Source organism: Eubacterium segne, assembly GCF_014287775.1.
Lineage (GTDB): Bacteria > Bacillota > Clostridia > Lachnospirales > Lachnospiraceae > Eubacterium_G > Eubacterium_G segne.
Genome location: NZ_JACOOZ010000001.1, coordinates 57,672 through 288,357, shown reverse-complemented (window position 1 = coordinate 288,357; position 230,686 = coordinate 57,672). Strand labels below are relative to the sequence as shown.

General features: G+C 36.9%; 206 protein-coding genes, 1 tRNA gene, 3 pseudogenes and 1 other annotated feature (2 of these 211 only partly in view). Of the genes and pseudogenes, 191 read left to right on the top strand and 19 right to left on the bottom strand.

Features of this window, described 5'->3' with window-relative positions:
* The 40 genes and pseudogenes from H8S00_RS01340 to H8S00_RS01145 form a co-directional block, all read left to right on the top strand.
* Positions 1 to 171: the 3' portion of a DUF6462 family protein gene (locus H8S00_RS01340; RefSeq protein WP_022377866.1), read on the top strand. Its footprint begins 129 nt before the window's first position; only the last 171 of its 300 coding nucleotides appear in the window; the start codon falls outside the window, past its left edge; the stop codon is at positions 169 to 171.
* 537 nt (positions 172 to 708) lie between these two features.
* Positions 709 to 855 (top strand): hypothetical protein, encoded by a 147-nt coding sequence (locus H8S00_RS01335; protein WP_227135588.1) that lies wholly within the window; start codon positions 709 to 711, stop codon positions 853 to 855.
* A complete protein-coding gene (locus tag H8S00_RS01330; protein WP_077326156.1) occupies positions 842 to 1,096 on the top strand; it encodes a hypothetical protein in 255 nt (84 codons plus the stop codon). Before H8S00_RS01335 ends, H8S00_RS01330 begins: the two co-directional genes overlap by 14 nt.
* A gap of 51 nt (positions 1,097 to 1,147) precedes the next feature.
* Positions 1,148 to 2,068 carry a ParM/StbA family protein gene (locus H8S00_RS01325; protein ID WP_117582551.1) on the top strand — a complete coding sequence of 307 codons (921 nt, stop codon included), beginning with the start codon at positions 1,148 to 1,150 and terminating at the stop codon, positions 2,066 to 2,068.
* 59 nt (positions 2,069 to 2,127) lie between these two features.
* On the top strand, positions 2,128 to 2,526 hold the full coding sequence (locus H8S00_RS01320) for an ATP-binding protein (RefSeq protein ID WP_243169525.1): 399 nt from the start codon (positions 2,128 to 2,130) through the stop codon (positions 2,524 to 2,526).
* A gap of 5 nt (positions 2,527 to 2,531) precedes the next feature.
* On the top strand, positions 2,532 to 2,705 hold the full coding sequence (locus H8S00_RS01315) for a hypothetical protein (RefSeq protein WP_015516967.1): 174 nt from the start codon (positions 2,532 to 2,534) through the stop codon (positions 2,703 to 2,705).
* A 235-nt stretch (positions 2,706 to 2,940) separates the two neighbouring features.
* Positions 2,941 to 3,729: an ICP22 family protein gene (locus H8S00_RS01310; protein ID WP_199412715.1), complete on the top strand. Its 789-nt coding sequence runs from the start codon at positions 2,941 to 2,943 to the stop codon at positions 3,727 to 3,729.
* A gap of 91 nt (positions 3,730 to 3,820) precedes the next feature.
* A complete protein-coding gene (locus H8S00_RS01305; protein ID WP_186839827.1) occupies positions 3,821 to 9,199 on the top strand; it encodes a SpaA isopeptide-forming pilin-related protein in 5,379 nt (1,792 codons plus the stop codon).
* Positions 9,200 to 9,268: 69 nt separating this feature from the next.
* Complete coding sequence (locus tag H8S00_RS01300) at positions 9,269 to 9,616, top strand: helix-turn-helix domain-containing protein (protein ID WP_055306798.1); 348 nt, start codon at positions 9,269 to 9,271, stop codon at positions 9,614 to 9,616.
* 14 nt (positions 9,617 to 9,630) lie between these two features.
* Positions 9,631 to 10,626, top strand: a complete 996-nt coding sequence (locus tag H8S00_RS01295) for a DUF5688 family protein (RefSeq protein WP_117813362.1) — start codon at positions 9,631 to 9,633, stop codon at positions 10,624 to 10,626.
* Between the two features lie 109 nt (positions 10,627 to 10,735).
* The gene (locus H8S00_RS01290) at positions 10,736 to 11,275 is read left to right on the top strand and encodes a JAB domain-containing protein (RefSeq protein ID WP_004611525.1); all 540 of its coding nucleotides are present in this window, start codon (positions 10,736 to 10,738) and stop codon (positions 11,273 to 11,275) included.
* Between the two features lie 4 nt (positions 11,276 to 11,279).
* A complete protein-coding gene (locus tag H8S00_RS01285) occupies positions 11,280 to 12,257 on the top strand; it encodes a DUF3991 and TOPRIM domain-containing protein (protein WP_077326150.1) in 978 nt (325 codons plus the stop codon).
* Between the two features lie 507 nt (positions 12,258 to 12,764).
* Positions 12,765 to 13,172 (top strand): multidrug transporter, encoded by a 408-nt coding sequence (locus H8S00_RS01280; RefSeq protein WP_242979828.1) that lies wholly within the window; start codon positions 12,765 to 12,767, stop codon positions 13,170 to 13,172.
* A gap of 4 nt (positions 13,173 to 13,176) precedes the next feature.
* Positions 13,177 to 13,509, top strand: coding sequence for a plasmid mobilization protein (locus H8S00_RS01275; protein WP_055262787.1), 333 nt, complete (start codon positions 13,177 to 13,179; stop codon positions 13,507 to 13,509).
* Positions 13,496 to 14,938 carry a relaxase/mobilization nuclease domain-containing protein gene (locus tag H8S00_RS01270; RefSeq protein ID WP_330394026.1) on the top strand — a complete coding sequence of 481 codons (1,443 nt, stop codon included), beginning with the start codon at positions 13,496 to 13,498 and terminating at the stop codon, positions 14,936 to 14,938. Before H8S00_RS01275 ends, H8S00_RS01270 begins: the two co-directional genes overlap by 14 nt.
* A 30-nt stretch (positions 14,939 to 14,968) precedes the next feature.
* Positions 14,969 to 16,153, top strand: coding sequence for a hypothetical protein (locus H8S00_RS01265; RefSeq protein WP_077326144.1), 1,185 nt, complete (start codon positions 14,969 to 14,971; stop codon positions 16,151 to 16,153).
* 9 nt (positions 16,154 to 16,162) lie between these two features.
* Positions 16,163 to 16,567 (top strand): hypothetical protein, encoded by a 405-nt coding sequence (locus H8S00_RS01260; protein ID WP_077326142.1) that lies wholly within the window; start codon positions 16,163 to 16,165, stop codon positions 16,565 to 16,567.
* Positions 16,567 to 17,685 carry a PcfB family protein gene (locus H8S00_RS01255; RefSeq protein WP_004611534.1) on the top strand — a complete coding sequence of 373 codons (1,119 nt, stop codon included), beginning with the start codon at positions 16,567 to 16,569 and terminating at the stop codon, positions 17,683 to 17,685. Before H8S00_RS01260 ends, H8S00_RS01255 begins: the two co-directional genes overlap by 1 nt.
* Positions 17,686 to 17,691: 6 nt before the next feature.
* Positions 17,692 to 19,887 carry a VirD4-like conjugal transfer protein, CD1115 family gene (locus tag H8S00_RS01250; protein WP_077326140.1) on the top strand — a complete coding sequence of 732 codons (2,196 nt, stop codon included), beginning with the start codon at positions 17,692 to 17,694 and terminating at the stop codon, positions 19,885 to 19,887.
* A 123-nt stretch (positions 19,888 to 20,010) separates the two neighbouring features.
* Complete coding sequence (locus tag H8S00_RS01245) at positions 20,011 to 20,550, top strand: helix-turn-helix domain-containing protein (RefSeq protein WP_227701393.1); 540 nt, start codon at positions 20,011 to 20,013, stop codon at positions 20,548 to 20,550.
* 266 nt (positions 20,551 to 20,816) lie between these two features.
* Positions 20,817 to 21,197 (top strand): hypothetical protein, encoded by a 381-nt coding sequence (locus tag H8S00_RS01240; RefSeq protein ID WP_040894197.1) that lies wholly within the window; start codon positions 20,817 to 20,819, stop codon positions 21,195 to 21,197.
* A 54-nt stretch (positions 21,198 to 21,251) separates the two neighbouring features.
* The gene (locus H8S00_RS01235; RefSeq protein ID WP_008120647.1) at positions 21,252 to 22,094 is read left to right on the top strand and encodes a VirB6/TrbL-like conjugal transfer protein, CD1112 family; all 843 of its coding nucleotides are present in this window, start codon (positions 21,252 to 21,254) and stop codon (positions 22,092 to 22,094) included.
* 12 nt (positions 22,095 to 22,106) lie between these two features.
* Positions 22,107 to 22,517, top strand: coding sequence for a DUF4313 domain-containing protein (locus tag H8S00_RS01230; RefSeq protein ID WP_186839826.1), 411 nt, complete (start codon positions 22,107 to 22,109; stop codon positions 22,515 to 22,517).
* A gap of 12 nt (positions 22,518 to 22,529) precedes the next feature.
* Positions 22,530 to 23,042: a PrgI family protein gene (locus H8S00_RS01225; RefSeq protein WP_106765267.1), complete on the top strand. Its 513-nt coding sequence runs from the start codon at positions 22,530 to 22,532 to the stop codon at positions 23,040 to 23,042.
* Positions 23,043 to 23,134: 92 nt separating this feature from the next.
* A complete protein-coding gene (locus tag H8S00_RS01220) occupies positions 23,135 to 25,516 on the top strand; it encodes a VirB4-like conjugal transfer ATPase, CD1110 family (protein ID WP_186839825.1) in 2,382 nt (793 codons plus the stop codon).
* Positions 25,517 to 25,600: 84 nt separating this feature from the next.
* Complete coding sequence (locus H8S00_RS01215) at positions 25,601 to 27,532, top strand: C40 family peptidase (protein ID WP_366459167.1); 1,932 nt, start codon at positions 25,601 to 25,603, stop codon at positions 27,530 to 27,532.
* Between the two features lie 50 nt (positions 27,533 to 27,582).
* The gene (locus H8S00_RS01210; protein WP_117568848.1) at positions 27,583 to 28,479 is read left to right on the top strand and encodes a hypothetical protein; all 897 of its coding nucleotides are present in this window, start codon (positions 27,583 to 27,585) and stop codon (positions 28,477 to 28,479) included.
* Between the two features lie 27 nt (positions 28,480 to 28,506).
* Positions 28,507 to 28,725, top strand: a complete 219-nt coding sequence (locus H8S00_RS01205; RefSeq protein WP_015567852.1) for a DpnD/PcfM family protein — start codon at positions 28,507 to 28,509, stop codon at positions 28,723 to 28,725.
* Positions 28,722 to 29,090, top strand: coding sequence for a hypothetical protein (locus H8S00_RS01200; protein ID WP_106492169.1), 369 nt, complete (start codon positions 28,722 to 28,724; stop codon positions 29,088 to 29,090). Before H8S00_RS01205 ends, H8S00_RS01200 begins: the two co-directional genes overlap by 4 nt.
* A 14-nt stretch (positions 29,091 to 29,104) precedes the next feature.
* Positions 29,105 to 36,757 carry a helicase-like domain-containing protein gene (locus tag H8S00_RS14020; protein WP_186839824.1) on the top strand — a complete coding sequence of 2,551 codons (7,653 nt, stop codon included), beginning with the start codon at positions 29,105 to 29,107 and terminating at the stop codon, positions 36,755 to 36,757.
* 13 nt (positions 36,758 to 36,770) lie between these two features.
* On the top strand, positions 36,771 to 37,388 hold the full coding sequence (locus tag H8S00_RS01190) for a class D sortase (protein WP_118590960.1): 618 nt from the start codon (positions 36,771 to 36,773) through the stop codon (positions 37,386 to 37,388).
* The gene (locus tag H8S00_RS01185) at positions 37,381 to 37,779 is read left to right on the top strand and encodes a hypothetical protein (RefSeq protein WP_186839823.1); all 399 of its coding nucleotides are present in this window, start codon (positions 37,381 to 37,383) and stop codon (positions 37,777 to 37,779) included. The genes H8S00_RS01190 and H8S00_RS01185 overlap by 8 nt, the downstream gene beginning before the upstream one ends.
* Before the next feature lie 3 nt (positions 37,780 to 37,782).
* On the top strand, positions 37,783 to 38,472 hold the full coding sequence (locus tag H8S00_RS01180; RefSeq protein WP_117477954.1) for a SpoVG family protein: 690 nt from the start codon (positions 37,783 to 37,785) through the stop codon (positions 38,470 to 38,472).
* A gap of 60 nt (positions 38,473 to 38,532) precedes the next feature.
* A complete protein-coding gene (locus H8S00_RS01175; protein WP_330418086.1) occupies positions 38,533 to 38,844 on the top strand; it encodes a DUF6674 family protein in 312 nt (103 codons plus the stop codon).
* A gap of 228 nt (positions 38,845 to 39,072) precedes the next feature.
* Positions 39,073 to 40,992, top strand: coding sequence for a tetracycline resistance ribosomal protection protein Tet(O) (gene tet(O), locus H8S00_RS01170; protein WP_117686175.1), 1,920 nt, complete (start codon positions 39,073 to 39,075; stop codon positions 40,990 to 40,992).
* A gap of 51 nt (positions 40,993 to 41,043) precedes the next feature.
* A pseudogene (locus H8S00_RS01165) lies at positions 41,044 to 41,242 on the top strand (cysteine-rich KTR domain-containing protein).
* A 39-nt stretch (positions 41,243 to 41,281) separates the two neighbouring features.
* Positions 41,282 to 41,734 carry a MarR family winged helix-turn-helix transcriptional regulator gene (locus H8S00_RS01160; protein WP_117528999.1) on the top strand — a complete coding sequence of 151 codons (453 nt, stop codon included), beginning with the start codon at positions 41,282 to 41,284 and terminating at the stop codon, positions 41,732 to 41,734.
* 47 nt (positions 41,735 to 41,781) lie between these two features.
* Entirely contained in the window at positions 41,782 to 43,527 is a 1,746-nt protein-coding gene (locus tag H8S00_RS01155; RefSeq protein WP_117761255.1) for an ABC transporter ATP-binding protein, read from the top strand.
* Positions 43,528 to 43,545: 18 nt separating this feature from the next.
* On the top strand, positions 43,546 to 45,432 hold the full coding sequence (locus H8S00_RS01150) for an ABC transporter ATP-binding protein (RefSeq protein WP_117761253.1): 1,887 nt from the start codon (positions 43,546 to 43,548) through the stop codon (positions 45,430 to 45,432).
* A 54-nt stretch (positions 45,433 to 45,486) separates the two neighbouring features.
* Positions 45,487 to 46,767 carry an amidohydrolase family protein gene (locus H8S00_RS01145; protein WP_117529001.1) on the top strand — a complete coding sequence of 427 codons (1,281 nt, stop codon included), beginning with the start codon at positions 45,487 to 45,489 and terminating at the stop codon, positions 46,765 to 46,767.
* Here the strand turns inward: H8S00_RS01145 and H8S00_RS01140 are convergent.
* The 3 genes from H8S00_RS01140 to H8S00_RS01130 all read right to left on the bottom strand — a co-directional run bounded on the left by H8S00_RS01140 (position 46,721) and on the right by H8S00_RS01130 (position 48,664).
* Positions 46,721 to 47,494 carry a MerR family transcriptional regulator gene (locus H8S00_RS01140; RefSeq protein ID WP_242991902.1) on the bottom strand — a complete coding sequence of 258 codons (774 nt, stop codon included), beginning with the start codon at positions 47,492 to 47,494 and terminating at the stop codon, positions 46,721 to 46,723. The genes H8S00_RS01145 and H8S00_RS01140 overlap by 47 nt on opposite strands.
* A 150-nt stretch (positions 47,495 to 47,644) precedes the next feature.
* Positions 47,645 to 47,845 (bottom strand): helix-turn-helix transcriptional regulator, encoded by a 201-nt coding sequence (locus tag H8S00_RS01135; protein ID WP_004611564.1) that lies wholly within the window; start codon positions 47,843 to 47,845, stop codon positions 47,645 to 47,647.
* An 84-nt stretch (positions 47,846 to 47,929) separates the two neighbouring features.
* On the bottom strand, positions 47,930 to 48,664 hold the full coding sequence (locus tag H8S00_RS01130) for a helix-turn-helix domain-containing protein (protein WP_117482444.1): 735 nt from the start codon (positions 48,662 to 48,664) through the stop codon (positions 47,930 to 47,932).
* A gap of 238 nt (positions 48,665 to 48,902) precedes the next feature.
* Here H8S00_RS01130 and dinB point away from each other — a divergent pair, with 238 nt between their 5' ends.
* The 19 genes and pseudogenes from dinB (at position 48,903) to H8S00_RS01035 (ending at position 58,379) form a co-directional block, all read left to right on the top strand.
* Positions 48,903 to 50,150 carry a DNA polymerase IV gene (gene dinB, locus H8S00_RS01125; RefSeq protein ID WP_117529002.1) on the top strand — a complete coding sequence of 416 codons (1,248 nt, stop codon included), beginning with the start codon at positions 48,903 to 48,905 and terminating at the stop codon, positions 50,148 to 50,150.
* A 15-nt stretch (positions 50,151 to 50,165) separates the two neighbouring features.
* Positions 50,166 to 50,408, top strand: a complete 243-nt coding sequence (locus H8S00_RS01120) for a LexA family protein (protein ID WP_004611567.1) — start codon at positions 50,166 to 50,168, stop codon at positions 50,406 to 50,408.
* A 5-nt stretch (positions 50,409 to 50,413) separates the two neighbouring features.
* Positions 50,414 to 50,668, top strand: coding sequence for a hypothetical protein (locus tag H8S00_RS01115; RefSeq protein WP_186839822.1), 255 nt, complete (start codon positions 50,414 to 50,416; stop codon positions 50,666 to 50,668).
* Between the two features lie 176 nt (positions 50,669 to 50,844).
* Complete coding sequence (locus tag H8S00_RS01110; protein WP_243010316.1) at positions 50,845 to 51,048, top strand: hypothetical protein; 204 nt, start codon at positions 50,845 to 50,847, stop codon at positions 51,046 to 51,048.
* 168 nt (positions 51,049 to 51,216) lie between these two features.
* Positions 51,217 to 51,564: a helix-turn-helix domain-containing protein gene (locus H8S00_RS01105; RefSeq protein ID WP_117627420.1), complete on the top strand. Its 348-nt coding sequence runs from the start codon at positions 51,217 to 51,219 to the stop codon at positions 51,562 to 51,564.
* Between the two features lie 150 nt (positions 51,565 to 51,714).
* The gene (locus tag H8S00_RS01100) at positions 51,715 to 52,122 is read left to right on the top strand and encodes a recombinase family protein (protein WP_117613586.1); all 408 of its coding nucleotides are present in this window, start codon (positions 51,715 to 51,717) and stop codon (positions 52,120 to 52,122) included.
* Positions 52,123 to 52,184: 62 nt separating this feature from the next.
* A complete protein-coding gene (locus H8S00_RS01095) occupies positions 52,185 to 52,337 on the top strand; it encodes a hypothetical protein (RefSeq protein WP_243129821.1) in 153 nt (50 codons plus the stop codon).
* Positions 52,312 to 52,656 carry a helix-turn-helix domain-containing protein gene (locus tag H8S00_RS01090; RefSeq protein WP_117613588.1) on the top strand — a complete coding sequence of 115 codons (345 nt, stop codon included), beginning with the start codon at positions 52,312 to 52,314 and terminating at the stop codon, positions 52,654 to 52,656. The genes H8S00_RS01095 and H8S00_RS01090 overlap by 26 nt, the downstream gene beginning before the upstream one ends.
* Positions 52,657 to 52,667: 11 nt before the next feature.
* Complete coding sequence (locus H8S00_RS01085) at positions 52,668 to 53,036, top strand: recombinase family protein (protein WP_117477962.1); 369 nt, start codon at positions 52,668 to 52,670, stop codon at positions 53,034 to 53,036.
* 3 nt (positions 53,037 to 53,039) lie between these two features.
* Positions 53,040 to 53,471 carry a type II toxin-antitoxin system PemK/MazF family toxin gene (locus H8S00_RS01080; RefSeq protein ID WP_117477963.1) on the top strand — a complete coding sequence of 144 codons (432 nt, stop codon included), beginning with the start codon at positions 53,040 to 53,042 and terminating at the stop codon, positions 53,469 to 53,471.
* Positions 53,464 to 53,676 (top strand): DUF6462 family protein, encoded by a 213-nt coding sequence (locus H8S00_RS01075; protein WP_117477964.1) that lies wholly within the window; start codon positions 53,464 to 53,466, stop codon positions 53,674 to 53,676. The genes H8S00_RS01080 and H8S00_RS01075 overlap by 8 nt, the downstream gene beginning before the upstream one ends.
* 96 nt (positions 53,677 to 53,772) lie before the next feature.
* Complete coding sequence (locus tag H8S00_RS01070) at positions 53,773 to 53,937, top strand: DUF6290 family protein (protein ID WP_227081569.1); 165 nt, start codon at positions 53,773 to 53,775, stop codon at positions 53,935 to 53,937.
* Positions 53,938 to 53,971: 34 nt separating this feature from the next.
* A complete protein-coding gene (locus tag H8S00_RS01065) occupies positions 53,972 to 55,207 on the top strand; it encodes a site-specific integrase (RefSeq protein WP_117613589.1) in 1,236 nt (411 codons plus the stop codon).
* Between the two features lie 205 nt (positions 55,208 to 55,412).
* Positions 55,413 to 55,871: a methionine--tRNA ligase gene (locus tag H8S00_RS01060; protein WP_118589289.1), complete on the top strand. Its 459-nt coding sequence runs from the start codon at positions 55,413 to 55,415 to the stop codon at positions 55,869 to 55,871.
* Between the two features lie 420 nt (positions 55,872 to 56,291).
* Positions 56,292 to 56,816 carry a flavodoxin family protein gene (locus tag H8S00_RS01055; protein WP_055176454.1) on the top strand — a complete coding sequence of 175 codons (525 nt, stop codon included), beginning with the start codon at positions 56,292 to 56,294 and terminating at the stop codon, positions 56,814 to 56,816.
* A gap of 262 nt (positions 56,817 to 57,078) precedes the next feature.
* Positions 57,079 to 57,375 (top strand): ArsR/SmtB family transcription factor, encoded by a 297-nt coding sequence (locus H8S00_RS01050; RefSeq protein WP_117541312.1) that lies wholly within the window; start codon positions 57,079 to 57,081, stop codon positions 57,373 to 57,375.
* Positions 57,375 to 57,659: pseudogene (locus H8S00_RS01045) on the top strand (permease); the annotation flags it as partial. The gene H8S00_RS01050 and the pseudogene H8S00_RS01045, both read left to right, overlap by 1 nt.
* Positions 57,613 to 57,987 carry a thioredoxin family protein gene (locus H8S00_RS01040; RefSeq protein WP_118589290.1) on the top strand — a complete coding sequence of 125 codons (375 nt, stop codon included), beginning with the start codon at positions 57,613 to 57,615 and terminating at the stop codon, positions 57,985 to 57,987. The pseudogene H8S00_RS01045 and the gene H8S00_RS01040, both read left to right, overlap by 47 nt.
* A gap of 2 nt (positions 57,988 to 57,989) precedes the next feature.
* Positions 57,990 to 58,379, top strand: coding sequence for an arsenate reductase ArsC (locus tag H8S00_RS01035; protein WP_202030722.1), 390 nt, complete (start codon positions 57,990 to 57,992; stop codon positions 58,377 to 58,379).
* Between the two features lie 283 nt (positions 58,380 to 58,662).
* On the opposite strand, the gene H8S00_RS01030 is transcribed toward H8S00_RS01035, so the two are convergent.
* Positions 58,663 to 59,304, bottom strand: coding sequence for a sugar O-acetyltransferase (locus tag H8S00_RS01030; protein ID WP_118589291.1), 642 nt, complete (start codon positions 59,302 to 59,304; stop codon positions 58,663 to 58,665).
* A 320-nt stretch (positions 59,305 to 59,624) separates the two neighbouring features.
* Here H8S00_RS01030 and H8S00_RS01025 point away from each other — a divergent pair.
* From H8S00_RS01025 to H8S00_RS00995, 7 genes and pseudogenes are all read left to right on the top strand, one after another.
* A pseudogene (locus H8S00_RS01025) lies at positions 59,625 to 59,888 on the top strand (citrate/2-methylcitrate synthase); the annotation flags it as partial.
* Positions 59,889 to 59,976: 88 nt separating this feature from the next.
* Positions 59,977 to 60,315 carry a MarR family winged helix-turn-helix transcriptional regulator gene (locus H8S00_RS01020; protein ID WP_243053056.1) on the top strand — a complete coding sequence of 113 codons (339 nt, stop codon included), beginning with the start codon at positions 59,977 to 59,979 and terminating at the stop codon, positions 60,313 to 60,315.
* A gap of 175 nt (positions 60,316 to 60,490) precedes the next feature.
* Positions 60,491 to 61,924 carry a phospholipase D family protein gene (locus H8S00_RS01015; protein ID WP_186839821.1) on the top strand — a complete coding sequence of 478 codons (1,434 nt, stop codon included), beginning with the start codon at positions 60,491 to 60,493 and terminating at the stop codon, positions 61,922 to 61,924.
* The gene (locus H8S00_RS01010; RefSeq protein ID WP_186839820.1) at positions 61,903 to 62,613 is read left to right on the top strand and encodes a response regulator transcription factor; all 711 of its coding nucleotides are present in this window, start codon (positions 61,903 to 61,905) and stop codon (positions 62,611 to 62,613) included. The genes H8S00_RS01015 and H8S00_RS01010 overlap by 22 nt, the downstream gene beginning before the upstream one ends.
* Positions 62,613 to 63,656 (top strand): sensor histidine kinase, encoded by a 1,044-nt coding sequence (locus tag H8S00_RS01005; protein ID WP_186839819.1) that lies wholly within the window; start codon positions 62,613 to 62,615, stop codon positions 63,654 to 63,656. The genes H8S00_RS01010 and H8S00_RS01005 overlap by 1 nt, the downstream gene beginning before the upstream one ends.
* A gap of 33 nt (positions 63,657 to 63,689) precedes the next feature.
* Entirely contained in the window at positions 63,690 to 64,754 is a 1,065-nt protein-coding gene (locus H8S00_RS01000; protein ID WP_186839818.1) for an FUSC family protein, read from the top strand.
* Positions 64,744 to 65,316 (top strand): CDP-alcohol phosphatidyltransferase family protein, encoded by a 573-nt coding sequence (locus tag H8S00_RS00995; protein WP_186839817.1) that lies wholly within the window; start codon positions 64,744 to 64,746, stop codon positions 65,314 to 65,316. The genes H8S00_RS01000 and H8S00_RS00995 overlap by 11 nt, the downstream gene beginning before the upstream one ends.
* A 207-nt stretch (positions 65,317 to 65,523) precedes the next feature.
* Here H8S00_RS00995 and H8S00_RS00990 read toward each other — a convergent pair whose 3' ends face one another.
* From H8S00_RS00990 to H8S00_RS00980, 3 genes are all read right to left on the bottom strand, one after another.
* On the bottom strand, positions 65,524 to 65,862 hold the full coding sequence (locus H8S00_RS00990; protein WP_186839816.1) for a hypothetical protein: 339 nt from the start codon (positions 65,860 to 65,862) through the stop codon (positions 65,524 to 65,526).
* 334 nt (positions 65,863 to 66,196) lie between these two features.
* On the bottom strand, positions 66,197 to 67,090 hold the full coding sequence (locus tag H8S00_RS00985) for an IS3 family transposase (protein ID WP_186839932.1): 894 nt from the start codon (positions 67,088 to 67,090) through the stop codon (positions 66,197 to 66,199).
* Between the two features lie 8 nt (positions 67,091 to 67,098).
* Complete coding sequence (locus H8S00_RS00980) at positions 67,099 to 67,392, bottom strand: transposase (RefSeq protein WP_186839815.1); 294 nt, start codon at positions 67,390 to 67,392, stop codon at positions 67,099 to 67,101.
* 266 nt (positions 67,393 to 67,658) lie between these two features.
* On the opposite strand from H8S00_RS00980, the gene H8S00_RS00975 reads away from it, so the two are divergent.
* The 36 genes from H8S00_RS00975 (at position 67,659) to H8S00_RS00805 (ending at position 100,440) form a co-directional block, all read left to right on the top strand.
* The gene (locus H8S00_RS00975; protein WP_186839814.1) at positions 67,659 to 68,162 is read left to right on the top strand and encodes a hypothetical protein; all 504 of its coding nucleotides are present in this window, start codon (positions 67,659 to 67,661) and stop codon (positions 68,160 to 68,162) included.
* Between the two features lie 12 nt (positions 68,163 to 68,174).
* Entirely contained in the window at positions 68,175 to 69,377 is a 1,203-nt protein-coding gene (locus tag H8S00_RS00970) for a DUF6361 family protein (RefSeq protein WP_186839813.1), read from the top strand.
* Entirely contained in the window at positions 69,370 to 71,217 is a 1,848-nt protein-coding gene (locus H8S00_RS00965) for a phospholipase D family protein (RefSeq protein ID WP_186839812.1), read from the top strand. Before H8S00_RS00970 ends, H8S00_RS00965 begins: the two co-directional genes overlap by 8 nt.
* A gap of 12 nt (positions 71,218 to 71,229) precedes the next feature.
* Entirely contained in the window at positions 71,230 to 74,490 is a 3,261-nt protein-coding gene (locus H8S00_RS00960) for a DEAD/DEAH box helicase (RefSeq protein WP_186839811.1), read from the top strand.
* A gap of 1 nt (position 74,491) precedes the next feature.
* Positions 74,492 to 75,133, top strand: coding sequence for a hypothetical protein (locus H8S00_RS00955; RefSeq protein ID WP_186839810.1), 642 nt, complete (start codon positions 74,492 to 74,494; stop codon positions 75,131 to 75,133).
* A gap of 12 nt (positions 75,134 to 75,145) precedes the next feature.
* The gene (locus tag H8S00_RS00950) at positions 75,146 to 75,877 is read left to right on the top strand and encodes an AlkZ-related protein (protein WP_186839809.1); all 732 of its coding nucleotides are present in this window, start codon (positions 75,146 to 75,148) and stop codon (positions 75,875 to 75,877) included.
* Positions 75,878 to 75,904: 27 nt separating this feature from the next.
* A complete protein-coding gene (locus H8S00_RS00945) occupies positions 75,905 to 76,969 on the top strand; it encodes a macro domain-containing protein (RefSeq protein ID WP_186839808.1) in 1,065 nt (354 codons plus the stop codon).
* Positions 76,970 to 76,982: 13 nt separating this feature from the next.
* Entirely contained in the window at positions 76,983 to 77,270 is a 288-nt protein-coding gene (locus tag H8S00_RS00940) for a hypothetical protein (protein WP_243169524.1), read from the top strand.
* 158 nt (positions 77,271 to 77,428) lie between these two features.
* The gene (locus H8S00_RS00935; RefSeq protein WP_186839806.1) at positions 77,429 to 78,757 is read left to right on the top strand and encodes an ADP-ribosylglycohydrolase family protein; all 1,329 of its coding nucleotides are present in this window, start codon (positions 77,429 to 77,431) and stop codon (positions 78,755 to 78,757) included.
* Positions 78,744 to 79,409 (top strand): SIMPL domain-containing protein, encoded by a 666-nt coding sequence (locus H8S00_RS00930; protein WP_243169523.1) that lies wholly within the window; start codon positions 78,744 to 78,746, stop codon positions 79,407 to 79,409. Before H8S00_RS00935 ends, H8S00_RS00930 begins: the two co-directional genes overlap by 14 nt.
* A gap of 177 nt (positions 79,410 to 79,586) precedes the next feature.
* Complete coding sequence (locus H8S00_RS00925; protein ID WP_186839804.1) at positions 79,587 to 79,727, top strand: hypothetical protein; 141 nt, start codon at positions 79,587 to 79,589, stop codon at positions 79,725 to 79,727.
* A gap of 71 nt (positions 79,728 to 79,798) precedes the next feature.
* The gene (locus tag H8S00_RS00920) at positions 79,799 to 79,999 is read left to right on the top strand and encodes a hypothetical protein (RefSeq protein ID WP_186839803.1); all 201 of its coding nucleotides are present in this window, start codon (positions 79,799 to 79,801) and stop codon (positions 79,997 to 79,999) included.
* Between the two features lie 19 nt (positions 80,000 to 80,018).
* Positions 80,019 to 80,411 carry a pyridoxamine 5'-phosphate oxidase family protein gene (locus H8S00_RS00915; RefSeq protein ID WP_186839802.1) on the top strand — a complete coding sequence of 131 codons (393 nt, stop codon included), beginning with the start codon at positions 80,019 to 80,021 and terminating at the stop codon, positions 80,409 to 80,411.
* Positions 80,412 to 80,497: 86 nt separating this feature from the next.
* The gene (locus tag H8S00_RS00910; protein ID WP_186839801.1) at positions 80,498 to 80,857 is read left to right on the top strand and encodes a YccF domain-containing protein; all 360 of its coding nucleotides are present in this window, start codon (positions 80,498 to 80,500) and stop codon (positions 80,855 to 80,857) included.
* Positions 80,858 to 80,877: 20 nt separating this feature from the next.
* Positions 80,878 to 81,405, top strand: a complete 528-nt coding sequence (locus tag H8S00_RS00905; protein ID WP_186839800.1) for an O-acetyl-ADP-ribose deacetylase — start codon at positions 80,878 to 80,880, stop codon at positions 81,403 to 81,405.
* A gap of 43 nt (positions 81,406 to 81,448) precedes the next feature.
* On the top strand, positions 81,449 to 82,459 hold the full coding sequence (locus H8S00_RS00900) for a PDDEXK nuclease domain-containing protein (RefSeq protein WP_186839799.1): 1,011 nt from the start codon (positions 81,449 to 81,451) through the stop codon (positions 82,457 to 82,459).
* Between the two features lie 37 nt (positions 82,460 to 82,496).
* Positions 82,497 to 83,666, top strand: coding sequence for a hypothetical protein (locus tag H8S00_RS00895; RefSeq protein ID WP_186839798.1), 1,170 nt, complete (start codon positions 82,497 to 82,499; stop codon positions 83,664 to 83,666).
* A 64-nt stretch (positions 83,667 to 83,730) separates the two neighbouring features.
* Positions 83,731 to 84,057 carry a hypothetical protein gene (locus tag H8S00_RS00890; RefSeq protein WP_366459144.1) on the top strand — a complete coding sequence of 109 codons (327 nt, stop codon included), beginning with the start codon at positions 83,731 to 83,733 and terminating at the stop codon, positions 84,055 to 84,057.
* 450 nt (positions 84,058 to 84,507) lie between these two features.
* The gene (locus H8S00_RS00885) at positions 84,508 to 85,803 is read left to right on the top strand and encodes an ABC transporter substrate-binding protein (RefSeq protein ID WP_186839797.1); all 1,296 of its coding nucleotides are present in this window, start codon (positions 84,508 to 84,510) and stop codon (positions 85,801 to 85,803) included.
* 134 nt (positions 85,804 to 85,937) lie between these two features.
* Positions 85,938 to 86,864, top strand: coding sequence for a carbohydrate ABC transporter permease (locus H8S00_RS00880; RefSeq protein WP_118589299.1), 927 nt, complete (start codon positions 85,938 to 85,940; stop codon positions 86,862 to 86,864).
* A complete protein-coding gene (locus H8S00_RS00875) occupies positions 86,864 to 87,790 on the top strand; it encodes a carbohydrate ABC transporter permease (RefSeq protein WP_347497897.1) in 927 nt (308 codons plus the stop codon). Before H8S00_RS00880 ends, H8S00_RS00875 begins: the two co-directional genes overlap by 1 nt.
* 24 nt (positions 87,791 to 87,814) lie before the next feature.
* Complete coding sequence (gene malQ, locus H8S00_RS00870) at positions 87,815 to 89,305, top strand: 4-alpha-glucanotransferase (protein WP_186839796.1); 1,491 nt, start codon at positions 87,815 to 87,817, stop codon at positions 89,303 to 89,305.
* Between the two features lie 122 nt (positions 89,306 to 89,427).
* Positions 89,428 to 90,456, top strand: coding sequence for a LacI family DNA-binding transcriptional regulator (locus H8S00_RS00865; protein WP_186839795.1), 1,029 nt, complete (start codon positions 89,428 to 89,430; stop codon positions 90,454 to 90,456).
* 14 nt (positions 90,457 to 90,470) lie between these two features.
* Entirely contained in the window at positions 90,471 to 91,085 is a 615-nt protein-coding gene (locus tag H8S00_RS00860) for a YesL family protein (RefSeq protein ID WP_158576828.1), read from the top strand.
* Between the two features lie 118 nt (positions 91,086 to 91,203).
* On the top strand, positions 91,204 to 91,380 hold the full coding sequence (locus H8S00_RS00855) for a hypothetical protein (protein ID WP_186839794.1): 177 nt from the start codon (positions 91,204 to 91,206) through the stop codon (positions 91,378 to 91,380).
* Between the two features lie 137 nt (positions 91,381 to 91,517).
* Entirely contained in the window at positions 91,518 to 91,646 is a 129-nt protein-coding gene (locus H8S00_RS13910) for a hypothetical protein (RefSeq protein WP_279220111.1), read from the top strand.
* A gap of 129 nt (positions 91,647 to 91,775) precedes the next feature.
* Positions 91,776 to 92,030: a helix-turn-helix domain-containing protein gene (locus H8S00_RS00850; RefSeq protein WP_021951985.1), complete on the top strand. Its 255-nt coding sequence runs from the start codon at positions 91,776 to 91,778 to the stop codon at positions 92,028 to 92,030.
* A gap of 43 nt (positions 92,031 to 92,073) precedes the next feature.
* Positions 92,074 to 92,157, top strand: a tRNA-Tyr gene (locus tag H8S00_RS00845).
* Positions 92,158 to 92,507: 350 nt separating this feature from the next.
* Positions 92,508 to 92,648, top strand: a complete 141-nt coding sequence (locus tag H8S00_RS00840; RefSeq protein ID WP_186839793.1) for a hypothetical protein — start codon at positions 92,508 to 92,510, stop codon at positions 92,646 to 92,648.
* Positions 92,649 to 92,653: 5 nt separating this feature from the next.
* The gene (locus tag H8S00_RS00835; RefSeq protein ID WP_021951983.1) at positions 92,654 to 94,147 is read left to right on the top strand and encodes a DUF1846 domain-containing protein; all 1,494 of its coding nucleotides are present in this window, start codon (positions 92,654 to 92,656) and stop codon (positions 94,145 to 94,147) included.
* A gap of 249 nt (positions 94,148 to 94,396) precedes the next feature.
* Positions 94,397 to 95,920, top strand: coding sequence for a Y-family DNA polymerase (locus H8S00_RS00830; protein WP_118589187.1), 1,524 nt, complete (start codon positions 94,397 to 94,399; stop codon positions 95,918 to 95,920).
* The gene (locus H8S00_RS00825) at positions 95,917 to 96,360 is read left to right on the top strand and encodes a YolD-like family protein (RefSeq protein WP_021951981.1); all 444 of its coding nucleotides are present in this window, start codon (positions 95,917 to 95,919) and stop codon (positions 96,358 to 96,360) included. The genes H8S00_RS00830 and H8S00_RS00825 overlap by 4 nt, the downstream gene beginning before the upstream one ends.
* A gap of 130 nt (positions 96,361 to 96,490) precedes the next feature.
* A complete protein-coding gene (locus H8S00_RS00820) occupies positions 96,491 to 97,882 on the top strand; it encodes an alanine/glycine:cation symporter family protein (RefSeq protein ID WP_118589201.1) in 1,392 nt (463 codons plus the stop codon).
* 202 nt (positions 97,883 to 98,084) lie between these two features.
* Positions 98,085 to 98,432: a helix-turn-helix domain-containing protein gene (locus H8S00_RS00815; RefSeq protein WP_021951979.1), complete on the top strand. Its 348-nt coding sequence runs from the start codon at positions 98,085 to 98,087 to the stop codon at positions 98,430 to 98,432.
* A 23-nt stretch (positions 98,433 to 98,455) separates the two neighbouring features.
* On the top strand, positions 98,456 to 99,196 hold the full coding sequence (locus H8S00_RS00810) for a LytR/AlgR family response regulator transcription factor (RefSeq protein ID WP_158576800.1): 741 nt from the start codon (positions 98,456 to 98,458) through the stop codon (positions 99,194 to 99,196).
* Positions 99,184 to 100,440 (top strand): sensor histidine kinase, encoded by a 1,257-nt coding sequence (locus H8S00_RS00805; RefSeq protein WP_118589186.1) that lies wholly within the window; start codon positions 99,184 to 99,186, stop codon positions 100,438 to 100,440. The genes H8S00_RS00810 and H8S00_RS00805 overlap by 13 nt, the downstream gene beginning before the upstream one ends.
* 57 nt (positions 100,441 to 100,497) lie before the next feature.
* On the opposite strand, the gene H8S00_RS00800 is transcribed toward H8S00_RS00805, so the two are convergent.
* The gene (locus H8S00_RS00800; RefSeq protein ID WP_158576801.1) at positions 100,498 to 100,641 is read right to left on the bottom strand and encodes a hypothetical protein; all 144 of its coding nucleotides are present in this window, start codon (positions 100,639 to 100,641) and stop codon (positions 100,498 to 100,500) included.
* Positions 100,642 to 100,647: 6 nt separating this feature from the next.
* The gene (locus tag H8S00_RS14015; RefSeq protein ID WP_118589185.1) at positions 100,648 to 101,334 is read right to left on the bottom strand and encodes an accessory gene regulator B family protein; all 687 of its coding nucleotides are present in this window, start codon (positions 101,332 to 101,334) and stop codon (positions 100,648 to 100,650) included.
* A 229-nt stretch (positions 101,335 to 101,563) separates the two neighbouring features.
* On the opposite strand from H8S00_RS14015, the gene H8S00_RS00790 reads away from it, so the two are divergent.
* The 10 genes from H8S00_RS00790 to H8S00_RS00745 all read left to right on the top strand — a co-directional run bounded on the left by H8S00_RS00790 (position 101,564) and on the right by H8S00_RS00745 (position 121,841).
* Positions 101,564 to 102,505: an RpnC/YadD family protein gene (locus tag H8S00_RS00790; protein ID WP_021951974.1), complete on the top strand. Its 942-nt coding sequence runs from the start codon at positions 101,564 to 101,566 to the stop codon at positions 102,503 to 102,505.
* Between the two features lie 91 nt (positions 102,506 to 102,596).
* Entirely contained in the window at positions 102,597 to 102,782 is a 186-nt protein-coding gene (locus tag H8S00_RS00785; protein WP_118589184.1) for a hypothetical protein, read from the top strand.
* Between the two features lie 196 nt (positions 102,783 to 102,978).
* Complete coding sequence (locus tag H8S00_RS00780; protein WP_118589183.1) at positions 102,979 to 103,374, top strand: MerR family transcriptional regulator; 396 nt, start codon at positions 102,979 to 102,981, stop codon at positions 103,372 to 103,374.
* Between the two features lie 46 nt (positions 103,375 to 103,420).
* On the top strand, positions 103,421 to 105,229 hold the full coding sequence (locus H8S00_RS00775; RefSeq protein WP_118589182.1) for a 1-deoxy-D-xylulose-5-phosphate synthase: 1,809 nt from the start codon (positions 103,421 to 103,423) through the stop codon (positions 105,227 to 105,229).
* 77 nt (positions 105,230 to 105,306) lie between these two features.
* Positions 105,307 to 105,565, top strand: a binding site (T-box leader).
* A gap of 98 nt (positions 105,566 to 105,663) precedes the next feature.
* Complete coding sequence (locus H8S00_RS00770) at positions 105,664 to 107,355, top strand: carbon starvation CstA family protein (RefSeq protein WP_118589200.1); 1,692 nt, start codon at positions 105,664 to 105,666, stop codon at positions 107,353 to 107,355.
* Between the two features lie 229 nt (positions 107,356 to 107,584).
* The gene (locus H8S00_RS00765) at positions 107,585 to 108,880 is read left to right on the top strand and encodes a chloride channel protein (RefSeq protein ID WP_243053044.1); all 1,296 of its coding nucleotides are present in this window, start codon (positions 107,585 to 107,587) and stop codon (positions 108,878 to 108,880) included.
* A 252-nt stretch (positions 108,881 to 109,132) separates the two neighbouring features.
* Positions 109,133 to 116,473 (top strand): discoidin domain-containing protein, encoded by a 7,341-nt coding sequence (locus H8S00_RS00760; RefSeq protein WP_118589181.1) that lies wholly within the window; start codon positions 109,133 to 109,135, stop codon positions 116,471 to 116,473.
* 20 nt (positions 116,474 to 116,493) lie between these two features.
* Complete coding sequence (locus H8S00_RS00755; RefSeq protein ID WP_021953638.1) at positions 116,494 to 116,682, top strand: hypothetical protein; 189 nt, start codon at positions 116,494 to 116,496, stop codon at positions 116,680 to 116,682.
* Between the two features lie 36 nt (positions 116,683 to 116,718).
* Entirely contained in the window at positions 116,719 to 119,493 is a 2,775-nt protein-coding gene (locus H8S00_RS00750; protein WP_021953639.1) for a cellulase family glycosylhydrolase, read from the top strand.
* A gap of 23 nt (positions 119,494 to 119,516) precedes the next feature.
* Positions 119,517 to 121,841: a cellulase family glycosylhydrolase gene (locus H8S00_RS00745; RefSeq protein WP_118589180.1), complete on the top strand. Its 2,325-nt coding sequence runs from the start codon at positions 119,517 to 119,519 to the stop codon at positions 121,839 to 121,841.
* 136 nt (positions 121,842 to 121,977) lie between these two features.
* Here the strand turns inward: H8S00_RS00745 and H8S00_RS00740 are convergent, their stop codons facing one another.
* Both H8S00_RS00740 and H8S00_RS00735 read right to left on the bottom strand, forming a co-directional pair.
* Complete coding sequence (locus H8S00_RS00740; RefSeq protein ID WP_021953641.1) at positions 121,978 to 122,607, bottom strand: HAD family hydrolase; 630 nt, start codon at positions 122,605 to 122,607, stop codon at positions 121,978 to 121,980.
* A gap of 13 nt (positions 122,608 to 122,620) precedes the next feature.
* The gene (locus tag H8S00_RS00735) at positions 122,621 to 123,676 is read right to left on the bottom strand and encodes an iron-containing alcohol dehydrogenase family protein (RefSeq protein WP_021953642.1); all 1,056 of its coding nucleotides are present in this window, start codon (positions 123,674 to 123,676) and stop codon (positions 122,621 to 122,623) included.
* 192 nt (positions 123,677 to 123,868) lie between these two features.
* Here H8S00_RS00735 and H8S00_RS00730 point away from each other — a divergent pair, with 192 nt between their 5' ends.
* Together H8S00_RS00730 and H8S00_RS00725 are read left to right on the top strand one after the other, a co-directional pair.
* Positions 123,869 to 124,426, top strand: a complete 558-nt coding sequence (locus H8S00_RS00730; protein WP_021953643.1) for a hypothetical protein — start codon at positions 123,869 to 123,871, stop codon at positions 124,424 to 124,426.
* Positions 124,427 to 124,439: 13 nt separating this feature from the next.
* The gene (locus H8S00_RS00725; protein ID WP_118589179.1) at positions 124,440 to 125,024 is read left to right on the top strand and encodes a GNAT family N-acetyltransferase; all 585 of its coding nucleotides are present in this window, start codon (positions 124,440 to 124,442) and stop codon (positions 125,022 to 125,024) included.
* On the opposite strand, the gene H8S00_RS00720 is transcribed toward H8S00_RS00725, so the two are convergent.
* Positions 125,025 to 125,504, bottom strand: coding sequence for a DUF1653 domain-containing protein (locus tag H8S00_RS00720; RefSeq protein WP_118589178.1), 480 nt, complete (start codon positions 125,502 to 125,504; stop codon positions 125,025 to 125,027). It lies immediately after the preceding gene.
* Between the two features lie 182 nt (positions 125,505 to 125,686).
* On the opposite strand from H8S00_RS00720, the gene H8S00_RS00715 reads away from it, so the two are divergent.
* Complete coding sequence (locus H8S00_RS00715; protein WP_118589177.1) at positions 125,687 to 126,493, top strand: DUF4866 domain-containing protein; 807 nt, start codon at positions 125,687 to 125,689, stop codon at positions 126,491 to 126,493.
* Positions 126,494 to 126,502: 9 nt separating this feature from the next.
* Complete coding sequence (locus H8S00_RS00710) at positions 126,503 to 127,168, top strand: YoaK family protein (protein WP_021953647.1); 666 nt, start codon at positions 126,503 to 126,505, stop codon at positions 127,166 to 127,168.
* A gap of 8 nt (positions 127,169 to 127,176) precedes the next feature.
* On the opposite strand, the gene H8S00_RS00705 is transcribed toward H8S00_RS00710, so the two are convergent.
* Positions 127,177 to 128,505 carry a threonine/serine exporter family protein gene (locus H8S00_RS00705; protein WP_118589176.1) on the bottom strand — a complete coding sequence of 443 codons (1,329 nt, stop codon included), beginning with the start codon at positions 128,503 to 128,505 and terminating at the stop codon, positions 127,177 to 127,179.
* Between the two features lie 220 nt (positions 128,506 to 128,725).
* On the opposite strand from H8S00_RS00705, the gene H8S00_RS00700 reads away from it, so the two are divergent.
* Both H8S00_RS00700 and H8S00_RS00695 read left to right on the top strand, forming a co-directional pair.
* On the top strand, positions 128,726 to 130,024 hold the full coding sequence (locus H8S00_RS00700; RefSeq protein WP_118589175.1) for a hypothetical protein: 1,299 nt from the start codon (positions 128,726 to 128,728) through the stop codon (positions 130,022 to 130,024).
* Complete coding sequence (locus H8S00_RS00695) at positions 129,990 to 130,934, top strand: glycosyltransferase family 2 protein (protein WP_118589174.1); 945 nt, start codon at positions 129,990 to 129,992, stop codon at positions 130,932 to 130,934. Before H8S00_RS00700 ends, H8S00_RS00695 begins: the two co-directional genes overlap by 35 nt.
* 27 nt (positions 130,935 to 130,961) lie before the next feature.
* Here H8S00_RS00695 and H8S00_RS00690 read toward each other — a convergent pair whose 3' ends face one another.
* Together H8S00_RS00690 and H8S00_RS00685 are read right to left on the bottom strand one after the other, a co-directional pair.
* A complete protein-coding gene (locus H8S00_RS00690; RefSeq protein WP_186839791.1) occupies positions 130,962 to 131,999 on the bottom strand; it encodes a sensor histidine kinase in 1,038 nt (345 codons plus the stop codon).
* A gap of 290 nt (positions 132,000 to 132,289) precedes the next feature.
* Positions 132,290 to 133,012, bottom strand: coding sequence for a LytR/AlgR family response regulator transcription factor (locus H8S00_RS00685; protein ID WP_021953651.1), 723 nt, complete (start codon positions 133,010 to 133,012; stop codon positions 132,290 to 132,292).
* 238 nt (positions 133,013 to 133,250) lie between these two features.
* Between H8S00_RS00685 and H8S00_RS00680 the strand changes: the two genes are divergently transcribed.
* Positions 133,251 to 138,383, top strand: coding sequence for an Ig-like domain-containing protein (locus tag H8S00_RS00680; RefSeq protein ID WP_118589171.1), 5,133 nt, complete (start codon positions 133,251 to 133,253; stop codon positions 138,381 to 138,383).
* Between the two features lie 156 nt (positions 138,384 to 138,539).
* Positions 138,540 to 139,946: an amidophosphoribosyltransferase gene (locus H8S00_RS00675; RefSeq protein ID WP_118589170.1), complete on the top strand. Its 1,407-nt coding sequence runs from the start codon at positions 138,540 to 138,542 to the stop codon at positions 139,944 to 139,946.
* Between the two features lie 170 nt (positions 139,947 to 140,116).
* Here the strand turns inward: H8S00_RS00675 and H8S00_RS00670 are convergent, their stop codons facing one another.
* Complete coding sequence (locus tag H8S00_RS00670) at positions 140,117 to 140,266, bottom strand: hypothetical protein (RefSeq protein ID WP_186839936.1); 150 nt, start codon at positions 140,264 to 140,266, stop codon at positions 140,117 to 140,119.
* 148 nt (positions 140,267 to 140,414) lie between these two features.
* Between H8S00_RS00670 and H8S00_RS00665 the strand changes: the two genes are divergently transcribed.
* The 4 genes from H8S00_RS00665 (at position 140,415) to H8S00_RS00650 (ending at position 150,445) form a co-directional block, all read left to right on the top strand.
* Entirely contained in the window at positions 140,415 to 145,571 is a 5,157-nt protein-coding gene (locus tag H8S00_RS00665) for a GH92 family glycosyl hydrolase (protein WP_158576805.1), read from the top strand.
* A gap of 168 nt (positions 145,572 to 145,739) precedes the next feature.
* Positions 145,740 to 148,367: a glycoside hydrolase family 16 protein gene (locus H8S00_RS00660; protein ID WP_118589168.1), complete on the top strand. Its 2,628-nt coding sequence runs from the start codon at positions 145,740 to 145,742 to the stop codon at positions 148,365 to 148,367.
* 206 nt (positions 148,368 to 148,573) lie between these two features.
* Positions 148,574 to 148,762 (top strand): hypothetical protein, encoded by a 189-nt coding sequence (locus H8S00_RS00655; protein WP_118589167.1) that lies wholly within the window; start codon positions 148,574 to 148,576, stop codon positions 148,760 to 148,762.
* 51 nt (positions 148,763 to 148,813) lie between these two features.
* The gene (locus H8S00_RS00650) at positions 148,814 to 150,445 is read left to right on the top strand and encodes a Na+/H+ antiporter NhaC family protein (protein ID WP_366459132.1); all 1,632 of its coding nucleotides are present in this window, start codon (positions 148,814 to 148,816) and stop codon (positions 150,443 to 150,445) included.
* A 48-nt stretch (positions 150,446 to 150,493) separates the two neighbouring features.
* Here the strand turns inward: H8S00_RS00650 and H8S00_RS00645 are convergent, their stop codons facing one another.
* From H8S00_RS00645 to iorA, 3 genes are read right to left on the bottom strand one after another with little or no spacing between them, the layout of a single operon-like run.
* Positions 150,494 to 151,738, bottom strand: a complete 1,245-nt coding sequence (locus H8S00_RS00645) for a phenylacetate--CoA ligase family protein (RefSeq protein WP_021953658.1) — start codon at positions 151,736 to 151,738, stop codon at positions 150,494 to 150,496.
* Positions 151,725 to 152,321: an indolepyruvate oxidoreductase subunit beta gene (locus H8S00_RS00640; RefSeq protein ID WP_021953659.1), complete on the bottom strand. Its 597-nt coding sequence runs from the start codon at positions 152,319 to 152,321 to the stop codon at positions 151,725 to 151,727. The genes H8S00_RS00645 and H8S00_RS00640 overlap by 14 nt, the downstream gene beginning before the upstream one ends.
* The gene (gene iorA / locus H8S00_RS00635; protein WP_186839790.1) at positions 152,314 to 154,110 is read right to left on the bottom strand and encodes an indolepyruvate ferredoxin oxidoreductase subunit alpha; all 1,797 of its coding nucleotides are present in this window, start codon (positions 154,108 to 154,110) and stop codon (positions 152,314 to 152,316) included. The genes H8S00_RS00640 and iorA overlap by 8 nt, the downstream gene beginning before the upstream one ends.
* Positions 154,111 to 154,370: 260 nt before the next feature.
* On the opposite strand from iorA, the gene H8S00_RS00630 reads away from it, so the two are divergent.
* The 67 genes from H8S00_RS00630 to H8S00_RS00300 all read left to right on the top strand — a co-directional run.
* The gene (locus H8S00_RS00630) at positions 154,371 to 155,168 is read left to right on the top strand and encodes a glycosyltransferase family 2 protein (protein WP_243169522.1); all 798 of its coding nucleotides are present in this window, start codon (positions 154,371 to 154,373) and stop codon (positions 155,166 to 155,168) included.
* Between the two features lie 21 nt (positions 155,169 to 155,189).
* Complete coding sequence (locus H8S00_RS00625) at positions 155,190 to 156,332, top strand: glycosyltransferase family 2 protein (RefSeq protein WP_021953662.1); 1,143 nt, start codon at positions 155,190 to 155,192, stop codon at positions 156,330 to 156,332.
* Between the two features lies 1 nt (position 156,333).
* A complete protein-coding gene (locus H8S00_RS00620) occupies positions 156,334 to 157,332 on the top strand; it encodes a glycosyltransferase family 2 protein (RefSeq protein WP_186839789.1) in 999 nt (332 codons plus the stop codon).
* A 57-nt stretch (positions 157,333 to 157,389) separates the two neighbouring features.
* Complete coding sequence (locus tag H8S00_RS00615; protein ID WP_186839788.1) at positions 157,390 to 159,252, top strand: hypothetical protein; 1,863 nt, start codon at positions 157,390 to 157,392, stop codon at positions 159,250 to 159,252.
* 11 nt (positions 159,253 to 159,263) lie between these two features.
* Entirely contained in the window at positions 159,264 to 161,981 is a 2,718-nt protein-coding gene (locus tag H8S00_RS00610) for a polysaccharide pyruvyl transferase family protein (RefSeq protein WP_186839787.1), read from the top strand.
* 39 nt (positions 161,982 to 162,020) lie between these two features.
* On the top strand, positions 162,021 to 163,187 hold the full coding sequence (locus H8S00_RS00605; RefSeq protein WP_021953666.1) for a polysaccharide pyruvyl transferase family protein: 1,167 nt from the start codon (positions 162,021 to 162,023) through the stop codon (positions 163,185 to 163,187).
* Positions 163,165 to 165,042: a hypothetical protein gene (locus H8S00_RS00600; protein ID WP_186839786.1), complete on the top strand. Its 1,878-nt coding sequence runs from the start codon at positions 163,165 to 163,167 to the stop codon at positions 165,040 to 165,042. The genes H8S00_RS00605 and H8S00_RS00600 overlap by 23 nt, the downstream gene beginning before the upstream one ends.
* A gap of 11 nt (positions 165,043 to 165,053) precedes the next feature.
* Entirely contained in the window at positions 165,054 to 166,037 is a 984-nt protein-coding gene (locus tag H8S00_RS00595; RefSeq protein WP_021953668.1) for a LacI family DNA-binding transcriptional regulator, read from the top strand.
* Positions 166,038 to 166,404: 367 nt separating this feature from the next.
* The gene (locus H8S00_RS00590; protein ID WP_021953669.1) at positions 166,405 to 167,706 is read left to right on the top strand and encodes an ABC transporter substrate-binding protein; all 1,302 of its coding nucleotides are present in this window, start codon (positions 166,405 to 166,407) and stop codon (positions 167,704 to 167,706) included.
* Positions 167,707 to 167,805: 99 nt separating this feature from the next.
* The gene (locus H8S00_RS00585; protein ID WP_021953670.1) at positions 167,806 to 168,684 is read left to right on the top strand and encodes a carbohydrate ABC transporter permease; all 879 of its coding nucleotides are present in this window, start codon (positions 167,806 to 167,808) and stop codon (positions 168,682 to 168,684) included.
* Between the two features lie 4 nt (positions 168,685 to 168,688).
* Entirely contained in the window at positions 168,689 to 169,516 is an 828-nt protein-coding gene (locus H8S00_RS00580; RefSeq protein ID WP_021953671.1) for a carbohydrate ABC transporter permease, read from the top strand.
* Between the two features lie 15 nt (positions 169,517 to 169,531).
* Complete coding sequence (locus H8S00_RS00575) at positions 169,532 to 170,878, top strand: glycoside hydrolase family 172 protein (RefSeq protein ID WP_118589159.1); 1,347 nt, start codon at positions 169,532 to 169,534, stop codon at positions 170,876 to 170,878.
* Positions 170,879 to 170,989: 111 nt separating this feature from the next.
* Positions 170,990 to 172,474, top strand: coding sequence for a glycoside hydrolase family 32 protein (locus tag H8S00_RS00570; RefSeq protein WP_021953673.1), 1,485 nt, complete (start codon positions 170,990 to 170,992; stop codon positions 172,472 to 172,474).
* A 27-nt stretch (positions 172,475 to 172,501) separates the two neighbouring features.
* The gene (locus tag H8S00_RS00565) at positions 172,502 to 173,464 is read left to right on the top strand and encodes a PfkB family carbohydrate kinase (protein ID WP_021953674.1); all 963 of its coding nucleotides are present in this window, start codon (positions 172,502 to 172,504) and stop codon (positions 173,462 to 173,464) included.
* Between the two features lie 99 nt (positions 173,465 to 173,563).
* A complete protein-coding gene (locus tag H8S00_RS00560) occupies positions 173,564 to 174,556 on the top strand; it encodes a helix-turn-helix transcriptional regulator (protein WP_021953675.1) in 993 nt (330 codons plus the stop codon).
* Positions 174,557 to 174,833: 277 nt separating this feature from the next.
* A complete protein-coding gene (locus H8S00_RS00555) occupies positions 174,834 to 175,649 on the top strand; it encodes a hypothetical protein (protein WP_186839785.1) in 816 nt (271 codons plus the stop codon).
* A gap of 168 nt (positions 175,650 to 175,817) precedes the next feature.
* Positions 175,818 to 176,387, top strand: coding sequence for an amidase domain-containing protein (locus tag H8S00_RS00550; protein WP_186839784.1), 570 nt, complete (start codon positions 175,818 to 175,820; stop codon positions 176,385 to 176,387).
* 24 nt (positions 176,388 to 176,411) lie between these two features.
* The gene (locus H8S00_RS00545) at positions 176,412 to 176,930 is read left to right on the top strand and encodes a hypothetical protein (RefSeq protein ID WP_021953678.1); all 519 of its coding nucleotides are present in this window, start codon (positions 176,412 to 176,414) and stop codon (positions 176,928 to 176,930) included.
* Positions 176,931 to 177,281: 351 nt separating this feature from the next.
* Positions 177,282 to 178,283, top strand: coding sequence for a 3-oxoacyl-ACP synthase III family protein (locus H8S00_RS00540; RefSeq protein WP_186839783.1), 1,002 nt, complete (start codon positions 177,282 to 177,284; stop codon positions 178,281 to 178,283).
* A gap of 58 nt (positions 178,284 to 178,341) precedes the next feature.
* Positions 178,342 to 178,566 (top strand): acyl carrier protein, encoded by a 225-nt coding sequence (acpP, locus tag H8S00_RS00535; protein ID WP_021953680.1) that lies wholly within the window; start codon positions 178,342 to 178,344, stop codon positions 178,564 to 178,566.
* Positions 178,567 to 178,579: 13 nt separating this feature from the next.
* Positions 178,580 to 179,521 (top strand): enoyl-[acyl-carrier-protein] reductase FabK, encoded by a 942-nt coding sequence (gene fabK, locus H8S00_RS00530; protein WP_243053042.1) that lies wholly within the window; start codon positions 178,580 to 178,582, stop codon positions 179,519 to 179,521.
* Positions 179,514 to 180,428, top strand: a complete 915-nt coding sequence (gene fabD, locus H8S00_RS00525) for an ACP S-malonyltransferase (protein WP_118589150.1) — start codon at positions 179,514 to 179,516, stop codon at positions 180,426 to 180,428. Before fabK ends, fabD begins: the two co-directional genes overlap by 8 nt.
* Before the next feature lie 23 nt (positions 180,429 to 180,451).
* Complete coding sequence (fabG, locus tag H8S00_RS00520; protein WP_118589149.1) at positions 180,452 to 181,189, top strand: 3-oxoacyl-[acyl-carrier-protein] reductase; 738 nt, start codon at positions 180,452 to 180,454, stop codon at positions 181,187 to 181,189.
* 14 nt (positions 181,190 to 181,203) lie between these two features.
* Positions 181,204 to 182,442 carry a beta-ketoacyl-ACP synthase II gene (gene fabF, locus H8S00_RS00515; RefSeq protein WP_021953684.1) on the top strand — a complete coding sequence of 413 codons (1,239 nt, stop codon included), beginning with the start codon at positions 181,204 to 181,206 and terminating at the stop codon, positions 182,440 to 182,442.
* Positions 182,443 to 182,445: 3 nt separating this feature from the next.
* Positions 182,446 to 182,889: an acetyl-CoA carboxylase biotin carboxyl carrier protein gene (gene accB, locus H8S00_RS00510; RefSeq protein WP_021953685.1), complete on the top strand. Its 444-nt coding sequence runs from the start codon at positions 182,446 to 182,448 to the stop codon at positions 182,887 to 182,889.
* A gap of 4 nt (positions 182,890 to 182,893) precedes the next feature.
* Entirely contained in the window at positions 182,894 to 183,316 is a 423-nt protein-coding gene (gene fabZ, locus H8S00_RS00505; protein ID WP_021953686.1) for a 3-hydroxyacyl-ACP dehydratase FabZ, read from the top strand.
* A 19-nt stretch (positions 183,317 to 183,335) separates the two neighbouring features.
* On the top strand, positions 183,336 to 184,685 hold the full coding sequence (locus tag H8S00_RS00500) for an acetyl-CoA carboxylase biotin carboxylase subunit (RefSeq protein WP_118589146.1): 1,350 nt from the start codon (positions 183,336 to 183,338) through the stop codon (positions 184,683 to 184,685).
* A gap of 56 nt (positions 184,686 to 184,741) precedes the next feature.
* Entirely contained in the window at positions 184,742 to 186,415 is a 1,674-nt protein-coding gene (locus tag H8S00_RS00495) for an acetyl-CoA carboxylase carboxyltransferase subunit alpha (protein WP_186839782.1), read from the top strand.
* A gap of 8 nt (positions 186,416 to 186,423) precedes the next feature.
* Entirely contained in the window at positions 186,424 to 187,482 is a 1,059-nt protein-coding gene (locus tag H8S00_RS00490) for an NAD(P)H-dependent flavin oxidoreductase (protein WP_186839781.1), read from the top strand.
* Positions 187,483 to 187,543: 61 nt separating this feature from the next.
* The gene (locus tag H8S00_RS00485; RefSeq protein WP_021953690.1) at positions 187,544 to 188,107 is read left to right on the top strand and encodes a TetR/AcrR family transcriptional regulator; all 564 of its coding nucleotides are present in this window, start codon (positions 187,544 to 187,546) and stop codon (positions 188,105 to 188,107) included.
* A 229-nt stretch (positions 188,108 to 188,336) separates the two neighbouring features.
* Positions 188,337 to 190,799, top strand: coding sequence for a glycoside hydrolase family 64 protein (locus H8S00_RS00480; RefSeq protein WP_186839780.1), 2,463 nt, complete (start codon positions 188,337 to 188,339; stop codon positions 190,797 to 190,799).
* 424 nt (positions 190,800 to 191,223) lie between these two features.
* A complete protein-coding gene (locus tag H8S00_RS00475; protein ID WP_021953692.1) occupies positions 191,224 to 191,979 on the top strand; it encodes a tRNA threonylcarbamoyladenosine dehydratase in 756 nt (251 codons plus the stop codon).
* A gap of 156 nt (positions 191,980 to 192,135) precedes the next feature.
* Entirely contained in the window at positions 192,136 to 192,582 is a 447-nt protein-coding gene (locus H8S00_RS00470; protein ID WP_021953693.1) for an Rrf2 family transcriptional regulator, read from the top strand.
* 402 nt (positions 192,583 to 192,984) lie between these two features.
* Positions 192,985 to 193,818 (top strand): MetQ/NlpA family ABC transporter substrate-binding protein, encoded by an 834-nt coding sequence (locus H8S00_RS00465; RefSeq protein WP_186839779.1) that lies wholly within the window; start codon positions 192,985 to 192,987, stop codon positions 193,816 to 193,818.
* A 62-nt stretch (positions 193,819 to 193,880) separates the two neighbouring features.
* Positions 193,881 to 194,669: a methionine ABC transporter ATP-binding protein gene (locus H8S00_RS00460; RefSeq protein ID WP_118589139.1), complete on the top strand. Its 789-nt coding sequence runs from the start codon at positions 193,881 to 193,883 to the stop codon at positions 194,667 to 194,669.
* Positions 194,659 to 195,321: a methionine ABC transporter permease gene (locus H8S00_RS00455; RefSeq protein WP_021953696.1), complete on the top strand. Its 663-nt coding sequence runs from the start codon at positions 194,659 to 194,661 to the stop codon at positions 195,319 to 195,321. Before H8S00_RS00460 ends, H8S00_RS00455 begins: the two co-directional genes overlap by 11 nt.
* 784 nt (positions 195,322 to 196,105) lie before the next feature.
* Complete coding sequence (locus tag H8S00_RS00450; RefSeq protein ID WP_021953697.1) at positions 196,106 to 196,624, top strand: RNA polymerase sigma factor; 519 nt, start codon at positions 196,106 to 196,108, stop codon at positions 196,622 to 196,624.
* 2 nt (positions 196,625 to 196,626) lie between these two features.
* Positions 196,627 to 197,349 (top strand): hypothetical protein, encoded by a 723-nt coding sequence (locus H8S00_RS00445; protein ID WP_021953698.1) that lies wholly within the window; start codon positions 196,627 to 196,629, stop codon positions 197,347 to 197,349.
* Positions 197,350 to 198,189: a hypothetical protein gene (locus H8S00_RS00440; protein WP_118589137.1), complete on the top strand. Its 840-nt coding sequence runs from the start codon at positions 197,350 to 197,352 to the stop codon at positions 198,187 to 198,189.
* A gap of 216 nt (positions 198,190 to 198,405) precedes the next feature.
* Positions 198,406 to 198,846, top strand: a complete 441-nt coding sequence (locus tag H8S00_RS00435) for a hypothetical protein (protein ID WP_021953701.1) — start codon at positions 198,406 to 198,408, stop codon at positions 198,844 to 198,846.
* Positions 198,846 to 199,805, top strand: coding sequence for a hypothetical protein (locus tag H8S00_RS00430; RefSeq protein ID WP_021953702.1), 960 nt, complete (start codon positions 198,846 to 198,848; stop codon positions 199,803 to 199,805). Before H8S00_RS00435 ends, H8S00_RS00430 begins: the two co-directional genes overlap by 1 nt.
* 39 nt (positions 199,806 to 199,844) lie before the next feature.
* Entirely contained in the window at positions 199,845 to 200,729 is an 885-nt protein-coding gene (gene cdaA, locus H8S00_RS00425; protein WP_021953703.1) for a diadenylate cyclase CdaA, read from the top strand.
* A complete protein-coding gene (locus H8S00_RS00420; RefSeq protein WP_186839778.1) occupies positions 200,716 to 201,960 on the top strand; it encodes a CdaR family protein in 1,245 nt (414 codons plus the stop codon). Before cdaA ends, H8S00_RS00420 begins: the two co-directional genes overlap by 14 nt.
* A 37-nt stretch (positions 201,961 to 201,997) precedes the next feature.
* Positions 201,998 to 203,014, top strand: a complete 1,017-nt coding sequence (galE, locus tag H8S00_RS00415) for a UDP-glucose 4-epimerase GalE (protein ID WP_186839777.1) — start codon at positions 201,998 to 202,000, stop codon at positions 203,012 to 203,014.
* Between the two features lie 23 nt (positions 203,015 to 203,037).
* Entirely contained in the window at positions 203,038 to 204,360 is a 1,323-nt protein-coding gene (locus H8S00_RS00410; RefSeq protein WP_158576808.1) for an LCP family protein, read from the top strand.
* 148 nt (positions 204,361 to 204,508) lie between these two features.
* Entirely contained in the window at positions 204,509 to 206,101 is a 1,593-nt protein-coding gene (locus tag H8S00_RS00405) for a S1C family serine protease (RefSeq protein WP_118589133.1), read from the top strand.
* A gap of 155 nt (positions 206,102 to 206,256) precedes the next feature.
* Entirely contained in the window at positions 206,257 to 207,693 is a 1,437-nt protein-coding gene (gene clpX / locus H8S00_RS00400; protein ID WP_118589132.1) for an ATP-dependent Clp protease ATP-binding subunit ClpX, read from the top strand.
* 358 nt (positions 207,694 to 208,051) lie between these two features.
* On the top strand, positions 208,052 to 209,743 hold the full coding sequence (locus H8S00_RS00395; RefSeq protein WP_118589131.1) for a S8 family peptidase: 1,692 nt from the start codon (positions 208,052 to 208,054) through the stop codon (positions 209,741 to 209,743).
* A gap of 175 nt (positions 209,744 to 209,918) precedes the next feature.
* Positions 209,919 to 210,737 (top strand): fibronectin type III domain-containing protein, encoded by an 819-nt coding sequence (locus H8S00_RS00390; protein WP_158576809.1) that lies wholly within the window; start codon positions 209,919 to 209,921, stop codon positions 210,735 to 210,737.
* Positions 210,738 to 210,857: 120 nt separating this feature from the next.
* The gene (locus H8S00_RS00385; RefSeq protein ID WP_118589129.1) at positions 210,858 to 212,591 is read left to right on the top strand and encodes a proline--tRNA ligase; all 1,734 of its coding nucleotides are present in this window, start codon (positions 210,858 to 210,860) and stop codon (positions 212,589 to 212,591) included.
* Positions 212,592 to 213,070: 479 nt separating this feature from the next.
* Entirely contained in the window at positions 213,071 to 213,886 is an 816-nt protein-coding gene (locus H8S00_RS00380) for a Cof-type HAD-IIB family hydrolase (protein WP_118589128.1), read from the top strand.
* Positions 213,887 to 213,967: 81 nt separating this feature from the next.
* Positions 213,968 to 214,366: a Fur family transcriptional regulator gene (locus tag H8S00_RS00375; RefSeq protein ID WP_021953714.1), complete on the top strand. Its 399-nt coding sequence runs from the start codon at positions 213,968 to 213,970 to the stop codon at positions 214,364 to 214,366.
* Between the two features lie 11 nt (positions 214,367 to 214,377).
* On the top strand, positions 214,378 to 215,385 hold the full coding sequence (locus H8S00_RS00370; RefSeq protein WP_158576810.1) for a metal ABC transporter solute-binding protein, Zn/Mn family: 1,008 nt from the start codon (positions 214,378 to 214,380) through the stop codon (positions 215,383 to 215,385).
* A gap of 16 nt (positions 215,386 to 215,401) precedes the next feature.
* The gene (locus H8S00_RS00365; protein WP_186839776.1) at positions 215,402 to 216,106 is read left to right on the top strand and encodes a metal ABC transporter ATP-binding protein; all 705 of its coding nucleotides are present in this window, start codon (positions 215,402 to 215,404) and stop codon (positions 216,104 to 216,106) included.
* Positions 216,099 to 216,911 carry a metal ABC transporter permease gene (locus H8S00_RS00360; RefSeq protein WP_021953717.1) on the top strand — a complete coding sequence of 271 codons (813 nt, stop codon included), beginning with the start codon at positions 216,099 to 216,101 and terminating at the stop codon, positions 216,909 to 216,911. The genes H8S00_RS00365 and H8S00_RS00360 overlap by 8 nt, the downstream gene beginning before the upstream one ends.
* A gap of 28 nt (positions 216,912 to 216,939) precedes the next feature.
* Positions 216,940 to 219,315, top strand: a complete 2,376-nt coding sequence (locus tag H8S00_RS00355; protein WP_186839775.1) for a DUF4125 family protein — start codon at positions 216,940 to 216,942, stop codon at positions 219,313 to 219,315.
* Between the two features lie 188 nt (positions 219,316 to 219,503).
* Positions 219,504 to 221,339, top strand: a complete 1,836-nt coding sequence (locus H8S00_RS00350) for a YgiQ family radical SAM protein (protein ID WP_021953719.1) — start codon at positions 219,504 to 219,506, stop codon at positions 221,337 to 221,339.
* Between the two features lie 97 nt (positions 221,340 to 221,436).
* Positions 221,437 to 221,874 carry a GatB/YqeY domain-containing protein gene (locus H8S00_RS00345; RefSeq protein WP_118589122.1) on the top strand — a complete coding sequence of 146 codons (438 nt, stop codon included), beginning with the start codon at positions 221,437 to 221,439 and terminating at the stop codon, positions 221,872 to 221,874.
* A 27-nt stretch (positions 221,875 to 221,901) separates the two neighbouring features.
* A complete protein-coding gene (locus H8S00_RS00340) occupies positions 221,902 to 223,638 on the top strand; it encodes a metallophosphoesterase (protein ID WP_021953721.1) in 1,737 nt (578 codons plus the stop codon).
* Between the two features lie 157 nt (positions 223,639 to 223,795).
* Positions 223,796 to 224,836 (top strand): leucine-rich repeat domain-containing protein, encoded by a 1,041-nt coding sequence (locus H8S00_RS14010; protein WP_186839774.1) that lies wholly within the window; start codon positions 223,796 to 223,798, stop codon positions 224,834 to 224,836.
* Positions 224,837 to 225,034: 198 nt separating this feature from the next.
* On the top strand, positions 225,035 to 225,928 hold the full coding sequence (locus tag H8S00_RS00330) for a substrate-binding domain-containing protein (RefSeq protein ID WP_186839773.1): 894 nt from the start codon (positions 225,035 to 225,037) through the stop codon (positions 225,926 to 225,928).
* A gap of 101 nt (positions 225,929 to 226,029) precedes the next feature.
* Positions 226,030 to 226,857, top strand: a complete 828-nt coding sequence (gene pstC / locus H8S00_RS00325; protein ID WP_021953724.1) for a phosphate ABC transporter permease subunit PstC — start codon at positions 226,030 to 226,032, stop codon at positions 226,855 to 226,857.
* 11 nt (positions 226,858 to 226,868) lie between these two features.
* Positions 226,869 to 227,708, top strand: coding sequence for a phosphate ABC transporter permease PstA (gene pstA / locus H8S00_RS00320; protein ID WP_021953725.1), 840 nt, complete (start codon positions 226,869 to 226,871; stop codon positions 227,706 to 227,708).
* 3 nt (positions 227,709 to 227,711) lie between these two features.
* The gene (pstB, locus tag H8S00_RS00315) at positions 227,712 to 228,461 is read left to right on the top strand and encodes a phosphate ABC transporter ATP-binding protein PstB (protein WP_021953726.1); all 750 of its coding nucleotides are present in this window, start codon (positions 227,712 to 227,714) and stop codon (positions 228,459 to 228,461) included.
* A 2-nt stretch (positions 228,462 to 228,463) separates the two neighbouring features.
* Positions 228,464 to 229,114, top strand: a complete 651-nt coding sequence (phoU, locus tag H8S00_RS00310) for a phosphate signaling complex protein PhoU (protein WP_021953727.1) — start codon at positions 228,464 to 228,466, stop codon at positions 229,112 to 229,114.
* An 87-nt stretch (positions 229,115 to 229,201) separates the two neighbouring features.
* A complete protein-coding gene (locus tag H8S00_RS00305; RefSeq protein WP_186839772.1) occupies positions 229,202 to 229,873 on the top strand; it encodes a response regulator transcription factor in 672 nt (223 codons plus the stop codon).
* A gap of 11 nt (positions 229,874 to 229,884) precedes the next feature.
* Positions 229,885 to 230,686, top strand: the 5' portion of a protein-coding gene (locus H8S00_RS00300; protein WP_021953729.1) for a sensor histidine kinase. Its footprint extends 551 nt past the window's final position; the window shows 802 of its 1,353 coding nt (coding positions 1-802); its start codon is at positions 229,885 to 229,887; its stop codon lies beyond the right edge, outside the window.

Genomic DNA, 230,686 nt, shown 5'->3' with positions numbered 1-230,686 from the left:
GCAGTATATAAGGTTGGAAATTCAGCATTGATTAATACAGATATTTTTGAAATGTATTTGGAGAAATTTAAGGAACCAACAAGACCATTGCCCAAACATATTTGGAATAAATTGTCAAGCGAAGATAAAAAAGACCACAATAGTACCTGTTTTGATAAAAAAGACCCGTGATTGTCACTTTCGGCATTATAGAAACTAATGTAATATATGGACATTCCAAGAAAAACTTGGGATGAACAATTTAATAATCAGTTACAGATTTGCAAAGTAGTTTGCACTGCAGAGTATCTGTAGGTAGTAAATTTACGGGGCATGTACCTGGAAGATGAAAGTCACAGCTATCATATTAGTAGCCTGATGGATCGAAAGATGAAGGGTGAGAAGTTGGATGGAAATCTGGAAAAAGGATTCGACATGTTGCGTAAGGATAATCAACCACAGAGGTCGAGAAGTTCGTCCTTATCCTCAAAAGGCTAAAAGAGGAGATAGTGCTTCTAATAATTCAGAAGGGCGTCGTGAAACACATTTTGTGGCTCGTCTGTAACTCCCGGAGGTGAGAACACCTCTTTGTACACGGGGCGATATAGGAGTCTAGAAGACTGGCGTGTACCTACATGCTTAGCGTTAAGCATAGCCATGTAGACTATATCACTTCCAAATTCAAATTCTGTCTATATGGCAACTAATTTGAAGGAGGATAAAGTGGTGATGGGATTTAGCATAGCATTAATAATTATTGTTCTTATCGTATTGTATTCGTTAGCTAGGACGGCAGGAGAGTCGGACAGGACAATGGAACAGATAAGAGAGCAATCACTCCTTGGAAGGGAGGAGAGCTCTGGTGGGAACAGTTGAAAAAAGAGATAAGCATAAGAAACGCAGGTTTGTATCTCCAGAAGAAAAGCTTGAAAGAGAATTAAAAGATTGTATGCATTGTAGATTCTTCTGGGGACATAACAACAGATGTGCCAATGGAACATGTTGTAAACCATCTAAGAAAAAGGAACAGAAACTTCCGACGGAATGTGTCGGATGTCCATATTATCGAGGGAATGGTTATTGTTTTCCTTGTATGCGAAAGCTGATAGGAAAGTAGGTGGTTAAGATGTTCAAGTGGCTGTTTAAGAAGAAAGGATGTGCAAAACACATGAATAACAAGTTAGAAGTAATCGGCATTGATCATGGATGGTCAATGATGAAAACAATCTCTCAGGTATTTGTCACAGGTGTTAAGGAGATTACAACAACTCCAGCACTTTTCGGTGATGTACTCGAGTATGAAGGAAAGTTCTATAAGGTTGGAACTGTGAGACAGGAGGTAAAGGACACGAAGGTCGAAGATGGCAGCTTTTATCTTCTCACACTTGCGGCAGTAGCTAAGGAACTTAAAAGAAGAGGTCTTGCAGAGGCAAAGGTATTCCTTGCCGTAGGACTACCACTTACAAGGTTTGGAGCAGAGAAGAATGATTTTATCAAGTACCTGACAAAGAATAAGCGTGTAAGCTTCAAATATGAGAATGAGCCGTATTATATTGAAATTGATGATGTGGCAGTATTCCCTCAGTGTTATGCAGCAGTAGTGGACAAGATTCCTACAATGGCAAAGAAAACGCTGATAGTAGATATCGGTAGCTGGACAATCGACATTATGCCGGTAATCAACAAGTCACCGGATGAATCAGAGTGTGTGACGATACCAAAAGGTCTTATTACCTGTATGCGTTCTATCAATGAGCAGTGTGTAAGACAACTTAACGGAGAGGTAGACGAGTCAGAGATACAGAACATCATGCGATATGGCAGGTCAGATATTGATGATGAATACTTTGCCATTATCAAGGCAGAGATAGAGGATTTTGTTGATAAGGTATATAACTCAATCCGTGAGTTTGGGTATAACTTAAAGACTACACCGATTGTATTTGTCGGTGGCGGGGCAGTTGTGATGAAGAATTTTGGTAGTCATGATGCTAAGAACATTTCCTATAACCTTGATGTAAAGGCAAATGCAAGAGGATATGAGCAGCTTGCCACAATGGGACTTAAAAGCACTAAGCGATTATCATAAGGAGGCAGATGATGGGAAGAAGACTTGAATATGAAGTAAAAACTTCTGTCCGCCTCAACATGAGCAATCCTCAGCATGTGAAAATCAATGATGTGATTCAGAACCTTGATCCGAAGATTTTCAAATCTAAGAACCAGTTCATTATAGATGCGATTCAGTTCTACATTGATAATTATGGAAAAGAAACTTTTGTTATCAAGAAGAAGGAAAAAGAGAGGGCTGAATATATCCGGTCAGAAGATATTGATGACATTAAGGAAGAAGTCATTGAAGCAGCAACCAATGAGGCTAGGAAAGAGGTCATAAGGCTGTTAGGCGGAGTGATATCCGGAATGAATGTTGGTCAGCCGGTAATAATGCAGGTAGCCAATAGTGAAGCACAAGAACCTACAGAAGATGTTATGGACGATGCAGATGTTGCAGGACTTGCAATGGGATGGATGTCGAAAGGAGACTGATTATTATGAGAAGAGTTATGGGAGCCGTAGGAACAGTAATTTTAGAGATACTCAAGTGGATATTAAGGATAATTCTTGGAGCGTTGAAGCTGGTCTTAGGACTTGCCAGAATAATTCTTCTTCTATTCGCTATGGTGGCAAGGATATTTCTTTCATTCGTAAGAATGGGCACATTCTGAGAGGAGGTGAGCGTATGCAGGTAAAGGGTTTATTCTTAAATTATAAGAAAAACAGAAGACTTATGCAGTATTTCTTTAAAATAAGAGAGCTGGTATAATGAAAGGAGTTTAAGATGCACAGAATACGGGACAGTCCTATGTGTCCCGTGCATTACAGATAAATAGTTCACCGCAAGGGTGGATGGCACGGAACACAAAGCCCGTCCCTCTTGCGGAGAAGGGATGGGTGATTACTATGAAGAAGATAAGGATTATCTTATTATCCGCAGTACTGGTCTTTTCAATGGCTGCCTGTAATGGTGGTAAGGAAAAGGCTGATAATAAGACAGAGAAACAGACGGAAAGTGTAAAGCCAACTGAAGAAGCAGAAATGGCAACGGAAGCTGTCACAGAGGTCGCAACCGAAGTTGAAATTGAAGAGACAGAGAAAGATATTGCCGAGGCTAAAGATTCAGAAGAGAAGACTGATAAGGAAGATAACCGGTCAGCTGATAATGAAACTGCTTCAAAGCAGGAAGAAAAGCCGGAGCAGAATGACGAGCCGGAACAGAAAGCTCCTGCAAGTGGTAATAAGGAAGCTGGAGGAAATCAGAGTAATGCAGGTAATGGTGGTCAGACTACAGACAGACCGAAAGACAATGTGAGCAATCCACAGCCTGCATCCGTGGCATACAGTCCACAGAATGTTGTGTCACTTGCAACAGCAAAGTGTCAGGCAGGAGGGATGATTACCACACAGCAGAATTTACAGAATCATTTGAATGACGGTAGTATCACGCAGGAAGAGTACAATGAGTATTATCCTTACGATGGTATGGAAGGCTCTTATTATAGTGTGTTTGTAGAGACAGACCTCAACAAAGCAAGTACCATTGATGGACAGCGGTTATCATCTGAGGATGCAATTGCAGAATATATTGCAAGTATGTTACTTTTGGAAACAGATCCGGTATTCTACATCAGTTATGATGGAGTTTACACGACAGGCGGCACAGACTATTACGAGTTTCGATGTCACAGATAAATAAAAACGAATAGAAGCAGAAGGAAGAAAGATGTAAGCCATAAACTTATGTCTTTCTTTTTTTATGCGTAAATTAAGGAGGAAAGAGCATATGAAACAGAAACTAAAGCGTTTTATGGCAGGATTTATGGCTATGCTCACACTGGTTGGAACACTCTTTACGAATGGAACAACAGCATTTGCAGCCAGTCCGCAGGCAAATATTGCGTTCTGGAATGCGTCAGTCAAAAATTCCGGAGAAGTAAGTGAGCTGAAGCCCGGATATAATCATGGCAAGATTCTGTATTCAATTCTTGACGGAAATTCTGCATATTGTATGAATTTCGGATTAAGAGCAGATGGCGGTCAGCTTATGAACAGCTACGATGATGCGAGCACATCAATGTCAGCACAGCAGAGAAAACTTTTAAGTTACTGCCTTTATTATGGGTTTAACAGTACACAAAAGGCGGCACCAAGCAACAGTCAGTGCGATGAGTATATCGCAACTCAGGCAATGGTATGGGTTATTGTAGCAGATATCTTTGGAACCGGAAGTGGTGATTCGGCAGCAAGAAAGCTCTGTAACACAGCACCAAGTCCTGATTCTTCATACAGCTATTATGAGAGACTCAGGGACAATATCAGCAGCTCCTACAATGCAACACTTCCAAGTTTTGCATCACGCAGAATTAGTGAGGCACCAACTTATGAATTAAAGTGGAATGAGGGAAGTCAGAGATTTGAAACAACACTATCTGACAGCAATGGTGTTTTATCGGATTTTGATTTTGGCATCAGCGGATATTCTGTTGATAAGAATGGCAACAGTATTACAATCTCTTCAACGAGCGTGAATACTACAGCTACAACAGGAACATTCACATCCAATGCTGGCAAGGTTGAGACAACATCAAGCTGTGTATTCTGGCTTACAGGAAAGAGCGGATATCAGGAGTTTATTTCTGAAAGACCGACAGCAGATCCTATCAAAGCCTATATCAAGGTCAAGACAGAGAACATCGGATATGGTGAGCTTACAAAGACAGACGAGTCAAGCGGAGTGAAGCTTTCCGGTGCAGTCTATGGAATCTATTCTGACAGCGGATGCACAAACAGAGTACAGACCATGACAACAGATGGAAACGGATATGCAAAGTCAGCTGCACTTGTTGCAGGCACTTATTATGTAAAAGAGATTACCGCACCAAAGGGATATGTCCTTTCCGGTAAAGTTCATACACTTACTGTAAAAGCAGGACAGACAACGGGAATCTCTGCAACAGATAAAGAGCAGCTTGGAGCAATCACAATCTATAAAGAGGGTGAGGTGCTTAGCTCATGGAATGGAAGCAATTTCACTTATGAGAAAAAGAAGCTTTCTGGAGCAACTTTTAAGGTAACTGCTGGAGCAGATATCTATAAGGCAGATGGTACAAAGGTGTATAGTGCTGGCGATGTTGTGGCAGAAAGCCTTACAACAGGAACTGACGGACAGGTGGTATTATCTGACCTTCATCTTGGAACTTATGTGGTAACTGAGATTAAGAGCATTGACGGGTATACAATCAATACCACACCTCAGACAGTAGCAGTTGAGTATAAGGATCAGACTGTGACAGTACAGTATGAATCAACTACGATTGAGAATACAAGACAGAAAGCGGATGTATCTGTCGTAAAGAAGGACTCTGACACAGAGAATCCTCTTGATGGTGGCAAGTACACACTTTATGCCGGAAATGACATCAAAAACTATGCCGGACAGGTTATTGTGACAAAGGGTACAGCTCTTGAGACAGTATCTACAGGTGAGGACGGAAAGGCAAGCTATAGCGTGGATCTGCCAATCTCTAACGGATATTATGTCTCAGAGACACAGGCACCATATGCGTATATCAGAAACAGTAAAGATGTTTACAGCTTCAATTTCAATGTATTACCTGAAACACAGGCAAAGGCATCATTCAGTCACACATTTGTAAATGACAGAACCACAGCAAAGATTCATATCTACAAGGTAGACAAGGAATCAGGCAAGGCAGCAGCCCAGGGAGATGCAAGCCTTGAAGGTGCAGTTTATGGTCTTTATGCGAGAAACGATATCGTGCATCCGGACGGAGCAACAGGAGTCGTATTCAAAGCAGGAGACCTTGTAGCAACACTTACAACAGATAAGAATGGCGAAGCAGAGGTCAATAACCTTTACCTTGGAAACTATTATGTGAAAGAAATCACTCCATCAGAGGGGTATCTCTTAGACGAAGAGGAGCACGATGTAGTATGCGACTATGAGGGAGACCTTGTAGCAGAGGTATCAAGAAGCACAACCTCAGCAGAGCAGGTCATCAAGCAGCCATTCCAGCTTATCAAGGTATCTGACAATGGCGATGATACTGAAGCAGGCTTATTGGCAGGTGCAGAGTTCACAGCTTATTTGAAATCATCTTTACCTGTAAAGGCAGATGGAAGTTATGACTTTGACAAGGCAGCTCCGGTAGTAATCGGGGAAAACGGAGCAACAACAATCACATCCGATGACAAGGGACATGCAGTTTCTATTGCAATTCCTTATGGAACCTATGTGGTAGTTGAGTCAAAGACTCCGCATAATATGAAAACAATCAAGCCATTTGAGGTAAAGATAAAGGAGAATCATCCAACAGAGCCTCAGACATGGAGAGTTTTCTTGGACAGAGAGTTTACAGCAAAGCTTCGTGTAATCAAGAAGGATTCTGATACAAAGCAGACAGTACTTGTACCAAATGCAGAGTTTAAGATTTTCAACCTTGATAAGAACGAATATGTAAAGCAGTACACAACTTATCCGTCAAAGGTAGAGCATACTTCATTCTTTACTGATGAGGACGGAGATTTAATCTTACCGGAGGCACTGAAAATCGGTAACTACCGCATTGAGGAAGTGTCTGCACCATTTGGATATGTTGTAAATGATAAGTATGTCAACATCTCTGTTGATACTGACACAGCATTTGAGACAGATGGTGATACAAATGATGCAATCATTACTGTGGAATATTCCGATGCCCCTGCAGTCGGAGAGCTGACTGTAGAAAAGAAGGGAGAGGTACTTGACGGATTTAAGGGTGGACTCCTGGCAAGCTCATATGAGAAAGAGTTTGTTTATAAGGAAGGCTCACTTGCCGGAGCAAAATTCAAAGTTTATGCTGCCGAGGATATTTACACAGCAGACAACCAGAAGGATGCAGACGGAAACCGCATTAAGTATTACAGCAAGGGAGACCTTGTGACAACTCTTACAACTGGCAAGGATGGAAAGGCAACAGCTAAGAATCTTCCTCTTGGACAGTACAGGGTTGTGGAAGTGGAAGCTCCATACGGATATGTATTAAATCCGAATGAGCAGAAAGTGACATTCACATATGTGGATGATAAGACACCTGTTATCAAGGAAAGCCTTACTTTCTCAGATGACAGACAGAAGCTTGATATGTCAGTGACTAAGCTTGATTCAGAAGATAATACACCGATTGTAGGTGCAGTATTTGGTCTTTATGCAGACGAGGATATCAAGAATGTAGATGGCAAGGTAATTATCGAGAAAGGCACACTTCTTGAGAAGACAACATCTGATGAGAATGGAAAGATTGCTTTTGTTAAGGATTATCCATTTGCAAAATATGTTGCAAGAGAGCTTGTAAAGCCTGCCGGATATGTGACAAATGAGGAAGCAGTAAACTTTGATACAAAATATCAGGGACAGGATGTTAAGACTGCTGTATATAACAGCGAGTATAAAAACACACCTACAACCTTTGAGTTTACAAAGACAGATATCACAAGCGGTGCAGAGCTTACAGGTGCAACACTTACTGTACTTGATAAGGATGGAAATGTGGTAGACACATGGACATCTGATGCTAAGGAAGCACATGTGATCAAGAGACTTGTCGTAGGCGAGACTTATACACTTCGTGAGGAATTTGCTCCTTACGGATATCTTAAAGCAACAGATATTAAGTTTACAGTAGAGGACACTGGCAAAGTGCAGCATGTAGAGATGAAGGATGAAGTTCCTACAGGTTCCATCGTTATCAATAAGGACGGCGAATTTGTAACAGACACTACTCTTATGAAGGGTTACTGGTATGATTTTATCTTCAATTTCTTCAAGGACAGCCTTGCAGGAGTAACTTTTGATGTATATGCAAAAGAGGATATCGTAAGTGCTGACGGACTTGACACTGTATATCACAGGGCAGGAGACAAGGTGGCAACCATCGTGACAAATGATAAGGGTATCGCAAGAATTGATGACCTTCCACTTGGCAAGTATTATCTTGTTGAGACAAAAACCATTGATGGATTTGTATTAGATGATACACCGATTGAGGCAGACCTTTCCTATATCGACCAGAATACAAAGGTTGTATTTGCAGGAATGGATGTGACAAATGAGCGTCAGAAAGTGCAGATTACTGTAACCAAGACGGATTTAGAGACTAAGGAAGCACTTGAAGGAGCAGTATTCGGTTTATTTGCGAAAGAAGATATCGTGAACAAAGATGGCAAGGTAATCGTAAAAGCTGATACACAGATTGAGAGAACAGTAACAGGCAAGGATGGAAAGGCTGCATTTACCTCTGACCTTCCGCTTGGACAGTATTATGTCAAAGAGATTGAGGCCCCAAAGGGCTATGTGAAGTCTGATAAGATTTTTGATGTGGATGCTTCATATCAGGGAGATAAGGTAAAGGTTATCGAGTTTGAGGCAGCATTTGAAAATGCACCTATTAAGGTAGAAATTTCAAAGACTGATATCACAGGAGAGAAAGAGTTGCCTGGAGCAAAGCTTTCAGTAATTGATGCTGATGGAAAGCTTGTAGAAAGCTGGACATCTGAGGCTGGAAAGACTTATATGATCGAAAGACTTCCTGTTGGAAAGTACACACTTCGTGAAGAATCAGCTCCTTATGGATACAAGGTGGCGAAGGATGTGACCTTTGAGGTAAAGGAGACTGCCGAGATTCAGAAGGTATCCATGAAGGATGAGCAGGCAGTAGGTAAGATTGTCATTGAGAAAACTGACAAAGTAACCGGAAAGCCGATTGAGGGTGTTGTATTTGAAGTAAGGGATAAGGACGGAAAGGTGCTTGATACACTCACTACTGACAAGAATGGTCATGCAGAGAGCAAGGAGCTTCCTATCTGTACTTACAACGAGGATGGATCATTCAAAGAAGATATCCATTATACAGTTGTTGAGACTAAAGCAGCTGACGGATATATCCTTGATGAAACAGCTCATGATGTAACTCTTCGATATGATGACAATGCACCGGATGTTGTTGTAACAACTCTTAAGCTTGTCAATGTACCGACAGAGCCTAAGCTTCCACAGACAGGCGACAATGCAAATCCGCTTCTTTATCTTGGAATTGGTGCACTTGCACTTATTACAGGTGTTGGAGTCGGACTTCGTGGAAGAAAGAAAAAGAATAAACAGTAACAATTAACCTTGCGGGGAATGTAAGCCAGTGACTTATGTTCTCCGCTTTTTTGATTTGGAGGACAAACAGTGGTAGGAGAAAGAATCAGATATTACAGAAAACGACAAAAAATGACACTCAGGGAACTGGGCGAGAAAAGTGGTTTTGAAAATAGAGGTGATGTAAGAATTGCCCAATACGAAAATGGTTCAAGAGTTCCAAGGACGGGAACGTTGAACAGGATTGCAAAGGCACTTGGCATTCCGCCGGAAGAATTATTCTGTGAGGACTGTAGAAAGTGCATGTTTCTCAAGAATTATTACAGAAAGAAAAGAAAATCTCATACCACTTTTGATATGGGAATCGAAGAAGACAACAGTTACAGAGAACACAAAAATCCCGAGGATGAAGGGATTTTGTATGACAATTTAGATTAAGGAGGAACCGTAATATGATGAATTATGAGATTTTTAAGGAAGTAGTAAAAGAAAAGTTTATGGATTATATGCCTGAGAAGTTCAAAGGAATGGAGCTTGTGGCAGAGCCAGTGGAAAAGGTGAATGTGACTCTTGATGGCATCATCTTAAGAGAAGAAGGCAGGAACATTTCGCCTACGATTTATATCAATGACATGTATAAGAAGTATCAGGACTGTGGTGATCTTGAGGAAACACTTATGGCTGCATGTGACTTTATGGAAAGGGCATATGAGCAGGCTCCGGTTGTTGATGTGGACAGCATTATGAGAGATGCTAACGAGAAGATTGTATTCCAGCTCATCAATACAGAGCAGAATAAGACCTTTTTGGAACAGGTACCTCACAGGGAGTTCCAGGATCTTTCTATTGTGTACAAGGTAATTATCAGTGCCGATAAGGATGCGGTGCAGAGTTCAAAAATTACAAATGAATTTGCAAAAAGACTTGGGATGAGCGAGGAACAGCTCTTTAAGTGTGCTGCTGAAAACACAAGAAGGCTCTTTCCACCTGTAGTACGAAGCATGAATGACATTATGAAAGAAATGTTCGCAAGGGATGGGATGCCACAGGAGATTGCAGATATGATGATAGCCGAGATTCCACCGGAACAGACAATGTGGGTGATTTCCAATGAAAAGGGTATCAATGGCGCAGCATCCATGCTTTATGAGAATGAGCTTCATGAGCTGGCAGAGAGTTTAGAGAGTGACCTTTATATTCTCCCTTCGAGCGTGCATGAGGTTATTGCAGTATCTTCAGATATGGGAAGCCCTGAGATGCTTGCACAGATGGTAGTCGAGGTAAATATGCAGGAGGTGTCTTTGGACGAGAGACTTTCCAATCAGGTATATCACTATGATAAGGATTTAAGAAAACTCACACTTGCAACTGATACACCTAACAAGAGACTTGATGGTATCGTTGCAGAACCTCCCCTTGTATATGATGCGAAGGAAAAGTCCAGATAGGAGGCAGTTATGGAGCAGGAACTTACAATGGAAGAACTCATTGCTCTCATAAACAGCCAGAAAGGTGACTTTGTTATCCGTGTCGAGTTTGGAGAGGAGGCGGTGTCTGATGCCAAAGAAGAATGACTTCAAGCTTGATGTGGTTTCGGTAAGACTTGTAAAGGATGCTCCGATTTATTCGGAGCACACCTTTAACAATCCGGCGGATATAGCTGCTGTCATGGGAGACTGTATGTGCCAGTTTGACAGGGAAGTAGTGTGTGTGGTCAATCTAAGGTCAGATTTAAAACCTATCAATGTGCATTTTGCAAGTGTTGGTTCTTTAAATGAGGCAATGGCACATCCGAGAGAGCTGTTTAAATCAAGTATCTTAAGCAATGCTGCAAGCATGATGTTAATCCATTGTCATCCATCCGGAAATGTATTCCCAAGCAAGGCAGACACGATGATGACAGACCGCATGAACAAGCTGTGTGAACTGATGGGAATACCGCTCATTGACCATATCATAGTCGGTGGAGACAATCGTGAATTTTTCAGTTTCAGGGAAAAAGGCATGATTGATAATCCTAAGATTACCCTGAGCACAGATTACCGGACACTTGATATCAAGTCACCGCTTGTAGCAGAGCAGGGAAAGGCAAGGTGAAAGCATGGATGGAAGATTTACGGATGAAGAGCTTGCCATAGCAAAGAGTGTTGACCTGTGTGCAGTTGCAGAAAGCCTTGGGTATACGGTAAAGAGGATTGGCAAATACCACACTTTAAAGGAGATGGATTCCATCCGTATCTATAACAGAAGCCATTGGTACAGATGGTCAAGGCAGTTTGACAAAGGCAACAATGGCGGCTCACAGATAGATTTCTTACGGGTATTTTGTAGAATGAGTGTAAAAGAGGCTGTGTTCTGGCTTCTGGACTTTGCAGGATACAGAAGAATCGAGAATCCTGTAAAGCAGCCACTTGTTCATCAGGTATCGCAGAAGCAGGCAGAGGAGAGAAAGCCGTTTGTCCTACCGGAACCGGCAGGAGATAATTCCTATCTTATTTCATATCTGAATCAGGAGAGAGGAATCAGCAGAGCAGTCATAGATCTGTTTTTAAAAGATGGATTGATTTATGAGAGCAGGCATTACCACAATGTTGTTTTCAAGGGAAATGATAAAAATGGAGTGACAAGATTTGCAAGTATGAGAGGCGTGTTTGATAAGCAGGGCAAGCCATTCAAGTGTGATGTCACAGGCAATGATAAAAACTATGGATTTAATGTAGTAAATGTTAACAGTACAGAGCTTGTAGTATTTGAGGCTGCAATCGACCTTATGAGTTATGTGGATATCTTCACGGATTATGAATCAAATAAGCTGGCACTTGGGATGCTTGCAGATGCACCACTTGAGACTTTTCTTCGGGAACATCCGCAGATTACTTCCATCCGGTTCTGCCTTGATAGAGATGAGCCGGGGAGAAAAGCAGCAGCTGAACTTATGAGAAAGTATTATGAGCTTGGATATGAGGTAGAAGACTGTCCGCCTCCAGCCGGATATAAGGATTACAACGAGTGGCTTGTGGCGGCAAAGCTTAATCTGAACAGGATGAATAAGCGAGCAGATGAACCAGTCAGGGCATGAGAAACCGGATTTTGATGTGTGGGGGCAGAAAGCGCCCCCAAAACAGCAAAGTGGGGGCAGAAAGTGCCCCCAAAATGTCAAAGTGGGGGCAAAAAGCGCCCCCGCAATTCGGACACGATAAAAACCGGATTGAATTCAGTATAAAAGTGGGGGCAGAAAGCGCCCCCAAAATAACAAAGTGGGGGCAGAAAGCGCCCCCAAAGTAGCAAAGTGGGGGCAAAAAGCGCCCCCACTTCCATAAACAGAGGGTTTTAGGGAGATTTTCTCCCTAACTAGATGGCATTAGGACAGAGATGTCTCTAATGCGTATCTAGCCGTAAACCTAAGAGATTCAGACAGGCGTGTGGGTGGAAGAGATATACAAAACACGGATAAGGGAGGTGCAGGAAAGCAATGGATAAAGAACTTACAATAATCGCAGAACCAGAGGAACTTATTGCTTGGGCAGACACATTTGATATCTTACTAAACCCTTCGATAGAAGATGCTGCAATTCTGCTTAACTATATGGAAGGACATGATTATGCCATTGGCATAGATTCAGATGGGAAGATGTACAGGCAGGATATTGCTGAAGAGAATGGCGAGATAGAACCATATTTGATTGATGATGTTATAGATATTGTCTGTGAATGGAACTATGAACTGATACTTGATGCGGAAGCACACAGGAGTGATCCAAAGGATTTTAACGACTATAACGAGTATCAGAGCAAGTATGAAAGTCTGAAAGCAGATGAAAAGAGACTGGACAGATTGTTTGATAAAACCAGTTATGGTAAGGAACTTATAGAAGTTGCTACAGAGCTTGCAGACAGGGTTATTGCCCAGCTGGGTAATAAAGAACTGGAAAAAGCTGCTGTAACAGTAGCAGAAGGAGTAAGAGAATACAGTACGGGTAAGAGAGGAAGGTGATTCTATGGCTGATAAAGTTCATTGTATAAGGAAAACACTAAGACTTATGCCACAGGAAGCGAAGGTACTTTCTGATAAGGCAAAGGCAAATGGAATGAATGAAGCCGAATATATCAGGCTTCTAATCAGTCAGAAACCAAATGACTATCCGGAAGTAAGGAAACTTCTTAAAGAGCTTATCAATGAGATAAACCGAATCGGCATTAACATCAATCAGATTGTATTTAACAGCAATGCACAGCTGTATTCCAAGAAAGATAAGGAACAGCTTGTGGCATATATGAAAAAGCTGAATCAGTCTGTCAGCGAGGCGGTGGTAAAGATTGGCAATCAGTAAGATACTTCATATGAAGGACAGCGGGAATTCTTTTCATGCAAGGCATTTGAAACGGGCACTGGATTATGTGATGAATCCTGAGAAAACGCAGGGAGGAAGACTTGTGGGAGCTATAAACTGCCAGGCAGATATGGCTTTTGAACAGATGATGGATACAAAGAAGCAGTTTGGAAAAACAGACAAGCGACAGGGGTATCACATCATTCTTTCTTTCAAAGAGGATGAGGTGGAACCGGATAGGGCTTTTGAGATAACACAGAAGTTTGTAGCAGAATATCTTGGTGATGCCTATGAAGCGGTATTTGTGGTTCATGATAATACAGACCATGTTCATTCACACATTGTATTTAACAGTGTAAGCTTTGTGGATGGGAAAAAGTATCGCTACGAGAAAGGTGACTGGGCAAAGTATATCCAGCCAATTACCAATAAGCTGTGTCAGGAGTATGGTCTTTCCATTATAGATGTGGAGGATGGCAGCAAAGAGAAACAGCACGAGAATTATAAGGATTGGAGCGAATATCGTGAAGGCAGCTTTGTGTGGGCAGATATGATAAAAAGAGATTTTGATGCCTGCATTTTACAGGCAAATGATTTTAGTGGATTTCTGGAGCTGCTGTCGGAAAAAGGATATGAGGTCAAGCAGGGAAAGTATCTGGCAGTCAGACCACAGGGGATGACAAGATTCAGAAGATGTAAGACTCTTGGCGAGAATTATTCACAGGAAGCTATTGTGGAGCGTATTGCGAAGGAAGATTTATCCTTTTACCAGTCACAGAATGAGGAAAGGCAGGCAGCGATAGTAAAGTGCTATGTCAAAAGATACCGCAGGGCGAAGATGTCAGGCTTGCAGAAAAGATATTATGCAAAGCTTTACCGGATTGGAAAGCTGAAAAAGAAGCCATATAGTCAGGTATGGAAGTATAAGGATGATATCCGAAAGATGCATAAGCTGCAGGAGCAGTATCTATTTCTGGTAAGGCATAAGATTGAGAGTGCGGAAGAACTTGTATCGGTACTTGATAATCTGACGGATAAGAAAAAAGAAGCATCAAAGGAAAAGAGTAAGACCTATAAGGCTAAGGAGAGATTCAAAGATATTTTTGACAAGGCTGAACAGATCCGGGGGCTTGATGATGCGGAATCGTGTTATCAGAGTGGGGATACCTTTTTTGAAGATGAGCACAATGCATGGGAAAGGCTTAACACTGAGCTTCTGGCACAGGGATACAGTGTGGAAGAGGTCGAGAGTCTTAGAAAAAAATATGAGAGCAAGTATGCACAGGACTGTAAGGCAGAACGGGCGGTATCAAAGGAACTTAATCTTGGAAGATCAATATGGAAGGAACTTACGGTATCAGCTTCGGCAGAAGAGAAGCAGTATGACAAAGAAACAATAAGAGACAGAAAAGAACAGCCGGTACGTTAGGCTGTTTTTTTTAGTGGTTAGGAGGCATATATGGAAGAAAAAAGAGAGCCATTAAGTGAAATGGCGATTGAGAGAAAGATACAGATTCTTCGTAATAAGCATATGGACAGTGAGGTTATTGCTCTTGTCAAAAGCGATTATGAATATGGACTGACTGATGATGAAATCGGTCTGTATCTTAACAAAAGTTATGACATTGAGCAGATGAAGGTGTTATCAAAATGTCTGCATAAGGGTGTATCAGAAGAGTTGTTAACGCTGCTGAAAGATAGCAGGATGGCAGCACCTAAGATGCAGACAGCATTGGATTACTATGAAAAAGGTGTGCCGATTGATGCAATCAGAGAGGTAGTCCAAAAAGATGATACAGCAGTAAACATGCGCAGGATGTTTGATGTGGTATTAGAAAAGCTTAATAAAGCCAAAGAGCAGATGCCACAGGATTTAGAGTATGTGAAAAGTCTTGTAGCTCAGATGGATGAAGTGGTTGCAAAGATCAATCATCAGAATGAAAGGTATGATGCCCTGAATAAGAAGCTTTCTGAAATAGAAACTTCCAAAGATGACGAGGAAGTCAGGGAGCGTCTGGTCAAGGAGAACCAGGATAAGGACGCTCTTATCAACAGTCAGCAGAATGAACTGAATAAGGCAAGCAGTACAATTGCAAGACTTAGGGATGATATTGAGAAAAAGGATAAGGAGATGAAGCGTATGGGAGACAGAATAGAGTCATTGGAAGATAAGATCATAAGTGTTGCCACAGAGAATAAGAAAGAGGCAGAAAGTAAGGCAGAGCCGCAGGAAAGCCAGTCCGTATCACAGGCAGATAAAAAGATGGTTGATACAGTTGCAGTTCCTCAGAATATGCAGGCTGTGGCAAATGGAATTCCGGTCTATTATCAGATTCCGGTAGTTGATGGTACTGGAAATGTGGTGCAGAGACTTCCGATTGAGCGAAGTGTGAGAAAGAGCAGCAACAGCGGAGTGGCAAGTCTTTTTGCAAGACTGTCATTTAAGAAAAAGTCAAGAGCAGACATTGTAAAGCTGGTTGCATCGGGAGACCTTGTTCCGGCGCAGCTTGTGCAGATTAAGAGTGCAATAGAAAAGGGACTTACTGAGTCACAGCTTGTAGAGCTTATAAACAACAACATTTCAGCGGAAAAGATGAAGGAGATCATTGAGATTGCTGTGCTTGAAAACAGCATGGCAGATTAGGAGGAACTTATGAATTTAGCAGTAGTAAATGAAGCAGTAACAGAGATGAATGGTGTGGAGCATCAATTTACAGAGGAAGAGAAAAACTTTGTTGTCCAGTTCGCATTCAGAAGCGGCAGCAAGGAAGACACGATTTCTCTTATTGAAGCTTTGGCACATTCAGCGGATAAGGCTGAGTCGGACGAGATTATGGTCACATACAGGTCTAAATATGATATGAAGCCTGCATGGGTGGAACAGGTGGAAAACCTGCTTGTGGCACTTGAAATGTATCGTATCGAGGAGGAGAAAGCAATCAATCATCTGGCAGATATTTTGACTACTTATGGTATTGATGTATCAGCCGAGGAAATCCGTACTACAGAGACAGAAACGCTTAAAACAACAGTTAGAGAGAAAGTGGAGGTGCGATAATGGCAGAAGAGATTCAGGAAGCGGTGCAGATCATCCGTGTAGCTTATGATGGCATTGAGATTGCCATGAAGGTAGGAAGCGGCGGCATTGCTGCCATGCAGAAGGCAATAGATTTCTTAAAAGGGATGCTTGATTATGAAAAGTCACTTGGCAAGACATCCATGAGAAAGCTGATCTTAAAAGGTGGCGATTTACAGGTGTTACAGTTTAATACCGAAGATATGAAAAAGGTTGAAAAGATGGCAAAGAAGTATGGAATCCTGTATTCGGTACTTCCAGACTGTAACAGGAAAGATGGACTGAGTGAGGTAATCTTTCATACAGAGGCAGTTCCCCGTGTGAATATGATGATACAGAAGCTCAAGTTTGGTAAGATTGCCACATTTGACGATTATCTGAAGAATGGAGATGAAAAATCCCTTGGCAAGCTGATGGATTTTTTGAAGAAACAGCAGGGAAACGAGAAAAGCCACACGATAGAAGGGGATAGGGTTAATACCGCTATTGACGGACTGATCGAAAAGGTCGGAATGTTTGCAATGGAAAAGAAAGCTATCAGTGTGGATCAGGTCAAGGAGAATTTCAGTATCAATGGTGAGCAGGCTGAAAGTGTTATCAAACAGCTAGAGACAATCGGTGTGCTTGGAAAGAAAAATGAGGATGGCACCCATACAGTCATGATGGACAAGGATGCATTTATCAATCGTGTTAGAGGCTATCAGGACCTTGCTGAGAGAATGAGGGCAGTTGCAGCATCAAAGAATGCGAACTTATCAGATGTGACTATCAGCAAGAAGCTGATTATCGAAGAGAATGACCATGCTGTTAAGACCAGAGTTCCCGGCACATGGGGAGAAGAGGCAAGATATGTATGGCTCCGTAAGGAAAACATCATGGAGATTCATGGTGGAAAGACAATGCTTACTTTCCTTGATTCCACCAAGGATTATAAGCTTTACGATGAGCAGAATCGTGTGGTGACAACCCAGAAAGGAACCGAGCTTTATACTCACTACGACAAGGTGGAGTCATCTGTCAGGGAGCGTTACGAGAAAGTACAGAAGCAGCAGAAAAAGACCACACAGAAGAAAACTGTTACCACGAAGAAAGCGAGGTAGCAGCCTATGCAGACAACAAAGAAAAAGCCGTCACTGATATTCATCCTTGTGGGTGCAGTGTTAGCCGGGTATCTTGGTTATCTGATAAATGGTGCGTGGGCAGAAGGGATTGCCTTTAATGAATTTATGGACAGATTCAATGAAGTATGTGCTGTTCCCTTTGCCAACTATTACAATTCCAATACAGTAAAAGCAGTAGCCATTGCATTAGGTATCTATGCGATGGCTATTGTCATGTATTACACCAGTCAGAGAAACTATATGCCCGGTAAGGAATTTGGTACGGCAAGATTTGAAAATCCGAAGCAGGTCAACAAGATACTTGCAGATAAGGATGAGAATTTCAACCGGATACTCAGCCAAAATGTGAAGATGTCGCTGGATTTTAGGAGACTCAAGCTCAATGGAAATATACTTATCTGTGGTGGTTCCGGAGCAGGAAAAACATTTTATGAAGTAAAGCCGAATCTGATGCAGATGCCACATAACTGTTCTTTTATCTGTACTGATCCAAAAGGTGAGATTCTTAGAAGTTGCGGGCAGATGTTAAAGAATAACGGATACAATGTGAAGGTCATCAATCTGCTTGAGATGGATAAGTCGGACTGCTATAATCCGTTTTCCTATATCAGAGAGGAAACAGATGTTGTAAAGCTGATTACCAATCTTATCAGTAATACCACACCAAAGGGTTCCACTCCAAGTGATCCATTCTGGGAGAAAGCAGAAGGATTATTTTTACAGTCAATCTTTTATTATGTGTGGCTTGAAGTACAGCCGGCAAAGAGAAACTTTGAGACAGTACTGAAGCTTCTTGGAGAAGCAGAAGTGACAGAGCAGGGAAAGGCGTCGAAACTGGATGTGCGAATGAAGTTCTTAGAGGAGAGTTCCCCACTCGGAGCTAATCATCCGGCAGTAAAGCAGTACAACAAATGTATGCGAGGTGCAGGAGATACCGTCCGTTCCATTATCATCAGTGCCAACTCAAGACTTGCATTTCTTGAAAATAAGCAGGTTTTACGATTACTCTCCAAAGATGAGCTTAATCTGTCCGATATCGGTATTGGTGTAAACGGAGATGGGGAGACAAAGACAGCACTCTTTTGTGTAATCCCGGATAGTGACAAATCCTATAACTTTATTATCGGTATGTTATACACGCAGATATTTCAGGAATTGTACTATCAGGCAGACTTTAATTGTGGTGGAAGGCTGCCAATCCATGTGACATTTATGTTAGATGAATTTGCGAATGTCGCATTGCCAGATGACTTCTGTTCACTGTTATCGACAATGCGAAGCCGTGAGATTTCAAGTATTATCATTATTCAGAACTTTGCCCAGTTAAAAGCACTTTTTAAAGATACCTGGGAGACAATTCCCGGCAACTGCGATACGTTCATCTATCTCGGTGGAAACGAGCAGAGTACGCATAAGTATGTGTCAGAGCTGCTTGGAAAAGGTACGATTGATAAGAAGTCAAGTGGAGAAACAAAGGGCAGACAGGGAAGCTCTTCAAGAAACTATGATGTATTAGGCAGAGAATTGTTTACACCCGATGAAGTCAGAAAGCTGGATAATAAGAAATGTATTATCTTTATCCGTGGTTTTGATCCTATCATGGACAATAAGTTCATACCGTTCAATCATTCGATGTTTAACCAGACAGCAGATGGCAAGGGAGAGCCTTATGTTCATCAGATAAGAGGAGCAGATAATCTTATCGGTCCGCCATTTGAGATTCTTTCAGACAAGGCAGTTAAGTATTATGAAAAGCTGAGGGATAAGGGCGAGAATGTGTATATAGATTCTCTTACCTATGAGCAGTTTATGATGCTTGGTGATGCGGAGTTAAGCAGAAGATTCTCCATGCAGGATGAGGCAGAGCAGAAAGCAAAGATTGACAGGGAGCAGGCAAATGAGCTTGAGTATGTCGATGAGTCACAGAAGTCTGATACTACAGAATGTGCTAACTCTTCTAATGGAAGTGCTGGTACTAAGCCTGTAAGGAATCCTGAGAGGGAAAAGCCTAAGTGGGAGGATACAATCACAAACCGAATGCTGCACTGGTCATATACACCGGAGCAGAAAGAGGAAGTGAAGAAGGCACTTGCGGCAGGAGTTCCGAAGGCAACGATTCTTACTTACTTTTATCCGGAGGTTACTGTGGAGAAGATGAGTTCATATCGAAAGAAGCAGTAATGTTTTTAGATATATTACAGAGTATATGATATAATTTGCTCACATAGTATGCTTCAGCTTATTGGACTACTAACATGTGAGCAGTTACAAAAGACAGAAATTATTTTATATTGGAGGTACAGGATGAATACGGAAAAGACTTTTGCAGATAGATTAAAAGAGTTGCGTAATATACGAAACTATACACAGGAAGAGCTGGGTAAGATAACAAATATATCTGTTCAGAGTATACGACGTTATGAACAAGGTAGACTCAATGAAGAGCCAAGTGCGTATAATCTTTTACAACTAGCAAAGGCACTAGATGTAACACCTGAATACTTATTGATAGGAGATAATAATATGACAAGTTACACGGAGGCAATTAAGAGAGAATTGAAGCAACTTAATGACTATGGACAAATATCTGAAATTAAAGAAACCGAGTTGAATTCCACGATTTTATCACATCTTGAGATGAGTAATGATTTAGTAGATGCTGTAAAGACGGATTGGAATGCAAAAGGCATATTTAAGAGGATAGAGAAAGAGGAAGATAAACAGATTGTGGTAGACAGTTATTGTACAAGACCTTATGTACAGGATGTCATATTACGATATTGCCAGAATAGATCTATATTTAAGACAAAGTTTGCAATAATTGATGGAATGCTTTTAGAATAAAGCAAATTTGAGAGTAAATTAGCACTTTAGCCATATGGTTAAGGTGCTTTTTTTCATACCTTGAAAGGAGATGGTCACAGCAAAAACGCATCGGGGAAAGCCCGATTAACCAGTACAACAGGCATTGCCTGATTATCATAGAGTAACTATCAACAGGACAGAAAGGAATGCATATATTCCGTTCGGAAAGCTAGCCGGATTGGAATATGTGTATTCCTTTCTGGCTTTTTCCGCTTCTGTCACTTCAAAAAAGGAGATTAAACAACATGAGAAAAGAACAGGTTATTTCAACAACAAACAACAATCAGATGGAGGAGAAAGGCATGAAGAGTAGATTCATTCACTTAAAAAAGAGATTCGTTCCGGCATTATCCGGAGCACTTATGGGAGTGATGCTTATGAGCACTACCTGTTTTGCAGCAGGTACAGGTACTTCCGCAGTAACACAGCCGCTTGAGAATTTAAAGACACTTATCATTGCAGTCATTGGTGCGGTTGGTGTCATCATTCTTGCAAAGAATGTTATGGAGTTCGCACAAGCCTACCAGCAGCAGGATTCATCTACCATGAACTCTGCACTGAAAGGAATTGTAGCAGGTGTCATGATGGCTGGTATTTCAACAGTACTGACATTCTTAGGCTTCTAAGATTGGGGAAATGCATTTCCCCTTTTAGTAAAAGGAAAGAGGTGAATAACAAGTATGGATATTTTTAAGCTTGGAGACAAGATCCTTGCACTTCTTGAGGCAGTGTTTGGGTTTTGGAACAATCAGATATCCCTGGTCTTTGCAATGCTTGGACAGTCACCGGTCAGTTTCAAGGGCGGAGGTCCCTGGGCAGTCATTGAGGGGATAGAGCCGGTCTTTGTAGCGGTCGGCTCTTCCCTCGTTGTGCTGTTCTTTGTTATCGGTTTCTGCTCGGAAAGCATAGATGTAAAAGATGAGATGAGGTTTGAATCAATCCTGCGTATGCTTATCCGACTGGGACTTGCAGAATGGTTTGTTGCAAATAATGTCACGATTATGAAAGCATTTTTTACTTCCATAGGAAATCTGGTAGGACTTATATCTGCCGGGACAACGACGCAGCTTGCCATTGACAGTACACAGGCAGATATCATTAAAGGACTCGGATTTGGTGAAAGTCTGGTAATGCTGATACTTACAGCTTTGCTTGCAATCATCATTATTATCTGTGGATTCTTTATCATCTACACAGTGTATTTCAGGTTCTTAAAGATACTGATTATTGTGCCGCTTGGTGCGATTGCATGCTCCACAATGGCAGGAAACAGAATGGTCAGTCATACAATGGCTACCTACTGCAAATATTTTCTTTCGTGTGTATTCGAGGCAGTAACGATGGCACTTGCAATTGTGGTATGTAATGCATTTATCAATGCAGGACTTCCAGCATTTACAGGAAGTTACGCTGACTGGGCACAGACGCTTATTTATTTGTGTGAAATGACATTTACGATAGCAATGACTGTTGGAAGTGTGAAGGGTGCACAGACACTTACAAGCAAGGCATTTGGATTATAGAAGGAGGCAGAAATGGATAATGAAAAGAAACAGGTTACTTATAATTCAAGCATAACCGGAGAAACGCAGGTGACATTTGATATCCAGCAGTATATGAATAACAGGGCAATGTTTATCGGTCTTATGTGTAATGAAGATGGATATGAGGAGCCTTTTGGGGATGTGACTGTGAATTTGCTGGTTGCAGCACCAAATTACTGCGGATATCTGAATGTGAATGACATGCCGGATATTGAAAAGTTTATTACAGATAACGACCTTGGAGAGTTTACAGGATTCACGCAAAGGAGTGGTTTCTGCGAATATCCGCTTTATCTGTTCAATGTAGATAAGCTTAGAGAACTGTGTCCGGATGGAATGGATAAGTATGAGGCGAATATTGGAATGACAAGAAAGCCGGAGACAAAGGATTTATCAAGATAGGAGGCAGGGACAATGGTAATCGAAGTAAACAAGGATATTGACCGCTATCAGGAATCGGTTGCGATGGGACTTACTGCAAGGCAGCTTATATTTTCTATTGCAAGCGTAGTAGTCGGTGGCGGTATCGTCCTTCTTCTTTACAAGTATATCGGTCTTACGGGTTCTGCTTATGTGGCAATTCCCTGTGTGGCACCGATTGCACTTGGCGGATTCTATTCCTTTAACGGGATGAATTTCTACGAGTATATGGGAAAGAAACTGCATTTTATGTTTGGAAACAAGGCACTTACCTATGTATCAACAGAAGGAGAGCCTGCAATAAAGCAGTTAGAAGTAGAGCAGAATGAACAGGTAAAGAAGAAAGGCAGAAAGGCTGAACCGGAGACTGTAACAGCTGATTCGGCTGTAAAGAAGCAGGAGGAGTTTGAAGCAATGAAGAAAAAGACGAGAAACATGCTGTTTGGACTTGTTGCAGTCATTGTGGCGGCAGTAGCAGGCATTGCAGCATATAAGGCAATGCATTAGAAACGAATAGTATCTGACCGAAAGGTCGGGAACACAGCCCGCAGGGTGAAGTTCCCGGCGGGCTTTCATTATAAGAAAGCGAGGTTAGAGACATGGGTTTATTTACAGACGGATTTAAGTTATTAAAGAAGGCGAGTGAGCCTTTGTATAAGACACCTAAATCCATTCAGGAAACCATAGAGATTATGGCGGTGGCTGAAAACGGCATTTTTGAAGTAAGCAAAAATAAGTATTCCAAATGCTACCGCTTTCAGGACATCAATTACACGACAGCAACCGAGGATGAGCAGATCGGTATTTTCGAGAGATACTGCAAGTTCTTAAATTCGCTGGACTGTAATTATAAGATTACGATCAACAATAAGAACAAAAACATGGATGAACTCCGTGACAAGGTTCTGATTGCTGAGAAAAATGATGGTTTCAATAATTACAGAAGAATTTACAATGACATCATTGAAGAGAAGATTATTGAGGGCAGACAGGGGATTGAGCAGGAGAGATACCTGACAATCACGATTGAGAGAAAGAACTTTGAGGAGGCGAAGGCACAGTTTGCAACCCTTGAGGCAACGATACACAAGGCTTTCATTGAGCTTGGTGCGGAGATTGTGCCTCTTAATGGAAATGAGAGGCTGAAAGTGCTTTATGACTATTATCATCTTGGAGATGAGGGCAGCTTTGATTTTGATATCAAAAAGGCAAAGAAGGTCGGGGCAGATTTTAGAAATGACCTGTGCAATGGGATGGTGAAATATTTCCCGGACCATTTTGAGGATGAGAGTAAATTCTGCAAGGCACTTTTTATCAAAAAGTATCCGAGCAGTTTGTCAGACAGATTCATCAATGAGATTACTTCCCTTCCGGTTCATTCTATCACGAGTATTGATGTGGTGCCTGTTCCAAAGGATCTGACAACAAAGGTGCTTCAGAAAAAATACCTTGGTATTGAGTCGGATATTATCAAACAGCAGAGAGTTCGTAATAAGAATAACGATTTTTCTACGGAAATTTCATACGCCAAGAGAACGGAGAAAAAAGAAATTGAGGAAATCATGGATGACGTCCGTGAGAATGACCAGTGCCTTTTCTTCGTGGGAGTAACCATTATTCTTATAGCAGAAAGCAAGAAGGAGCTTGAGAGTGTATGTGAGACTGTGGAGACCATCGGAAAGCGTAACAGCTGCACGATTGATATACACTACTTAAAGCAGAGGGAAGCTCTCAACACAGCACTTCCGATTGGTGTAAGACAGGTGGAGACAATGCGTACCCTTCTTACTCAGTCACTTGCGGTACTTATGCCATTCAATGTGCAGGAGCTTAATGACAGCACAGGCAACTATTATGGTATCAACCAGATCAGCAAGAATGTGAATATCGGTAACAGAAAGAAGCTTATCAACGGAAATGGCTTTGTATTTGGTGTGCCGGGTTCCGGTAAATCCTTCTTCTGCAAGATGGAGATGGGCAGCGTATTCTTGTCGGGAGATGATGAGATAATCGTCATAGATCCAATGAACGAGTACTTTGATATAGCTGATACTTATGGTGGAACAGTGGTAAATATGTCTACCTACACGGATAACTATGTGAATCCGCTGGAGATGGATGTATGGAGCCTTGATCCGAATGATTCCAAGGGAATGGTTAGAGAGAAGGGCGAGTTTATGCTTGGACTTTGTGAGCAGTGTATCGGGGATAGTTTAAATTCAAGACAGAAGTCAATCATCGACCGCTGTGTGAGAAAACTGTATATCGACATTGCAAGGAGCAAAGAGAAGTATATCCCTGTAATGAGTGACTTTTACGATATCCTTATGGCACAGCCGGAGGACGAGGCAAAGGACATTGCATTGTCACTAGAGCTTTTCGTAAATGGTTCACTTAACATCTTCAATCACCAGACAAATGTGGATGTGGATAACAGATTCACAGTATATGGCATCAGGGACTTAGGTACAGAGCTTAGTCCTATCACAATGCTTGTCATGATGGAGTCTATTCAGAACAGGATTGTTGAGAATGGCAAGAGAGGCAAGGCAACATGGCTCTATATTGATGAGTTCCACGTCTTACTTAATTCTGAGTATTCTGCAAAATATCTGCAGCAGCTCTGGAAGAAAGTAAGAAAGCAGGGAGGTCTTTGTACAGGTATCACGCAGAATGTCGTCGATCTGTTGCAGAATTACACAGCAACCACAATGCTTGCAAACTCTGAGTTTGTGGCACTTTTGAAGCAGGCAAATACGGACAGTTCCAAGATGGCGGAAGTTATCGGGGTATCAGAGGCACAGCTAAGATTCGTAACCAATACTGCATCGGGAATGGGACTTATCAAGTGTGGTTCTGTGGTGATTCCATTTGATAATCAGATTAGTAAGGATACAGATTTGTACAGGCTGTATAATACCAACATTCATGAGAAGATTGCGGAACAGAAGAAACGTGAAATGCAGAAAAATGTCGAATAATGTTGATAGAGGTCGCAATTTGCGACCTCAAAGCATAGCCATCCGGGAAGCTGGGTGGCTGTTTTGCATTTTGAGTGAAAGAAGGTGAGAACATTGAAGATAAAAAAGGTGGATGACAAGCCGATGATCATTCACACAAAGGAGAAAGCTAAGATTCATGCCCACGAGCCAAAGGGTGCCAAGATTAAAGGCAGCAACATCTATACAGTAGAGAGAGGTCCTAAGACTATCGGTGCAAAGGTATCTGATGATAAAAAGAAGTCCTATCGCAAGAGTACCATTCATCAGTCAGAGCCGAAGAATAGGGGACTATCAAGATTTAAGCGAAACTATAGAGAATCAAACACTTCCATCAAGACCAAGAACACCAATCTTCACATAGCAGGAAGAACAGGTGCACTTGCAGCCGGGGCAGTAACGGAGCAGGTGGAAGGCGGGCAGGAGGTATCGCAGGCAGCATATCTTGCATATGAAGCGAGCCGACCTGTTACCGGAACTGCTTCTAAGGGTGCAGCACTTTTCAGGAAAAAGGCGGCAGCCGAGGCAAGGAAGCGTATCAAGAAGGTAGATGCAGGAAAGAAGCTGGCAAAAAAGACAGCAAAGAAAGCTGCCAAAGATACTGCAAAGACTGTAGCTAAAGAGACAGCAAAAGAAACAGCCAAGACTACTGCCAAGGTTGCAACAAAAACTGCTACAAAGGCAGCTGCTACAGCGGCAGGAACAGCAGTTGCACCGGGAGTAGGCACGGCAATCGGCATGGCAGCCGGATATGCTGCAGGTGTGTCCATAGAGGTCAAGGATGAAAAGATGACCAACCGGAGCAGGAAGATAAAATTCTTTCTGGATAAGATGAAAGCACAGGAGAATCAGACAGATAGCGTGGCAAAGCTGGTAAAGGATCTGATTGTGCGAAAAGTGATTACCTGGGTAAAGGCAGCTGCACCGATTATTGGATTGGTGCTGTTGTTACTTGTACTTGTAGTTGCCATGATTGCGGTTCCGGTTATAGCGGTGATAGCAATCCTTTACAATTCTCCATTTGCTTTATTTCTGCCACCACTTGAATCAGGAGATACCGTGCAGACAGTAACGAGTGCTTATGTGCAGGAATTTAACCGGGATGTGAATACGAAAGTGAATGAGCATACCGGATATGACCTTGGAGAGCTTGTATATGTGGACTATGAAGGTATGGAAGAAAACCCAAGCAATTACTATGACATCATGGCTGTCTATATGGTCAAGCATGGTGTCGGAGATACTGCAACAGTCATGAATGATACTTCAAAAGGCTGGCTGCAGGCAGTTGTAAATGATATGTGTTCATACACCACAAGCACAGGAACAAAAGATGTGGAAGAAACAGATGCAGACGGTAATGTAACTACTGTCACGAAGTCGGTTCTGTATGTGAATGTCACACTAAAATCGTACAGGGATATGATTTCGGTCTATGGATTTAATTCTGATCAGGTGGAAATGCTTGAGCAGATCATGAGTCCTGAGTTTATGGGACAGCTTGGATATGCCGGAAGCGGAAGTGGAGGTGGAGGCGGCAGTCCGGGAGTAAGCTCCATGACTGAGGATGAAATCAATGCCATCCTAAACGAAATTACAGACAGCAGGCAGAAAACAGTCTGCTCCTATGCACTACACAGAGTTGGTTTTCCTTATAGTCAGGATTTAAGAGACAGCGGTAACTATTATGACTGCAGTTCCTTAGCCTATTATTCATGGAAAGATGCAGGCGTGGATATTAGTTATGGCGGTGCAACCACAGCGGCAGCGGAGGCACAGGGACTTGATGAAGCCGGAAAGACTGTCTCCTTTGATGAGTTACAGCCGGGAGACCTTATCTTTTACAGTTTTACAAGCAATGGAAGATATAAGAACATCAGCCATGTGGCAGTATATGTCGGAAATGGCAAGGTGGTAGAGGCACTTAATGAAAGTCTTGGTGTGGTCTACAGGGATGTGGCAAGCACAGGAAAGATTGTTGTGATAGGAAGACCATAACAGGAAATTTGCAGAGAGGGCATAGTCCCTCTCTGAGACTGGAGGTAAGAATGGATTTAAAAGATATGATACTGGTAACAGAAAACGACAGGGGAACAGAGACAAATATGCTGATGACTCTGGATGATTATAAGAGTTTTATAGCAATTGATGATATGTCAGAGCTTGCAGAAAATTTGTTGCAGCTTGGAAGGACACTTGGTGAAGCAGATAACTTCACAGAGTATTACAGGGCAGCAAATGTAACTGTATCTGCGAGATTCTGTCTGGATGATATTCAGCTCGGACATTTTCTTCAGGGATTTTATAACGATTCCAAAGAATTCCGGTTTGATAAAGAAGCCAGTTCTTCTGAATGTGTTGCAAAGCTTAAGGAGATTGGAATGACCGATAAGGGCTGGGTGGATGATTTTAACCTGCATTATGAAATGGAGAACCGCTCATTTGAAAGGGGACAGACATTTCATAACTTCAATGACCATGATTACATGGTGCTTGAAGCATTATCACCAAGGAATCTTGTGGTGATGGATATGAAGTCAGGTTCCCTTACAATCGCCCTTGGTGCGACAGAGTATAAGCGTTATCCGAAGGATGAGAAGCCTACAAAGGACAATACCACAATCGGGGTATCGTGGGAGCATGGCATTTATCTAGGTTCCACACTTTCAACTACAAATTTCAAGGCATACAAGAGGGAGTATGGCACACCGGAAAAGATAGAGGATATCTATGATTACAGGGCAAAGCTAAAGCAGAAGTTCTATTTTTATCAGGATATGTCAAAGGATGATGATGTACCAAAGAAGCTGCAGAATGACTTCCTTCACCAGATGTATGAGGATTTTGGAACGATTGAAGAGGACTGTTTTTACGACAGGCTGGAAGATGGAAAGTACGATGAAGGCTTTAAGGAAAGACAGGTAAAGGAAGAAAAGAGCCGGTGATGAGATTTTTACAGGAGGCGATATCATATGGAACAGGAATTTGATGTTGAGATAAAAGAAGTGCTTTCACGAGTACAGAAAGTAAAGGCAGAGTCGCTTGACGATGCCATCAATAAGGCAATGGATATGTATTATGCAGAGCAGATAGTCCTTGGAGCAGAGGACATGAAGGGAGTTGATTTTGCACCTATCAGCGAAAGTCAGCTCCCTTCTTCATTAAAAGAAAACGGAGGAAGAGCAAGATGAAAAGTGATTCAACAACAGTAATTAAGAACATGGAGTTTTTAGTAAAGGAACTTCATAAGGAGTGGGACAGATCGGGTGCTTCTAAGGCATCCGTTATTATTTCCCTTGAGGAAGTAGATGGTATCAATGATAAGTTAAAAGAGATTATCTATCAGACACAGAAGTCAGTCGATGAGGATGAGCTGACCTTTAAACAGAGCATTGCAAAGTCCAAGGAGTGCTATGTGCTTCTTCGTGTGGTGCGTAAGATTGCAAAGGAAAAGGATAAATGCGAAAAACAGGCAATCGACAATGAATTTGCAATCGAGCTGGATAAGGATGAGTTAAAGCTCTTTAAGGGATTGTTTGCAGAGATGTTTAAGTAGAGGAGGACAAAGGTATGGGCGTTGATATGAAGGTCAAAGCGATATACGATTCTGAAATTGGTAACATCACCAGAACAGATAAGAACTGGAAAGATGTTTTAAAGGTTGCAGGTCAGTTGTACCGCTATGAATTTGACAATATCGTTATGGTAACAGCTCAGAGATCTCCGGAGAGAAGCACACTTATGGCAGATTATGATACCTGGAAAAAGGTGGGAAGATATGTAAAGCGTGGTGCGAAAGGCTGTGCCATTTTCCCGTCAAGGGCACTGAATCCCCGTATGAGATATATCTTTGATATCAGTGATACCGGAGGGAAGAATGTTAAGCTGACATGGGACCTTGAGGGAGAAAATCTTAAGGATTATGTGGATTTTCTTGTGTCAGAAGGTCAGATTGAGCAGTACGATAACAGCGACAGGGAGTCTCTAAAAAATATATTAAAACAGTTTACAGGAACAGATGTTTGGCTTATAATAAAAGAAGAGTTCGGAGACCGAATGACCGAACTTATGCAGCTATCAGGTAGTGTGATAAAGGAAGAAAGTAAGAAACGCAATGGCTTACAGCAGGAAATGGACATGGAGCAGCTTGTATATGCAAGTGTCATGTATGCTGTAGGGACGAGATGCGGATTTGACTTATCTGTGCAAGAACAGGATTTTAGTCAGATCGTAAATATCAAAGACGAAGAGATCATTTACCGTCTTGGTTCCATTGTATGCGATGTCTCCTGTAGTGTTCTTAGAGAATTTAGTCGTAACTTAAAGGCAATCGAGAGCGAAAGGAGAATTGGATATGTTAGAAGAAATGACTTACAAGGAAGTGGACGGACTGCTTTATCCGCAGATAGAGATGCCGGACGAGACGGAGGATCTCACGAAGCTGGGCAAATACGGAAGGATGGCGATGAACTATCTAAAGGAGAACGAGCCGGCAAGATACAAGACGCTGATGAGATTCGGGAAGATGTACGAGAAGATGTCAGCGGTAGAGGAGGAAGCGAACCAGCTGTACGACCAGCTGGAGATGCAGTATCTGGCGAAGCACAAGCCACAGAATCCGTCATCGACAATGGAGATGTGGAAGATAAGAGAGCAGGCGAAGATGCAGGCAGAGGAAGTGGTACTGAATCAGATAGTGATGCGATTCCACTAGAATCAGATGATACAGAACTGAATAGGGAACTTGATGAAATCAATTCATTGGGTGTTAGTAAGGAAGCCGAATATACACAGGCTTCCTTTTTTTTCGACCAGAATGGGCAGGCAAGCATTGGCACTATTCATACTGAGGACGAAAACAATAATCAGTTTATGCGTCAGTTCGAGCAGGACAGAAAAGCTGCATTAGCAGGTAAATACAATTACCTGAATCCCAAAAAGTCTGCAACAGTACCAAGTGAGTATATCAAACAGGTGCTTATGAGAGGTACAGGTTTTATCGGTGGCAAGGGCAGGGTATGCAAGATTTTTGAAACTGAGATTGATGCAGGAACCAGGGCAAAGCGTATCAAAGCAGAATATGGTCAGGGAGGTGCAGGCTGGCCGGTTGACGGACTGGGACTGCACGGATATGACACATTTCATGGGAATGGACTGCGTTTTCAGTGGCGAGATGAGGATGGAGAGGTTGAAGGATATGTTTCGTGGAAAGATGTCGAAAAAGAGCTTGGTGTCCTTATTCTTACAGGGGAATACCAGCCTGAGACACCTCGTATTGATGAGCTTGCGATGGACGGACTCCGTGAGGATGATGAGGTCATTGATGCCGAATACCGGGAAGTGGAACCGGAGGAGGCAGAATCAGAGATTGATGATTATGCAATACCGGATGAGCCGGAGAGCTATGCTTCTAACAGAGATTATGTAAGTGCAAAAGGCATGACACCACAGGAAACTGCCGATGAAGACCGCATGGTAACACAGGCAGAATATGGTGCAGAGATAGAAGCTGAAACAACTGAAAAAGATCCATCAGAGCTTCAGTATATTACACCGATTGATTATGCCAAGCGTATTGCAGAGCTTGATGAAGACCTGCGTGATGCGGCGGAGATTCTTGTAACAGATTGCAGCTGCTACACTCCGTTTAGGGCATTCCTTATGGATGTGGTGCAGTCTGATTTTGCATTTATGCCCAATAAACTTGACCTTATCAGGGATATTGCATTAGGGACAGATAATGCAGAAAGAAAGGCATATTCCAACAATAAGTATGGTCTTGTGGAGTACTCAATCAGAAGTGGATATGTGAAGATCAGCTATAAGAACAGGAATGGTGTGCGTAAGGAAGGTGCTCTCGACTGGCGTGAGTTATATGAGATTTTATCCTATATGGTAAAACAGCCATTTTACTGCGGAGAAGACCAGAAAAAGTATTATCAAGAGATAAAGCAGAAGGCTGACAGGGATAAGATGAATCCGGTCTATAAGAGATTCTTTGACATCGAGGATAGTGTAAAAGCTAATCGTCTTGAAACCAGGGAAAGAGCAATAGCGAATGGATGGGAAACCAAGATTGATGAGAATGGACATGTAGTTTCAGATGATGTGGTATCAGTATCTGTGGATGATATTCAGGCTGATACAGAATCACAGGAAACTGTAGATTTTACACCAAAGCAGGAACCAGTACAGCAAGTAGAAAGTCTTGAAAATGAGAAGAATGTTGCCGGGCAGACGAAGCACAACTTCCATTACAATCTCTGGGAAATGGAAAAAGGCGGTGCCAAGACCAGATATCAGTGGAATATGGATGCAATTCGTACTTTAAAGCAGATTGAATCAGAAAACAGGCTTGCAACACCGGAGGAACAGAAAACCTTGTCGAAGTTTGTCGGATGGGGCGGACTGTCACAGGCATTTGACGAGGAAAACGCAGGCTGGAGCAAAGAGTACAAAGAACTCAAAGAGATGTTATCGGATGAAGAGTATGCTGCAGCTAGGGCAACAGTAAACAATGCCTTTTATACTTCACCGGAGATTGCCATGTGCATGAACTCGGCACTTGTCCAGTTTGGTTTCAGAGGCGGCAATGTATTAGAACCATCTATGGGTATCGGTAACTTCTTTGGGAGTATGCCGGCACCTATGCAGAGAAGTAAGCTGTATGGGGTGGAGCTTGACAGCATTTCGGGAAGAATTGCAAAGCAGCTTTATCAGAATGCCAATATCAGTATCACAGGATTTGAGAATACCACATATCCGGATAACTTCTTTGATGTAGTTGTCGGAAATGTGCCATTTGGTGATTATAAGGTTTTTGATCCGAAGTACAACAAGTATAACTTCCGTATCCACGATTATTTTCTGGCAAAAGCACTTGATCAGGTAAGACCGGGAGGCATGGTTGCGGTGATTACCACAAAGGGAACACTTGATAAGGCAAATCCTACTATCCGAAAGTATCTGGCTGAAAGAGCAGAGCTTGTGGGAGCGATAAGACTTCCGAATACTGCATTTAAAGATAATGCAGGAACCGAAGTGACAGCAGATATCCTGTTTTTGCAGAAAAGGGAGAGAAAGATTGATATTGAGCCGGACTGGGTACACCTTGGTGTAACTGAGAATGGCATTGCAGTCAACTCTTATTTTGCAGAGCATCCGGAAATGATGCTTGGATCTATGGAATATGACACAAGGATTTACGGACAGGACAGCAGATACACAGTCTGCGTGAATGATGATGAGAACTTCAATATTTATGAAGCATTAAACAAAGCTATCGGTAATATCAAAGCCCAGATGACAGATTTTGAGAGAGTGGCAGATGAGGCGGAGCAGACGGAGGAAGTTATCCCGGCTGATCCGGATGTGAGAAACTACACTTACACATTTTTTGAAGGAAAACTCTATTACAGGGAAAATTCCGAGATGGTAAGAAAAGAAGTATCACAGACTGCCGAGGAGCGAATCAGAAGCCTTGACGAAATCAGACAGATAACAAGAGAGCTGATTGATATCCAAATGGATGGCTGCAGCGAGGAGGAACTTTCCGATAAGCAGAGACTTCTTAATGTGAAATACGATGCCTTTATAAAGCAGTATGGAGCAATTACCTCAAAAGCAAACAGAATAGCTTTCAGGGATGACAGCGATTATCCGCTTCTGTGCAGCCTTGAGGAAGTAAACGAAGACGGGGAGGTGAAAAAAGCGGATATGTTTTATAAGCAGACGATTAAGGCAAAGACTGTCATAGACAGGGTAGAGACCGCTGTGGAAGCATTAAATGTATCCGTCAATGAATTTGGATATGTAAATCTTGCCTATATGCTTTCTATCTATGAGCCGGATATTACAAATGCAAAGAAAGAGCTTGCAGAAAAGTCCGGGCAGACAGCTGATGAGATAACATTTAGTGATGATGCTTTGGCAGAGCTTAGAAGGGCAGTTCTTGTGGAAGAGCTGGACGGACTGGTTTTCCTTAATCCCGACCGCTACAACGAGAACAATCCTGATATCGGCTGGGAGACAGCAGACGAGTATCTCTCCGGCAATGTCAGAGACAAACTTCGTGTAGCAAAGGCTATGGCAGCTGATACAGACAATCCGCAGGCAGAAAGATTTGCAGGAAATGTGGCAGCACTTGAAAAGGTGCAGCCGGAATGGATTGAAGCCTCGGATATTGATGTAAAGATTGGTACGACATGGATTGAGTCGCTTGATTATGAGCAGTTTATCTATGAGCTTCTCAATACACCAAGAAGGGCAAGGGCAGTCAGAAGCCAGTTTTACAATACAGGCATTCAGGTACACTTAAATAAGATGAGCATGGAATGGTTCATCGAGAATAAGAGCATGGATAAGCATTCAGTGGCAGCCACTAAGACCTATGGTACAAGCCGCATGGATGCTTATTCTATTTTTGAGGATACGCTGAATCTAAAGACAGTAACAGTCAGGGACAGGATTGATGACGGTGATGGCAGGTATCATTACGAAGTCAATAAGAATGAGACAATGCTTGCAAGGGAAAAGCAGAACATGATCAAGGAGAAGTTCAAGGAGTGGCTGTTTGCAGAGCCGGAGCGTAGACAGAAGTATGTGGAGTATTACAACGAGACATTCAATAACATCCGTCTGCGTGAGTATGACGGAAGCCACTTACAGTTTCCGGGAATGAATCCGGCGATTGAGCTAAAGCCTCATCAGAAGAATGCGGTGGCAAGAATCCTTCTCGGAGGAAATACACTACTTGCACACTGTGTCGGTGCCGGAAAGTCCTTTGAGATGATGGCTGCCTGCATGGAGCAGAAGAGACTCGGACTTGCCAATAAGACGATCATGGTTGTTCCAAAGCCACTTATCGGTCAGACGGCATCAGAGTTTTTAAGGCTTTATCCGTCAGCAAATATCCTGGTTGCCACAGAGCGTGATTTTGAAAAAAGCCGCAGAAAGCAGTTCGTATCAAGGATTGCAACAGGTGACTATGACTGCATTATCATGTCCCACTCGCAGTTTGAGAAAATCCCAATCTCCGCAGAGAGAAAGGAAAGAATGCTTAACGAGCAGATTGATGAAATCAGCTATGCAATTGATGAGATGAAGGAGCGTAATGGAGAGCGATGGACTGTAAAGCAGATGGAAAGCCAGAAGAAAAAATTGGAGGAACAGCTGAAATCCTTATCAGATGAGAGCAGGAAGGATGACCTTATTACCTTTGAGGAACTGGGTGTAGATTCTATTATGGTAGACGAAGCACATAATTTTAAGAACCTTGCGATTTTTTCCAAGATGAATAATGTGTCAGGTATCAGCAGCAGTGGAGCAAAGAAGTCAACAGATATGCAGCTTAAATGCCAGTATTTGTCTGAGATAAATGATGGCAGAGGCATTGTGTTTGCGACAGGTACGCCAATATCCAATACCATGTGTGAGATGTATGTCATGCAGCTTTACTTACAGAAAGCGGCACTTGAAGAGATGGGGATTTATCACTTTGATTCATGGGCAGCGAACTTTGGTGAAGTGACAACAGCACTGGAGCTTACTGTAGAGGGAAGCGGTTTCCGTTTTAAGAGCAGATTCAATAAGTTTACGAATCTGCCGGAGCTTATGAATATCTTCCGTGAGGTAGCAGATGTGCAGACCGCAGACATGCTTGACCTTGATGTGCCGGCACTTCGTGGTGGGAAGCCTATCATAGTGGAGTCAGAGCCTGACTGGTATGTAAAGCAGGTTATGGAAGACTTTGTTGTGAGGGCAGAGCGTATCAGAGGCGGTGGAGTTGATCCAAGTGTGGACAACTTCCTAAAGATTACTCATGAGGCAAGATTACTCGGAACAGATGCAAGGCTGATTGATAAGGACGCACCAAGTAATCCTGACGGAAAGCTCAATAAGGTAGCAGAAAATGTGTGGAAAGAATATGAGAAAGGAAATGCTGATGGTCATATAGGCTGCCAGCTTATTTTTTCGGACATCGGCACACCGGGACCGGATAAGGACTTCACCATCTATGATTATCTGAAAGAAACTCTTATCCAATATGGTATTCCGGCAGAGGAGATAGCTTTTATCCATGATGCTAAGACTGACGCACAGAGGGATGCACTTTTTAAGGAGATGAGGACAGGTAAGAAGAAGGTTCTTATCGGTTCAACGGACAAGTGTGGAACAGGTGTAAATGTGCAGACACACCTTGTTGCAATGCATCATGTGGACTGTCCTTGGAAGCCAAGCTCCATTGAACAGAGGGAAGGACGAGGCATCAGGCAGGGCAATGAAAATGAAGAGGTTGCAATCTACAGATATGTCACCAAAGGAACCTTTGATGCATACAACTGGTCGCTTGTGGAAAATAAGCAGCGTTTTATCAGTCAGGTAATGACAAGCAAGGCGGTAAGCCGAAGCTGTGAGGATATCGACGAGGCAACACTTTCCTATGCAGAGATTAAGGCAGTCGCCACAGGCAATCCTCTTATTCGTGAGAAGATGGAGATTGACAATGATGTCCAGAGATTAAAGCTTTTGAAGGCTTCCTATGACAACCAGAGATATGGCTTGCAGGATAACTTTATGATTAAGTACCCAAAGCTGATTAAGACAGCAACTGAAAAGCTTGCCAATGTCCGTGAGGATGTAAAGGCAAGGGATAAAGAGCTGATTGATAATCCGGAATTTGCCATCACCATAGGTAAAGCAACTTACACAGAGCGAGTGGATGGCGGAACGATGATGCTTGAAGCAATCAGCAAATGTAAGACCGGAGAGACAACTGCAATCGGTAAATTCCATGGATTGGAGCTGTTTGTGGAAAAGAACTTCCTTGGTATCAATTATATGGTGCTTCGTGGAAAGACTGAGTACAAGGCAGAACTTTCCACAAGTCCGGTCGGCAGCATGGTAAAGCTGGAAAACCTGTTCAATGGACTCCATGAGAACATTGATTTCTTAGAAAAGAAGATTGAGCAGTACCAGAATGACCTTGAAGCATCAAAGGCAGAGTATGACAAGCCATTTGCATACAGCAAGGAACTGGAAGAAAAGCTGTCAAGGCAGTGTGAACTGAATGCCCAGCTTGACCTTGAGAACGCAAAGGCTGTGGATGCAGACCTGAGCGGACCGGAGGAAGAAAGAGAAGCAGATGACAGGATGGAATCTGCAGCAATTGTAGCAGAGGATAAAGGTGCTTATCCAGCCGACAGAGAGGGCAGAACACGATAGGAGAGTGAATAATATGAGCATAAGAAAAGTGGTCGCAGGACTACTGATTACAGCAGGGATTGCCATTATGGCAGTCCCTTTTTTCTGGCGGGCAACAGGAGAAAAACAGACAGAACAGCTCATAAGTGAATTTGAGCAGACATTGGAGGATGATTACGATGAAGAAACAGATGTGGAGGAAGAGCAAACCTCCATTAGTGAAGAGGATGAAGCCATTTTTAAAGAAGGCGGTGTTATCGGTATCATTGAGATACCGGGCATAGATATCCGGTATCCGGTAATGGAAGGAACCACAAGTAAAGTGCTTAATGCCGGGATCGGTCATATAGAAGAAACAGCAGGGATTGGGGAGAGTGGCAACTGTGTATTGTGCGGTCACAATGGCAGCAGATATGGCACATTTTTTACACCACTAAGTCAGATATCCATAGGTGATGAAGTAATGATAACCGACAAAAATGGGCTGAAGCATATCTATGAGGTAACAGAGACAGAGGTAGTAAATCCGTATGATAACAGCATCAAGACACAGGGCGATGAAAAAGAACTAACTCTTTTTACCTGTTCCCAGAAAGGAACCATGCGTTTTGTAGTCAGGTGCATTTATAAGGAGGCGGTGATGGATGAATAAGAGATACCGGTTAGGTGAGATAGAAGAGGCAGTATCGGAAATGGAAGAGCTAATTGACATCGAGGATGATATTGCAGAGATTGATGATGAATTTCAGATAGTCGTAAGCGGCTGGTCTGTATATGTCGAAAGCATGAATCTGACACTCAGACAGGGAATAGCCTGCGTATGGGATGCGGAGGAAGGATTATTTATGCCTGATTTTGATGTGACTATCGTGTATGAGGGAAACATCGAAACACAGGAGTGGCTCTATTATGAGCAGGACGGAATGGTCGTTACACTTGGCAACTGGTTAAATAACAGATTGTCTTGTGAACAGATAGAACAGCTTTGGTGTGAGCTTATCATACCGGAGCAAAATAAAGAACAAAAAGAAAGCGAGGAATAGCATATGAAGTATTCAATTAAAGTAAACGAAGTAAGGGCAAAAGAGGGCAGCAACATCAAAGGATTTGCAACAGTAGTATTTGGTGATTCATTTAAGATTACCAATATAGCAATCCTTGAGAATAAGGATAAGGGAGAGCTTTTTGTATCAATGCCAAGATACCGCTCCAATGAGCGTGATGAAAGCAACGGTGTGATCTATAAGGATGTGTGCAATCCTATCACAGCAGAGTTTCGAGAGGAACTCTATACCAATATCCTTGATGCCTATGCAAGAATTAAGGAACCGGAGAAAGAGGAGACACAGAAGCAGGAGCGTACACAGGAAATGCCGGAGTTTTCCGTAACTGTAACACCTTATGAGAGGGAAGGTAGTAACATCAAGGGACTTGCACGCATTTATTTTGAAAACAGTTTCATCGTAAATAACATCAATATCGTGCAGGGCAAAGAGAAAATCTTTGTATCAATGCCTTCTTATAAGACAAAGCAGGTGGACGAGCAGGGCAAGCCAATCTACCAGGATGTCTGCTATCCGGTCACAAAGGATTTCAGGGAAAAACTCTATAATGAGATTATCTCTGAATATGAGAAAGCAAAGGATAAGAGCAACGAAAATGCAAGAGAGAGTGCAGAGAAACATCATGGCAATCCCGATAAAGAGAAGGACAAAGAGGCGACGCCCTTTCGATAATCAGTAATCAGAGTACAGGGGCGGCCAAGGCTGCCCCATTTACAGAATGGAGGAAACAGAATGGATATGGAAGCAGGAAAAACACTTACCAATGAGGAGGTCATAAGAGAACTTCTCGACTTATTAAAGAAAAATGCCATGAAAGAGCAGGCAAACGATGTATTTGAGATATGCAGCTATGTGGATGGACTGGAGAAAAAGATTGATTCCATGACGGAAGAACTCACCAATATGCAGAACCAGATCAAAGAAATGCAGGAAGATACTCTTGTCAATAATGCTAAAAAGGGCTTGACAAATAAAGGGTTAAGGAATATAATTAGATTCAGTATTATACAAGGAGTTAATAAATATGCGGCAAGGTATTCTTAAATAAACTGTCAATTTGATAGTGGGAACAAAAAGTAGCAGTCCCGTTTCACTTTTAATATGGGGCTTAGTTTTTTGTACCCAGTTTAAGAATACTTTTATCATGTAATTTTATATGCCCGAAAACATATAAGTGTTTTGGGGCTATTGGAGTTATTTACCCAGTGATAGGAGTATTTATCACTGGGTATTTTTATGCCCTTTTTTGGGTGTTGATAGGAGGAAAATCACATGAAAATAATTAACTTAGGCATTCTGGCTCACGTTGACGCAGGAAAGACAACATTAACGGAAAGTTTATTGTATACCAGTGGTGCAATTGCAGAACTAGGGAGCGTAGATGAAGGCACAACAAGGACAGATACAATGAATTTGGAGCGTCAAAGGGGAATCACTATCCAGACAGCAGTGACATCTTTTCAGTGGGAGGATGTAAAAGTCAACATTATAGATACGCCAGGCCATATGGATTTTTTGGCGGAAGTATACCGTTCTTTATCCGTATTAGACGGAGCAGTATTATTAGTTTCTGCAAAGGATGGCATACAGGCACAGACCCGTATACTGTTTCATGCACTACAGATAATGAAGATTCCGACAATTTTTTTCATCAATAAAATTGACCAAGAGGGGATTGATTTGCCAATGGTATATCGGGAAATGAAAGCAAAGCTTTCTTCGGAAATTATAGTGAAGCAAAAGGTTGGGCAGCATCCCCATATAAATGTAACGGACAATGACGATATGGAACAGTGGGATGCGGTAATTATGGGAAACGATGAACTATTAGAGAAATATATGTCAGGGAAACCGTTTAAAATGTCAGAACTGGAACAGGAAGAAAACAGGAGATTCCAAAACGGAACGTTATTTCCCGTTTATCACGGAAGCGCTAAAAACAATCTGGGGATTCGGCAGCTTATAGAAGTGATTGCCAGTAAATTTTATTCATCAACGCCTGAAGGTCAATCTGAATTATGCGGGCAGGTTTTTAAGATTGAATATTCAGAGAAAAGGCGGCGTTTTGTTTATGTGCGTATATATAGCGGAACATTGCATTTGAGGGATGTTATTAGAATATCTGAAAAAGAGAAAATAAAAATCACAGAGATGTGTGTTCCGACAAACGGTGAATTATATCCATCCGATACAGCCTGCTCTGGTGATATTGTAATTTTACCAAATGATGTTTTGCAGCTAAACAGTATTTTGGGGAACGAAATGCTGTTGCCGCAGAGAAAATTTATTGAAAATCCTCTCCCTATGCTCCAAACAACGATTGCAGTAAAGAAACCTGAACAGCGGGAAATATTGCTTGGGGCACTTACAGAAATTTCAGATGGCGACCCTCTTTTAAAATATTATGTGGATACTACAACGCATGAGATTATACTTTCTTTTTTGGGGAATGTGCAGATGGAAGTCATTTGTGCCATCCTTGAGGAAAAATATCATGTGGAGGCAGAAATAAAAGAGCCTACTGTTATATATATGGAAAGACCGCTTAGAAAAGCAGAATATACCATCCACATAGAAGTCCCGCCAAATCCTTTCTGGGCTTCTGTCGGGTTGTCCATAGAGCCGCTCCCTATTGGAAGCGGAGTGCAGTATGAAAGCAGAGTTTCACTTGGATATTTAAATCAATCGTTCCAAAATGCGGTTATGGAGGGGGTTCTTTATGGCTGCGAGCAGGGGCTGTATGGATGGAAAGTGACAGACTGTAAAATCTGTTTTGAATATGGATTGTATTATAGTCCTGTAAGTACCCCCGCAGACTTTCGGCTGCTTTCCCCTATCGTATTGGAGCAGGCTTTAAAAAAAGCAGGGACAGAACTATTAGAGCCATATCTCCACTTTGAAATTTATGCACCGCAGGAATATCTCTCACGGGCGTATCATGATGCTCCAAGGTATTGTGCAGATATTGTAAGTACTCAGATAAAGAATGACGAGGTCATTCTGAAAGGAGAAATCCCTGCTAGATGTATTCAAGAATACAGGAACGATTTAACTTATTTCACAAATGGGCAGGGAGTCTGCTTGACAGAGTTAAAAGGATACCAGCCAGCTATTGGTAAATTTATTTGCCAACCCCGCCGCCCGAATAGCCGTATAGATAAGGTTCGGCATATGTTCCACAAGTTAGCTTAACAGCTTGCAAAAGTCATATAAAATGAGATTTGAAAGGATTAGAGACTAATTATGATGAAATGCGAATGGATATTGTGTCCTGTTTGTGGGAGCAAAACCCGTAATAAAATTAGGAAGGACACTGTTTTGGAGAATTATCCCCTTTATTGTCCAAAATGCAGACAAGAAAGATTGATTAAAGTTGACAACTTGAAGATAACTGTCATCAAAGAGCCAGACGCTTAAGACGCAGAGCCGATTATTTTTGTAATATATTAGAGCATCTAGAAGAAACTATTTATCAAATTTTATGAAAAGGAATGAGCATATGTTTGGAGAAACATTGCATTGCGGTGAACTTATAAAGAGACTTAACGATGCACTTGGAAGAAAGGCTAATAATACGTTGATGTGCAATGATGTCACCCTTTCGCAGATTAAGGTCCTCGCAACTATCAGCGAGGCAGCCGATGAGACGATAACGCTAAAAGAACTTGAAAAGCATTTTGAAGTTAAACAGGCAACGATGGCAGGAATTGCTGCACGTCTGGAAAAAAATGGGATGATAGAGGGGTTTTATGATTCAAATGATAAAAGAATCAAACATGTAAAGCTCACGGCAAAAGGTGAGGAGATATGCAAGACGGCAAGAGCTTCAATGGATGAAAATGAGAGGGAACTTTTAAAGGCACTTAATGATGATGAAAAAGGACAGCTTAGAAATCTTTTGCAGAAAGTATATGACAGTATCAAGTCATGCTGACTGTAGACTTATAAGGTGAATTTAATCGAAGGGAGAATGATAAAAATATGATAAAAACATTAGCAAAATGTATGGGCAAATATAAAAAAGAATCAATTATAACGCCAATATTTACTGCAGTTGAAGTTTTTTTGGAAATTCTTATTCCATTTATAACAGCCTCAATAATTGATAAAGGAATACAGGCCGGAGATATGAGAAAGGTTGGTATTTATGGTGGAATAATGCTTATTATAGCATTTTTGAGCCTTTTTTGTGGTATACAGGCAGGAAAGTATGGGGCGGCAGCATCAACAGGATTTGCGTGTAATCTGAGAGAGAAAATGTATGAAAATATACAGACATTTTCATTTTCTAATATTGATAAATTCAGTACAGCAGGTCTTGTAACACGTATGACAACTGATGTAACTAATGTACAGAATGCTTATCAGATGATAATAAGGAGTGTTGTGAGAGCACCTCTCATGATGATTTGCAGTATTACAATGTGTGTAATAATAAGTCCGAGATTAAGTATTATATTTCTTGTTGCACTTATATTTTTAGGATTTGTACTTTTCTTTATTATATATAAAGTAACACCGGTTTTTACATCAGGTTTTGAAAAATATGATGAACTCAATGCGAGCGTTCAGGAGAATATTTCAGGAATCCGTGTTGTTAAGGCATTTGTACGTGAGGAGCATGAAAATAAAAAGTTTAATAAAGCGGCAGATAATCTTTATAAAACATTTGTTAAAGCCGAGTCATTTCTTGCATTTAACAATCCGACTATGATGCTTGTTGTATATGGATGTATTGTTGCATTGTCATGGTTTGCTTCACATTTTATTGTGTCGGGTTCAATTACAACTGGTAATCTTACATCAATGTTCAGTTACGTAATGAACATGCTTATGGCACTTATGATACTTTCAATGATATTTGTAATGGTTTCAATGAGTGCGGCAAGTGCAAGGCGTATTTCAGAAGTTCTTAATGAAAAAGCGGACCTTGCCAATCCGGAAAAACCTTATGAAGAAGTGGAAGACGGAAGAATCGATTTTAATCATGTTAATTTTTCATACAGAAAAAACAGTACAGAGGATACTTTACATGATATTGATATTCATATTAATGCAGGTGAGACAATTGGTATTATTGGTGGTACAGGATGCGGAAAATCAAGTTTTGTGAGCCTTATAAGCCGTCTTTATGATGTTACTGAAGGTTCTGTATGTGTTGGCGGAAAAGATGTAAGAACTTATGATATGGATGCACTCCGTAATCAGGTGGCTGTAGTATTACAGAAAAATGTCCTGTTTTCAGGAACAATACTTGACAATCTCAGATGGGGTGATGACAATGCTTCATATGAAGATTGTGTTGAGGCATGTAAACAGGCATGTGCTGATGAATTTATCGAGAGAATGCCTAAGAAGTATGATACATGGATAGAACAGGGCGGTACTAATGTTTCAGGTGGTCAGAGACAGAGACTCTGTATTGCGAGAGCATTGCTTAAAAAACCAAAGGTTCTTATTCTTGATGATTCGACAAGTGCTGTAGATACTGCAACAGACGCAAAAATCAAACAGGCATTTGCCCAGAAAATTCCGGGAACAACAAAGCTTATAGTTTCGCAGAGAATTTCAAGTATTCAGGATGCCGACAGAATTATTGTTCTTGAAGATGGAAAAGTCAGTGGCTTTGATACACATGAGAATCTTATGGAAAATAACAAAGTTTACCGCGAAATCTGTGAAGTTCAGATGCAGGGCGGCGGCGATTTCGACGAATCGGCAGAATAGTGAGAATAGGAGGAAGACATGAAAAATAAAAATGAGAACAAAGAGAAGAATCCGCTTTTATTATTAAAAAGACTTCTTTCTTATATAGTAAAAAATTATAAATTGGCATGTTTCATGGTGGTCGTTTGCATATTGGTTTCGGCACTTACGACATTATGTGGAACTTTATTTATACAGAAACTTATTGATAATTACATTGTGCCTCTTACCCAGATGGCAGTTCCTGATTATTCACCGCTTGCACAGGCTCTTTTAAAACTTGTAGCAATATTTGCAGTGGGTGTTTTATGTTCCTACGGATATAACAGAATTATGGTAAATGTTGGTCAGGGTACTATGAAAAAGCTCCGTACAGAGATGTTTACTAACATGGAATCACTTCCAATCAGATATTTTGATACACATGCACATGGAGATATAATGTCGGTATATACAAATGATATTGATACATTAAGACAGCTTATAAGCCAGAGTATTCCACAGGTTCTTAATTCACTTATAACACTTGTATCAACATTTGTAAGTATGATAGTTCTTGATATACCACTTACAATTGTATCTGTTATTATGGTTGCAATTATGCTTTTTGTGACATCAAAGCTTTCCGCTGCATCTGGCAGATATTTCATTGAACAGCAGAAAGATATCGGTAAAGTAAATGCTTATATTGAGGAAATGATGGAAGGGCAGAAGGTTGTTAAGGTATTCTGTCATGAGCAGGAAAGTCTTGAACAGTTTAAGCAGATTAATAACAAGTTAAGAGAAAGTGCCAACAATGCTAATAAAATTGCAAATATTACAATGCCTATCAATGAAAATATAGGAAATATAAGTTATGTTTTGTGTGCACTTGTAGGTGGTGTGCTTGCATTAAGCGGCTTTTCAGGACTTACAATTGGTACACTTGTAGCATTTCTTTCATTAAACAAGAGTTTCACACAGCCTGTAACAGAGATAAGCCAGCAGGTAAGCAGTATTGTAATGGCTATGGCAGGTGCCGGCAGGGTATTTGACCTTTGTGATGAAGTACCAGAGACAGATGAAGGTGATGTTGAACTTGTAAATATATGTTATGATTCAAATGGTGAAATCCATGAAACTGAAGAACTGACAGAGATGTGGGCATGGAAAAAACCAAATGCTGCAAACAAAGATGAAATGTATACAAGACTTCAGGGTGATGTTACATTTGATGGAGTTGATTTTGGATATAATCCTGACAAAATCGTGCTTCACGATATAAAAATGTTCGCAAAACCTGGTCAGAAGCTTGCGTTTGTAGGTTCTACCGGTGCCGGAAAGACAACAATTACCAACCTTATTAACAGGTTTTATGATATACAGGATGGTAAAATCCGTTATGATGGAATTAATATTAATCATATTAAAAAAGACGATTTACGCCGAAGCCTGGGCATTGTTTTACAGGATACCAACCTTTTTACAGGCACGATTATGGACAATATCAGATATGGAAGACTCAATGCAGCTGATGAAGAATGTATAGCTGCCGCAAAGCTTGCTAATGCTGATGGATTTATAAAAAGACTTCCTGATGGTTATAACACAGTGCTTACCGGCGGTGGTGCGAACCTTAGTCAGGGACAGCGTCAGCTTCTTGCAATAGCGAGGGCGGCAGTTGCAGATCCTCCTGTTCTTATTCTTGATGAGGCGACTTCTTCTATTGATACACGTACAGAAAAACTTGTACAGCGTGGTATGGATGCACTTATGACAGGAAGAACTTCATTTGTTATCGCTCATCGTCTTTCTACGGTACGGAATGCAGACTGTATTATGGTTATGGAACAGGGAAGAATTATTGAGCGTGGTACACATGACCAGCTTATGGAAGAAAAAGGCAGATACTATCAGCTTTACACAGGAAAGTCAATCAGTGCGTAAGATTTTGATTAATTGGTATTAAATAAACATTTCAAAAACACGGGGTATAAAAATATGAAATATGCTTATATTAACGGAAAAATACTTGACGGAACCAAAGATATGCAGGTAAAAGAGGGCTTCGTCATACTTACGGACAATGATAAAATTGAGGATATTGTCAAGGCAGGCACGGATTTGAATGGATATGAAAAAGTTGATTTAAAACGCAGATATATTATGCCCGGTCTTATAAATATGCATGTTCACCTTGCAGGTAATGGCAAGCCGCAGAAAAAACAGCGTGATAATGAGAAACTTGTAAAAATACTTATGGGAAATGCACTTATGCGTTCAATTGCATACGGTATGGTTGCCGGATTTGCAAAAACAGAGCTTATGAGCGGTGTGACAACAATAAGAACGGTTGGCGGACTTGGAAGTTTTGATACAAAATTAAGAGATGAGATTAATGCAGGAACAAAGATGGGACCTAGAATACTTGCCGCTAATGAAGGGATTTCCGTGCCTGGCGGACATATGGCTGGCTCTGTTGCTGTTGCGGCGGACAGTATAGATACAGCCTTAAAACATCTGGAGCAATCGGAAAAAGAAAAGGTTGATTTGATAAAGCTTATGATTACTGGCGGCGTAATGGACGCAAAAGAAAAAGGTGTTCCGGGTGAACTGAAAATGTCTCCGGAAATGGTAAAGGTAGTCTGTGACAAGGCACATGAAAATGGCTATTTAGTTGCTGCACATGTCGAATCTCCGCAGGGGGTGCGTGTTGCTCTTGAAAATGGTGTTGACTCAATTGAACACGGTGCAAAAATTGATGATGATACAATTAAGTTATTCAAGGAAAGAAAAGCATTTCTTTGCACAACAATTTCGCCTGCACTTCCGTATGCATTGTTTGATCGTTCGATTACCAACGCAACTGAAGTTGAACAGTTTAACGGAAATGTTGTGTTTGAGGGAATAATTGCATGTGCGAAAGCGGCACTTGAAAATGATATACCTGTCGTTCTTGGCAATGATGTCGGATGTCCGTGGATTACACAGTATGATTTCTGGAGAGAATTGTATTATTTCCACAAATATACGGGCGTTTCCAATGCGTTTGCACTGTATACGGCAACCGCAAGAGCTGCCGAAATGGCGGGAATCGGTGATATTACCGGTACGCTCGAAAAAGATAAATGTGCAGATATGATTGTAACCGAGGAAAACCCACTCGATGACCTCAGAGCATTACGACATGTAAAAATGGTTGTCGCAAGAGGAACGATTATGGAAAATCCTAAAGTTAAAATAAATAAGCGTGTCGAGACTGAACTTGATAAATTCCTATAAAAAAACCCCGCTGCGGCGGGGCTTTTTTATTCATAAAACACATATAATTTGTCAAATACTCTGTTATAATTTCTCCATAATAATTGTTCATCTGCAATTTCGCATAGATAAAAGGTTTTAATAAATAACGGATTATGATACATATAACAGGACAAATAAAAATCCAGTTTTTATTAACTAGGGATGTTGCCACTCCTTTACTCCATTGTACTGGAATTTCTGTCGGCAACTTAGAATAAGACAAAGCCCCAATAATCAAGCATAGTGCGGTAATCATAGTCCAGGTAAGCATACTTCCCCATATATACAAAAAGCTGACTGAATCCAGTTTGAAAACAGTTCGATTATCTTTCCAATAGTCATGAAAATCTGTTACATACTGTTCTACCTGTAATTTTTCATAACTAATACTTCCTTCATCCAGCATTTTTTCGCACATGAGTTTCGCCTTATTCAAATCAGTAATCTGATTTTTTAATACTTCCTTTTGCTTCTCAAGCATTTCCTGCAATGTTACTTTTTCGGATATAATATTTCGTATATCTTCAATAGAAATTCCCAATGTACGTAGATATGCAATCTTCTTTATATTTTCCACATCATTTTTAGAATAATCTCTATAACCATTACTTTCATTTCTCGAAGGCTCAATAAGTTTTTCCTTTTCATAAAAACGGATATTAGAACGGGATAAACCTGTTCGCTCTTCTACGTCTTTTATAGTCATATTATGCCCTCCTTTCGAGCAACTCTATTTTACTTAATAATAAGCTATAAACAAGGTTTACAGTCAAGCATTTATCAAAAAAACTATAGTTGTTGATAAGGACATGAAAAGCTGTCCAAAATAGAAGGTGAACCGGATTGCTGCTCCGACTCAATCTTCCACATGGAATACATCTTCCACCAGCATATTAAAGTACTTTGATATCCGCAGCATAAATTCGGCAGATGGGGTGCTGTCCCCACGCTCTATCCTGCCGACAGTTTTGGTGCTGTATCCAATAGCAGCGGCAAGGTCATCCTGGTAAATGCCTCGCTGTTCACGTATTTCTCTTATATTATTGGTAACCGCCATAAAAATCCCTTCTTTCAGTTCTATAGATATTTTCTTATTGTCAATTATGCAAAATAATGTGTCCGATAAAAATGACTTGCAATTTTATCGGCAATGTCCTGTAATAGCACAAGCATCAGATTTTCCAAGAACTTTTCCAAATATGTCTAAGCGGTCATTTTCACTAACCTTGATAGGTGCATACTTTTCATTGAGTGAGATAAGGAAAATTCCTTCTTTATCGTTTTGTAATTTCTTAATATAGGCTTCTCCGTTTAGAGCGAAGATGCCGATTTCTCCATTAGCAACAGATTCCTGCTGTAATATCCATGCAATCTGACCATCGTGGAATTCTGGTTCCATACTGTCACCACTAATACGGACACCGAAAGTAGTATCTTCTGGCAGGATAGATTCATCTATGCGTACAGTCTCTTTCGGTCCATCTACAAGGAAGTTACCGGTTCCGGCTGATACAGCATTTTCAAAAATATCAATGCTACGGAATGGAATTATCTTAGCAGTCTGCTTTTCATACATTCCGGATGCGTGGAGCAGATTGATATAATCCATAGCTTTTTCCCTGCCTTCATCAGTTAGTGATGAGAAAGGATCGGCAGGATTTACTCCAAAATATGCCTCATACATGTTAGTAATACCAAGGATTCTACACACTTTGTAAAATATGGTAACGCTTGGTTCAGCAAGATTTCTCTCCCAGTTGGATATGGCTTTATAGGAAATGGTAATGCCTTCCTTTGCCAGTTCATCAGCGAGATCCTGTTGGAGCAAGCCTTTCTTTTTTCTATATGTTGAAATGATTTCTCCGATTGAGTACATACATACGCCTCTTTTCTTTCATTTTGTTGATTTCAAATGTCTCTTTTCACTCCATAGTATATAGCAATAGTGCCAATTATTCAAGTTAAAAATCCAATATAATGAGAAAAAGGACACATGTGTCCGTTGACAGTCGATTATTCTTGGGGTTATACTATGCCCTGTAAGGAACATTACTCATATACTTGGACTAAAGGTTATGGTAGTGACAGATTAAATGCAGCAGGAGGTTATGCAGATGGGAGACAGGGTAATACTTCATTCAGATATCAACTGTTGCTATGCTTCGATTGAGCATCTGCATCATCCGGAGCTTGCAGGAAAGCCACTGGCAGTAGGCGGTGACCCGGAGGCAAGACATGGGATTGTCTTAACAGCCGACTATATTGCCAAGAAGTACGGTGTGAAAACAGGAATGGCACTCTGGCAGGCAAAGCAGGTCTGTCCTGACATAACGTTTGTTTCACCAAGAATGGACTTATATCTTCGATTCTCAAGAATGGCACATGAGATATATGCAGAATATACGGACAGGCAGGAGCCATATGGAATTGATGAGTGCTGGCTTGATGTGACAGGGAGCAGCTCCCTTAAAGGGGATGGATTGCTCATTGCACAGGAAATCAGCAGGAGAATGAAGTCAGAGCTTGGCATCACAGTAAGTGTTGGTGTTTCTTTCAATAAGATATTTGCAAAGCTTGGTTCAGACTATAAGAAACCTGATGCAATCACAACTATGTATAAGAGTGAGTTTAAGCAGAAGGCATGGTCACTTCCGGTGGCAGATCTTCTATACGTTGGCAAAAGTACGAACAGAAAGCTTGCATTATTTGGTATTAAAACCATAGGTGATCTTGCAAGAGCAGATGAAGATGTGCTTAACAGTCACCTTGGAAAGATGGGCAGTATCTTATGGTCATTTGCGAATGGCTATGATGATTCACCTGTCAAGCTAGAGAATACCCACGCTCCAATCAAATCGGTGGGAAACAGCACAACGACTCCAAAGGATTTAGTATGTGATGAGGATGTAAAGATTGTTCTTTATATTCTGGCTGAGAGTGTTGCAGCAAGACTTCGTGAGAATGGATTCCGGTGCAGAGTGGTTGAGATAAGTGTCAGGGATAATGAGTTATTCTCTTTTATTCGTCAGAAAAAGATTGACCATGCAACGAATATCACCGGAGAGATAGCTGCATATGCTTATCAGATATTTAAGGAAAACTATAACTGGAGCAAGCCGATCCGCAGTGTTGGTGTCCGAGGTGCAGACTTAGTAACAGATAATTATTGGGAACAGATTGATTTGTTCTCAAGTGTGGAGAAGCGTGAAAAGCAGATGAAGATGGATTCAGCGGTGGATGAGATACGCAGAAGATTTGGATTTTACAGTATCCAGAGGGGACTCATGTACCGGGACAGGATTCTGTCGGCAGTCAATGCAAAAGAAGAACACACAGTACATCCACATGGGTATTTTGGATAAAGAGGGAGGCGGAACATGAGCGAAGCAGCAAGAATTGATCTGGTAGACAGAGCACCATTGACGGAGAAGCAGCAGAATGTGTATGAAAGCATTATGCAATATCAGCGTGTGAATGGCTATGCTCCTACTATCAGGGAGATATGCAAGATGGTAGGGGTGGCATCGACTTCAAGTGTTTATGCACATCTGAAAATATTAGAAGAAAAAGGCTATATAGCAAGGAAGATGGATGCTTCTAGAGCAATAGCAATCTTGTAAGGAAGGTGATTACATTGCGCAATAAGGTATATGTTGATGTACTTGCAGAGTTTTCAAAGGACGGACTGCTCATTCCCAAAGAGATAACATGGGAAGATGGCAGAAAGTATGAGATTACACGAGTAAAAGACAAGCGCAGAGCTGCCAGTACAAGGGCTGGTGGCGTTGGAGAGCGTTATACCTGCGTGGTAGATGGAAAGGAAATATTCCTTTTCTATGAAGATAACAATATGTGGTTTATGGAAAGAGCCGGAGCCTGATGTGATTGTGTGCTTACAGCACAATTCATATCAGTTGGCTTTAGATCAGCAAAGCCGGGGAATGTGCAGACATTCATCGGAACTCTCGGCAAAAGGCTTGCAAAGGTGATTTCCCTTTCCTTTACGAGTACAGAATTGTAGATTGATGATTTTGTATGAATAAGGAGCGAACTGAATTGAACAAAGAAAATGTTATAGAAATTAGATGTAAAAAATGCAACAAGTTAATGATGGAATATTTTGTATGCGGTGATGATTCCACTGTGGCACTTCAGAATATTGGAATTAAGTGTGACAGATGCAAGCGAGTGATGATACTCAAGAAGTATTCCGAGGGAATGATGAAGGAACATTCTGAGAATGGAACTTTCAGAATATAACGATTGAAAATTAAATTATAGCCCACCTGATAAGGGCACATCAAAAGATGGAAGCACCAGAGACGCAGGGGAAACGAACAGTATTTATGATACTGGTTTCCTCGTGCGTCTTTTTGTGCTGTAAAGGTAATCCGACTTGTTCGTTTCCAAGGGCGGCAAGGAGGATTTATGAGCAGTAAAGCACAGGCAAGAGAAAAGGATTATGAGAGAGGATTACGAATTGCTGATAGAAGAAAGGCGATTGGATTGTCACAGGATGAGTTAGCTCATAGAGCTGGCATAGGCAGACAGGCATTGTCGGCTATTGAAAATGGTGGAGATTTTAAGACAAAGACATTAGATAGTCTGGCAATCGTACTAGGTGTATCTGTTGATTTCATTATGTATGGGGAGAATGAAGAAAAATCAGAACTGTTATCTGAGGCAATGGATGTTCTTTCAGATATGGATGAATTGCAGATAAGACAGTGCCTTGCAATGATGAAAGCGATGAAAAGAGTGTCAGTTGAAAAGTGATTGTCGTGTTTACACGACATAATTGTCGCCTGTACACGGTCGGCAATTAAGGTGTGGCAGATTACAATATACTTGTGCTTGAGATACAGCACACCACGAGAGTGGAGGCGCCAAAACTCTCCAATACGAAATCGTAAAGGAGATAACAAAATGAAAAAAAGAGATTTTAACTTAGTAGGAAACGAAGGTACAGATAATCAGGAGCTTGCAAAGGGTATTGCATTTGTAAAGTCACGCAGAGCGGAACTCAATGTAGTCCAGATGGTTGAAAGTATGCGTGATCAGGCAATACCTAATGGAGTAATAATAAATGATGCGTATTGTGATCGCTCAATGACAAGGGACTATGACAGAGAAGCACTGAATGCTTTCTTTGCAACACTTAAAGAGGGATATTTTGAGGTTGTAGTAGTCAGAAGCCTGAATGAGATCACCGATGACATTTATGATCTGGAGGAATTTGTGAAGACCATCACAGATATGGGCATATGGCTCTATTCTCTTGAAGTCGGTCCGGTGCCAATTACTGTATCTCATGCAGAGGACTTTGGATGCTAATGGAGTCCTTTGGTAGATCGACAACAGAAAATCATTCCGGTCGGGACAAACAAGTCCCGGCTGTGAAGGATTGCAGATTTACGCAGACTGCATTCGGAACAGTAGTACATGATTCGAGAGGGAAGTGGCTTGGTCAGTATGAAACAGAAGATGCAGCTGTAGAGATGTTAAGAGAAATGGCAAAGGACGATGGAGGATATAGCGATGAAATATGATGGTTATCAAGTTGGAATCGTGATTAAGTCGTTACGAATCCAAAGAAATCTTACAAAAGAAGCCCTTGCTGCTGAGCTTGGTATTAGTGAGTCAACTATCAAAAAGTATGAGAATGGAGAACGTGCATTAAGTATCACAAATCTATTTAAGATAATTGATTATTTCAAAGTAGATGCCAATACAATCCTGAATGTGGCAGAGGGTAAGAAAGAAAATTCAATAGACTCTAGGTTGGAATTAATGGATTATAGCAGGAAGGCATATTTTCAAAAGATATTTAACGAGATGCTTGATAATGCAGAGATGCTTGTTTCATAGGAGGTTTGGCTATGAGAAGAAAGAAAAAGACGATTGAATGTATAGAGTATCTGTCAGTAAGTGCACCATTGGATAAAGTGGATCGCTTAGAGGACAAGCAGAGTAAATATATTCATGAGTATGTAAAAAATAAAGAATACATGATTGTTGGCACTGAACGCCGACATGGATTTTCACAGAATGATGTGGACAGACAGTGGCATCAGATTGTGGATAAGATTAGAAAAAAGCAGGTAGATGGTGTAATAGTCGCAAACATGAGTGTTATTACAGACAACCTTATTGATGCATTTATAAAAATAGCACAGGTTCAGGATGCAGGAGGAATTATTGTTACAGTAGATGATGGCAGACTGGCTATGCAGTTAAGGGGGTTTTAGGTTATGAATAAGAATAAAAAACGATATGACAAATATAAAAAATTTGACGTTGTATATGCAGACTTTGGTCGTAACCCACATGGAGTACAGGGCGGAATCAGACCTGGAATTGTGGTATCGTGTGATGCAAGTAATCATGGTGGTGCACCTCAGATTTCAGTTGTTCCATTATCATCAAAATTGAAAGATAATCCTGTGCATGTGATAGTTGAGCCTTCAGAAATAAGAGGGTATGCATTGAGCAATAGATCTGATTTTATGCCGGAGGATATTCAGACCTTGAATAAGGGCTGTGTTCGTTTTAAGTCGGGATATATTCCGGGAGAATCAGAGATTAGGGAAGCAATGGATAGAGCAATGATTATGCAGTTTAATCTGTTACCAGTAGCACGTAAGATGGTATTAGAGGAATTGGAGATGAAACAAAATGGATAGCAGAACAAGGAAAACAAATAATAAGAGATTTGTCAGATATCCAGAGGGTGCAGAGATGTACTCAATGAGTTTATCAAAGTTCCAGCAGTTAGCTAAGGATGCGAAAGCATGTTATAAGATGAATAGACTGGTGCTTGTGAACCTTGATATTCTTGATGAATATCTGGAGACATTTCATATAGAAGACGAGGAATTCTACAAATAAATTGAAAAGAATATGAAAGAGTATGCATTAATATACTTGACTTTATGTCCGACATAAAGTATACTATGTTCAGATGGAGGTGATATATTGGCAAAGATGGGACGACCAAAGGCTGAAAATCCTGCTGATAAGAGGATTACAATCAGACTGAATGGTGAAGAACATGAATTGCTGCTTGAATACACCAAAAATCATAACATGACTATGACGCAAGTAGTTAAAATGGCAGTGTTAGAGAAACTAATGGCTGACCAGAAGTAATGCAGGCTCTTTTCTTTTTGAGAAAGGAGAAAAGATGGCTTGTAGAAAAGATGGTAAAGGAAGAGTATTACGAAAAGGAGAGCATTATCGTAAAACTGATGGTAGGTATTCATATATTTATACTGATCCATTGGGAAAACAAAGGACGATATATGCGAAATCTCTTGTAACACTTAGGCAGAAAGAAGACGAACTTGTTCGTGACCAGATGGACGGGTTAAATGTATATGTTGCTGGAAGTGCAGATGTAAATTTTTTGTTTGATAGATATATTTCTACCAAGACGGAGTTGCGAAGCACTACAAAAGCAAATTACTTATATACATGGGAACATTTTATCAGGGATACTTTTGGAAAGAAAAAGATTAAGGATGTAAAGTATTCTGATGTCTTATTTTTCTATACGGATTTGATTACGAACAAAGGATTGCAGGTAAATACTTTGGAGAGTATCAATACTGTATTGCGACCTACATTTGAGCTGGCAGTACGAGATGATATAATAAGAAGAAATCCTGTAGATGGAGCTTATGCCGAGGTGAAAAAAAGAAATGGTGGTGCTAGAAAGAGTCGAAGAGCACTGACAGTAGAGCAGCAGAGAGAATTTATTGATTATGTTGCGAAGAATCCGTTTTTCTTCCATTGGTATCCGTTTTTTGTATTTCTGCTTGGAACTGGATGCAGAATCGGTGAGGCAATAGGCATCAGATGGGACGATGTTGATATGAAGAAACGAACAATCAATATTAACCATAGTCTTACTTATTACACAAGATCTGACAATTCATTCAAGTGTGAGTTTAGGGTTTCAGAACCTAAAACAGAAGCAGGAATAAGGACAATTCCAATGATGGGACCGGTGTATGAAGTGCTCAAGTCTGAATACCAGCGTCAGCAGGAAGAAGGTTTTTGTGTTGCAGAGGTTGATGGAATGACAAACTTTATATTTACTAATCGGTTTGGAAATCCACATAATCCGCAGGCAGTAAATCGTGCAATCAAGAGAATCGTTGATGCTCATAATGCCGAAGAAGAGGTAGAGGCAAAGAAAAAGAAGAGAGAACCTATAATGTTGCCCAGGTTTTCATGTCACATTTTTAGACACACATTTGCTTCAAGGTTTTGTGAGAACGAAACCAATGTAAAAGTTATTCAAGAAGTAATGGGACATGCTGATGTCAGCACAACCATGAACATTTATGCGGAGGCAAATCCAGAGGTTACTAGAGAGGCTTTGGAGAAACTTGCCAAGAACATGGATGTATTTTAGAAACAACGATATAATATAGAAAAGAGTCCTCTGATTTGAGGACTAGGCAATTGACCAAAAAAATTTAATATGACTAATATATGACCAAAAAAGACTGCAAATTTGGTTATTTTAGTACAGCTTGCTAAAGAAAATATTGTAATGATTTAAAGAAATGTAAATCATCTTACAGCTCTTTACAGCAGGAGCGAAAAAGCTTCCGACAATGAAGAAGTTGGATGATGTAAATAAGAAAAATGATGTAAAACCTAAGGCTGATGTGGAAGTGAAGGCAGAGCCTGAAAAGATTGATTTTTCTAAGGTAAAGGTAGAGCCTTTATTTGAGGAATTTGTTGATTTTGATACATTCAGCAAGTCAGATTTCCGTGCAGTAAAGGTTAAAGAGTGTGTTGCAGTACCGAAGTCAAAGAAACTGTTACAGTTTACTCTTGATGACGGAACAGGCACAGACAGAACCATTTTAAGCGGTATTCATAGCTTTTATGAGCCGGAAGAACTGGTTGGAAAGACTCTTATTGCTATCACAAATCTTCCACCGAGAGCTATGATGGGCATTGACTCTTGTGGTATGCTTCTCAGTGCTATCCACGAAGAAGAAGGCGAAGAAAAGCTTCATCTTCTGATGGTAGATGACCACATTCCGGCAGGTGCAAAGCTCTATTAAGATGAGAAAACTGAGCCTTGCGGCGGTGTGCGCTTGCGAACACCGACATAAGGCGAAAAACACACGGAGACGTTAGTCGACGTGATGTAAAGATGTACCGTTTTACCGAATAGACGGGACGTACTTCATTTGATAAAAAACTAAAAAAATAGCGATTTACATCAAACTTACATCAATTGATGCAGAAATCGGTGCAAGCAAGAAAAAATCGCATAATTTGGAACATCAGCAGGAAAACAAGCACGAGCAAAGCGAGTATTTGTTTTCACCTGATGTGACAACGACAAAATCAAGGAGTGCTAAGCACGGCAACGGCAAAGCCGTTGGATTTTGGAGTGATAAATGAGTGGGCAATTCCAATCGGAGTTGCCCATTTTTAAAACAAACAGAAATACAAATCGGAAGTTGGAGGATACACGCATGAAAATTGTAATCATTAATGGAAGTGCCAGAAAAGGAAATACGCTGGCAGCAATCAATGCATTTATAAAAGGAGCGTCAGAAAAGAATAAAATTGAAATCATTGAACCCGACAAACTCAACATTGCACCATGCAAGGGATGTGGTGTCTGTCAATGCTCTAAGGGATGCGTCGATAAGGATGATACAAATTCTACAATTGATAAAATTGCTGCCGCAGATATGATTCTTTTTGCTACACCAGTTTATTGGTGGGGAATGTCAGCACAATTGAAACTTATCATTGATAAGTGCTACTGCCGTGGATTGCAGTTAAAAAACAAAAAAGTTGGCACAATTGTTGTAGGTGGTTCTCCCGTAGGCAGTATCCAGTATGAGCTTATTGATAAGCAGTTTGACTGTATGGCAAAATATCTTTCATGGGATATGCTTTTCAAAAAATCATATTACGCAACAGCCAGAGATGAACTTGAAAAAAATAAGGATTCCATGAACGAACTTGAGTGGATCGGAAAAAATTTATAAAGCACACACCAAATTCCAGTTTGGAGAATTAGAATTGAGAAACTCGGTGTTTGTCTTGATGAAAAATAGATAGTTTATAGTGGAACATCTGTCAGAAGCGGCAGGTGTTTTCTTTTGGCTCTTGTTGTTCCTGAAATCATGAGCATACACTTCTAATAAAGGGTGATGGGAATTTTGTAAACCATAAAAATAAACATTGACAATCATCTATGCATAATGCATAATAGAAACATAGACAATTATCTATGTAAAGGAGGACAACATGAATACAATAGATGTAGCACTTATTTGTAAAGCATTGGGAGATAGTAATAGATTGCAGATTATCCAAATGCTCTCCGACGGAGAAAAATGTGGTTGTAAACTATTGGAGGCTTTTGAGATTACGCAGCCTACACTTTCTCATCATATGAAAATCTTAAATGAATGTGGGCTGGTGAATGATTGGAAAGAAGGTAGATGGCATCATTATTCATTGAATTGTGAGACCTTGAATGCCTTTAAAACTTTTATTGAAGGATTATCCTGCTGTAAAGAGGAAAGTGGGTGCTGTCAATAATGATTTGGGAGTTTATTCAAAATCAGATTTTGGGAATGAAATGGATGAGTACATTAATTGGAAATCTTCTTGAGAAAATTGGCTTGGATACTTCAAGTAGAATGGGTGGAAGTGTACAGTTTTTCCTATATGATGTTTTGAAGATAACGATATTGCTTTGTATCCTGATTTTTATGATTTCCTATATTCAAAGCTACTTTCCACCAGAACGAAGTAAGAAGATTATGGGGCGTTTTCATGGAATCTGGGCAAACTGTATTGCAGCATTACTTGCAAAAGGGACACAGCTTGGAACAATCAGGTTGTTGCTGTGGTGGAAATTGCAATGAAGAAAGCGTTGAGGCAGCAAAGGAAACTCTTTCATCAGGAGCAAATGTGAAAGTTCTTGGTGGCGGTTGTGATAAATGCAATGCATTGGAGAAGAATGTGAAGGAAGCGCTTAGTGAGCTTGGCATGACGGATGAGATTGACCATGTTACAGATTTTGGTCAGATTGCGGCAATGGGAGTTATGAGTACACCTGCTCTGGTTATTGATAATAAAGTAGTCTCAATGTGGAAAGTATTAAGTAAGGATGATGTGATAAAAGCATTAAAGAAAGTTAGGGGATAGGTATGAAGAAAGTAGCGTTCATTTGTGTCCATAATTCATGCAGAAGTCAGGTTGCAGAAGCATTGGGAAAGCATTTTGCATCCGACGTATTTGAAAGTTATTCTGCTGGAACGGAAACGAAGCCACAAATAAATCAGGATGCAGTTCGTATTATGAAAGAAATGTATGGCATTGATATGGAGAAAGAACAGTATTCAAAGCTGATTTCGGATATACCAGAGCCAGATATTGCTATTTCTATGGGATGTAATGTTGGATGCCCGTTCATTGGAAGACCATTTGATGATAACTGGGGATTGGATGATCCGACAGGAAAATCAGACGAAGATTTCATCAAAGTAATTAATCAGATAGAACTGAAAATAAAGAATATGATAGATAGGATGAAATAGACAGATTACAGTTCTGCAAACTGGAAGTTATCAGTCTGTTTCATCTTTTTTATAACTTTTATTGGCTCTTCATTAGGATGTGTGGTATAGAAAATCGGCTCAAAGCCGCATAAAACTTGAAAAAGCATATAGGCTCTATACGGCCTTCAACCGTGTCTGCACTTTTCTTGCTCTCCCAGCCGTGATAGCGTGTGCCATCGTAGCTGAAAGTAAATCTGTAATTTGTCAAATGTATATCCTTCAAAAACGCTTTGGAATCTCAACTCACAGCAGCAATGTTGAATCAGTCCTGCTCCAGCTTTACCTGCTCACCTGTGTCTGCCTCAAAATCCTCTAGCTGCTTAAGCCAATATTCCTTATCTTTATTTGTTATCAGTCTTATGACTTTACATGGATTTCCTGCCGCTATCACATTATCCGGAATATCCTTTGTGACAACCGACCCTGAGCCTATGACAACATTTGAACCTATGGTCACACCCGGATTGATGACCGTATTGCCACCGATCCATACATTATCGCCTATTGTAACCGGCTTGCCAAGCTCCACACCGGTATTTCTGATCATCGCATCTATCGGATGACATGCACAGTATATATTGACCCTTGGTCCCAGAAATGCATGATTTCCAATGATGACATCACACTGATCCAGAACTATCAGCCCTGTATTTGCATAGAAATAATCTCCCACGTGTATATTGGTTCCATAGTCACAATAAAAAGGTGGCTCTATATAACACTCCTTTCCCATGTGTGCAAATAATTGTCCAAGATATTCTCCGGTTCTTGTCATAGTCTCAGACCTCGAAGCACTGTTGAACTTATCTACCAGATCCTTCGCCTTACCCTCCGGATCCCAATCCACACATCTGTATAATTTACTTGCTTTCATTCTTCCAAGCATTTTCTCTACTCTATCCATAGCATTTTCTCCTCGCATTTATAATATTTACTCATCATGTTTATAACTGACTAAAGGATACCATTGTTTATGTCTATAATCAACTACTAGCAACAGAAAAATGGACTGTGAAAATAGGCACATTTTTATCTATCCTTTATTAATACACATAAAGGTACATTCCAAACCAATGCAGCGCAGCCCCCAGCATCACAAAGATATGCCAGATAAAGTGCATCCCCTTGGTGTCCTTCACAAATGGAATCATGCTGAGCGTATAGACAATACCACCGCCCACGATCCATCCCAAAAGCGGCTTGTCATTTCTGAACCGGCCTGGAATTGAGAAGATTGCACCTAAGTTGATTGCAAAGCAGCGTCAGATATTCAAAGGAGTAAGTCCTAATATAGATTTCTATAGTGGTTTTGTGTATGATATGTTGAATATTCTAAGAGAATTGTACACGCCATTATTTGCGATAGCAAGAATTGCTGGTTGGAGTGCACATCGCCTGGAAGAATTGATAACTACAGATAAGATCATTCGCCCGGCATATAAGAGTCTAGTCAGCAAAAAAGAATATATAGAAAGAGAGGAACGATAATATGATAGCAGGAACCAGTGCAGAGGAGTTTTTTTAAAAGAGCATCAATGTTGAAAGCATATTTGAATTTGTTGAAAGAACAGATTATTTGTTACTTTATAGCATAAAGGAATGTGTTGAAAAATCAGACTGTCATGAAGGAGTATATCTTTCAGAAGTGGCAGAATACATGAAATTATCGATTCCAGAAACATCTAAGATGGTAAAAAGTCTTGAAAATAAAGGATATATTATCTGGAAATTAGATGAAAAAAAAGAAAGAACATACCTTGTTTTGACGAACAAGGCAATTGAATTAAGTAATTGTCAGAAAGAAAAAATGATAGAAGCTTATGAAAAAATCATATCGAATATACAAGAAGATGACCTGGCAGTTACACGGTGTACATTGAAAAAAATCCGACAGCTTATGGAAGAAATAAAATAGTGATTAATACAACGGAGTAAGAAAAGCTCCTTCATATATTAGAATAAAAATATGACTGTTTCTTTAAAAAGAAGCCTGTCATATTTTTTTATGAAAAACAAACCTTGTTGAGGTTAAATTGAGATTGACTTTGTATTGTATAAGTATGAAATAAAAAGGAATTAGGTGATGTACAATGAAAAAGTATAAAATATGTAAAATCCTTCTTGTTATACTGGCAATTTTTTTATGTGTGGCTTTTTATGAATTGCTCGGAATCTGCGTTGCATATAAAAAGCAGCCGGAGGTGTCCAATACAACCAAAAAAGAAACAAAAAATGGGTTATGGAACGAATGCAGTGAAAATACAGAACGGGCAGTAATCATAGAAAAGAATCCAGAAGCGCTTTTACAAAGAGTGCGTTTGATTAAGAATGCAAAAAAGGAAATTATTCTTTCTACTTTTGCATTTCAATCCGATGAAAGTGGAAAATTGATTTTAGGAGCACTGCATGATGCGGCAGACAGGGGTGTACATATTCGTCTGTTAGTAGATGGAATGGAGAGCTGGATTGATATGGAAGGAAATCCGTATTTCTATGGATTATCTTCCCATGAGAATGTTGAAATTAAACTATATAATAAGGCCAATCCGTTGAAACCGTGGAAAATGATGGGCAGAATGCATGATAAATATTTGATTGCAGATGGAAAGAGATATATTCTTGGAGGAAGAAATACATACAATTATTTCCTGGGTGATTTTCCGGGACATAAGAACTATGACAGAGACGTGTTAGTGGTTTGCGATGAACCTGAGAAAGAAAATTCAGTTAACCAGTTGTTAGAGTATTTTGAAACGATATGGGAACAAGAAGACAGTGGTTATTTTCATGACAATAAAAAACTGGCAAATAGAAAATCTGTAAAGAACGCAGTTTTAGAGCTGCAGAACGGCTATCAGAAATATTTTGAAGAGAATAAGGAAAGAATCTGCGATACCGATTACACGGACGAAACTTTTGAGACAGAAAAGATTGCATTAGTGTCAAATCCTATACACATAGGTCCCAAGGAACCAGTAGTCTGGTATCAACTGGGAGAACTAATGAAAAATGCAAAAGAGCGCGTGAAAATTCATACACCATATATTATCTGCAATGATATGATGTATAATACATGGAAAGAGATTGCGGAGAGAGTTCCGGATTTTTCTATCATGACAAATTCAGTTGCGAATAATGGGAATCCATTTGGGGCTGCCGATTATGCGAAAAACAGAAATAGAATCTTAAGTACAGGAATTAATATCTGGGAGTATGAAGGCGGCTATTCGTACCACGGAAAAAGCATCCTGATTGATGATGATCTATCCGTAATCGGTTCCTTTAACATGGATATGAGAAGCACGTATCTGGATACGGAACTGATGCTTGTAATACGTAGCAAAGAGATTAATAAACAGTTGGAAGAGGGCATGATGGAATATGAAAAAGTGTCCCGCCAGATATTAGAAGGCGGAACTTATAATGATCCATATCATGTAGAGCCAATCGAATTAACAAAGAAACGTCAGAGAAAAATATTTTTGATACAGCATCTGCTTGGATGGGCAAGGTATCTGTTTTAATAAGGAGGAAGGAAAAAGTGTTTCAAATATTGATTGTAGAAGATGATAAAGAATTAAGCCAGTTATTCCAAAAAGTGCTTGAGAAGAATGGATATCAAGTCAAAAGTGCATCGGATGGAGCACAGGCATTAGAAGTATTGGATAAAGAATATATTGATCTGATCATTTCTGATATTATGATGCCGGTTATGGATGGTTATGAACTGGTGTCGGAACTCCGTTCAGCAGGATATCAGATACCGGTACTTATGATCACTGCGAAAGGTTCCTTTGATGATATGCGCCAGGGATTTCTTTCGGGAAGTGACGATTATATGGTAAAACCGGTAAATGTGAATGAAATGGTTTTAAGAGTCGGAGCACTGCTTCGCCGTGCACAGATACTGAATGAACACAAAATTGTGATCGGTTCAACAGAGTTTGATTATGATGCAATGACGGTTACAACTGATAAGGAAAGTCTTGTTTTGCCTAAAAAAGAATTCCTGCTTTTATATAAGCTTGCAGCTTCGCCAGGCAGAACATTTACAAAACAACAGTTGATGGATGAAGTATGGGGATACGAGACGGAGGCAGACCCACATACGATAGAGGTACATATAGGAAGAATCAGAGAGCGTTTTAAAGATAACCCTGATTTTGAAATCGTAACAATGCGTGGAATTGGATACAAGGTGGTGAAAAAATAATGGAACAAAAGAAAGAAAAAGGATTGAGGATCCGAGCCTGTCTGACTGGTGCAATTTGGCTGGCACTTGTATTTTCAACAGTCATATCTGCTTTATTATTTGCTTTTTTGAATCATTTTTTAAATCTGCCGGGCAGCATACCTGTGCTTGGCTGGCTTTTGATTTTCAATACATTGATTGCAGGGCTGATCACTTCCTTTATTAATGCAAAGTTACTGGAACCAATTACCAGACTTAGTAAAGCAATGAAGGAAGTTTCTCAGGGAGATTTTGAACAGCATTTGGAAACGAACAGCCGTATAGCAGAAGTTGGAGAATCTTATCAAAGTTTTAACGTTATGACAAAAGAACTTCGTGCAACGGAGGTGCTGCAGATGGATTTTGTATCTGATGTTTCTCATGAGTTTAAGACCCCGATTAATGCCATTGAAGGATATACAATGCTGCTTCAGGGAGAAGAACTGTCTCCGGATCAAGAGGAATATGTAGAAAAAATCTTATTTAACACCCAAAGACTTTCCGGATTGGTTGGTAATATTTTGCTGTTATCCAAGTTAGAGAATCAGAATATACCAATGAAAAAAACAGAATATCGTCTGGATGAACAGATCCGCCAGGCATTTCTTTCATTGGAAACAAAATGGACAGAAAAAGAAATTGGTTTTCAGGTAGAATTGGAGGAAGTTAAATATACTGGGAATGAAGGACTTTTTATGCATATCTGGATAAATCTTTTGGATAATGCGATTAAGTTCAGCCCTTCAAAGGGGACAATTACGATGTTTCTGAAACAAGAACAGGATTCTGTTAAGTTCATTCTGGAAGATGAAGGACCAGGAATAGAGGATGATGTAAAATCCAGAATATTTGACAAGTTCTATCAGGTAGATGGATCTCATAAAGCAGAAGGAAATGGTTTAGGTCTTGCACTTGTAAAACGGATTGTAGATAGTGCCGGAGGAACAATCAAAGCAGAAAACCGTGAATATGGTGGATGCAGATTTGTTATAGAGCTGCCAAAGCAGAAAGATGAGATTATATAGTTTTAAGATAAATTAGAAGATGGGAGGATTTATATGACATTTTATCAGGAGTTGCAGTTAAATCAGGCAGGTTCTAAAAACCTGTTGAAAAAGAGTGAAACATTAAAAGAAAAATTATATCATATGTGGGTATATCTGGTGAAGATAGCTGCTACAATGGCATTTTGTTTTTTCTTTGTTAGTATTTTCAGTATCCTATTTGGAAATGAGAACAGCATTGTAGGTGTAGTAGTCTTATTATGTCTCATGGTGTTTAGAAATGCGGATCTGGGGATCCACACCGGACAATCTACGATGCTTTTGGCTTTGTTCTTTGTAATTATGACTGTATGTCCGCATTTAGCAAATCAGTTTTCACCGGTATTGGGAATGCTGTTGAATATTGTGGCACTGGCTGTGTTGATTCTGTTCGGATGCCATAATCCATTCATGTTTAATCAATCTACATTGGTTCTTGGGTATCTACTGCTATATGGTTATGATGTTACGGGAAAAAGCTATCAGATGCGATTAGTCGGAATGGCTTTAGGTGCAGCACTTACCTGCTTCGTATTTTATCGAAATCATAAAAACAGAACCTATAAAAGAAATCTGAAAGATCTGATACAAGAATTTGATATCACTTCTTCCAGAACAAAATGGCAGATATGTCAGATTTTATGCGTACCGATTGTCCTTTGCATTGCAGAACTTTGTAATATGCCACGTGCAATGTGGGCTGGTATTGCGGCCATGTCCGCGATTTTGCCGTTTATGGAAGATATGCACTACAGAGTCCGTAAAAGGATTGTCGGAAATATTGCAGGTGTTATATGTTTTACAGTATTATATTTTCTGCTTCCTTCGTCAATCTATGCATATATAGGAATTCTTGGTGGAATCGGTGTAGGATTTTCAGCACAATATGGCTGGCAGGCAGTATTTAACACATTTGGTGCTTTAGCCATTGCTGCAGAGACTTATGGACTAAAAGGAGCGGTTAGTCTTAGAGTGATTCAAAATGTTTTTGGTGTTGTGTTTGCTTTAGCATTTTGTGTTATATTTTATTGGTTTATGTCTAAAAAAAAGGAAAGTGAGGTGACCGTACATGCAGAGTGAAGTGAATCAGGAAGAAAATTTGAATAGAATTATTACGGTTCCTAATCTTCTTTCTTTTTTTCGGCTTTGTCTGATTCCGGTAATTATATGGAGTTATTGTGTAAAGAAAAATCCTCTGTTAGCTGGTGAAATCTTATTGCTGTCTGGTCTTACGGATCTTGCTGATGGATATATCGCAAGAAGATTCCATAGGATTAGTAATTTAGGAAAAATACTTGATCCGGTGGCTGATAAGCTGACACAGGCAGCGATGTTAATCTGTCTGTTTACTCGTTTTCCGCATGTGCTTCTTTTAATCGTAATAATGGCAGGTAAGGAGCTGTATATGGTAGTCAGTGGATGTCTTGTGATACAAAAGACAGGAAAAGTACATGGTGCAGATTGGCATGGAAAGATAGTAACCTTTTTATTATATGGAACTGCAGCGGTGCATATTATATGGTTCCACATTACACCGATGGTATCAGATCTGTTGATTGGTTTGTGCGCTATAATGATGGTCATATCGGTCGCTCTGTATATTATACAGAATACAAGGACTCTTAAAGGAGAGATTGTATAAGCAATTTTATATTGCAATGACTAGAAAAATATTTAGGAGAAGATAGATATAAACAGTAAGTCAAACACACAAACTATGGAGTCTTTAGTCGGTTTAATAAAATTTTAGATAGAAAATAAATCATTCAATGTCATTTAGATAAGGTTTTTTATGGCAAAAAGACAGATTACATATCTGCCTCATAATGCAGTATAATGGTAACGAGATTTATGCAACCCGATACATGAAATCCCTATTTCTCTTTGGACTGAGGTGGATAGGATATTTTTGATTGTACCTGACAGGTGTCAGATACTTTTGTATGAGAAGCATGGACTCTGTTTCGTTACCATCGTGTTTGAGATATGCCCTGCATATGTTTACTGCATTTGAAACGGATTTACTCTGCATCTGGAGCATAAACTGAATATACTCGCGGAAAGAAAGTTTGCGGTTCCTGGTAAAATCACTTTCCGGATTACGGCAGAACATGGAGTGAATTTCATCGAGTTCTGTGATGCAGTTGTCGAGTGTGGATTTTAAATTAGATAAGAAAAAATCAGCCATAATGAGCCTCCTTGAAATATGTTTATAATCAAGGCTTGCGCAACATATATTGGCTTACTTGTAAACTGTTTTTTGTAATATTTTAAAGTTTTTAGGCATAAAAACAGTGGCTCTCTATGACAGAAAACCACTAAAATGATGCTTAACTGAATGGCATTGCTTTATCACCACTTTGAAAATGGTTGTTTTATGGCGGATAGTCAGACAGTTTTGGATATAAGAGATGGTGCTAAATCTTGACATAGCACCAAGATAAGAAGTATGATATTTGGTATATGTATGATGTGGTGCTATGTCAAGATTTAGCACAAAATAAAATGAGAAGTTCTGTCAGCTAAGCAGCCGGCAGAGATTTAACCCTCTCGTACAATTTTTCAAATTCGTCAGGAGACATATAATCACAATGACTATGAATTCTGACAGTGTTATAAAAGGTTTCGATGTATTCAAAAATCAGGTTGTATGCGTGTCTGTAATTCTTAATGTTAAAACGGTTAAGCCATTCCCTTTTTATGAGTGAATGGAAGGATTCAATGCAGGCATTGTCATAAGGATAACCTTTATGTGAATAACTGCGTTGCATGTTTTTGGTGGCTTCACGCCATGCCTGAGACACATACTGGCTTCCACGGTCGGTATGTATTATTAATGGTAAATCAGTGTTACGCATTGCCTTGGCTTTTTCAATTGTTTTTATTACAGTGGAAACTTCCATTGTGTCGGAAAGAGTCCATGCAATTATCTTTCTGGCAAACAGATCCATTACACAGTTAAGGTATACAAAGCCGTCATTGGTCCAGATGTATGTAATGTCAGTACACCAGACAGCGTTTGGACGCTCAGGATTAAACTGTTCATTAAGAATGTTATGAAGTTCACTGCTAAAGTCAGAGTCTTTTGTTGTGGCAATCCATGGTTTTGACCATTGAGCCCTGATGCCCATTTCACGCATGTATTTACCGACGGTACGTTGTGAAATGGTTTCGACGGATTTTTGCAAAATTTTAGTAATTTTTGGAGCACCGTAATTCTGCTTTGAATCATTATAGATTTTGAGAATCTCTTTCTTAATGGAATTCTTGCGTTTGGCAGTGGCTGACAGTTTGCGTTTTAAAAAGGCTCTATATCCTGAACGTGAAACATCTAAAACCTTAAGCATTCCGGAGACAGACACACGGTGTTTAGTAACTTTTGATGCCTCTACCTTTGCAGCAACCTCTGTATAGATGGCTTCGGTTAGTCTTTTCCCAGAATGCCTATGGCTTTTTTTAACACATCGAGTGCGTCCTGAGTGTCACGTAGTTCACGTTTAAGACGTGCGTTTTCCCTTTGTACTTCAGATTCGTAATTGCTTGAACCGATCACGGGAATGTCGCCGTCATTGTTACGGTACTGTGACTCCCATCTGGCAAGGGTGCTAATGCCGATGCCCAGGTTCTTGGCACATTGAAGTTGTGTGAGATCAGGATGCTCCTTGCGATAGTTAATGGCATCCAGTTTAAATTGCTTGGTATGTTGTTTCCTTGGCATAATAAGTACCTCCTTTTGGTATTATTAATATTTTCAGGGGAATATCTCATTTTGTTTTGTACTATTTATATGCTAGCACTAAGTTAATGAAAAACGTAAACTATATTGAATAATCTTTTTGACGGATAATAGCGAATTATATTACTGATAAGGTAAATCATATTGAGGTTGAGATTGATAAAAGAAATAAACTTGTTGAAAAATATCAGGAATATAAAAAATCCCTCATCTACGAGGTTGTCACAGGAAAAAAGGAGGTGTAGCTCATGTCTGATTTTGATGTAAAAGAGAAACGATTTGAAGAAGACATCGAAGACTATCTGATTCATCATGGCGGATATACACCTATCTCCGGTGATTCCGGTCATAGAGAGCCTAAGAAAGCTCCGCTGACAGTAATTATTGATAAGATAAATGAAAAGTATGGAACACATTTTACAGAAATGGATAAAGTACTTGTTCAGATGGAAAATGATTATGCCAATCAGGAGAAGTGGCAGAGCTACGCAAAGAACAATGACAGGGCAACCTTTATGTTGTTGTTTGAAAAGGATTTTCCGAATATGGCAGCAGACAGATATGAGCAGAATGACCAGTTTTTCAGAAAACTATTTGATGATCCGGATATGATGAAACAGGTAATGGAAACTGTAGGTTCTGTACTGTATGAGAGATTGAAGAAGAAATATATCTTTGATCCAAAGTCTGGCGTAATTGAAGAGGCGACACCGGAGACTTACGTAGAAGATACATATTTGACGAAGAAATAAGGAAGTGAAAACATGCAGTTAGGATGGATAGATTTTTCAAAAGAAGACCGGCAGAAGGCATTAGATGTGATCAACCTTCTGAGTGAACAGGGAGCAGTCGATGAACTTGGAATCGGCATTATTCGTGATGCTTTTGCCAACTATTTCTTTCCTGGAACATCTACCATCCAGACCAGAGCAAAGTACTTCCTTATTGTTCCATATGTGTTAAGAGAAGCTGTTGATGGCAGGTATGGAAAGGATGCAAATAGAGTTTTAAGGGCTATAGACTCTGCTGAAAAAGGTTGTGGCATCAGATTGTTAGAAGCAGATCCCAAGGCAGAAGGTGTTATTGGAACCCGTGTATTACCAAAGGGATGGGTAGCAAGAAAACCATCAGATATCTACTGGAACGGAATTCGTACCTTTGGAATATTTTGTGATTATGGTCTGTCTATACCGGAGTATGTTTCATTGGCGGTAAAGCTAAAAGAACAGAAGTCTGTCAGCCGGTTGGGAAACAGAAATGATGATGCAGAGGAAAATGAGAAGGATGATTCTGATGCAGGAGATATCGGCAATATTAGATTCTGGAATCTTCCGATTTATCATGATGGTTGGAGAGACAATCTTACAATAGAGCTGACGCAGGAGGAAGCATTCTATCTGGATAAGCAGATTCAGAAGTCAACGAAAGGGTCTCTTTTGGAATATGTATTGAAAAATCATATTGATTTGAATGAATATGATGATTTTGCTTCTTTAACGGCTGAACTATCGGAAAAAGTAGGTGAAAAGCTGGCATATATGATGAAGCTTGCCTGCGATTTTAATAATCTGGTGTATATGGCAAGAGTAAGATACAATGTCATGCTTTCAGAAGGCGAGAATATATACGCAAATGATGAATGGAGCAGATTGCTTCCGGATATAAGGCATAATGCGACAGTCAATCTGGATGCTGTGTTTGAAGAATTGCAGTTGATCAATCCAAGAGCAAAGAGTTTTTTATGTGGGATACAGGCTGCATTTATGGCATCTGATATTGATATGGCGGATGAACTGATTCGTAAGAGGGAACGGAGCCTGAAAGGAGCAGCCAGAGCGAAGTTAAGCAGAACAAAGGAATTTGATCATTCAAAATGGGTAGGTGGTGGAATGCTCGATTACAGATTCTCAAATGCCAGAAGAATTGTGAATGACATCTATGCCGGGGAGGTGAGTGCTGATGTTTAGACCAGATTCAAACCGAGATAGAACGGATTACAGCGGTATTTTGATGCCTCCGGACGGATATAGATTGGACAGAGCAGTAGGCACTACATATTCACTTGACCTGGAAGCACTCACAGCTGTAGCGATATGCCTTGGCTTATCGGAAGAAACAGATAGTAAGCTTATGCAAAATCCAATTGGTATGCTGAATGCATTGCAGAAGGTGTCAGATAAAATCGTGCTGTTTTGTGAAGCAGGACAGATTAAAGTACCAACAAAAACGACTGCACTGTCTATTTTATTAGAGAAAATGGTAGTAGAGGTCGCACTGCCAAAAGATAGACAGCTTGGTCGATATCCGTCATTTCATCCGAAAACATGGATGTTAGCATATGTAAACGCTGATGGAGATAAAAAATATCGTTTTGTGGTAATGAGCAGGAATCTGACTTTTGACAGGAACTGGGATATCAGCTTCGCAATGGATAGCAGTAAAAATGTCAGACAGAAGAAAAAGACTCAACCTATCTGTGATTTTCTGGATTATCTTGTAACGAATGTGCATAATACCAGCAATAATGCCGGAAAGAAAAGAAATCTGATTCGTGGATTATGTTCAGACATTAAGGATGTATCCTTTTCACTTGATAGTAAAATATTTGGAGAGAATTTTGCAGTTCTTCCACTTGGTATTGGAAAAAATGCTTACCGGATGCAGGAGGATATTCTATTCTGCAAGGAAAGAGGAAATGCCAATTCGACATTTAATGAGCTTGTAGTGATGTCTCCGTTTTTATCAGAAAGTGTGATTGCCGATTTTAACCTTACAGACAGGGCATTGTCGGACTGTAAGAGAACACTTGTTACCAGACGTTCTGAGCTTGGAAAACTCAAAGCATCAAATGTAGATAATTTTACCATCTATGCATTAAAGGATGAGATTATAGATGGTGAGAACGAGATCTCAGATGAGCTTGCAGATAAAAAGAAACAGGATATTCATGCAAAAATCTATCTGAGAAGGAAATATTCAGATGTTGACCTGTATCTTGGGTCCATGAATGCTTCCTATTCTGCAATTAATAAAAATGTTGAAATGATGTTGTGGCTTGGTACAAAGAATATGTATCTGAATGGGGATAAATTCTTAGAAGATATCTTCTGTGGACCAGCAGGAGATGTAAAGAATCCATTTGAGCAGGTTACAGTAGCGGATGCAGTTTTGGAAACAGAAAGTGATAATAGAAATCTGCTGGAGCAGAAAATCAAGGAATTGTGCCGTGTGAAAAGGCAGGCTGTAATTTCAGAAGATAATGAGAATGCCGGAAAGTACAAGATAGAGGTTGAGTTCAGTGGTATTGAATCTGATAGTGAGGTTACAGTATCACCATTTAATTCAAAGCAGGAGCAGACATTGTCAGAACATATAGAGTTTTCAGAGCTTGAGATCTTGCAGTTATCTGAGTTCTATGAGATTACTGCAAGATCAGGTGATGATACAATCCGCAGAATTATTATGATTCCTACAAGTGGTTTCCCGGATGACAGAGAAAGTGCTGCAGTAAACAGTGTGGTAAAAGATAGGGCATCATTTGTTGAGTACATAGCGTTTGTACTTGGCGATGATTATGTAGCATCTATGCTTGAAGGAAAGCAGATGGGGGAATCCGGCTTTTTTGCCAATTCGAGTGATGCAATGCCGGCACTCTATGAAAAGATGTTAAAAATATCTGTAGAAGAACCGGAAAGAATAAAAGACATTGGATATGTGCTTAAGATGGTTACAGATAAGGATATTATACCGGATGAATTCCGTGAACTGTATGAGACTTTTTGCAATACTTTGAAAATCAGAAGATAACGAGGTGATGTTATGTCACAATTTAATATAGATGAAATTGAAAAGCGTACCCTCTCCGGTCTGAAGGATTTTCAAAGAGCGACTGTTGAGAGAGTGGATTATCTGTTTCGGCATAATCAGAATCGTGTGCTTGTAGCAGATGAAGTGGGTATGGGAAAAACTCTTATTGCCAGAGGAACAATTGTAAAGACAGCAAGGCTTAGAATCGAAGAGAAAGATGATCTGTTTAAGGTAATCTATATCTGCTCTAATCAGAACATAGCAAATCAGAATATCAGAAAGCTTGACGTAACAGGAAAGAATACCATCGGTTCAGTATCAGATACCAGATTGTCTATGCAGCATTTAAAGATTACCGAGCAGGAGAATGATCCGCAGATAAAGGAAGGCTATATACAGCTTATCCCTCTTACACCGGAAACATCTTTCCGTATGACCTCCGGAGGCGGAAGTGTGCAGGAAAGAGCACTTATGTATGCCATTTTAAGGAGAATGCCGGACTTTAAAGGTCATGCAGCTTCTCTTGAAAAATTTATGATAATGGATGCTGTAAAAGCATGGGATGGATGGGCAAAATGGAGTTTTGAAAATCGTGTGGCAGAATGCGAAAAGATGACGAAGGGTGTCTATCCAAAAAATGTGATAGATAAAATTCTTAATTATCAGGAATATAAAAGTATAAGGGACTTGCTGCTTAATCATTTGCATGAAAGAAGATACAATAAACAGCTTACATATTCCAATTACTATGTGATGAATAAGCTTCGTGTGATGTTTGCGAGAATCAGTGTATCTATGCTTGAGCCGGATTTGGTAATCATGGATGAATTTCAGAGATTTAAGTTCCTTCTGTCATCCGATGACAGTGAGCTTGGTATCCTTGCACACAGTTTCCTTAGTGGACATGATACAAGGGTACTTCTGTTGTCGGCTACACCATATAAATTGTATTCTACCCTTGAAGAGATAGATGAAAATCAGCTTGATGAGCATTATGCAGAGTTTTTTCAGGTTATGAACTTTCTTTTTGATGATGAAGTCAAAGATATTAAATTCAAGGAAGTGTGGAAGAATTATTCCCATGCTCTAAGTGAGTTGAAAGCAGGAGACAGTGCAATTATCCGTATGAAGGAATTAGCAGAAAATGCGATGTATCAGGGAGTCAGCAGGACAGAGCGTATATCTGTCATGGATTCCGGTGATTATACGGACGACAGCAGCGTGAAGCATCATTTGCAGATAGATGAAAATGACATAAACTCATATATACAGATGTCAAGATTGCTGTCAAAAACGGATTCCAATCATTCTTTACCGGTAGATTATGCAAAGAGCTGTCCGTATCTTATGTCCTTTATGAAGAAATATAAGATTAAGGAGCAGATTGAAAAATATTATACAAAACATCCGGATGAATTTGGAAATGAAAGAGAACAAAATCTTTTGTGGCTGAATCGCAATAAAATCAATAAATATGATGAATTGCCGAAAACCAATGCAAGGCTTGAGGCGCTGAAAGAAAAAGCATTTACAGGCGGTGCGGAAAAATATCTGTGGATTCCTCCGTCGCTGCCATATTATGAGATGCAGGGAGTATATAAAAACAGCAAAGGATTTTCAAAAATACTTGTATTTTCTGCATGGGAGATGGTTCCACGAATGATAGGTGCGCTTGTTTCCTACGAAGCGGAAAGACTTACAGTTGGAAAACTGGTACATCAGATAAAAAATCAGGATAAGAAGAATACAGGTTATTTTGCGGAAGGTTCAAGAAGATACCCGGTGGCAAGACTGAGATTTAATGTCTCAAATGGAGAAGTAAGAGGCATGAGCCTGTTTGCATTGCTTTATCCATCAAAGACACTTTCTGATATGTATTCACCGATAGAATCCTTGAATAAACATGAATCATTAGAAGTAATAGAAAAATCTGTACGGCTGAAACTGAAAGAGAAGCTTGCGACAATCGAAGAAAAGTATGGTGTTTCGGATAACAATAAGGAGGATGCCAGATGGTATTATCTTGCACCGATGCTTATGGATGGAGTCATCTATGCAAAGCATTGGATAGAGGATATTGTGTGGGAAATGAATACAGATGAAGAGGATACAACATCTGAAGTAAAAAGCAGTTCAAAGGATAAGAGAAATAAGGGCTTTATTGCTCATATTGATAAGCTAAGAAGTTATTTGGATGCACCGGAGGAGATTCATCTTGGAAGAAAGCCGGATGATCTTCTGGAAACATTGGTAAATATGGTACTGGGTTCGCCGGCAATATGCATTTATCGTTCTAATGGAAGAAGCACAGCAAGAGCAACATCACTTGCAAAGGTATTCGTCAATAATTTCAATTTGCCGGAGTCAACAGCTATCATTGACCTTGCTTATGGAAGATGCAGGGATGATAACTCCCATTGGCAGAACGTGCTTAAATACTGTAAGGATGGCTGTTTTCAGGCAATGATTGATGAGTATATCCATATGCTGAAAGAAACAGCAGGTTTCCAGTCGGATGGAAATCAGTATCAGATTGTGCATGACATGATGATGGATTCGTTGAAAATACATACAGCCACCTATATCGCTGATACTTATCCTGATTTTAAAAAGCGTATGAACGGAGCTGACAGGAAGAATGATGGGTGTCGAATCAGGTCGAGCTATGCAGTTGGATTTACAAAGGATGCAGGTGATAATTCCAAGGTAGTCATGCGTAAAGAAAATATCAGAAATGCCTTTAACTCACCAATGCGTCCATTTGTGCTTGCCACAACATCAATCGGACAGGAAGGACTGGATTTTCATAATTATTGTCGTGTGATTATGCACTGGAATCTTCCAAGTAATCCCATCGATCTGGAACAAAGGGAAGGCAGGATTAATAGATTTAAGTGTCTGGCAATCAGACAGAATGTTGCTGATAAATATGGCAAGGCAGATGGGATGGAATTTAAGCATGACATTTGGAAAGAAATGTTTGAAGCAGCAAAGGCGGAAAAGCAGAATGACCAGTCAGAGCTTGTACCATTCTGGTGTTTCGGAAAAAATCAGAGTGTAAAAATAGAAAGGCTTGTGCCAATGTATCCTATGAGTAAGGATGAGGTGAATTATGAAAGGCTGATAAAGATTCTGTCTCTTTACCGGCTTACATTAGGGCAAGCAAGGCAGGAAGAACTTCTGGAGTATTTATTCAAGGAGTTCAAGGACACAAGCGGATTGAAGAAACTGTTTATCGACTTGAGTCCATTTTCAAAGGGAAAAGGAGGTTGATATGATGAGAGTACTTTTTTGTAACATAGCGTGGATGAAGGAGTATCGAGGGAATGAAGATGGAAAGGATACTCCGTTAAATGGTGGAAGCTATGTTGATGAGACAGGAGATGCACATGAAAAATATAATTTTACACCGGTGAATATGGAGGGCAGGGAAGGTTTATATTGTCTGGGATTTTTCGAGACAAAATCACATAATGGTAAAGATGTTAATCAAATGCGAATTGAGAATATTGCAGGATGTGAACTATTAAAAAAAGAAGAATCCGTAGATGATGTGCTTGTTGTGTACTGTGCAAAGCATCCGGCGCATAAGTTTACGACGGTTGTGGGATGGTATAAACATGCTACAGTTTTCAGACATTATCAAGAGGCAGTGTTTGCTCCGGAAGATGTACAATATTACAATGCAATTGCAAACTCATCTGATTGTGTTTTACTTCCAGCAGGGAACAGATCAAGAAAGGTGCAATGGGAGGTCCCAAGAAAATCAAATGGTTGGGCTTATGGATTTGGAAGGGCAAATGTGTGGTATGCAAGTGAAAAAGATAGCAGGTTACAAGATTATCTTACGAGATTAGTAAAACAGATTGATGAATATGATGGCGAAAATTGGATTGACAAGTACGCTGAGTCATGAGGTACATATATTATGGAAAACGAATCAGGTGAATGGATTATGCATGGCATGAAGTGGGACAACCCGGATTGCATCCATTCTGTAGATGAAGCAATCAAGTATATAAATGAATTTGGCTTTTTACCATTATTTAAGAATGATATAGATGGGTTTTCACTTGAAGAAAGAACTGTTCCAGAGTATTGGTGGAGTGATGATCCAGAGATTGATCCATGGATGTGGCGGGCTATTATAGCAAGGCGGCATGATATCGTCTATGGAAAGTTCTTTGATAAGAAGGCAGGATTTATATCAAAAAAGTGGCTTCCTGTATTTGCTAATTACCGCCGGGATGGATATGATTTTGATGCATTATATGATGATGGTAAAGCACCTAATAAGCATAAAAAGATAATGGTCAATTTTATGGAAAATAATGCTGATTCAGAGATTTATTCCAATGAATTGAAAAAACAAGCTGGATTTGGTAAGGATGGAGAAAAGGGATTTGATGGTGCAATAACGAATCTTATGATGCAGACCTATCTGTGCAACTGTGATTTTAAGAAGCGAGTGAATAAGAGTGGTATTGAATATGGATGGGATGTTGCAGTGTATTCATCTATTGAGCATATCTATGGATACGATTATGTAACTTCCGGCTATAAGGATAATCCACAGGATTCATGGAAACAGCTTGTAGACTATATGCGTAAGATGTATCCGGAGGCAACGGATAAGCAGATAAGGAAGATATTAAAGTAATACAGGCATGGATAAGGAGGTGTCACAATGCCATTTAAGATTGTCCGCAACGATATAACAAAGGTAAAAGCAGATGTAATCGTAAATACTGCTAATCCAAATCCGATATGTGCAAGTGGCACGGACTTGGCAATATATGAGGCAGCAGGAAAAGAAAAGCTTCTCGCAGAAAGAGCGAACATCGGCAAAATTGCAAGAGGTGGTATTGCTGTCACTGGTGCATTTAGCCTAAATGCAAAATATATCATTCATACAGTAGGTCCGGTATGGACGGATGGATTGCATCATGAATTTGAAATTCTGGAGGACTGCTATCGTAAATCATTGCAAAAAGCATTAGAACTTAAGTGCGAGAGCATTGCATTTCCATTAATTTCGACAGGAGTGTATGGATTCCCGAAGGATAAGGCATTACAGATTGCTGTGTCAGTATTCAGCCAGTTTCTTACCGAAAATGAAATTGAAATTATATTGGTAGTGTTTGATAAAAGGTCTTTTCAGCTTTCCAGTCAGATTGTAGGTGATATTGATTCTTACATAGATGCTAATTATGTCAGGGAAAGTCATAGAAAAGAATATCCGGTGCGAAGCAGAAGTGGTGCTCGCAGGAGAGAATTGTCAGAGGAAGCGTTCTATGAGGAGATGCTTCAAAGAGAGGCAGAAGATAACTATCCACTGGAGGAAGACACATGGTTAGCAGAGTCTTGTATGCTGTCAGCAGACATTTCTTTGGAAGATCAGCTTGCAAATATCGGAGTTTCATTTCATGATAAATTATTTGAGTTGATCGATGAAGCACATATTGATAATAAGGATGTGTGGAAACGGGCAAACCTTGATAGAAAGCATTTTTCAAAGATTCAATGTGACCAGAATTATCATCCAAAGAAGAAGACGGTAATGGCACTCTGCATTGCACTGCATCTTGATCTGGAACAGTCAAGAGACTTACTGGCGAGAGCAGACTGGGCATTTAGCCCAAGTAGTAAGGTGGATCTGATTGTACAGAAGGCTATAATAGATAAGCAGTATGATATTATGCAGCTGAATGTGACATTATTTAAGTATACGAATGAAATTCTTGGAGTATAGGAGCAAGATTGATATGTGGGATGACATATATAAATCGAATTCTATTGGCAGTGAGGGTGGCACGATTATTGCAGATGAGGAATATAAAGAATCGTGTAGGATAACCTTGGAAAGATGTGAAAGATATGATGCAATTACATGTGGAGTATATGGATGTATGATGCATACAGCTTTTTGTAATAAAAGTCATAGTCAGGAAGTATTTGATAATATGAAAAAAGACTTGCAGGAATTCATAGATAAGGATACAACAGCGGATGAAGAAAGTATTTTCTATGAAGAGTTTACAAGTAAATATTGATTAGTAAATGTTACGTCGGTACTCACATAGTATCGGCGTTTGTTTTTTATCTTAAAAGTGTCGCCCGAACAGCGACCATATAAAGATGCCATTCAATTATACTTATATTGTAACAAAGAAAGAGAGGTGCCGGAGTAATCCGGGGATTGGAGGCATATATGTACGGAGCGATTTTAGGAGATATTATTGGGAGCACGTTTGAGTTTGACAGAGGTGATAAAACAAAGAACTTTGATTTGTTTAGTGAAGGCTGTGGCTTTACAGATGATTCTGTTATGACAATAGCAGTTGGAGAGGCTCTTCTTGCAGTCGGACCAAAAGCTGCAGTAAAGGAAATTGAAGATGCAGTAGCATCCAATATGCAGGATTGGGGAAAAAGATATCCACATGCAGGTTATGGTGGAAGCTTCAGACATTGGCTTAAAGAAAAAAATCCAAAACCATACGGAAGCTATGGAAATGGTTCTGCCATGAGAGTGTCAGCGGCAGGCTGGCTTTATGATTCAATTGAAAGAACAAGAGAGGTAGCAAGAGCGACAGCAAATGTGACACATAATCATCTGGAAGGTATAAAGGGTGCAGAAGCAACAGCAAGTGCAATATACATGGCAAGGAATGGCTCTTCAAAAGAAGAAATCAAAGAGTATATAGAGAGGGAGTTTCATTATGATCTGAGTAGAACATTGGATAATATCCGACCTTACTACCATCATGTTGAAAGCTGTCAGGAAACGGTGCCAGAAGCAATTATCGCATTTCTGGAATCCAAAGATTTTGAGGACGCAGTGCGTAATGCAGTATCACTTGGTGGAGATACGGATACACTTGGAGCCATTACAGGAAGTATTGCAGAAGCATTTTACGGAATCCCTGCTGTGCTGATTGCAGAGTGTAAAAGTCGGATTGATAAGGGACTGATGACGGATGTTCTTGATGAATTTGATCATGCTCTTGGCAGGAGCATGGATACTTATTCGGATGAAATGGATGAGATACAGGCAAATCAGATGATTGAGGCAGCAATCGATCAGTATTATATTCAGCAGGATAAAAATGGAATGTTGTTATTTATGGAAGTTATGGTAACAAGAATGCAGCAGGCAGGAGAAGTTGTTGTTCCATATATTACGGAAAATCCTTTTATGTCGGAAGAACAGATAAGTAAAGTAAAGGCTGGTGACACGAGTTCACTTGACCATGATGTAAGACTTAAAATAGAAACTGTAAAAGATGCTGATGAAAAAGAATGGATTGGAGTATTTACATCTTCTGATGAAATGCATAAGGGTTCTGCTGGAAATGTGCAGATGAATCAGTCTATTGAATCAATACTTCGTCTGGCTCTTAATTGGGAACAGGTAAATGGAATTGTAATTAATCCGTTTGGTAAGTATATTCAGATGCCAAAGAAGATGATAGAGCTTTTAATCAATGGATATGAACATTATGAGAATGAAAGGAAGATAAAAGTTGATGAGAACAATTAAAGTTACGGGAAAAGGAAAATTAGCGGTAAAGCCGGATATGATCCGATTATATGTAAACAAGGAAGAACTTTGCCATGAATATGAAGATACTCTTCGCAGATCAACAGAAGATACAGAGCTGCTCAAGGATTTATTTGAAAAACTTGGATTTCAGAGAAAAGACCTTAAAACAGTATATTTTAATGTTGATACAGAATATGAAAGCTATCAGGACAGGGATAAGAGTTGGAAGCGAAGATTTGAGGGATATAAGTATATTCATCATATGAAAATAGAGTTTGCTTCTGATAACAAAAAGCTGGGACAGGTGCTATATGCTTTGGCACATAGTTCATTAAAACCGGAGTTTTCTATTGAATATACTGTAGCTGATGTAGAAAAATGTAAAAATGAGCTGTTACATAAAGCGATTGAGGATTCCATTCAAAAGGCACAGGTACTTACAACAGCAGCGAATGTGAAACTGGGTGAAATACAGGCGATTGATTATTCCTGGGGAAAGATAGATTTTGTAACAAAGCCAATGAATGAAATGAGATTAATGGAGTGTACGGAATGTGAAATGAGTGCACTGGCAGCATATGACATAGATATTGAAGCAGACGATATAGATGTTACTGATACAGTAACTGTAGTCTGGCAAATCGCTTAGGAGGTTGATTGCATGTTGTCATCTATTTATTATGGAGAAATACAAAGTGACAAGTTGGTATCATGGAACGAGAATAAAGATCCATACAATATATTGGTTGAGAACAATCGAGTATATAAACTTGGAGGATGAGAATTTCTTGATATAGCCAATAAGCTTTTTGACAATGAAAAGCAAGTGGACTGGGGAAGCTATGCATATCAGTGCACAAAGGAGCAACTAGAAAGACTGATGGAACAGACTGGATGTGAAATAGATAAGATTAATGAACTGGCATCTGAGAAAATCTATGGCATTGTGTTTGTTGAAGAGGGGTAAATGGTGGTATAATTCTATTGTTGATAGATAGTAATAACAGGTGATTTTTTGAAACAACGGAGGCGATTAAGATGAAGTTTGGAATGAGAACACCGAGTATAAAGAAATCAATAAAGGCAAGAACAACAGGAAAAGCCAAGCGAGCTGTTAAGAAAGCTTTAATTCCAGGGTACGGAAAAAAAGGTGCAGGATGGATTAAGAATCCAAAGAAAGCAGCTTACAATAAGGTTTATAAGAAGACGAACTTTGGCATTATGGATTTATTTAAGTAACTATCAGGAGGATTACATCATGGAACGAGTAGTAAAATTTTTAAAAGAAGCAGAGACATATTATTTGGCAACAGTAGAAGGTGACCAGCCAAGGGTAAGACCTTTTGGAACAGCACACATTTTTGAAGGAAAGTTGTATATTCAGACTGGCAAGGTAAAGGATGTTTCAAAGCAGATTCACGCAAACCCGAAGGTAGAAATCTGTGCATTTAAAAATGGCGAGTGGCTTCGTGTAGCCGGAGAACTTATAGAAGATGACAGAAGAGAAGCAAGACAGTCTATGCTCGATGATTATCCATCTTTACAGAATATGTACTCAGCAGATGATGGAAATACCGAGGTATTCTATTTTAAAAATGCGACAGCTACATTTTCATCATTTACACATGAGCCGGAAGTAGTGAAGTTTTAGTGACTAAGGATGAATGGTACAGGCAGCCCTTGATGCATTCAAGAAAATGTATGGAATAGATGGAGAGATAGAGAAGGAATATTGATATGAGCATATTAGGAAATATATTTTGGTTTATATGTGGTGGATTGATGAGTGGACTGTCGTGGGTTTTGGCAGGTTGCCTGTGGTGCATTTCCATAATAGGAATACCGATAGGCTTACAGTGCTTTAAGTTTGCAGGTTTGGCATTTTTTCCGTTTGGAAAAGAAGTGGTATATGGCGGCGGTGCAGTTAGCTTAATTGCAAATATTATCTGGCTGATTGTATCAGGAATCCCTATGGCAGTTGGAAATGCTGTGGCAGGTATGATATGTTGTATAACAATTATAGGAATTCCTTTCGGAAAACAGTTTTTTAAAATTGCAAAATTGTCTCTAATGCCATTTGGGGCAGAGGTAATATAATAAACAGGCAGGTAAGAAAGGTGTATTTGATTAAAACGATAAAAGGTGACATAACAAAAGTAACAGATGTGCAGGCAATCGTAAATGCGGCTAACAATTCACTTCTTGGTGGAGGTGGTGTGGATGGTGCAATTCATAGAGCAGCAGGACCGGAGCTTCTGGCAGAGTGTATGACACTTCATGGATGTGAGACTGGAGAAGCAAAGATAACAAAAGGCTATAATCTGCCATGTGATTATGTGATACATACTGTAGGACCGATATGGAATGGTGGCAGAAATAAAGAAGAGGAACTTCTTGCTAACTGCTATTTTAATTCCATGAAGCTGGCAATGGATAATGGAATCAGGTCTATTGCATTTCCTTCTATATCAACGGGAGTATATAGTTTTCCGGTTGAGTTAGCAGCAAAGATTGCAGTACATACAGTAAATAGGTTCTTGCAGGATAATCCGGATTGTTTTGATCTGGTGGAGTGGGTGCTATTTGATACTCATACTGAATCAGTATACGAAGCAGAAGTTGATCAACTGTATAAAATGATATAATAAAAGAGTAAATGTATGGCAGGTGAAGTAAGGAGGATAAGGTATGAGCGAGATTGAAATTACGGGAGTATTTGAGAACGTACTTGGAATGATTTATTCGGCAAAACAGAAAGCTGAGTATCAGGTTAATTCTACAATTATTGATTTATATTGGTCTATTGGTAAGTATGTTTCAAAACAAATTGATGTAAATGGTTGGGGCAAGTCTACTGTGAAGGCTTTGTCTGAATATATATTGAGTAAAGAACCCGGAATCAGAGGATATTCATCACAAAATATTTGGAGAATGAAACAGTTTTATGAAACTTACAAGGATAAACCAGAACTCTCAAAGCTGTTGAGAGAAAATACATGGTCTAATAATCTGCATATTATCTCTAAAACAAAAAGCTATGAAGAAAAAGAATTTTATCTAAAACTTGCGTCAAAGGAAAAATATAAGGCAAAAGAATTGGCGAGACAGATTGATAGTGGATATTATGAGAGGTTGCTTTTATCTAATGGAAAAGCCCCATCTGCAATCGAAAGTAAAGATATGACAGGTGTTCTTAGGGATATGTATATGTTAGAGTTTCTTGATTTGCCAGAACCATATAAAGAATATGACTTAAAGAAAGCAATTTTGAAAAATATGAAAAAATTTCTTCTTGAATTTGGAAGAGATTTTATTTTCATTGATGAAGAATATCATGTCCAAGTGGGAAATAATGATTACTATGTAGATCTTCTTTTTTATCACAGAGAGTTACAGTGTTTAGTTGCAATTGATTTAAAAATTGATGATTTCAAACCTGAATATATGGGAAAAATGGACTTTTATTTAGAGGTATTGGATAGAGATATTAAGAAGCCTCATGAAAATCCGAGTGTAGGAATGATTCTTTGTAAAAATGCTGATACGGATGTCGTTGAATATTCTTTGAGTAGAAGTTTATCGCAGACAATGATTGCTGAATATAAAACTAAGTTGATTGATAAGAGTATTCTGCAGAGAAAACTAGCTGAGTTATATGATATTGCAGAGGAAGAGGTGAAAAACTCTCAACAGGATTGAGAGTTTTGAAAATGTGAGAAATAGGAGTGTGATGTGATTGGAGAGATTGTTCAATCATCAAACAATAGATGAATTTTTATTAGATATTACAGAAACTGCTGAATATAAAAGCATTAAATATCTTATTTTTTCAATACGGATGAATTATTTACATTATATGGCAATTTCTCGCATTGTAAAATTTGAGATTCCTAAGTATTTAGAAAATTTAATAGGTATAGTTATTGATAAATTTAATGAATCAGGGATTAGCACAGTCGATATGCTTCAATACATGCTGGATAATGACATTAATAATTGGATACATTATTATGCTTATACATTCATAATACCAGTAGCAAAAGGAGAAGAAAATGAAGCCGTAAATGATTTAAGTGAATTATATGCTTTTGTTTTGACGGGTTACATTTTAGACACATTCCTTGAGAAGAGAATAGATATAAAGAATCTTATTGAAGGGCAAGTTTTATCACACAAAACAAACCAGTATGATTTGACGGTGGTTGATGGGGTTGAATTTAAGCGAGATTATTTTGTGTTTGAAGGGATAGCCTATCTGTACAGTATATTAACCAATACAAATACAATGCAGTTTGGGGATACAATGCCAGCGTTTGCAAGAATAATCACTGAGCAGGTAAAAGATGGGAATATTTTATTAAGGCTAGATGAACGATTGGCTTTGCCCATAAATCAGGCAATATCATATTCAACTTTGAATTTTGAAAAGTATAGGGGACCACAGTTCCATTTTAAAGATTCTATTTTAAAAAATCCAAAAACTATAACAATTCATATAGATGAAAACACAGCAGATAAACTTTTATTAGTGATAAAGAAGAAAGTCGATAATAACAGTAAAAAGGACTTTTGGCATATTGAATTGGAGACACTTCCATACAGAGATACAGCGTCAAAGGGAAAGTATTGTATAACTACTTTTTTACACGGTATGTATTATCCAGAGGATGATTGTTTTACACATATTGACTGTACAAAAAATCAATATGAAATGTCGGAATATATAAAGAAATATTCAGAATGTGAACCAGATATACCTGTCGATTTACATACTAAGAGTAACGAACTTCATTATAAGATATGGTGTATAGAAAATGGAAGATACACAAGAGAAGTATGGTATAATTTAATGACAGCATCTTTGAATGAAAAATATAGAACTTTGCTGGATGAGATACTGGTATGAAGTATGAAAATAGTTGTGAACGGATGTGTAAGACATAAATGAAGATGTGTGAGGAGAATCGATTATGTCAGAAAAACGTATAGTATATAAAGTTCCTTCGGAGGTAAAAAATTGTGAGGCGGTACCTAAGAGTAAGAAACTTCTTAGATTTACACTTGATGATGGTACAGAGAATGAAAGGACTATTCTTTCAGGAGTACATGCATTTTACGAGCCGGAGGAACTTGCAGGTAAAACTTTACTTGCAATCGTAAATCTTCCACCACGTTCTATGATGGGAATAGATTCATGTGGTATGCTTCTTTCTGCAATTCACAATGTAAATGGAGAAGAAAAACTGAATCTGGTAATGTTAGATGATGCAATCCCAGCAGGTGCAAAATTGTATTAAGAGTATAAATGTCACATGGTTGTAAATTAGACTTTTTTAGCTATTTTCAGTTATCAAAGTACGGGTTTAGTTTTTTAATCTAAGATAAAAAAATCAAAGTAAAATCACATCTAAAAATATTAAAAATCATTCTTGAAATTCTAACAATCAAATAGAAAAAAGTCTTGTATAATAGTATATTTACTAGAAGGAAAAGCGATAAATATATTCTAACTGCATAAAAAAAACATAAAAACAGTCTCACGATTGTGCAATATGCATAAAAAAAAGACGAAAAATTAGCTAAAAGGCTGAATTGTGAAGAAATGGTGAAAATAGTATTGTAAACGTTTCCGAAAAGTGCTACCATCAGTACATAGGAAACGTTTCCAAACAGATTGTAAGTACAAACAATTATTTGGAAATGACGGAGAACCTAAATAGAAACTTTTAAGAAAAGGAGAAATGAATATGCGTAAGAAATTATTAGGTGTAGCATTGTGTGCAACAATGGTAGCAGGATTATTAGCAGGTTGTGGTAGCAGTTCAAAGAGCGAAAAAACAGGCTCAGATTCAAAGGGTTCAGTTTACTGGTTAAACTTTAAACCTGAAGCAGATGAAGCTTTACAGGGAATTGCAAAGACATATGAGAAAGAAAAAGGAGTAAAGGTAAAAGTAGTTACAGCAGCTTCAGGAAACTACAATTCAACATTGACATCTGAGATGGGTAAGTCAGCAGCTCCAACATTATTTGTTGTTGGTAACCAGGCAGCAGTTAAGACTTGGAATGATTATTGCATCGATCTTAAAGGTACAGATGTTTACAATGAATTAAATACAGATGCATTTAACTTAACAGATGAAAACGGTAAGGTTGCATCAATTGGTTATTGTTATGAAAGTTACGGAATTATTGTAAATAAGAAATTACTTAAGAAAGCAGGACATGAAATTACAGACATTAAGGATTTCGCTTCATTAAAGTCAGTTGCAGAAGATATCCACAAGAGAGCAGACAAGCTTGGATTTGATGCATTTACATCATCAGGCCTTGATGATGCTTCAGCTTGGAGATTTACAGGTCACTTAGCTAACATGCCTTTATTCTATGAAGGAAGAGATGACGGATGGAAGGAAGCCCCTGCAGAAATTAAGGGAACATATTTAGAGAACTTTAAGAATGTTTGGGATTTATACATCAACAACAGCAAATATAAAAAGAATACTTTAGCAACAGGTGGTTACGATGCTGAAGCCGAATTCAAGAAGGGCGAAGCAGTATTCTACCAGAATGGTACATGGGAATATGATGCTTTGAAAAAGTCAATTTCAGATGATGATATGCAGATGATTCCAATTTACTGTGGAGTTGAAGGTGAAGAAAAAGCAGGTCTTTGTTCAGGAACAGAAAACTGTTGGGCAGTTAATGCTAAGGCTTCAGAAGCAGATCAGAAAGCAACACTTGACTTTATGAAATGGTTAGTAACATCAAAAGAAGGAACAAAAGTTATGGCAGAACAGTTTGGTGCAATCCCTTATAAGAATGCAGCAGACAGTGGTAACGTATTCTTAAAGAATGCTAACGATTTACTTGAAGCAGGAAACTACAATGTAGACTGGACATTCAACTACACACCTAACGTAGATGAATGGAGAGCAAGTCTTGTGGCAGCAATGAATAAATATGACGCAGGCGGATCATGGGATGATGTTAAGACAGCATTCGTTCAGGGCTGGGCTGCTCAGTACAAAGCTGCTAACAAATAATAAGATTTTAAATAAGAATAAAATTCATAATTAAACTATTAACACATTGTGGGGCAGGCAGTGCCTGCCCCTTTATTAAAAAATAGAAAATTTTTAGAGTTTCTATTTTGAATAATGATTAGGAGGAGATTGAAGTGAAAGAAAAAAAGAAAAAACATAATGGTGGAACATCTGTTAATTCTAAACTTCTTCGTAAACCTATTCAAAGATGCTTTCTTTTATTTTTGGCACCTACATTTTTAGCATTTTGCATTGGATTTATATATCCTTTCTTGAGAGGTATTTATTTATCATTTTGCAAATTTGTTACAATAGGTGATGCTTCTTTTGTAGGTTTTAGAAATTATATGGACGCATTTCAGGATGCATCGTTTGTACATGCATTTTGGTATACAGCTTTGTATGCAATAGTATCCCTATTTATAATAAATGTGTTAGCTTTCTTAATAGCATATTTATTAACATTGGGGATTAAGGGAGCAAACTTATTCAGAACAGCATTTTTTATGCCTAACCTTATAGGTGGTATTGTTCTTGGTTATATTTGGAGTATGATTTTCAATGGCGTTTTAGGAAAAATTAATACTTCAATTCTTATGGAAACAAGATATGGCTTCTGGGGATTAATTATTCTGATGTGCTGGCAACAGGTAGGATATATGATGATTATCTATATTGCAGGTTTGCAGGCAGTTCCGGGAGAACTAATTGAAGCAGCAAAAATTGATGGTGCAACAAAATGGCAGACATTGACAAGAGTTACAATTCCAAATATTATGCCATCAATTACAATTTGTTTATTCTTAACAATAACAAATGGATTTAAACTTTTTGATCAGAACTTAGCTTTAACAAACGGACAGCCGTTTGAACAGTTAAAGGATGGTTCAGTTATAAAGACAACAGAAATGTTGGCACTTAACATTTACAACACATTTTACGGACAGTCTCTTACAGGTAAGGGAGTTGCCCAGGCGAAAGCCGTTATATTCTTTATCTTAGTTGCAGGTATATCAATTATCCAGCTTAAGGCAACAAGATCTAAGGAGGTGCAGCAGTAATGAACAATGAGAAAACAGTGAATTCAACAATTAAAGATTCTACAGTGAAAGCTACACCGAAAAAGAAAAAAATGAAAGAGACAAGTGAAATTCCATCAAAGCATGGAAAACTGTTGACTACAATAATGACAATTGTAACTTTAGTTTATGTTAGTCCTATATTTATTGTGTTAATGAACTCTTTCAAAGCTAACACCTTTGTAAAAACAGACACATTTGCATGGCCTACTGGTGAGGCGTTAGTAGGTTGGGCAAACTATATCAAAGGTTTTACATTTGGAAATTATCCGTTTTTTAAATCGGTATTATATAGTTTTGTAATTACAGTTTTATCAACAGCGTTAATTCTACTTTGTACATCAATGGCAGCATGGTACATAGCAAGAGTTGACAGCATAGTTTGTAAGATAGTATATTACTTATTTGTATTTTCAATGGTAGTACCATTCCAGATGGTAATGTTCACATTGTCAAATACAGCAGATTCATTGGGACTTAATACACCTTGGACTATTCCGGTTATATATTTAGGATTTGGTGCAGGTATGGCAGTATTTATGTTCACAGGATTTATTAAAGGTTTACCACTTGAGATTGAAGAAGCAGCAGCAATTGATGGATGTGGACCAATCAGAACATTCTTTATTGTTATTGTTCCAATGTTAAAACCAACATTAATATCTGTAGGTATTCTTGAAATTATGTGGATATGGAACGATTACTTACTTCCATATTTGGTTCTTGATCTTGATCAGTACAGAACTATTCCAATTCATATTCAGTACTTACAGGGAAGCTACGGCTCAGTAGATTTAGGTGCAATAATGGCACTTATCATTTTAAGTATTATACCTGTAATATTCTTCTACTTAACATGTCAGAAGCATATTATTAAGGGTGTAGCTGCAGGAGCAGTAAAAGGTTAATAAGATATAATATTAGGAGGGACTATGAGGGCTAGTGGAATTTTATTACCTGTTTCCAGTTTGCCGGGAAAATATGGCATAGGAAGTTTTTCTGAAGAAGCATATAAATTTGTAGATTTTTTGAAAGATTCCAAACAGCAATACTGGCAAATTCTACCTATAGGACCAACAAGTTACGGAGATTCTCCTTATCAGTCATTTTCAACTTATGCAGGGAATCCATACTTTATAAGTTTAGAAGAGCTGATTGAGCAGGGACTGTTAACAGAAAAAGAATGTGACAAGGTGGATTTTGGTGACAAAATTGACAAAGTAGATTATGAAAAGTTGTATAATGGCAGATTTAAACTTTTGAAAAAAGCGTACAAAAGAAGTAATATCCGTGAAAGGGAAGAATTTAAAAAGTTTAAAGATGAAAACCAATATTGGTTAAATGATTATGCAATGTTTATGGCTATAAAGGAAAGATTTAAAGGCCAAAGCTTTGACAACTGGGCAGAAGACATAAAACTCAGATGGGGATACTCAATGGAGTATTATCAGAATGAGCTAAAGGAAGAAATAGAATTTTATGAATTTGTTCAGTATGAATTCTATAGGCAATGGTACAAATTAAAAAAATATGCCAATGATAATGGTGTGAAAATTATTGGAGATATTCCAATATATGTAGCTTATGATAGTGCAGATGTGTGGTCACACCCTGAGTTATTCCAAATAGATGACAAAGGAAAAACTATAGCAGTTGCAGGATGTCCTCCTGATGGCTTTTCAGCAACAGGCCAGTTGTGGGGAAATCCATTATACAAATGGGATTATCATAAACAGACCAACTATGATTGGTGGATAAAAAGAATAGAGCGAAGTGTTCAGCTATATGATGTTGTAAGAATTGATCATTTTAGAGGTTTTGATGAATATTATTCAATACCTGCTAGGGATGAGGATGCAACTAATGGACACTGGGAAAAAGGACCGGGAATAGATTTATTTAATGCTATAAAATATTGTTTAGGTAATGTTAACATTATAGCTGAAGACTTAGGTTATATAACTGATTCAGTAAGACAGCTAGTTAATGATTCAGGATTCCCTAATATGAAAGTTCTTGAGTTTGCATTTGATAGCAGAGATTCTTCAGGTCCAAGAGAGTATTTACCATATAATTATAATAAGAATTGTGTAGTATATACAGGAACTCATGACAATGAAACACTAAAGGGATGGTTAGGTAGCATTGGACCGGAAGAGGTTGAGATGGTCCAAAAATATATTGGCAGAAAAACTGATGATAAAGATGAGCTGGTTGACGAAGTTATTCGTATGGCTCAGGCATCAACAGCCAATACATGTATTATTCCGTTACAGGATTATCTTCATTTGGACAATAAAGCTAGAATGAATCATCCTTCAACTTTAGGCGGAAATTGGTGTTGGAGAGTAAAATCCAGACAGATGACTAAAAAATTATCAGCTACTATTAAAGAACTAACAGTTCTTTATGGCAGAGGATAGAAATAAAATGATAAAAAGCTGCGAAAAAATTTCGCAGTTTTTTACATAATGATATATATATGATAAAATACCAAATTGTGGAATTAAAAAATTTTAGTACATTTAGATGAAAGGGGGAAGACATGGCAGATTTAACAATAAAAGACATAGCGAAAATATGTGGTGTTGGAATTAGCACTGTCTCTCGAGCAATTAATGATGATCCGGGTATTAATCAGAATACCAGAAAAAGAATTTTAAAAGTTATAAAAGAATATAATTACGTGCCTAATAATAGTGCAAGAAATTTAAAAATGACAGAATCTAATACGATAGCACTTTTAATTAAAGGTATAGATAATCAATTCTTTCAGGGGATGTTGAAAAGTTTTGAAGAAGAATTAAAAAAATTAGAGTACACGTTTTTACTTCAAACTGTAGGGGAAGATCAGGATGAGGTAAGTGTAGCAGTACAGCTTGCCAAAGAAAAAAGACTTAAAGGTTTAATTTTCCTTGGAGGTCAGATGGACTATCTTGATACAAGATTAGAAGAAATAGGTGTGCCATATGTGTTATGTACTGTTGCGGTTAATATGATGGCTCCTAAAAGAAACTGTTCTTCAGTCTCTATTGATGACGAAAAAGAAAGTTACAAGGCAGTAGATTATCTTTGCAAGAAAGGTCACAAGAAGATTGCTATAATTTCAGGCAAAAGGGGTGATCAGGCAGTTGGTGGTCTTCGATTGAAAGGTTACAGAGAAGCTTTAGCAGATAATGGAATTGAAGTTAACAAAAATCTTATAAGATATATGAAAGATGACATTCCTGAATACTCAGTAGCTAATGGTTATCAGGTTACAAAGGAATTGTTACAGTCTAAAGAGGAATTTTCTGCACTTTATGCTATTTCTGACTTAACAGCATTTGGTGCGTACAAAGCTATTTCAGAAGCAGGGTGGAAAATACCTGATGACTATTCTGTTTTAGGGTTCGATGGGATTGAAATGTCAAAATATTTTCATCCATCACTTTCCACAATGAAGCAGCCATGTGAACAGATGGTAAAATCATCAATAGAACTGTTAATGAATCTTATAAATGGAAAAGATGAAAAGAAACAGTTGATTTTCCAAGCTGAACTTTTAGAAAGAGATTCCGTAAAAGAAGTATAGAGAGGAAGAAAAAAGTGTTTGGAATAGATAGTAAATTTTATGAAGTGGTATCAAAAATAGCAGATTTGGTAATTTTAAATTTGATATTTGTTTTGTGCTCGTTGCCTATAATTACTATAGGTGCTTCAACAACGGCACTTTACGGAGTGACTAAAAAGATGGCAGGGAACAGAGAAGGTTATATTTTAAAAAATTTTTTTCAATTGTTCAAGGAGAATTTTAGACAGTCAACGGTTATGTGGATTATATTATTAGTAGCAGCAGTGATTCCTACGATAGATTTATATATAATAAATAGTCTTAAAAAAACAGTAATGACAACAGCACTTAAAGGATTAATGCTTGCAGCAGCACTTACCGTTCTGTTCATTTTTTTATACGCCATGGCACTTCAAAGTACATTTGAAAATACTGTAAAGAACACACTTAAAAATGCATTACTTATGGGAATAGGTCATTTTCCATGGACTTTGATAATATTGCTTATAACGTTATTGCCAATTATATTGATTGTTCTGCTGGGAAAGACAGCGGGAAGTGTCGTATATGTAATGTTGTTTATTGGATTTGCCGTATTAGCATATTTAAATTCCTATATATTCAATCATATCTTTAAGAAGTATATGTGACAGATAATCATTGGGAGTGCTGCCAAGGCACTCCTTAAAGTTTTTATCATAATCTAGCCCATCCTTATGTATATGTATTTGCGAGCCTGTAACATGGGTAATATGCTTTCTGTTTATAGTGGCAGTCTGCATAGTATACAAAGGAGATTTCAGACAGGAGCAAACTGCAATAGCAGAATATATGGATAAATCTGTCAGCTTTTATAATTCAGAACTAAAAGAAGAAGGAATTTATAATATTCTGAAAATGGGAATAGCATTTTCAGGTAAAAAAGTAAGCATTAAGGCTAAATAAATATTAATTAAATTCTATTAATGAAATTTATACTTTCTACTACCGGAAGAATGACAAATTAAACAATATATGTTAAAGTATGAACTACAGAGAATGTTAAATGCGGTGGATAATCCATCGGGAAAGGAAAAGAGATCATGTTTGAGTTAAAATTTGCTAACAGCTATAACTATTATTATGAAGATTACAAGCTCGTTCAGGTATACGGACAGAGTCTTATTAATGTGCTCTCGAAAATGGTAAGCAAAAAGCAAAAATCAACATGATAATTATAGATGTCATTAAGACAAAATCATAATTAGAATTTAATTCACCGCTTATCTTTTTGAGAAGATAGGCGGTTTTTTTATTACTACTGGCAAATGAATCAATAAGTATAAGTGGAGGAAAAAAAGATGTGTATATTACCTATTATAGATACAGTGGGAACAGGAATAAGAATTATGAATTTACGAAAACAGTCAGGATTATCTGTTAAGGAGTTACAGAATATATTGGGATTTGCAACTCCTAATGCAATATACAAATGGCAAAATGGTGCGGCAATGCCAACATTGGATAATTTAATTGTATTAGCAGCAGTTTTTAACGTTCCCATTGATGACATTATTGTCACAGATAATAAATTAAATATATCAATAGGTGCATGAAATATTATGTACTAAAAAGAGTGAGTCCTAAGGGACTTATTATGGGCAGGTAAGTCTAGCGGCGAAGACGGCGGACTGTAAATCCGTTACATTAGAAACATCGTTGGTTCGAGTCCAACCCTGCCCACTAGGAAAAAAACAATCAGGTCAGGCAAATGATTGACAAACATATTTAATATATGTACAATTATTCATACCAAAAGGATAGGAAATAAAAGGATGACGAGTTGCTGTATGTGAATGTTGGACTCTCAGGCATTTTTGATTCCTAAAGGTACAATGTGTTTTTTTGTGGGAGTAATATCAGCATGCCAGGAAAAAAAATGTGCCGGGAAAAGACAGTAAGCAGATTGCACAAAGAGAAAGGATTCACAGAAATCCAAACAGTATCAGATTGTAGAAGGGGATGTTAAGGGGACGAAAAGGTGTAAATTGCTGTAGGGACAATAAACAGAATAAGCAAAAATTGGTGAAGAGGTGTTAGCAGAGGGCAACATCTCTTTTTTTTGGGGTGAAGGAAAAAAGTCTGCAATAAAAGAAAATATATTATGGTTCAAAAAGCCATCTAAATATGATAAAATTACGGGTGGATTTAATTTGCAAAACAAAAGAGGTTAAGTAAAATGTTTAAAAAAGGTTTTGATAATGAGAAATATCTGACAATGCAGTCAGAACATATTAAGGAAAGAATTGCCCAGTTTGGAAACAAGCTATATTTGGAGTTTGGTGGAAAGTTATTTGATGATTTCCATGCTTCAAGAGTTTTGCCGGGATTTGAGCCGGACTCAAAGCTTCAGATGCTTTTACAGCTTAAGGATCAGGCAGAAATCGTTATAGCAATTAGTGCGGAAGACATTGAAAACAATAAGGTACGTGGAGATTACGGAATTACTTATGATATGGATGTTTTAAGACTTATTGATGAATTTCAGTCAGTGGGATTGTTTGTAGGAAGTGTGTGCCTTACAAAATTTGCAGAGCAGCCGTCAGCCAACCTGTTTATTAAAAGGCTTGATTCCATGAACATTAAGTCATATAAACACTACAAAATTCCAGGATATCCAAGTGATGTAGAGTTTATTGTCAGTGATGAAGGTTACGGAAAGAATGAATATATCGAAACAGAAAGACCACTGGTTGTAGTTACTGCACCGGGGCCGGGAAGCGGAAAGATGGCAGTTTGCCTTTCACAGTTGTATCATGAACATAAAAGAGGTGTAGATGCAGGGTATGCCAAATATGAGACATTTCCTATTTGGAATATTCCTCTTAAACATCCGGTTAATCTGGCATATGAGGCTGCAACAGCAGATTTAAATGATGTAAATATGATTGACCCATTCCACTTAGAAGCCCGTGGCGAAGCGGTTGTAAATTACAATAGAGACTGCGAAATTTTCCCTGTTGTAAATGCAATGTTTGAACTTATTTTTGGGAAAAGTCCTTACAAGTCACCAACAGAAATGGGTGTAAATATGGCAGGAAACTGCATTATAGATGATGAGGCATGTCGTGAAGCTTCAAAACAGGAGATTATCAGAAGATACTACAAGTGCCTTTGCGAAAAGAGACGTAACGGCACAACAAAAGATGACATATGTAAGTTAGAACTTTTAATGAAGCAGGCAGAAATAACTGTGGAAGACAGAAAAGTTACAATTGTTGCTCTTGAAAGGGAGAAGAATGAAAATGGAAATCCGGCAATGGCTATTGAGTTAAGAGACGGAACTATTGTTTCAGGAGGTACAAGTGAGCTTCTTGGTGCGGCTTCTTCAGCTTTGATAAATGCTTTAAAAGTTTTGGCAGGTATAGATAAAGAAGTAAAACTTATTGACCCTAAGGCAATTGACCCGATACAGGATTTGAAGATAAATTACCTTGGAAGCAAAAACCCAAGACTTCATACTGATGAGGTGCTTACGGCATTATCAGCTACAGCGGCAAATAATGAAATTGCCATGAAAGCAATGAAGAAACTTCCATTATTAAAGGGATGCGATGCACATTCAACAGTTTTACTTTCATCAGTTGATGAGCAGATTTTTAAAAAGTTGGGAATCCAGCTTACCTGCGAACCGAAATATGAAGAAGATGAAAGAATGTATCATAAGAATTAATGTTTGAAATGGGAAGAACCCTTCGCACTGTGGTGTGGAGGGCTCTTTTGACGTTAATTAAATAATACAGTATAAATATACATTAAAAAAATAGTAACATTTACATTTATGACCATAAATAAATATATTAAATCAAGAAAATAACTTTTAACAATATATTCCAAGTTGACTTTTATAAAAAATATGCTATCATAGCATTAGAACAAATGTTCGAGATATGAGGCGCAATTTAAATTAAGGAGAGGGAAAATGTCACAGAATAGAACATATATAGCCATAGATTTAAAATCATTCTATGCATCTGTGGAATGCAATGAGAGAAATTTAGACCCATTGACTACTAATCTTGTAGTGGCAGATATTAGTAGAACAGAGAAAACTATTTGCCTTGCAGTTTCACCTTCTCTTAAGGCATATGGTATTCCCGGCAGAGCACGACTTTTTGAAGTGGTACAGAAGGTAAGACAGGTTAATCAGGTGCGTAAAAGAAAGGCTCCGGGTGGAGAATTTCAGGGAGAATCTTATGATGATTTGGAACTTAGGAGGAATCCTGCCCTTAAGTTAGATTATGTAGTGGCAACTCCCAGAATGTCGCTTTACATGGAATACAGTACACGTATATATGATATATATTTGAAGTATGTTGCACCGGAAGATATGCATGTATATTCTGTGGATGAGGTGTTTATGGATGTTACATCATACCTTAACACTTATAAGATGACTGCTAAGGAATTTGCAAGCATGGTAGTTCGTGATGTGTTAAATACAACAGGAATTACGGCGACGGCAGGCATAGGCACTAATATGTATTTGTGTAAGATTGCCATGGATATAGTTGCAAAACACACAGAGCCCAATCAGGATGGTGTCCGTATAGCTGAGCTTGATGAAATGGCGTACCGCAGGTTGTTGTGGAATCACAAACCATTGACGGATTTTTGGAGAGTTGGGAGAGGATATGCCAAAAAGTTAGAAGAAAATGGTTTGTTTACTATGGGGGATATAGCCAGATGTTCTCTGGGAGAACAGAATGAATATCATAATGAAGATTTACTTTATAAACTTTTAGGAATAAATGCTGAATTGCTCATAGATCACGCATGGGGGTACGAACCCTGTACCATAGCTGATATTAAAGCATACAGACCGGAAACCAATAGCTTGGGTTCAGGTCAGGTATTGCAATGCCCTTATGATTTTTATAAGGCAAGGTTGGTTGTAAAAGAAATGACAGATGCGTTGGTACTGGATTTGGTGGATAAAAAACTTGTCACCAATCAGCTGGTTTTAACTGTAGGATATGATATTGAGAATCTTAATTCAAAAAAACGTGGGAAATATCAGGGAGAAATAACTATAGACCGTTATGGAAGAAGAATACCTAAACATGCTCACGTAACCATTAATCTTGATTATCAGACCTCATCCACCAGAATTATTATGGAAGCTGTAACGAAAGCATATGATGAAACCGTTGATAAAAGCCTACTTATAAGAAGAATAAATATAACGGCAAATAAGGTTGTATGGGAGGATTCAATAAAGGAAAACAATCAGTTTAAGCAACTGGATTTCTTTACGGATTACAATGAATTAGGTAAGGAAAATGCTAAGGAAAAGGAGAGTTTACAGAGAGAAAAGAATATGCAAAAAGCCATGATTGACATAAAAAAACGATTTGGCAAAAATGCGGTACTTAAAGGTATGAATTTAGAAAAAGGAGCTACAGCAAAGGATAGGAATGCTCAGATTGGAGGTCATAAGGCATGATTAACGATTCTAAGGATGACAATTACAATGATATTATTAATTTACCTCACCATGTGTCTAAGACACATCCCAGGATGTCTTTACATGACAGGGCTGCCCAGTTCTCGCCTTTTGCAGCTCTTACAGGTCACGAAGAGGAAATTAATGAGTCGGCACGTCTCACAGAGAAAAAACTGGAATTAGATGAAGATGAAAAAATAAGAATAAATGAGAAATTACAATTTATAAAAAATAATATAGACAAAGATATAACTGTGACTTTTACATATTTTGTGCCTGATGTGAAAAAAGCAGGTGGAGAATATAGGAAAATCACAGGAAAAGTAAAGAAAATTAATATATATGAGCATAAGATAATTATGAGTGAGGGGATGATTATTAATATTGAGGATATAATTGATGTGGATATTATGAAAAAGTTTATAAAATTGGAAATTTAATATATTTATGAGATATTTAAAATAGTTAGCTGCATTGGAGTTTTTACTTTTTTATGGTATAATCAAGCAGTTATGCGTGCTTTTTTTAAATAATATCGTGGGTGATACAAAGGCGAAAGGATTAAGTGAAATGACATCAGTTATTGAAAGTATAAACTCAGCAGTTAATGATTTTATATGGGGTGTCCCGGCAATGATATGTATTATTGGAGTGGGACTGGTTTTGAGTTTTAGAACAAAATTTATACAAATCAGAAAATTCCCTTATGCAATGAAAGTTACCATCGGTAGGATGTTCAAAAAGAAAGAGGCGGCAGATGGTGCAATGACACCGTTTCAGGCTGTGTGTACGGCATTGGCAGCTACAGTGGGAACGGGGAATATTGCAGGAGTGGCAGGAGCCATTGCAATAGGTGGACCGGGAGCAGTTTTCTGGATGTGGATTTCTGCAATACTTGGAATGTGTACCAAATTTTCTGAAGTAACCCTTGCAGTACATTTTAGAGAAAAAAATGAAAAGGGTGAATTAGTTGGTGGCCCAATGTATTATATAAAAAACGGATTAAAGAAGCATTGGCACTGGTTGGCGTATCTGTTTTCAATATTTGGTGTTCTGACAGTATTTGGTACCGGAAATGCAACTCAGGTAAATACAATTACAACTGCCATAGATTCAGCTCTTGAAAATTATGGAATAATGTCAGGAGATAGTGCAAAAACAGTAAATCTTATAATTGGAATAATTTTAGCTGTTTTATTGGCAATGATTCTTTTAGGAGGAATTAAGAGAATAGGTCAGGTAACTGAAAAATTGGTCCCTTTTATGGCACTTTTATATATTGTATTTGCAATAGGTGTAATTGCATTAAACATACAAAATATTCCTTCAGTTTTTTCATTAATAATAGAGGGAGCCTTTAATCCGGCATCTGTAACAGGTGGTGCAGTTGGAAGCTTTTTTATGAGCATGAAAAAAGGTGTTTCAAGAGGAATTTTTTCCAACGAGGCAGGATTGGGAACAGGTTCTATTGCCCATGCATGTGCTGATACAAGAAAGCCGGTAAAGCAGGGATTCTTTGGAATATTTGAGGTGTTTGTGGATACTATTGTTATATGTACCCTGACAGCGCTGGTTATTTTATGTAGTGAAGTGCCTATTAACTTTGGAAGCACAGCAGGAGCAGAGCTTACAATCTCAGGATTTACCTCAACATACGGTAGCTGGGTTTCAATTTTTACTGCGGTGGCAATGTGTTGTTTCGCATTTTCGACCATTGTAGGCTGGGGACTGTATGGCGCAAGATGTATCGAATTCTTGTTTGGCTCAAAGGTAAACAAGCCTTTTATGCTGGTATACTCTTTAGTTGCCATTGTGGGAGCTACAATGGATTTGGGACTTCTTTGGAGCATAGCCGAAACCTTTAATGGATTGATGGCAATACCAAACCTTATTGCGGTTTTCCTATTATCAGGAGTTGTGGTAAAACTTGTAAAAGAATACTTTGCAAAAGAAGGAAAGTAAAGTACATATTATGTTTGACAATAAAATATCATAAGTGTAATGAAAAAATATAAAGGTAACAAAAGGCCTTTATATTTTTTTTTGAAAAAACACACTGTAATACAGTGTTAATAACACTCATATAAATGTGGAATGACGATAGTAAAAATATTAAAATTGACAAAGTAGGTATTGGGATATTAATATAAACTAAGGTGCAGAAATGAATACAGATAGAGAAATCGGACAGCGCATTCGCGCGGTAAGAAAAGAGAACCAATTGTCCCAGGAGAAGATGGCGGAAATACTGGGAATACATTCCACAACGCATTATCAAAATATTGAATACGGTAAGAGCAAGGTTACTACAAATCAATTGCAGATACTTTACGATAAATTCAATGCATCACCAAATTATATTCTCTTGGGAAAGGTAGAAGGCAAGCAGGAATATGTATATGATTTTGTCAGACTACCGGCAGATGAAAAGATAAAAATATATTTGGAAATAACCAAAAGTGCATTTAAGGTTCAACAGGAATATGATATAAATGTAAGAAAAAAGAAATAAATTAACACAGGGGATAAATGTTTATGCAATCAACAGACAAACAAATATTGATAGTAGAAGATAATATGCACAGTATGGATAAAGCCTGTGCACTGATTAATAGAATCGATGGGGTATTTATTCATAAAGCTGAAAATAGCGAACAGGCATATCGCTATGCTTTAGAATATCACATCGATTTGTTCATTGTAGATATCATATTAAACACAAATATACCGGGAGATATTGCCGGAACTAAATTCGTTGAGAGTATAAGAAAAATAGACAGGTATAAATTTACTCCGATTATTTTTACAACGGCATTAGAAGACGCCAATTTGTATGCATATGCACAGCTACATTGTTACAGGTATTTTGAAAAGCCATATGATAATGATGAATTTTTGGAAACAGTAAAGGAAACATTGAAGTTTCAGACTGAAAAGAAGGAAAACCGCTACTACAAATACAAGAAGGACTTTGTACATTACATAATAAAGGTTGAAGATATCGTATATTTTGAAATTGACCATAATACTTCACATATCCATTGTAAAGATGAGGTAGTGGATGCCCCATATAAATCTACAAAAAATACCTTGTTGGAATTAAATTCTGAAAGATTTCTCAAATGTAATAAAAATACAATAGTAAACGCAGATTATGTGGAAAGTGTGGATATAGTAAACAGGTATGCATATCTGAGAGACGGATACGGAAAACTGGAAATAGGAATCAGGCTTAAGCAAAGCTTTCTGGAGGGACTTCAGAGATGCTCGAAATAACATATCGTCTATTTGAAATGCTCGCTCTTGTAGTATGTCTGCACAGCCTAAATGGAGAAAAACTAAAAATAGACGTTTATAATGTGGGATTTGTTGGGATTGAAATGGCATTCATGCAAATGATACAGGAAGGCATAGTTTCTAAGGGTATGTATTTTGTGATTTATTTAATTTACTTTATATATGCTTATTTAAAATTTGGAGACAGTGTAAAAAGAACAGTTCTAAAATGCTTACTGGTAACATTAATAATAGGGGCTTTACAAATATTAGTTTATATTCCATTTAGCTTTTTTTATTACATAACTCCAAACGAAAGTCTCATAATAATGTTTATTAATGGAGCGATATTATTGATATTATTTTTTACAAGAAATAATAAAATATTTATGTCAGTAGTTGAAATATTTGCAAAAAGAGATTGGATATTGAAAACTTCTTTGACATTATGCGTTATCGTGTTAGTTTACTTTATGTATTCATTGAAAAAGAGTGAAGTAATTGAAATAGATATATTTGTTTTGATTAGCATATTCATGACGATGTTTTTGATTTTTATATATCGTTGGCAAAAATCAACATATGAACTAAATAGACGAGAGCAGGAACTTCAGATTACTAATTTATATAATGGTGTGTTTGAGGAAATGATTAAAACAATGAGAAACAAACAGCACGATTTTAAAAATCAAATTGATGCTATTTATAGCTCTCATTTAAAAGCAGAATCAATGGAAGAATTAATTGAAATACAAAAGAAATATTGTGATAATGTTTTATATCAAAATAGATTTTCAAAAGTTCTGAGTTGCACAAAAAATTCTATATTGGCAGGTTTTATATATACTAAATTTGTTGAAGCCGAAAACAATGGAATTGAGATTCAGTATGAGATTTCATATAGAGATAGCAATGAAATAGTAATATATGATTTAGTTGATATTGTCGGGATTCTTTTAGATAATGCAATTGAAGCAGTTACCAGTACGGAAGTATCAAAGAAAATAGTGTTTGAGTTAAGCGATGCTGAGGGTATTAATTTATTGGTTAAAAATCCCGTTGTAAATATTTTAAATAGCGAAATACAAAAATTCTTTGAAAGGGGATATTCTACAAAGGAAGGGGAAAGAGGAATAGGGTTAAATAAACTTATGGAATTACAACAAAAGTACAAATACGATGTGTATACGCATATTGAAAATGATAATAGCATGGAATGGATAGTGTTTAACATTATAAAATAGATAAGGTGGTTCATCTTACAAAGAGTAGTAATTAGGGTGAGCCACCTTTTGCAGATTTTATATTTGCGTGTAGTTATCTTTTGAAGGGTATTTAGGTTCTCCAAAGAAGAAAAAGCTTACTCCATGGAAATGTGAAAGCACTCCAAGTGCTAAGAACATACTACAAAGCTTGTTAATTCTTGAATAAGCAAATTTTTTCATGATTTTTTAGTCTCCTTTCCGAAGTATTTTAGCTATAATCAATTGTAATGTATGTAATGTAATAGTCCAAAAGCCAACAACAAGATAAGGTTTAATCCCATTGTTAGAATTGAAAATGCTAACAATTATAATGAAAGTTAGAATTACGAGAAAACATTTGATGTTACAGCGCTTAATTAGTAACATATCAGGATTGGGCCTAAAGGGTGATGGAACAGGCCCAATGCAATAGGTAACAAGTAAACATACAATTAAAACGCATATCATTATGGAATAATTAGGGAGAGATATTAACGGTAAAACAATTATAGCCAAAACAGATATTAAAGTTGTAAGCATCAAGCATGTAATATAATGCTTGCAATGATATCCCCCACCATTAATTCGCAGAAAAATCAGCAGTGCTAAAAATGCTACAAATAAATCAAATTTTCCAATAAACAAATAAAAAATACTTAAAATGACGATTTTGCTGATTTCAGAAAGCATTGCAGTAACAGAATATTTTATAAGTGCCATTTCATAGTCGCTGTATCCGTACATTTTCTGAATTTTTGCTGAAAGTGAATCCACCTTTGTTACCTCGAAAATCCTTAATGAGCTAATTTTAGAACAGCAATTACAATGATAAGATATATTGAGATAAATGCTTGTAAAAACGAAAGTAAGTATGAAGAAATGGGGAAAACACATATATTCAATACAAAAAGAAAAAATAAAATAACATTATTTATGATTAGGAAAATAATAATCAGCAATTAAAGAGTAGCTATTCTTGTTTAATGCTGAAAATTCATCTGAAAATAAAACATCACATAAAATAATTATAGTAACAAAATAATTATGTTGCAATAAAACCTGCAATTATGTTACACTGTGTATATAAAACAAAACATACTAAATTAAAAACAAAGGAGGACTTATGGCAGGAGTTAATAGGCAGCATAAAGACAGGGTATTCAGAATGCTTTTCGGATATGAAAAATATAAGGGGAATTTACTGGAATTATTTAATGCATTAAACGGTACTAACTATACTAACCCTGATGATTTACAAATTTACACATTAGACGATGTGTTTTATATGAATATGAAAAATGATGTGTCCTGCATAATTGACAACAGAATGGCACTAATGGAGCATCAAAGTACATGGAATCCTAATATGCCCTTTCGTGGATTCAGATATGCAGGGGAATTATATAATAAGTATGTAGTTGAAAATGACCTTGACCTTAACAGAAGGAAGCTCATAATGATTCCCACACCCCAGTATTATGTGTTTTATAATGGAAATGAGAAACGCCCCGAAAGGGAGATACTTAAGTTATCAGACGCCTTTAAGGTGCCGGTTGGTGAAGGATGTTTTGAATGGACTGCAACAGTTCTAAATATCAATTACGGATGTAACAAAGAATTAATGGAAAAGTGTTCAATTCTTGAAGGCTATGCTATAATGGTGGCAAAGATAAAAGAGTTTCGGCAGGAAACGGAAGACCAGAGAGAAGCAATTCTACAGGCAATAGATTATTGTATAGAAAATGGTGTCTTAATAGATTTCCTGCAGGAACACAGGTCGGAGGTGCTTGATATGTTTATGATGGAATATGATGAGGAAAAAACAAGAGAACACTTAAAAGAGGACTATTATGAAGAGGGACTGGCAGAAGGGGAAAATATAGGACAAAACAGAAAGCTTATTACACAAGTATGCAAGAAACTAACAAAGAAAAAGCCACTATCCCAGATAGCTGATGAACTGGAAGAAGACATTGTACTGATAGAAAAAATATGTAATTTAATTGGTGATAATCCGGATAAATGTGATATTGATAAAGTATTAAAAGAAATGGAAAATATTTAAAGTGAAATGTATATTTTTTATTAATACTGAGGTGACGGAAGGTAATAATGTTATTACAACAATATTCATAAAAAACAAATGGGAGTATTAAATGGAAAGGAAGGTTTTAGCCATACTTTTATTCGTTATAATGATGTTTACGGCATTGAGGACAGACGGCATTATAGTAACGAATGTTAAGGCGGCAACAGGTGGGGATGAAGAAGTTATAGTAGGAACTTTTTATGGTTATGGTTCACGAACGGTTGAGAACAATACAAATTGGGGGGAGAGTTAAAGTTTAATTGGGATAATTCATTAGCAAAATAAAATTATGTAAATCAATATAACGAAAACTAACCGGTAAAGTTATGCTTTATAAAAAGTATAATTTTACCGGTTTTTTGCGGAAATACCGTGATTAATATAAAAATCCTTGACTTAGAGTATACTCTAAGTTTTATAATTCCTTTATCAGAAAGGAGTGATTTTTTGTGACCATAAAAGAAGTAAGCGAAAAATACAATATTTCATCGGACACTCTTCGATATTATGAGAGAATAGGTATGATTCCCGAAGTTACACGTACTGCAGGTGGCATACGTGATTATCAGGAAAGTGATTTAAGCTGGGTGGAACTGGTAATTTGTATGCGAAAAGCCGGAGTATCAGTGGAATCTCTAATTGAATATGTGAAAATGTGTATGCAGGGAGATACAACATTTTCTGCAAGACTTCATCTGTTGCAGGAGGAAAAAGAAAAATTAGAGGAGCAGAGAAGTCAGTTAGAAACTGCAATGAAACGTCTTGATTATAAAATATCAAGATATCAAAAGGCAGTAGATACCGGAGAATTGAACTGGGATAAGGACACATGTAACAATGACTAGAAAATAAAAATAGTCAAATAATATTATGTAAATATGGAGGATTACAATGTATATAGAAAATATAAATGAACCAAAAGATGTAAAAGAACTATCAATGCCACAGCTTGAGGTGTTGGCGGATGAAATGAGACAGGCACTACTTAAAAGAGCAAGTAAGCATGGCGGACACTTCGGACCAAACTTTGGTATGGTGGAGGCTACAATAGCACTTCACTACGTTTTTGATTCACCTAAAGATAAGATAGTATATGATGTTTCCCATCAAAGCTATCCCCATAAAATGCTTACAGGAAGAAAAGATGCATATTTGTACGAGGAACATTACGATGATGTGTCAGGATTTACCAATCCAAAGGAAAGTGAACATGATTTCTTTACGATAGGTCATACATCCACATCTGTAAGTCTTGCCTGTGGTTTGGCAAAGGCAAGGGATTTAAATGGTGAGGACGGCAACGTAATAGCCGTAATTGGTGATGGCTCATTAAGTGGTGGTGAAGCATTAGAGGGCTTGGATGTTGCCGGTGAAATGAACAGTAATTTTATTGTTGTGGTAAATGATAATGATATGTCCATTGCCGAAAACCATGGAGGCATATACAAAAATCTGAAGCTTCTTAGGAAGACAGACGGACAGGCTCAGTGTAATTTATTTAAGGCAATGAATTTTGATTATATTTATGTGGACAAAGGAAATGATGTTACTTCCCTTATTGAGGCTTTTAAACAGGTTAAAGACAGTAAAAAGCCTGTAGTTGTCCATATTAAAACCCTAAAGGGAAAAGGTTATGAAATAGCAGAGCATAACAAGGAAAAATGGCATTTTTGTGCTCCATTTGATATTGAAACAGGTAAGCCGTTATATACTTTTGACGGAGAGGATTATTCATCCGTAACTAATGTCTACCTTTTGGATAAAATGAAGAAGGATTCAAAAGTTGTGGCAATTACAGCAGGAACTCCTACTATAATGGGATTTACAGAGGATAAAAGAAAAGAGGCAGGAAGTCAGTTTGTAGATGTGGGAATTGCAGAGGAAACGGCAGTTGCCATGGCTTCCGGTATTGCAAAAAACGGAGGAAAGCCTGTATTTGGTGTTTACAGCACATTTATTCAGCGTGCTTTCGATCAGATTTCACAGGATTTGTGTATTGATAAAAATCCTGCAACTATTGTTACTTTCGCAGGCTCCGTATATGGCATGAATGATGTTACCCACATTGGTTTACAGGATATTCCAATGATGTCAAATATTCCAAATCTTGTTTATTTAGCACCAACAACTAAAGAGGAATATTTGGCAATGCTTGATTGGAGCATTGAGCAGAAGGATTATCCGGTGGCAATTAAAGTTCCGGGTGGTCAGGTTGTTTCTGATGGCAAAATAGTTTCAAAGGATTTTAGCAGACTTAATACTTATGAAATAACTGAAAGGGGCAGTGATGTTGCCATAATAGGACTTGGTGCTTTTTATCACTTAGGAAGAGAAGTCGCCACACTCTTAAAAGAAACTACAGGAATTGCCGCAACAGTTATTAATCCTTATTATATAACGGGATTAGATGAAAAAACTCTTAACGACTTAAAGAAAAATCATTTTGCTGTCATTACGTTAGAAGACGGCTTTTTAGATGGTGGCTTTGGTCAGAAAATTTCAGGATTCTATGGAAATACAGACATGAAAGTTTTAAATTATGGAATCAAAACAGAATTTCTTGACCGCTACAACCTGGAGAAAGTGTTAAGGGACAATCATTTGACACCAAAGCAGATAGTAGAAGACATAAAAGAAAATTTGTTGAAAAAATTAAAAAAATATACAAAAAGCAACCAGACACTTAAAAAAATAAAGTAGAATTAAAACAAACAAAGTTTTTTAAAAGCAGCATTGACAAGTTTTTCACACAGTGCTATCGTGGGTGTCAACAAAGAGAAAATGCGAAGAGCAGAATAAGGTCATTGGAAAGTAAGTACTAAAGAGAGCTGGCGGTTGGTGTGAGCCGGTGTATGTTTTTGATGATTATCCTCTGTGAGCAGTGCACTGAAGTTCTTTTGGAATAGTAGGTGTCACCGGTTTTCTACCGTTAAAAAGAAGCTTATTTCTATAGCGTAGGCTTGTGAGATGAGACTGAGTGGTCATGGAAATGACAAGTAGAGTGGTAACGCGGAAGTTTTAACCTTCGTCTTTATGTAGAATAAGGACGGAGGTTTTTTTACTTAATAGAAATCCCTTCGATATAGACTCTTTGCAAATATAAGAAAGGAGTCGCATTTTTGCGAAAGAAAGAAATGAATGGTTTAGTTATTGTTTTAATCGGAATTGTAGTTTTAGGTGCCGGCTATCTATTTTACGGACGTTGGTTGGCAAATAAATGGGGAATCGATGCTAAGGCAAAAACACCGGCATACACTCATGAAGACGGACAGGATTATGTGCCATCATCTAAATTTACGGTATTTGCACATCAGTTTTCATCAATTGCAGGAGCAGGACCTGTAACAGGGCCTATACTTGCATCAGTATTCGGATGGGTTCCAGTTTTGTTATGGTTAGTAATTGGTGGATTATTCTTTGGAGCTGTTCAGGATTTCGGTTCATTATATGCATCAGTTAAAAACGAAGGAAAATCCATGGGAATGATTATTGAAAAATATATCGGAAGAAGCGGACGAAAATTATTTATGCTGTTTTGCTGGTTGTTTACATTACTGGTAATTGCAGCATTTACAGATATGGTTGCAGGAACCTTCGTAGGTAAAGGAGTTGCAGGAATGAAAGAAAGCGTAAGCTACGCAAATTCAGCAGCAGCTTCCATATCAATGTTATTTATTGTTGTAGCAGTTGTTTTTGGAGTAATTCAAAAACGTGTAGGAAAAATGAATGAAATAGTACGTGCTGTAATTGCCATTGCACTTTTGGTAGCTATGTTTGCAATAGGTATGAAACTTCCTATTTATGCAACAAAAACAGCTTGGATATACATTGTTATGGCTTATTTATTCCTGGCATCAGTTATGCCAATGTGGCTTTTAATGCAGCCTAGAGACTACATGACAACCTTTATGTTATTAGGCATGATTGCAGGAGCAGTAATTGGTGTAGTAGTTGCACATCCTACAATGCAGTTAAATGCCTACAACGGATTTAACGTAGGAGGAAATTATTTGTTTCCTACATTATTTGTAACAATTGCATGTGGTGCAGTTTCAGGTTTCCATAGCCTTGTATCATCAGGAACATCATCAAAAACAATTAGCAATGAGAAAGATATGCCGATGGTTGGATATGGAGCCATGGTAGTTGAATCATTGCTGGGAATAATATCTCTTGTAGTTGTAGGCGCAGTTGCAGTAAATGGAACAAAGCCTGATGGAACACCTTTTGCAATCTTTTCAAATGGTGTTGCAGGATTTTTGGAAAAATTAGGATTACCTGTACAGGTTGCAACAGTTTTCATGACAATGTGTGTATCAGCATTAGCCCTTACATCATTAGATTCAGTTGCCAGAATCGGAAGAATGTCATTCCAGGAATTATTCTATGGCGACACAACAGACACATCCAAAATGCCTGTATGGCAGAAGGTTTTAACTAATAAATATTTTGCAACAGTTATAACATTATTCTTTGGATATTTACTTACTCTTGGTGGATACAACAATGTATGGCCTTTATTTGGCTCTGCAAACCAGCTTCTTGCAGCATTAGTTTTAATTGCATTAGCAGTATTCCTTAAAACAACAGGAAGAACAGGCTGGACATTGTACATACCAATGTTTGTAATGTTAGCAGTAACCTTTACGGCATTAGTTCAGAAGACAATTGCATTAGTTGCTAATATGGTAAATGGCAATGCTACATTCCTTGTAGACGGACTTCAGTTTATAGTTGCGGTACTTCTTATGGTTCTTGGAGTGTTGGTTGCATTCAGTTGTTTAAAGAAATTATTCAGTGCTAAAAAGGAAAGTACAGAAGCATAGATTAATGTCTGATGCACAAAACAAAAGATTATATATAATAAGGAAGAGATACTGTTAATTGACACTCTGAAAATACAGTGTATAATTAAAATAAATATATTTTAGAGGGTAATTAACAGCGGAGTTTGTAGGAAAATACAAGAGTTTTCCATGTAAGGTCCGACGTTACAGAATGCCGGTTATGTTCTGTGATGTCGGACTTTTTATCTCCGTGCAGGGAGAAAATACAATGCATATAGATAGCAAAAATATGACAAGGGAAGAACGAAATAAGGCAGTAGTTCATTATTATGAAGGCAGGATGAAAAAGGATATTACTACTTTTTTCAAATGGATAATTCTTGCCATACTTACAGGAGTTATAGTAGGTGGAGCAAGTAGCGTGTTTGCAGGTTGCATAAAAGGAGCAATAAAGTTTAGAACCGGCAGCCCATGGGTATTTCTGTTTCTTCCCATTGCCGGACTGATTATTGTTTTTATGTATCAGATGTTAGACAAGGATGATAGGGGAACAAATCAGGTCTTATCCACCATCAGGTCTAAAGATGATGTCCCCATTAAATCAGCTCCCTTGATTTTTGTGGCAACCCTGCTAACCCACTTAACAGGAGGTTCGGCAGGTAGAGAGGGTGCGGCAATACAGTTTGGTGGAAGCATAGGCAATCAGCTTGGGAGAATAGTGAAGCTAGATGAATTTGACCAGCATGTTATGGTAATGTGTGGAATGAGTGCCGCGTTTTCAGCGGTGTTTGGAACTCCCATGGCAGCGGCAGTTTTTGCCATGGAAGTAGTAAGTGTTGGAGTTATGTATTATGCCGCATTGCTGCCCTGTGTTATAGCATCAATAATAGCAGCAGAGTTTGCAGCAGGATTAGGAATTCATCCGGAAGTTTTTAATGTTACCAATATTCCTGAAATCACCATTGAAAACGGATTAAAAATGGGCGTTATTGCTGCAGGGTGCGGAGCAGTAAGCATACTGTTTTGTATTGCACTAAAAATAGCCTCCAAAATTTATACAAAATGCCTTAAGAATCCATATATTCGTGTTTTTGTGGCAGGATGTGTTGTAATTGTGATAACGCTCTTCCTAAATACGAGTGATTACATGGGAGCAGGAAGTGAGTTAATTGCCCGTGCTATAAACGGTAGGGCACGACCTCTTGATTTTGTGTGGAAAATGGTTTTGACTGCAATAACCATGAGGGCAGGATTCCGTGGAGGCGAAATAGTTCCGGGATTTTGTATAGGTGCAACCTTTGGATGTGTATGTGGACAAATCATAGGATTTCCACCGGAATTAGCTGCAGCGGCAGGAATGGTGGCGGTGTTTTGTGGAATTACCAACTGTCCTGTTACATCAATGCTCATTTCCTTTGAATTATTTGGATTTGAGGGGGTATCATATTATTTAATTGCCATATCAATAAGCTATGCCCTGTCAGGATACTATGGTTTATATAAAGATCAGACAATAGTTTATTCTAAATACAAGGCAAAGTATGTAAATAAAAGAATAAGATAGTAAAGATAAAAGGACAGTATTTCCCCAAAATAGGAAGGCTGTCCTTTTATAGTGTATCTTTCAACACACAGATAAAAATACAGATATCGTTGCGTTATTATGCACAATTATAAAAAAAGGACACTGATAATGAAAAATTGATACTGATAATGAAAAATTGATACTTTCATCAAAGTGATTTTGGAAAATAAATGCAGTATAATATATTATGTGCAAAAGGGATTTTTATTAAATATTTTGGAGGAGAAAAAAGTGAAGAAGTTACTAAGAAAAGTGCTTGCGACGGTTCTTGCCGTAAGTATGACGATGACAAGTATTTCAGTGACGAATATCAATGTTAAAGCCGCGGCATCTGCTACGGCAACCAATGCAGATGTCACCATGGAGGATAATACTAAGAAGGCATTTGGCGGCAAAGACGGAGACTTATATAATTATATTAAATATGGCGTCAATACAAGTTCTGATGATGGTGTTGAGGATGGAAGGGATGCATCTAAAGCTGTTGATGGAAGCACAGATACAAGATGGGCTAACTCGAACCATACAAACGGACACTGGATTCAAATCGACTTAAAGCAAAGTTATTCCGTGTCTAAAATTGGGATTAGCTGGGAAGTAGCAAGTTCCATTGACTACAAAATAGAAATTTCAAATGATGGAAGAAGTTACAAGGAAGTTTCAAGGGTTAAAATAAGTGATTATACAGACCCTAAAAACAGGGTGGATACTGTAGCATTAAGTAATGCAGTGTCTGCAAGATACGTAAAAATAACAGATGTTGGTGATTCTTATTTGGCAGATTCAGGCAACAACAGACGTTATGGTGTATCTATATGGGAAATAGGCATATTTGGAAGTGAGGCTAAAGCATCGGTAGAAAGTACCATTAGTGACACCGGAGTCTTTACAAAAAAGACAAATAATACAGGAGAGGCTTTTTCAGACATTTTAAATGACCAGTATTATAACTATGTGAGAAATAACGGAGTATCTGCCACAGCCAGTGGAGAGGAGAATAGCAGTACTCCTATAAGTGGGGCTATTGATAATGATGCAAATACAAGATGGTATAATCCAAGTGGTGATGACACATACTATACTGTGGACTTAGGGGCAACATACAGTGTGGAGAAGGTATATTTAAGCTGGGAGCAGGCCAATGCCACTGTATATAATATTTATAAATCAGAAAATGGAACAGATTACAGCCTTATTACCACAGTTTACAACAGTGAAGCCTATGATTCGGATTCATATGCAAGGGTGGATAAAATAGAATTTAGTGCAGTTAATGCAAGATATATAAAAATACAAGCTGTACAGCGTACCTACAAAAAAAGTGGTTACAACGGAGGACAGTATAACGGAATTTCCCTTTATGAGGTAGGTATTTACGGAAATGAGCAGGAAAAATCTTATAGTAAGAAAGCTTTTGAAGAATTTTCTGTTGGAAATAAAGAAACTGTTGGTAATAAAATAGAGGCAGAGAATACAGACAGTAGAGCTGATGGAGTAAAAGATGATGATAATTCCTCAGCCAGTGGAAGCAAAAATATAGGAGGACTGTCAGACGGAAAATGGGTTCAGTATAACATTAATTTTGACAGAATGACATCCAGAATATATTTAAGATATAGTGGTAATGAAAATTCAGCAGGAAAAATAGATGTTTATGTTGACAACAGCACAATGTCAGGAACACCTGTTGCAACTATAAATGTAAGTTCCACAGGAAGTTGGAGCACATATACTGATATATCCGGTGAGGTTAGTATACCTGCGGGAAATCACAAAATATATTTGAAATTCACTACAGACACAGGAAAGAATTATGTATGTAATCTTGATTATTTCCAGTTTGAATATAAGCCGGAAAATGCAAATATAAAGCATGAGGCAGAAAAGGCTCATGCATATGTAAGAGGCACTGCCGGAAATAAGGTATCTAAAGAGTTAAGCGATAAATACTCAAATGGTGCGGCAATAGGAAAAATGAATACATATATGGAACATGACCGTTCATATTTAACTACCTATGTTAAAGCTGCAAATGCAGGATACTATAATATGAAAATAAAGTATTCCGGAACTATGACCACATCACTTCAATACAGAATAAATAATGGCAGTTGGAACACCTGTGACATAACAGATGTAGGTTCCTCATGGGATGAGGTAAAATCTGTAGATGTAAATGCTGAATTAAAACAGGGAATTAATAAAATTGATATTTCAGGAGCAGTATGGGTTTGGAAAGGCGGAGAACATGGTCGTGAGGATAACAACAATGTCTGGGACGAATGGTTAAACATAGACTGTTTTACATTGGAATATAGTGAAGATGTTAAATTGGCATTTTCAGGCGTTTTAGATACAACATTAAAAGGAAATAAAATACAGGCAGAGGCTTTTTCTAAAAGTTCAGGGGATATAACAGTAGAAGGTGAAAATGACAGTTATGTAGATGGAACAAATCTTGGAGGACTTAGAAATGGAAAATGGGCAGAATACAATGTTTTCTTTGATAGGAAGGTATCAAAGATATATTTAAGAAACAGCGTAAAAAATGATAATGGTGGAAAAGTTGAAATATATGTTGATGACAGCTCAATGTCAGGAACGCCTGTTGCTACAGTGCAAACAACGGGAACAGGTTCTGACTGGAAAAATTATGTTGATACGTCAGAAAACATTAGTATTCCATCAGGAAATCATGAAATATATTTAAAATTTGTTGCAGATGGCTCAAAGGGAGCATGTAATCTTGATTATTTCCAGTTTGAGTACGAACCGGAAACGGTTTCAGACAGTAATGATAAGCACGAAGCAGAAAATGCCCATGCTTACATTCAGGGAGATGCAGATAGCGAACATAATATACAGGAAGATAATGCGTTTTCTAATGGAAAAGCAGTAGGTGGAATGAACGCATGGCCGGATAATGGCAGGGCGTACCTTACTTCTTATGTTGACGTAAAACATGCAGGAAAGTATAAACTCACTGTTGCGTATGCATCAGGAAGTTCAAAAGATACAAACATTGATTGCAGAATTAACAGTACAGGTAATTCCAGTTGGACAAGTATTTCAGCACCTGTTACAGGTGGATGGACAACAGTTAAAACAATATCTACTGAAGTTACCTTAAATAAGGGAGTAAATGTAATTGATATTACAGGTGCTTCTAATATTCCTTATTCTGAAAGCAATTCATGGCAGCAGGCAAATGTAGACTATTTCAAGTTGGAAAGAGTTACTGATAAGGATAACCTTGCCTTTGGAAAACCGGTGGAGGCATCCGGTTCACAGCCTAATTTTGGCGCAGAAAATGCCGTAGATGAAGATGAAGACACAAGATGGGGAAGTGGTGAAATTGGTGATAAAGGATATTTCATAATTGACCTTGAAAAATTATATGAAATTGAAAAAGTCAGCATTATGTTTGAAAAAGCGTATCCTGATGATTTTCAGATTCTTGTTTCAAGAGATAAGGTGAATTGGACTGTTGCAAGAACAGTCAGAGGTTTTAAAACAACAGATACAGACAAACTTAAATATGAGTCGGATGGCGTATGTTTAGGAAAGGCAAGATATGTAAAAGTACGTTGTATAAAAATGGCATATCATGATAAAATGTCCATAAGAGATATCAGAGTTTATGGTACAGCAGTTAAGGGAGAGCTGTCAGACCTTTCAGTAGGAAAGGATGTAAAGGTAAGCAGTTCTGACAATGGAGCAACTACTTCTAATCCTAAAAATGCAGTAGACGGAAAGGATGACACAAGATGGGCAGCACCGAAGAAAGACGCTAATCCATGGTATCAGATTGATTTAGGAAAGCAGTGTGCAATAGATTCGGTAGATTTGAAATTTGAGCGTGCTTATGCAAAAAGTTTTAAAATTCAGATTTCAGATGACGGAAAAACATGGACTGATTATCGGACTGTTACAAACTGGACAGAGCCGGGAGATGCTGATGAAATTCAAAAAGATGCCTATTATGCAAACCTTGAATTAGGAAACAGCATTCATATGGATAATGTAAAAACAAGATACGTTAGATTATATACAGATGAAAAAGTAAGAGGTGGAAGCTGGGGATTATCCCTTTATGAATTTGAAGTGTGGGGAAAAGAAACAGATAAGACAGATTATTGGACTAATCAGTCTAAGAAAAATTATGGAATTTATCCCATATCAGCACTACAGGATACGGAAAAAGCCGGAATGATTGACAGCAGTCTTGTACAGGATGATGTAATAGGTACAGGGGATACATATGACGTTGTATATGAAGCAAATAAGGATTTATATTTTTATGTAAACCCGAGAGAATTGTATTATGAAGCATCAAAGCATACAATTTACTGGTCATCAGGAAATTCAGGTGATGAATTAAGAGGTGCTGAAAGTCATGATGAGGGAATAGTTTCCTATAAGGGGCAACAGCAGGCAACTGTTCAGTATAAGCTACCGGCAAACCTTGATTTTGGAGACAAAGATTATGTTGAGACACAAATAGGATGTCAGATTTTTGAAAAAGCTGATTCAGGCAAGGAAAGTCTAAAGTTTAGTTTGGTTTATAAAGTAAGAGTTTGGAAGTCGGCAATTATTATAGAAGATAAATTAAGCGAAAATGGTAGTCTTTGTGTTAAGAATCCTGAAAGTGGCTGTACATATGAGTGGCAAAAGAGTAGTGACGGAGAAACATGGACTGATGTGGCAAAGAAGAGATATGATCTTGAGATATTGGGAAACATTAAGGATGGAATAACAAATGACATTGTTCACGTTGCAGAAGATTTAGGCGGTGGTAAATACTACAGAGTAAGAAAAAGTGGCACTACACAGTGGTCACATTCTTACAAAGTACAATATTATAACAATATACAAAATGGAGATTTTGAGTATCCGGCAATGTTTTCAACAGATGAAGATGGAAAAATCTTCCCATTTAACTCAAATGGTGATGAACAGCAGTATCCTAACGGATATGAAGGTTTAATGTGGAAAACAACAGCACCGGGATGGACTAACGGGCCAAATAGTAACCGTGTAGGACATGATATTGAAATTGTAAATGGAAGAAAGTTAAAAACCTCAGGAGAAAACGAACAGGTATCCCAGTTCTCCGTAACACAGGATGAAATGTACAAAAACAATGCTCATGGAGACCAGTTTGCAGAGCTTAACTGTGAAAATGTAGGTGCATTATATCAGGATATTTTAACAACACCTAATTCACAGTGTTATTGGGATTTGGATTATGCAGGACGCTGGTGTCAGAACAGTATGTATGTTGTGGCAATGTCAGCTAAAGATGCAAAAAATTATACGACAGCTGAGCAGATTAAGGCATTAATAAGCAAAGATGACGTTAAGGCTATAGAAACCAATAAGGAGGGAACAACAGGTACAACTCTTACATTATCTGACGGAGTTACTGCAACTATGTGGAAGGTAACAAGTAAGAAAAATGCAGGAGAGTGGAACGACCATAATGGTATATACAATGCTCCATCAGGAGATAAAAACTACATTACACGTTTCTTCTTTGTCTCAGCAGGAGGTGCAAAGAGAAATGAAAGTGATACAGCAAATGAAACTGTAGGAAGTTTATTGGATAATGTAACATTTGAGCAGAGACAGTCATACACCATTGAGTATTATGTTGATGGACAAAAACAGGATAATTTAACAGTAAATGGTACTGTTAATCCTTATGACAGAGTGGCTGTACCTAGTCCGTCAGAAGTTAGTGAACTTACATTATATCAGGCAAAAATAAGTGGTGAAAATGATGCTGATTCTAAAGATTTCTATGTAGATGAAAACGACAGAAACATGACGGTGGCATATAACCACAATGTATTAAAGCTTTATTACAAAAGTGGAATTGTAGTTGCAACAGTTAAGGTAGAAGGTTTAGATACAATACCTGATGGCTACACCATAGTTGCAAAACTGAAAGATAAATCAGGTAATATTTTACAAAGTAAAACTATTAATCAAAGTGATTTTGTCAAGATAGAAAAGGCTCAGGGAGGAGAGGCAAGCGGATATTTTAAGACCGTTACTTTCGATGGAGCAAAATTAACAAATCAAAATCAATATACAGTAGAAGAGGTGATTGTAAGCAACAATTATCTTCCTTATTACTTAGAAAAAGTTAATAAAAACGGAACAGAGGAAGAGGTTGGTATAAGCCATATTAATGGGACAAATCTTGCATATACTGCTGAATTTACATATTCATCAGCTAAGGGTAATTCTGTTGAGTTTATAAATATTTATAATCCTATTAGAAAAGTTACCATAAAGAAAAATGTATCAGGGAATATGGCTGAGAAGGATAAAAACTTTAACTTTACAATAGCCATTGAAAAGGATGGAAAAGCAATAGATGCCGCAAAGCTTCCTAATACAGGACTTACAGAAACTGAAACAGGAAAGTACAGGTTTAGCTTAAAGCACTCTGAAGAAATAGAGTTATACGTATATAACAATTGTAAGGTTACAGTAACAGAGGACGATTATAGTAAAAAAGATGTTGATACTAACATATGGAGTGATGAGTATTACAAAACCTCCTGGGTTATAAATCAGGGAGACAGCACAGACGGAAGGGAAGTTACGGTAAATAAAGTAACCGGAGATACAGTTCTTTCATGCACCAATACTTATAATGATTTAGGTGATGTGGAAGTACAGGGCTTCCAAATGAATGGAAATAAAGATAAAGGAGGAGTATCTGAATATAGTCCGTCTTTCAGGGTAGTATGCAGAGTAAGCAAAAATACTATTAAAGGAAAGAAAGTTAAAAAGTTTGGTGTTGTATATGCCATTAAAGGAGAAACAGTTGGAAAGGATAGGGAACAGCTGGAAAAATTAATGACAAAAGAAGGGGCATCAGGCAATAGTAACGTAAAAGTACATGAGGAAACACCAAATGGTGTGTATGCAGATTGGAGTACAAAGGACGGTTCAGAGTTCTCTACAAAATATTGGAGTTACTATGGTTTAACTTTTAAGTGTTTAAGCTACATGTTTGACACATTAGAGGAAAAAGTTACTGTAAGGGCATATGCTGAAATGGCAGACGGAAAAATAGAATATGGAAATAATATTTATACTGTTGATATGTACGAGATAGCTAAGCATCTTTACAGCAATCAGAAAATGAGTACATTAAAGGGACACAGGTTCTTATATGATAATGTATTAAATCTGGTTGATATGCAGCATAACAGAGTCGGAATTGCTAAGGCAATGATGAAAACTCTTAATGTTACAAGTACCAGTAGCAAGTATTATAACCTGTTAAATACAGTATATAGAGACATGAATGACTTTATTTACTGTCAGAATAGTTATAAGGGTGAATACTCACAAAGAGAGGAATTTTATTCAAAAAATCTGACGGAAGAACAAAATAAGGAACTGTTAGATGCATTAAACAATGCACGAGGTACAACTTATACGGACTTAAACCAATGGATTTATAATGAAGTTGAAAAGATAGGAAATTATAAAGGATATTATAGAAAAGTCCAGTATGAGTGGAATGGTGGAATCTATATAAGAAAGTAGCGTTGAAAAGGAGAAAGCAAATGATTAAACGAAAATTATATACAACACCGGAAGTAATAGTTACAAAATTTGAAGTTAATAAAAATATGATGGTGAGCCTTACACCGGAGACAACTGCGTCTCCGGATGGCCCTGGGGACACTGAAACAAGAGATTGGTTTTCACCACCGGAAGTTACAGGAGGAAACATAGGAGACCTTTTTGACTAAAGTAACAGTGGATTTTGTATCTATAGGAGAACAGTTATGAATATATTGAAAAAGATAAGCAGTTTATTATTAAGTATTGCATTAATAATTACAGGTATTAATGTGAATACCATGACGTTAAATACGGTAAAAGCTGCTTCAACACAAAAGGAAGTTTATCCTAATTTTTTGAAAACAGAAGGAAAAGAAATTAAAAATACCAATGGTAACACAGTATATTTAAGAGGTGTTAATGCCGGAGGGTATATGCTACAGGAAATATGGCTATGTGCCACAAAAGGAGCAACAAGTGACGACACCAGTGGAAATATAAGGTGTCAACAGGACATAATCAATCAACTTACAGACCGTTTGGGAAGTGAAAGAGCAGCAGAGCTGATTAATACATATGAGGAAAATTATTGGACATCAAAGGATTTTGAAAACTGTGCAAGACTGGGAGTTAATTGTATAAGACTTCCAATATGGTATAGAAATTTAGTGGACGAAAATGGAAACTGGTACAGTAATGCTTTTGACCGTTTAGACTGGTTTATTGAAACGGCAGGACGTTATGGAATATATGTAATTATAGATATGCATGGTGCCTATGGTTCACAAAACGGAAGTCATAACTCAGGAATATATGGTGGAAGTACCAATCAGCAGAAAAGGGATAATTCAAAATTATTTTTTGGAACAGATGCAGCTACTAATCAGGCAAAATTCTATGAGATGTGGTACAAAATAGCAGACCATTATAAAAACAACCCTGTTGTTGCCGGTTATGATTTGTTAAATGAACCTATGGCAGATTATATGAGTGATTCAGGTTTAAATGAAACTAAGCAGGAAAGATTGTCGATTTTGTGGAATGTTTACGACAAGGCATATAAAAGAATAAGAACAGTTGATACAAATCATATAATAATGATGGAAGCAGTGTGGGATCCTGATACACTTCCAAACCCTACAGAAAAGGGTTGGGAAAATGTAGTTTATGAATATCATCAGTATATGTATGATGACTATGACAATGCATCAGGAACACAAATAAGTTCTATGCAAAGCAAAATCGACAGCATTAACAGTGCAGCACACAATGTGCCAAGCTATATTGGTGAGTTTAATTACATGAGCAACAACGATACATGGAATACAGGAGTTAAGCTGCTTAATGACAACAATCTGAATTGGACAATATGGAATTATAAGTGTACAAAGCAATATGGAAACTGGGGATTATACAATACTCCGGGAAACGGCTCAGATTCAGATACTAATAACTATTGGGCGGATGTTGAAAATGATTCTTATGATACTATATTAAGCAAGTGGTCAAAAGTAGGAGAAAGCACTGAAAATACAGGATTGACATCAAAAATTAAAGATTATTTTCCGGGAGTAGTAGAAAATATTGCTACATCAAAGGTAAAATCAGTTTCAGGTGTAAATGCTCAGGGAATGCTTAATTCCATTAACGTAACATGGTATCCTAAGGCTGATATGGATAGTAACCCAAAGTATAATATATACGTTGACGGTTCTACAACTCCTGCAATGACAGTTAATCAATCAGTTGTTAAAGTATCAAAGGTGACTAAGGAGGCTACGGATTATTCAAACCAATATGGAATAGTAAATGATAAAAAAGATGGTGTTAACTATAATATAGGAGGAACCCATAACGGTGCCTGGACTAAATATGACGATATTTCCTTAAGTTCACCGGCAACATCACTTTCAATAAATTATTCCTGTGCTAAAGGAAACAGCGGAATGATTTATTTATATGAGGATTCCATGGACGGAGAAATAATTGGTTCATTAAAGGTGACACCGCCGAAAACTGAAGCATCATGGTCAGACTATGTTACAGCTACAATAGATTTGTATAAGCCATTAAGTGCAGGAAAGCATACGGTATATATGAAATTTGTGAATAATACCAGTGGAAATATTGCAAATGTAAAGGATTTTACTTTTATATGTCCATCAGCAACAGCTACAATAGCTAATGTGGAAGCCGGAAAACATAGTGTGAGTATTCAGGCGTCTGTTGATGAGGCAGTTTCTAGTGAAGATATATCTAACGAAGTTGAAGTAGTAACAGAATCTTCTATTATAAAGACTGATAAAATCAGCATTAAAGGTTTCCAGATAAAAACAAATGGAAACAGATATTATAATGCAAGTGGAGAAGTTGTATTTGATGAGGAAGGTGCGGAAAAAGTAGCATTTAGAACAATATGCAGGGCACCGGCAGTAGGAGAAACAATTACCGTATCAGACAAGTCTTATAAGGTTAAAAATGTTGGAATTATATATACAATTGATCCTAACGCTACAGGCGATGAAACAAAAGATGTATTTGACAGCTCCTATTCAGTGTTGAATACAAGTCAGATATCAGGAGCAGCTCATACATATATTGGAGCTCAAGAGTACAATGGTAATAATTACACATTAGGATATCTTGCTACGGATGATGGTATTTTAAGTAATAAAGACGGATATATGGAATATGTAAGAACCGTGAGAAATAATTCATATTATGGAAGTGATAACTCACTTAATGTGATTACTAACTCTTTCCATGCAAGAGCTTTTGTAGTGGCAGAAGATGGAACCATTATATATGGAAATAATGTTGAGTCAATGTCTATACCGGAGGTAGCTTATTATTTCTATAAAAATGCAATGTCATCAAACTATAATGGACATGCATACCTGTATGATACGATTTTAAGCAGAATAAGCGGTAATAAATACTATTTATCAACAAAAGTGGATTACGGATGGAATGACAACCTTTATGATCCTGGTAAGTAGTGGACAAAGTAAGGAGGCAGATTTTGAAAAGATTAATTAAGAAAATCACTGTGTATATGCTTATAGCAGCAATGTCAATTACCGGTATTACGGTATATAAAACAAGTGATGTAAGTGCTACAACTACAAACAAAATTAAATATAAGGATTTCTTAAAAGCAAACGGTAAGGTTCTTAAGAATAATTATGGACAGGGGGATACCGTATATCTTAGGGGAACAAATGCAGGGGGATATATGTTACAGGAGTTTTGGCTTACGCCTACGGATTATACTGCTAATGTAACAGACCAGACAGATTTGATTAATACATTAACTAACAGATTTGGCAGTGATGCCGCAAAAACTCTTATTAACACATATGAAAGTAATTACTGGAAGGAATCAGATTTTGATACATGTGCAAGTCTGGGGATAAATTGTATAAGACTTCCAATTTGGTACAGGAATTTTGTTGATGAAAACAATAACTGGTACAGCAATGCTTTTGACAGGGTTGACTGGTTTGTTGAACAGGCAGGAAAAAGAGGAATCTATGTAATTATAGATATGCACGGTGCCTATGGTTCACAAAACGGAAGCGACCATTCAGGCGTGGATGGAGGAAACGATAAAAAAGGTGCTTCTGAGTTTTTCTTTGGAAGTAATGCAGCTTCTAATCAGGAGAAGTATTATCAGATGTGGGAAAAAATAGCTGAACACTATAATAGCAATCCTGTAGTGGCAGGTTATGATTTGCTAAATGAACCTTATAATGAATATCGTTATAATTCAGGATATTCAGACGATCAGTTACATTCATGGTTGTGGAATATTTATGATAATGCATATAAAAGAATTAGAGCAAAGGATCCAACCCATGTTATTATTATGGAAGCAACATGGGAACCTACAGATTTGCCAAATCCTGATACATATGGATGGGAAAATGTTATGTATGAGTATCATAATTATTTATATGATGATTATGAGAATGCAAATGGTCAGCAGATTGCCAATATGCAAAAGCGTATAAATAACATAAACAGTGCAAATTATAATGTTCCAAGTTATATGGGAGAATTTTCATACTTTAATAGTCCGTCTACATGGGAGCAGGGACTTAAGCTGTTAAACGACAGTGGTTTAAATTGGACAAACTGGACATATAAATGCGTATCCACATACGGAAACTGGGGACTGGTTAATCAGTCAGTTTCAAGTGTCAATGCAGAGAGTGATTCTTATGATACTATTTTGGCAAAATGGTCTAATGTGGGTTCAGGATATTTAAATACATCCCTTACAAACGTATTTAAGAAATACACTCCGGGAGTGATTTCAAGTTCAGAACCTGAATGTATGAATGAGGGAAGTTACTATTTAGGGTGTACAGATAATATTGTAACGGCAGTAAATAGTGGTAACAGTCCTTTATCAGCAAACAAATCATCGTACTCATCCACAGATGATGTGTTGGAAGTAATTAATAATGGTAATGGAACAATTTCCTTAAAATCAAAGGCAAACGGAAAGTATGTATGCGCAGTTATAGATGAAAATAATCAGTTGTTGGCAAGAAGTAATAATATAAGTTTGTGGGAACAGTTTGAACCTGTCCATGTAACAGGAAATCAATATGCCCTTCGTTCCATTGCAAATGGAAAATATGTAAAGGCAGATTTTGACGATTCATCAGATAAGGGACAGCTAAAGGCAGTTAGCGATAATATAGGGGGCGCATGGGAGTGCTTTAATTTCTATAGTGCAGGGGAAGTTACTACAGATGCTCCTACGGCAGCACCAACAGAAAAAGCAACAGAGAATGATACATCAGGTATAACAATTTCAGATGATGTTAAGGTGGAAGGATTCCAGATAAGTAACATTTTAGAGGGCTTAAGGACAGTTTCTTCTGTTGAGCCATCTATTAATGGAAAAAATGTTGTTGAATTTGGAAATATATATGCAGTGGATGTTGACAGTGTATCCGATGACGATATGTATGTAGGAGTGGAAAATAAATTTGTGGCAGCTGTAAATTCAACAAGTAATGGAATTACTGACCGACAGTTTTCCAAGTCAGATACAGCTACTAATTATGTTATGACAATGACAGATAATGGAAAGACAGTGCCGGCGCTTACACAGTCCTATAAAATCAGGGCATATGCAAAGTTATCTGATGGAACATATTTGTATAGTAAAGTTGCAAAATTTTCCATATTTAATGTGGCAAAGACTTTATATGATAATTCAAAAATGAATACAAACGCAGGACACGAGTATTTATATGATAATATTTTGAAGGTTGTGGACAGCAATTACAAGAAAGTTGATTATGACTGGAGCGTAATAGTTGTGAAATAATACTTGCGGTTGCAGTAGCACTGGCATTACCGTCAATGTTTAAATTAAAAAGAAAAAGAGACGATATATAAATTGTCTTAGATGAAAAAATAGTGGAATTTTATGTTTTCATAATATTCCACTATTTTTTATACATCTAACCAACTATTTGTTCCAACTCCTCAAAGGAATTAATTGTATAATCAGGTTTTTCCACTTCGCCAAAACCGTATTTTGCATATATGAAGTCAATGCCGGCTAGTTTTGAAGCATTGAAATCCCCTAATGTATCACCAATATAGGCGGCATGTTTAATGGAGTTACGTTTCATAACCAGCTTGATGTTCTCGCCCTTTGGAACCTGATTGTCACCCCAGTTCTGAAAATCAGTAAAGTATTTATTCATGTTATGGGAGGTAAGAAATGTTTGAATATATCCTGCCTGTCCATTGCTTACAATACATAATTTAAAGTTTTTAGAGAGATTACTAAGAGTTTTTTCTACATTAGGAAACAAAATACCGCCATGGTTTGTTAAGTATTCATTTTCAATTTCGCAACAATGCTGTAAAATATCCAGCTGTTTTTCCTTTGGATATTCTGAAAAAAGTTTAGCGGCAATTTCATCCATGGGCAGCCCCATAACCCCTTGCAATTCTTCAGCAGTAAGTTCACGGTTTTCTAACCCTATAAAATCTTTTATTGCAATATTCCAGGATGTGCGTATATTTTCCGTGGCATCCCAAAGGGTGCCGTCTAAATCAAATAATAAACCATCATATTTCATATATTACTCCAATCTATCCGAATACACGTTTTAAAACGTCATCTTCACATAATATTTTTTTTGCCAGTTCTCTATATTGCTCCTCGTGGAGATATGTGTGTCTGTGAGGCTTAATTTCCGGAGCCATATCAATAGCTCTCATATAGTCGTCCCTGTTTAAATTAAGTGTACTTACATAATCCCAAAATCCTGTTTTTTCAAAAATTGCATTAACACGTATATATCTGTGATTTTGAACACGACTCATAAGGTAAGTGGCAACCCCCACCTGAATACCATGTAATTGAGGATGTTCAAGCATTTTGTCAAGGGAATGGGAAATAAGATGCTCACTTCCACTAGTAGGAGTGCTGCCTCCGGCAATTTCGTTGGCAATTCCACTCATGGCAAGAGAGTCCACCAGTTCCCTTAAAAAAAGGTCATCATGTATTGTTTCAAAAGGAGTTCTTACAAAACTGTTTACTGCCTTTTTTGCAATCATAACGGCAAAATCATTCATTTCTGAATATCCCCGTTCAGCTTCAAAATTCCAGTCATACAATGCCGTAATTTTTGATACCATGTCACCAATACCTGAAAAGATAAATTTTTCAGGGGCACTTTTCAAAATTTCAGTGTCGGCAACAATACCATAAGCCATTTTGGCAGGCACCGAAGTACGACGACCATTGACTAAAAGAGAGGCACTGGCACTGGAAAAACCGTCACTGGAAGCAGATGTAGGAATACTTACATAAGGCAGTTTCCTAAGGTATGCCGCATATTTTGCAGTGTCAATAACCTTGCCACCTCCGATTCCAACAATAACCTGAGCTTTAGAATCAATGTTAAAAGCTAAGTTAATAATATCTTCTATTTTAGTTGTATCTAATTCCATATAATCAAGAACTGTTATACCATCTTTTTTTAGAGAATCCATTATTTCATTTCCAAACATGCTGATTAAACCGTTCCCAAAATACAAAACGGCATTTTTAAAACCACTGCTTTTAAGATATGAACCAAGATTTTCTAAAGTATTTTTTCCAACTTTTAGAATAGTTGGAATGGAAATATGACTACCTGCCATAATTATCACCTACCTTATTCATAATATGTCACAATTATAACAGATTATAACATATGTTGCGGAGTTAAATTGAAAAAAATGAATACAATTGTTATACTAAACAGTAAATAAATGTAGGGATGTGTAGATATGGATAAGAAATAACATCCCTTAGGGGCATAGAAAATTTAATTTTTATCAGGAGGTAACGGTATGAGAAGGATAGTAGCAATTGGGAATGTTTTATATGTATATTTAATTTTGGGAATGCTTGCCATGATATTTGGAAGTAATACACCTACAGGAATGTACCTTATGAAAAATCTGTTTTTCGATGATGTGTACATAATGATATTGGCTTTTATTATATTCGGCGCGGTGTGGCTTGCCATGAATATTGTTTTCCTGACATTGGTGGTAGTGGGAAAATTAAAATATGAGGCTTCAGTTATGGCACGAACCCACATGATTGTAAAACTAGTCCAGATTCCGGCATATATTGGAATTTTTATTATGGGATTATTATGTTTGCTAACTATTTTTACATTTGCATTTTCCATAGCACTGTTTCTTTTCGATGCTTTTAGCATAATTTTAACAGGACTATTTGCCATTGCATGTTTTAGCTGCATGAAAAATGAAGGAATGATTACCGATGGAATACAGCTTGTAATGTCTGTTTTCTCCTTTGTTTTCTGCGCAGACACAATAATATCCGTAATTGCATATATAAATACAAAAAAGCACAAAGCAGAAGCTTTAAACAACTAAAGAAGGTGAATTTATGATTAGGGTTGCAAAAAGAGAAGACGCAGAAGAGCTACTTAAAATTTATTCTTATTATGTTGAAAATACAGCTATAACCTTTGAATATGATGTCCCATCAGTTGAAGAGTTTAGTGATAGGATTTCAAATACATTAAAAAAATATCCTTATTTAGTTTTAGAGGAAGAAGGAAAAATTTTAGGTTATACATATGCCGGGGAATTTAAGTCAAGAGCGGCATATGACAGGGCTGTGGAAACTACTATTTATATGGATAAAAATCTTAAACATAGGGGAATGGGAAAAAAGCTGTATAAGGCCTTAGAACAGGCACTTGAACTGCAGAAAATTACCAATTTGTATGCCTGTATAGCATATCCTAAAGAGGAGGATGAATATCTTACAAAAAACAGTGTAGAGTATCATCAGCACTTAGGTTACAGGATGGTAGGAGAATTTTATAATTGTGGTTATAAATTCGGAAGATGGTACAATATGGTATGGATGGAAAAAATAATTGCACCTCATAAAGACCATCCCGATAAAGTGCTGAAGTTTGATGAAATAAGAAATATTTTTAAAGAAATGTATGGAATAAATTAATCATACTTCAATTTTTTCAAATCTGTATTTCTGCTTAATGTCAGGGTATTTATTGTGGTCTACTTCACTCGTAAACATATCAAAGGGGCGAGCGCATACCTTGAAAGGTGCATATAATCCCTGATAAATAACTAACCTTTCACCATTTTCCGTGTGGGCGGCAAAGGCCAGAACTTTATATAAATATTCAGAGGTATTAGAAGAAACAAGCTCACGCTTGAAATGCCTTACTATATCCCCAACTTTTATGTTATGGGTAGATAAATTATCCGGATTATTGTATACATCAGTATCAATATCCGGTTTTTTTTCTGTATCCGGCAATTCCTCATATTCCTCCTTATCCAGGGAAACAGGTGCTCCGGATTTACCGGAAATGTGTACTCCTCCATACCAGGTACCTTCAACTTCAAAAATATCGCCAACTTCATATTCCATGGAATAATCGTTGTTTTTCTTTATAATTTTAATTTTGCTCATATTAACAAATCTCCTAAACAATTATTTAACGTTAAAATACTTACATCATTATATTATATCCCCTTAAAAATGTAAAAAATAAATTTATGTTTTGGGATTAAAATAATGTAAGGATAAACATTGACGCATCAACTTTACAGTTTTATAATTTGTTTGAAAATAATATTTAAGGAGGAATTTATATGTCTACGAAAATTTCAAAAATACCAAGAGAAGAGGCAGTGGAAGCTATTTTTTCAAAAATTATTCAATCACCTGTTGCCTGTGAACGGTTAAGTGAGACTTTTTATGAGCACCTAAATGATGATCATTTAGTGGTGGATTCAAATTCGGAACGCTTTGCAAAAATACTATTTTCAGCATATGAAACTCAGGATATAAGTGCTTTGCTTTTAGAGGTATGCCAAAAAAGTATGTTTGATTTGTTAAGAGAGGCATATCTTATTCCGAAAAGATTTTATGGAAAAAATGGGAGAAATCCAATACTTCTTTCTGATGTGGAGGGAAAATTGTTAAAGGATATTAAAGAACCTGTGTCACATCACGAATATACTAAATTTAAGGAAATATTTGAAAATCATGTATGTGCACCAAGGTCTAAATTGTATTTAGCAGACGGGTTTGACATAGCAAGATATTACACTAAGGATATGGAAATTGAAGAAAAATTAGAAAACAGACGTCGTGGAATAATGATATTGTATGCGCTTCCGGATACGGTAAAATTGGGAATGACGGAGGCACAGGCATATGCAATTATATGGGATACTTTTAGAATGATTCAAAGTGTAGCTCCTTCTGCAATGGTTTATTATGGACAGGAAACAGGGAAGAAAAATCAAAAGAAGTTTGATGAAATAGGAATTTTACTTCCGATACATCAGTTTGAGAAAAGAATGTTACATCATTTAGAGGAAATTGACGGAATAGTTTTATCATGCAGAGAAAAAATGATGGAAGAAGCCGGCGAGGACAGCCTTGAATTGTAGGAGGATAGAATGAAACAAACAAAGCAGATGTCTGAATCCATAAGACTTGGAATGCTTTTGGCAATTTCAGGAGGATTTATGGATGCATATTCATATATTGAGCGTGGACACGTTTTTGCAAATGCCCAGACAGGTAATATTTTATTATTTGGAGTAAATTTGTCAGAGGGAAATTTTAAAATGGCAATACATTACTTTCTGCCGGTACTGGCATTTGCACTGGGAATTGCGTTAGCAGAAATAGTACATACTAAGGAATTGGAAATTTTGCATTGGAGGCAGGCGGCAGTTCTTATTGAAGCAGTGATGCTTGTGGGAGTCAGCTTTTTCCCATTATCTTTAAACCTGTTGGCAAATTCCTTGACATCCTTTGCCTGTGGCATACAGGTAGAAAGCTTTAGAAAGATACGTGGAAATGGTATAGCAACAACTATGTGTATTGGAAATTTGAGAAGTGGTACGCAGAATTTATGCAATTACTTCCATAATAAAGACATTGAATATTTTAAAAGCTCATTGCTTTATTATGGTATAATTGCATGCTTTGTAATAGGTGCGATAATTGGAAATTTATTTATTCACATATTGCAGGAAAAAGCAATTTTATGTTGTTCCGCACTGTTATTCTTTGTATTCTTTTTAATGTTTATTGACTTTGAAAGAGAAAAACTATAGTCAAAATATCAGGTGCAGTATCTAAAGGATTTGTCTGTGATAATTCTTGCAAAAATCAGTCCAAGAGGAAGTGCCAGAATAATAAGCATTGCTGATGCAAACCAGGAGGCTGAGGTTGTAAGGGACATAGCACCTAAATTGTATACTGCACGGTAAAGGTAAAGTCCCGGTACCATAATTACTATGGAAGGAACAGTGATTGCTATGCGGGGATATCCCAAACTATTTTTTAAGAGAGACGCAAGTACTCCGGCGGTCAATGCACCGATAAATGCGGCGGCTGCCGGTGGAAATGCCGCAAGATCAACCAGTTCAAGTCTTAATGTATTGGCAATGGCACCTATTACGGCTGCTGATGCTGCTAAAGGAATAGGACTGTTAAACATTATTGAAAAACCAAATACTCCTCCGAAGCTTGCTAGTAATCTTAGAAGCAGTAGTGCCGTTGCACTAAGGGAAAGTTCAGGAAAATTAAGAGGCTTCAGATTTAATATAAGAGCCATTATCCACGCTGTTATTGTTGCCACAACAATTATAACAATGGCATAGGCAAGTCGCTCAAGGCCTGAACGCATATCTAACTTTGACAAGTCAATACCACTGGTTATAAAAGGAAATCCTGGAATTATAAATAACATCGAGCATATATAACCCGCCTCGTGTTGAGGTGAAATGGCAAAAAATACTTCGGCAAATTTGAGTATTCCGGCATATACAAGGCATGCTAATGTTATAGATGAAACAATACATAAAAAAAGTGTAAAGTGATGCTCTGATAACTTACATCTCAAATAATTTCCCATTCCTGCTCCTAAAAAAGCACAAATCATTTCAAAGGGTCCACCACCAAGAAGAAACGTAAATGCCCCACAGGCAAGTGCCGCAGCAAGTCCCAGGGCAACAGGTGAGTAAAGACCATGTATATGTTCAATCTCATCAAGGTGGACATGAAGTTCCTCACCGGACATTTTAATACCTTCTGATGAAAAGTCATTTATAAAATGCTCTAAACGGTTAAGTTTGGATGTATTTACTCCTGTATTTGTAAGACAGAGAGACTGGGAAAAACAATTATCACCATCAAAACAGGTGTAGTCTATAGACATAAGACCAATGTTGGCGGTGCATGTTATTCCCAGCTGTTCAGACAAAGTATTCATGGAACTTCTCACACGCCATGCTCCTGTTCCACAGGATAAAAGCATAAGACCGGTACGTCCGATTATTGATGCCTTTTCAACAAGACCGGCATTTGTAATAGGAATGTTTCCCAAACTGTCAGCATAGTCATGCCAATAAATATCCATATGATTTTTTTTAATATTATTTTGAACCATATTATCACTCCCTAAAATATTACTAACTAAAATATAGTATAATTTTGCTGAAAATAATGTCAAGGTTTGTATCGGAATAGGTAATAATATGTTAGAAAATTTTAATCCACAGGGAAAATTAATACGTAGATTTTCCAGGCTTATGCCAATTAGTGGTGTTGTATTTTGACATATAACGTGGTATATTGTGTGGAGGTATGTAAGCAAGGAAAAAAGTGATATGAATAATAAGAGAATGAATGAATTGAACATAAAAGGGAAGATTGCTCTAGTGGCCATATTATTGATTTTAAGTTGCCTTGTGGGATATATGCTGTTGGTTATGGCTTATGGTATTCCGACAGATTATATGAAAGGCAATATGTCTGAAAGTGCCGGGATAATCAAAACAGAGGGAAGATATTTTAGAACTATGAACCGGGAAAATTCCCAGCTGGATAATTATACAGATTCATTAATGCTTTTAACAGCATCTCATCCCACAACAGAGAATGCGTGGAAAGGGGCAATTAATGTATCGAGATACTATAGGAGTGATAAAAAACCGGATGAGGTATTAGTGGACAATTATCTGGGAAAGGGAAAAGGTTATAGTGAGGTCCAATATTCAAGATATTGGCATGGATACCTTGTTTTTTTAAAACCTTTAATAGCTTTATTTGATTATGGTACAATCAGATATCTGTTAATGTTTCTACAAATAGGTTTATTTGCATTATTAGTATCAAAATCTTCGACTATAAATAAAAGACTTATATTCCCAATAATTTTTTTATGGATTTTTTTGAACCCTGTGTCAACAATGATGTCATTGCAGTTCGGTTCAGTGACTATAATAACATTTTGTGCAATGTTATTTATTTTATGTAAAAGCAGGAAATGGCAGGAGAATTTATTCCTATGGAATATTTTCTTTATGTTTGTAGGAATTATTACAAGTTATATGGATTTGCTTACTTTCCCATTGATAACCCTAGGCGTACCATTAACATTGTGGGTGTGTATGTATCAGAGGGATAAAGTTAAGGGCGATATTATGAATATTGTGGAAAAGTCGTTTTTTTGGGCTGTTGGATACGGCGGAATGTGGGCACTGAAATGGCTTCTTGGAAGCATAATAACAGGGCAAAACATAATACGAAATGCATTTGATACTATTGAGGTGAGAACATCCTCAAGTGCGGCTAAAGAGAAAATCAATTTTGTTAATGTATTATATAGAGAGTTTAAGGCTTCATATCAAATAGGGGTGGTTATAGCATTGATTATTTTAATTGTTATATTTGTTATAACATTATATAAAACAAGGCATATTAAGGTGAACAATATTATCCCATATGCCATAATGGCGTGTTATCCTATTGCATGGTATGTTCTTATTCAAAACCATTCATACATTCATTATTGGTTTGCATATCGTGAACTGGCAATATCTGTTTTTGCCGTATCACTATGTATTATGATGTTAATGAGGAAGGAAAATTATGGACAAGATTGCAGTTTTAATACCATGCTATAATGAAAGTAGTACAATAAGTAAGGTGGTAAAAGATTTTAAGAGGGTACTCCCGGAGGCTGTGGTATATGTATATGATAATAATTCTACAGATGGAACTGATAAAATAGCAGAAGAGGCCGGTGCCATAGTGCGTTATGAACATCGTCAGGGGAAAGGAAATGTTATAAGGAGAATGTTCCGTGAGGTAGATGCACAATGTTACATAATGACGGATGGGGATGATACATATCCGGCAGAATCAGCAGGAAAAATGGCGGACTTAGTGCTTAAAAAGAATGTTGATATGGTTGTAGGGGATCGTTTATCGTCTACATATTTTAAGGAGAATAAGAGACCTTTTCACAACATGGGAAATTCTCTCGTTAGAAAAAGTATAAATGTATTATTTAAAAATGATATTAAGGATATAATGACAGGACTTCGTGCCTTTAGTTTTGAGTTCGTAAAAACATTTCCCGTTTTATCAAAGGGATTTGAGATTGAAACGGAGATGAGTATACATGCCGTTGAAAAAAATATGTATGTTGAAAATGTAATTATAGATTATCGTGACAGGCCTGAGGGCAGCGAATCTAAATTAAATACATATTCAGACGGAATGAAAGTGTTGAAAACAATTGTAAAATTGTATAGAACATACAAACCCATGGGCTTTTTTGGTGCAATTGCAATATTATTATGCATCACTGCATTAATTAATTTTGTACCTGTTATGAAAATATATTTAGAAACAGGACTGGTTCCTAAGTTTCCAACATTAATTGTTTGTGGTTTTATGGTAGTGACAGCTGTTCAGTCATTTTTTGCAGGTCTTATGCTACAAACAATGATGCAGAAAAACAGGCAGGATTTTGAGATGGAACTGCAAAGGGTTTATGAACAGAAAAAACGTTTGCTTGAAGATAAATGAATTTAGGTTACATATGTTTAAAAAGAATTATAGAAGTTGCAGCATAACAGAAATGTAGAATACGTTGTTGTGCTGCTCTATTTTTAATACTCCGTTATATCTCTCGATAATTCCGGCAACTGATTCAAGACCGATACCAACCCCTTCATGTTTAGTGGAGTAGTAGGAGCCACTTTTATCTTTTCTAATTGCATTACTATATGTATTATCTATTGTAAATAGAAGAACATTATTTTGAACTTTTCCCTTTATTATTATATTTTTAGGCATGTCAGGTTTGGAAATGCACGCATACACTGCGTTTTCTATGAGATTTCCCACAACAACAGTAAGGTCAACATCCTCCACAGGTATGGAAGCGGGAATGTTTACATCTGCTTCAAAATCAATGTTATTGTCCTTGGCAATGCCATAAAAATGAGATATTAAAACATTAATTACTGTATTTTCACAGAAGCTCATAGGAGTATCATCAGGCAAAACATTTAAGAAAGATTCAAGATATTCCTTTAAATGAGGGTAATCATCCTGCTCTATATAACTTCTTATAACCGTTGAGTAATGTCTTAAATCGTGTCTTGCTCTTCTGGTTTCACTGATTTTATTTTGAAGATTAACAAATTGAAGCTGTTCCATTTTTAAACTGTGATTAGCATTTTCAAGTTGCATATTTTTATTATTTTCAGATAGCATACGGGCAATTATGTAATAAATCAAAAAGGCACCTAAATTAATTAAAAAAGAAATTATATTATTTTTAGGGTTAAGAGCCAACTTTAAACTTGATAAAGTAGAATTAAAGTATATATTGTAATACCAGATTAAATAAAAGGTGGATGGAACAAGCCATAAATAATGCCATATGTAATCCTGATTTCTAAGTAAAAGTACTGGTCTTAAAATCCTGTTTATAAAAAGGGATACTGCCGATAAAACCACTAATTGGGTAAATAATGTGGTTACACAGAAAGTCCACCTGTAAATGTCAGAAGCCATATCTGGAAATAGTAGTCCCTCTATACATTTTGAAAGGGAAACTATGAAATTTGAAATATTTGAAAGCATTAAAAGAACAAATAAGGACTTGCCAAATTTTGCCTTTACACAAAGAAAATAGAAAAATATGTAAAGAAAGGTACTCACTAAAGAAATCAAAGAAATGGCATTATCTGAGCCATATCCTGCACATAGTCCTAAAATTATCTGAATAAATGACGCTAAAAGAATAAGCAGGGCTGTATTTTTTTTGGAAAATCTAAAGGAATCCCTAAATGGATACAACGCTACGGTAACATAGGGTAAAAAATTTAATAATGAATAAACTATTAATTCTTCAGTAGAAAAGCCCTGTGACATTATTTTAACATATCCTTTCTTAATTTTTGAAATAGAAAATCAGAGTATATGGTGTTTATATCCTTAATATTTCTACGGCTTATGGGAAGAGTCTCACCATTTGACATAGAAAAGGAATTGTCGGTTTTAGATTCAACTTCATAAAGATTTACAATAACACCCTTGAAACAATTAACTATATAAGAGTAGTTACATATCATTTCTTCCCATTGATGCTGTGACATGCGAAAGCACGGGTTATTACCATCCTTTTGATAGATAATAATTTTATGGTTTTCGTATTCAGTATATATAATATTTCTTGGATATATTTTAATACCTCCGGGAAGGGTTATAAACTGTGACAATTCAAAATCAAAGGAGCTTAATTTATGTATAAGGTTTTGTATATTGCTGTCACTGAAGGGTTTGACAAGATAATAAAAAGCATCAACCTGATAACTTTCAGTGGCAAATTCATTACTGGTGGTGCAAAATACAATTTGAACATTTTTGTCTGTTTTTCTAAGCTCGAAAGCCACATCCACACCGGTAAGCTTGTCCATAAATATATCAAGAAAAACAATATCATATTTGTTAGTGGAAAATTCCGATAAAAAGCTTTCACCATTTAAATATATGTCATAGGAAGTAATGTTAAAAGAGTTATTGGAATACTTTGTAATCATTGAAATTAAGGTGTCCATATCCTGTCTGTTATTGTCTACAAATGCCGCTCTCAAATTTTTCTCCTTTTTTGTATGAAATAGGTTGAAAACCATGAATTATTATAACACATAAACCATAAAAGGTAAAAAACATAATAAACCACTTAAGTAAGAAATTAACCGCTTGAGTCAGATTCGTTGATATTTGTATTGAAATAAACAATAATTGTTAATAACATTAGCTAACTGTGCATATAAATAACGTGGAGCGTTAAAAGCACCGGAATGCTGAAAAAGATGAAAGGAGTTATATATGAAAAAAGGAACAAAGAAAATTGTGTCAGGCATAATTTCAATGGTTTTGGCAGTTGTCATGGTTGTGACAATGCTTCCTACAGGTTCATTTAGCGTAGCTGCAGATGATTTGGGTATTGATATCGAATTAAATAGCTACCAGATTAACGGAACTTCAGGTGAGCAGGGAACAATTAAGCCTGTAGTGAAATATGGAGCCACAGTAATAACACATATTGTAAGTGTATCATACACATCTACGGATAGTGATATTATAAGTGTGGATAGTGATGGCGCATACATATTAAAGAAGGAAGGAACAGCTGTTGTAAAGGTTGCTGCAGAATATGAGGTAGCAGGCGGAAGTTCAAGTGGTGTTATTACTTTGAATGGGACTCAGAGTGTTGCAGTAACTGTTAAGAAGCCTGCGGGTACATTAAATGTTACTCCTTCTAGTGGAGAACTTTTAGTAGGAGAATCATTAAAGATTTCACCTGTCGAAATTTGTGATGAAATGGATATGGCAACAGTTGTCAGAAGTTATTCAAGCAGTAGGGATGATGTTGCAACAGTGGATAATAACGGAACAGTTGCAGCAGTTGCTCCGGGAAAAGCAGTTATTACGGTTAAATCAGAGTTTCAGGATACTTATGGTAATTCACATATGTATACTAAAGATGTGGATATAACAGTTGCAAAGCCGGAAATAAGCTTAGTGGGAGGATTAGAACAGACAGTTGAAATAACTGAGGATAATCCAAATCCTGTAGTTACATTTAAGGCAAATACATCAAACACCAATGATACGGTAGTATATACATTAACACCAAATGATGCAACAAAAGCAGAGCTTGGTGAAAATAGCATTACATTCCATGAACCGGGCATGTATACTCTTACAGCTACACTTCCTACAGGTAATGTAAGTGCAAGTATTATTTACAAGGTAGTTAAAGTAGAAAAGCAGACACCTAAGCCGACTATATCTTCAAGTGTAAAAGAAGTTGATATTAATTTAAGTGAAACAGATTCATTTAACTTAAAGTCAATTCTTACGTCTTCTGAACCGGTAATTACTTATGATATTTCCAGTCCTAAAGCACAAATTGCAAATGATATAATAAGCTTCAGTGAAGTGGGATATTATACAGTCAAGGCAAGTGTAAGCAACACTGCAGGAAGTGCAAATACAACTATAATTTTCCATGTAACAGATACTACAAAAAAAGACAGTGGAACAATTAGCATAAATGGAGCTGACGGCTTTTCTTTAAGTGAAGTTGGAGCAACAGTAAAAACTGAAGTTAGCGTAACAGAGTACAGTATTTCTGATGTATCATGGGAAAGTAATAATACAAAGGTGGCAGGTGTTACTAATGGAATTATTACTGCCAACGGAGAAGGAACAGCAATAATTACAGCAACTATTCCAAATGGTCAGTATGTAACATTTACTGTTAATGTTAAAGTTTCATCTTTAGAAATTGAATTAAATCAGCCGGTTTCATCAATTGAAGTTGTAAGCGGTGAATATTACAGTGAGAACTTAAAGAAGTATATTTCATTTAAAAATAATAATGGTGATGTAAATAAAGATTTAGCATGGCGTTCAAGTGATGAAAGCATTGTACAGGTTGTAGACGGATATGTATTAGGAAAAAATCCGGGAATTGCTGTTGTTATAGCTTACACAGCAGACGGATATTCTGTGTCTTTCCCGGTAACTGTAATAGGAAAACCTGAGCTTTCTGCCAGTGTAACGGAATATACTGTTGACATGAAGGATGTTAATGCCATAGCAGGTTTTGGAATTGACTTATCATCAGTAATTAGCCTTAAAAATTCCAACGAAGTAATTACATATGAAACATCAAACAATACAATATTAGATGTAAATAACTCAGGATTTGTTACATTTAAGAATGTTGGAATTGCTTATGTTACTGCAAAAGCAGGAAATGAGAAGATTACGTTTACATTCCATGTCATTGATACAACAGTACCGGAACCTATCAGAATAGTGTATACCACAAATGCTGAAAAGAGTTTTGATATGGTATTGGGACAGGAACCAAAGGATCTTATTCCAAGTATTTCATTAGTTCAGGATGGGGTTTTAAGTGCACCGGAGGTTAATTCGGAAAATGTAAAATGGTCATCTGATAATGAAAAAGTGGCAACAGTAGTAAATGGTATGGTAACCCCTGTAAGCGGAGGAAAGGCTGTTATAACTGCTACTACAAAGGACGGATATTTTGTTACATTTTCCGTTAATGTTTTAGTTAAACCTACTGTAGCATTTGGATTTAATAAGGCAGAAGTTGTGGAAGGAACAGCAGTAGATGTGGCGGTTAAAATTGCTCCTGAGTATGCAAATGTAACATATGAAGTAGAATTAGACGGCCAAACAGCTGATACTTCAACATATATGCTTGCTGAAAATGGTGACAGCATAACCTTTACACCGCTCGTAAACGGTAATTTTATAGTAAAGGCAAGAGTTACAGCTGATGGAACATCATTTTCTAAAACAGCTGAATTATCAGTGAAATCATTAAAGGATGTAGATAGCATAACCTTTACGGAAAATAATAAGATTCTATATACAGGAGATTCTTTTGATTTATCTTCATTAGTATTATGGAATGGAGGAACGTCTGAACCTTATAATACGGACATTACATGGACTAGTGCCAATGAAGAGGTTGTTTCTGTGGATAAAGCAGGAATAATAAAAGCTAAAAAAGCAGGAATGACAGTTATTTATGCTCAAAGCTATAATAACAAACGTGCTAAGATTACCATAGAAGTATTACAGCAGTTAGAAAATATCATTCTTTCTAAAGACAGTATTTCCCTGTGGGAAGGAGAAAGCGATGATATTGAGATAACTCCGGTACCCGCAGATGCAGATTATGAAAAGGTTGAGTATTCATCAGAGGATGATAGCATTGCCACAGTGGATGCAAGTGGTGAGATTAAAGCTATTTCAGGCGGAAAGACAAATGTGGTTGTAACTGCAAAATATACAGATAAAAATGGAAATCAGGCAACTATAGTAAGAAAAGTAAAAGTATTGGTAAAAGCAAGTGTAAAATCAGTTGAAATAAGAACTGTAAGTACAGACTCACCGGATACAATTTACTCAAAGAAAATAGGTGATAAAGTTCAGTTAAAAGCTGTTATTACTCCTGTAAATGCATATGACAAAAAGGTTTTATGGAGTGCAGAGGATGACGGTATTGCTACAGTAGACGCAAATGGAATTGTGACTACAAAGGGCAAAGGAACAACTTATATCTATGCAAAGTGCACAAGCGACGGATATGGTATGGATGGAAATGGTACACCGGCAGTAGGTATGATTAAAATCATAGTTGGTGGAGATGAATATTCTCTTAACATTACACCGGAAAGAAGTATCGTATATCCTGGTGAACAGATTAAATTTGATGCAGATCTTCTACCGGAAAATGCTGTTGAAGGTAAGGTTACATGGTCAGCTGACAGTAGTGATATAAGCCTTGATTCAAAGGGATATGCTACGGTATCTCCTGACGCATCAGCAGGACTTATAACTGTAACTGCAACTATGAAATTAGTTGATGGAGATGAGTATAAGGCTGAAGCTTTGGTATACGTTAAAACACCGGTTAAGACCATTGAATTTGAAAAATCTTCTATGAACTTGTACATATATGAAGATGTAAACCTTTCACCGGTATTTAATGGAGGAACAACTGTACCATCAGATACAAATATTAATTGGAGTGTAAAGGACAGTAGCATATTATCAGTGGATAGTTATGGAAAAGTTTATGCAAAGAAACTTGGCTCTACATGGGTTTATGCTACAGCATATAATGGAAAGAGAGCAGAGATATTTATAAATGTAATAGCTGCTCCAAAGAGCATTAAACTTAGCAGACATGGTATCACATGTTACAGTGGAGAAAGGAAAAATATAAGTTATACATTTAATCCTGATTACACTACACAAAAGGCAGTAACATGGACGTCAACTAACAAAGATGTAGCATATTACGATACAGCATCAAAGAAAATAGTTGCTGTTAGTGGAGGAACATGTTACATAACTGTAACCGCCAATGATACACATTTTGGAAATGTAAGTGACAGGGTTAAGGTTGTGGTTAAGCAGAGAACAACAGGTATTGAGATTTCAAAATCAAAACTCACAAAGAAAGTGGGTAATATGTTTAAGCTTTCAGCAACAGTGAAACCGTCAAATGCTTATAATAAGGCTATATATTGGACCAGTTCAAATGTAGCAGTTGCATCTGTTGATGAATTTGGTATTGTAACATGTCATAAAAAAGGAAAGGCTACAATAACAGCACTTACAACAGATGGATATGGAGCAAAATGCAAACTTACTGTAAAGAAGGGAAAGACCAAGATTAAGTACGGTGTTACAAATGTTAATGGCTTGTATATCAGAAAATCTCCAAGTTTACAGGGAGTTCAGTTAGGACAGTATAACGCCGGAGTATCGGTTACAATTGTAGGAAAAGTTGGAGAATGGTATAAAATAAAATACAAATCAGGATATGCATATCTTAGAAGTGCATATGTTACGGTTTTAACTTCAACAGGCAGCAGTTATAAAGGAAATAAATCTAATGCAGTAGTATCATCAACTACCGGTATTTATACGGGAGTAGGAACAGGGTTTAATACTGAGGCTCCAAAGGGAACGAGAGTGTTGGTAGTAAACAAGGTTGGAAATTATTATAAGATAAAGTACGGTACTAATGCACTTGGAACAGGATATGTTGCAGTAAACAGTGTAAGTCTTGATAGTGGATTTAAGTACGGTATTGCTACACCTTCTAAAAAAATCACAAAGAAGAAGGTAAGTAGTACACCGAATGTAACATTATTTAGAACTGCAAGAGTTTCATGCAAAACGGCAATTTATTCAAATGCCAGAGGAACCGGAAGAAAGTTAGGTATTGTTTCAAGAAATACAAGACTTGTACTTAACAGTCAGAAAATTAATGGTTACTATCAGGTGGTATTTAGTAATGGGGTAATCGGATACGTAAAGGGTTCAAAAATAAAGAAACTTAAATCTTTAGTTAAAAGGAATGTAAATAAAACAAACACTTTTATAAGGTACAATAAATAATAGGGATTATTAAAAAGGAAGCTGTTGCTAAGGCGGGTTATGTACGTTTTGGCAGCAGCTTTTTTATCAAAAAACGGATATTCATTGAAATTAGTGGCAAAACAAGGTAAGATATAGAGGAGATTTTGTAAAAATACATATTTGAGGAGAGAAAAAATGGGTGGTTTTTTTGGTGTAGCATCTAAAGAAGATTGCGTATTTGATTTATTTTATGGTATTGATTACCATTCACATTTAGGAACAAGGCGTGGAGGAATGGCTGTATTAGGAGAAGACGGATTTGACCGTGCAATTCATAATATAGAAAATTCTCCTTTTAGAACAAAGTTTGATAAAGATGTACAGAAAATGAAGGGTACATATGGAATAGGTTGTATTTCTGATTATGAGTCACAGCCATTAATAATACGTTCTATTCATGGAACTTATGCTCTTACAACAGTTAGCAAGATTAACAATGTTGACGAACTTATAAAGGATTTATTTAAAAACGGGCATACTCATTTTCAGGAAATGAGCGGAGGGGACATTAATGCCACAGAACTTGTAGCCACACTTATTGACCAGAAAGATAATTTAATTGATGGAATTAATTATGCCTTAGAAAAAATTGACGGTTCCCTGTCACTTCTTTTAATGAATGAGGCAGGTATATATGCTGCAAGGGATAAAATGGGACGTACACCTATTGCCATAGGAAGAAAAGAAGATGCTTTTTGTGCTGCTTTTGAAAACTTTTCTTATAAGAATCTTGGATATTCAGATTATAAGGAATTAACACCGGGAGAAATTATTGTTATGACTCCAAAGAATTGTGTTACATTATATAAGCCTGATAATGACATGAAGATATGTACATTTTTATGGGTTTATTATGGATATCCGGCAAGTTCATATGAAGGAATCAGTGTTGAAAAAATGCGTTATAACTGTGGCGAAAAAATGGCAAAGCGTGATAATGTTCACCCTGATATTGTTGCAGGAGTTCCGGATTCAGGAATAGCCCATGCTGTAGGGTATGCCAATGAATCAGGAATACCTTTTTCAAGACCGTTTATTAAGTATACACCTACATGGCCCCGTTCTTTTATGCCTACAATGCAAAGCAAGAGGGATATGATAGCTAAAATGAAACTTTTGGCAGTAGAGGATTTAATTAAAGATAAGAGTCTTTTGCTAATAGATGATTCAATAGTACGTGGAACACAGCTAAGGGAAACAACGGAGTTTTTATATCAGAGTGGTGCTAAGGAGGTACACATAAGACCGGCATGTCCTCCATTATTATATGGATGTAAATACCTTAACTTTTCCCGTTCCCGTTCTGATATGGACTTAATTACAAGGCGTGTAATAGAAAGATTAGAAAATGGAAAGGTAACGGAAGAAGTATTGCAGGAGTACGCTGATCCTGAATCTGAGAAATACGAAAACATGGTTGAAGAAATCAGAAAAGAATTGAATTTTACATCTCTTAGATTTAACAGATTAGATGATATGCTTGATTCAGTAGGAATTGATAAAAGTAAATTATGTACTTTCTGTTGGGATGGAAAGGAATAAAAAGCAATTATAAGTATAGGCTATTGCATTAAAGAAGAAATGCAGTAGCCTTTTTTTGTTATTAGTATCTGAATTTTAGAAAGTATTTATTGAAAACAACAATTTAAGTAAAATTAAAATGTATTTTAATGATTATACGGCATAAGTGATATGGCATTTTATGGTAAGTCCTAGGCTATGGAAGATTTTAAGCTTCTGATATGTTTATCAAGGTCAATGTGATTTTCAAGCAGAGTAAGAAACTGAGGTTTGTCAGAATCATAAATTTCTTTACAATCTTCAAAAATATCTGCCAAAGTGAGTTGTTTTTGTGGTATCATAGTAATGTCTCCTTTCGGGCGTGATTTATGGTTTTTAGTCAACTCTATTATATCACAAACCGTGAGGAGATTTTTGATTTTAGCAACAAAAAAATGCCGTATTTATGCGGCTTTTGGCGTTTCGCAAACGCCTAGAAAGGAGAACTATATGAAAAGGATAGTGGCATATGCAATGCCAGTGATTTTGGCGTTTCGCAAACGCCTGGTAAATGTAAAAGGAAAGGGAGGAGGAAATATGATGAAAAAGCATTTGAAAAAAGTTGTTTCATTTGCCTTAGTTTTGAGTATGACTTTTCCGGTAGGCATGTCATACAGAGAGACATCAGTAGAAGCAAAAGTGATTGATTCGGATTATAATAAGGACGTTTTGTGGTCTACATCCTTTGAATCAGCAGATGGATTTAAAACTTCTACAGTAGATGATAAGAAGGGCACCGCCAATATTGCGACAAATGAACTAAGGTATCAGATAAATGGAAATTTATCCGGTGAAATCGAGAGTTACTCGGGAAGTGCCGCGAAAAATGATAATGAAGTTTTGAAAAATTTGTTTGACGGAGACTCTGGAACAAAATATTTAACTGAGGCAAAGCCGTCGGAAGTTATTGTAAAACTAAAGAGTCAACAGGTTATAAAATCGTATGCGATAACTTCTGCGAATGATGCTTCCGGAAGAGACCCTAAGAATTGGAGTCTTCAGGGTAGAAATTCGGATAATGAAAGCTGGGTAACCATCGACAATAAAACAAATCAGGTGTTTAATGGCAGATATAAACAAAATTATTTTGAATTGGATAACAGCACAGCATATAGCCAGTATAGATTGCGGATTACAGCAAATAAAAATGGTGGTTCCATGACACAATTTTCAGAGTTTATTCTTGCAACAGGCAAGTGTCAGGAAGTTGGTGCTTCTATTAGCAAAATGAATAGTGAGATTACTTCCGGACCGAGCGATGCATGGAATCAAAAATCCAATGTGGGTTGGACAGGAAGCCACTCTCTTGTATGCAAGGGAGCTCATGTAGGAACTGGTCATGCATATTCTTATAATGTTATTTATGACAACTTGAATCTTACAGTAAGTGATAATACAAATTTAAGATATGTAATTTTTCCTTCCATGTCTAATGGAGACGAATATGACTATGAATATACACAGATGCATATGGCTGTGGATTTAAAGTTTAAGGATGGAACTTATTTAAGTGAGTTAGGTGCAATTGATCAAAATGGAAATAAGGTGGATGCACAGTCTCAGGGAGATAGTCGTACACTGGTGGCACAACAGTGGAATGAAATTTACAGCAAAATTGGTGATGTGGCAAGGGGAAAAGTCATTGAAAAGATTTTGGTTGTGTACGATATGAAAGCTCATAATGCGGGGGCTTTAGCAAAATTCCAGACATATTTTGATGACATTGAAATATATAATCAGGATTATCCGGTATATTCTCATTTATCAGATTATGTAAATATTCTAAGAGGAACGAACAATACAGGAAACTTCTCCAGAGGGTTGACAATTCCGGCAGTAACAGTGCCAAACGGATTCAACTTTTGGATTCCTGCAACCAACGCAAGCAGTAATTCGGCTTATGAATATCAGAAAACAGATGAATTTCGTTGTATGAGAATAAGCCATGAACCGTCTATATGGGTTGGTGATAGAGGAACCTGGCAATTTATGGTAAATACCAGCAAAGATTATAATACAAATGACGATTATGGATTGGGAACGTTAAAAGCAAACTTTAGTCATGATAATGAGGTAGCAAAAGCGCATTATTATAAAGTTTCTTTTGATGGCAATGGAGGCGATGCAGCAAATTCACAGATAGAGCTGACACCGACATCTCATGGTGCAGTGGTACGGTTTACTTATAATAACACGGCAAACAAGAGTGTTATCTTTGATTGTGCCAATGGTGGAAGTAGGACCGAATATAGTGGAAATACATTTAAAACATATTCTGACCATACAGGGAATGGTTCGAAGCGTATGTACATTTACGGAGAATTTAGTGAGACTCCTAAGGGAACTAAAATAAATGACAGGAAAAGTATTGCATCCTTTAATTCCAATACAGTTACAATGAAACTTGCCACATCATACATCAGCTATGATCAGGCAAAGAAGAATTTGAAGCTTGAAATTGGGGGAGACAGTTTTGAAACGGTTTATAACAAGGCACAGTCTAAATGGGATAATCAGCTTGGAATTATCACAGATGTTAAAGGCGCAAATTATGAACAGTTAGTTACACTTTATTCTTGTATTTACCGTATGTATTGTTATCCAAATCTTATGTCAGAAAATACAGGGTCAAACAGTAATCCGGTTTGGAAATACAAGAGCCCTTACAAAGATGATAATGCAGCTCCTGTGGAGGGAAAGATTTATATTAATAATGGTTTCTGGGATACATATCGTACTGCATGGTCAGGGTATGGACTGTTTACACCGTCCAAAGCAACAGAGTTGTTAAACGGTTTGGTACAGCATTATAAAGATCAAGGATGGGTTCCAAGATGGATTGCACCGGGTGGAACCAACAGTATGGTGGGAACAAGCAGTGATGCTATTTTTGCCGATGCAATGGTGAAGGGCATATCATTTGATTATGAAAATGCATACAAGTCCGCATTGAGAAATGCAGCTACTGTATCCGATAACCTTACAAATGGAGGAAGAAAGAAATTAAATATTTCGAACTTTATCGGATATGTACCTGCTGATGAAAATGAAAATTTCTCATGGTCCATGGAAGGATATATTAACGATTACGGAATTGCTCAGATGGCAAAGAAATTGGCAAGTCAGACGAACGATGCAACAAAGAAAGCAAACTATATGTCTGAATATTACTACTATCTAAACAGAGCAAAGAACTATTCCCTCTTATTTGACAATTCTGGTTTTGATGCCACGTCAAAATGGTTGAGAGGAAGAAAAGCTGACGGTTCTTTGAATTTAGGAAACAGTGACAATAATACGGGATTTAATCCATTCTGGTGGGGGGCAGATTATACAGAAACCAATGCATTTAACATGGCAGTTTCTGTACCACAGGATGGACTTGGACTTGCAAACTTATATGGCGGTCGCGACCAGTTGGCAGACAAGCTTGATACAATCTTTACAACTGATGGAGGATATATTGGATATGGCGCCATGGATGGTGTTGGCGGTATTCATGAACAGAGGGAAGCAAGAGAAGTAAAACTGGGTCAGTATGGACACAGCAATCAGCCGGCCCATCATATTCCATATATGTATCTGTACTCATCCCGTCCGTGGGAGACACAGAAGTATGTAAGAGACATTCTTGCAAGATGTTATGCAGGAAGTACCTTTGGGCAGGGTTATATTGGTGATGAAGATAATGGTGAAATGTCAGCATGGTATGTATTGTCTTCCATCGGCTTTTATCCATTGTCAATGGGAAATGATGAATTTGCTATCGGTTCACCACAGTTTGAAGAAGTAACTGTTAATTTGGAAGGAAATAAAAAACTGGTAATTAAGGCAAATAACAATAGTAGGGAAAATGTGTATGTAGACAGTATGTACGTTAATGGAGAAAAGTATGATAAAACATTTATAAAATACGAGGATTTAATTAAAGGTGGAACAATTGAATTTAATATGTCCTCAACATCTAATAAAGAGCGCGGACTTGAACAGGATAGCCTTACATCCATAACTACAGGTGACAATAAGCCACAAGTATATACGGACTATTCAAAGGATGCCGATAAGTCTTCAAGTACAGGAGTGACTACATTGGATAACTTATTTGATGATAATTCAGATACAGAGACAAAGGTTGATAATACAACTACACTTATGTTTAAGTTTACCGATAAAAAAGCTGTAAGAATGTTGACTCTGACATCATCAAAATCAGGAAGAACACCGGATAGGGCACAGGTGTATGGCGATAATGAAGATGGTAACTGGGTTTTACTGGGAGACTACCATGACAGTGGCAGCTTGTTCTTTAATGTTTGGGGCAAGTATACAAGACCATTTGGAATAAGTGCAGACAAAGTGGGCAAATACTCAAGATATAAAGTTGTTCTTACAGGAACAGATGCTTATTTGTCAGAAGTTGAGATGCTGGGATATAAGGATAACGGAATATTAAAGAGTGATTTAAAAAATGCCATTGATGTAGCAAAATCAATAGACACCACAGGTGAATATCTGCCTATTGCAAAACGTCTTGAAAATAATTTAAAAGAGGCATGCAGTGTGTATGATAATGGAGAAGCATCAGATGATGAAATTCTAAAAGCTTATCAGTCATTGGGTAGAATTGTGGACATTGAGAAGAAGACAATTAAAATACATGATGCAAGCAAAGTAGAAGCAGAAGAGTTTGATGCAAAGTCCGACCATATAGTTAATGATGGCAAAAACATTGGTGGAGTGAAAAATAATACATGGGTAAGATATGACAGTGTGTACTTTAACGGTTTGGCATCTCAGGTAAGCTTTAACTATTCGGGACAAAAGAGTGATGCAGGCGGATATGCACAGGTGTATATAGACAGCAAGGTAGGAGAACCTGTAGCAACTATTAATCTTCCGGTTACAGGAGATAATTGGAGTACATATACTACTGTAAGTCAGCAGCTTGAAAAATCCATAAGTGGTCTTCATGATGTATATATTGTATTTAAGAATGATGGCTCACATAAACATGTGGCAAATGTTGACAATATTGCCTTTGATGTAAAAAGTGTTGAGGGAAAGGAAGATGTTGTTATTTCAGATAAGATAAATATTGAGGGATTCCAGATAAGTCAGACTAACTGGGGCTTAAGAACGGTTTCCTCTGTAGAACCTGAAATCGATGGCAGGAAAGTAGTAGAGTATGGTAATATTTATGCTGTAGACAACGGAGAAGTTAAAAATAAAGATATGGTAGTTGGAAGCACCAGTAAATATGTTGCGGCTTTTAAGTCTACGGAAAAAGGTATTATTAACAAAAAGTTCTCTGCATCAGATACGGCAACCAACTATGTAATGACAATGAAGGATAATGGAAGCACCAAGGCGGCATATACTCAGGAATACCGAATAAGAGGATATGCAAAACTTTCAGATGGAAGTTATGTATACAGTAGTGTTTCATATTTTTCAATATATAGAGTATCAAAATTATTGTATGATAATTGCAAGATGAGCACCAACAGAGCTCACGAATATTTGTACAATAACATATTAAAGGTGGTTGACCCTGAATACAAACCGGTAGATTACAACTGGGGAAGTATTGTAGTAAGACCTAAATAAATAAGTAAGTAAAGCAGTTCTCTGATTATGGCAAATAAGCTATAGTCAGGGAACTTTTTTTTTTGCGCCTAAAATAAAAAATGAAACATAGTAATAAAAAAATGATACTGGTATAATGGGTATTGTAAATGACATTAAAGTCAAGGAGCGGAAGAAAAGGAGGAAATTATGGAAAGGAAGAAAAAACATTTCAGTAAGCTTTTAAAAAAAATTATGGCAGTTGCATTAACCTGTGCGCTGACTTTAGGAATGGCAAATGTTCCCGGATGGAATCAGCCGGGAGAAGTGTTAGGAGCAACTACCGCAATTACATCCATGAGCTATTATCCGGGAGAAAATGGCCCTACGATTACCCATTCGGCAGTAGGAGAGGCAAGTTACGGATTTGTTATGCCTAAATTTAACGGCAAGGAAAGCAGCGAACTGTCAATTGCCGACGTGGAAAAGGATTTGCAGGTATATGTAAGACAGCAGGAAGGTACAAAGGGACAGTGGAAAAAAATAGAAGATGTTGAGTATTTCAAATGGAATGACACCTGGGCATGGGAGTACCAAAGCTGGGGTGGCTGGGTATGCTGGATGAAATTAACTGAAACCACTGAACTTAAATTTCATGGAAAAACAAATGATGTTGACTTAATTTATAACCTTGTATTAAACAAACTTGATAAGCTTAAGCTTACAAGTATTACAACAACAGAGGCAAATATAACAGCTGATTCAACAGGAGGTTCAGCAACCCATTGGGGACTTTGGACTTTTAATGGTGATAAAAACATTAAATATGAACAGGTTCAGGATGATATTAACATTTTGGTAGATAATCATGATGGAAAGGGATTTGTTAAATTTTTAAGCAATGCTTCATCAGGATTTTTATGGGATCAGAATTTTGGTTATTATTCAGAGGGTGACGGAGGTTACTGGTTTAAAAATATAGGCTGGTCATTTACCCTTCGTTTCCAAAAAGTAGGTAACAGCAGTATTTATCAGGACGTAAATGTTACATATACTGAGCCTGCAAGAAGTAATTATAATCTTACATCTTACGATGGAAAAACATCTTATGATGCAGGTTCCGTAGAAACAGCATCTGTAGGAATACCACTTCCTAAAATTGGAGGAACCAGTGCAATTAAAAAGGATTTGGAACTGTTTAAATATGAAGTTAAGGTAAATAATGTATGGATTCCTCTTACGGATGTAGCCACAAGCGGATGGGTTTATCAGGGAAATGGATTTAATAACAGTTCCATAAGCCAGCAATGGGGATATTTTGTTGATAACATATATGGATTATGGTTCCAGCCTGTTAAGAGGGATACAGAGATTAGAATAAGCTACCCAAAAGATGGAAAGAAAGGCGGAGATATGAGTGGAAATTCCGTAACATATACAATAAAAGGAAATTCATCATATAAAGATAAGCTTCCATCAGACATGGCAGATATAACAGTAGAAGACAGTTCAAATCCTTATACACCATCAGGCTGGAAAATGATTTGGAATGATGAGTTTACGGGAAATAAACTTGACACAACTAAGTGGAACTATCAGGAAGGTTTTCTGTTAGATGAAAATGATATTAACACTGCCGGATGGGGAAATCAGGAGTTAGAGTATTATACAAAAGATAATGTATCTGTTTCAGATGGCAATTTGAATATTATTATGAAAAAGCAGTCAAAGGAATTTTCACAGAAAAATGATTCCACAAAGAAGGCAACTGCAAAATATTCATCAGGAAAAATTACAACTCAAAATAAATTTTCCGTTAAATACGGAAGAGTGGATTTCAGGGCAAAAATGCCTACAGGAACAGGTGTATGGCCGGCAATGTGGATGCTTCCAAATGACTCAAGATATGGCTCATGGCCTCTTTCAGGAGAAATAGATGTATTTGAGGGACGTGGAAGAACACCGGATATGGTTTTTGGTACTCTTCACTATGGCGCACAGTGGCCTAACAATATAAACACATCAGATGTATTTAATATGGTGCAGGATGGAAAGAAAAAAACAGGAATTGCAGACTGGCATGTATACAGCGTTGTGTGGGATGCAGAAATAATAAAGATATACTGTGACGGTAAGTGCTATTTTAAATGCACATACGGGGAATGGTATTCAGGCTCAGACAGAGGAAATGCCTATGCACCTTTTGACCAGAGATTTTATCTGATTTTAAATCTGGCTGCAGGAGGAACTTTTGACAGCGGTTACGTTCCTGATGATAGTTTTACATCAGGGCTTATGAAGGTAGATTATGTAAGGGTATATCAGAAAATATTAAGAGACACAGAAGATGAGAAACCGGACAAGAATAAGGGAGTTACTACTGATGGAGCCCATGACCACCTGTACGGTGATTACAAATTAGGAATAAAGACTCCTGAAAATCCTACAACAAAGCCGGCAGTGGAAAATCCTACAACAAAGCCGGCAGTGGAAAATCCTACAACAAAGAATGCAGTGGAAGTGCCTACTAATAATGGCAATAAAAAACCTAATTCGCTGAAGAAAGCATTGGCAAAGACTAAGATAACTAAGGCGGTTAAGAAGAAAAAAGCTGCTAAGTTAAGTCTTAAATTTAAGAAGGTTAAAGGGGCAAAGAAGTATAAAGTTCAGATTGCCTCTAATAAGAAATTTAAGAAAGTTTTGCTTAAAAAGACCGTGAAGAAAGTTACCGTGGTAATAAAGAGCAGAAAGCTTAAGGGAAAGAAAAAGCTTTATGTAAGGGTAATGGCAGTAGGAGCAAAGAAATGGTCAAAAGTTAAAAAAGTTAAAATAAAATAGAATAAATTAAAATTATAAAAACCGTAGTTCTATGTGCAAGTACATTAAGTGTATTTTTACAGGAAACTGCGGTTTTACTTATATTTAGTGCAAAGCCGGTTTTAATCATTACCTAATGGCTTCACCAAAATTCAAAAAATATTGTATCATAAAAAACAGGTTAAATTTGGTATTAACTTATGTAGCGTAGAATGAGAGGAGAAGATATGAGCAATTACATAGGAAGTAGCAAACAGAAATTAGATAATAAATTAATTGGATTAATTGTTATTGTGGCGATGACCTTTATTTCAATTAATTTAGAAGCAGTTGGAGTATACAATATTAAAGCTGACGGAAATGTAACAAATATTTTAATTTTTAATTGCGAAAAATATATTTGTATCTTACAATAGAAGGTGCAAATATATTTGGTAGTCGTATTTGACATACCACAGGAGGAAATTATGGGAAAATCACAGAAGAAATGGAAACTTAAAAAGATTTCCGTATTTATGTCATTGGTGGCACTAATGACACTTATATGTGCAACGGTAGTTGTGGCAGGGGACGATGCAGATTACGTTCCGTCATTATATGCTACGGCTTGGGCACTTTTGCCACCGGTGGTAGCTATTGCATTGGCATTAATTACAAAAGAAGTGTATAGTTCACTTTTTATAGGGATTTTAGTAGGGGCAATTTTGTATGGAACAAATCCTGAAACGGTTGTTATGCATGCTTTTAAAGGTGGATTCGTAAGTGTGTTATCAGACGGTGACCATGTGGGAATTTTAATATTCCTTGTAATCCTTGGAACTATAGTTGCACTTATGAACAAAGCAGGTGGCTCGGCAGCTTTTGGTAAATGGGCAGGAGAGCATATTAAAACAAGAGTGGGAGCTCAGTTAGCAACAATTTTATTGGGAGTTTTGATTTTTATTGATGACTATTTTAACTGCCTTACAGTAGGAAGTGTTATGAGACCTGTTACGGATAAACATAATATTTCCCGTGCGAAGCTTGCGTACATAATTGATGCAACAGCTGCACCGGTGTGTATAATTGCACCAATTTCTTCATGGGCAGCAGCAGTTAGCGGATGCGTAGAGGGAGAAGATGGTCTTTCGTTATTTGTAAAAGCAATTCCTTATAACTATTATGCAATTCTTACAATTGTTATGATGGTTTCAATGGTTTTACTTAAAGTTGAATTCGGACCAATGGCAAAGCATGAAAAAAATGCAAAAAATGGTGATTTATTTACAACAGGAAAGGAAATTGATTCATCAGAGGATTATGGTGCTGAGAAAAAAGGTAAGGTTAAAGACCTGTTAATTCCAATTATATGTCTTGTTGTATGTTGTGTTATTGGAATGATATATACAGGTGGATTCTTCAGTGGAGTAGGATTTATTGAGGCATTTTCCAACAGTAGTGCATCAGTAGGTTTGTCATTGGGAAGTTTCTTTGGATTGGTAATTACCATATTGTTATACGTAATTAGAAGGGTGTTACCGTTTAAGGAATGTATGGATTGTCTTGTTGAGGGATTTAGGGCAATGGTACCTGCTATTTTGATACTTATTATGGCATGGACACTTAAGGCTATGACAGATTCCCTTGGAGCAAGTGACTTCGTGGCTAATTCCATGAAGTCAGTAGCAGGAGATTTCGTAAATTTCTTGCCGGCAATTATTTTCCTTGTTGCATGTTTCCTTGCTTTTGCAACAGGAACATCCTGGGGAACCTTTAGCATATTAATACCTATTGTTGTGGCTGTTTTCCAGAAGGACAATTATGAACTCATGATTTTAGCTATTTCAGCATGTATGGCAGGAGCTGTATGTGGTGACCACTGTTCACCAATTTCGGATACCACTATTATGGCATCAGCAGGGGCACAATGTGAACATGTAAATCATGTATCTACACAGCTTCCATATGCAATAGTTGCAGCAGCAGTATCTTTCCTATCATTTATTTTGGCAGGTTTTGTTCAGAATCCATGGATTGTACTTCCAATAGCAATAGCATTGATGGTAGGACTTATTGTGTTTATTAGGATTTTAAATAATTATCAGCAAAAAGCTGAATAGATGTAAAAGGGGCTGCAATTCGCAGCCCCTTTTATATTCAATAAATATTTAGTTATTATATCTGTAATCAATAACACGTTTTGTTTTCTTTTCGCTTCTTGGAAGAGTTCCCGCAGGAACAACTGTGATTTTGGGAGTCACACCAATTCTGGATTTAAACAATTCTCTAATGGTAGCTCCGGTTTTTTCAAAATCAACACGTCCTTCCGCTTCAACAGTTACAATCATGATATCTTTATTTTTAGAATCGTCATGAGCAATTGTAACATTATATTCAGATGAAACTCCATCAACATTTGAAAGTAAGTCTTCAATCTGGCTAGGAAACATATTAACACCGTGAACCTTAAACATATCATCACTTCGACCTTTAATAATGTCAAGTCTTGGATATTTACTTCCGCAGGCACATGTTCCGGGAATAATCCTTGAAATATCATGGGTACGGAAACGAATAAGAGGAGCTCCTTCTTTAACCAAGGTTGTAATAACAATTTCCCCTTCTTCTCCATCAGGAACGGGCTTTCCGGTAACTGGGTCAATGATTTCTATGTAAACATAATCATCCCAGTAATGGATTCCACATTCGTTTTTACAGGTAATACCAATACCCGGTCCGTAAATTTCCGTAAGACCATAAATATCATATAGTTCAATACCAAGGCTTTCACGAATGGTTTCCCTCATTTTGTCACTCCAACGTTCAGAACCGAATACACCTTTTTTTAAGTTGATTTTATCCTTAAGACCACGTCTGTTGATTTCTTCGGCTAAAAGAAGGGCATAAGATGAAGTGGCGGTAATAACAGTTGACTGCAAATCTATCATCATTTGTAACTGCTTTTCAGTATTTCCCGGGCCCAAAGGAACAGCCATGGCACCAAGCTTTTCGCAACCGGCCTGAAAACCAATACCTGCTGTCCAAAGTCCATATCCCGGAGTAATCTGAATACGGTCTTTTTTTGTGATACCGGCAGTTTCGTAGCATCTTGCAAACATTATTGCCCAATCATCCACATCTTTGGCTGTATAGGGAATAATAACTGGTTTTCCCGTAGTACCTGAAGAAGAATGGATTCTTACAACATCTTCATCAGGCACAGCCTGAATGCCTAAAGGATAAGCATTTCTTAAGTCATCCTTACTTGAAAAAGGAAGTTTCTCAAAGTCTTCCTGAGAAGTAACACCGTCAATTCCCTTTTTCCGATAAATATTTCCATAATAACTGTCTGTATTTAAAAGACGTTTAATTTGAGCATCAACCTGCTCCAATTGAATATTAGTTAATTCCATATTTTTCTCCAATCTTTATGCCGGCAAGAAAAGCCGCTTTATTTGTTTCTACAAAACGTTCCGGTACCCTGTGTTCAATCTCATACATAATAGTATCAGCATTAAGCCCCGTGGCATTAGTTCCAACTGCAACCCCTAAGATAGCTACATTGAAAAATTTTGAGCTACCAAACGGTTTACATAATTCATCAGCGTCAACCACAACGCATTTACATTTTTTATTTAAATATTCTATCATTTCCACACCGTCGTAAGTTGAATCATTTAATGACTCTGTAGTAGGTTTAACGGGAACGCTATTTACAATAACAATTCCGTCCTGCTTTAAGTAACAAAGATTTCTAACGGCTTCTGAAGGCTCGAAAGCTAAAATAATATCTGCCTTTCCTAAAGGAATAAGAGGCGAAAATGCTCTGTTACCGATTCTGATATGACTTGTAACTGAACCACCACGCTGAGCCATACCAATGGTTTCGGCAGAGTGGGCGGTGTTTCCCAAATGCATTGCAGCTGAGGCAATAAGCTTTGAGGCAAGAACAGTTCCCTGACCGCCTACACCACATAATAAAATATCTTTATTCATCTAAATCACCTCCAATAGCATTTACCGGGCATACCTGACTACATAAGCCACAACCGGTACAAAGATCTTCGTTAATGGTAACCTTTCCCTTTACCGTACTTATTGCAGGACAACCGATTTCCCGAATACATTTCTTACACTGAATACATTTATCGGATATACAAAGCTTCTTTTCAGGCTTAAACAGTGCAATGCATGGTGATTTAAAAATAATGGCTTTTACACCCGGAAGAGAGGCACAGTCCTTAATAACCTCAACTGATTTATTTAAATCAAGAGGATTAACCGTAACAATCTTCTTAACTCCCATGCCTTCTAATATATGTTCAATACTTATCTTATCAACAATATCACCCATCATGTTTTTTCCGGTTCCGGGGTGAGGCTGATGTCCTGTCATGGCTGTGGTTGAATTGTCAAGAACGCAAAGAATCATGTCAGCTTCATTGTATACAGCATTAACAATACCGGTCATGCCGGAGGCAAAAAACGTGGAATCTCCAACAAAGGCAAAACAGGTACCTTCCTTATCTACCCAGTGAAAACCCTGAGCCATTGTAATTCCTGCACCCATACAAAGACAGGTGTCTACCATGTCAAGAGGCATTGCATTTCCTAAGGTATAACATCCTATATCACCACAAAAATAAGCATTCTTACCTTCCATTGCCTTTTTCACCGCATAAAATGAGGCACGGTGGGGGCATCCTGCACATAAAACAGGAGGACGGACAGGTAAATCAGGCATATCACCTAAATAAATTCCTGCTTCCTGTGAAGGAATTTTAAGAAAATCACTTAAAACCTTAGCCACATAATCTGCTGAATTTTCTCCACTGGTTTTAACATAACCACTTTCCTTACCATATACCTTTATATTAAGCCTGTGCTTACCAATTAATTTAGTCACCTCAGCTTCAATGAAAGGACTAAGCTCTTCAAGGCATATAACCTCATCTACTCCTTCAAGGCATGATAAAACAAACTTTTCAGGAAATGGATAAGGAGTGGAAATTTTACAAAGCTTAACTTCAGGATAATCCTGTAGATATTCTTTAGCATAAGCATAACTTATACCACCTGTAAAAACAGCCTTCTTTCCACTGCCTGTAACAATATTTTTGGAATATGTAGAAAAATCGTCACCAATAAGAGGATTTCTTTTTTCAATCATGGCGTGATTCATAAATGAAAGCTTTGGAAAAATAACCCAACGTTTTGAATCTTTTACAAAGCCATCATACAATTTAGGCGTTGTTGTTTCAGGAATGTCTATAGACGCATATGCGTGACATACACGGGTAGTAGGGCGGAAAAGTACAGGTGTTTTATACTTTTCGGAATAGTCAAAGGCATCCTGAATCATTGAAAATGCTTCTTCCGGTGAGGAAGGATCAAAAACAGGAATGCGGCAAAATGATGCAAACATTCTTGTGTCCTGTTCTGTCTGGGAAGAAATTGGACCTGGATCATCAGCAGAAACTATAACCATACCACCTTTTACACCAACATATGCAAGAGACATAAGGGGGTCAGAGGCAACATTTAGTCCCACCTGCTTCATGGTAACTAAAGTACGGGCTCCGGCATAGGAAGCAGAAGCCGCCAGTTCTAAGGCTGCCTTTTCATTGACAGACCATTCTACGTGTACATCTCCCTGCTTATATTTACTTACTGTTTCAAGTATTTCAGATGACGGTGTGCCGGGGTAGCCTGACACAAGATTTATTCCTGCGGCAAGTGCCCCAAGGGCAATGGCACCGTTACCCATTAAGTAATCTTTTTTCATAGAAAATCTCCTTTTGACTGCAAAAAATAAAGGCATTACAGTCTTATATGTAAAAATATAACTAGTTAAGATTATAAATCAATGAGGCATTTGACGCAATAACATTGTGGTATTTGCAACGGATAAAATTTATGATGACTTTTTTGCCAATAGACAGTATAATTAAAGAGGTTTATTATGCAAATTTACTTGTTATCATAGTGTAAATATGGTATAAGAGATAGGAAAAGAATTATTCGTATTAAATATAGGAAAGAAAAATGGCAGAAAATAAAAAAATGACAATGATTTCGGTTATTATGCCAGCATACAATGAAGAGAAATATATTGAAAAGGCTCTAGACTCCGTTTGCACACAGGAGGGGGATTTTTCAATTGAAATATTAGTTATAGATGATAATTCTACCGATGCCACAAAAAATATAGTTTTAGATATGGCATGCAGGATTTCCACTAGAGAAAACAATCTTAATAACGGTGTTTCCGTAAGGTTGTTAACTAGCGGCAGGTCCATGGGTGTGGCTGAGGCAAGAAACCTTGGTATTAAAAAAGCAAAAGGTGAATACATTGCATTTTTAGATGCAGATGACTGGTGGAAGGAAGGCAAGTTAAAAAAGCAAATTGCTTTTATGAAAGAAAATAATTTATCTTTTACAGCCACCGGAAGAGAATTAATGAATGCTGATGGCAGTACAACAGGAAAGGTAATTCCTATCCCTGAAAAAATAACATATAAAATGATGCTTAGGACAAATTATATACCGTGTTCGTCAGTTGTAATGAAAAAGAAACTGGCAGAGGAATTTTATATGTGTCACGATGAACTCCATGAAGATTACATTATGTGGATGGAGATTTTAAGGAAATATAATCGTGTATATGGAATAGATGTTCCGTTTTTGTGTAGCAGATTAAGTGAAAATGGAAAGTCCCGAAACAAATTTAAGTCAGCAAAGATGCAGATAGGATGTTACAGATATTTAGGATACGGATTAATAAAGACCGCATTCTATTTTTGTGCGTATACCTACAATGGGTTTAAAAAGTATGGGAAATAATTAAAGGGAAGGATTAAGTAAATGATAAAAATTTCTGTAATAATTCCAATATACAATATGGAAGAATATCTTCCCCAGTGTTTAGACAGTATAGTGTCTCAAACTTTAAGGGAAATAGAAATATTGTGTATTGATGACGGCTCTACAGATGGCTCAGAGGAAGTTTTAAAGCTATATTGTAACAGAGATTCCAGAATCAGAGTTATAAAACAGAATAATCAGGGGGTTTCTTGTGCCAGAAATCTGGGAATAGAAGAAGCATCCGGAAAATATGTTATTTTCATGGATCCTGATGACTGGTATCCTGATAAGGAAATATTGGAAACGCTTTATGTGGGAGCTGAGAAAAATAATGTCAGCATTGCAGGTGGAAGTTTTATGGACTATCACGATGGAATTTATAATGAAAAATTCCCTGACAGATATTTTGGCTATCATTTTGAAAAAGACGGTGTTATTGAATATACTGATTATCAGTTTGATTTCGGATATCAGAGATTTATATTTGAAAAAAGTCTTTTGACGGAAAATCATATTAGCTTTAAAAAATATGTGAGATATCAGGACCCGCCGTTTTTTGTGGAGGCAATGATAGCGGCAAGGCGTTTTTACGGAGTAGATAAGCCGGCATATTGTTACAGATATGGTCATACTGAAATAAAATGGAACAGACAAAAGGTTTGTGATTTATTAAAGGGAATAAGTGATAATCTTCAGATATCATCGAAATATGGATTGAAAAAGCTTCATAACCTGACAATACGAAGATTAAATGATGAGTACAGACAGTTGTTAGGAGACAGTATTTTCTTTGAGGAATATGCCTGTGATGTTTTTGAAGAGATGCTTAAAACCATGAATTATATAGATGTTAATATGTTAGATGAAAATAATAAGGACATATATAAGGTATATAATCCTATTATTATGCAAATAAAAGAAGACATAAAAAATCATGTTAACTGGATTGATAATTTAAAAGGTGAAATTGAAGACCTGAAAAATCAGATAAAAGACAGGGATGAACAATTAAGGGTAAAGGAAGAAGAAAAGAGAGAGCTTGAAGGCAGAGTGCAGGAAGTGTATGATTCTTTTTCTTATAAAGCGGGACATGCCATAACGGTTTTGCCAAGATTACTTGCAAGAATTGTGAAGGGAAGATAAAATGTCAAAGATATTGTCAGTAACAATTCCAACATACAATGTGGAAAAATATTTAAAACAGTGTCTGGATTCTTTTATAATACCGGAAATAATAGATGATATGGAGATTTTAATAGTAAACGATGGTTCTACAGATTCATCTCCTATCATTGCTAAGGAATATACAGAGAAATATCCGGATACTTTTAAATTAATAAATAAGGAAAATGGTGGCCACGGTTCAACCATAAATACAGGAATAGCAAATGCCACAGGAAAATATTTTAAAGTGGTAGACAGTGATGACTGGGTGGATACAAAATCTATGATTAACCTTATAGCAACACTTAAAAAAGATGATTGCGATTTGGTTTACTCCAATTATTACTGGGTAGACAATGACACAGGAAAGAAGACAGTGGAATTTCAAAAGCCTTTTGATGGTGTGGTTTACAACAGGGAATATAATTTTGAAAAGCTGCCCCATGAAATTTTCCTCAAAATGCACGGATATACTGTTAAGATGGATATTCTCAGACAAATAAGGAAAATCGATGAAAACTGCTTTTATGTTGATATGGAATTTGTTGTTTATCCAATACCATATATAAACACGGTAAAGTTTATTCCGGATTTTGTATATCAGTACAGAATAGGGTTGCCAAACCAAAGCATGAATGTGGAAAAAATGAAACGCAATTCCACTAATTTTGACAGGGTGCTTAAGGCACTACTTAAGTTCTACGATGAAAATGTAGAACTAAACATTGCAGATTCAAAGAAAAAATACATTGAAAATGTAATTGCAAGATTAGTGGCCAGCAGAATGAAAATATATTTAAGTTTTCCATTTTCAAAAAAGGTTTCTAAGGATATGAAAGTTATTGATGAAAAAATAAAGAGCAATTATCCTGCAATCTATCAGTCAAATATTAATTCGGCTGTAAGGATACTTAGAAAAACAGGATACAAGGCATATCCGCTGGCAAGATTTTGTTATTATATTAAACAAAAAAGTTAGTAAAGGTTAATAACATAACCTATAAAAATATAGAAAGTGAATAAGAGAGAAGAAAAGATGAGAATACAGAAATTAATTTTACAGGACATTGCATATAAAGAAATTATATGCGCAGATGAAGAGTTAATGAAAAACAAGGAAAGCTATGATTTAGAGACTGCATCGATTTACTGCAGAATGGAAAATGCTGAGTTTTTCGGAAACGAAGAAAGCGGCATAAAAATCCATAAAGGAGGAAAGGTTTCACTTGATACTTACTCAAACAGTTTTTCTGTTGGAAAATGGGCAAAGTACACAGTAATTGATACTATTTCATTATTACTTGACATGGAAGGAAGTGCCACTGTTAAATTAATGCATGCACAAAAAGAAGGTAATGACATTAAAGTTAATGAAATTAAGTCCTTTGATGTAAACAATGAAACAAGACAGAAATCAGTGTTTGATTTTGGTAAACTGGCTGATGAAGGAATTTATTATGCTGAAATCGAAGCAAAGGATAGTGAAGTTACAATATATGGCGGTTCATATGACACAGTAGACATGGAGCCTACACAGACAGTAAAGCTTGCCATAGATATATGTACATTTAAGCGTGAAAAGTACGTTAAGAGAAATATGGGAATTATTTTCCATGATATTTTGGAAAATGAGGATTCACCTTTATACAGAAATCTGTGGATTCACATTTCAGATAATGCATCATCCCTTGACGGAATTGTAGATTCAAATGAATTTATAACAGTAAGCAAGAACGCAAACCTTGGTGGAGTTGGTGGTTTCACAAGAGGTATTATTGAAACAAAGAAACGCCAGAAGGAAATGGGATTTACCCATGTACTTTTAATGGATGATGATGCAACTATCAGTTCAGCTGCAATAGAATTAAATTATATTTTATTATCATATTTAAAGCCTGAATACTTCGGACATACAATCGGAGGAAAACTTTTGGTTCTTAATGTTCCATATCTTCAGTTTGAAGCAGGAGCACAGTGGAATAAAGGTAAAATAAAGGCATTAAAGAATGATTTGGATATTAGACAATTAGATATGGTGCTTGAATCAGAAATTGAAGACAAGCCTATTGAATATACAGGATGGTGGTACTGCTGTATACCACTTTCAGAAATTGATGATAACAATCTTCCGTTACCAATATTTATTCACAGAGATGATATTGAGTATGGTTTAAGAGTAGGACGTGGCAGATTTATTCTTATTAACGGAATTTGTATCTGGCATGAAGCTTTTGCAGGAAAAATGCCTGGAATGCTAGATTATTATGACATTAGAAATGAGGCTATTATTAATGCAATTCAGTGCCCTGATTACACAAAGGAAGATTTTAAGAAAGCGGTTAAGCGTGCAATATGGGTTAATATTTCAAGATACCGTTACAAGTATATTGAATATAACTACAGGGCGGCAGAGGATTTCTGTAAGGGAATTGACTGGTTGTTAGAAACAGACAGTGAGAAGCTTCACAAGGAACTTATAGGAATGAACTATAAGGCTAAAAAGATTGAAGATTATATCGGATATAAGGGACTTACAGAGGAAGAATTAGTAAGTGGCGAGCAGGGAGATTACAAGCTTCCGTTTATTTCAAGATTGCTCCACAAAATAACCCTTAACGGATATTTCTTCCCGGTTAAAAAGGATAAGGTTACCGTTAACGCACCTTATGGAAGCGTTTATAAATTATTCAGAATTGGGGAATATATTGTTACAGACAATTACCAGAACGCAATTTATATAGCAAGGGACAGAAAAGAATTCTTCCGTGGCAGAAAAGTAATGAAGCAGGCAATGAAGCTTATAGACGAAAAGTATGATGCAGCGGCAAAGAGCTATAGGGAAAGATACAAGGAACTTGTAAGCGAAGACTTCTGGAAAAAATATCTTGGAATAGATTAACAGGTGGTTTCATGACGGAAAGTGAACAGAAAGTATTTGATATACTGGGAACACAAAAATTTGATATTGGAATAATGGGCATGTGGTATGGCGCTAACTACGGTAGCGTCATGACCTATTATGCCCTTAATACTGTTTTGTCAAGACTTGGCTATTCAGTTTTAATGTTGGATAAACAGGCAGTGGAAACAAAGGGCTTTGAATTTGAATTAGATGATACATCTCATGCAAGAGTTTTTGCAAAGACACATTATAAGAATTTTGCTCCATCCCTTCCTGTAGAGGACATGAAAGTGCTAAACAATTACTGTGACACTTTTATGTTAGGATGCGACCAGGTGTGGAATTTCACCATTGCAAAAAGCTATGGACTCAATTACTATCTTGATTTTGCAAATTCTGACAAAAAAAGAATTGCCTACGCATCATCTTTTGGACACGAAGTTTCCTTTACGCCTTTAGAAAAGGTGGCAGGAGTTACCAGGGAACTTCAGAAGTTTGATGCCATATCTGTCAGGGAAGAAAGCGGTGTAAGGGTTTTAAAGGATGAGTTTGGAATAAAAGGAACCCAGGTGTTAGACCCTGTTTTTTTATTAGATGAAAATGACTACAATGAGCTAGTAAAGGAAAGCAATCTTGACATACAGGAAGATTACATGCTGGCTTATATTTTAAATCCTACAGATGAAATCAGGGAAAGTCTTTTAAAAATTTCAGAAAAGAAAAATCTGAAGCTTATTAATATATTAGATGGAAATCCAAACAAATTTGAAAGATTTAAGAAGGCTTTAAATCTTCCAAATACTGTTTCGGACATAACTACCCAGGACTGGCTTTATTACATTAAAAATGCTAAATGCGTAGTTACTGATTCCTGTCATGGGGCAAGCTTTGCGGCAATATTTGGAACACCTTTTGTGATTATAAACAATGAAAACCGTGGTGCCGCAAGATTTAATTCACTTTCTGAAATGTTAGACATAAAAGAGAGATATTTTACCGGTCCCGGTGAAATTACAAAGAGATGTGACTTGTTAGAAACATACGATAGAAACAAACACAATAAGATTATTTCCATGGAAAAACACCGTTCGATGACATGGCTTAAAGAGGCACTTCAAAAGCCGAAGGATACAGATAAAACAGTTAAAAAGGTGCTTAAAAAAGAATGCTGCGGATGTGGAGCATGCTATGGGGTATGCCCTGTAGATGCCATAACAATGGAATTTGATGATGAGGGAGCAATTTATCCTAAAATAGACTTTAACAAGTGTATTCAGTGTGGCAAGTGTTCAAGAACCTGTCCGGGATTACATCCTTATTCAGATAATTTCAAAGAGCCTAAATGCTTTGCGGGATTTGGAAATGACGAAATAAGAAAGAAAAGTTCTTCAGGTGGTATTTTTACCATTATTGCAGAACAAATTATAGATGAGGGAGGAGTAGTTTGCGGAGCAGCTTTTGATGATGATTTCAATATTTCCCATATTGTAGTTGACACAAAAGAAGGTCTGGAAAAACTACGAAGCTCTAAATATATACAAAGTATTACAAAAGACACTTTTAAGGAAGTTAAGAAAGCCTTAGATGAAGGAAGAAGTGCATTGTACGCAGGATGCGGATGCCAGATAGCCGGATTTAAAAGATTTCTTGGAAAAAAATACGACAAACTTATAACTATTGACCTTTTATGCCACGGTGGGCCTACACCGGGAAGCTTTAAGAAATATATGGATGATGTTCATAAAGATAAAAAGGTCAAATACGTAGGATTTAGAGATAAAGACATTTACAAGTGGGAAATTAATTCCACAGGAATGACAGTTAAGTATGAAGATGGAAGTGAATACAGAAAAATAAAGGCGGAAGATAAGTTTTACCGTGCTTTTACAAGAGCCTTTACTGTGAGACCTCATTGTCAGACCTGTAATTATGCAACCCTTCCAAGGCAGGGAGATATTACTCTTGGAGATTTCTGGGGAGTTTTTAAATATAACCCGGATTTTAATGATGACAAGGGAACCTCTCTTATAATTGCCAATAATGATAAGGGAATGGAAGTGCTATTAGGAATAAAATCAAAGCTTAAGTTATTTGAGACGGTTCCTCTTGATTTTGTTTTAAGAAGAGGACAGCCTCTTGATAAACCTTTTCATGCAGAGCCTTTAAGGGACAGATTTATGTCCATGGCAAAGTATGCCTCATTTACTAAATGCTTAGAATGCTGTGAACAGGATACTTTTGACTATGCTTACTTTGCATTAAAACCACAAAATATGGATGATGCATACAGGGCATTGGAAGAATATAAATTAATAAGCATGGGAAATTTCTCAGTGCTGTTAGTATGGGACAGACGAAATGAGGAAATAAGTCCTCTTAAGTACCAGGTATATGAATTTGTAAGGGAACATTTTCCGGCTTATGTGGAAATAAAAAATGATGACGAGGCACTGGGTGTTCAGGGAAGATGCAGAAACTTCGTGTTTACTAATGAAGAATATGTAATATGGGGTAAGGCTAATGTGGCAAAGGGTGCAAAGAAGATTAATGTTAGAAAGCTTTTGCCTGATAACATAAAAATCCCTGAATCTGATGGTGAACAAAAAAAGCAGATTATTAATAAATTAAAGAAAAAACTAAGCTATGAAGGCAAGTGGAGCTTATACAGAATTGAGGCAGGAGTTAAGTGGCGTCTGAAGGTAGTTTTAAGAAAGATAAAAAAGTAATTAATTTAAAGTAATTTGTGATAAAGAATGGAGCGCAGAATGAAGAAAAAGTATGATGTGGGAATACTTGGAGTATGGTTTGGATGCAATTATGGAAGCATCGCGACTTATTATTCATTATATTATGCAATTAAAAATATGGGAAAGTCAGTTTTAATGATTCACAGACCATATTTAGATCATTTTGAAGAGGCGTCAATGGAAGACAGACATTCATTAAGATTTGCCAGGGCACATTACGATATAAGTCCTGCTTATCATGTGGATGAAATAGGAAAGTTGAATGATGTATGTGATGCCTTTGTTTTAGGAGCTGATCAGTTGTGGAAATACAATGTTACTAAAATATTCGGACACAGCTATTTTCTGGATTTTGTAAATCGTAAGAATAAAAAAATATCCTATGCCACATCCTTTGGTACTGACAGATTTAAGGCTCCAAAGGAATATATGTGGAAAGCGGTAAAATGCTTAAGAAGGATGAATTATGTTTCCGTAAGGGAAAAGGTCAACGTAAATATGTGCGAAAAACTTTTGGGAATCCGTGCAGAACACGTTTTAGACCCGGTGCTTTTATGTGAAAGCAACTGCTTAGGAGACATAGCTAATGAATCAGACAGAAAAGTAAAGTCAAACTACATTGCAGCTTATATACTTGATCCTACCCCTGAAAAGAGGGAAGCATTATTAAGGCTTGCAAAAAAATATAACAAAGATTTGGTAGTTATGTTGGACGGATGGCCACATTTGTTTGAAACTAATAGGGAAAAAATGGATTTAGACCAATATGTAGTATCTGATGTGGAAGTAGATGACTGGTTATTCTATTTTAAACATAGTGATATGGTTGTTACTGATTCTTTCCATGGAACTTGTATTTCAATTTTATTTGAAAAGCCTTTTTATGCTATTTCAAATCCGGGAAGAGGAGCAGACCGCTTTATTTCTTTAATGGAAGAATTTGATTTAATGGACAGATTTGTGTGGGATCCTAATGAATTGGGAACTTTTGACAACGAAATGGAATTAGATTACACTAAGGTTAATGAAATATTAAACAATGAAAGAAAGAAATCAATGGCATGGCTTGAAAATGCTTTAAATTCCAAGAAAAAGCATCATTCAGTGGTAATAAGAAGCCAGCTGTTATTCCCGTTTAGAGTCAGAAAGTCAATAAAGTTATATGAAGAAGGAGACAGAAATTAAAATGAAGGCAAAAAAATATGATTTGCTGTGGGTATTTTTAATTGCACTTATTCCGCGTCTTATTTGTATTGCGCTTTTTAGTTCTCCAATGAGAACACCTATGGACGAGTTAGGAACATTGTCAACAGGTGCATATTTTGGTGGAAAAGACTGGACAGCATTAACTACATTTGCAAAATATTATTACGGTGGCGGTTTTACAATACTATTTGCACCACTATTTTATTTGACAAATAACGTAACAGTAATTTATGGAACAATCCTTAGCGTGTGTGCAATTTTACAAAGTATCAGCGCACCAATAAGCTACTATATTATGAAGAAATACCTTAAGGTTGATAAAAGAGCTTATTTATTTATAGGCTCCATTGCATGTTCATTTATGGTAGTAACAAGAGCAATGGAAGTGTTTAATGAACATATAGTTATTGGCTGTGTATGGATTATAACCTTGTTTGCCTGCAAGCTAATTGAATATGGTAACAATAAAAAGAAAAAAATCATATACACGGTTGGCATTATGTTTTTAATTACATATTTGCTTACAACCCATGCCAGAACAAAGGTTATTCTTATTGCTTTCTGTATTGTTGTTGTATGTTATCTTATATTCTACAGAAAGTGGCTTGTAGAACCAATATCAGGAATAATTTCCCTTGGAGTGTTTTATTTTGCGGCAGGTAAGTTTAATACCATGGTTAAAAAAACTATCTGGAATTGGCAGGAAGGAAAGTTTTTGAGAAATACAAAGGCAAAAATGGATATAACACCACAGAAGTTGGCAAATCCAAAAACGTGGAATGCAGTAGGTTCTACAATTTTCGGGCAGATTAATACTGTATTGGTATTTTCAGGAGGCATTTTTGCCCTTATACTTATAATGCTTATTTTCAGATATAAGGATACAATAGCACAGCTTATAGTTACAAAAAAAGCATTGGCAGTGAAGGATGAAGAAGGAAACTTTAATGCAGAACCATTTTGTCTTGTAATTTCAGCATTATTTATTATGTGTATTGGAGCTGTAATGTTTGCCCAGTGTTTTACATGGTTAAAGCGTGTGGTACCGGCACTGGATGGTGGAAATCCTTACGGATTTAAGGCTCTTACTTATGTACGATATGTGGGACCGTTTTTAGGACCGGTATTTATGACAGGCATTGCTATGATATATGAGAAAAGAGAAAGTATTAGAAAATATCTTGTGGGATTTGCAATACTTCTTTTGTCATTCCAGACAGTATGGGTATGCTTTATTTTACCTAAAATGGGAAGATCAAGAGTGGCTTCAGAAGTGTACAATGCATTTAGCGGTTATGACATAGGCGGCAAAGTGCCTATGAGAACCAGATATTACTTAATGGCGACAGTTATTACTGTCGTATTGCTGGTAATATTTTTAATTAGCTATTACAAGAAAAAAATTATGATTCCACTAGTTATTCTTACGCTGTTATTTGGTTACGAATATATTTATGGTGCAACAGTTTGGGATAATAATTACTGTACTAATGTTAAAAAAGTTAGCGATGCAGGAACAGGTGTGGTCAGAACGCTAGAGGAGAAAGGTTACGATGTACCAAAAGATATTTATGTAGTGGATTACTATGAAAGAAGTGGAGTACAGAGAAACACTTACGCATATCAACTGATTTTAAACGAATACACCATATATGCAAAACAGCCGGAGAATTTAACAAAGGATAATATAGTATTTTCAACAATAAGTAATTATCAGGAATTGTTAGACGCAGGATACAAAAAGGCACAGCTTGATAATAATGAATATGTTTATGTAAAGGGCAATTCATATATTAAAATGTTTGAGTCAGTATCAGTGAAATTTGGAGAATAAGAGGGAAAAAGATGCCTGGAATTAAGGATGTGGCACGAAGAGCGGGAGTAGGAGTTGCTACCGTATCGAGAGTTATTAACAACAGTGGTTATGTTTCTGAGGAAACAAAAGATAAAATTGAAAAAGCAATGAAGGAGCTGGATTATATGCCAAATGAATTGGCAAGAAATTTGTTTAGAAACAAAAGTGGTATAATTGCAGTTTTGGTGCCTGCTTTGGAACATCCTTTTTTTTCGGAGTTTGTGAATCAGGTAGAAAGTGCATTGCATGAAAAGGGATATAAAACTATGGTGTGCAGCACAGCTAAGAATAGCGAATATGAAACAGAGTATTTGCAGATGCTTAAGAAATGTGTTGTAGATGGTATTATAACCGGTGTTCATTCATTAAATGTGGATGAATATCTTATAAACGATATGCCTATTGTTGCATTAGATCGATATATTGACGACAGGATTCCCATAGTGTCAGTGGATCACAGACATGGTGGAATTATGGCAGCAAGGGAGTTTATAAGATGTGGATGCAAAAAGGTAGTTCAACTCCAGGGAGCTAAGAAAGTTCAGTCTCCGGCATTGGAGAGACATGAATACTTTCAGCGGGAATTAAAGAAAGCAGGAATTCAAGTGTACACTTATGAAATGGAGTGGAACAAATTTGATACGGAATATTTCGCTCAGGTAGTAAAAGAAGTATACGATATGTATCCGGATGCAGATGGAATGTTTGGAACGGACCTTGTTGCCATGCTGTTTGAGAAGTATGCGTTAAGCAAAGGCAGAAAAATTCCTGAAGATTTAAAAATTATTGCATATGACGGAACATATGTAACAGATATGGCACATCCTTCCCTTACGAAGATTAAGCAGCCTATTGAAAGACTGGCGAAAGAGGCAACAAGAATAATTACAAGAGCCATAGATGGAAATGCTGCTACGGAAAAAAATATATACTTAGAAACTGTACTTATAAGAGGAGACAGTACCAGAGTATAATTTACAAATTAATATATAAATAACAGGTAAAAAAATAAACTCTATGTTGGCGATTAATAAAATCGCCGGTATAAAGTTTATTTTTTTTATTTTTTGATATATTTCAATGTTAAAAAAATAACAATGAAAACGTTTGAACAATGAAAAATATATACTTAATAACCAATTAAAAGAGAGAATATATAGCAATATGCACAAAGGTTAAAAATGATATTGACAAAACATAAGTAAAAATATATAATAAAGCTATCAAATGGAACCCGTTCCACATACAAAAATCACAAAAACAAATAACACACTGTAAAAATGTGGAAAAGGGTCAAGAAAAGGGTTCCGCAAATTAATAAATGCTAAAGGAGGAAAGAAAATGAAGAAAATTATAGCATTAGTAATGGCAGTAACCATGGTAGCAGCAATGATGGTTGGCTGTGGAAGTTCATCTAAGTCAGATGACAGCGCTAAAGGAAACGGAGAGGTAACAATTAAGTTTGGAATACATGTTGCTGATCCAAAAACACAGGAGACAGTTACATACAAAATTGTTCAGGAATTTAACAAAAAGTATTCAGGAAAGTACAAAGTTGAATTTGAAGCAGCAGACACGGAAGCACATTTAAAGAATCTGAAGCTTGAAGCTTCAAGTGGAAAATTACCTGAAATATTCTGGTTGGATGCATCACAGACCTCTGAATATAATGAGGGTGGGTATTTACTTGATTTATCAGACTTTTTAAAAGAATACACTAGTACAGATTCAGCTCTTGATGCAAGTGTTAAGGAAGCATTTAAGGATGGAATCCAGTACGGACTTCCATATCAGTGTAATGTTGAAGGCTTCTTCTACAATAAAGAAGTTGCAAAAAAGTTAGGAGTTGAAATTAAGAACGGAACAACTTTTGACGAATTACTTGATATTGTAAAGAAATGTAATGACAAAGGAATTACAGCAATTGCTCAGGGAAATAAAAACAGCTCATATGCAATCTGGGGTTATCTTGCAATGTTAGACCGTTACGGATACTCAGATTACATTAATGATATTCTTGATGGCAAGAAGAAATTTAACAATGACGATTTACTTAAATGTTTTGAAAAGTTACAGAGTCTTGCAAAGGCAGGAGCATTTGCAAAGAACATGGCAACCCAGGAATACTTTGATGCAAAGAATACATTTGAGTCAGGCAAGGCACTTTTATTCAATTCAGGTGCATGGGATAGTGCAGAGTTAGATGAAAAGATGGGCGACAAAGTTGGCTTCTGGTGGGGACCTACATTCTCAGACAGCAGCTACGAACAAAAGGCAGCTATGAAAGTACCATCAAATCCTATTTGTGTAAGCTCAAAGGTAGCAGATGATAGTGGAAAGAAAGAAGCGGTTTATAAGTTCCTTGAATATTACTATGGCGAAGAAGCAGCAAAGATGTCATATGAAGGCTCTGTATTCCCTGCAACAAACTATACAGGAATTGAAGTGGCAGATGCACAGCATACATTAAATGAGGTAGTGAAATCAATCAATGAAGGATGGGCAAGCCCTGCAAAACAGCCGGATTTGATGCTTTCATCATCTGTTCAGAGTCAGTTATATGATTCAATTTTTGGTGTAATTACAGGTAACTATGAACCAAAGGATGCCCTTGCAAAAATTGATGAGAAAATGAACTATTAAAATTCTTTAATATTATTATAATTAGATTCTCCTCTTCCCCACATTTCACAACGGAATGTGGGCGAGGAAGGAGAATGTTGGGAGAAAGGAGGCAAAGACGTGTCTTGGTTGAGTAAAAAGAGATATTTAATAGGACTGCTGTTGCCTACATTAATAATTTATACAGTGTATATTATTGCACCGATAATAATGGCTATAGGATATAGTTTCACAAAATATTCCGGAATAGGAAAAGCAACGTTTAACGGGCTAACAAATTATAAAAGACTTTTGCAGGATGATACATTATGGATTTCATTTAAAAATACAATGATTATATTTGGTGTGGCATTTGTGCTGTTGCTGGTGGGAGCATTTTTTGTGGCATTGCTTTTAAATAATCACTTAAAGTTTGTTGACACATCTAAGGCATTGATATTTTCTCCGGCAATTATAGCACCTATTATAGTTGGTATTATATGGGTTTATATATTAGATCCTCATGTTGGTTTAATAAATGGTATTTTAGATGCCATTGGATTACCGGGACTTAAACAGACATGGATTGGGGGAAATAAACTCACCCCTTATTGTATCGGATTTATATATTTCTGGCAGCAGCTGGGATATCTTACCACAATATATATAACAGGACTTAGAATGATTCCAGGCGATGTAATAGAAGCAGTTAAGATTGACGGTGCTTCTTCATGGCAGCAGCTTAGATATGTAACAATACCTATGATGAAATCTACCATATCAACAGTTGCCGTATTACTTATAACAGGAATATTTAAAATATTTGAAATTGTACAGCAGACTACAGGCGGTGGTCCGAACCATATGTCAGAAACATTAGTTACATACAGCTATTCAACAACTTTTGGAAATGGTGAATATGGATATGGAATGTCTCTGGCAACAATAACATTTATTATTTCTCTTATAATAATGTTTGTATTCCAGTTTTTAATGAGAGAAAGAGACAAGGAGGCATAAAGATATGATTAATAAAAAGAAAAAAATCGCAATGTACATTGTTATGGCATTAATCACACTTATAATTGTGTTTCCTTTTATATGGATGGTTTTGCTATCCTTTAAAACTAACTCAGATATTATGTCAAATCCCCTGGCATTACCAAAGAGTTTTAACTTAGAAAATTTCAAGCATGCCCTGGAGGTGCTTGATTACCCAAGATTGTATGGTAACACATTCTTTGTATGTATCATATCAATCGTAGTAGAATTAGTAATTACCTTTTTAAGTGCATTTGTTTTAGCAAGAATGCAGATGAATGAGAAAATCAGAAAGGCAGTTTACAGTTATCTGATTTTAGGATTGGCAATATCTCCATTTATATTGCTTTTCCCGGTATATAAAATAAATGTATTTTTTGGATTAAGCGGAAAGGTAGGATTGGTTCTTCCATACATAGCTACATCAATATCCTTTAATACCTTACTTTTAGTTGGTTATTTAAAATCCCTTCCAAGTGAAATTGATGAGGCAGCAGTAATGGACGGATGTAATTTGAGGCAGTTAATTATTAAAGTAATTTTACCAATGACAAAGCCGGTAATAGCCACTGTTGTAATATTTAATGTTCTTTATATCTGGAATGAGTATCCGTTTGCATCGGTTATCTTAAGAGATGCATCAGATTATACGTTATCCATGGGAGCATCATTCTTTAAAGGTACATACACAGTAGATTACGGCGGAATTATAGCTTCAAGTATTATGATAATCGTACCTGAATTAATATTCTATGGATTATTCCAGAAGAACATCGTAGAAGGTATGACGGCAGGCGCAGTAAAAGGTTAAAGAGAGGAGAAAAAAATGAGCAGCGTATCAGGATTATTTAAAGATTTAACATCAGTAAAGAAGGCAAGAAACGGAAGACTTGCAAGTTGGGATCAGAGAGGAAAAAATCAGGATTATTGGGAAATACCTGCAGGTGAATCAATTACATTAGGGGAAGTAGAAGGTCCCGGATGTATTACACATATATGGATGACATCTTCATGTAGAAGAGTAAAGGCACCTAGTATACTTGATCCGGTTTTAAATGCATCAGCAGCACCGGTAATGGAAATTGCACCACCTCTTGGCGTAATATGGGATGATTATGATCCATATTACTATAGAAAAGTATTAATTAAAATGACATGGGATGATCAGGAAAATCCAAGTGTATATGTACCTTTTGGAGACTTCTTCTGTATAGGAAACTGCTATCCTGGCAATTTCTCATCATTACCTTTTAATGTATCATTAAAACCGGAAGAGGCAGGAAGATATGGAGCACCTTGCTCAGTATCATGTTACTTCCCAATGCCATTTAACAAAAAGGCAAAAATTGAAATTATAAACGAAAATGAATTACCGTTTATTCTTTATTTTAATATTGATTATGAAATGTATAAGGAACCTCTTGATGAGGAAACAGCTTACTTCCATGCATGCTGGCATAGAGAGAACCCTTGCAAAGGCTGGGGACCTGAGTTACAGGTAAACTCACCGGAAGTAAACAATGTTACAAATTATAAAGGTGAAAACAACTACGTTTTGTTAGATGTAAAAGGAAAAGGACATTATGTAGGATGCAACCTTACGGTAAAACACTTCCAGGGAAGCTGGTGGGGTGAAGGAAATGATATGTTCTTTATAGATGGAGAAGAATACCCTAGCCTTAACGGAACCGGAACGGAAGATTACTTTAACCATGCATGGGGAATGCAGAGAAATGCATATCCGTTCTTTGGAACAATAGTTCATGAAGGAGATACTGACGGATTCCAGGTATCTTACAGATTCCATATTACTGACCCTGTAAGATTTGAAAATAGTCTTAAAGTTACTATTGAGCATGGACATGCAAACCATCTTTCAGATGACTGGAGTTCAACAGCTTACTGGTATCAGGTACTTCCAACAACAATGAAAATGGAAATGCCACCGGTGGAAGACAGACTTCCTGTAGTACCGGTACTTCCTGAAAGAAAGTTAGAAAAGCCTGAACTTACCGAGGAAATGAAGGCAGCTATAGAAAGCTACGAAAAACGTTGGGAAGTATACAAGCCGGCAAGAGATGAGCAGTTTAGAATTAAGGAAGCAAAGGCAAGACGTGAGTCAAAACTTAATACTGAATTTGCAAAGAAACTAAGAGACGAATACGACAAATAATCATACAGGAGGAAACCAAATGAACGAAGTTCATTTATAAAAATGTTTCCGACGAAATGTCGCCGACCGAAGGGAGGGGGCAATACATATTGATTAGGAGGAAAATATATCATGTCACAGGAATTGTTAAATGAGAATATAAAAAAGGCTCAGGAAGAAATTGAGAAAACAAAAGATAAAGTGTCTGAAGGTAAAATGAGACAAAACTATCATTTTATGGCACAACAGGGCTGGATTAATGATCCAAATGGTCTGATATATTATAAGAATAAATATCACTTTTTCTATCAATACAATCCTTATGATGCGTATTGGGGAGCAATGCACTGGGGACACGCCATTAGCGACGATATGCTACACTGGGAGTATCTCCCGGTGGCATTGGCTCCAAGCGAACCATATGACAATCATAAGGAAGGTGGATGCTTTTCAGGAAGTGCCATTGAACATGATGGAAAGCTATACCTTGTATATACAGGAACAACAAACTATGGAGACGGATTTATCCAGTCACAGTGTCTTGCATACAGCGAGGATGGTGTTCATTTTGAAAAATATGAAAATAATCCTATTATTCCACACCCGCCGGAAGGCTATGATGAAAGTAATTTTAGAGATCCTAAGGTTTGGAAACATGGTGATTACTTCTATTTAGTTTGTGGTTCTAAGAAAAATAATTTGGCAAGTGCCCTGTTATATCGGTCTAAGGATTTAAAAAACTGGGAGTTTTTCAATGTTCTTGCAGAGAGCAGAGGAGAGTTCGGTTATATGTGGGAATGTCCCGACTTTTATGAAATAGGAGATAAACACGTACTTATGTTTTCGCCTATGGGAATAAATGAGAGAACATCAGTGTACTTAGTAGGAGACATGAATTATGACACGGGAAAATTTACATATACCAATGTAGGTCAGATTGACTATGGATTTGACTATTATGCTCCTCAGTCATTTTTAGACAGTAAAGGCAGAAGAATTATTGTAGGCTGGGCAAATGCCTGGGACTGGATGCCATGGTGGAAAGATTGGGGTCCAAGCTTTAAGGAAGGCTGGTGCGGATTCTTTGACTTACCAAGAGAGGTGGTTTTGTGTCCGGATAATACCCTTAAGTTTGTTCCAATAAAGGAAATTGAAAATATACGAAAAGAAGAAAAGTGTATTAAAGAGATATCTGTAACTAAGGAGGAACAGTTTAATTGTATAGAAAGTGACTGCTTTGAAATGGAAATGGATATTGATTTGGAAAGTACCACAGCAGATAAATTTTCATTGCTTTTAAGATGCAATGAAAACAACAAAACAAAAGTAACTTTCGATTTAAAACATCAGATGCTATATTTTGACAGAAACAATTCTGATAACTGGAGTGAAGGCATTGCCCGAGGACCGTTGATTTTAAAGGACAAAAAGAACATGAAAATAAGGGCTTTTGTGGATAAAAGTTCTATTGAAGTGTATACGGATGACTATAAAACCAACTGTAGCTGCAATGTTTTTGCAGACAGCAGTCAGACAGGCAACTATATTGTGACTGATGAGGGATGTCTTAATATTAGGGAAATAAAGATGTGGGAGTTAAAAGAAACCATTAAATAGATGGAGACAATATAAGGAGGATTTGATATGAGTAAAATTGATGTTACCGCAATGGGTGAACTGCTTATAGATTTTACTGAAAATGGAATAAGTAATCAGGGAAACCCGTTGTTAGAAGCAAATCCTGGAGGAGCACCATGTAACGTATTGTCAATGCTTACTAACCTGGGGCATTCAACAGCCTTTATAGGAAAAGTAGGGGACGATATATTTGGAGAAATGCTTAAAGAAAGAGTTTCAGGACTGAATATTAATATAGAAAATCTTGTAACGGATAAGGAAGTTAATACTACATTAGCTTTTGTACATACGGCAGAAGATGGAGACAGAAGCTTTTCATTTTACAGAAATCCGGGAGCGGATATGATGCTTAGGGCAGATGAAGTTAATTCAGAATTAATAGAAAATTCTAAGATATTTCACTTTGGCACTTTATCCATGACTCATCAGGGTGTAAGAGAGGCAACCATCAAGGCATTAGAGGTGGCAAAAAAAAGCGGATGTATAATCTCCTTTGACCCTAATATAAGGGAGCCTTTATGGGATAACATGGAAAATGCCCGCACTCAGGTTAAAAAAGGCTTAGAATATTGTAATATTCTAAAAATATCTGATAATGAGATACAATGGCTTACCGGAGAGGAAGATTATTCTGATGGTGTACAGAAAATCAGGGAAAAATATGACATAGATCTTATATTAGTGTCTATGGGAAAAGAAGGCAGCAGAGCGTATTATAACGGTATGGTAGTGGAAGCAAATCCGTTTTTAACAAAAGATACCATTGAAACTACCGGAGCCGGTGACACTTTTACAGGCTGCATACTTCATTATATTTTAAATAAAGGCCTTGATAATTTAGACACCCATAACCTTCGGGAAATGCTTAATTTTGCAAATGCGGCAGCTTCTATAATTACCACAAGAAAAGGAGCATTGTGTGTAATGCCAACAAAGGAAGAAATAGAAGAATTATTACACAGCAGATAAAAAGGAAAGTACCGGATGTTGTACTTGCAAACTAAAAAACAGTGGAAATAATAACCAATGCATGATATTCTATAACCAGATTTAATCGGGAGGTAGAATATGGCAAAGGGGTCTAATCAGAAGCTTAAACTAATGTATTTGTTTAAGATTCTAATGGAAAATACAGATGAAACTCATTCTATAAGTATGTCGGATATTCTTTTAAAATTAAAGGATTATGGCATTACGGCAGAAAGAAAAAGCATTTATAATGATTTAGAGAGTCTTAGACAATACGGAGTGGACATTGTTGGAGTACAAAGGGACAGAACCTATTATTATAATGTGGCAAACCGTCAGTTTGAATTGGCGGAGTTGAAACTATTAGTGGATTCTGTTCAGTCGGCAAAGTTTCTTACAACAAAGAAGTCCAATGAACTCATTAAGAAAATAGAAGGTCTTGCCAGTAAATATGAGGCATCTAAGCTTCAACGTCAGGTGTATGTGACAAAGCGGGTTAAGACTATGAATGAGAGTATTTATTATAACGTTGACAATATACATACGGCGATTGCAGGAAACAGGCAGATTAGATTTCAGTATTTTCAGTGGAATATTAAAAAGAAAATGGAATTAAGGCATAATGGCGAGTATTACAGGGTAAGCCCTTGGGCATTATCCTGGGATGATGAAAACTATTACCTTGTGGCATATGATGATACTGAAAAAATAATTAAGCATTTCAGAGTGGATAAAATGTTGCATATAGAAATTACTGAGGATAAACGTGAAGGAAAAGAGTGCTTCAGTGAATTCGATATGGCTGTGTATGCCAGAAAAGTTTTTGGAATGTACAGTGGTAAGGAAGAACGGGTAAAAATCCACTGCGAAAATGCATTAGCAGGTGTAATAATCGACAGATTTGGCAAAGACATAATTATAGTGCCTGATGGAGATGAACATTTTAATGTAAATGTTAATGTGGTAGTAAGTAAACAGTTTATTCATTGGATAATGGCATTAGGAGATGGGGCAACCATTGTTTCACCACAGTATGTGGTGGATGATGTTAAAGAGGAAATAAAAAGACTTTGTGAACAATATAATGTGTAAATAATTTAATGACAGGAAATAATCCTTCTAAAGCGTGTAGATTAAATCTAGGTGCTTTAGGGGGATTTTTTGTGTGAATATAATAGCAGGGATGGCTATGGCAGATTAAAAATATTTATATGGAAATTATTGTTAAAAATATTTGACAAACAAAAATGCATTTATTAGAATAAAAAAGATTTTACAAAACAGGAAAAAATTAAACTGAATAATTAGTGTAAAATAGGAAATACATGACGAGAATGGTGCAGGAGGTAAAGATGTATATAAAAAAATTATGTTATTGGCGGTGTTAAGCTGCTTTTTGTTAACGTCTTGTTCAAAAGAGAGTAGCGTAAGCGTGGTTTATAATACAACAATGGCTAACCAAATGGTTTTTTGTAGTAGCAATGAAATAAGGATATGTATTGATTTTATATATAGTGGTGAAACACCCGCAATAAAGGTAAATGGATTGAGTGGAGATGGATTAGACGAAGTAAACTATGATGGGAAAATAAGTGTAGAAGATTTTGCTAAAACTTTTGCATACAGAGATTATTCCCTTTGCTCGTACATAGTTACAGTGGATATTGGTAAAAAGAAAAAAGATGATATTATTAATGTTGATGGTGTTATGTTATGCATCAATGGTAAAGATGAGGAGATAAAATTTAAAGAACCTCTCAGTTATACTTTTATAGACGATGAAGATAATAATACTAAAGATTTGCAATCTGACAAAAATCCAACAGCTTTTTGTGGAACTGACACGGTTTTGTCATACGGATATAAGGCAACTACTGATATTACAATTAAATCCCTGAGTACTAATGGAATGATTAATATAGATAAAACAAAAGTGTATGTTAATGACAATCAGATTGGAAATTTATCTGATTTACCAATCAGGATTCATAAAGGAGATAAAATTGAATTTGAGGTGACTCCTCAAATTGAAGGGGATGAATCTAATTGGACAAATGTATATACGAATATGATTGTAAATTATAACATAGACAAAGAAGAGTATATGAATATTTCAGAGTTATCAATGTTGCCAATAGATGATGAAAAGGATGTTAAGGAAGTTATAGACTTTATGGTTAAATAGGAGAAGTCTATTAGGTGATTATTAAGGTGATTATTAATGGCGATTAACTGAAAACATATTGACAGCAAAAAAATAAAATGATACAATATAAATGTGATTACAATATGATGAACGAGGTAAATTTATATGAGAAAAACGGTAAAATTATTTTAGGTAGTGAATTGCTTGATGTTGGTTAGTTTGCATACGGTAGGTGCAGCGACGATAGATAAGAATTATAGTAAGTCAAGTGCTGCATATTATGCTAAGATGTGGGCAAAAGGTTATAATACAGCCGGGTATTATAAATCAAATTTAGATTGTACGAATTTTGCGTCTCAATGTATTGAACAAGGTGGTAAAAGAAGGTCGAGTAAGTTACCATCATATGAAGATGTGAGATATTGGAGACCACATTCAGCAACGTGGGAAAATGCTACATATTTTAAAAAATATTGGTCTAAACGCGTTGTATGTGCAGGAAAAGAGATATCTAGTTTAAATGATAAACAGAAAAATGCATATGCATCACTTATTTATAAAATGATTGAACCCGGCGATGTGGTGCAGTATGGTTATTCTTCTAATGAAATTAAGCGCTCCCAGGTTAGTTATGATAAAGGTAAGAGTTCAAAAGGGTTTGATACACTGTTAATGGCTCAACATACTAGTAATATGTTAGGAATTATGTTACATGATTATATAAGTACAACAAATTATTCGTATGTTGTGTATTATAATATGGGAAAGAAGAAATAATTGAAAAGTGGTAGGAGGTATATTATGAAAAAAGTAGTAGTTAGTATGGTAGGCGTATGTTTGGTATCTTCGTTATTGTTTTTTACTTACAATAATGCAGAAGGAAACATAAGAAAAGGCTATAAAAAGCCCATAACAGTAAAGGAACAAAAACAGGAGATTGAATCACTGAAGAATAAGGCACAAGACATATTGGACCAAAAGGGACTTAGTGATGAAGACGCGAAAGAATATAATAAAACTATAGAGGAATTAGGAAATAAGCAAATTGAATATGGTCTATTTGATTATAAGGAAGAGTTGAATGCAAGAATTTCAACAATAGAAGTTGCAATATCTGATATGGAAAGAGAGATGTCGGAAGGTTCAATGCCAAAGGATAAGATTCCGGATGCAGAGTATAGAATTAAAAAATTAACACCTGTATTAGATAAGTATAAGGGAATATTAAAGGAGGCAGAGAACAGGAAAGATTACAATTATGAAGAACTTAGTAATCAGTTTAATGATGAAATTGAGAAAGTATATAGTGAAATAAATTAGTTTTTTTGAAAATACACAAATTATAGTAATAATATATATTTTAATAGAAAAAAATCTGTCTAAGGCATATAGATAAAATCTATGTGCTTTAGATGGATTTTTTTTGTGTAATCAAAGTTTTTGATGATACAGATTAAGGGTTGTTCCGGTTTGATAAGCAAAATATCAGATAACTCCATCCTCAAAAAGTCCGCCTTAAAAAACATAAATTACCGGATTATTATACAAAAATCCTTGAAAATGTATGATATTAAACAACATTTTTTCCCTTTGTAAATCATCATTTTAAAGTATTGACGATGATGGTTTGTGCGGATATACTAGCAACTAATTTGTGACAAGGAGAAGAAAATGTTTGGAAAAATAATTGGAACCGGGTCTTATGTACCAAAGGAAATAGTAACTAATAAGGATTTGGCACAATATCTTGACACTGATGATACATGGATAAGGGAAAGAACAGGTGTGAAATCAAGACATATATCAGGTGATAAAGAAACCACAGCCGATATGGCAGTTAAGGCTGCAGAAAAAGCATTGGAAAACAGTGGACTTTTACCTGATGAAATTGATTTGATTATTGTATCCTCTGTTTCTTCAAATCTTGTTTTGCCTTCAACGGCATGTTTTGTTCAAAAAGCGATAAATGCAAAAAATGCATTTTGCTTTGACATAAATGTTGCATGTACGGGATTTATAACGGCATATAATATTTCCCAGACATTTATAAATACAGGATTAATAAACACCGCTTTGATAATCGGGGCGGAGAGCTTGTCAAAAATTACAGACTGGAGTGACAGGAAAACATGCATATTATTTGGTGATGGAGCAGGAGCTGTAGTGATAAAAAAGGATGAAAATGCCATGTTTGAAACAGTAATGTTTTCTAATGGAAAAAATGGAGATGCCCTTACAATGGAAAATCCCTTTGCATTAAGGAAAACTAATTTGGGAAAAAATCATCAAGGGCAATTTGATATAGCCTTTCAGGATATTCAAAAAACATACATAAACATGGATGGCGGTGAAATATTTAAGTTCGCCGTAAAAAAAGTTCCGGAATGTATAGAGGCGCTTCTTGAAAAAATCCATATGGATAAAGATGAAATTGATAAGTATCTTTTGCATCAGGCAAATAGCAGAATAATAGAAGGCATAGCAAAAAGGTCAAAAATTCCGTTGGAAAAAATTCCTTTAAATATTGAGGATTACGGCAATGTTTCCTCAGCCTGTATACCAATGCTTCTAGATAAGTTAAATGGTTTAGATGAAATAAAGGCAGGAGACAAAATTATAATGGCAGGATTTGGCGCCGGCTTATCTTATGGGGCAACTTATTTAGAATTTTAAAAGAGGCAATTACCGGTAAATCCGGATTGTAAATAAATTTTTTGTTAGGAGAAAAGAAATGTTTGAAAGAATCAGAGAAATAATTGTTGAGCAGTTAGGAGTGGATGAGGAAGCAGTAACCCCTAATGCATCATTTGAAAAGGATTTAAATGCAGATTCCCTTGATTTATTTGAAATGGTTATGGCACTTGAGGATGAATTTGACATAAAGATCCCTGTAGAAAATCTGGAAAAAATTAAGACAGTAGAAGATATTGTAAATTACATTAATGAAAACAAGTAAGGAAGAGTGGAAAATGACTACTGAAATTACAAAATTACTTGGAATTAAATATCCTATTATTCAGGGTGGAATGGCATGGGTGGCAGATTTTAATTTAGCTGCCGCCGTTTCAAATGCCGGAGGGCTTGGAATTATAGGTTCCGGCGGTGCACCGGCTGTTTGGGTCAGAGAGCAAATAAGAGAAGTTAAAAAAAGAACAGATAAGCCCTTTGGTGTAAATATTATGTTAATGAACCCTGAGGCAGATGAAATAGCAAAAGTAATTATTGAGGAAAAGGTGCCTGTAGTTACTACCGGTGCAGGAAATCCGGCTAAGTACATGGAACAGTGGAAAAGCAGTGGAATTAAGGTAATTCCTGTAGTTGCCAGCGTGGCAATGGCTAAAATGATGGAAAGATGTGGTGCTGATGCAGTTGTAGCCGAAGGCTGTGAAGCAGGAGGACACATAGGGGAAATAACAACCATGTGTCTTGTACCACAGGTGGCAGATGCTGTCAACATACCTGTAATAGCAGCAGGAGGCATAGCAGATGAAAGAGGATTTATGGCAGCCATAATCCTTGGAGCTAAAGGCGTTCAAATGGGAACAGTTTTTGTGGCATCCATTGAAGCCAATGTTCATGAAAATTATAAGAACAAAATAATTAGGGCAAAAGATATTGATTCAAAGGTAACAGGAAGAACTACGGGACATCCTGTAAGGGTCTTAAGAAATCAAATGTCAAATGAATACATAAAAAAAGAGGCAGAAGGTGCAGAATTTAATGAACTGGAAATGCTAACCCTTGGGGGCCTTAGAAGGGCTGTGGTAGAAGGAGATGCAGTAAAGGGAAGCTTAATGGCAGGTCAGATAGCAGGTCTTGTTAAAGAGAAAAAAAGCTGTGAAGATATCATAAAGGACACTGTGGAAAAGGGCTGTAAATTGCTAGAAATGTTAGGAGAAAATTATGAGTAAAATGGCGTTTGTTTACCCGGGACAGGGAGTGCAGAACCCCGGCATGGGAGCTGATTTTTATAAGGAAAGCAAAGAAGCTGAACAAATATACAATGAGGCAGAAAGTATTCTTGATTTTGACATAAAAAAGGTATGCTTTGAGGAAAATGATTTAATAAACAATACAGAGTATACTCAGGCAGCATTAGTTACAACCTATCTGGCAATAACAGGAGAAGTTATTAAAAGGGAAATTTTCCCGGATGTTACTGCAGGGTTAAGTCTTGGAGAGTATGGGGCTATATGTGTAGCAGGGGGAATGAATGAGAAAGAGGCAATAAGTCTGGTAAGGAAAAGAGGCATATATATGAATAATGCCGTGCCAGAGGGCTTTGGAGGCATGACAGCAGTTCTTGGACTTAATAAAGAAGATATTGATAATGTCTTAAGAGAAAAAGATGGCGTATCAGTGGCTAATTATAACTGCCCGGGACAAATTGTAATAACAGGAAGTGTGGAAGCCATAGAAAGTTCTGTTCCGGATTTAAAAAAATTAGGAGCAAGATGCGTAAAGTTAAAGGTAAGAGGGCCATTTCACTCTCCATATTTGAAAGAAGCAGGAGAAAAATTAGGCAGGGACTTGGAAAAGGTAACTTTTAACAACCTTAGCATTCCATATGTTTCCAATGTAACCGGAGAATATGTGGACGATATAAAGTACACTAAGGAATTATTAAAACAGCAGGTATATTCCCCGGTCAAGTGGGAACAAAGTGTAAGATGTATGATTGAAAATGGTGTGGATACTTTTGTGGAAATTGGTCCTGGAAGGACAATTGGAGGTTTTATTAGAAAGATAGATAAAACAGTCAGACACATTAATATTTCCACAGTTGAAGATTTAAAAAAATTAGATGATTTAAGATAGGAATATCAAAAGGAAAAGAAGAAATGGATAATAAAAAAATAGCTGTTGTAACCGGTGGATCAAGAGGAATAGGAAAAGAAATAGCTGTGAAACTGGCAGAAGAAGCTTATGTAATTGTAAATTACAATGGCTCAGAGGAAAAGGCCGCACAGGTGGTAAGGGAGATAAAGGACAAAGGTGGAAATGCTGAGGCTGTAAAATGCAATGTGGCATCCTTTAAGGAATGTGAGAAATTTATTGGAGATATCGTAGAAAGGTTTGGAAAAATAGATATTCTTGTAAATAATGCCGGAATAAATAAAGATGGCCTCATACTTTCCATGAGTGAAGAGGATTTTGACAGTGTAATTAATACTAATCTTAAAGGAACTTTCAACTGTATTAAATTTGTGTCTAAATCAATGATTAAAAACAGATATGGAAAAATTATAAATATATCTTCCATATCAGGAGTGGCAGGAAATCCGGGACAGGCTAATTATGCAGCTTCAAAGGCGGGAATTATAGGACTTACCAAATCAGTTGCAAAGGAACTTGCCAAAAGAAACATAAATGTTAATGCCATTGCACCGGGATTTATTATGACAGAAATGACAGATGTATTAAGAGATAAGGTAAAGGAAAATATTTTATCCCAAATTCCCCTTAAAAGATTTGGAACGCCACAGGATGTGGCAGAATTGGCAGCTTTTTTAGCATCAGATAAAAGTAGTTATATAACAGGTCAGGTTATAAATCTTGACGGTGGAATGATTATGTAATATGGGAGGCAGAAATGAGAAGAGTTGTTGTAACAGGATTAGGGGCAATTACCCCCATAGGAAATACAGTAGAGGAATTTTGGGAGAATATTAAAGAAGGCATAATTGGAATTGACAATATTACTAAATTTGATACATCCCGATATGAGGTTAAATTAGCAGGGGAAGTTAAGAATTTTGTGGCAAAAGAGCATATGGACTTTAAAAAGGCAAAAAGAATGTCTGCCTTTTCTCAATATGCTGTTTGTGCAGCAAATCAGGCTGTAAATCAGGCACAATTAAATATGTCGGAAGAAGACCCTTATAGAGTAGGGGTAAGTATCGGTTCCGGAATCGGAGGACTAGGTGATATGGAAGAAGAAGCCCAAAAACTTATGACTAAGGGAAATGACAGGGTAAAACCTATGCTTGTGCCAATGATGATATCTAACATGGCAGCAGGAAATGTTGCAATTGATTTAGGAGCAAAGGGAAAGTGTATTAATGTTGTAACGGCTTGTGCCACAGGAACCCACTCGATTGGGGAGGCATACCGAAGCATTCAATGTGGTGAGACAGATGTAATGATAGCCGGTGGTACTGAAAGTTCCATTACACCTCTTGGATTGGCAGGTTTTAATAAACTTACGGCTCTTACCAAAGAAACAGACAAAACAAAGGCATCCATTCCCTTTGATAAAAACAGAAGTGGTTTTGTTATGGGAGAGGGAGCAGGAGTGGTGGTTGTAGAGGAATTACAACATGCAAAAGAAAGAGGAGCCAAAATCCTTTGTGAAATAGTGGGATATGGTGCAACCTGTGATGCATATCATGTTACATCTCCGGCAGAAGATGGAAGTGGCGCTGCAATGGCAATGATTTTTGCAATGAAAGAGGCAGGAGTAAAGCCTGAAGAGATTGATTATATAAATGCACATGGAACAAGCACTCATCATAACGATTTATTTGAAACAAGGGCAATTAAATTAGCATTAAAGGATGCTGCATATAATGTGAAAATCAATTCTACCAAGTCTATGATAGGTCATTTGTTGGGGGCAGCAGGAGGTGTTGAATTTATTACCTGCGTTAAAAGCATAGAGGATAATTACATTCATCAGACAGTGGGACTTAAAAATCCTGATGAAGAGTGTGATTTGAATTATATGGCAGGAAAGGGTGAGTACACAGAGGTAAATGTGGCAATGACTAACTCCCTTGGCTTTGGAGGACACAATGCCAGTTTAATTATTAAAAAATTTATTGAGGATTAGAAAATGGGAATAGATGATATTAAAAATCTTATAAGAGAAGTGTCGCAGGCAGACATTGATACATTTGAATATGAGGAAAATAATACAAGAGTTTACATATCAAAAAACTCCGGTGGAAATAATGTTTCAGAAAATATTTCTACTGAAAAGAATATTACAAAAACTGACATAGCAGATATTAACAGGGACAATAAAGAAGAAAATATAAATGAAAAAGAGATAATTTCCCCACTGGTAGGAACTGTATATTTAGCACCGGGGGAAAATGAGGAACCCTTTGTAAGTGTGGGGGACAAGATAGAAAAAGGACAGATAGTGGCTATAGTTGAGGCAATGAAATTAATGAATGAAATTGAGGCTGATTGTAGCGGAACACTTAAGAAAATCTGTGTAAAAAACGGTGAGGCAGTGGAGTACGCCCAGTCATTGTTTATTATAGAGGAGTGAAAATATGTTAGGAATAAAGGAAATTGAAGAAATAATCCCCCATAGGCACCCTTTCTTACTGATAGATTATATTGAGGACTTTAAGCCGGGAGAATTTGCAGTAGGATATAAGTGTGTGACCTTTAGAGAAGATTTCTTTAAGGGACATTTCCCTAATCAGCCGGTTATGCCGGGAGTTCTTATAGTTGAAGCATTAGCCCAGGTAGGGGCAGTGGCAATTTTAAGTAAAAAGGAATTTAAGGGGAAAACGGCGTTTTTTGGTGGGATAAATAAATTCCGATTTAAGAAAATGGTAAAACCGGGAGATAAGCTTAGATTAGAAACTAAAATAATATCTTCTAAGGGTCCCATAGGAATTGGAAGTGCCGTGGCAACAGTTGACGGAGAAATAGTGGCAAAAGGAGAACTAACCTTTATGGTTGGGTAGATTTTAGAGGTGATTTAAATTGATTAAAAAAATGCTGATTGCTAATAGGGGAGAAATAGCAGTAAGAATCATAAGAGTCTGTCGTGAAATGGAAATAGAAACGGTGGCTGTTTACTCAGTTGCAGATAAAGAAGCACTACATACACAGTTGGCAGATGAAGCAGTGTGTATTGGAGGAGCATCCTCTGAAGACAGTTATCTTAATATGGAAAGTATTATTAGTGCTGCGGTTACTCATGGGGCAGATGCCATACATCCGGGATTTGGATTTTTATCTGAAAATCCCCAGTTCGCAAAGTTATGTAAACAATGCAATATAACATATATTGGCCCTGATTACACTGTAATTGAAAAAATGGGAAATAAGGTTGCTGCAAGGCAAACTATGATTAATGCTAAAATTCCTGTAGTACCGGGGACTAATAATGAGATAAAGGATTTAAATCATGCATTACAGGAAGCAGAAAAAACAGGTTATCCTGTAATAGTAAAAGCGGCATCAGGAGGGGGAGGAAAAGGCATAAGAGTTGCTTATAATAAGGATGAATTAAAATCGGGATTCTTGGCTGCCTGTAAGGAAAGCATGGCATCCTTTGGGGATGATACCATGTATATGGAAAAGTTTATAGAAAATCCAAGACATATAGAGTTTCAGATTCTTGCAGATAATTATGGCAATGTCATTCATTTAGGGGAAAGAGACTGTTCCATACAACGTCACCATCAAAAGATACTTGAGGAAGCACCATCTGTTGTTTTAAGTGAAAATCAAAGAAAAGAAATGGGAAAAATGGCAGTAAGAGCAGCTAAGGCAGCGGGATATAAAAATGCCGGAACAGTAGAATTTTTGTTGGATAAAACCGGAAAATATTATTTTATGGAAATGAATACAAGGATTCAGGTAGAACATCCAATAACTGAAAGCATTACCGGAATTGATATAGTAAAGGAACAAATATTGATTGCCCAGGGAGAGAAACTTAAGTTAAAACAAAATGATATAAAATTAACGGGACATGCCATAGAATGCAGAATAAATGCAGAAATTCCTGAAAAAAATTTTATGCCAAGTCCCGGCACCATAGTTGCTCTTCATTTTCCGGGAGGAAACGGAATAAGAACAGATTCAGCAGCATTTTCAGGATATACAGTTCCGCCATACTATGACTCAATGTTGGCAAAACTTATTGTGCATGGAAAAGACAGGAATGAGGCAATAAAGAAAATGAAAAGTGCATTAGGGGAAGTGGTAATTGAGGGGGTTCACACTAATATTGACTATGCATATGACATTATTAATAACAAAGATTATATTTCAGGAAATTTTGATATAAATTTTCTTGAACATTTTAATTGGAATAAAGGTTGATGAAGGGGGCAAAGAAATTTGCCCTGATATTATATAGGTAGAAATAGGAAACAAAAATGATAATAAAAAATCTTATAAAAAAATCGGACATAAAAATAAGAGAAAGTAAGGCGGATGTGCCAAAGGGATTATATGTAAAATGTAAAAGCTGTAAATCACCGGTATTGGCTGATGATGTAAAAAGAAATAGTTATGTATGCCCTAAGTGTGGTGGATATTTTAGATTAAATGCAAGAAACCGATTGAAAATTATAGCCGATAAAAAGTCTTTTGAAGAATGGTTTTGCAATAGTGATTTTGTAAATCCTTTAAAAGATGCAGCCTATATGAAAAAATGGACTGACACAAGGGAAAAAACTAAAACTGACGAGGCTGTTATAACAGGGAAAATTTCGGTAAAGGGGAGTCCGGCAGCCATAGCAATTATGGACGGACGTTTTATGATGGCAAGTATGGGAAGCATAGTAGGGGAAAAAATTACGAAAACAATAGAAAAAGCCCAAAGGGAAAATCTTCCCCTAATAATAGTTGCCTGTTCAGGTGGTGCCAGAATGCAGGAGGGAATAGTTTCTCTTATGCAAATGGCAAAGACCTCGGCAGCATTAAAAAAATATAGAAACAGTGGAAATCTGTATATTTCTTTACTGACAGATCCTACAACAGGAGGTGTTACTGCAAGCTTTGCCATGCTGGGAGATATTATTTTAGCAGAACCTAACGCTCTTATTGGATTTGCAGGCCAAAGAGTAATAGAGCAGACTATCGGTCAGAAACTTCCAAAAGGTTTTCAAAGCTCAGAGTTTTTATTAGAACATGGATTTATTGACGCAATTGTTGAGAGAGATAAGTTAAAAAATACCCTTTCTTATATTATAAAGATGCATTATGAAAGTGACAAAAATGCAAATTATGTAAGCCAAACAAAAACAGATAATGTAGTCAGGGACAAGCTTACTCCATGGGAAAGAGTTGTTAAGGCAAGGGATAAGATGAGACCTACAGGTTTAGATTATATAAATGGGTTAATTGATGATTTTATGGAATTTCACGGTGACAGATATTTTGGAGATGACAGGGCAATTGTAGGTGGAATAGGATATTTTCATGGAAAGCCGGTAACAGTAATTGCCAATACAAAGGGGCATAATACAAAGGATAGCTTAAAGCATAACTTTGGAATGGCAAATCCGGAAGGATATAGAAAATCCATACGACTTATGAAACAGGCAGAAAAATTTAAAAGACCAATAATTTGCTTTGTGGACACGGCAGGGGCTTTTTGTGGTGTGGAAGCGGAAATGCGGGGGCAGGGCGAGGCAATAGCTAATAATCTTTTTGAAATGTCAGACTTAAAGGTGCCTGTTTTGTCCATTGTAATTGGAGAAGGGGGAAGTGGAGGTGCATTGGCGCTGGCTGTGGCAGATGAGGTGTGGATGCTGAAAAATTCGGTATATTCTATTTTATCCCCTGAGGGATACGCAAGTATATTGTTTAGGGGAACGAAGAAGCCGGAAGAAGTTGCAGGACTAATGAAACTTACGTCTTTTGATTTATTACAATTAAATATAATAGAAAAAATAATTGACGAACCGGAGCACTATTCTGTTGAAAATATGGAAGAAACCATAAAAAATATAGATGAAGAAATACAGGGATTCTTTAGCAGATATGAGTCATTAAATGCCTTAGAACTTGTGGAAAAAAGATATGACAGATTTAGAAGAATGTAGGAGTAACAATGAAAGTAAAAACATTAAAAATAGGAGATTTAACAGCAAGGATTCCATTAATACAGGGAGGAATGGGGGTGGGAATATCTCTTTCGTCTCTGGCAGGAACAGTGGCAAAATGCGGTGGAATAGGTGTTATTTCCACAGCACAGATAGGATACAGAGAACCGGATTTTTATAGTAATACTTTGCAGGCAAATTTAAGGGCAATAAACAGCGAAATGAAAAAAGCAAGAGAAATAGCTCATGGTGGAATAATAGGATTTAATATAATGGTGGCACTTAACCATTATAAGGAGCAGGTCATGGAAGCGGTAAAGGCGGGAGCCGATGTCATTATTTCGGGAGCCGGACTGCCGGTTAAATTACCGGAATATATAGGGGAAAGTAATGTGAAAATTGCCCCGATTGTGTCGGGAGAAAAGGCAGTAAAAGTTATTTTAAAATATTGGCACAAATATTATGGAAGAACGGCTGACTTTATTGTCATAGAAGGACCAAAGGCGGGAGGACATCTGGGATTTTCAAAAGATGAAATTATAAAATACAATAGCAACTTAAATTTTGACGATGAAGTTAAAAAAATTAAAAGAGTAGTCATGGAATATGAAAATTTATATGGAGAACATATACCATTAATTTTAGCTGGGGGGATTGAGAGCAAAGATGATGTACAACATGCTTTTGATTTAGAAATGGACGGAATACAAGTAGCTTCAAAATTTGTTACTACGGTAGAATGTGATGGGGATATACGTTATAAAAACGCATATGTCAGTTCAAATAAGGAAGATATTACTATAGTCAAAAGTCCTGTGGGAATGCCGGGAAGGGCGATAATGAATTCATTTATGGAGAAAGTTATAAAGGGTGAAAAATTTCCACCATCAAAATGTCTTAGATGCTTGAAAAATTGTAATCCTAAAGAAATTGATTATTGTATTACTGAGAGACTTATCGCAGCAGCAAAGGGTGATATTGAAAATGCACTTTTATTTTGTGGGGCGAAAGCATACATTCAGAAGGATATTAGCACTGTAAAAAATGTAATTGATGAGTTGTTTTAAGATTGTAAAGTTGACAAAGGGGGAAAAATTTTTTATAACATAGGTTGTTGTGAGGTAATTTATGGAAGGAAAAAAAGACAGACGAATTATAAGAACTAAAAAGTTAATTGTAGATGCTCTTATTTCTATTCTGAAAGAAAAAAGTGTTGAAAATATAACGGTCAGTGAATTGGCAAAAAAGGCGGATATTACAAGAGCAACATTTTATCAGTATTATAAAAGTCCTGTGGAAATGTTAGAAACTCTTCAAAATGAAATCACCTATGATGTGGAAGAAATTGTTTTAGAAACAGAAGGAGGAGATGCCTACGGTTTTTTCAACAGACTGTTTAATTATTTTTATAATAACCCACAAAAGGGCAAATTGCTAAGTTTTCCCATAAACAACATTAGTGGTCAGGAAAAAATAGGAAATAACTTACATGAAAAATATATGCTGAGATGGAAAGACGAATTTCAGGATAAATCGTTAAAACAATTTGAATATTACAGGTACTATATTATTTTTGGTTGTATATCAGTTTTGGAAAATTGGGTACAAAAGGGTATGCAGGAAACTCCTGAAGAAATGGCAGAGACCGCAGTAAGCTTTTTACCCAAGGAAAAGATTTATTTGAAAAAATAGAATTTATATTATGTAATTGTAAATAATGCACAAAAAAAGTGATAAAACATAAAAAATATTAGCTATAAGTAAAAAATGAACCCGTTTTTGTAAATATTATACCTTGATAAAAACAATTCAATTAGAGAAACTGAATGTAAGATGTAAAGAATTGTTTCTTTACATGAGCGTTATAATTTATCCAAAATTATAGGAGGGATTATACAATAATTTATAAAGGAGAAGTTTTATGAAAAAGCAACTATTTTCAAAAATGGGAAAGTATGTTTTGTCGGCAATCATGTTTGTTTTTATGATTGGGCAGGTTGTGGGATTTTCTGCCAATGTAAAAGCAGATGACAGTGTTGGTTTGGAAATTAACGGCTACCAGATTAACACATCCATGGAGGCGTTTAGAACATTGTATTCTGTTTCTGACCCTTCAGACAAAGTGGAAGAGGTAGGTCTTGTGTACGGACTTACAAAATATGTGAGTGAAAGTGATATGGTGGTAGGAAGCACAAATAACACAGTATACTCGCATTCAGCTACAGCAGAAGGAAAGAATAACATATGCTATAGTGAAATGAAAAGTGCACAAACATATGTAATGACAATGGAATTTGTTAAGAATGTTGATTTCTTTAAAAATCAGATTAGCGTAAGACCATATGCAAAGTTAAAAGATGGAACTTATGCATATGGAGAGATTGTATCAAAATCCGTTTATCAGATAGCTGATGTTTTATATCAGAATCAGTTAATGGGAAATGCAGCAAAGCATGACTATCTGTATAACAATATTTTGTCATTTGTAGATTCTTCATATGTTAAGAAGGATTTCAAAGGTTCTTCAACTATAGTTAAACCAGGTACAGCAGAGGAAACTACAGTTAAGGCTACTGAAGCAACGACAACTAAGCCGGCTACAGGTGATTATACAACTGATAAGTCAATAGCAATGCCATTTGGATTAGTGGCAAGTTCACCTTCTAACGGAACCATAAATATAGTTTGGGGACGTGGTGACATAGATTTATATAATGTATATATTAATGGAGTATTAGTTTCAAAAGAAGTATCGTGTGCATCATATGATTATCAGGGATACGCGCAGGGTACATATACAGTGGCAGTAGCCACAGTAGTAGGAAGCAGTGAATCTGAAAGAGTGACAGCAACTGTTACAGTTGGTGGTAGTTCAGAACCTGTTACGGTAGCACCAACCCAGGCTCCGACAGTAGCACCGACTCAGGCGCCTACTCAGCAGGAAACATCTTCAATAGGTTTTACAACAGATGATTCAATAGCAATGCCATTTGGAATGGTAGTAAGTTCTCCATACGATGGTGCTGTTAATGTGGTTTGGGGACAGGGAAACGTAAACTGCTACAATGTTTATGTTGATGGTGAACGCAGGCGTACAGGTGTTAAGGCACAGTCAATAACAATGCCGGTTTATTTTGAAGGAACCCATACGGTAGCAATTACTACAGTAGTAGGAACAAGAGAATCTAAGAGACTTGAAATGACAATTGCAGTTAAGGGAATTGGTGAAAAGGAGACCGAGCCGGAAACATGTCCACCGGAATTAAAACCACAGCTTAGAAGTGATTTATCACTTAGGGATGATAAAATTTTAATGCAGCTTAACAATAAGACTAATGGCAAGTATTCAAACAGTGAGATATATTGGTGTTTATTAGGATATAATGCTGCACATCAGCTTTGCTATATGGATAAAAACGGAAATCTTATCCCTGCTAATATGGGAATGAACAACGTTAAGGTAGGGGACAGAATGGTTGCAGATGTATGCTATACATTAGAAGAAGCAGACCATGTATATGTACCATCTATTAAGTCAGGAAGAATGTATTTAAGCTATGAAAAGCCTATTTACATCACTTTCAATCAGGCTTCTGATGGAACTATTGGTTTTGCAGGTCCGGATTTAAATAATGCATCAGATCCTAATGCTAATACATTATTTGAATTTGCTGAATTTACAATTGATGGTAAGTATTATTGGGGTAATACAACAAGAGTTGATTATTTCAGCTTCCCAATGATTACAAGACTTATTGGTCATACACAGTATGAAACATATGATAAGGTAGTTGGTGATATTGGTACAAGAGATGGAATATTTGCTAAGTTCTTACAGAATGCACCGGAAGCATATAAGTATTGTGTAAATGACAAACGTATTATGGCACCATGTAAGGCAGCATTAAATTCAGGTCAGGCATATGCTAATTACTTCGACGGATATATTAATGAATTCTGGGCTAAGTACACAAATGAAGATTTAGTATTTAGTAGCGAGGCAGGTTCCTTTAGAGGACGTGTTGTAGGAAATCAGATTCAGTTTAGAAGAGATGGTGACAGCACTGTTTATGTGGTAGATAAGCCATCAACTCAGGATGTGTTAGAAGGAAAAGGTGCATTTGCCAGGGGTAATTCAGTAGAATTAGCCATTGAAGCACAGCTTTGTGCAGCCTTTAACAGAGGTGTGGCAACAGAGCCTTCTAATTGGTATAAGCCAAATAAATATTACAAGAATTCAATAAATAACTATTATGCAGGATTCTTCCATGAAAATTCAGTAGTAGGATTGGCATATGGTTTCTGTTACGACGATGTAAATGATCAAAGTACATTACTTCAGTATGACAGCGCAGATGCCCTTGTTATTGATTTGAAGTGGTAATTTATAAAAATAAAATACTTAAATGATCCAAATATGGAGACTGTTAAAACCGTAATAAACGGTGGAAACAGTCTCTTTTTTGTGCGACGAAAGCTTATTAAGATGAATGCAGTCAAGCTTTGAAAAGGTGGTTAAATTCATTATTTTCGATTATTGCAGGATTATTGCAGGCTAAAATAGTTTCTGTTGACAATTGATGACACATAGGAGTAAAATCCTATTAGTCAAATAGGATAGGGAGAACTGAAATGAGAGAACATATTTCAAGGAAAGATGCATTGGAGTTGTTGAAAAAATACAATAAGGAACCATTTCACATTTAGTATGCACTTACAGTTGAGGGTATAATGAAGTGGTATGCCACGGATATGAACTTACCGTGCGTTCATATGAGCAGGATATAATTAAGGCCATGGAGGAATAAATGTTAAACCAGTTTTCAAGGACAGAATTATTATTAGGAAAAGAGAAAATGGAGTACCTTAAGAATGCCAGAGTAGCAGTGTTTGGAATAGGTGGTGTAGGTGGATATACAGTTGAGGCATTAGCCAGAAGCGGAGTGGGAACACTTGATTTAATTGATGATGATAAGGTGTGTCTTACTAATATCAACAGACAGATAATTGCTACAAGAAGCACTGTAGGTAAGTATAAGGTAGATGTTGCAAGGGATAGAATATTGGACATAAATCCTGATGCAAAGGTAAATATATATAAGACATTTTATATGCCGGATACAGCGGAACAATTTGATTTTTCATCTTATGATTATGTGGTGGACGCCATAGATACGGTAACAGGAAAAATACAGCTTGTAATGCAGGCAAATACCTGCAATGTGCCTATAATAAGCTCCATGGGTGCAGGAAACAAAATGGACCCTACAGCCTTTGAGGTGGCAGATATTTACAAAACATCAGTATGCCCTTTAGCTAAGGTAATGAGAAGAGAATTAAAAAAACGTGGCATTAAAAAGTTAAAAGTGGTGTATTCAAAGGAAAAAGCCATGACACCTATAGAGGATATGGCAATAAGCTGTAAAAGCAATTGCATATGTCCTCCGGAAACTGCCAGAAAGTGCACCCAGAGAAGACAGGTGCCGGGAAGTAATGCTTTTGTTCCATCTGTAGTGGGGCTAATAATAGCAGGCGAAGTCATAAAAGATTTGACAGGAATGTAAGTAATAAATAGCAATAGGACAGTAAAAAGTTATTTCGACCTAAGGGTTGGGATAACTTTTTCTTTTAATAAATTAGTTGACAAAAATATGAATCAGTAATAAAATATTTATAACCTATTAAACATATAGGAATTGTATAAAAAGAGGAACTAAATTATGAAACTATCAAAAAAAAGCAGATATGGTATTACTGCATTAATAGACCTGTCAATTAATTCAAAAAGTGGTCATGTGTCTTTAAGCAGTATTGCTGAGCGTAATGATATATCACCACAGTATTTAGAGCAGGTATTTGCCGGACTTAGAAGATACGGAATAGTAAAAAGCATTAAGGGGGCTCAGGGAGGTTATCTGTTAAACAAGCCTGCCGAAAAAATAGCAGTGGGAGAAATTATTGAGGCATTAGATGGAACATATAGAATTGAGGATGATGTTACAGGAAATGAAGAAGAGGAAAGGGTTGCTGACAGAATAATTAAGGAGTCAGTTATTGACATAATCAATGATCAGCTAGACAATGTACTTCTTAATATTACGTTGGCTGATTTAGAAAAGGATTATTTAGAATATAATGCTACTGATGACCAGATGTATTATATTTAATTTCAAAAAATATAAATTTTCTATTGACACCGTAGGAAATAGATGATAAGATACCACACATGAAACAAAACCTATTAAATATATAGGAATTACGATAAACATAAGGAGGAAAAAAGATGCATACAATAGTAAGACTTGTAAAAGATACATACATGTGCTGTATGATGTGCTGCTTTCGCAGATATTACGTCATGCCTTGTTTGTGTGCGTCGGATTTTTAGACCTTAAGCAAATAAATATATGAGTAATATCTGGGAAGCATTCGGTGAGTGCTTCCCATTTTTCATGTTTAAGGGGCTTAAAAATGCCGGAATAACAATTGGGGAAAGTTACATGGAAAGCAATTAGTACACAGGTACTATTTTACATAGATTAATTTTAAGAAAGAAAGAGGTATTCATTATGAAAAAAATAACATATTTATTATTAGCATTAGTATTAGCAATTGGAACATTAACAGCCTGCGGTTCATCTGATAAGGAGTCAGAAACAAAGGAAGCAGCGGGCAAAACCATAAAAGTGGCAGCATCAGCTACACCTCATGCAATTATTTTAGAAGAAGCAAAAACATTGCTTAAGAAGCAGGGCTGGGATTTGGAAATTAAGGTATTTGATGATTATGTTCAGCCAAACAATGTTGTTGAAAGTGGTGAATTTGATGCAAACTATTTCCAGCACATACCTTACTTAGAAAACTTTAACAAAGAAAAAGGAACACATCTTGTTAATGCCGGAGGAATCCACTACGAACCATTTGGAATTTATCCGGGAACAGAAAAGAAGCTTGACGAATTAAAGGAAGGGGACACAATAGCAGTTCCAAATGATACAACAAATGAGGCAAGAGCATTATTGCTATTACAGGATAATGGAATTATTAAGTTAAAAGATGGTGCCGGATTAGAGGCAACAGTTAAGGATATTGCAGAAAATCCCAAGAACATTAAAATTCAGGAATTAGAGGCTGCTCAGGTATCAAGAGTAAAAGATGAAGTGGCATTTGTAGTATTAAATGGAAATTATGCCCTTGAAGCAGGATATTCAGTTGAAAAAGATTCAATTGCATATGAAAAGTCTGATTCAGAAGCTGCAAAAACATATGTAAATGTAATTGCGGTAAAGGAAGGCAATGAAAATAATGAAGGAATTAAGGCACTTATTTCAGTTCTTAAATCAGATGAAATAAAGAAGTTTATTAATGAAAAATTTAACGGAGCCGTTGTTCCTTTTGAATAAAAAATACAATATTAACCAAGGGAGCCGAGGCTCCCTTTAGGTGCTTAAATTAGGAGAAAATTATGACACCAATAATAAAGGTAGAAAATTTAAATAAGACATTTAATGCAAAAAGCGGAAATGTTGAGGCTGTAAAAAATGTAAGCTTTGAAGTGGAAAAGGGAGATATCTTTGGAATAATCGGATTATCCGGAGCAGGAAAAAGTACATTAGTAAGATGCCTGAATCTCCTTGAAAGACCAACTTCAGGAAGAGTTCTCGTAGATGGAAAAGATTTGACAAAGCTTCCTAACAAGGAGTTGAGAAAGGCAAGACAAAATATCGGCATGATTTTTCAGCATTTTAATTTACTTATGCAGAGAAATGTTTTAGACAATGTCTGTTTTCCAATGGAAATAGCCGGAGTTAAGAAAAGTGAGGCAAGGAAAAGGGCGTACGAACTGCTGAAAACAGTGGGATTGGAGGATAAGGCAAAGGCATATCCTGCACAGTTGTCAGGTGGACAGCAGCAGAGAGTTGCCATAGCAAGAGTGCTTTCTAACAACCCGGAAATACTTCTTTGCGACGAGGCAACAAGTGCCTTAGACCCTCAGACTACAAAATCTATTTTGGATTTATTAAAGAAAATCAACAGGGAAAGAAACATTACCATAGTTATAATTACTCATTCCATGAGTGTGGTAAAGGATATTTGCAACAACGTTGCAGTAATGGAAAATGGAGAAGCAGTGGAAATTGAAACAGTAAAGGAATTATTTGAAAATCCTAAAACCAATATAGCAAAAAAACTTGTGTTAATTGGTGGAGGTGTTAATTTAAGTCAGAAGGAGTTGGATGAATATGTGGGATAACGCAACAATAACAATGCTTTTAGAAGGCGTGAGAGATACTTTATATATGACACTGGCATCCACTTTTTTCGGATATGTATTAGGACTTCCTTTAGGTGTCATATTAGCAGTTACTGACAAAGACGGCATAAAGCCAAATGCTTTTATATATAAGATATTAGATATAATTGTGAATATATTAAGAAGTATTCCGTTTCTTATTTTATTAATTTTAGTTATTCCTATAACAAGAGCCATTGTGGGAAAAACATATGGCTCCACAGCTACTGTTGTACCTTTGGTAATAGCAGCAGCACCTTTTATTGCCAGAATGGTGGAATCTTCTCTCAAGGAAGTAAACGGTGGAGTGATTGAAGCAGCCCAGAGTATGGGTGCCGGAACTTTCACTATAATATGGAAAGTTCTTTTGGCAGAGGCGAGAACATCCCTTTTGGTGGGAGTCACCATAGCCCTTGGCACAATTCTGGGATATTCCGCAATGGCAGGTGTAGTAGGAGGCGGTGGCTTAGGTGACATTGCCATAAGATACGGATACTACAGATACCAGACAGACATAATGCTTGTAACAATTGTTATACTTGTATTGCTGGTACAAATAATGCAGTGGGTAGGAATGCTTTTGTCTAAGAAGTTAGACAGGAGAAAAGCATAGGAAGAGTTTATGATGTAATATATAGGGACACTTTTTATGATGTAAATTATGTGGAAACATTTGTTGTAGTGATTTATTTTATATGGAAACATTTGTTGCAATGATTTATTTTATGTGGAAATATTTGTTGTAATGATCTATTTTATATGGAAATATTTGTTGTAATGATTTACGTTGAAATATTATTGTTAGATGGGAATAGCTATTCGGCGAAATACCCGGAAAATGGATTTATAATTCATATCCGGGTATTTTTGACTCTTAACAAAGAAATATTAAACTCCATACAAATCTAAAGATGCTCCAGAGGACGTAGGTACATTGAAATTGAAGATAGATCAAATAATTCATGTAAAAAAAGCAGATTCACAGGCTTGAGAGAAGCTCCAGAGAACGTAGGTGCATTGAAATTGAAAATATATCAAATAATTCATGTAAAAAAAGCAGATTCACAGGCTTGAGAGAAGCTCCAGAGAACGTAGGTACATTAAAATTGAAAATATAACAAAAAAAATCATGTAAAATAAGTAAATTCACGGATTAGGAAGCACAATTCCCCACCCGAAGGCACCATTCTATTTGGAATTCCCCTGCACAATTAATCATTCACATACAGATTATCGCTGCATCAATAATATTCCGTAATAATCTTTCTGCACAATCCATCCTCCCCCCCTACCCTCCATCTATGATATAATCTCCATATAAATTTCAAAAATCTATATAACATTTTCAAAAATTCGCAGATTACTAATACAGAAGCTAAGATGCTTTGGAGGATAAGATGGTAGCGCTATATTTATCACTAATAGACAAACAGGAAGAAAAAAACAGATTTGAAGAACTGTATTACAGATACAGGAACTTAATGTATTACATAGCTTATCAGGTATTGCATCAGGATAGAGATTCAGAAGATGCAGTTCAGGAGGCTTTCTTTAGAATAGCCAAAAATATGGACAAGGTTAAAGATATTGCTTCTACGGAAACAAAAAATTTTGTAGCAATTATAACAAAACGTGAAGCCATGAAAATATACGATAAAAAGAAAAAAAGAGATGAAGATTTTGATGTGGATTTAACAAACATAAAAAAGCACAACAGCGAAAATCTTGTTAATGAAGTAAAAAATGCCATAGAGCAGCTTCCATATAAATTTTCATCTCTGCTTACCTTAAAATATGTGTTGGGGTATTCAGGAAAAGAAATTGCTGAAATAACCGGATTAACTGAAACTAATGTAAGACAGCAGTTAATGTGCGGAAGAAAGAAGCTTTCTGAAATTTTAGAGGAGGATTTATAGTGGTGTCTAATGGAAATAGTACAAAAAAATTAAATCAGGATGCTTTAAAAGAAGCATTATTTATGTACAATGAAACATTTATGCAGAAAATGCCGGACATAGTGGAAGCACACAATTTTTCAGGAAGATTTGAGAGAAAAATGTCTCATCTCATTAAAGCGGAAAAGAAGTTTAATGGAAAACGGTGGGCAGAGGTATGTGTAAGATACGCAACTTCCATAGCAGCAGTTATTCTATGCTTTATTGTAGTAAATGTTTTTGCCATTAATGCCTTTAACGTTAATTTGTGGAACAAAATTGTGGATAATACCACAGACATGATAAATATAAGTTTTGAAAATAAAAGTGAAAATCAAACCCGACCATCAGATAATTCAAACACTGCATCTGACGGAATTAAATATCAAATAAAAAATGCTCCAAAGGGCTATGCACTAAGGGATAATTATAATTCGGAAGAATTATTTGTTCAAAGTTTTACATCAGATAATGGAACCATAACTTACACCGAAAGTCCGATAAGCACCGGCGCTAATTTAAAAATTGCAAAGGGTGGAACAAAGGAAAAGGTAGTAGGAGCAAAAGAAGTAACATTTATATATGAAGAAAATAGAATTACTGCATACTTTACAGACAACGCTTACTATCATATAGTAAACATACAGGGCAGTGATGCAAATGAGGAAACTGCAATTAATATAATAGAAAATCTGGAGGACCGGTAAATGGGAAAAAATGCAGGAATAACAAATAAATTGTTTTTAGCAATGGCAGTAATTGTAGTTACTTCTATATTATTAGTCACCCCGGCATATGCAGGAGAAAATAAGGCTAAAGTGTATGTGCAGCTGAAAAATATAAAAATAGATGAAAAAATAAAAGAGCCGGTTTATGCCATAAGAAATGCTTCAAACCAATCCATTGTTGTAAAAAAGGTTGACATTCAGAAAAAAGACAACAATAAGTGGAAAGAACTTGCGGCAAAAGATTCCACTAAAACCCATAGAAATATTAAAGTGAAACCGGGAAAAAGAGAATTTGACAGCATTTTGATTAACGACGTTTATAATATTGAAGGGAATTATTTAGATAGCGGCGAATATAGAATAGAAATTACGTGTTTATATAGGAAGAAAGAGCTTAAAAAATATATAAAGTTTAAAATAGAAAATAAGCGACAGGAAATGATAGATGCCAATGTATCAAATACCGTAAGTATAAATGGAAAAAATAGCATCAGCAACATTTTACTAAATACCGATTTTAGTATTAGCAAAAGGGGAAATGTAACAGCTGTTGTTTTTTCGGAAAATGACTATGCAACTACTAAAAAGACCAAAATAAGAATTGTCATACTAAGAAAAAGTCATGGAAAATGGAAAAAATACAGAAAATATTGTGAAGTTAAAAAAAGTAATATTGCTTATGCAAATAAGAAATTCAAACTAAAAAAATCCGGATTATACAGAATGCGTGTAGATATAGTTACATATGATGGAAATGGAAATCATTTCAAAAGTATTTACAGGTCTGGGGCTAAAAGGTATAAAAAAGAAAACAGATAATGAAAAATAGTATTATATACACTCCTGAAAAATATTTTGGTTTACTAAAAAAGCAGACTGAAATGTTTTTTGGGAGTTTTTCTGTGAAGTCACAGGAAAAAGTATAAAGGAGGAAAATGGAGTCCGTGCTTGCACGTATGTATAGGTTATGATAAAATACATAATAATTATGGGGTTCTATGCCCACTATCTTTTTTAGATGATTAGGAGATTTATATGCTTAATAATGAAAAGATTATACTAATGACAAAACTGTCATTATATGAGCAGAAAAATCAAAAAAAAGAAATCAGCACAGGCAAGTATTTCAAAAGTGATTATATGCTTTTAAAAATGTTAAGTTCTTTTATTTGCGCTACAGTAGGATATCTGCTTTGTCTGATTTTGTGGTTTATGTATAAATCTGACAGGGTTTTTGCCAGTATGACTACAACAGGAAGTTTTACGGTATTTGTGGTGGTTATTGTTTTGCTTTATATAATTACCGTAGTTGTATATATGATTTTTAGTTATGCATTTTTTTCACATAAATTCAGAAAAATCAGAAAGAACCTTAAAGAATATAATGGTGATTTGAAGACCTTACATAGAATACAGGAATTAGAATATGATGCCATTATAGATGAATTGGAAGAAGAAGGAGATGAGGAAGAATAATGACAGGTTTAATTGAATTAAAGGAAAAATTAAAGAACTTTTATGCAGAACATGAAGTTGTTATGAGACCAATTGTAAAATTCCTGGCAGTTCTTGTTTCATTGATGGTTATAAAAAGCAACATAGGTTATATGAATATTATTAACATGTGGCCGGTTATAATTATAATATCCGTAGTTTCAGCATTTTTAACATGGGGTATGCTGGTGCTGGTACTGGCAGCAGATATTGCGGTAAATATATTTTCCATGTCTTTGGAATTGGGAGCCTTGGTGTTTATTGTAATGCTTATAATGTTCCTGTTCTTTTTCAGATTTACCCCAAAACAGGGAGCATTACTGGTGTTAATACCTTTAGCATATTTCCTTAAAATACCATTTGTGGTTCCTATAGCAGTGGGACTTATATGTTCTCCGGTATCTATTGTATCGGTAGCATTTGGAACGGTATTATACTATATGATAGATGTAATCAGCAATAATGCTACAGTTATAACTAATTCATCGGATGGTACTATAGGATCAGCTAGCATAAATGCCATTATTAATATGATGAGTAATAATAAAGCAATGATGTTGGCAGTTATTGCATCAGCCATTACCATAATGGTGGTGTATATAATAAGAAGGGCAACAATTAACAATGCCTGGGCGGTGGCAATTATTACAGGAGCCATAGTAGACTTTGTAATTACTTTGGTGGGAAGTATTATGTTGAACACAAAAAGTTCAATATTTTGGATTATTATAGGGACGATAATATCCATACTCCTTGCATTTATATTGCAGTTCTTCCTGTTTTCAGTGGATTATTCAAGGACAGAACATACCCAGTTTGAGGATGATGAGTATTATTATTATGTAAAAGCTGTTCCAAAAATAAACGTAACAGCTCCGGAGATGAATGTTAAGCGTATTAACGCTCAAAGAAAGAGAAAGGTTCAGCCAAAGAGAAGATAACAGTTGATTATTGAAATATAGAGAAAGGAGTACAGGGTGATGAGTGCAGTATTAAGTTATATTCAGAATTTTGTAGACAAATATTTGACAATACCTGACATTTATGCCAGCGATATCGTGGAAATAATTGTTATTGCAGTTTTGATTTACTACATTATATTATGGTTCAAAAAAAGCAGAGCATGGATTTTACTTAGAGGAATACTTGTGCTTGTATTATTCATGGTCGTGGCATCGGTTTTTCACCTGACTACTCTTTTATGGATTATAGATAAGACGTTAAGTGCCGGAATTATCGCTTTGGTTATTATTTTCCAGCCTGAGCTTAGAAGAGCCCTTGAGGAATTAGGAAAAAAGAACGTTTTGTTTAATGTATTTAAATTGGGAAATACTTTGGAAAATGAACGTTTTAGCGATAAGTCAGTGGAAGAAATAACAAGGGCTACCCTTGAAATGGCAAAGGCGAAGACAGGAGCATTAATGGTAATTACTCAGGAACATGACTTAGGACAGTACATTGAAACGGGAATCAGGCTTGATGCCAAAATTACCAGTCAGCTTCTTATTAATATATTTGAAAAAAATACTCCTCTTCATGACGGTGCAGTTATAATAGAAGGAGATGAAATTGTTGCGGCAACATGTTATATACCGTTGTCAGACAGTACATCTCTTAGTAAGGAATTAGGCACAAGACATAGAGCAGGTCTTGGTTTAAGTGAGCTTACAGACAGTATTATAATAATTGTATCAGAGGAAACGGGAAGTATTTCCATAGCAAAAGACGGGAAACTTATCCGATATGCAGATGCGGCTATTTTGAAGAATGAACTTACAAAAGCCCAGGCGAAGGATGAAGTTAAAACAAAGAAAAAAATATGGAAAGGAAGGAACCGCAATGAAAAAAGCCATGATGAAAATTAAGGCATCCCTTACAAACAACGTAGGTATAAAGGTTATTGCGGTTGTTATTGCTGCATTAATCTGGCTTATGATTGTAAACATAAGTGATCCTGAAAAGACAGTGATAATATATAACATTCCTATTAACGTAACTCATGAGGAAGTAATTACTGATATGAATATGGTATATGATTCCGACAAGAATGCTACCGTAAACATTACAGTATCCGGAAAACGTTCAGTTGTAAGTAAGTTATCAGCAGAAGACTTTACGGCAACAGCTTCCCTTAAGGAGTTATCAAAGGTTAATGCAATACCTGTTCAGGTATCAGCAGTTCAAAACTATATAGGAAGAAAAATTACAATTGAGAAGCAGTCAAAACAGACGCTGGAAGTCAGCATAGAGCAGGTTAAAAAGCAGAACTACAGTGTATCTGTTGAGTACAATGGAAGTCCTGAAGAAGGATATGTTGCAGGTGGCTATACTCTTTCAAAGAATATGGTTACTGTGAAGGCACCGGAGTCATTACTGGACAAGATTGACCGTGTTGTAGCAAGATGTGATATTGACGGAGAAAATGAGGACTTTACAACAAAAAGCAGATTATATGTATATGACAAGTATGATAATATATTAAAGTCTGATAAAATAAAGCTTTCATCTAAGAGAGTAAGTGTTTCAGTTACCATTCTTAATGAAAAGCAGGTTCCAATAGAAACACCTTCAGTTGGAACTCCTGAGACAGGATATCATGTAGGAAAAGTAACGGTATCACCGGAAAATATTACCCTGATAGGGAAAAAAGAGGTTCTAGACACAGTTGAAAAACTGGTTATAAGTGATACTATTAATATATCCGGGAAGACTACTGACACTGTGGAGAAGATAAATATAAGAAAATATCTTCCGGAAGGCACAGATATAGGTCAGGGAGAAACGGATGTAATAAGCGTTGTTATTAAAATTAATAAACTTGTGTCTAAGAAGTTTACCATTAATACAGACAAAATAGCCATAGACGGATTAAACAATTCCTATGAAATGGCATTTGTAAGTAAAAACATTAACGTTGAACTTCAGGGAAAAGATGATGTTATTAAGAAAATCACTTTAAATGACATTGGCGCAAGTATTAATTTAAATAATTATAAAGAAGGAACAGAAACCGTAAATGTTTCAGTTACCTTGCCTGATGGCGCTACATTAGTTAATGATGTAAGGGTCAGGGTGAAAATTTCCAAAAAGAAATAATGTCATAAGACATTAAGTATTATGCAGGAGGAAAAAAATGAGCACTATTTTAGTAACAGGTGGAGCAGGTTATATTGGAAGTCATACATGTGTTGAGTTATTAAATTCAGGCTATGACGTAGTAGTTGTAGATAACCTTAGCAATTCATCAAAAGAAGCATTGAACAGGGTTGAACAGATAACAGGAAAGAAAGTAAAGTTTTATGAAAATGATATAGCTGACAGAGAAGCTATGGCAAAGGTGTTTGAAGAAAATGATATTTTTTCAGTAATTCACTTTGCAGGACTTAAGGCTGTTGGAGAATCAGTTCAGAAACCTTTAGAATATTATAAAAACAATATATCAGGAACATTGGAAATGTGCGATGTAATGAGACAGCACAATGTTAAAAACATTATTTTCAGTTCTTCAGCTACAGTATATGGAGATCCTGAATCAGTTCCAATTACTGAAAAGTTCCCTAAGGGACAGTGTACTAACCCTTATGGATGGACAAAGTCAATGTTAGAGCAGATTTTAACAGACATTCAGTTTGCAGATAAAGAATGGAATGTTATTTTACTTCGTTACTTTAATCCGATTGGAGCTCATAAGAGCGGATTAATGGGGGAAGATCCTAATGGTATTCCAAACAACCTTATGCCATATGTTATGAAGGTTGCCATTGGACAGCTTCCACATGTAAATGTATTTGGTAACGATTATCCGACGCCGGATGGAACAGGTGTAAGAGATTACATTCACGTTGTAGACTTAGCAGAAGGTCATGTTAAGGCAATAAAGAAGGTAGAAGAAAATCCGGGAGTAAAGGTTTACAACCTTGGCACAGGAATCGGATACAGCGTACTTGATGTTATTAATAATGTAAGTAAAGCTGTTGGAAAAGAAATTCCATATGTAATTACAGACAGAAGAGCAGGAGATATTGCTGAATGTTATGCTGATCCTACATTGGCAAAAGAAGAATTAGGATGGGTTGCTAAAAACGGAATTAAGGAAATGTGTGAAGATTCATGGAACTGGCAGCAGAAAAATCCTAATGGATACAAATAAGTAAAATATGATGGGAGATGACCATGAGTTCTAATAAAAATAAAACACCGGAAAAACAGTTGAAAACAATTAAAATATGGAAGAGAATTGTTACAACTTTTGAGGTGATTTTTGGAATAATACTTATTGCGGCAATGGTAATTCTATTTGTACCTAATGTGAAGGCTGAAATTATAAAGGGAATGGCAACAACACCTATAGGTCAGAAAATTATTTCCTGGTTTGGAAGTGAAGCATATGTACACAGTGTTTTTGACTCAAACTTTGATAATACTAAGTTAAAGACCAATGAACTTAAGTACAACTATTCTCAGGAATACACCACCTTCGTTTTATTTGGTGTAGATTCAAGAGAGGGTGAAGTGGAGGCTTCTAACAGTGATTCCATTTTGGTAGTAAATATTCATAACACAACAGGTGAAGTGAAAATGGTATCAATTTACAGAGACACCATGTTGGGAATATATGATGCAGATGGAAACCTGAACAAGTATTTTAAGGTTAATTCAGCATATGCAGCAGGAGGACCTGAAGCAGCAATAAATACTTTAAATAAGAATTTAGACTTGGACATTCAGGATTACGTTACGGTTAATTTCGCAGGAGTTGCAGAAATCATAGACAAGTTAGGCGGAATAACAGTCAATTTAACAGATGATGAGTTGTCACAGCTTAATTTCCATTTACTGGGAACAGCAAATGCCATGGGTAAATATGCTACCCCGGTAAAGAAAAGCGGCAAAAATATAAAGCTTAACGGATTACAGGCTACAACATACTGTAGAATAAGAAAAGCGACATTTTATGATCCGGATACAGGGGATAGAGTGTCAGATGATTTTGGACGTGCTGCAAGACAACGTTCAGTTATGATGAAATTAGTTGAAAAGGCAAAAAGTGCAGGAATTACGGAACTCCAGTCTATGGTGCAGACAGTAATGAATGACGATAAGGCAGGAGACAGAATAATTTCAACCAGTTTTACCTTTGATGAGATAGTAAATCTGATACCTGTTATATTTGATTTTAAATTAAATGGAAGTCAGGGATTTCCGTCACAGCTTACTACAGGAACCTATGATGGTACAAGCTATGTAGTTGCAAGAGGTTTGTCGAACAATGTATCGGAACTTCACAAGTTCTTATATGGTGAAGAAAACTATCAGCCTACCGATAATGTAGTGGCAGTTGAAAATTATGTAGCAGGTTACACAGGAGTTACATCCGGTTCAGATGGTTACAATCCAATTGAATCAGGAAAGACTACCTCTAATGAAGAAACCACGGCAACAGTTGATAATACAGATTATGATTACGATGACAAAGGACAAAGTGATTTCTATTAAATAGGATAAAGTGCCGACATACTTAAAAGGTGTGCCGGCATTTTAATTCTTAGGTTTTTAACAGTTAAAACACAGAATAATCACAACTAAACGGTAAACTCTAGTTATAAAATAAATCAAAAAGAATTTGTCGAAAGGAGTAGGAATCATGTTAGACAATGAAAATACAAATGGATTTGACACAAATCCGGAGGAGAATCAGACACAAAATGAACAGCAGGTAAATGACACAGGTAACACAGAAAACTCAGAAAACAAAGAATATGAGAATACCTATTATTCCCAGGGAGACAAATCCTATTATTCTCAGGGAGACAATTCTCAGAACAGTTACAACAATTATAATAACAATTACAGTAACAACTATAACAGTAATTATAACAATGGTAACTACAATGGAAATTATCAGAATAATGGAAACAATGGTAACAAAAAGAAAAAAAATAAGCTACCGGTTGTAATTGCAGTGGCGGCTGTTACAGTTCTTGTAGGTGTTTCCTGTATAATGGGAATATTTGCAGTAGCAAACAGTAACAGTAAAAATGGAAAATCTACCATTGACAGTATATTATCACAGGGCGAAACCAAAGAAGGTGAAACATACAATGATATTGGTTCTACTAACACAAACACATCAGGCTCAAGTTCATCAGGAGCAGTTACAGTAACAGATGTTTCAGGAGTTGTAGATAACACAATGCCATCGGTAGTAGCCATTACCAGCAAAACATTAATTGAGTCAAACAGTTATGATTCAATATATGATTATTATTTCGGTGGCGGTAACAATAGAAAACAGACATACGAGCAGGAAGCTGCCGGTTCAGGAATTATTGTTGACCAGACAGATACAGAGTTGTTAATAGTTACTAACAACCATGTAGTTGAAGGTGCTGACAGCTTAAAAATTCAGTTTGACGGAATGGAAGCAAGTGAAGCAGTAGACGGATATACAAAAGGAACAGATGCCAATGCAGATGTGGCTGTTGTTGCAGTTAAATTAAAAGATATTCCAAGCAAAACATTAGATACAATAAGGAAAGCTACATTAGGTGATTCAGATTCAGTTACAGTAGGTGAAGGTGTAATTGCCATTGGTAATGCATTAGGATATGGACAGTCAGTTACGACAGGTATTATTAGTGCAAAAGACAGAGAAGTTACAATAGAAGAAAAGAAAATGAAACTTCTTCAGACAGATGCAGCCATAAATGGTGGTAACAGTGGTGGTGCATTACTTAACTCAAAAGGTGAAGTAATCGGTATTAATGTTGCTAAATATTCTTCTAACGGTTCTAGCACTTCAAGTAGTGTTGAAGGAATGGGATTTGCAATTCCTATTACATCAGTTAAGGATATTATCAACAACTTAGAGACTAAGCAGACCAGAACAAAGGTAAGTGAAGATGAACGGGGCTGGTTAGGAATCAGCAGCAAATATGATGTTACATCAGATGTTTCAGAGGCATATGGAATGCCAACAGGTGTATATGTTTACGAGACTGTAAAGAATGGTCCGGCAGACAAGGCAGGTATTCAGGCAGGAGATATTATAACAGCCTTTGATGACCAGCAGATTACATCTTATGATACATTAAAGAGTATAATGGCATATTACAAATCAGGAGAAAAGGTTAAAGTGAAGATTGCCTATGCAGATGGAAGAGAGTACAAGGAAAAAACAGTAACAGTAACTCTTGCCAGTGCCAGTGACGTAGGTGCTTCTAATACACAAAATTAGCCCCCATCATGAGAAATAGATTATAATATTTCTTCATTAATTAATAAATTTCCTTATAATCGGGTAAGTTCAGTCTTACCCGATTATTTACGTTTTTTGTGATATGTGATAAACTTACCACTGTGACAAAAGAAATCAGAGAACAGGAGGCAGGTATGAGTGACAACAAGGACGAATTAGAAAAAGAAGAGTTAAAAGATGTTAATTCAAATGAAACATCTAAAGATAATAAAGAAGATGATTACGAAAAAATCTGTTACGTATGCAGAAGACCTGAAAGTAAGGCAGGAAAAATGATAGATATGCCCGGTGGGATATGCGTGTGTACAGATTGTCTGCAAAAGAGCTTTAACAACTTTCAAAACGTTGGTATGAATGTAAATATCAGCGAAGAGGAATTAAAGAATCTTTTAAACATGCCGGGGGTACATATGATGAATCCGGAGGATTTTATACGAAATGTACCTCATAAGCAGAAGATCAAAAAGAAAAAAGCTGATGGTGAAAAGACAGAGCCGGTTATTGATATAAATAAAATTCCGGCACCACATATTATAAAGGAAAAATTAGATGATTATGTAATAGGACAGGAATATGCCAAAAAGGTAATGTCAGTGGCTGTATATAATCATTACAAGCGTGTGGCAACAAATACAATGGATGAAATAGAAATTGAAAAGTCTAATATGCTGATGATTGGGCCTACAGGCTGTGGTAAAACATACCTTGTAAAAACACTGGCAAAATTATTGGATGTTCCTCTTGCCATAACAGACGCTACATCCTTAACTGAAGCAGGTTATATAGGAGATGACATTGAAAGTGTAATTTCAAAATTACTTGCAGCAGCAGATAATGATGTGGAAAAAGCTGAAACAGGTATTGTATTTATTGACGAAATTGACAAGATTGCAAAAAAAGACACCTCAAGAAGCAGGGATGTAAGCGGTGAATCAGTTCAGCAGGGAATGCTTAAGCTTTTAGAAGGAAGTGAAGTTGAGGTTCCTGTGGGAGCAACAAGCAAAAATGCAATGGTTCCTTTAGCTACAATTAATACCAAGAATATTCTCTTTATATGTGGCGGAGCTTTCCCGGGATTAGAGGACATAATTAAGGAAAGATTAAATAAACAGGCTGCAATTGGCTTTATGAGCGATTTGTCAGACAAATACGATAATGACAAAAACATTATAAAAAATGTTACGGGAGATGACTTAAGAAAGTTTGGAATGATACCAGAATTTTTAGGAAGACTTCCTATTGTATTTACATTAGATGGCTTAACAGAGGAGATGCTGGTAAAAATACTTACTGATCCTAAAAATGCCATAATTAAGCAGTATCAGAAGCTTTTAGAGTTAGACGAGGTAAAACTGGAATTTACTGAGGATGCTCTTAAAACAATTGCCGGAAAAGCCATTGAAAAGAAAACCGGAGCAAGAGCCCTTCGTGCAATTATTGAGGAATTTATGTTAGATATTATGTATGAGATTCCAAAGGATGACCACATTGGAACTGTAAAAATTACTAAGGAATACATTAACGGAACAGGTGGTCCAATTATAGGAATGAGAGGGCAGAATTGCATATAATAAATTATGTAAACCAAAATTGAATGCTATATAAACTAAGGGCAGATTTGTTATAAAACAGATTTGCCCTTAAAATATATTTAAATTTATATCAAATAATTTTAAGTTTAATTAAGGCTAGTCATCTATACTTATTTTAAATTAAAAAGAAAGTGAGATGATTGATATGAGAAAGAAAGCATTAGCATTATTAGTAGCCATGGCTCTTGCAGCAACGGCGGTTACAGGATGTTCCACAGGCAGTTAAAAAGTATAAATTGCTTATTTGTGGAAAAAACAGTGGCAATTTATAATTTTTATGCTTATATCATAATATTGAATTTTTTAACATAGGCTGTTAAAAAAAGCAGGTGAAACCATGCCTGAATGTCAGGATATAATTACATCAGAGGAGTATGGGGATTTTATCTGGGAAATTGCTGAAAATCCGGAAATCATCCGTCAGAAGTACAGTGAGTATTGTCCGCAGCTGATAAATTACCGGTATGTATGTGCCTATGAGCGTTTAGACAGAATAAGGGAAATCGGTCTTAGAAATTATTCTTACAGTTCCATTCCAAAATTATTCGGATTAATGGATACCACGGCAGTAGCAGCCACAGGAGCCATAAGGCTTCAAAATCAGACAGGGTTTGAACTTACAGGAAGAGATGTAATTGTTGGTTTTATTGACACAGGTATAGATTACACCAACAGTATTTTCAAAAATTCCACAGGACAAACCAGGATACTGGAAATATGGGATCAAAGTGACAGTTCAGGAAATATTCCGGATGGTTTTGATTATGGAAGCCTGTATACGGCAGTAGATATAAACAGGGCTTTAGGGGACACTAACCCATATAGTGTAGTACCTCACAGAGATGAAAATGGTCATGGCACAATAATGGCCGGAGTGGCATGCGGTGGCTATGACAGACAAAGGGATTTTGTGGGAAGCGCACCTGACGCATCCATAGCCGTGGTGAAATTAAAACCTGCAAAACAATATTTACGGGACCATTTTTTTATAAAGGATGGGGTGGATGCCTATCAGGAAAACGATATTATGCTGGCAGTTTCATATTTAATGGATTTACGAATGAGGTATAGCAGACCTCTGGTAATTGTTTTGGGAGTTGGAACGGGAAACGGAAGCAGAACGGGAGGTTCACCTTTAGCCCAGCTTTTAGGGAAAATGGGGCAGATAATAGGAAACTGTGTTGTGGTATGTAGTGGAAATGAGGCAAATGCAAGACTTCATTATCAGGGAAGATTAGGAGATGGAATGTCGGAGGATGTGGAGTTTAGGGTAGGTGCAGATACCAAAGGCTTTGCTCTTGAACTATGGGGAAATACTCCTGACGTGTTTTCCGTATCTTTAATATCACCTTTAGGAGAAAGCATTCCAAGAATACCTGCAAGAAAAAATTATGGTCAGACTGTTAATTTCCTTCTTGACGGAACTACCGTAGAAGTAGATTACAGATTAGTGGAGTCCGGGACAGGAGAGGAACTTGTTTTTTTAAGGTTTATCAATCCCTCGGAAGGCATATGGGTTATAAGGGTATACGGAAATAACATATTAAACGGAGCTTACAATATCTGGGGAAATCTCAATCAATTTACGGAGAATATATTTTTCTTAAAGCCGGAACCGGAAGGAACCCTGACAGTGCCTTCAAGTGCCCAGAATATAATTACCGTAGGTGGTTTTGATAATCAAAGTAATTCAATATATCCTCCTTCAGGACGGGGATTTACAAGGGATAACCGGATTAAGCCGGATATAGTGGCACCGGCTGTTAGTGTATATGCACCAAATACCACAGGAGGCTTTACCGGAAAATCAGGTACATCCATTGGGGCAGCACTTACGGCAGGATGCTGCGCCCAAATGCTTCAGTGGGGATATGTTCAGGGAAACGAGCCTTATATGAGAACTAATTATATTAAAAATTATCTTATAAGAGGTGCAAAAAGAGAGCGGGATGTGGAATATCCAAGCCCTATATGGGGGTATGGAGAAATAAATGTATATAACAGCTTTCTTATTATTACAAGAACATGACATTATGGAAAAATATGTTGAAAAAAAGTTTATAACATAATATACTAAAATCAAATGTAGGGCGGATGAAAAATACATGATTAGAGAACATAGCGCATCAAACTTCTGAAGTCAGAATAGAGGTTTGGTGCGTTTATTTTATAAAATGAAAATAATTAAATGGGAGGAAAAATTTATGAAACACGGAGTAAACAGAAAAGCATTAAGAAAGGTATCCATATGGCTTCTTGTAATGACAATGCTGGTAACGGGATTTAATGGAAAATTCGTTTATGCAACACAAAAATCAAAAGAAAAAGTATCAAAAGGAAAGATACAGTATGTAAATATTGTAAATAAGAATACAATTAAGTTAGGGTGGAAAAAAATAGCCAAAACTAATAAATATCAAATACAATATTCTACAAATAAGAACATGAAAAAATCAATAATTAAAACAGTAAAAAAACGTAGAAGTTGCAAAGTATATAAATTAAAAAATAATAGAAATTATTATTTCAGAATAAGAGGAATAAAGGGAAAAGTGAAAGGAAAGTGGAGTAATATAAAAAAAGTAACATTAAATTCTGACAGCATAGATGCCATAAATCTTATTAATTCAAAATACAATTTAAAACTGTCCTTAAACGCAAAAGTTGTAAATTATAAGACTTGTGAAGAAAAATATGAGTTTAATGGGAAGAGTTATAAGGGATGCAGGATATTTGCAAAAATACAGTTAAGTGAGACTGATTTTGTCAAAACAGATAAACTCATTCAAAATTCAAAAAACAGCAGTTATAGCATTTATGATGCGGCTGTAGAAGAAATAGATTGGTGGAATTTGAAGAAAAAGAACATAATAAAGAGTCAGGACTTTTTCAATACGGTAAAGGTATTTGAAAATAAAGAGGATAATCAGGGAATAGTAATAAGGGGACATATGGAGGTTTACGTGGTGAAAAGTGTTAAGCAGAACTATAGGTTAGTTTATCTTTGCTATGAAGGAGGCTGAAAAATATAGGGCATAACGAAAAGAAAGTTCCGAAAGAGTATAGATTTTTTTTATAAACTGTATTAAAATAATTTAGTTAGTGTTGTTATACTAAAAATAAATATCATAGGAGAAAGAAAGATGAAATTATCAAAACTTGTTGGGGACAGATTTAAAGAAAGACCGGCAAACTGTCTTATTGACAGCCATGCATTAATGGTAAGAGGAGGATATATCAAGAATGTAGCAAATGGTATTTACTCACAGTTCCCCCCAATGAAGAGAATTTCACAGAAAATAGAGAATATTATCAGGGATGAAATGGATAAAATTGACGGACAGGAAGTATTGTTCCCTGTAACACTTCCGGGAAGTCTTTGGGAAGAGTCAGGCAGATATGAAAGTGTTGGTTCTGAATTATTAAGATTTACAGACAGAACAGGAAGCAAGATGGTATTGGGAATGACTCACGAGGAGGCATCAGTTCAGTTAGTTCGTGAATATGCTAACAGTTATGCTAAATATCCATTTATGATTTACCAGATTCAGACTAAATTCCGTGATGAGGCAAGACCTCGTGCAGGACTTATCCGTGTACGTGAGTTTACCATGAAAGATGCTTATTCATTCCATACATCTCAGGAGGATTTAGAGCAGTATTATCAGAGATGCTATGATGCATACAATCGTATCTTTGCAAGATGTGGAATACCTGAGGTAGCAGTAGTTAAGTCTGATTCAGGTATGATGGGTGGAAGCATTTCTCATGAGTATATGCTTCTTACAGCAGCAGGAGAGGATTCAATAGCTATTTGTCCTGAGTGTGGCTACAGTGCCAACGTTGAGGCTGCTCCAAGCATTGTTAAAAATGAAAATACAATAGCTAAAGAGGAATTAAAAGAGGTGGCAACACCGGGAACAGGAACAATAGAAGAACTTTGTGAGTTCTTACATATTCCTGCAGAGAATACGGCAAAAGCAGTTGTATATCAGAGAAATGCCGATGACAGCTATGTTGTAGCATTTATCCGTGGTGATTTAGATATTAATGAAACAAAGCTGACTAATGCTCTTGGATGTGAAATTCATCCGGCAGTTATTGAAGACGACAGCGTCCTTACAGCAGGATTTATCGGACCTGTAGGTATTAACGAAAAGGTAACGGTTCTTTTTGATAATTCTCTTAAGGATATAGATTATCTTGTAACAGGAGCAAACAAGGTAGATACCCATTACACAGGATTTAATGTTGAAAGAGATTGTCCTAATGCTAAATATTTTGACCTTGCAAAGATTGTGGAAGGTGGCATTTGTCCTCAGTGCGGAAAGCCTCATATTACAATTTCAAGAGGTATTGAAGTAGGAAATATATTCCAGCTGGGAACTAAATATTCAAAGGCTATGGGATTTAAGTATACTGATGAAAACGGTGAAGAGCAGTACCCTATTATGGGATGTTACGGCATTGGTGTGGGACGTATGGCAGCTTCCATATGTGAAGTACGTCATGATGATTATGGTCCAATCTGGCCTATTACAATTGCTCCATGGCAGGTACATCTTTGCTGCTTACGTTCAGATGATGCTGAGTGTAAGGAATTTGCTGATAATTTATACAATACATTACAGAATAAGGGAATTGAAGTTATTTATGATGACAGAAAGGCAAGACCGGGAGCAATGTTTGCAGATGCAGACCTTTTAGGTGTTCCTGTACGTGTAGTTGTAAGTCCAAGAAACTTGAAGGAAAGTGTTGTGGAATTATCTACAAGAGATAAGAGTATTCAGAAGAAGGTACCAATGAATGAAATTGAGCAGGAAGTTGATAATGTTATAAAGCAGCTTACCGACAGTATTTATGAAAAGGTAAAATAAAGTAATATATAATAAAAAGGGTGCAATGCGGGGGATAGTCCTGCATTGCACTCTTTTTATTTTTTAGAGTTCCGTAAAATGATAAATGGGTAGGCGTGGCGCCTACCCAAGTTACCATTAATGAAAACATATGACAGGAGGGACCTGCCATATGTCTGAACGTATTAACACGACCAATACGTTCAATTCCCTAAAAATGGGGAATGGAATGATAAGCGAGAAAAACTAAAAAACTTAACATTCCTCTCTCACAATATACATAATAAAAGGAGAGGAGACTAAAAATAGTCTCATAAAAAAAATAAAAAAATTAAAAACAATGAGTAAATAACTTCCCTAATAATTCCCTATAAATTCCCTATAAGTTATTTACAAGTTAAATAATAACCATAAAACGTGAAAATTTAGTGTTTATATTGTAAAATAATTGTTACAATAAGAAATAATAAGAAGAAATAAGACAAAAGGAGAAATAAAATATGTACAAAATGATTGCATTGGATATGGATGGAACTTTGTTAAATTCACAAAAGAAAATTTCAAAGGCAACTTTAGAGGCAATAAACAAAGCATTTAATGCCGGTAAGGAAGTGGTTTTATGTACAGGAAGATGCATACCGGAATTACAGGAATATATTGAACAGATAAAAGACCTGAGATATATTATCGGCATAAGTGGAGCTTTAGTATATGATTTAAAAGAGAAAAAAGAGATTTATATAAACAAAATACCTGAAAATCAGGTGGATATAATATTTGATGCCATAGAAGGAGTGGATGTTTTACCACATATCTTATCAGAAAAATCATTAGTTCAAAAAGGTCAGATGGAGAATATGGAATATTATGGAATGGGGGCGTACAAGTCTTTATTTGAAAAGGTAGCAACACCTGTAGATAATATTGCAGAGTATTCCATAAAAAATAAGGTAGATGTATTAAAGCTTAATTTATATCATGCATTTCAGGAAGATCGTGAAAAAACAAGAAAAAAACTGGAAAAAGAAAACTTTGTTATGGTAAATGCGGAAAAAACATCTCTTGAAATTTCAGCTGCAGGAACTACCAAAGGAACCGGTTTAGCTAAGTTATGTGACTATTTAGGCATAGATTTAAGTGAGGTTATATCTGTAGGGGATGCAGATAATGACTTAGATGTGTTAAGCAAGGCAGGACTTGCGGTAGCCATGGGAAATGCTAATGATAATGTTAAGAAAATATGTGATGTTACGGTAAGGGACTGCGACCATAACGGCTGTGGCGAAGCAATTGAAAAATATTTGTTAAGTGAATAAAGTTTATTTGACAATTCCTGTCTGCAATAGTACAATGGGTGAAAATGAAAATGATTTTCAAATTTGAAAAGAGGTACTATTGTGGCAGGAAAATATAAAACAAAGCAACAGGCAGCTATAAGGGAATGCCTTGAATTAAATAAAGACAGTTATGTTACTGTTAGTGAAATTGAAAAATATCTTAAAAATAATAACTATTCTGTAGGTCTTACAACTATTTACCGCCATTTAGAGAAAATGGAACAGGATGGAATTGTGGCACGAATTAATGTGGAAAAGCAGACGGGAGCATGTTACAGATACATTGCAAACGAGGCTGAGGACGGATTCTACATTGAATGTGAGGAATGTGGACAGGTAGAAAAGATGGAGTGCCATCATTTAGCAGAGCTATACAATCATGTAAGTGTGGATCATCATTTCAGTATTAATCCTAAAAGAACGGTTTTTTATGGAAAATGCAGTAAATGTTCAAAATAAGGGAGAATGAAATGAAGATTAAGAAAATAACTGTGTGGATGATTGTTATGGCAATGGCTGTTTTAACGGTAGGATGCGGTAATAAAATCCCTCATAATGAAAAAGAAAACAAAATAAAGATTATGACAACGCTGTTTCCTTATTATGATTTTGCAAGGGCAGTTACAAAGGGAATTGATAATATAGAGGTGGAGCTTTTAGTATCACCGGGACAGGATGACCATTCCTTTGAACCTACACCTGCTGATGTGGTGAAAATAAACAATGCAGATGTTTTTATTTACAATGGCGGAGGGTTGGAAACATGGGTCAGCACTGTATTAGAATCCCTTGACAATAAAAGCCAGACAGTAATAAAAATGATAGATTGCGTGAAACCGGAAATAGAGGTGGCAGCAGAGAAAGAAGAGCGGGAGAAGGTTTTTGCAGTAGATGACCATGACCACGGTGATGAAAATCCGGAGCATGAGGATGAACACCATCACGAAATCGATGAGCATATATGGACATCACCTGTTATGGCACAAAAACTGGTGGAAAATATATGCCATAATCTGTCGGAAAAAATGCCTGAATATAAGGATGTATTTAATAAGAATTCTAAAGACTACATTAATGAGATAAAAAATGTTGATAAGGAAATCAGAAGTATTACAAATAAAGCACATAAGAAAGAAATTATTTTTGCTGATAAATTCCCTCTTAAATATTTTGCACTGGAATATGGACTTAAATATTATGCGGCATTTGATGGCTGTAGCGGAGAAATGGAGCCTAGTGCCAAAACAGTAGCTTTTTTAATAGACAAGGTTAAGGCAAAGGATGTTCATGGAATTTTTTATTTGGAATTAAGCAGTCAGGCAATGGCAGACGTTATATGTGATGATACAGGAGTAAAAAAATATCAGTTTAATTCCTGCCATAATATAACGGAAAAACAGTTTAAGGAAGGCATAACTTATGTAAACCTTATGAAGGAAAATGCCAATGTTCTTAAAAAGGCACTAAATGTTAAGTAGACACAGGGAGTTAAAAATGAATATAGAATGTAAAAATGTAACATTAGGATATGAAAACAGAATAGTTGCAAAAAATGTAAATTTCAGTATAAATCAGGGAGATTATCTTTGCATAGTAGGAGAGAACGGAACAGGAAAAAGTACGCTTATTAAGACTTTGTTAGGGCTTATTAGTCCTTTGCAGGGAAAGATAAGTATTAACGCGGAAAAAAGCAAAAAAGGTATAGGATATCTTCCACAGCAAACCCAGGCACAAAGGGACTTTCCGGCAAGTGTGTGGGAGGTTGTGTTGTCAGGAGTGCTAAACATAAGGCATAAAAGTCCTTTCTACAGCAAAGAGGACAAAAAAGAGGCAATGGTTAATTTGGAAAAATTAGGAATTGCACACTTAAAAAAGCACTGCTACAGGGAACTTTCAGGTGGTCAGCAGCAAAGGGTATTATTGGCAAGGGCATTATGTGCCACAGACAGCGCCCTTATTTTAGACGAGCCGGTAACCGGTTTAGACCCGGCGGCAGCATTGGAATTTTATGATACAATCAAGGAATTAAACAAGGAGGGAGTTACCATTGTAATGGTAACCCACGACATAAAAAACGCACTGACATATGCTACCCATATTCTTCATTTAGAGCAGGAAAATGACTTCTTCGGAACAGTGGAAGAATATAAGAAATCCAATGTGTCAAACATGTTTTTAGGAGGTGGCGAAAATGCTTAGTCAGATGTTTTCATATGAATTTATACAGAGGGCTTTCATTGGGGGCGTATTAGTTTCCCTTTGTGCGGCACTTTTAGGAGTAAGCCTTGTCTTAAAGAGATATTCCATGATAGGTGACGGGTTATCTCATGTATCCTTTGGAGCATTATCCATTGCGGTAGCCTGTGGATTCGCCCCTATTAAATTTGCCATTCCTGTAGTTATTGTGGCAGCATTTTTGCTCCTTAGATTAGCGGAAAACGGCAAAATGCGAAGTGATGCGGCAATTGCCATGGTATCGGCATCGGCACTTGCCATAGGTGTAATTGTAACCTCACTTACAACAGGTCTTAGCACAGATGTATATAGTTATATGTTTGGAAGCATACTTGCCATGTCAAAGGATGATGTGGTAATTAGCGTATGCTTATCAGCAGTGGTTATTGTAATGTTTATATTCTGTTATCACAAAATTTTTGCAGTAACCTTTGATGAGAACTTTTCAAAGGCTACGGGAGTTAAAGTGGGAAACTACAATACCCTTATATCAATTTTCACGGCAATTACCGTGGTAATCGGAATAAAAATGATGGGTGCCATGTTAATATCAAGTCTTATTATATTCCCGGCGCTTACATCAATGAGAATATTTAAGTCATTTATCAGTGTAACTATCTGTTCGGCAATTTTAGCAGTTATAAACTTTACCATAGGACTCATATGTTCATATGTATTTTCAATACCGGCAGGAGCTAGCGTAGTGGTGGTAAATTTAGCTGTGTTTATTATTTTTGGAGTAGTTTCCGCCGTAAAGAAACGTGTATAGTTAGGTTATATAGGATTTGGAGGCAGTTATGGATGTTGAGAAGTTTTTAAATAGTTTAGATAATTTATTTGAAAAGAAAAAAATAAATGAAGTTCCGGTTTTTTTGGAGGAAAATTACAAGGAGGCTGTAAGGGAAAATGACCTTTCTGCTCAGTTTACCATTCTAAATGAAATGATGGGATTTTTCAGGGATATTAGTGAGTATGAGAAATCCATTAAGGCATGTCATCAATGCATTGACGTTATGCAGAAAATGGGAATACAGGGAAGTGTCCATTATGCAACTTCCCTTCAAAATATTGCCAATGCCCACAGAGCAGCAGGATTGCTAAAAGAAGCACTTCAGTATTATATGGAGGCTTTTAGAATATACGAAAGAAACATTGACAGTAATGATTACAGATTCGCAAGTTTACATAACAACATTGCCCTTTTATATCAGGAAATAGGAGATTATGAAACAGCAGTGGCACATTTGAAAAAAGCTCTTTCTATTATTAAAAATATACAGGGGGCAGAAATAGAGGTTGCCACCACCTATTCTAATCTAGGGGCATCTTTAGTGGAATTAGATAAGGTGGATGAAGCTGTTGAATATTTAAATAAGGCTTTGGAAATATACCGCAGGGATGAAGTTAAGAACTTCCATTATAGCGGGGCATTATGTGCCATGGCAGGGGCAATGTGTAAAAAGCACCGGTACTATGAAGCAGAAAATTTATACAGGGAAGCTTTAGGGGAAATAGAAATTAACATGGGAAAAGGAACAGCTTATAAAATTACCAAAGATAATTTGGAAAAGGTAGAAAATAAGCTTAAAAACATAGAAGGAAATTTAAACAGGAATACGGAAAAAAACATATCGGGGTTGCAGCTTGCCAAGGGCTTTTATGAAGAATATGGAGCACTTATGATTGCTGAAAAATTTAAGGAATATGAAGATAAAATTGCCGTGGGATTTGTGGGAGAAGGTTCAGAACGGTTTGGATTTGATGATATTTATTCAAGAGACCATGATTTCGGGCCGGGATTTTCCATGTGGGTAACTAAGTCCACTTACGACCTTATAGGGGAAAAACTTCAGGCAGAATATGAGAAGTTGCCTAAAGAATATATGGGTGTCAGACGAATGGACACTGAAATGGCTAAAGGCAGATTGGGAGTATGCCTTATTGGAGACTTTTACGAAAAATACACAGGTTACAGACAAAGTCCCGAAAAGGTTTCCCAGTGGATAGATATTGATGATGACAAGTTAGCAACAGTGACTAACGGAGAGGTTTTTAGAGATAATGAGGGTATTTTTACAGATATACGAAATCACTTCAGAAGTCAGCCGGAGAAAGCAAGAATCATTAAGTTAGCCAGAGAAGTGTCAAAAATGGCACAGACAGGTCAAAGTAATTATGGCCGTTCAATGGCAAGGAAAGATTATGTTAGTGCCAATATATGTATATCGGAGTTTATTAAAAGTACCATGCACTGCATATATATTTTAAATGGCATGTATTCTCCGTATTACAAGTGGATGGCAGCAGGAATTAAGAAGTATAAACTTATGCCGCAGGTTATGAATTTATTAGAAGAATTGTCGGTATTAAACAGCCAGAAGGCGGTATGGGATAATTATGCTTATGATAATACCTCATATAATAAAGAAGATAAGGCGGCAGTTATTATAGAAGAAGTTGCCAAAATGATAATAAATGAGCTTAAGAATCAGAGAATTGTTAATAATATAAATTCTGATTTTCTAAATGATTATGTGCCGGAAATTGTAAGCAAGGCAGAGTTTGACAGGGAAAAGGTAATTAACGATATTATTCATTTGGAATTTGACGCTTTTGACAAGGTAAATAATAAAGGGGGCAGGGCACAATGTCAGGATAACTGGCCGGTGTTTTATGTAATGAGAAAAAGCCAGTACCTTACATGGACAGATGACATGCTTATTACAATTAGGGATTTGTGGCTTGATAATAAGGAAAAAGGCATAAATATGATTACTGAAAAGTATGGCAGAATGATGGAAAGTACGGTGCCTGAGGAATATGAGGAAATTAAGGATAATTTCCCACCAAAATCTGAAAAAGCAAAGGAAATCGTAAATCAGATTGCACAAATTCAGGTGGAATGGATGAAGGATTTTGCCAAAAGCTATCCGAAGCTTGCAGCTAATGCAAGGGATATTACCAGTGATGCTGACTATGAGTATAATGCCAGCTATGAAACCTACTTAAAGGGAGAGCTTTTGACATACTCAGACAGGCTTCTGCTTATGTATGCAGATTTTATTGTGGATTTATATAAAAACAATAAAAACTTAGCAGAAATGACTATTGAAAACACTGCTAAGATGCAGGGTTACAAAAGCTTAGAGGAAGCAGAAGCAAGTCTTAAATAAATAATTTAATTGTGTTTTAATGGAATATTAACTGCAAATTGTACTCCCTGATTAGTATTTTTTGCAGTTATTTTTCCTTTATGGGAATACCTTAATTAATTAAAATATCCGTTGAAAGCAATCATTTTATATACTATGATATAAGGATGTCAGGTAACAAATAAGAGATTTATGGAGTGGAGAAGATTATGGCATTTTTACCGATTTCAAAAAAAGATATGAAAAAGCAGGGAATTAAACAGCTGGATTTTGTATATATTATAGGTGACGCTTACGTGGATCACCCATCCTTTGGTCATGCCATAATCAGCAGGGTTCTTCAGGCACATGGATACACTGTGGGGATTATTTCACAGCCGGACTGGAAGGACGACAACAGCATAAATATTCTGGGAGAACCAAGGCTTGGTTTTTTAATAATGAGTGGGAACATGGATTCCATGGTAAATCATTATTATGTTTCAAAAAAACGAAGGGAAACAGATGCCTACACTCCGGGAGGAGTTATAGGGAAAAGACCTGACCATGCAGTAGTTGTATATTCAAATCTCATTCGCAGAACTTATAAGAATAAGCCTGTTATTATAGGAGGAATAGAGGCAAGCCTTAGAAGAATGGCACATTATGATTACTGGAGTAACAGCTTTAAACATTCTATTTTGTTAGATTCCCAGGCTAATCTTATTTGTTATGGAATGGGTGAAAAATCCATAGTTCAAATTGCAGATGCATTGGATAGCGGAATGGATGTTAAGGATATTACCTATATACCGGGAACGGTTTTTAAAACAAGAGATTTGTCTTTAGCATATGACCCGATTATCCTTCCTTCTTTTGATGAGATGAAGGAGGATAAGTTAAATTATGCCAAAAGCTTTAAGATACAAAGTGAAAATACAGACCCTTATAATGGAAAAACATTAGTGGAACCATACCCTAACGGAGTGTATGTGGTGCAAAATCCACCTCAGGAGCCACTTACCCAAATGGAAATGGATGATGTTTATGATTTGCCATATGAGAGAACATATCATCCTATATATGAAAAGGATGGAGGCATACCTGCTATTTCGGAAATTAAATTTTCCATTACAAGTTGTAGGGGATGCTTTGGGGCATGTAGTTTTTGCGCATTAACATTTCATCAGGGAAGAATTATTCAGACAAGAAGTCATGAGTCTATTATAAATGAAGCAAAGAAAATAACGGAAATGCCTGATTTTAAAGGGTATATTCATGATGTGGGAGGTCCTACAGCCAACTTTTACCATCCATCATGTAAGAAACAGCTTACTTCAGGTGTTTGTAAAAACAGGCAGTGTTTGTGGCCGACTCCGTGTAAAAATTTAGATACCGACCACAGTGAATATTTAAAATTACTTAGAAAACTTCGGGAACTTCCCAAAATTAAGAAGGTTTTTGTCCGTTCAGGTATCAGGTTTGATTATATTATGGAGGATAAGAACGACAGGTTTTTCAACGACCTTGTAAGATACCATATAAGCGGGCAGCTTAAGGTGGCACCGGAGCATATTTCCGATAAGGTTTTATCTTATATGGGAAAGCCGCCTCATTGTGTTTATGAGAAGTTTATAGACAAGTATTATAAAATGAATGAAAAAGAAGGGAAAAAACAGTTTGTTGTGCCTTATCTTATGAGTTCCCATCCGGGTTCTGATATGAAGGAGGCAGTAAAGTTAGCTGAGTATTTAAGGGATATAGGCTATAATCCCCAGCAGGTTCAGGATTTTTACCCGACACCATCTACCATGTCTACGGTAATGTATTACACCGGAGTTGATCCAAGAACCATGGAGCCGGTGTATGTGCCTAAAAATCCTCACGAAAAGGCTATGCAAAGGGCATTGATGCAGTATCGTAAGCCTGAAAATTACAAGCTGGTAAAGGAAGCACTTCATATTGCAGGCAGGGAAGATTTAATTGGTTTTGATAAAAAATGCCTTATAAAACCCCGTCAGATAAAGAAGGAAAGAGCTGCCGTAAAAAAAGGAAAAAGAAAATAAAAAGTCTCTGTGAATATATGTTAAAAAAAGACATATACAGGGTTGACCATAGAATTTTTGAAATGTAGAATAGATAGAGAAAGAGAGGTATTAAGTAATGGATATTAAAGTATTACAAAAAGATATGATTGCAGCCATGAAGGCTAGAGATAAAGCTAGAAAGGAATCAATTTCAGCATTGATTCAGGCGGTAAAGAAAGCAGGGATTGACGCAGGATGCAGGGAGGATATTCCTGAAGAAATGGTAAATAAAGTTATTTTAAAGGAATTAAAGACAGTTAAGGAACAGATTGACAGCTGCCCTGCCGACAGAACAGATTTAATTGAAGAGTATCAGGCAAGATACGATGTGTTTAATGAGTATGCACCAAAGCTTATGAGTGCAGAAGAGGTAGAAGCTGAACTTACTGAAAAATTCGCTGATGTTATTGCTACAAAGAACAAAGGTCAGATTATGAAAACTGTAATGCCGGCATTTAAAGGAAGAGCCGACGGAAAAGTTATAAACCAGATAGTGGCAAAGCTTTGCCAGTAATACATTTAGCGGGAGGAATATGAACAGATGACAAATAATAGAGCATTTAAAGCACGCTTTGTATCATTAGTGCTTATTATAGTACTTGTATTAGGGCTTTCTTCCAGATATCCTTTAGGAGCGTTAGCCACAGTCACCGGTGCGGCTCCTATAGATTTGGGAGTAACATATAATTTTGCCAACTTTAATGCAGCATCGGCATATGGCACCGTGAAGCTGGTTACCAATGAGAAAGCTTCATACGACTTATACTGGGGCGACGGAGAAGGTAACAAATTAAAATATGATAACATTGAGTTTACGGAATTTGGCACAATCACTACAGACGAGGTAAATAATAACAGTGAATATCAGGGCAGTTATCGGATTACCTCTCCATATTTAGTTATACCTGAGGGAGCAAAGGAAGTTCTTGTTTATAAAGAAGAAACCAAAACTCCTTACAAGTGTGACATACCGGAAAGCAAACAGTTTAATGAGGGAAAGGTTTCCTATAGTTTTGGTCTTATGAGTGATGTTCACTTTAACAGATATAATGACTATTCACAGGATGATTCAGTACCGGCTTTTAATAATGCCCTTAAATTTATAAACGACAGAAATATTGATTTTGTAGGAATGACAGGAGACTTAAGTAATCAGGGTGAGGATGATTCCTACAAAAAATTTAATAATGCCATAAATAAATATCCCGGCATGACGGTTTATACATGTATGGGAAACCATGATGTTTCCTGGACCGGAAGTCAGGAAGCACATGTTAAGTCTTTTGCAAAGCAGGTTAATACTAAAAGGACTTCTGACAAAAATATCCGTACAATAAGTTCTAACGGTGTTGATTTTGTTTACGAAAAAAATGGTGATATATTTATATTTTTCAGTCAGACAAGGGGATTTTACAGAAAAAATATTTCTATTGTAAGCGAGCAGCAGCTTAACTGGCTGGAGAAAAATCTAAATACATATGCCAATAAAAATGTTTACCTGTTTTTCCACACATATTTTGCAGATGAAAAGGGAGATGCAACAAAGGCTGTGGGAAACCTTAAAAATCCGGGGGGATACACTTATGACTTGACATATATATTTGGAAATTCTGATGAGGTAAGATTTAGAAAACTTTTAAATAAGTATCCAAATGTTACTATGTTTAGCGGACATTCCCACTGGGCATATGACCAGCAGAAGTATAATTCTAATTTAAATATTGGAAATATTAATAAAAAAGCTACCGGAGCGTCCCTTGTTCATATAGCAAGTGTCAGTGCACCTCGTACAATAGAGGAAAATTCAACCACCCGTGAGGAAAACAACGGCTTAAAGTCTCAGGGCACCATTGCCCTTAAGTATTCTGAGTCTACGGTTTATTTAGGGGTTGATTTTAAAGAAGGAAAGTATTTAGCATATGCATCTTATTTAAATAAAGATGGAAAGAAATCCACACCTAAGCCGGCACTTAAAATTGCTAAAGCAAAGATATCTTCTGTAAGCAAAGCTAAAAAATTATCAAAGAAGTCTAAAAAATATAAGGTTTCAATAAGATACAGAAAAGTGGATAATGCCACAAAGTACCAGGTGCAGTATTCTACTAACAACAAATTTAAGAAGGCTAAAACCAAGACCGTAAAAACCAACAGATATACCATAAAGGGTCTAAAGAAAAATACAAGGTATTATATCAGAGTAAGAGCAGTGGGGTATCAGTTTGGCTACAAAATAACCGGTAGCTGGTCAGCGACTAAAAAGGTTAAAACCGGAAAATAGTTAATGCAAAATAATAAATAAGGTTAAGAAAGAAGTTTTAGATATAATGAGCAAAAGTAAAATTGTTATTAAAAAGAATATAAAACTCATAAATAATAAAACTATCCGGACAACTAGGAAGATAAAGAATCATACTAAGATACATTTTAGAGGAAGAGTGAAGAAGAGGTCTGGCATTAGAAGATTAAATCCCGTTAAAAGGATAAGTTCAGCTAAGGGAGCAAATCTTGCTGATAAGCCAAAAACATCCGCTGCAAAAGGTGGCAGAAAAATCACTACCGGAAGACTTCTTATAATTGATGTTGCAATAATTCTTGTTATTTTTGGCATGTTTGGGATTATTAGATATATTAAAAATAGCAATTATGAGTACGTAGTTGATTATGACAAACTAAGTATTGCAGGCAAGTGGTACAAGGTTGATTTGGATGAAATAACCGTTGTCTCTTTTACTGAGGGTGGTAAATATGAAGAAAAGGATTTGTCTGGAAATAAGATGGATTCAGGTTCTTATACCATAGAAAATCATAAGCTTAAACTGGGAAATAAGGCTATTTACATGAATTATTTTGATGAAAAAGAGCAGTTTAAGGATGTAATAGATAAAGATAACGTATCGGAATATGAGCTTCGGAAGTATTTTTACACGGAAGATAAGGACAATGACAGGATTGATTATTTCTCCCGGGAGGATAGTGCGGCAGACCAGTTAGAAGCTAATCTTTCAACCAACAGGTATTATGAAAAATCAGGAATGGTTGACGATAATGGTTTCGCAATTGACGGAGAGGGAAATCTTTTAGCATATGTTGGAAATGCAGCAGAAATTACTATTCCGAAGGAAGTAAATACAATAGCCGAAAATGCCATGTCCGCTGACTATCAAAGAGGATTAAATACGAAAAAAGTTACAATTCCTTCTAATGTTAAAAAGATAGAAAGCGGAGCATTTTCTTTTTCTAAAATTGATACGGTAGTAATTGAAGAAGGTGTAAATGAAATAGAAACATGGGCTTTTGGTGACAGTGAAATAAAGGATATATATTTCCCGGAAACTGTGGAAAATATGCAAAAAGGAATATTTGACACAGAGGAAGGCTTAGAAGGCTTGACGATTCACTGTAAGAAAGACTCACAGGTGGAGCAGTTCTTTAAAGACAATCCACCTACCGGAAAATATACAATTGAAGAATATTAAAGGGAACATCAAAGTTTTAGAGAGTTTGTCAATTTATAGAAGAGTTTATTTAAAGGGTCTGGCGATGCCAGACCCTTTAAAAATTCTCACCACATTTTAAATAGATTTAACATTAACGTGACATTGCTTTTTACATAAGTCTAATATTATACATCGTGAAAGGAAACAAATAATTGATTTTTTAAAGGAGAAAACAAAATGAGAAAGAAATTTTTAGCAGTTATGACTGCAGCAGTTATTACAACAATGGCATTTACAGGATGTGGAAGTTCATCAAATGATAAGACAACAGATGCAGGAACAAATGCATCAACAGCACTGACCGGAGACATTTCAGTTATCTCAAGAGAGGATGGCTCAGGTACAAGAGGAGCTTTCGTAGAACTTATGGGAATAGTTGATGATCAGGATAACGACATTACAACCCAGACAGCAGAAATCACAAACAGTACATCAGTAATGCTTAAGACAGTAAGTCAGAATGAAAAGTCAATCGGTTACGTATCTCTTGGTTCTTTATCAACAGATGTTAAGGCACTTAAGGTTGACGGAGCTGAGGCAACAGCAGAAAATGTTAAGGCAGGTTCATATAAAGTATCAAGACCATTTAACATTTGCTACAAGGAGGATAAGCTTTCAGATTTAGATAAAGACTTCATTTCTTACGTAATGAGCGAAGAAGGACAGAAGATTGTAAATGATGAAGGATATATTGGACTTACTCCGGAAGGAAAATATACAGGCAGCAAGCAGAAGGGTAAGATTACATTAGCAGGTTCAACATCAGTTTCACCGCTTATGGACAAAATCAAAGATGCTTACACAGCAATTAACCCTGATGTAACAATTGAAATTCAGGAATCAGGTTCTTCAGCAGGTATCCAGGCAGCTACAGAAGGTGCAGCACAGATTGGTATGTCATCTAGAGAATTGAAGGATGAAGAATTATCAGCAGGTCTTACATCAAAACAGATTGCAATGGATGGTATCGCAGTTGTCGTAAACAACGCTAACCCATTAACAGATATTACAAGTGACCAGATTAAGGGAATTTATACAGGTGAGACAACAAAGTGGGAAGACGTTAAATAGTAAATGATTTTTCAGGATTGCACCGTACCATTTTAATGGGCGGTGCTTCTTGCATAGTCAGTTAAGGAGTAATTATTTTGAATAAAGGATTAGAATTCTTAATGAAAATAGTATTTCTTGTATGTGCATGTATATCAATTGCGGCAGTTGTACTTATTTGTATATTTATGTTCGCTAATGGTATGCCGGCAATACAGGAAATAGGGCCTATCAAATTTCTTTTTGGAACGGAATGGAAGCCGGGTCAGGGAATATTCGGTATAGGTCCAATGATTATTGGCAGTATTTATGTTACTGCCGGTGCAATGATAATAGGTGTACCGATAGGTCTTCTTACTGCAGTATTCCTCGCAAAATACTGTCCCTCTACATTATATAAAGTAATAAAACCTATCATTAACCTGATGGCCGGAATACCTTCTATTATATATGGTTTCTTTGGTTTAGTAGCGATAGTTCCGGCTATTCAGGATATATTTGGTACCAGCGGAAAAGGGATTCTTGCAGCATCTATCCTCCTTGGGATGATGATTCTCCCAACCATAATTAACACTGCGGAATCATCTATAAGAGCAGTGCCGATCAGTTATTTTGAAGGGGCACTGGCGCTGGGAGCAACAAAGGAAAGAAGCATATTTAAAACAGTGATACCCGCTGCTAAGTCAGGAGTTATGTCAGGAATAATTCTTGGAATGGGAAGAGCAATTGGTGAAACAATGGCGGTGGTTATGATAGCAGGAAACCAGCCGATTTTCCCGGACAGTATTCTTAGTGGAACAAGAACCCTTACAACTAACATTGTGTTGGAAATGGCTTATTCCACAGGATTACACAGAAAGGCACTTATTGCCACGGCGGTCGTATTATTTGTATTCATTTTAATAATAAACGTATGTTTCTCGATTTTAAATAGAAGAAGTGAGAGTTAAGGAGAATGGTTATGAATAAAGTAAAAGAATATTTGAGAAAGCCGGGCTCGTTAATTATGCTCATTTTAATATTATTAGCCGTTACAATTACGGTGGCATCAATGATTTATCTGGTTATATACATACTTGTAAACGGAATCCCATATATAACACCGGATTTATTTGCATGGAAGTATAATACAGAAAATGTATCAATGACGCCGGCAATTATAAACACAATTATAATGGTATTTTTAACACTGTTATTAGCAGTACCTATTGGAATTGCAGCAGCAATATATCTGGTAGAATACTCAAAGAGAAACTCAAAATTAGTTAAGGTAATAAGACTTACAACGGAAACATTAGCAGGTATTCCTTCTATTGTATTTGGTCTTTTTGGATTTATTGTATTTGTATTATTACTTAAGTGGGGAAACTCACTGTTAGCAGGTGTACTTACCCTTACCATGATGGTTTTACCAACAATAGTAAGAACTACCGAGGAATCTCTTTTGGCAGTTCCTGATATGTTTAGAGAAGGAAGCTATGGACTTGGGGCAGGAAAGCTTAGAACAATATTCGTTATTGTTCTTCCGGCAGCAATCCCCGGAATATTATCGGGAGTAATTCTTGCCATTGGACGAATTGTAGGAGAAAGTGCAGCTCTTATATTTACAGCAGGAACAGTGGCAGAAGTGCCAAAGAGTCTGTTTTCATCTACCAGAACCCTGGCGGTACATATGTATTCGCTGTTAAATGAAGGATTGTACACTAATCAGGCATATGCTACGGCAGTAATACTTCTTGTAATTGTATTAATTATTAACGGACTGTCAGGTCTGGCAGCAAAGAAAGTTGGGAAGGAATAAAAAATGGGAAAATTTGACATACAAAATATGGAACTTCACTACGGTGATTTTCATGCAATAAAAAATGTAAACCTTAATATACCGCCAAATGAAATAACGGCATTTATCGGACCTTCAGGATGTGGTAAATCAACAGTTTTAAAATCGCTTAACAGAATGAATGATTTAGTGCCGGATTGTAAAATTGAGGGTCTTATAACATTAGACGGTGAAGATATTTATAAAAACATGGATGTAAATATTCTTAGAAAGAGAGTAGGAATGGTTTTCCAGAAACCTAATTTGTTCCCAATGAGCATATATGACAATATTGCTTACGGGCCTAGAACCCACGGTATTCACTCTAAAGCTAAGTTAGATGAGATTGTGGAGAAAACACTTAAGCAGGCAGCAATCTGGGATGAAACAAAGGATAAACTTAAAAAGAGTGCTTTGGCAATGTCAGGTGGACAGCAGCAGAGATTGTGTATTGCAAGGGCATTGGCAGTTAATCCGGAAGTAATTCTTATGGATGAGCCTACATCAGCTCTTGACCCTATTTCTACATCCAAAATAGAGGATTTGGCTGTGGAACTTAAAAAGGATTACACGGTAATTATGGTAACCCATAATATGCAGCAGGCAGCAAGAATATCAGACAAAACAGCATTCTTTTTATTAGGTGAAGTAATTGAATTCGGTGATACAGAGCAGATGTTCTCAATGCCTAGGGATAAGAGAACAGAAGATTATATAACAGGAAGGTTTGGTTAATTATGAGAAATAAATTTGATGAACAGTTGCATAATCTTAATGATGAAATGATTAAAATGGGAAAATTATGTGAGCAGGCTATAGCTGCTGCAATTAAAATGGCAATGGACCATGCCAATGAGGAATTAAAGGCAGAAGTTCTTGATACGGATGCTGAAATTGACAGAAAAGAAAGAGTTATTGAAAATATCTGTATGAAGCTTTTACTTAGACAACAGCCGGTAGCAAGGGATTTAAGAGTGATTTCCTCAGCCCTTAAAATGATATCGGACATGGAGAGAATTGGTGATCAGGCATCAGACATAGTGGAACTTGCCAAATACATAAAGGACAGCAATTTAAAATATCAGGTACATTTAAATGATATGGCAAATGAGGTTATTAAAATGGTAACTTTAAGTGTTGATTCCTTTGTAAGCAAAGACTTAGATAAGGCAAAAAGTGTTATTTTAAGTGATGATGTAGTTGATAACTATTTTGATGAAATAAAAAAAGAACTTATTTCTAAAATTGCTGAAGATACTGAAGGTGGAGAGGAATGTATTGACACTCTTATGATTGCCAAGTATTTGGAAAGAATTGGTGACCATGCCACAAATATTGCCGGATGGGTAGAATACTCCATTTTAGGAACTCATTATGAAGGTGAATAATTAATTTATAATTTGACCTAAAATTTACATAGGATTAACTTAAAAATTACAAAAGAGGATTATTCTGGAATAAAGGAGGACGGTAAGATGGTATATTTAGTCGAAGATGACAGCAGTATAAGAGAACTGGTTGTATATACATTAAATAGTACAGGAATACAGGCAGAAGGCTTTGAAAAACCATCGGATTTCTGGAAAGCCTTAAATACAAAAATGCCGTCGTTGGTTATTCTGGATGTGATGCTTCCGGAAGAAAGCGGTATAGAGATACTTCAAAAACTGAGAAAAAATCCCACGACGGAAAGGGTTCCGGTAATTATGGCAACAGCCAAAACCAGTGAATATGATAAAATAAACGGTTTAGAAAGTGGAGCTGATGATTACATTGCAAAACCTTTTAGCATGATGGAAATGGTAGCAAGGGTTAAGGCACTTCTAAGAAGGTCGGAATTTAACAGCTATCAGTCAGATTACACAATAGACAATCTATATGTGTGTCCGGCAAAGCATATAGTAAAGGTGGATGGTAAGGAAGTAATTCTTACTTTAAAGGAATTTGAAATGTTATGTCTTTTAATAAAAAACAAAGGAATTGTCCTTACAAGAGATCAGCTTTTAAATAAAATATGGGGTTACTCATTTGACGGAGAAAGTAGAACAGTAGACGTACATATTCGTACATTGCGCCAGAAACTAACCACTGCAGGCAATGTAATAAAGACTATACGTGGTGTAGGATATAAAATAAGTAATAGTTAAGAGGAATAAAAATGATAAGAATAAAGAAAATGAGCAAAAGGATTTTTCTTAATATGTTTATCATTTCTTCTGTTGTAATAGCATTAACTACCATTCTAACTGTAGTAATCGTTTACAAAAGTTTTTCAAATCAAAATATTGCAGCCTTAAAGGGCGAATTAACGGCCACATCAAGCGGAGTAGAACTGAATGGTGTGGCCTTTTTGAAATCTTTAAGTGTAAAACACAGAATAACGTTAGTAGATAGTTCCGGCAAGGTGTTATTTGACAATAGAAATGATATTAACAGTTTAGGAAATCATAATGACAGGGAAGAAATAAGGGAAGCAAGAGAAAATGGTACAGGTTATTCTGAAAGATACTCTGATACACTATCAAGGAAAACAATAAATGTAACAAAGCTTCTTAATAACGGAGATGTACTAAGATTGTCGAAGGATATGTCTACAGTGTGGTCAACACTTATGGATACAATATTTCCCATGATATGTGTTATGGTTTTTGCCATTCTTATAGCGGCATATATGGCAGGAAGGGTTTCAAAGGCAGTAACCACACCAATAAATCAAATCGATTTAAATGAACCTGACAGGGAAAAGATATATGATGAAATTGAACCTTTAATAGATAAAATCATAAAGCAAAACAATCAGATAGATAAACAGATAGAGCAGCTTAACATGGAACATGAAAAGCAGGATAATTTAAGGCGGGATTTTACTGCCAATGTATCCCATGAATTAAAAACACCTCTTACTTCCATATCCGGCTTTGCGGAAATAATTCAAAACGGAATGGTGAAAGAGGAGGATA

Bases quoted from the DNA above. Each gene is read 5' to 3' on its own strand.
- H8S00_RS01335 (WP_227135588.1), top strand. From the start codon at position 709: ATGGGATTTAGCATAGCATTAATAATTATTGTTCTTATCGTATTGTAT.
- H8S00_RS01325 (WP_117582551.1), top strand. From the start codon at position 1,148: ATGAATAACAAGTTAGAAGTAATCGGCATTGATCATGGATGGTCAATG.
- H8S00_RS01320 (WP_243169525.1), top strand. From the start codon at position 2,128: ATGAGCAATCCTCAGCATGTGAAAATCAATGATGTGATTCAGAACCTT.
- H8S00_RS01315 (WP_015516967.1), top strand. From the start codon at position 2,532: ATGAGAAGAGTTATGGGAGCCGTAGGAACAGTAATTTTAGAGATACTC.
- H8S00_RS01310 (WP_199412715.1), top strand. From the start codon at position 2,941: ATGAAGAAGATAAGGATTATCTTATTATCCGCAGTACTGGTCTTTTCA.
- H8S00_RS01305 (WP_186839827.1), top strand. From the start codon at position 3,821: ATGAAACAGAAACTAAAGCGTTTTATGGCAGGATTTATGGCTATGCTC.
- H8S00_RS01295 (WP_117813362.1), top strand. From the start codon at position 9,631: ATGATGAATTATGAGATTTTTAAGGAAGTAGTAAAAGAAAAGTTTATG.
- H8S00_RS01290 (WP_004611525.1), top strand. From the start codon at position 10,736: ATGCCAAAGAAGAATGACTTCAAGCTTGATGTGGTTTCGGTAAGACTT.
- H8S00_RS01285 (WP_077326150.1), top strand. From the start codon at position 11,280: ATGGATGGAAGATTTACGGATGAAGAGCTTGCCATAGCAAAGAGTGTT.
- H8S00_RS01280 (WP_242979828.1), top strand. From the start codon at position 12,765: ATGGAAGGACATGATTATGCCATTGGCATAGATTCAGATGGGAAGATG.
- H8S00_RS01275 (WP_055262787.1), top strand. From the start codon at position 13,177: ATGGCTGATAAAGTTCATTGTATAAGGAAAACACTAAGACTTATGCCA.
- H8S00_RS01265 (WP_077326144.1), top strand. From the start codon at position 14,969: ATGGAAGAAAAAAGAGAGCCATTAAGTGAAATGGCGATTGAGAGAAAG.
- H8S00_RS01260 (WP_077326142.1), top strand. From the start codon at position 16,163: ATGAATTTAGCAGTAGTAAATGAAGCAGTAACAGAGATGAATGGTGTG.
- H8S00_RS01255 (WP_004611534.1), top strand. From the start codon at position 16,567: ATGGCAGAAGAGATTCAGGAAGCGGTGCAGATCATCCGTGTAGCTTAT.
- H8S00_RS01250 (WP_077326140.1), top strand. From the start codon at position 17,692: ATGCAGACAACAAAGAAAAAGCCGTCACTGATATTCATCCTTGTGGGT.
- H8S00_RS01245 (WP_227701393.1), top strand. From the start codon at position 20,011: ATGAATACGGAAAAGACTTTTGCAGATAGATTAAAAGAGTTGCGTAAT.
- H8S00_RS01240 (WP_040894197.1), top strand. From the start codon at position 20,817: ATGAGAAAAGAACAGGTTATTTCAACAACAAACAACAATCAGATGGAG.
- H8S00_RS01235 (WP_008120647.1), top strand. From the start codon at position 21,252: ATGGATATTTTTAAGCTTGGAGACAAGATCCTTGCACTTCTTGAGGCA.
- H8S00_RS01230 (WP_186839826.1), top strand. From the start codon at position 22,107: ATGGATAATGAAAAGAAACAGGTTACTTATAATTCAAGCATAACCGGA.
- H8S00_RS01225 (WP_106765267.1), top strand. From the start codon at position 22,530: ATGGTAATCGAAGTAAACAAGGATATTGACCGCTATCAGGAATCGGTT.
- H8S00_RS01220 (WP_186839825.1), top strand. From the start codon at position 23,135: ATGGGTTTATTTACAGACGGATTTAAGTTATTAAAGAAGGCGAGTGAG.
- H8S00_RS01210 (WP_117568848.1), top strand. From the start codon at position 27,583: ATGGATTTAAAAGATATGATACTGGTAACAGAAAACGACAGGGGAACA.
- H8S00_RS01205 (WP_015567852.1), top strand. From the start codon at position 28,507: ATGGAACAGGAATTTGATGTTGAGATAAAAGAAGTGCTTTCACGAGTA.
- H8S00_RS01200 (WP_106492169.1), top strand. From the start codon at position 28,722: ATGAAAAGTGATTCAACAACAGTAATTAAGAACATGGAGTTTTTAGTA.
- H8S00_RS14020 (WP_186839824.1), top strand. From the start codon at position 29,105: ATGGGCGTTGATATGAAGGTCAAAGCGATATACGATTCTGAAATTGGT.
- H8S00_RS01190 (WP_118590960.1), top strand. From the start codon at position 36,771: ATGAGCATAAGAAAAGTGGTCGCAGGACTACTGATTACAGCAGGGATT.
- H8S00_RS01185 (WP_186839823.1), top strand. From the start codon at position 37,381: ATGAATAAGAGATACCGGTTAGGTGAGATAGAAGAGGCAGTATCGGAA.
- H8S00_RS01180 (WP_117477954.1), top strand. From the start codon at position 37,783: ATGAAGTATTCAATTAAAGTAAACGAAGTAAGGGCAAAAGAGGGCAGC.
- H8S00_RS01175 (WP_330418086.1), top strand. From the start codon at position 38,533: ATGGATATGGAAGCAGGAAAAACACTTACCAATGAGGAGGTCATAAGA.
- H8S00_RS01160 (WP_117528999.1), top strand. From the start codon at position 41,282: ATGAAAAGGAATGAGCATATGTTTGGAGAAACATTGCATTGCGGTGAA.
- H8S00_RS01155 (WP_117761255.1), top strand. From the start codon at position 41,782: ATGATAAAAACATTAGCAAAATGTATGGGCAAATATAAAAAAGAATCA.
- H8S00_RS01150 (WP_117761253.1), top strand. From the start codon at position 43,546: ATGAAAAATAAAAATGAGAACAAAGAGAAGAATCCGCTTTTATTATTA.
- H8S00_RS01145 (WP_117529001.1), top strand. From the start codon at position 45,487: ATGAAATATGCTTATATTAACGGAAAAATACTTGACGGAACCAAAGAT.
- H8S00_RS01140 (WP_242991902.1), bottom strand. From the start codon at position 47,494: ATGACTATAAAAGACGTAGAAGAGCGAACAGGTTTATCCCGTTCTAAT.
- H8S00_RS01135 (WP_004611564.1), bottom strand. From the start codon at position 47,845: ATGGCGGTTACCAATAATATAAGAGAAATACGTGAACAGCGAGGCATT.
- H8S00_RS01130 (WP_117482444.1), bottom strand. From the start codon at position 48,664: ATGTACTCAATCGGAGAAATCATTTCAACATATAGAAAAAAGAAAGGC.
- dinB (WP_117529002.1), top strand. From the start codon at position 48,903: ATGGGAGACAGGGTAATACTTCATTCAGATATCAACTGTTGCTATGCT.
- H8S00_RS01120 (WP_004611567.1), top strand. From the start codon at position 50,166: ATGAGCGAAGCAGCAAGAATTGATCTGGTAGACAGAGCACCATTGACG.
- H8S00_RS01105 (WP_117627420.1), top strand. From the start codon at position 51,217: ATGAGCAGTAAAGCACAGGCAAGAGAAAAGGATTATGAGAGAGGATTA.
- H8S00_RS01100 (WP_117613586.1), top strand. From the start codon at position 51,715: ATGAAAAAAAGAGATTTTAACTTAGTAGGAAACGAAGGTACAGATAAT.
- H8S00_RS01090 (WP_117613588.1), top strand. From the start codon at position 52,312: ATGGAGGATATAGCGATGAAATATGATGGTTATCAAGTTGGAATCGTG.
- H8S00_RS01085 (WP_117477962.1), top strand. From the start codon at position 52,668: ATGAGAAGAAAGAAAAAGACGATTGAATGTATAGAGTATCTGTCAGTA.
- H8S00_RS01080 (WP_117477963.1), top strand. From the start codon at position 53,040: ATGAATAAGAATAAAAAACGATATGACAAATATAAAAAATTTGACGTT.
- H8S00_RS01075 (WP_117477964.1), top strand. From the start codon at position 53,464: ATGGATAGCAGAACAAGGAAAACAAATAATAAGAGATTTGTCAGATAT.
- H8S00_RS01070 (WP_227081569.1), top strand. From the start codon at position 53,773: ATGGGACGACCAAAGGCTGAAAATCCTGCTGATAAGAGGATTACAATC.
- H8S00_RS01065 (WP_117613589.1), top strand. From the start codon at position 53,972: ATGGCTTGTAGAAAAGATGGTAAAGGAAGAGTATTACGAAAAGGAGAG.
- H8S00_RS01060 (WP_118589289.1), top strand. From the start codon at position 55,413: ATGAAGAAGTTGGATGATGTAAATAAGAAAAATGATGTAAAACCTAAG.
- H8S00_RS01055 (WP_055176454.1), top strand. From the start codon at position 56,292: ATGAAAATTGTAATCATTAATGGAAGTGCCAGAAAAGGAAATACGCTG.
- H8S00_RS01050 (WP_117541312.1), top strand. From the start codon at position 57,079: ATGAATACAATAGATGTAGCACTTATTTGTAAAGCATTGGGAGATAGT.
- H8S00_RS01040 (WP_118589290.1), top strand. From the start codon at position 57,613: ATGGAATCTGGGCAAACTGTATTGCAGCATTACTTGCAAAAGGGACAC.
- H8S00_RS01035 (WP_202030722.1), top strand. From the start codon at position 57,990: ATGAAGAAAGTAGCGTTCATTTGTGTCCATAATTCATGCAGAAGTCAG.
- H8S00_RS01030 (WP_118589291.1), bottom strand. From the start codon at position 59,304: ATGGATAGAGTAGAGAAAATGCTTGGAAGAATGAAAGCAAGTAAATTA.
- H8S00_RS01015 (WP_186839821.1), top strand. From the start codon at position 60,491: ATGAAAAAGTATAAAATATGTAAAATCCTTCTTGTTATACTGGCAATT.
- H8S00_RS01010 (WP_186839820.1), top strand. From the start codon at position 61,903: ATGGGCAAGGTATCTGTTTTAATAAGGAGGAAGGAAAAAGTGTTTCAA.
- H8S00_RS01005 (WP_186839819.1), top strand. From the start codon at position 62,613: ATGGAACAAAAGAAAGAAAAAGGATTGAGGATCCGAGCCTGTCTGACT.
- H8S00_RS01000 (WP_186839818.1), top strand. From the start codon at position 63,690: ATGACATTTTATCAGGAGTTGCAGTTAAATCAGGCAGGTTCTAAAAAC.
- H8S00_RS00995 (WP_186839817.1), top strand. From the start codon at position 64,744: ATGCAGAGTGAAGTGAATCAGGAAGAAAATTTGAATAGAATTATTACG.
- H8S00_RS00990 (WP_186839816.1), bottom strand. From the start codon at position 65,862: ATGGCTGATTTTTTCTTATCTAATTTAAAATCCACACTCGACAACTGC.
- H8S00_RS00980 (WP_186839815.1), bottom strand. From the start codon at position 67,392: ATGCCAAGGAAACAACATACCAAGCAATTTAAACTGGATGCCATTAAC.
- H8S00_RS00975 (WP_186839814.1), top strand. From the start codon at position 67,659: ATGTCTGATTTTGATGTAAAAGAGAAACGATTTGAAGAAGACATCGAA.
- H8S00_RS00970 (WP_186839813.1), top strand. From the start codon at position 68,175: ATGCAGTTAGGATGGATAGATTTTTCAAAAGAAGACCGGCAGAAGGCA.
- H8S00_RS00965 (WP_186839812.1), top strand. From the start codon at position 69,370: ATGTTTAGACCAGATTCAAACCGAGATAGAACGGATTACAGCGGTATT.
- H8S00_RS00960 (WP_186839811.1), top strand. From the start codon at position 71,230: ATGTCACAATTTAATATAGATGAAATTGAAAAGCGTACCCTCTCCGGT.
- H8S00_RS00955 (WP_186839810.1), top strand. From the start codon at position 74,492: ATGATGAGAGTACTTTTTTGTAACATAGCGTGGATGAAGGAGTATCGA.
- H8S00_RS00950 (WP_186839809.1), top strand. From the start codon at position 75,146: ATGGAAAACGAATCAGGTGAATGGATTATGCATGGCATGAAGTGGGAC.
- H8S00_RS00945 (WP_186839808.1), top strand. From the start codon at position 75,905: ATGCCATTTAAGATTGTCCGCAACGATATAACAAAGGTAAAAGCAGAT.
- H8S00_RS00940 (WP_243169524.1), top strand. From the start codon at position 76,983: ATGTGGGATGACATATATAAATCGAATTCTATTGGCAGTGAGGGTGGC.
- H8S00_RS00935 (WP_186839806.1), top strand. From the start codon at position 77,429: ATGTACGGAGCGATTTTAGGAGATATTATTGGGAGCACGTTTGAGTTT.
- H8S00_RS00930 (WP_243169523.1), top strand. From the start codon at position 78,744: ATGAGAACAATTAAAGTTACGGGAAAAGGAAAATTAGCGGTAAAGCCG.
- H8S00_RS00920 (WP_186839803.1), top strand. From the start codon at position 79,799: ATGAAGTTTGGAATGAGAACACCGAGTATAAAGAAATCAATAAAGGCA.
- H8S00_RS00915 (WP_186839802.1), top strand. From the start codon at position 80,019: ATGGAACGAGTAGTAAAATTTTTAAAAGAAGCAGAGACATATTATTTG.
- H8S00_RS00910 (WP_186839801.1), top strand. From the start codon at position 80,498: ATGAGCATATTAGGAAATATATTTTGGTTTATATGTGGTGGATTGATG.
- H8S00_RS00900 (WP_186839799.1), top strand. From the start codon at position 81,449: ATGAGCGAGATTGAAATTACGGGAGTATTTGAGAACGTACTTGGAATG.
- H8S00_RS00890 (WP_366459144.1), top strand. From the start codon at position 83,731: ATGTCAGAAAAACGTATAGTATATAAAGTTCCTTCGGAGGTAAAAAAT.
- H8S00_RS00885 (WP_186839797.1), top strand. From the start codon at position 84,508: ATGCGTAAGAAATTATTAGGTGTAGCATTGTGTGCAACAATGGTAGCA.
- H8S00_RS00875 (WP_347497897.1), top strand. From the start codon at position 86,864: ATGAACAATGAGAAAACAGTGAATTCAACAATTAAAGATTCTACAGTG.
- malQ (WP_186839796.1), top strand. From the start codon at position 87,815: ATGAGGGCTAGTGGAATTTTATTACCTGTTTCCAGTTTGCCGGGAAAA.
- H8S00_RS00865 (WP_186839795.1), top strand. From the start codon at position 89,428: ATGGCAGATTTAACAATAAAAGACATAGCGAAAATATGTGGTGTTGGA.
- H8S00_RS13910 (WP_279220111.1), top strand. From the start codon at position 91,518: ATGTTTGAGTTAAAATTTGCTAACAGCTATAACTATTATTATGAAGAT.
- H8S00_RS00850 (WP_021951985.1), top strand. From the start codon at position 91,776: ATGTGTATATTACCTATTATAGATACAGTGGGAACAGGAATAAGAATT.
- H8S00_RS00835 (WP_021951983.1), top strand. From the start codon at position 92,654: ATGTTTAAAAAAGGTTTTGATAATGAGAAATATCTGACAATGCAGTCA.
- H8S00_RS00830 (WP_118589187.1), top strand. From the start codon at position 94,397: ATGTCACAGAATAGAACATATATAGCCATAGATTTAAAATCATTCTAT.
- H8S00_RS00825 (WP_021951981.1), top strand. From the start codon at position 95,917: ATGATTAACGATTCTAAGGATGACAATTACAATGATATTATTAATTTA.
- H8S00_RS00820 (WP_118589201.1), top strand. From the start codon at position 96,491: ATGACATCAGTTATTGAAAGTATAAACTCAGCAGTTAATGATTTTATA.
- H8S00_RS00815 (WP_021951979.1), top strand. From the start codon at position 98,085: ATGAATACAGATAGAGAAATCGGACAGCGCATTCGCGCGGTAAGAAAA.
- H8S00_RS00810 (WP_158576800.1), top strand. From the start codon at position 98,456: ATGCAATCAACAGACAAACAAATATTGATAGTAGAAGATAATATGCAC.
- H8S00_RS00805 (WP_118589186.1), top strand. From the start codon at position 99,184: ATGCTCGAAATAACATATCGTCTATTTGAAATGCTCGCTCTTGTAGTA.
- H8S00_RS00800 (WP_158576801.1), bottom strand. From the start codon at position 100,641: ATGAAAAAATTTGCTTATTCAAGAATTAACAAGCTTTGTAGTATGTTC.
- H8S00_RS14015 (WP_118589185.1), bottom strand. From the start codon at position 101,334: ATGTGTTTTCCCCATTTCTTCATACTTACTTTCGTTTTTACAAGCATT.
- H8S00_RS00790 (WP_021951974.1), top strand. From the start codon at position 101,564: ATGGCAGGAGTTAATAGGCAGCATAAAGACAGGGTATTCAGAATGCTT.
- H8S00_RS00785 (WP_118589184.1), top strand. From the start codon at position 102,597: ATGGAAAGGAAGGTTTTAGCCATACTTTTATTCGTTATAATGATGTTT.
- H8S00_RS00775 (WP_118589182.1), top strand. From the start codon at position 103,421: ATGTATATAGAAAATATAAATGAACCAAAAGATGTAAAAGAACTATCA.
- H8S00_RS00770 (WP_118589200.1), top strand. From the start codon at position 105,664: ATGAATGGTTTAGTTATTGTTTTAATCGGAATTGTAGTTTTAGGTGCC.
- H8S00_RS00765 (WP_243053044.1), top strand. From the start codon at position 107,585: ATGCATATAGATAGCAAAAATATGACAAGGGAAGAACGAAATAAGGCA.
- H8S00_RS00755 (WP_021953638.1), top strand. From the start codon at position 116,494: ATGATTAAACGAAAATTATATACAACACCGGAAGTAATAGTTACAAAA.
- H8S00_RS00750 (WP_021953639.1), top strand. From the start codon at position 116,719: ATGAATATATTGAAAAAGATAAGCAGTTTATTATTAAGTATTGCATTA.
- H8S00_RS00740 (WP_021953641.1), bottom strand. From the start codon at position 122,607: ATGAAATATGATGGTTTATTATTTGATTTAGACGGCACCCTTTGGGAT.
- H8S00_RS00735 (WP_021953642.1), bottom strand. From the start codon at position 123,676: ATGGCAGGTAGTCATATTTCCATTCCAACTATTCTAAAAGTTGGAAAA.
- H8S00_RS00730 (WP_021953643.1), top strand. From the start codon at position 123,869: ATGAGAAGGATAGTAGCAATTGGGAATGTTTTATATGTATATTTAATT.
- H8S00_RS00725 (WP_118589179.1), top strand. From the start codon at position 124,440: ATGATTAGGGTTGCAAAAAGAGAAGACGCAGAAGAGCTACTTAAAATT.
- H8S00_RS00720 (WP_118589178.1), bottom strand. From the start codon at position 125,504: ATGAGCAAAATTAAAATTATAAAGAAAAACAACGATTATTCCATGGAA.
- H8S00_RS00715 (WP_118589177.1), top strand. From the start codon at position 125,687: ATGTCTACGAAAATTTCAAAAATACCAAGAGAAGAGGCAGTGGAAGCT.
- H8S00_RS00710 (WP_021953647.1), top strand. From the start codon at position 126,503: ATGAAACAAACAAAGCAGATGTCTGAATCCATAAGACTTGGAATGCTT.
- H8S00_RS00705 (WP_118589176.1), bottom strand. From the start codon at position 128,505: ATGGTTCAAAATAATATTAAAAAAAATCATATGGATATTTATTGGCAT.
- H8S00_RS00700 (WP_118589175.1), top strand. From the start codon at position 128,726: ATGAATAATAAGAGAATGAATGAATTGAACATAAAAGGGAAGATTGCT.
- H8S00_RS00695 (WP_118589174.1), top strand. From the start codon at position 129,990: ATGGACAAGATTGCAGTTTTAATACCATGCTATAATGAAAGTAGTACA.
- H8S00_RS00690 (WP_186839791.1), bottom strand. From the start codon at position 131,999: ATGCTTTCAAATATTTCAAATTTCATAGTTTCCCTTTCAAAATGTATA.
- H8S00_RS00680 (WP_118589171.1), top strand. From the start codon at position 133,251: ATGAAAAAAGGAACAAAGAAAATTGTGTCAGGCATAATTTCAATGGTT.
- H8S00_RS00675 (WP_118589170.1), top strand. From the start codon at position 138,540: ATGGGTGGTTTTTTTGGTGTAGCATCTAAAGAAGATTGCGTATTTGAT.
- H8S00_RS00670 (WP_186839936.1), bottom strand. From the start codon at position 140,266: ATGATACCACAAAAACAACTCACTTTGGCAGATATTTTTGAAGATTGT.
- H8S00_RS00665 (WP_158576805.1), top strand. From the start codon at position 140,415: ATGAAAAGGATAGTGGCATATGCAATGCCAGTGATTTTGGCGTTTCGC.
- H8S00_RS00660 (WP_118589168.1), top strand. From the start codon at position 145,740: ATGGAAAGGAAGAAAAAACATTTCAGTAAGCTTTTAAAAAAAATTATG.
- H8S00_RS00655 (WP_118589167.1), top strand. From the start codon at position 148,574: ATGAGCAATTACATAGGAAGTAGCAAACAGAAATTAGATAATAAATTA.
- H8S00_RS00650 (WP_366459132.1), top strand. From the start codon at position 148,814: ATGGGAAAATCACAGAAGAAATGGAAACTTAAAAAGATTTCCGTATTT.
- H8S00_RS00645 (WP_021953658.1), bottom strand. From the start codon at position 151,738: ATGGAATTAACTAATATTCAATTGGAGCAGGTTGATGCTCAAATTAAA.
- H8S00_RS00640 (WP_021953659.1), bottom strand. From the start codon at position 152,321: ATGAATAAAGATATTTTATTATGTGGTGTAGGCGGTCAGGGAACTGTT.
- iorA (WP_186839790.1), bottom strand. From the start codon at position 154,110: ATGAAAAAAGATTACTTAATGGGTAACGGTGCCATTGCCCTTGGGGCA.
- H8S00_RS00630 (WP_243169522.1), top strand. From the start codon at position 154,371: ATGGCAGAAAATAAAAAAATGACAATGATTTCGGTTATTATGCCAGCA.
- H8S00_RS00625 (WP_021953662.1), top strand. From the start codon at position 155,190: ATGATAAAAATTTCTGTAATAATTCCAATATACAATATGGAAGAATAT.
- H8S00_RS00620 (WP_186839789.1), top strand. From the start codon at position 156,334: ATGTCAAAGATATTGTCAGTAACAATTCCAACATACAATGTGGAAAAA.
- H8S00_RS00615 (WP_186839788.1), top strand. From the start codon at position 157,390: ATGAGAATACAGAAATTAATTTTACAGGACATTGCATATAAAGAAATT.
- H8S00_RS00610 (WP_186839787.1), top strand. From the start codon at position 159,264: ATGACGGAAAGTGAACAGAAAGTATTTGATATACTGGGAACACAAAAA.
- H8S00_RS00605 (WP_021953666.1), top strand. From the start codon at position 162,021: ATGAAGAAAAAGTATGATGTGGGAATACTTGGAGTATGGTTTGGATGC.
- H8S00_RS00600 (WP_186839786.1), top strand. From the start codon at position 163,165: ATGAAGAAGGAGACAGAAATTAAAATGAAGGCAAAAAAATATGATTTG.
- H8S00_RS00595 (WP_021953668.1), top strand. From the start codon at position 165,054: ATGCCTGGAATTAAGGATGTGGCACGAAGAGCGGGAGTAGGAGTTGCT.
- H8S00_RS00590 (WP_021953669.1), top strand. From the start codon at position 166,405: ATGAAGAAAATTATAGCATTAGTAATGGCAGTAACCATGGTAGCAGCA.
- H8S00_RS00580 (WP_021953671.1), top strand. From the start codon at position 168,689: ATGATTAATAAAAAGAAAAAAATCGCAATGTACATTGTTATGGCATTA.
- H8S00_RS00575 (WP_118589159.1), top strand. From the start codon at position 169,532: ATGAGCAGCGTATCAGGATTATTTAAAGATTTAACATCAGTAAAGAAG.
- H8S00_RS00570 (WP_021953673.1), top strand. From the start codon at position 170,990: ATGTCACAGGAATTGTTAAATGAGAATATAAAAAAGGCTCAGGAAGAA.
- H8S00_RS00565 (WP_021953674.1), top strand. From the start codon at position 172,502: ATGAGTAAAATTGATGTTACCGCAATGGGTGAACTGCTTATAGATTTT.
- H8S00_RS00560 (WP_021953675.1), top strand. From the start codon at position 173,564: ATGGCAAAGGGGTCTAATCAGAAGCTTAAACTAATGTATTTGTTTAAG.
- H8S00_RS00555 (WP_186839785.1), top strand. From the start codon at position 174,834: ATGTTATTGGCGGTGTTAAGCTGCTTTTTGTTAACGTCTTGTTCAAAA.
- H8S00_RS00550 (WP_186839784.1), top strand. From the start codon at position 175,818: ATGTTGGTTAGTTTGCATACGGTAGGTGCAGCGACGATAGATAAGAAT.
- H8S00_RS00545 (WP_021953678.1), top strand. From the start codon at position 176,412: ATGAAAAAAGTAGTAGTTAGTATGGTAGGCGTATGTTTGGTATCTTCG.
- H8S00_RS00540 (WP_186839783.1), top strand. From the start codon at position 177,282: ATGTTTGGAAAAATAATTGGAACCGGGTCTTATGTACCAAAGGAAATA.
- acpP (WP_021953680.1), top strand. From the start codon at position 178,342: ATGTTTGAAAGAATCAGAGAAATAATTGTTGAGCAGTTAGGAGTGGAT.
- fabK (WP_243053042.1), top strand. From the start codon at position 178,580: ATGACTACTGAAATTACAAAATTACTTGGAATTAAATATCCTATTATT.
- fabD (WP_118589150.1), top strand. From the start codon at position 179,514: ATGAGTAAAATGGCGTTTGTTTACCCGGGACAGGGAGTGCAGAACCCC.
- fabG (WP_118589149.1), top strand. From the start codon at position 180,452: ATGGATAATAAAAAAATAGCTGTTGTAACCGGTGGATCAAGAGGAATA.
- fabF (WP_021953684.1), top strand. From the start codon at position 181,204: ATGAGAAGAGTTGTTGTAACAGGATTAGGGGCAATTACCCCCATAGGA.
- accB (WP_021953685.1), top strand. From the start codon at position 182,446: ATGGGAATAGATGATATTAAAAATCTTATAAGAGAAGTGTCGCAGGCA.
- fabZ (WP_021953686.1), top strand. From the start codon at position 182,894: ATGTTAGGAATAAAGGAAATTGAAGAAATAATCCCCCATAGGCACCCT.
- H8S00_RS00495 (WP_186839782.1), top strand. From the start codon at position 184,742: ATGATAATAAAAAATCTTATAAAAAAATCGGACATAAAAATAAGAGAA.
- H8S00_RS00490 (WP_186839781.1), top strand. From the start codon at position 186,424: ATGAAAGTAAAAACATTAAAAATAGGAGATTTAACAGCAAGGATTCCA.
- H8S00_RS00485 (WP_021953690.1), top strand. From the start codon at position 187,544: ATGGAAGGAAAAAAAGACAGACGAATTATAAGAACTAAAAAGTTAATT.
- H8S00_RS00480 (WP_186839780.1), top strand. From the start codon at position 188,337: ATGAAAAAGCAACTATTTTCAAAAATGGGAAAGTATGTTTTGTCGGCA.
- H8S00_RS00475 (WP_021953692.1), top strand. From the start codon at position 191,224: ATGTTAAACCAGTTTTCAAGGACAGAATTATTATTAGGAAAAGAGAAA.
- H8S00_RS00470 (WP_021953693.1), top strand. From the start codon at position 192,136: ATGAAACTATCAAAAAAAAGCAGATATGGTATTACTGCATTAATAGAC.
- H8S00_RS00465 (WP_186839779.1), top strand. From the start codon at position 192,985: ATGAAAAAAATAACATATTTATTATTAGCATTAGTATTAGCAATTGGA.
- H8S00_RS00460 (WP_118589139.1), top strand. From the start codon at position 193,881: ATGACACCAATAATAAAGGTAGAAAATTTAAATAAGACATTTAATGCA.
- H8S00_RS00455 (WP_021953696.1), top strand. From the start codon at position 194,659: ATGTGGGATAACGCAACAATAACAATGCTTTTAGAAGGCGTGAGAGAT.
- H8S00_RS00450 (WP_021953697.1), top strand. From the start codon at position 196,106: ATGGTAGCGCTATATTTATCACTAATAGACAAACAGGAAGAAAAAAAC.
- H8S00_RS00440 (WP_118589137.1), top strand. From the start codon at position 197,350: ATGGGAAAAAATGCAGGAATAACAAATAAATTGTTTTTAGCAATGGCA.
- H8S00_RS00435 (WP_021953701.1), top strand. From the start codon at position 198,406: ATGCTTAATAATGAAAAGATTATACTAATGACAAAACTGTCATTATAT.
- H8S00_RS00430 (WP_021953702.1), top strand. From the start codon at position 198,846: ATGACAGGTTTAATTGAATTAAAGGAAAAATTAAAGAACTTTTATGCA.
- cdaA (WP_021953703.1), top strand. From the start codon at position 199,845: ATGAGTGCAGTATTAAGTTATATTCAGAATTTTGTAGACAAATATTTG.
- H8S00_RS00420 (WP_186839778.1), top strand. From the start codon at position 200,716: ATGATGAAAATTAAGGCATCCCTTACAAACAACGTAGGTATAAAGGTT.
- galE (WP_186839777.1), top strand. From the start codon at position 201,998: ATGAGCACTATTTTAGTAACAGGTGGAGCAGGTTATATTGGAAGTCAT.
- H8S00_RS00410 (WP_158576808.1), top strand. From the start codon at position 203,038: ATGAGTTCTAATAAAAATAAAACACCGGAAAAACAGTTGAAAACAATT.
- H8S00_RS00405 (WP_118589133.1), top strand. From the start codon at position 204,509: ATGTTAGACAATGAAAATACAAATGGATTTGACACAAATCCGGAGGAG.
- clpX (WP_118589132.1), top strand. From the start codon at position 206,257: ATGAGTGACAACAAGGACGAATTAGAAAAAGAAGAGTTAAAAGATGTT.
- H8S00_RS00395 (WP_118589131.1), top strand. From the start codon at position 208,052: ATGCCTGAATGTCAGGATATAATTACATCAGAGGAGTATGGGGATTTT.
- H8S00_RS00390 (WP_158576809.1), top strand. From the start codon at position 209,919: ATGAAACACGGAGTAAACAGAAAAGCATTAAGAAAGGTATCCATATGG.
- H8S00_RS00385 (WP_118589129.1), top strand. From the start codon at position 210,858: ATGAAATTATCAAAACTTGTTGGGGACAGATTTAAAGAAAGACCGGCA.
- H8S00_RS00380 (WP_118589128.1), top strand. From the start codon at position 213,071: ATGTACAAAATGATTGCATTGGATATGGATGGAACTTTGTTAAATTCA.
- H8S00_RS00370 (WP_158576810.1), top strand. From the start codon at position 214,378: ATGAAGATTAAGAAAATAACTGTGTGGATGATTGTTATGGCAATGGCT.
- H8S00_RS00365 (WP_186839776.1), top strand. From the start codon at position 215,402: ATGAATATAGAATGTAAAAATGTAACATTAGGATATGAAAACAGAATA.
- H8S00_RS00360 (WP_021953717.1), top strand. From the start codon at position 216,099: ATGCTTAGTCAGATGTTTTCATATGAATTTATACAGAGGGCTTTCATT.
- H8S00_RS00355 (WP_186839775.1), top strand. From the start codon at position 216,940: ATGGATGTTGAGAAGTTTTTAAATAGTTTAGATAATTTATTTGAAAAG.
- H8S00_RS00350 (WP_021953719.1), top strand. From the start codon at position 219,504: ATGGCATTTTTACCGATTTCAAAAAAAGATATGAAAAAGCAGGGAATT.
- H8S00_RS00345 (WP_118589122.1), top strand. From the start codon at position 221,437: ATGGATATTAAAGTATTACAAAAAGATATGATTGCAGCCATGAAGGCT.
- H8S00_RS00340 (WP_021953721.1), top strand. From the start codon at position 221,902: ATGACAAATAATAGAGCATTTAAAGCACGCTTTGTATCATTAGTGCTT.
- H8S00_RS00330 (WP_186839773.1), top strand. From the start codon at position 225,035: ATGAGAAAGAAATTTTTAGCAGTTATGACTGCAGCAGTTATTACAACA.
- pstC (WP_021953724.1), top strand. From the start codon at position 226,030: ATGAAAATAGTATTTCTTGTATGTGCATGTATATCAATTGCGGCAGTT.
- pstA (WP_021953725.1), top strand. From the start codon at position 226,869: ATGAATAAAGTAAAAGAATATTTGAGAAAGCCGGGCTCGTTAATTATG.
- pstB (WP_021953726.1), top strand. From the start codon at position 227,712: ATGGGAAAATTTGACATACAAAATATGGAACTTCACTACGGTGATTTT.
- phoU (WP_021953727.1), top strand. From the start codon at position 228,464: ATGAGAAATAAATTTGATGAACAGTTGCATAATCTTAATGATGAAATG.
- H8S00_RS00305 (WP_186839772.1), top strand. From the start codon at position 229,202: ATGGTATATTTAGTCGAAGATGACAGCAGTATAAGAGAACTGGTTGTA.